This window comes from Pelomonas candidula (assembly GCF_043555985.1).
GTDB lineage: Bacteria > Pseudomonadota > Gammaproteobacteria > Burkholderiales > Burkholderiaceae_C > Pelomonas > Pelomonas candidula.
Window position 1 is genome coordinate 1 of record NZ_JBIGIC010000007.1, and the last position, 225,777, is coordinate 225,777.

A 225,777-nucleotide genomic window follows, 5' to 3' on the forward strand; every position below is an offset into this window, starting at 1 on the left:
GCCGAAATGGGCGGTCACGATGCCGAAACGGCCGGTCACGATGAGCCGAAATCAGCGGTCGGTCACGATGACCGAAATGACCGGTCACGATGCCGAAATCGGCGGTCACGTTGGGCCGAAATACGCAACTACCGCCACTCTTTCATCCGCAAGAAGCTCGGCGCGTATTGGCCGCAACAAAAAGCGCCCGTCGCCATATGTCTCAGCTGCCCAAACCCGTTCGCTTCGAGTCGGCAGCTTGGCTGCGCTCGGCGAACGCTTGCAGGCGGGCGATATGGTTACAGCTGACCAGGCTGCAGCGCTGGCTGGCACCACGCGCGCGACCATCAACGCCTGGATCATCGAAGGCCGAGCAATCGGCCTCACTCGCACCCGCCGCGGATTTCGGCTGCCCAGGTGGCAGTTCGAGCCGACCGTCTGGGACGTGATCCCTGCGCTTGCTAAGGCTCTGGGAACCACCGAGGGCTGGGCTTTGCTTTCATTTCTGGAGACCCCGCTGGGCGGCCTTCAGGGCAGGACGCCTCGACAGGCCATTGAAGAGGGTGACGCGGCACGCGTCATCGAGCTGGCAGTTGCGGAAGGCCACTGAGAGATCGCTCAGCGCAACTCGGCAAAGTCGAATAGTGCCGTTGCTTGGCACTGCATCACTCGACCGTCACGACACTGATCACCGGCTTGCCCAGCGACGCCCCGGCCGTTGAGGGCGGGCAGCTGGAGGCCAAGTCCAGATTGATCATCGCGGACATCGCAGCCGAATTGAGCGACGATCATTGGCGCATTCCTGATCCGCTGACAGCTGGACAGTATCCGTCCGGGCAACTCACCTTGAACGTTCTTCCCGGCCGCAGGTCCCGGGAGGTTCAAGTTGACTTACACCTGTTGTGCGCCAAGAACTTTTCGTCTGTCCTCAGGTTTCATGACTTCCCACGCAGCCTCGGCGGTGAGGCGTCTTCTTCATGACAACAAGGTTAGAGCGCACCTCGGTCCCAAGACTCAACATAGTTGAGCAGCGAGTCGACTTGCACAATCTCCGATGCTGGGATGGGCAGGTCGCTTAGGTAGCCAAACGGTACCGGCCGGCTCACCACCATCGGTTGTCTCACAAGGAGCTTGTCAACGTCGACACCGGTGAACTCGGCTATCTTGGCCTGGTTTTCGCGCACCCACTCGCTGCGGCGCAGATGCTTGTGAAGATGGTCACCCACGTTGCCGCGGAAGCGGCCACACGTCTGAGCAATCTCCGCAATCGTGCGACTCGCCTTCAGGCGCTTGCACTCAATCTGCATCACCCGTCCGTCAGGGCGCCATGCCAAGACGTCAATGTCGCCGAGATTTGGATTCTTGGGAGCGCCAAGCTCCGTTAGCTTGATTTCGAGCCGCACTTTCCAGCCGTGAGATTCGAGAAGTGCGCCAACCTCCGCCGAGAATCCCGCCCCGAGCTTGGCGACGCGCCCACCGAGCCACGACCGCATCGCCCTGGAGCCGAACACATCCTTGTCGAACGCTGCGTCGGCAACGCTGTCCATGACATACAGAAGAGCGTCGCGGCATACGCCAACGCCGTACATGAACTCTCCCTGGCCCTCATCCAGGATGATGAGCGGTCGCAGCATGACCGACAGACGCCGCTCGTATCGCCATGGGTTGACGTCTTTGGGGTTGTCCAGACCAGCCTTCGCTAACCAACCCGAGCGCCGAGGAAGCCCAAACGACCTCAGAAAGGCTGCCACGTCTGCCTCCGTGACGCCCACGCTCGCCCGTGCCTCAACGATCTCGGAGGCGCGCGCTCGCACTACGACCGAGGATCTGGTGGCGCCTAGGTCCATGAGACCCCCGAAGATCTGCCGAAAGCTCTCGAACGAAAGGCCGTATTCGGCTGCCCAGGCGTCAACGAAGGCCTTCTCCACAAAGACCGACCCGTCAAGTGCATCCACAGGTGCAGGCTTGTACACGGCCCACTCCTCGTAGCGCTCAGCCGCGGACGCGTACCCCTGTCCGAATGTGGCCCTATGGAACGGTTCGCTGAGCTCCGCGATGACCTCAGCGCTCAACTCATAGGAGCCGTTGGGGAACTGCAGGATTCCCTGTGTGGAGAGCCCGTAGTGGACAACATCCGAGTCCCGCCCCAGGTTGATGAGCGCAGCCATCTCGCCAACAAGTTCGTCCGTGGAAAAGTCGTCAGGCCTTCGACCACCGATATCGACAGCTTCGCACGCCGCCGCCTCGACGAGCGCGCGAAGCGTTATCTGGAGCTGGGATCTGCTTGCATCGGACTCACGCGCAGCACGGGTGCCATCATCGACACCATACAGGCCTCGCACGGCGCGAGCGGTGGTCTTCCATCGCTGCGCATCCTTCAGGAGAGTCTCATTGCAGCGGAGCAGTTCTTCGATAATCGCAACTCGATCGAACTTCCGCAACCTAGCAATGAGGGCAAGCGCCTTTACCTCGACCGCCTTGTTCAGGCGCTCCTTGCTCGCTGCGGCATCGAGCATGACCGGCTTCGCCGGCGCCTGCATCCAGGTAAAGGCCTCGCGCAACCTGGATTCCAGGTGCTCAGTCGGCGACCGATAGATGCGACGACGGTCTGAGGCGAGCAGAGCTTCGACTTGCGTCGACGGTCTGAGCACATGCAGGATGCGCGCGCCTGTTCCACCCAGTACCCGAAGTGCCAGCGCCTCGCAATCGAGTTGCCTTCCCCGCGGAAGATCGTGCGACACGAGCGCCAGCGCGCGGATGACCTCTGCAAGCAGATACTGTTCGCCGCGATTTTCGACGCTGTCGAAGTTCTGAAGGAAGCCCGGCTCGGCTTCTATCTGGGCCGTCCAACCCCCAGCTTGGATGTAGGTGCGGAGTGCCTTCTTAGTTGACTTCTCAGCTTCGGGGGCCGCCCTGAGTAGCACCGCCGAGAAGTCGATATGAACGCCGACAACTGGTGCGACAAAAGTCAGGTCATCGACAAGCAGTTCCAGGGCTCGGCTCACGAACAGCTGCAAGCCTTCCCAAAGGTCGAACACGGCGCGGTCCATCCGCTGCCCCCTGTTCGACTCCATGGCGACCCAGACGAGAGAGCCGCGGTGAGGTGCGCAAAAGGCAAGGACACCTTCCTCGAGCAGATCCATGCTGACGTAACAGTCGAGATCTCGCTTGACCCAGTACACCGACTCCGAGCTGGCACGCTGCACGACGGTGGACTTGCCCATCGGTAGACGTTCGCAATGCTCGTCGACCGACCGACGCCGGCGAACTCGATAGCTCGTGACGTAGTCGGTAGCGATCTGTAGCATGCCGCCCTGGTCGTGGCGCATCTCTGGGATGCGTGTCACGAAGTCTTGCTTCAGCCAGAAGGCGTACCGATTGAGCAAGCCGTTGTCGAACAGCATCTCGACGCCTTGTCGCTCAAGGGCTTCCTGCTGATTGAGCATCAGGATGAGCCGTTCAGACGGGTCGTCCTGGTCTCGAAAGAGCATCTCGAGGTCGGCAAGCCTGGCCACCGAGAACGTCCAACGATCGCGTGGCTGCGGTACTTCCCAGAGAACACCCTCCCCCAGATGGCCACCCATCAGGAACGTATGCCCGGAGTCGACCTCCTGCGTGTCCTCCAGATGCTTGCGTACGACGTCCATATGCTCGAGGAGCTGTCGAGACCTGGAATCCGAGAGCTCGCGAGGGTGCAGGTAGCCAGAATCGGCGATGTCCTGAAGTCCGAACGCGACGACCACAAAATGCAGAAAGCGCCGCTGCCCGACCCGAATGACGATGCTGACGCACCAGCCACCAATGCTTCTCACCGACGCTGGCAAATCGAGGTTGGCCACCGGGTGTCGATGCGAATTTCGCAAAGCCTCCTGCAGACGAGAGAGGACTCGATTCATCATCGCGCTGTTCAGGTCGCCGACCAGGTCCAGCTCATCCGCAACCGAAACGATGAAGCGTCGGACGGTATAGGTCACGGCGCTAGGTAACGCAAGAATGAAACTGTCAGCGACGCGAAGGACGGGATACCGGTGCAGATCGGACTCTTGGTTGCTCTGGTCCGCGAGCGATGAATATGCTTCCGGGCTCAGAACCAGCGGGCTCAAATGCTCAGGCTCGATTCCCAGTTCGACCAGCTCAGGAACCGTAAAGACGACGCGCTTGGCCCATTCGGTCAATGGTGTCTTGGCGCCGATGGAAAGCGCGCGCTTGGAGACCGACTGCTCAGCGTGCCATCGGGGTAGGCCGGCTCGCGCGGCGACCGCGTCAGACATTCGCAGGAGCGCGAGTATGGTCGCCATGAAGCGGCCTGGGTTCTTCAGCTTGAGGCCGCCTACGGCCTCTATGAGCAGCGAAGCGGCGTGCTCGCCTGCCTCCCAGGTGCCACCCAGCACGCGGAAGTCGCCAACGCTCGTCAGGACGTTTAAAACGAACGCGTCCTCAGGTGGGTCTTCGAGACGCACAATCTCGAAGTCCCCGACGAAGAAGTTCAACCAGGTCTGGAGCTGCTGCCACGTCGGGGTCTTCTTCCCTCTGCACCCTGCGACGACGGCCTGCACGAACAGCTCAAGCCGGTATGTGTTCGCCTGGAAGCGTGGCACAGTGCAAAGACCAGCAGCAAGAGTCAAAGTCTTCTCAAGGCTGTACCCGGCAAGAACCTTGAGCAATTGTCGAACCTTCGGATGGTCGAACGGACCGCCTTGGTTGGCCAAGAATTCTGGATAGCCATCGTCGCGGATCATCTGATGAATCGTAGACCACGAGCGGATGGCGCAGAAGCCACTCGGACGAAATTGCGGTGAGCGCATCGGATCCGCCCAAGATCCATTCACGCGCGTCTCACCGATCACGAGGTGTACGGACCTTGGTCAGAGTGGTGAGCAGTACGTCCCCCCCACACATGCGTAACGTGCGGACAAGAAGGTCGGCGGCGTCGAATGAATGCCTGCTGCAGTTTCGAGTCGCACGAATGCTTCTATCCGTGGCCGACTTCACAGTCCGCTGTTTTTTGGAGAGGACGCTCCACATTATCGAAACGACCGCCTGGAGTCATCCTTAAGCGACCAGCATCTCTGAATCGCCCTGGGGTTTGCCGGAGTGATTCATCTCCGCACTCGGCGCCGGACCGAGTGGTGAAGTCGCCGGAAATGCTGCCCTGCGAGAAACCTCCGGATAAGGTACTCATCAGGCGCCGGATTCCGTGTTCAGGAGATCAACGCGTGCCAACATCTCTTGAGCGGCGACGAAGTTCAGCCCGACGTGCGGCCTTGGCTCGTCGTTCTTGCTCAGCATAGTCCCAGGCTGGACGTGGTCGGATCATTGGCAACTGTTGAGCAGCCGCTTCGAGCAGGCTCCACCGGGGTAGCTGTTTATGAATCAGGCTATCAATCTCAGCGGCAAGTACCTCGAAGGGATGTCGGGGAGCAGCATCAGATTCTTCTGTTGACTGGGTCAACAATCGCCGAAACACGTCGACGGCATACGTACCGGCGTAGGAGGCACGGAGAAACCAGTGCTCGCGTCGGCCGCACAGAACCAGCAGGCCAAGTGCGTCAAGACTCGTAGTTCGGCCGGCACGTTGAATGAGCCAGCGGGAGGTTCTTCGCAATTCACCCTCCGCAGTCCAGAAATTCGCGAACCTCTGGGAATCAAGTCCAGTTGTGGAGAGCCAGGCTTGCGAGAACCGGGGCTCACCGCTGGATTGCGTCCCCCGCTTCCCGAGCGCTGCCCACAGCGGACTGAGATAGACCGGCTCAAACCAGGGCAGCTTAAGCCGTGCATTTTCGATCAAGTCGACCGGCAACATGCCTTGGCCGCGCGCCGCGCGAGCGACGCTCTGCGGCTGCTGAAACCCGTGCGAATTCCCCTCCCGGCGAATGAAGGTGCGATTGCTCAAAAGCCGCTCGATCTCGCCAAACGAGCTGTCCGGCATCTTGAACCGGAGCCAGAGCGCGAGATAGCGGTCGCGCAGCCGCAGGTGCGGCGGTACTCGAGGGCGTCCTCCGGAATTGGAGCAGGAATGAGGCACGGCAGGAGTGTGCCCATGACCAATCCGGTCTGTCAAAAACCCTTCGGCTTTTTGACTGTTGGACATTCTGCGCTGGCCCAAAACAATCGGCGGGACCTAGGCGCTCGCCGCGCTCATGGATCGTCACCTCCGACAACGACTGTTGGAGGTTCCGCACCGCAATCAAGCCAACCGCATGACCTGGCCATAGTCAAGAAAAAACGGCGCGAGAGCTGCAACTCACGCGCCGTTCCTGCTGGGGGGATTCCCCAGACTGTCAATCACAAGACTAGTCTACGAGCCCGTTTGCGGCCCGTCAATTCCCCCTTTTTCTTCGATTTCTGACGCGGCGCCCGAAGCGCCGCGGAGGGGGAACTCATGCGTACTACCAAGCGCTTCACTCCGGCCGTCCTGCGCCGCTTCGCTCGTCAAGGGCGTGGCACGGGAATCTTCGACGCCTATCAGGCATGGCATCAGGTCTCCCGGGGAGACCCGGCCAGCCGAGGTCGATCACATATCCAGCTGTGGAACGGCCGCCAGCACGACCTTCTCAGCGATGGCGAATGGGTGGTGGCCCTCTTCGCAATCATGGTGCCCGGCCTTCTGGACATGCGCGCGCAGTTCCCGCTGTCGCTGGAACCTGGCCGGCACGAACTCGCTGCCTATTCGGCCGACTACGTCGGCGCGTGGGCACCAGGAACACGGGAACTCGCTCGCCGCCTTGGCATTGAGCACCCCGTGATAAGGGATCGGTCTGAGAAGGCCGACTGGGTGCCGACGACAGATCTTCTGTTGACGTTCACTTCCGAACGAGGCCCAGTCCTCCTGGCTATATCCGACAAGCCCAACAACGATTGGCAGAACCCGCGCCAGCGCGAGCTCCTCACCATCGAGCAAGCCTACTGGCGAGCCCGCGAGGTCGAGTGGCTGCTGATCACGCCCAACGAATACTGCAAGGCCGTCGGGCTGACGCTGCGACGAACCGCGCAATGGGCACTGGGGCCTGTCGTGAGCGACAAGGACCTGCGTTTTGCTGTCGCCGCCGCGCACAAGCTCCAGTTCCGGTCAGAGCGGCTCGTGCTGGAAACCTTGGCTCAACTACTGGGCGACCTGGGGCGGGCGCAGCGCGCCCTTTGGCAATCGATCTGGACAGGGAGGTTACCTGTCGATCTGGACCGAGGTTGGCGCAACCACCTCCCCTTGCGTCACGTTGATCTGACCGCGTTCCATGCCCAGAACCCGATCGTCTCGCGGAGGTCGGCATGGAACTGATGCACAACCAGCTCTTCAAGCTCCTGGAACCCGAGCACGGCGCGGTCTACGCGGCCGGCCTGTACCGTGTCATCCTCAATGAGCCCGGGATGGGAAAAGTCGTCGCGGTCCACCTGGATCCACCGGAAAGGCAGCCAGAACGCAAGTGTGGTCGACGGCGCCTTGAGCGAACGCTGCGGGCTCGTAAGAAAACTGCGATGCCTCTCGTTGGGGCGCTCATCTGGATGGATGCCGAAGAACTCAAGCGTCTCGACGCCGCCAACCTACTGATGTCCATCGAGCTGGACCGCGATCCGGTGTGCTTCAGTCCACTGCAAAATGCGCACCGACAGCGGGAGTACGAGCGTCGCATCGCCGCCATGGCCGGCTTCCTGGACTTCAAGCGGCTTGAGGAAGGAATCCTCGTGCACCAGGGCTTGGGCGGACTGGTCAAGGAGGCCATGTCCGCCGCTGGCGTGAGCCGGACCTATGTCTACAAACAATGGTCAACGCTTGCTCGCCTCGGCATCAGCGAGTTGAGTCTGTACCCTCGTCAGGACTTGTCTGGCGGGCCCGGTCAGCGTCGATTCTGCGGCCCGGGTGGCCGCAAGAAGCCCGGGCCCAAAACGATTGAGGAACGCATCGCCAAAGCGTTCGGCAAGCCCATCGATCCTCCACAGCCGGGCATGACGGAGGAGTGGCAGGACCGAATGCTCGCAGCGGACCGCAAGATCCAGGCGCCCACGCTCAGCCTTCGCGCCCGATACGAGCAGGTCATCAAGACGGCCTTCGTGCTCAAGTACAAGCAGGTTGGCCGCGAGGTCGTCCCTGTTGAGTTGAAGGAAGGGGCCTACCCCAACTTCGCTCAGTTCAAATGGCTGATCACGACGCGCAAGTCCGCGCTCGAATGCATCCAAGAACGCACGACCAAGGGACACTTTGATCGCGCGCTGCGCGGCCTGACAGGCAAGAGCTGGAAGGGCGTCCCAGGCCCGGGCCATACCTGGGCCATCGACTCGACCGTTGGTGACATCTACTTGCGATCGTCAGTCAATCGCGCCTGGATCATCGGGCGCCCGATTGTCTACATCATTGTTGACGTCTGGTCCACGGCCATCGTCGGCTTCTATGTCTGCCTTTCCGGCCCGAGCTGGGCGACCGCGAAGATCAGCCTGTTCAATGCCATCGCCGATCCGCAGACGATGGGCGCGCTGTGGGGGTACCAGCCGCTGATCTCCCTGGATCCGCACCCGACGCTCTGCTACTGCCTGCTGTGCGACCGTGGTGAGTACCTGAGCTTGGCTGCGCGCCAGACGCTTCTCAAGCTTGAAGGCTGCGGCAGCTACGCGCCGCCGTACCGGCCCGACCTGAAAGGCCTCGTCGAGGTCTTGCATCGGATCATGAAAGATCAGCAGTTCCCGTTCATCCCCGGTGCCATCGACTTCAGGCGCGCGGAATATGAGTTGCGGCGCGTCCGCATGGAAGACAGCGCTTACACACTGCCGGAGTACGTCCAGCATCTCCACGAGATCTTCTGGCGCTACAACCTGACCGCCGATCGCAACCATCGGCTGGACGTCCACATGATCGGCGAAGGTGTCTATCCGAGCCCCGCCGGCTTGTGGCGCTATGGGCATCAGATCGGCCTCGGCTTCAGCCGATCAACGCCTACCGCCGACCTGATCCAGCATTTGCTGCCTGAGACCGGTGGGCGCATCAAAAAGGACGGCGTCTACGTCGGCGGCCAATGCTACGAGGCGCCACAACTGCCTGGGCTCGACTGGACCGCGAAGGCGCGCAATCTTGGATACCAAGATGTCACGGCCCGCTATTACCCAGGCAGCATTTCCCGCGTCTGGACACCGCATCCTGTGGGAAAAGGCTTTTTAGAACTCAAGATCTCTGACCAGGCGCGAGCCTCAAGCGAACTCACCTTCGACGAGGTCGCAGATGCCTTCGCCTACCAGAAGCTGAGCAGCAACAGGCAGGAGCACGTTCGTCTCATCGCCCGGCTGGAGTCCATGCTGCGAGAAGGCTGGATTCGGCGCAATGCCATGGACGCGACGGCAGAGGCGATATCGCGCGCCAAGGGGGCGGCGCCGTCGGCCACCCTCGCCCGCGAGATAGAAAAGTCGCTGGGCGGCCTCGCTTCGGAAGCGGACTCAGCGCCGGCATCAGCCTCTGCCTCGGCCAGTGACGAGGAGGAGTACTTCGAAATCATGAACGACATCATGGCAGCAGCGAACAACCATGACGACTGACGCCCTCTTCGACGATCCCTACGACGGAAATCCGCTGGTCACGGGCTTAGGGCCGCTGATCTCGCCAGTCACGGCCCTTGCCCAACTGACCAGCATCCCACGGCGGCCCAACGAAATTGCCAGCATGCCCAAGCACGTTCGGTTGCACCACCTGATGCGGCTGATCGACTTGCACATTCCGGCAGCAGAGGAAGGTCGCTTGCGCCAAACCATCGACTTGATGCTGCGGCAAGGCTATCGCCACCGCGATCCAAGAGACGCCAGGTCATGGCGGCCGATCAGTGGCGAGTGGCTGCCGACGGGCGCGCAGTTAACTCCAGCCTCGGCCGCCGTCGTGGTGGGTCACAGCGGCGTCGGCAAGTCCCAGTCGATTCGCCGCAGCCTGTTGTCCTATCCATCGCAGCTGATCGTTCACAACAGCTTTCCGCAGATGGTGGGCGAGCATACGCAGGTGGTGTGGCAATCGATCGACGTACCGCCCGGTGGTCGATCGGTTGATCTTGGCGCGGCCCTGATGATCGCCTGGGACCACAGCACGGGAGCGGCACGGTTCAAGGACTCCCTGAAACGACCGAGGCGCGACGGCTCGCAGATGCTGGACGAGTGGCGGCACGTCGCCCTTAGCCATTTTCTCGGAATCCTGCATCTGGACGAGGTCCAGAACTTCTTCAAGCTGGCCGCACTCAAGAAGCGCAGCAAACGCGGTGGCGATGCGGATGCCCCTGAGCTGAGCATCGTCGAAGACCTGTGCCTCAAGTGGCTCCTGGTGCTGATCAACACTTGGCAGATTCCCGTCTTGATCTCGGGGACCCCGGACGGCGTCGGCGCTTTGACACGACGCTTCGCCAATGCGCAGCGGTTTTCGACGATGGGTTATCACCGGTTCGAACGCTTCGAGAGTGCCGGGGACAAGGGCTTCAGGCTGGGTATCCTGAAGGAACTTGTTGAGCATCAGTACGTGCAGCAGAAGCTGCCGATGTCCGACGAGTTGGCCTCGCTCGTGATCGAGCTCACGGCCGGTATTCCTCGCATCATCATTGCGCTATGGATTGCGGCGCACCGCGTGGCGTTTTCTCGCAAGGACGACGCATTGACATTGGACGATCTTCGGCGGGCGGCAGAAAAATATCTGGCACCGGTGAAGCAGGCCGTCGCAGCTCTCAACAGCGATTTGCCGCACCGGATGGCTCGTTATGAGGATCTGGTTCCTCGGGAAGATGCGTTTTGGGGACTGTTTTGGACGTCGATGGCCAGCGATTGAATGACCTCTCGCCATTGACGAAAGGTGAAGGAATTGATCGACCGCTAGCTGACCACTTCGAACGGCAGGTCCGCCGCGATTCTGTTGAAAAACTCGGATTTGGCGAGATCTTGCGCGAGATTCGGCCCTCAGGGGCTCACGGCATCTTGCAGGACGTCCCGCCGGTCCAAAGGCTAACGCGATCGCGCCTGAGACCCTTTGCGCGGCGCTGAAGGCCATTGCCGTTTGCCGCATGACCCGTGGCCGCAAATCGACTCTGTTCGACGGCTGTGCTCAATCGAGTTTTTCAACAAAATCCAGCGGTTGCTGTCGGTCGCGGCCGGCGGACCAACATGTGGTCTTGGCCACATTGCTGTCAGCGAGACCGCGGCGTTCGTTCTCGCCGGACTACCGCTCACGGCGGTTCAACTGACCTCGGCAGTGATGGCCCCGGACATGGCAGTCCAAGCGGCCGCCATCTGCTTCGTCGAACAGGGATTACCGTTAAGGGGCGTTGGACACCTGCCCTCAGGTCGTGGCCGAGCAACGCGCCGCGCGTGCGCCGGGCAGGTGTCCCACAACCCTTAACGAAAGCGGACACAACGCAGGGTGCGCGCCTCTTCATGAGGAGCTCACTCCCATGCGCACCCACGCAATTGACGCTTAGGAATTGTGCTGAGCAAACACGGCTAGCTGCCACTGTATGGGCCGTCCCGGAGGATGCTGTGAGTGCCCTTGTGGAGGCAGTGTATGACCGTAAGCAATCGCAATCTCGTGCCCGCAAACTGCGCACCTGTATATGCCAGCATAGGGCGCCTCCACGCCAGGCACATGTATTTGGTCGAATGCAGCATCGCTGCTTTGCCTAAGCAATTGCGCGTTTTTGTACAGGGCCATACAGGTCCACCTTTCTCGATCTAGCTCTATTACCTTAAGAAAGCGGCGCGCAAGTCCCCTGACCGCCGCGGGCTTCATTCAGCTCGTGCGTAAGCGACTTCAACGTGGAAACCATTGGGCGTCCAGACCAGTGACACCATCGGAGCTCCTGCAGCGAACGCTGCCAAGATGGCCAGTGTCTTCTTGTCCGTGCCGGAGTGTTTCCCGCCCATGGGATGCGTGTGCCATGTGCCCACGTACGAGAGATAGCCAATCGAGTCTTCGCGCGCGGAGTTCAACGTTTGCTCGAGGCCCTGAGTACCGAGCTTGAATTCCACCCGTGAGCGCGTGCTGTCGGGCGGAGCATCTACCAAGTCCGAAATGCAGATGGTGCGGGAGAACTCGTCGACGTGCCCGAGAAGCACGCCGCCCGTCTCCAGCTTACCCCAGCGCGCGGCGTCGGCCTTGATTGCTTCCACGACGCGCGAAGACAGCCGCAAGTCCCAGCCGAGCGGCCCCGAAGTGAGCGCGGTGACAGGGAGCACGTCGCTGGCCTGCCACTGCATGCCGATGCCCTCGGACAGGCCCACGAATAAGCCTCCGGCAGTTGGTAAGCCCGCGGCTAACCACTTCTCCACTTGCATTGCCATCATCGCCGTGGACCTCGAGAGCGTGCTGTCGGACATGGGCATCGTGAATGATGCGCAGTTGTCGCCGATGAAAACACGCCGCGGGTCGCGCGAGCCAAAGCCCACTGCTTCGCGCAGCTTGTGGTCGTTGCGGCACATGGCAAACAATTCAGCCATCAAGTCATCGCAGCGCGGCGTCCGGCCAGGCCCCTCGAGGAGAAGAAGCGCAACTTGCCCTTGCCCGTACAGCATTGCCCTGCAATAGCGGCCGGCGTGAGCACCTGCAAGGTTTGATGATGCTACCGCCGCGGCGGCAACCCGCAGGGAAGCCGTCGCGTCCAGAATCAACTTGCAGTTGGATGGCAGGCCCTCTCCAAAAGATTGCTGATGGCGAGCAAGGAAGGCCACGGCATCTCCCTCCAGAGCACGAGTGCCGGGGTGGCCGAGCGTCTTGAACAGCGCCTGCATCTCGGATGCCTTCATCAGGGCAAGACGCCGCCCGACGTTCAGTGCATGGCGCGCCGTGTTGTGCGGCTCGAAGTACTCGTTGTCCAGGAAAACTGCGTTGCCGAACCCGGCTCGCCCGAGGTGTGCGGCGACCTTGGAGCCGACGCTGCCGCAGCCAATGAGGAGGTAGCCCGCCGTCGTATCCACGTCTGCGTATCCTGAGACAGCTGCGAGCAGGGACGGGGATAGTTCACGCGAATGCAATGCTCCCGACACCTTCGCGGTCTTCAGCGACCTCACCGTCGCTGCTTTGGGCACGCGCAGCACGTACGGGATGAACTCCACGTCGCGGTGGTGGTCGGCGACGAGCTTGAAAGGTCTGCGCGCAGCGAGCACGACGCCGAAGCAGATCTCAGATGCCCAAGGCCAGTCTTTGCCGGGCTTTGGAAGGCAGGCCTCTAGCCAGGCGTCCACCTCCTGCTCGAGCTGTTTTGCGTCGATGCCCAACTCCGCGGCGCGGGCTAGTAGCGATGCCCCGTCGACCACCGTGTCAGGCCGATAGTCGCCCAAGGCAGGCCTCTCGCCGTCAACCGACTTCGCGCAGGCGAAGAACACCGTCGTCGTCCCCCGCGCCCATTCGTCCTTCGGGTTGTCCTTTTCGTTCAACGTGCTGAACTGCGGCGACGTCCCCGCAGTGGAAAGCTTGGGCTCGAACCAGGCGAGGGCCTTCTTCACGGCGACGTACGACTCCATCGTCAGGACCGAGCCGTCAGTCGGCAGCACCTCTAGCGCAGAGTACGCGTCAAAGCGCAGCCAGGCAGTGGTGTCGTCTCGACGCGTGGGTTCCCAGCCGTGGTCGGGCTTGATTAGGAAGCCGTTGGCAGCGTCAGAGAGCCACTGCACCGTCTGGTCGACAACTTCCTCAAAACCGAAACGATGCATCAACTCGTCCACGTTCCCCTCGGAGATGCATGGCGGCACGCGTTCGTTGGCGTCGTGCGGGTTGATGTGCGGCAGGTTCGACGGGAACTTGGCGCGCAGCGTCGGTGTGGGCGCGCGGGAGGGGTAGTCGGCTGGGAACGTGAACCTGACGGTCTCCACCGCTTTAACGCCGGAGGCCGACTGACCTTTCGAGCGTGCCCGCGTGGGCAGCGGGACCTCAACGTCGATGTCGATGGCGTGCCCGCCGCCCCGCCGCTCGCGGAACTCGCCAACCTTCCTGACCGCAGGGTGCAATCCTAGTACGCGTTGAGCTTCGAGTAGCGGCTGCGAAAGACGACCTTTCTTCATCCGTGCGGGTGCGGAGTGCGCGCGGCGGCCGAGATGCCCAGGTTCTTCGCGTCGCTGGCCTTCTTCGCAGGCATCGTCGGACCTTCTGCGGTCACGTCGAACTTGAGAGGGGCCTGCGAGGTCTTGCTCGGGTACTCCCCCGTACACATGACGGTGCCCTTAACGTCCTTGACAATTTTCTCGTATTCGAGCTTGGCCCCCCAGCACGGCGGGTCGTCCTTGTCGTCCTTGATTTCCTTGCAGCTGGCCACGATGAACGCACCGTCCAGGGTTTGGGCAAGCGCATTACGCGCATCGTCATTGACCTTGGCGGTCGTGCCCTTCTCGCTCGCATCGCCCCAGCTCTCGTACGACAGCGACCGCCACGAGCAGTGATGGGGCGCTTGCAGGACGTCGTAGCGCAGCACGTCGGGGTTCTTCTTGTGCTTCTTCCAGAGCCGTTGCCAGATTTCGACCCCGGCATCCCCGCCGGTCAGGAAGCGGCAGGCGCCCGGAGTCTTGGCATCGGCGGAGATGGACATGTTCAGGATGACACTTGACTCGTTCTTGGCGAGCAGTTCGTCTTCCGCATCGTCGGCAGCCGGCAACGGCCCCAGCATGGTCCCCGTGAAGTACGCAGACACGTCCTGCTCGTTCACTTTGCTGAAGGCTTCGTCGACCTTGATGAGGATGCCGCCCAGGTCCCCGGACTCGTCGTCCTCGCCGAACACCAGCACGCGGTCGCCTTCGGCCACGCCGACGTACTTTTTCTTGCGGCTGACCTCGATGCGACGGCGCGCTTCCTTGTTGAACACCTTGGCGTCATCCGTCAACTTGTGCACCTTCGACGCGCGGCGCTCGACGATGAGCGAGCACCAGAGCTCGCGGATGACGATGCGGCGCTCGTTGTAGGGCTTCTTGTCATCGGGGTACTCGGACAACGGCCCGACGTAGAAGTGCTTCTCGAAGCCCATGATGTGGTCGTCATCGGGGTGGCTGTTCAGGAACGCGTCCACATACGGCCGACCCTTGTCGTCCTTCTTGAGCATGTCCCGCAAGTCCTTGGCGACGTCCCGGGTCTTGTCGTTCGTGTCGTCCGCTGCGGCGCGGACTTTGATGTCGACCAGGATGGTCGTGCCTGCCAAGTCGGCAAGCTGGACAAGCGTCATGTCGCCGTTGTCGACGGGAAAGAAGGTGATGCTGGCGGCCATGAGTTCTGCCCTCTACAATGGATGGTCAGGATTAGTTTACATCAGCCAAACAGACGGGGCAACTAGCTTGCCTAAAGCCAGTTTATGGAATTGGAACCGAACATCCCCGAAGCAGCCCGGCCGGACGCCACGACGTGGAGCCAAGACCGTCGGTTCAAGTTCATCGACTACCGGCTGAGGTGGGAGGGGCGGCTCAGGCGCGCCGACCTGACGGAGTTCTTCAGCATCTCCCTGCCGCAAGCCTCGGCCGACTTGGCCAAATACGACGAGGCCGCACCGGAGAACATGAAGTACGACCTCAGCCAGAAGTGCTACGTGCGCGGGCCTGAATTCAAGGCCAGGTACGGCCGCAGCTCACCGCAGATGTATCTGAGCGAACTGGCTGCGCTGAGCACCGGCATCCTCGAGCGCAGCGCGACTTTCCTAGGCTGGACTCCGCCCGTCGGCTTGGCCCCGGCGCCTGTGCGGACCTTCGACGGGGACGTGCTGGCCGCGCTGCTCGGCGCGATACGCGAGCAGTTGTCCATGGAAGTCGAGTACCAAAGCATGGACCCGGCGGCTCATTCGACAAGAGAGGTCTCGCCGACCGCGCTGGCGTACGACGGTACGCGGTGGCATTTGCGAGCGTATTGCCACTTTGAGTCGCGATTTCGGGATTTCGTCCTCGGACGTCTTCTAAGCGCGAAAGCGAAAGAGAAGAGCCCGTGGACGGCGAACCAGGACCAAGCCTGGAATACCTTAGTGATGCTGCACGTGGCGCCGGCCTCGGAGATGAACGACACGGCGCGCAAGGCGGTGGAGTTGGAGTTCGGGATGCTCAATGGACAACTGCGCATCGAGGTCAGGCAGGCGCTCCTATTTCACACGCTGCGCCGGTTGCGCCTGGAGAGCTCGGACGTCGGGACAGCAGCGAGCCCGAATCGACTCGTGCTCCTGAATCGGGACGAGGTAGAGGCGCATCTGGATGCGCAATGATCAATGGAGAAAGAAAGTGGCGACAGATAAAAACTCGGGTGTAAGGCTCAATGAGCTCGTGGACATGTTCCGTGACCCTTACGAGCGCAAGGCGCGGGCATTCCCGGGCCTACTGATGGTGCTGCCAATCTTGGTCGCCGTCGCGTCGACATGGGGAACCAGGCATCCCATCATCACCGGCGTCGTTGGCATGCTCGTATCCTGCGGAGCAATCTTCGCGCTGGGCAACCTGGCGCGTGACCTGGGCAAGGAAAAGCAAGAGAAGCTTGTCCAGGGCTGGGGTGGCTTGCCGACCACGTGGATGCTGCGGCACAGGGACAGGTCACTCGAGGGGGGCATCAAGACTGTCTATCACCAGCTCATTACCCAGAAGCTGGGCCTGAAGATGCCCACAGCGCAGGAGGAGCTGGCTGACCCGCAGGCTGCGGACGACGCGTACGGTACCGCGGCGCGAATGCTGCGTGACCTGACCCGCGGCAAGGAGTACAGCCTGCTGCTCAAGGAGAACATCTCGTATGGATTCCGGCGCAACATGTACGGCGCGCGCAAGCTCGGGTGGGCCATCAGCTTCGCCGGCATCCTCATTGGGATCGTCCTCAGCGGCTCGGTTTCCACACGGCCCTGGGACATCGACGCCACAAAGTTCATGGATCTGCCAGTCTCCTCGGCGCTCACGCTTGGCGTCTCCTCGGCGATGTTCGTGGCCTGGTTTTACTTCGGGTCAGCGGCGGTGCGACGAATGGGCATCGCGTACTCCGAGCGCCTGCTGGAGGCGCTGCGCACGATTCCCGGTCCCACGGCTGCGCGCAAGAAGGCGGCGCCCAAGAAGGACCCCCAGCCGAGTTGAACGGTGAGCATTCAGCTGCGAGATGGAGGCCTGCAGGTCTTCGACGTCGACCACGGGCTGTGCGCCCTCCTGACGCTGCCTCGCGTCGGCGGCGGCGCCTACCGGGTGATGATTGACTGCGGGCACGCTGTCAACTGCAGCGGCGCGCCCTGGCACCCGGGCCAGCATCGGCAATCCTTGGGCGTCTAGCGCATCGGCCTGCTCATCTTCACCAATTACGACGCCACCAGCCTGATGCTGTCGGAAGATGCGGCGCGCCACCCTCAGCCTTCGATCCCGGATTTACAAGAGCGCTTCGTCGCGCCGCTCAGGCTTGCTATGACCTGCCAAGATTCGCTCGCGGATTTCGCTTGGTGCGGCGACAAGGGCTGAACGCGCGGCTTCCCAGCACTCCGACAAGATGTCGTGGCGTCCATCTCCCGCAGTACGCCGACAAATCCAGCGCCGGCCTGCCGGATCGCCGCCTCCAGGGTCTCCGCAGAGATACCTCCGATCCTCGCAGCTTCTTCGAGTCGCATGCCCGATACGAAAAAGGCAAACAGTGCTCGCCGAATGGGCCCCCACCCCCGCTCTTTCAGATCCGGCAATCCGAGTTGCTGAAGCCGTTTTGCTGCGCTTTGGGGCGTGACCGAAATCTGTCGCGCTACCTCCCGATAGACGCCGCCGTGAACAAGATATGCGGAACGATAGACCTCATCACTGACCTTGGATCTTCGACCACCGGACGCGATGACCATTCCCTGCTGCATCCCAGTCGCAATGTCCGTAAGCGCCTCGTCGGCACTGTCATACAAGACGCTGCAGGCCAGCGCATAGACGGTCGCCGGCGCCGATGAATTTGGCAGATATAGGACCCCGTCCATCTGCACCAGCTGAGCTTCTGGAGCCTTGGCGACAAGTTCCGGAAACACAGTCGACAACCAGTCGTGTGGAAACCCATCTCTCACAACATCACTCAACAGTCTTGCACCCCGTGGCGGCTTACTACTTGAGTAGGTAAGCAGCCCATGCGCGCGTGCTTTCTGTCGAAGGCGAGCGCTGACATGAGGCACGGGATACGGTCGATGCGTATCCATCAGGCCATCAATGATGGCGTGGAAGCGTCGGACGACCTTGTGCTCGTTCAATTCGTTGAACCATTCGGCGCCCACTTCACGGCTATCGCCAACCCATTGCGACGTTGGCCAGAGCAGCGCATCCTCGGCGTCGGCATACCTCAGAGGAGTTCGGTGCCTGGCGCACCAAAGAACGCCGGGCAACTGATGCTCTCGATGCCAATAGCTGATGCCAAACCTGTCTACGTCGGCACGAACACAGTCTGCACAGAGATACGGGATCGGCCGGATCAGCCTTTGACCGCTGAGGAACAGCACGCCTTGGCTTCCAGGGGCCCCATGCGCCAGATCCGGAAGATATGAGGTGATGCTTCGTCGCAGCGGAATCAGTGTGTGTTGGCACACAAAGTTCTCGGGACCCATCCGAGCTGCCATGCTCAGTAGCTCGGTCACGGTGACCTTTCTACGGTCCCGTTCCGCGACACCCAAGAAGCTGGCCAGCCGTTCGATCATGTCCTTCTCGCCGGCAACCCCGTTCATCCGCATCAGGCGCCCGAGGAATGATCGACTCAGTTCATCGGGAAGCGGAGCGGAGATCGCGAGCATGCTTGCCCTTTCGAGTTAGCGGGGCGACTTGCTTGAGCCCAGCACGGACAGGGAACGGATGACGGCAGCCAAGGCTCGAGAGTGCGCGGCGCTGCCATCCCAGGTCTGCGCCAAGGCACTCAACAACTCTTCGTTGTTGCGGACAGCTTCAACCGACACGCCAAGCTCGATCGAATCTGCATAGTTGCATATTTCGTCAATCAACTTGGTGCGTCGAACAATTTGACCGGCAAGAACCCGGCTGACCTGAGACTGGCTCGCGTCAACGGCTCCAGCAATATCAGATTGCGTCAGGCCGAGATCTTTGAAGAGCTGAGCCGCACGCAGCACTCGGGCCTGCAAGGATTCAGACGACATGATGCAAGAATATTTATATGCATAGTTGCATGTCAAGGAAAGCGGTCGCAGTTATGAATCCGGCCCGCTGTCGGCGGAGCCGTGGCAGGTTGCAGCTGCGATGGCCTGTCGGGTCAAGGGGAGGCGACCCAGATGCCGGAGCTTGGGTCTCAGCTCCGGCATGGCTTGGATGAGGTGCCACGTGCGCAGCGGCTGATCGCCCCAAGTTGTTCGGGCGACTTTGACCGCTTGCTCCACTGCAGTGCTGAGCTCAAGATCGCGCGCAAGCCAATCGACCTGAGAGATGGCACCGCGACGCAGCCGGTGGGGTTTGTGTTGATCGAGCCACGCCCTGTCATTTCTGTAGAGCCAGGCATAGATGGCGGGCTCCTTGGCCCTCGCACGCTTGAGGTCCATCGCCTGATCCGAGGCGAGCAGTTCCGTCCAACGACGTCTTGAGGTAGTCCTCGCCGCATCCAATTTCGCCTCACGCCACCGCTCGTGCAGGCCGGGGACGGTACGAAGCAAGGTCGTGACGGTGGTGACCGAGACCTTCCAGCGAGATGCCGCGTCGGCTTTGGAGGCGCCCTGTTGAAGCGCGGTAATGAGCTTGGGCCGCACATCGTTCTTGAGCAGCTTGGGCCGCCGGCCAGCTTCAATGCCAATTTGAGCTGCCCAGACCATCACGGTCTGCGTATCAACATCAAGAGCGCGCGCGGCCGCTCGCATTGACATCGTGCCATCGCGGATCGATGCCATCACCTCGGTGCGCCGCGACGATGGCAGCGAAGCGCCTGCAATGCACGTTTGTGCTTCACCGAAGGCGGGGGCTGACGGAACCACAGGCGCTGCCAAGCGGGCGAACAGGTCAGAGGACGCGCCGATCAACCAGTCGATCATCACCAGATGACGTAAGGGATGCGTGCCGCTGCGCAGGGGCGCCAACAATCTCGCGAGCTGGGCCTTGGCTTGATCGATGTTTTCGGGGAGGGCCGCGAGCTCCAAGACTGCCCGCAGTGGCCGCACATGCTGCAGGAACGCCCCCGCTGCAGCGGTGAGGGCAATGCGGCCGCTGGCGAGCATGAGCCCACGCTCTGAAAGGGTGTTCCGATAGTGGTGCTGCAAAGTCTCCGAGTCCAGGCGGATGGTTGGTCGACGATCAACGACTTCGCCGACAAGAAGGGCAAAGCGTGCAAGGCTTGCTCTGACTTCCGTATCACGCGGTGCGATCAGCGTAGGCGTGCAACATAGGCGTGGGTCAGGCAGAACCCACTGGAATCGACTCACGCCATTCGACTTCGTCGATGACTCCATGAGGTATTCGCCGTGTCTTGGGCAGACCCAAACGCCTGGGTATTGGTGATCCATGCGCCACCAGACCCAACCTGTCTGATCACGGTCCTCCTCAATGCACGCTAGGCAAGTCTTGAGAGGGTGATGGGCTCTGAACCGACTCGTCAGCAACCCCAAGCGGAATTTGAGGTGAGCCACGGACGGTCCACCCATGGCAGAGACGCAGTCTTGCTCTCGAGACTCGGTCAAGAAGGGGTGGTAATAGCGCAGGAGTGTTCGCTCAAGGCTGATCGAACCGACGTCTCCCAGACGCCCTCCAGTGGCTTGCACAAGGTGGTTCAGGCCACCTGCGAAGTCATGCTGGTGGCCAAGACCTTTGTGACCAAAAAAGAGTTGGGCCGTTTGCCCGGCAAGCCGATGCCCCCACATGCGGTGATGGCGGCTAACAAGGCTGAACAGCGTCTCTCCGGGCTGCCATCGAAGCAGTTCGCGCACCGGCCCGCCATCGCCCGTAACACGGGCGTGGTTGTGCACGCAAACCGGCAATTCGTCGCCAGGCCGCATAAATGCTAGGCCTTTGTTTACGACTCTAATTGCCTGTTTACGACTTTAATTGCCAAGAACACTTTGATGGGCCTCCGGACGATCTCACTCAACCGTGACGGACTTCGCCAGGTTGCGGGGCTTGTCGACATCGGTGCCGCGCGCGCACGCCGTGTGATACGCCAGCAGCTGCAGCGGCACGACGTGCAGGATGGGTGACAGCGCGCCGTAGTGCTCGGGCATGCGGATGACGTGCAGGCCGGCTTCGCTCTCGATGGCCGTGTCGCCGTCGGCGAAGACGTAGAGCTGGCCGCCGCGGGCACGGACTTCCTGCATGTTGCTTTTGAGCTTTTCCAGCAGTGCGTCGTTGGGCGCGACGGTCACCACCGGCATCTCGGCCGTCACCAACGCCAGCGGGCCGTGTTTCAGCTCGCCCGCGGCGTAGGCCTCGGCGTGGATGTAGGTGATCTCCTTGAGCTTGAGCGCACCTTCCATGGCGATGGGGTAGTGCAGGCCGCGTGCCAGGAAGAGGGCGTTTTCCTTGCGCGCGAATTCCTCGCTCCAGGCGATGACCTGCGGTTCCAGCGCCAGCACGGCCTGCACGGCCACGGGCAGGTGGCGCAGGTCCTTCAGGTGCCCGGCTTCATCGGCCTCACTCAGGTGGCCGCGTGTCTGCGCCAACGCCAGCGTCAGCAGGAACAGACCGACGAGCTGCGTCGTGAAGGCCTTGGTGGAAGCGACGCCGATCTCGGCGCCGGCGCGCGTGATGTAGGCCAGCTCGCACTCGCGCACCATCGCGCTGGTGGCCACGTTGCAGATGGTCAGCGTGTGCGGCATGCCCAGCGAGCGGGCGTGCTTCAGCGCGGCGATGGTGTCGGCCGTCTCGCCGCTCTGGCTGATCGTGACGACCAGCGTGCGCGGGTTCGGCACGCTGTCGCGGTAGCGGTATTCGCTGGCGATCTCGACCGACGTCGGGATCTTGGCGATGCTCTCCAGCCAGTACTTGGCCGTGGAGCCGGAGTAGTAGCTGGTGCCGCAGGCCAGGATGAGGACGTTGTCGATTTCCTTGAAGACGCGGTAGGCGCCGTCGCCGAACAGCTCGGGGCTGATGCCGGTCACGGCGTCCAGCGTGTTGGCGATGGACGTGGGCTGCTCGAAGATTTCCTTCTGCATGTAGTGGCGGTAGGGGCCCAGCTCGGCGGCGCCGCTGTGGGCGTGCACGGTCTTGACCTCGCGCCGCACGGCGGCGTAGCGGCCGGTGGCGGTGTCCAGGCGGCTGATCCAGTAGCGGCCCAGCTGCAGGTCGACGACGTCGCCTTCCTCCAGGTAGACGATCTGGTCGGTCACACCGGCCAGCGCCATCGCGTCGGAGGCGACGAAGTTCTCCTGCTCGCCGACGCCCAGCACCAGCGGGGAGCCCTCGCGGGCGGCGACGACGCGGTGCGGCTCGTCGCGGCAGAACACGGCCACCGCGTAGGCGCCCTTCAGGCGCGGCAGGGCCTGCTGCACGGCGTCCAGCAGGTCGCCGCTGTAGAGGTGGTCGATGAGGTGGGCGATGACCTCGGTGTCGGTCTGGCTGTGGAACTGGTAGCCGCGTGCCTTCAGCTCGGCGCGCAGTTCGTCGTGGTTCTCGATGATCCCGTTGTGGACCAGCGCGATGCGGCCGACGCCACCGGTGTCGGCGTTCGGGCCGACGGAGAAGTGCGGGTGGGCGTTGTGCACGGCCGGTGCGCCATGCGTGGCCCAGCGGGTGTGGGCGATGCCGGTGCCGGCGGCGATGCCGTCATGCTCGGCCTGGTGCTGCAGCTCGGCCACGCGCGACGTGGAGCGGGCGCGGCGCAGGGCGCCGTCCTGATGCACCGCAACTCCGCAGGAGTCGTAGCCGCGGTATTCCAGGCGCTTCAGGCCTTCGACGAGGATGGGAACGATGTTGCGCTGACTGACCGCGCCGACGATGCCGCACATGGGATGACTCCGTTTTTTGGGAATGGCGGGCATGCTAGGCATACGTGAACGGTAGATGCGTGCAAAATTCGACTGGATATGAATGAATATTTCCTTTCATGTTGAAGGTGAAATTTCCATTCTAAAAATATCAATCTATGAATGAATTTGACGCCATCGACATCCGGCTGCTGGACGCGCTGCAGGCCGACGCCTCGCTGAGCAACCAGGACCTGGCCGCCCGCGTGGCCGTGTCGCCGGCCACTTGCCTGCGCCGTGTGAAGCGGCTGGTGGAGGCCGGCGTCGTCGAGCGTCGCGTGGCCATCCTGTCGCCCGACAAGCTGGGTGCCGGCCTGTCCGCCATCCTCGAGATCACGCTGGACCGCCAGGGTGCCGAGCACCTGGACGCCTTCGAGGCCCGTGCCGTGCAGGAGGCGGCCGTGCAGCAGTGCTGGCGCGTGTCGCCGGGGCCGGACTTCGTGCTCGTGGTGCAGGTGGCCGACATGCTGGCATATCACGCGCTGACGCAGCGGCTGCTGACGCAGGACGCCAACGTGCGCAACATCAAGGCCTTCTTCGGCGTGAAGCGGGCCAAGTTCGACACGCGCATTGGCCTGCCAAGCACCGACTCAGCAGGGCGCTGAATCAGCGATGTGCAGGAGGGTGAACTCTCACTTGCGCTGCCGGACGTAAACGCCATCGAAGGCCACGTTCACGCCACCGCACAGATGGTTGTCGCTGGCGATCAACAAGGGCCCCACAAGACTGAGTCGGAGCCGGCAGCGAGCCTCACCCGTTCCGGGCGGGTATTCGACGTTGAGCGTGTTGTGCTCAGGGATGGCAATGCCTTCCACGAAGCCCGTATGAAAAGGCGGCGCATTGCGCCCCGGCCAGTAGGCGCGCCCCAGGACGCGCAGCGCGCCACGGTCGCCGCTTTGCAGCACGAGCGTGTCATCACCGCTTTTCCAGACGCCCGCCCAGGCGTCTGCTCCGGGGTGGGCCTCGGGCTCCCGCATGGCCACTTTGGACAGCGGCAGCCACCCCACGGTTTCATGGCCTCGCTTCGGTTGATACCAGGCGCAAGCGAAACCCCTCAGGGTCTTGGACACGATCACGGTGTCGCCGGGGATCAGGTAGGGCTTGTCCAGGCATTGCGGATCATCCACATCCGGGCAATGGCCCGGGTCATAGGAGGTCCTCGAGAAGTCCCAATCCTTGAGGAAATGGATGCGCTCACCCGGCTGGCCCGTGATGCGTGCCGGCTTGAACGCAGGGAGCTCGCCCGGGTAGTCGCCACCACCTGGGAAGGCACCGTTTCGGCAGAAGTAATCGGGGTTGCCGAAGACGAGCGGCTCCTCGGCCACGGCACCCGCCGACACCAGGGAAGCCACCATCAGGACAGCCGCCGGCAGGACACGTTGCGGTGCAATCATTCGTGGCTTTCGTTCCAGGTCAACGCTTGAGGATGCCCAGCCCCTTGAGGTAGTCGCCTTCCGGGAAACACACCGTCTGCGGATGGTCGGCTGCCGCGGACAGGCGCTCGACGATGTAGCCGTCCACGCCCGCGTCCAGCCCGGCGCCGGCGACGATCTTGTGGAACAGGTCCGGCGCGATGCCGCCCGAGCACGAGAACGTGTAGAGCAGCCCGCCGTCGTTCAGCAGCATGAAGGCCAGGCGGTTGATGTCCTTGTAGGCCCGCGACGCGCGCTCGGCGTGCGCAGCCGTGGGGGCGAACTTCGGCGGGTCCAGCACGATGGCGTCGAAGCGCCGGCCCTCGGCCAGGCAGCGTCGCAGCGTGGCGTTCACGTCGGCGTCCCAGGCCTCGTGGCGGCCGGCGTCGAAGCCGTTCAGCGCGACATGGGCGGTGGCCCGCTCCAGCGCCGGGCCGGAAGAGTCCACGCTGACGACTTGCGTAGCGCCGCCCGCCAGCGCCGCGACCGAGAAGCCGCCGGTGTAGCTGAAGCAGTTCAGCACGCTCTGCACGCCGTACTGCTTCACCGCGGCGGCAAAGCGGTGGCGGCTGTCGCGCTGGTCGAGGTAGTAGCCGGTCTTGTGTCCCTCGGCGACGTCCAGTGTCAGCCTCCAGTCGTGCTCTTGGATCGTCAATGCCGTGTCGCCGGAACCGCGCAGCCAGCCGGTCTGTGCGGGCAGGCCTTCCCACTCGCGGGCCTGCGCGTCGGAGCGCTCGTAGAGCCGCGTGAGGCCGGTCGCGGCCAGCAGCGCGTCGGCGATGACGGCCTTCCAGCGCTCGGCGCCGGCGCTGCCGAACTGCGCGACCAGCGTGTCGCCGTAGCGGTCCACGACCAGGCCCGGCAGCCCGTCGGCCTCGCCATGGATCAGCCGCCAGGCGTCGGACGCGATCGCCAGCCGCGCGCGCATCGCGATCGCCTGCGCGATGCGGCGCTGGAAGAAGGCTGCGTCGATGCGCTCGGCCTCGTCGAAGCTCCACGCGCGCAGCCGGATCAGCGACTTGGGGCTGAACGCGGCCCAGGCGAGAAACTGGCCGTCGGCCGACTCGACGCTCACCGTCTCGCCCGAGTCACCGCCGCCGCGGGCGATGGAGCTTTCAAACACCCAGGGGTGGCGCTTGACGAGCGAGCGCTCCTTGCCGGGCCGCAAAGTGATTTTTTTCATCGCCGGGCCGCCCCAAGGTGAAAAGCGCCCCCTCGGGGGGCAGTGGCCACACGAGGTGTGGCCGCGTGGGGGCTGTTGTTTCTCATCGCTGCAGCGTGCCGAAGGCGTAGCTCAGTTGCAAGTGCGTCAGAGGCGATGACTGGTCACTGCCACGGAGGGTGCGGAACTGGCCCACGCCAGCGCGCAGTCGCAGCCGCTCGGCGAGCCGCCACTGCGCCCAGACCTCAGCCTGCGTTACCGCGCCGCCGCCCACCTTGACGCCGCCGCCGCCGGCCGCGCCCACCAGCCATTCGGCACCGACGCGTGTGTGGCCCCACAACGGGTCGGTCTGCAGCCCCAGCCCGAACAGGCCGAAGGAGTAGGCGCCGGCGCTGCCCGCCGCCGCGCTGCCCGCCATGGCCGCGCCATAGATGTGCGGTGAGAACTCGCGCGCCATGTTGATGGCCAGGTGGCTGACGCCCTCCTGCCGCCCGTCCTTGAAGCGCACGCGCGTCAGGTGCATGACGCTGGTGCCCAGTTGTTGCACACGCACCGTGCCGCCGGGGTCGTCGCCGATCAGCGTGGGTGTGCGGTCCAGCGGCATCGCCAGCACGGCGCGCACGAACGGCGCCGTGTAGGCACCGCTGGGTGCGTAGGTGAAGCCCGCGTCCATGCGCACGGTGGGCCCCCATGGCGTGATCCAGCGCAGCGTGGGCCCGGCGCGCAGCAGCCAGCCGTTGCCGGTGTCGACATTGCCGCCACCGCCCAGGCCAGCCGCGAACTGACCGCCGACGCGCAGCCGCGGCGTGCCGAACAGCGACCAGTCCTGGCCGATCTGGCCCAGCACTTCCATGTAGCCGTCGACGCCGCCCTTGGCCGCACCCGCGGCCTCCACGCCCCACCAGCTGCCCTCGGCGATGTACTGGCGCAGTTCCCCGCCGGCCTTGCCGACCTTGCCGGCATAGGGCGTGCCGCCGCGCGTGCGGCTGGACGGGCGCGGCTTCTCGAAGCCGCCGATCAGCGCGATCTCGTCGAAGCCCAGCCCCGTGCGCCGGCCCGAGCGGCCGGGCATGCCGGCGTCGTCGGGCGAGAAGCTGGCGAAGTCCATCGCCCGGCCGACCGTGAACGCCAGGCCCACGCCGCTCTTCACGTTGCCGCTCGGGAAGCGGATCTGCGAGATGCCGACGCCGGTGTACCAGCCGCCGCCGTTCTCGGTGCGGATCGACAACTCGGGCCGCAGCATCAGGCCGCCGCCGAAGCGCGTGACGGCGCTCGACAGCCCGCCGCCCGCGCCCACGTAGAGGCTGGCCGCCAGGTGCGTGTTGCTGGACAGCCGCCAGCGCCGCTGGCCCGTGAAGCCCACCGTGAAGATGCCGCCGTAGTTGCCTTTGGCCGTGCCGTAGAAGCCGGGGCCGAAGCCCCAGTCGTCGTCGAAGGCCATCATGTAGTTGACCGACGCGAAAGCCGTGCGGCCGCCGTCGGGCATCTTCATGCTTGTCCAGTTGGCCTCGATGGCCGCGGGGCGTACGGTGTTCAGCCGCGCCGGGTTCGAAAAAGGCGCGTCATCGGGAATGGCCAGTGCGCAGGTGGGCAGCAGCGCCATCAGCGTGGCGAGTCGAAAACTCATTTCTTGGCTCGCGGGTGTGCGGCGTCGTAGATGCGCGCAAGGTGTTGGTGATCCAGTTGCGTGTAGACCTGGGTCGTCGTGATGTGGGCGTGGCCCAGCAGCTCCTGCACCGCGCGCAGGTCGCCGCTGGACTGCAGCAGGTGCGATGCGAAGCTGTGCCGCAGCATGTGCGGGTGTACGTGGGCCGGCATGCCGGCACTGACGGCGCGGGCGCGCAGCATCGTGCGCAGCGTGGAGCCAGCCACGCGGTGGCCGCGCGCGCCGACGAACAGTGCCGGCTCGCCCGCTGCGGCGAGCTGGCCGCGCACGGCCAGCCACTCGCGCAGCGCCGCGGCCGCCGCCTTGCCCAGCGGTGTGCTGCGGCGCTTGCCGCCCTTGCCGAGCACGTGGACTTCCGACGACTGCAGGTCGACCCAGCCTTCGGCCGTGCCGCTGGCCTGCGCATCCAGCCCGATCAGCTCGGCCGCGCGCAGCCCGGCGCCGTACAGCAGCTCGACCATTGCGCGGTCGCGCGCCTCCAGCCGCGAGTCGGCGATCTCGTCGGGCACGTGGGTGGCCAGCTGCACGGCGTCGTCCACGCCCAGCGCCTTGGGCAGCGGCTTGGGCGCCTTGGGGGCCTTCAGCCCGTCGAACGGATTCAGCGTGACGCGGCCCTGCAGCCCCAGCCAGCGGTAGGTGCTGCGCCAGACGGACAGCAGCAGTGCGATGGACTTGGGCGCGAGGCCCTCGCGGTGCAGCAGTGCGGCGAGGCGTCGGGCCTGCGCGAGGCTCAGCGCCCGCGTGTCGATGGAAGCCTCGGCCAGCATGCGCTGCAGCCGCTCCAGGCCATCGGTGTAGACCTTCAGCGTGCGCGGGCTCAGGCGTTGCTGCACACGGGCGTGCTGCAGGAATTCCTGGTAGTCCGCGCCCAGCGCCGTCATGCCGTTGCCAGCAGCCCGGCCAGCCCGGCGCTGGCAATCTCGCCGACGCGGGTCAGGAAGTCGGTGCCCATCTCGGCCGTGTAGCGGGTCGGGTCCGGCGAGCCCAGCACCAGCAGGCCGAAGGGCTTGCCCTCGTTGACCTTGGCCAGGCTCAGCGGGATCAGCGCCAGCGACGTCGCGATGCCGCCGCTCTCGCTCAGGCCCAGCCAGCGCGCCGCCTCGAAGCCGGAGTTCACGCCGCAGTAGGGCTGGCTCAGGCTGGAGGCGAAGCTCTTCACGTCGGCACTGACGGAGGCCGCGAATTCCGCCGCCTCGTGTGCAGGTGCCACGCCCCACATCCGCAGGCTGGCCTGCGGGATCATGAACTGGTGGCGCAGCTCGCCCAGCAGCACCTCCGGCAGCTCGGCCGGCGTGCCGGCGGCGCGCATGACGGCCAGCGTCCAGCGGTGCAGGCGGTCGGCGATGGCGACGTTGTCCTGGCCGTTGCGAATCATGTCGATGATGCGCAACTCCAGGCCCTTGATCTTGTCCCGCAGCATCTCGGCCTGGCGTTCCTGCAGCGACACGGCACGTGCGCCGTGCGGGTGCTGCAGCTGCACCGTGGCCAGCAGCGCCGCGTGGCGCTCGAAGAAGCCGGGCGTGCCCGCCAGGTAGTTGGCGATGTCGGTTTCGGTGATGCCTTGCACTGCGTCCGCGGCGGGGTTGGAACTCACAGCTCGATCTCTCCGTCAAAAACTTTGGTTGCGGGGCCGGTCATCAGCACGGGGCTCTGGCCGCCCGTCCATTCGATGCGCAGCAGGCCGCCGCGGGTCTGTACTTCCACGGTGCTGTCCAGCCAGCCGGCGCGGATGCCGACGACGACGGCCGCACAGGCGCCCGTTCCGCAGGCCAGCGTCTCGCCGGCGTCGCGCTCGTAGACGCGCAGCGCGATGCGGTCGCGGCCGAGGATCTGCATGAAGCCGGCGTTCACGCGCTTCGCGAAGCGGGCGTGGCGTTCGATGACGGGGCCGAGTGTGGCCACCGGCGCGGTCTCGACGTCGGCGACGCGCTGCACGGCGTGCGGGTTTCCCATGGACACGACGCCCAGTTCGACACCCTCGACCGGCCACAGCTCGAAGCCGTTCTCCAGCCGTGGCGTGAGGCCGGCAGCGTCGAAGGGCAGGGCGGCGTGGTCGAACACCGGTGCCCCCATGTCCACCGTCACGCGGCCGTCGTCGCGCAGCTTCAGCAGCAGCCGGCGGTTCATCGTGTCCACATGGATCTCGCGCTTGTCCGTCAGCCCGGCATCGACGACGAAGCGCACGAAGCAGCGCGAGCCGTTGCCGCAGTGCTCCACCTCGTCGCCGGTGTTGTTGAAGATGCGGTAGCGGAAGTCCGCGCCGGCATCGGTGCTGGGCTCGATGACGAGGATCTGGTCGCAGCCGACGCCGAAGCGGCGGTCGCCCAGCAGGCGCATCTGATCCCTGGTCAGCGCAAACGGCGCGCGGGTCGCATCGATGACGACGAAGTCATTGCCCGCGCCGTGCATCTTGGTGAAGCGCAATCTCATGGGGCTGGATTATCCGGTGCTGCGCCTATGTCCAGCCCGCGCGGTTCCTTGTAGCGGTGATAGCCCCACAGGTATTGCCCCGGCGCGCGTCGGATCAGGCTTTCCATCGCCGTGTTGATGGTGGCGGCGGCGTCTTCGGCGCTCGCCTCCTTGGCGATCTCGGGGGCTGGCAGCACGTGCACGACGAAGCCCTCGCCGCCGGGCAGCCGCTCGCCCCAGATCAGCAGCAGCGCCGCGCCGGTCTGCTGCACGAGGCGGGCGGCGAGCGTCATCGTGTAGGCCGGCTTGCCGAAGAACGGCGCCCAGACGCCCAGGCCGTCAGGCGGCACCTGGTCGGGCAGCAGGCCGATGACCTCGCCTTTGCGCAATGCGCGGATCATCTGCCGCACGCCGGCCAGCGACGCCGGGGCCGTGGCCAGCCCCGGGCGCTCGCGCGAGCCGGCCATCACGTCGCGCAGGCTCGCCTGGCGCGCGGGGCGGTAGAGCACGGTGATCGGCGCCTCGGCGCTCGTGAAGCGCTCGGCGATGGCCTGGGCGCAGATCTCGAAGCAGCCCATGTGCGGCGTCAGCATGACCAGGCCGCGTTTCTGGGCCATCGCCTCGGCGATCAACTCGCCACCGTCCCAGCGCAGCTTGTCGCCGAGGGGCTGGCGCTTCGTCCCGACCCACAGCCACGGCAGCTCCGCCGTCATGCGTCCGGCCGCGGCGATGGCGGGTCGTGCGTCGTGCCACGCGATGCCGGCCTGGGCCACGTTGGCCTGGAAGCGGCGCCGGTAGGTGGGCGACGCGAGGTAGACGATCCAGCCCAGGGCCGCACCCAGAACGTGCAAAAACGCCAGGGGCAGACGGGATAAGACGCGGAAGACCAGGCCCATGTTTTCTATACTGCGCGAATCGCCGAGTTATGGAACTACTTGCGGGGCGATTCACAAATCCTGCTAAAGCGTTCGCCGCACCTCCCGGAGCGTCGGCAACGCCGACCCACCAGCAACCGGAGTTTAAAAGTGGCCAACGATTTCCTCTTCACGTCCGAATCCGTCTCTGAAGGTCACCCCGACAAGGTGGCCGACCAGATCTCGGATGCCATCCTCGACGCCATCTTCGAGCAGGACCCGCGCAGCCGCGTGGCCGCCGAGACGCTGTGCAACACCGGCCTCGTCGTGTTGGCCGGCGAGATCACGACCAACGCCCACGTCGACTACATCCAGGTCGCGCGCGACACCATCAAGCGCATCGGCTACGACAACACCGACTACGGCATCGACTACAAGGGCTGCGCCGTCCTCGTCGCCTACGACAAGCAGTCCAACGACATCGCCCAGGGCGTGGACCATGCCTCCGACGACCACCTGAACACCGGTGCCGGCGACCAGGGCTTGATGTTCGGCTACGCCTGCGACGAGACGCCCGAGCTGATGCCCGCGCCGATCTACTACGCCCATCGTCTGGTGGAGCGCCAGGCCCAGCTGCGCAAGGACGGTCGCCTGCCCTTCCTGCGCCCCGACGCGAAGAGCCAGGTGACGATGCGCTACGTCGACGGCAAGCCGCACAGCATCGACACGGTGGTGCTGTCCACCCAGCATGCGCCCGAGTACAGCCTGGGCAACCGCATGACTGACGAGTTCTACGAGGCCATCCGCGAGGAACTCATCAAGCCCGTGCTGCCCAAGGCCTGGCTGACGCCCGAGACCAAGTACCTGATCAACCCGACCGGCCGCTTCGTCGTCGGCGGCCCGCAGGGCGACTGCGGTCTGACCGGCCGCAAGATCATCGTCGACACCTACGGCGGCGCCTGCCCGCACGGTGGCGGCGCCTTCTCGGGCAAGGACCCGTCCAAGGTCGACCGCTCGGCCGCCTACGCCGCCCGTTACGTGGCCAAGAACATCGTCGCTGCCGGCCTGGCCCGCCAGTGCCAGATCCAGGTCGCCTACGCCATCGGCGTGGCCCGCCCGATGAACGTGACGGTCTACACCGAAGGCACCGGTGTCATCCCCGACGACCAGATCGCCAAGCTGGTGAACGAGCACTTCGATCTGCGCCCCAAGGGCATCATCCAGATGCTGGACCTGCTGCGTCCGATCTACTCCAAGACGGCGGCCTACGGCCACTTCGGCCGCGAAGAGCCCGAGTTCACGTGGGAAAAGACGGACAAGGCCCAGGCGCTGCGTGCAGCGGCCGGGCTGTAAGCACGGCGTTCGCGTCAGCGAACCCTGGGGCTTGGGGCGAAGTTCATGTCGCTTGCGACATGAACGCAGACCACAAGGCTGCAGCGCTGCGCGCGGCAGCGGGCCTGTAAGGCCCCGAGCGCTGCGCGCTGGTCGACTTCCGGCGCAGCCCCGTCTCCCAAGGTCAAAGGCCGCAGGCCCGACGTGAGTCGCTGCGCCGGCGCGGCCTGCGCGCGCGCCCAATGCTCGTAGCCTGACCGAGCGCGGGCGATATCCGCCTCCACGTTGCTGCCTGGCAACGTCGATTCGACCCTCGGCCATCGCACCGGACATCCCTGGGGCATGCTGCCTCAACGTGGTGCGTTGCCGCTTCCTGCCCGAGAGAACGGGCCGGATGCCAAGTCTTTACGGTCTATCGAATTTATCAATTGAAACCGATTGCATCAAATTGAATCGGCCGCTAGAGTCGGTTGGAACATGACAGAGCGGGCCTCATCCCACCAGGCCCCTAACGATTTGATCAGGAGGCAGGCGATGAAGATGCAATCGTTCAAGATCGGTACCCGGCTCGCGATGGGATTCGGCTTGGTGCTGGCCCTGTTGGTGCTGGCCCTGACGCTGAGCTATCGGCAGATCGGCACCGTGGGCCCGCACCTCGAACTGCTGCTCGAACTGCAGCACCGCCAGGACATCGCGCAGGAATGGCGAGCCCAGACGCTGCTCAACGTGACCCGCACCGAAGCGGTCGCGCGTGCCGGCGGGACAGGCCCGGTGGCCGAGTTCTTCTCGCCCCACATCAAGGCGGGCAGCGCCAAGATCAACGAGTTGCAGGAGAGCCTGGCCAAGGTGGAGGACAGCGAGCGCGGCAAGGCGCTGATGGTCGAGATCACTGATGCGCGCAAGACCTATATCGACATCCGCAACCAGGTGTTCGCGCAGTTGAAGGCGGGCGAGGCCGACGCCGCGCTTCAGACGCTGGAGGGCAAGATGCGTCCGGCGTCCGAGGCCTACATCGCCACCATCTCGCGCATGGCCGACTTCCAGGGCGAGCGCGTCCGCACGGTGACGACGCAGGTGTTGGACGATGCCCGCCGCACGCAGACGATCATGCTGGTGCTGTGCGCCGCGTGCCTCAGCATCGGTATCGCCGCTGCCCTGCTCATCACGCGTTCCGTCGTCAATCCGCTGCGGGCCGCCATCCAGGAGGCCCAGGAAGTGGGCCAGGGCAATCTGTCGCGCGAGATCCGCAGTGTCGGCAGCGACGAGACGGCCCAGCTCACGCAGGCGCTGGCCAGCATGCAGGAGGCGCTGCGCCATCTCGTCGGCTCGGTGCGCCACAACGCCAACGAGGTGGCCACGGCCAGCTCCGAGATCGCGATGGGCGGCAACGACCTGTCCTCGCGCACCGAGCAGCAGGCCAGCGCCATCCAGCAGACGGCGGCGTCGATGGAGCAACTGTCGGCCACCGTCAAGCTCAATGCCGACAACGCCGGCCAGGCCGACCAGCTCGCGCACGATGCCACCGAGGTGGCACGCCAGGGCGGCGAGGTCGTCGGCGAGGCTGTGCAACGCATGCGCGGCATCGAGGAAAGCTCACGCAAGATCGGCGACATCATCGGCACCATCGATTCCATCGCCTTCCAGACCAACATCCTGGCGTTGAACGCGGCGGTGGAAGCGGCGCGTGCCGGCGAGCAGGGGCGCGGCTTCGCCGTCGTCGCCAGCGAGGTGCGCACGCTGGCGCAGCGCTCGGCCGAGGCGGCCAAGGAGATCAAGTCGCTGATCGGCGACAGCGTCGAGCGCGTGGAGCAGGGCGCCAGCCTCGTCAACCGCGCGGGCGAGACGATGGAGCAGGTTGTCGTCGCCATCGGCCGCGTCGCGCAGATCGTGCGCGAGATCAGTTCGGCCAGCCGGGAGCAGAGCACTGGCGTCAGCCAGGTCGGCCAGGCCATCTCACAGATGGACGAGGCCACGCAGCAGAATGCGGCGCTGGTGGAGGAAAGCGCCGCCGCGGCCGAGAGCCTGAGGCATCAGGCCGAGGAGCTGGTGAAGCTCGTCTCGACCTTCAAGACCTGAGGGGCTTGTCTGGCGCGCTAGACGCCCCTCAGCGCGTCGTCCAGCACCTCCACCCAGTGCCGCACCGGCTGGGTCGTGCCGCTTTGCAGGTGCTGGATGCAGCCGATGTTGGCCGACACGATCTGGTCGGCCTGCAGTGGCGCCAGCGCCGCGAGCTTGCGGTCGCGCAGCTGCTTGGACAGCGCGGGTTGCAGCACGGAGTAAGTGCCGGCCGAGCCGCAGCACAGGTGGCTGTCGGTGGGCGCGCAGTCGGCGACGAAGCCCAGCTCGCGCAGCGACGCCTCGACGCCGCCCTTGAGCTTCTGCCCGTGCTGCAGCGTGCAGGGCGGGTGAAAGGCCAGCCGCGTCGCCCCGGCAGCCTTGCCCGTGCGGTGCAAGCGGCCCTTGAGCGCCGGCACCAGCTCGGGCAGCAGCTCGCTCAGGTCCTTGGTCACCTCGCTGATGCGGCGGGCCTTGTCGGCATAGGCGGGGTCGGCGCTGAGCGCGTGGCCGTAGTCCTTGACCGTCACGCCGCAGCCCGACGCGTTCATGACGATGGCCTCCACGCGCTCGCCCGGCCCGGCCACCAGCGGCCACCAGGCGTCGATGTTGCGGCGCATGTCGTCCAGGGCGGCCTCGTGGTCGCCCAGGTGCTCGCGGATCGCGCCGCAGCAGCCGGCACCGTCGGCCACGACGCTCTGGATACCGGCCGCGTCCAGCACGCGCGCCGTTGCGCTGTTGATGTTGGGCGCCATGGCCGGCTGCACGCAGCCCAGCAGCAGCAGCACCTTGCGGTTGAGCTGGCGCGTGGGCCAGTCGTGCGCGGTGGCAGGCGGCTTGGCCGGCACCTTGTCCTTCAGCGAGGCCGGCACCAGCGGCCGGAACACCTGGCCCAGCTTCATCGCCGGCTTGAACAGCGGCGACGTCAGCCCCTCCTTCAGCAGCCAGCGCGTGCGGCGCTCTGCGGCGGGGCGCTCGACCTTGGCGTCGACGACGCGCCGGCCGATGTCGACGAGGTGGCCGTATTCGACGCCCGACGGGCAGGTCGTCTCGCAGTTGCGGCAGGTCAGGCAGCGGTCCAGATGCAGCTGCGTCTCGCGCGTCGGCTCGGCGCCTTCCAGCACCTGCTTGATCAGGTAGATGCGGCCGCGCGGGCCGTCGAGCTCGTCGCCCAGCAGCTGGTAGGTCGGGCAGGTGGCCGTGCAGAAGCCGCAGTGCACGCAGCGCCGCAGGATGGCCTCGGCCTCGGTGCCTTCCGGCGTGCCGGCGAATTCGGGAGCGAGCTGGGTTTGCATGGCGAGCTAGAACAGGAACTTGAAGATCAGCGGCATCAGCAGCGAGGCCAGCACCACCTGCACGCCCAGCGCCAGGCTGGCGTAGGCGCCGGCGTCGGCGTCCACCTGCAGCGCGCGCGCCGCGCCCAGGCCGTGGGCGCAGGTGCCCAGCGCGAAGCCGCGGGCCACCATGGGCTTCACGCCGATGAGGTCGAAAAGGTATTTGCCGCCCACCGCGCCGATCATGCCGGTCAGCACGGCGAACACGGCGGCCAGCGCGGGGATGCCGCCGATCTTCTCGGCGATGCCCATGGCCACCGGCGCGGTGACCGACTTGGTGGCCAGCGACGCGACGAGGTCCCGCGGCAGCCCCAGCGCCCAGCCGAGGGCCACCGCGCTCAGCGAGGCCGTGGCGCCGCCGGCCAGCGCCGCTACCAGGATGGCGCCCCAGCGCCGTCGCAGTTCCTCGCGCCGCTGCCACAGCGGCCAGGCCATGGCCACGACGGCCGGCCCCAGCAGGAAGTGGATGAACTGCGCGCCGGAGAAATAGGTCGGGTAGGGCGTGCCGCTGGCCAGCAGCAGTACAGCCAGCGTGGCCACGCTCCATGGCACCGGGTTGGCCCAGGCCGCGTGGCCCAGGCGCACATAGGCGGCGTGGGCCATCACGTAGACGGCCAGCGTGACCGTCAGCCCGAACAGCGGCGTGGCGCTGAGGTAGACCCAGAGCTGGACGAAGTCCTGCATGTCAGCGCCGCCCGGCCGCCCGAAGGCGCTGACGCGCCCCCTCGGGGGGCTGTGAACGAAGTGAGCGTGGGGGCTTCAGCATGTCAGCCCCTCGTCTCGCGGGCCAGGAATGCCCGCAGCACCCAGGCCGTGACGGCCAGGCCCAGGCCGGTGGACACCACCACCACGACCAGCAGCCGGCCGCCGAATTCGCCGACGAGGTGCAGGTGCGTCATCACGCCCACGCCCACCGGCACGAACAGCAGCGACAGGTGGCCCAGCAGCCCCTCGGCGGCCGGCTGCACCGTCTCGCGCAGCGGCGCCCAGCGCAGCGCGGCCAGCATCAGCAGCAGGCCCAGCACGGGGCCGGGCAGCGGCGCATGCGTCAGCCGCACGAGGGCCTCGCCCAGGGCCTGGGCGATCAGCAGCAGGGTCAGTCCACGCAGCAGCGCCATGCTCAGACCTCGTAGACCAGCGTCCAGAAGTAGCCGAGCTCGCGGAACTCGAACGGCCGGCCGCCCAGCAGCGCGGCGAACTCGTCGGCCGTGGGGAAGTTCTTCAGCACCTCGTGCTCGCTGCCATCCGACAGCTGCCGGCGCTGGAAGCCGTTGCCCTCGGCGTCGAAGCGGGTGACGGGCGTGCTGTCGCCGTCGACGTAGCGGTTGTCCATGAGCACGACGCGCGCGCCGCGGCTCAGCTGCGCATGCAGCCCGCGCAGCCAGGCCTCGCGGCGCGACATGGGCACGTGCGAGAACCACAGGCCGGCGAAGGCCGCGTCGAAGCGGCGCCCGCGCAGCGTGTCGCCCAGTGCATAGGCATTGGCCAGCTCGAAGCCGACGCGCGTGAAGTCCAGCGGCTTGAGCCGGGCGATGGCCAGCACCTCGGCGTTCAGGTCCGTGCCCAGCCACGAGGCCGCGTCTGCCGTCGCCTCGGGCAGCCAGAATCCGGTGCCGGTGGCCACTTCCAGCACGTGGCGGCCGGCGAACTGGCCGCGCAGCCAGGCCTTCAGCGTGGCGATGTCGGCCTGGCGGTGCGGCTTGTCGAACACGCGCTCGTATTCGGCCGCCCGCTGCGCGTAGTAGCGCGGCATGGCCTGCTCGACGTTGTCAGAGGTCTGCATACAGCCGGCCCGGGTTGAAGACGCCGTGCGGGTCGAAGCTCGCCTTCAGGCGCCGGTGGATGGCCGCGAGCGGGGCCGACAGCGGCGCGAAGGCCCCGGGCGACTTGTCCAGCGCGCGGAACAGCGTCGCATGCCCGCCCACGGCGGCAGCGGCCTCGCGCACGGCGGCCGGCTCCATCGGCGTGACGACCCAGCGCTGCGCGCCGCCCCACTCGATCAGCTGCTCGCCGTGCAGCTTCAGCTCGGGCGCCGTGCTGGGCAGGCTCAGCCGCCACAGCCTGGCGCCGCCGGCCACCGCGCGCTCGGCGCCGAGGAAGAACTCGTCGGCGTGGTCGCGCAGGCCCAGCCAGAACGCGCCGGCCATCTCGTCGGGGATGACGTCGCCGCCCAGCCTGGCGCAAGCCGCGTCGACGGCGGCCCGGGCTCCGGCCAGGCGCAGCAGCAGCGCGCCGTCCCACCAGGCGCTGGCCTCGATGGGCAGCGGCTCGCCGCCCCAGCGGTTCAGTGCCGCCAGCGCGGCGGGCTGGTCGAACTCGAAGCGCAGCGTCGCGACGGCGGCCGGCAGCGGCATCACCTTCAGCGTGACCTCGGTGATCAGCCCGAGCTGGCCCATGGCGCCGGCCAGCACGCGGCTGACGTCGAAGCCCGCCACGTTCTTCATGACCGTACCGCCGAAGCTCAGCAGCTCGCCACGGCCGTTGATGAGCACGGCGCCCAGCAGATGGTCGCGCACCGAGCCCAGCGCCGCGCGGGCGGGGCCGGACAGCCCGGCGGCCACCATGCCACCCACCGTGCCCTTGCCACCGAAGCGCGGCGGCTCGAACGCGAAGCGCTGGCGGTTCTGCGCGAGCAGCGCCTCGACGTCGAACACCGGCGTGCCGGCCAGCACGCTGACGAACAGCTCGCTGGGCTCGTAGGCGGTAACGCCGTTCAGCGCCAGCGTGGACAGCGGCTCGCCGGCCGGCGCCTCGCCATAGAAATCCTTGCTGCCGTGGCCGGTGATGCGCAGCGGGGTGCGCGCGTCGCGGATCTGCGCTTGTAGGTCGGCCAGGTTCAAAACCGCTCCAGCTCAGGAAAGGCCAACAGCCCGCGCCTGACGTGCATGCGGCCGTACTCGGCGCAACGGTTCAGCGTCGGAATCTGCTTGCCGGGGTTCAGCGTGCCAGCCGGGTCGAACGCGGCCTTGAGGTGCAGCATCTGCTCGCGCTCCTCGGGGCTGAACTGCACGCACATCGAGTTCAGCTTCTCCACGCCCACGCCGTGCTCGCCCGTCACCGTGCCGCCCAGCGCCACGCTGCGCTCCAGGATCTCGGCGCCGAACAGCTCGCAGCGATGCAGCTGGTCGGGGTCGTTGGCGTCGAACAGGATCAGCGGGTGCAGGTTGCCGTCGCCCGCGTGGAAGACGTTGGCGCAGCGCAGGCCGTACTTCTTCTCCATCTGCTGGATGTCCAGCAGGATGGTGGCCAGGTGCTTGCGCGGGATGGTGGAGTCCATGCACATGTAGTCGGGGCTGATGCGGCCGCTCGCCGGGAAGGCGTTCTTGCGGCCGCTCCAGAACTTCAGGCGCTGGGCCTCGTCGGCGCTGACCTGGCAGCGCGTCGCGCCGGCGGCCTGCAGCACGGCCTCCATGCGCTCGATCTCCTCGGCCACCTCCTCGGGCGTGCCGTCGCTCTCGCACAGCAGGATGGCCTCGGCCGTCAGGTCGTAGCCGGCGTGCACGAAGTCCTCCACCGCTGCCGTCATCGGCTTGTCCATCATCTCCAGGCCGGCCGGAATGATGCCGGCCGCGATGATGGCCGCCACCGCGTCGCCGGCCTTGCGCACGTCGTCGAAGCTGGCCATCACGCAGCGGGCCAGCTGCGGCTTGGGCACGAGCTTGACGGTGACCTCGGTGACGACGGCCAGCATGCCCTCGCTGCCGACGACCAGCGCCAGCAGGTCCAGCCCCGGGGCGTCCAGCGCCTCGCTGCCGAACTCGACCGGCTCGCCCTCGACGGTGAAGCCGCGCACGCGCTGCACGTTGTGCAGCGTCAGGCCGTACTTCAGGCAGTGCACGCCGCCGCTGTTCTCGGCGATGTTGCCGCCGATGGTGCAGGCGATCTGGCTGCTGGGGTCGGGCGCGTAGTACAGCCCGTGCGGCGCGGCGGCCTCGGAGATGGCGAGGTTGCGCACGCCGCACTGCACGCGCGCGGTTCGGGCCAGCTTGTCGACGGCCAGGATCTTGTTGAACTTCGCCAGCGCCAGCGTGAGGCCGGCCTCGTGCGGCATCGCGCCGCCGGACAGGCCCGTGCCGGCGCCGCGCGCGACGACGGGCACACCCAGCCGGTGGCAGGCCTTCAGCACGGCGCCGACCTGGGCTTCGGTCTCGGGCAGCGCCACGGCCAGCGGGCGCTGGCGGTAGGCGGTCAGGCCGTCACACTCGTAGGGCGTGGTCTGCTCGGCCTGGTACAGCAGCGCATGGGCGGGCAACACGGGCGCCAGGGCCGCCACCAGCTGCTGCAGGCGGGCCTGGCGGTCCAGGCCGGGGTCTCGAAGGGGGGCGTTCATCGCTGCCGTTCAGGTCAAGGGCCGGTGGCGGCCAACTGTAGCCCGGTCAGTGGACGAGCCAGCTGAACGGTGGCACATAGGCCTGCAGCGTGATGAACATGCCCACCAGGCAGGCCAGCGCGATGGAGTGGAAGAACACGTAGCGCAGGATGGGGCCCTCGCCGTTCTGCCAGCGCGTGGCGGTGGACGCGACGACGATGGACTGCGCGTCGATCATCTTGCCCATCACGCCGCCCGAACTGTTGGCCGCGCCCATCAGGTTGGGGTTGAGCCCCAGCTGCTCGGCCGCCACCTTCTGCATGCCGCCGAACAGCACGTTGCTGGCGGTGTCGGAGCCCGTCATGGCCACGCCCAGCCAGCCCATCAGCGTGCCGAAGAAGGGGTAGAGCACACCGGTGTTGGCGAAGGCCAGGCCCAGCGTCGTGTCCAGGCCGCTGAAGCGCGTCAGCGTGCCCAGCGCCAGCATCAGCACGATGGTCAGCAGCGAGGTGCGCACCAGCCACACGGTCTGGCCAAAGCACTTCACCAGCCCGCCGAAGCGGTAGCCCATGATCAGCCCGCCGACGACGGCCGCCAGCAGGATGCCCGTGCCGGTGGCCGACAACAGGCCGAACACGTATTCCGCCGCCTCGGCCGTGGGCTTGGGCACGACGGGCGCGACCTTCTCGACCAGCTTGTGCAGGCCGTCGATGGTGAACTTGGGCGCGAAGAGGCCGTTCAGCGCCGTCTTGGTGGCGGGCAGGCCCCAGACGAACACGAACACCGTCAGGATGACCCAGGGCGTCCAGGCCTTCACGACGGCGGCGCGCGCGTGCACGGCGGGCCGGCGGGCGGGTTTGGCCTCGCCACCGTCCTGCTCATGGTTCTTCAGCGATACCGACGTCCACACACGCCGCGGCTGCCAGACGCGCAGGAAGGCCACCAGCGCCACCATCGCGCACATCGCCGCGATGACGTCCACCAGCTCCGGGCCGATGAAGTTGCTGACGAGGTACTGCGGGATGGCGAACGACAGGCCCGTGACGAGGATGGCCGGCCAGATCTCCCACATCGCCTTGCGGCCGGCGAAGGCCCAGATCAGCCAGAACGGCACCAGCAGCGAGAAGAACGGCAGCTGGCGGCCGATCATGCCGGACACCGCCATCAGGTCGTAGCCGTGCACCTTGGCCAGCGTGATGACCGGCGTGCCGAGCGCCCCGTAGGCCACCGGCGCCGTGTTGGCGATCAGCGACAGGCCAGACGCCGCAAGCGGCGAGAACCCGAGGCCGATGAGGATGGCCGCCGTGACGGCCACCGGCGTGCCGAAGCCGGCCGCGCCCTCGAAGAAAGCGCCGAACGCGAACGCGATCAGCAGCAGCTGCAGCCGGCGGTCCTCGGTGATGCCGGCGATGGAGTCCTGCAGCACCTGGAAGCTGCCGTTCTTCTCGGTCAGCTGGTGCAGGAAGATGATGTTCAGCACGATCCAGCCGATGGGCAGCAGGCCGGTGAGGCCGCCCAGCAGCGCCGCGCGCCCCGCCATGCCGGCCGGCATGCCGAAGGCGAACACCGCGATCAGGAAGGCGCTGGCCAGTCCGGCCGCGGCGGCCACGTGGGCCTTGAGGTGGAACACGCCCAGGCCCAGCAGCATGACCACCACCGGGACGGCGGCCACCAGCGTGCTGAGCAGCATGTTGTCGAAAGGGTTGTAGACCTGTTGCCAGACCATGGTCGTCTCCAGTTTGTTAGTGCTTGAACTGGGGCGCGATGGTGGGTGTGCAGGCCTTGGGGTGGCGTGAATCCTCTTGCGCTGTGGCGTGAAGAAATTTCAGGCCCGAAGACAGGCACAGGGTTGCCCCTTGGGGGCCGAGCGCCGGGCCGCCCCAAGCCGGCCCGTCTGGCGATGTGCGAGCGGCTCAACGCCGTGAGCATCGCCGTCCCCTCGGGGGACCGACCGGACTCGCCCGCGTTCAGCGGCGCGATGCCGGGCGAGGGGCAACTTCACGCCAGCGCGCGCGTCAGCCATTCGACGAAGGCCGCGCATTCCCAGCGCTCCAGCGTGCCGGGCTTCCAGCAGATGTAGTGATGGAAGCCCGACGGCACCGTGCGCGGCGACAGCCGCACCAGCCGGCCGGACTCCAGCCACGACGCGCCCAGCTTCATGCGCATCAGCGCGACGCCGAAACCGGCGGCCGCGGCGTCCAGCACCAGGCCCAGGTCGTTGAACTGCGCGCCGCCGCGCGGCTCGTCCAGCGGCAGGCCGTGGGCCTCGAACCAGCTCCCCCACGGCGCCAGCGGGCTGCGGATCAGGTGCACGCGGCGGAAGTCGGCCTCGTTGTCGAAGCCCTCGAACGGGCCGTGCTCGTGCAGGTAGTCGGGGCTGCAGACGGGGCTGAGGTCGTCGGTCAGCACGCGGCGGCTTTCCAGCCCCGGGTACTCGCCGCTGCCGAAGCGGATTTCCAGGTCGGCGTCTTCTGACTTCACATCGGCCAGCGGGATGGCCACCTGCATGACCAGCTCCACCTCCGGGTTGGCGTGGCGGAACAGCGCCAGCCGCGGCAGCAGGATCTGGCGCGAGAACGTCGGCGTGACGGCCAGCCGCAGCCGCGCGCCCTGCGAGCGCACGCCGTCGGCGCCGGGGATCTTCTGCAGCGCGGCCAGCCCCTGGCGCACCGACGGCAGGTAGGCGCGGGCTTCCTCGGCGAGCGTGAAGTCGCGCCCGAACAGCTTGAAGCCCAGCTGCGACTCCAGCTGCCGGATGCGGTGGCTGACGGCGCTGGGCGTGACGGCCAGTTCCTCCGCCGCGCCGCTGACGCTGCGCAGCCGCGCCACGGCCTCGAAGGCCTGCAGGCACTGGATGGGCGGGATGCGGGGCGGGGCCATGGTGGCTGGACTCTAGTCCAGCGCCGGCCGGCGCCGTCGGTTCAATCGAGGACGAACCAGTAGCCGGGCTTGTGCAGCGGCGTCTCGGGCGGCAGCAGGGGGTTGTTCAGCACGATCTGCGTGCGCTGGCGCAGCCGGTGGCGCCGGATCAGGTCGCCGAAGTGCTGCTGGAACAGACGCACGAAACTGCCGTCGGCGACCATGGCATCCAGCCCGCGCTGCAGGTCGGCAGCCAGCTGCTCGCGGCCGCGCCGCACGAACAGGTAGGAGGCGGCCGGGTAGCGCAGCAGCACATGCGGCTCGATGACGAGGCCCTGGGCCATGCCGCTCTCGACCTCGCCGTCGATCTCGAAGGCGGAGCGGGGAAAGTAGTCGATGCGGCCCATCCTCAGCATCTCGAACAGCGTCGTGTGACGGGGCACGCCCTGCACGGGCAGGCCGTTGGCGCGCAGGATCTCGGTGTCGGGCCAGTCCATGCCCTGGCCGGCCACGTAGCGGCGCAGTTCCTGCACGCTGCGCAGCGCCTTCCAGCGGTCCACGTGTTCGGGGCGCACGAAGGCCAGCCGGAAGCCGATCAGGCCACGCTCCACCGGCACGCGCACGGGCTTCAGCAGCGCCTCGCGCTCGATGCTGGTCATCGTCCAGGCCAGGTCCAGGCTGCCCGCGCCGTTGGCCAGCTCACGCAGCACACGTGCCTGGGTCATGGGCGCGGTGGACTCGGCGATCTCGTAGGCCGCGCCGCTGCGTCGCAGCGCCTGGCGCAGCAGCTCCTCGTGATAACGCCACTGCGTCAAGCCGCTCTGGTCATGCAGCGGGTAGACGACCTGGGAGGCCGCGGTGCCGGGCCGGGCATCCGGGCTGGCACCGACCGCCAGCAGTGAGAGCAGGTGCCGCCGTCTCATGGGAGCGTCGGCCGGGGAGTCGCCTCAGGCCTTGCGCCGGGGTGCCGCCGGGCGCTTGCGGGCGGGCGGGGAGCCGGCTGCCGGCGGGCTGCCGGCCAGGGTCTTGGCGACGCCGCCCACCATCGCACCGGGCATGCCGGCCGCGCGCTTGAGCGTGTCGCTGGCGGCGTCGAAGCTCTGCTTGACCAGCGTGCCGGCCAGGTTCTTGGCGGCGTCGGTCGCGGTGTCCTTCATGGCCGAGGTGGCCAGCTGCGTGAACTGCTGGCTCAGCGCCGTCCACCATTGCGTCGGGTCCACGACGGCGGCCGGGTTGGCGGCGCCGGCCTCGGCGGCCTTCTTCGCCGTCTTCGTCGCGACCTTGGCCGCCGTCTTCACGGCTGCCTTCGCCGCGGCCTGGGCCACCGGCGCGGCCGCCGCGGCAACCTCGGGCGGCATGGCTGGCCAGGCCGGCGCCTCGGGCAGCTTGAGGCTGTCGCGCAGCTGCGCCAGCGGCACGTTCATCGTCTGCAGCGTCGACAGCGTCATGCGCTGCACCTCCAGGGCCTGGATGGTGGCAGCCAGCATGCGCGCGTTCTGCTCCAGCCAGAACTGCACGGTGCGCAGCTCCTCGATGCGCTTGGCCAGCTCCTCGGGGTTGAGCGTGGGCGCCACCCACTGGCCGATGCCCGGCAGCGCCGAACCGGCGTTCTTGACCAGGCCTTGCAGGAAGTCGAATCCCGGCACGAATTTGGTGAAGGCGTTGTCGCTCATCGGCGTCTCCTAGTCTTTGCGCGATGCTACTTCGCGAGATGCACCGCTTCGACGGTGAAACCCTGCCTGGCCAGCAGCGTCGGCAGCGCCTGGGGACCGCTCATGTGCAGCGCCCCCACCGCGACGAGCAGCCGCTGGCCGGCGCCGTGCAGCTGGCCGATGCGCTCGGCCAGCTGCACGTTGCGGTCGTCGTTGACGCGCTTGAACCACGCGCGCTCGTCCGGCGTGTCGACGCAGGCGCACCAGCGCGGATAGTCGGCCAGCGTCTTCATGTCGGCGCGCGCCCAGGCATCGGCCATCTTGCGCAGTGGCGCCCGCACCTGGCCCTTCTGCAGCTGCTTGAGCGAGCCGTCGACGACGATGGGCAGTTCGGCCGCCGTGGGTTCCAGCGCGGCCAGCTGCTCCTCCAGGCTTTCGAGCGACTGCACCGGCCTGCCGTCACGCTTGGCCCAGGCCAGCAGCATCAGGTCCTGGCCGAAGCCGGCGTCGAAGCCGTCGCGGCGCGACTCGAACAGCATCAGCGTGCTGATCTGCAGCATGACCGGGAAGCGCGCCAGCGCCGCAGGCGGCAGGCAGGCCGCGGCGGCCTGGGCCTCCATGCGCCTGGCCAGCGGGGCCGGCAGCGGCTCGGGCGGCGGCATGGCGGCCAGCGCGGGGCCGACGTCTGCCGGGTCCAGCTCGACGGCCAGCACCTCGGTCTCGCCCCAGGCCTGGCGCAGCGCCGGGCCGGGGTAGGCCCAGTCGGCCTTGCCGACGTGCAGGCTGCCGAACAGATAGCTGCTGTGGCCATCGCGGCTGATGCGCCACAGCGGGCCGCGGTCGGGCGCCCTGGCGGCCCAGGCCGCGGCCTGGTCGGCGCCGGGCTGGGCGGGGGCGGGCGGGCAGGTCGCGCGGGCAGTGCCGGCGCCCAGCGCGAGCGATACGGTCAGGAGCAGGGTGCGGATCATTCTTTCTTCGGCTCGATGCGGAGTTCGCCGGGCTTTTGCGAGAAGTGCAGGCGCCCGAGCACGTCCATGCCCAGCAGCGGCGAGGCGAGGTCGGGCAGCACGGCCACCGGCAGCCGGTCGGCGCGCACCCCACCCTGCAGCGTCACGTCGGCCCGCGCCGCGAAGCCGCTGGCCGTGCCGCCCGCCGTGTGCGTCTGGATGGGGCCCAGCGGCTTCAGTCCCGCGCGCTCGGCCAGCGCCTGCGGCAGCGCGGTGGATGTGGCGCCGGTGTCGACGAGGAAGTCCACCTCCACGTCGCCTACCCGCCCGGGCCAGTGGAAGTGGCCGTCGGGCGCGCGTGTCAGTACGACCATGTCGCCAGCAAGCCGGAAGCGGCTGGCCTCGCGCTCGTGCTCCCAGGCCTTGATGCCGAGGAAGATGACGAGGCCGATCAGCAGCCAGATGGTCATCAGCTTGGCGGTGTGGGGCAGGTCCTTCTGTGACATCTCGACAGTAGGGAGGACAAGGGTTTGCGCGGACATCAACGATAACCGCGGGGGACAGAATCCGGCCCATGAAGCTGAAGTCCACCCTCCTGATCGCCGCCTGTCTGCCGTTTGCGCAGGTGCAGGCCCAGACTGACCCGCTGGCACCCGTCGCCTGGATGGCCGGTTGCTGGGCCGAGCAGGGCCGCGACGCCGGCTCGGTCGAGCAGTGGATGGCGCCCGCCGGCGGCCTGATGATGGGCATGGCCCGCACGTTGAAGGGCGGCCGCGTCGTCGACTACGAGTTCATGCACATCCGCCCCGGTACCGATGGCCGGCTGGTCTACGTCGACCAGCCCCAGGGCCGCCCGCCCACCGAGTTCAAGCTGGCGCGCCAGCCTGACCCCAAGCAGCCCGAGGCGGTGTTCGAGAACCCGGCCCACGGCTTCCCGCAGCGGGTCATCTACCGCCTCACCGCGCCCGACCGCCTGGCCGCCCGCATCGAGGGCACGCTGAACGGCAAGGAGCTGGGCGTGGACTTCACGCTGCAGCGCACGGCCTGCCCGTGAAGCCCTTGCTGCTCGTCGCGCTGCTGCTGTCCGGCAGCGCCGACGAGCAGCGGCTGAACCGCTTCGACGACCCCTTCGAGGTCCTGTCCACCGACATCGCCGGCTGCCCCGAGCCGCGCGGCCCGCGCATCACCGCCGCCGAGGCCCGCGTGCAGGCCCACCACCGTGCCGAGCGCGGCACCAGCTGCTGGCTGGCCGGCCAGTGCAGCGAGCCCAATGCCTACCGCTTCGATGCCGGCATCGCTGCCGCGTTGCGCGAGCGGTTCAAGGAGGCGCCCGCGCTGCGGCCGAGCAGCCTGTGGATGACCGTGCAGGGCCGCATCGTCTACCTGGAAGGCTGCGTGGCCAGCGCCGCGCAGGGGCCGCAGCTGGAGGCAGTGGCCCGCGGGGCGCCGAACGTGCTGCAGGCCGTGGCCCTGGTGCGGGTCGGCCCCGACGGCGCCGTGCCGTACCGGCGCATGGATTGACCCGTGCCTGCATCGGCCTTGGACTCTGGGCCATGATGTGCCATGCCCCTGCTGAAGCGTCTTGCCACCGTCGCCTCGCTGGCCCTGCTGCTGGCGTTGGTCGGCTGCTCCAGCCTCACACTGGCCTACCAGCAGCTGCCTTTCCTGGCCGGCTGGTGGGTCGATAGCTACCTGGACCTGGACAGCAGTCAGCGCGCCCGGCTGAAGGAGCAGCTGCAGGCCTGGCAGGCCTGGCACCGCCGCGAGGAGCTGCCGCAACTGCAGGCGCTGCTGAGCCAGGCCACCGCGGCGCTGGACAACGGCGTCACGCGGGACGAGCTGTTGGCACTGGAGCGTGGTGCGCGTGCCAGCGCCGAGCGCAGCCTGCAGCACGCCGCCCCGCTGGCCGGGCCGCTGCTTGCCAGTTTGCGACCCGAGCAGTGGCAGCACCTGCAGAAGACGCTGGACGAGAAGAGCGCCGACTGGCGTGAGCGGAACTCGGGCCGCGGCGGCCCGGGCGAGCGCGCCAAGCGCTACACCAGCAACCTGGAGCGCTGGCTGGGCGACCTCGACCGCGCCCCGCTGAAGCAGGCCCGCGCCGACGCCCAGGCCTGGCACTTCGACCTGGCCGCCATGGCCCAGGGCCGTGCCACGCGCCAGGCCCACGTGGTGGAGGCCTTGCGGGCCTGGTCGCGCCAGGAGCAGGCGGCCGGCACGGCGCTGTTCATGCAGACCCTGCTGCCGCTGCCCGCGGAGCAGGGCTATCGCGAAGAGATCATCGCCAGCGTGCTCAGGCTGTTCAACGGCCTGAACGCCGAGCAGCGCGCCCATGTCCGCAAGCACTGGGCCGACTGGAGCGACGACCTGCGCAAGCTGCAGGCCGGCGGCTGAACGGGCGCTAGCTGCGCAGGGCCGCCACCGGCGACAGCCGCGCCGCGCGCCGTGCCGGCACCCACACGGCCACCTGGCCCAGCAGCCACAGCGACGCAGCGCCGGCCGGCAGGTAGATCCAGGGCAGGCGCGGCACCTCGTAGCTCTGCATCAGCAGCTGGCTCAGCGCGACGGCGCCGGCCGTGCCGATGAGGATGCCGGTGGTCGTTAGCAGCAGGTTCTCGAGCTGGAAGTAGCGGCGGATCTGGCCCTGGGTGGCACCCAGCGCGCGGCGCGTGCCGATCATGCGCGTGCGCTGCTGCACCCAGAAGCTGGCCAGGCCCACGATGCCCATCGCCGTGACGAGCAGCAGCGCCACGCAGACGCCGCCCATCAGCCAGGCCATGGCGCGGTCCTGGGCGAAGAACTCGCGGCGCATCTCGGTCAGCGGGCGTGCCTGCGTGACGACGCGGCTCTTGTCGGTTTCCTCCAGCGCCGCGGTAGCGGCCTTGATCTGCGCGTCGAGCCGGCCGGGCTCCGCGCGGATCACGTATGCACCGCCGCCACGCAGCGGCAGGATCATCGCGGCGCCCGCGCCGTCGCCGCGCGCACGGTGCATCTGCGTGTGCGTCAGCGTGTCGACGACGCCGACGATGGTCGACGGTGAGCTGCCGAAGATGTAGACCGTCTTGCCGACCGCGGACTGACCGGGGAAGAGCCGGTCGGCCATCACCTTGTTGACGATGAGCTGGCCGATCTTGGGGTCGGGCGTGTTGAAGGCCTCGAAGCCGTCCAGCACCTCGTCGGCCGCGAAGTTGCGGCCTTCGAGCAGCTTGAGACCGAAGGTCGGCAGCAACTGCTCGTCGGCGGTGTACTGCGCCGCGCTGACGCGCAGGCCCTTGCTGTCCGGCTCCAGCGAGACGCCGCTGTTGTTGCTGTTGTTGCCGAAGACGATCTGGTTCGCGACCGTGGCGGCCTTGATGCCGGGCAGCGCGCGCAGCCGCGCCAGGTCCTCGGCCACGACACCGCCGGCGCGCTCGGGCGGCAGCGGGCGGCTGCCGCGCAGCGTCAGCACGGCCAGCTCGGACTCGGCCAGGCCGGTGTCGGCACCGAGCGCCTCGACGCGGGTCTGGATCAGGTGCAGCGCGTTCGTGACGATGGCGCAGGACAGCGCCACCTCCAGCACGATGAGGCCGGCTGCGATGCGGTGACGACGCAGCGTGGAAAGAATGGGCAACAGGTCGGTCAGCATCACTGCACCTTGAGTTGAACGGCCGGGGGGATGAGCGCCGCACGCCAGGCCGGCAGCAGCCCGGCCAGCAGGCTGGCCAGCAGCGCGAGGCCCAGCGTCAGCGCCAGCATGCTGGCATCCAGGCTGGCCAGGCGCGCGTAGTCGTTGGGGCTCTGGCGCACCAGCCACAGGCCGCCCTGGGCGAACAGCAGGCCCAGCAGCGCGCCGGCCACGCCCAGCAAGCCGGCCTCGACGACGAACTGCCTGAAGATGTCGCCGCGTGTCGCGCCGAGCGCGCGGCGCACGCCGATCTCGCCGCTGCGGCGCAGCGTCTTGGCCAGCAGCAGGCCCACCATGTTGACGACGCAGACGGCCAGGAAACCGAAGGCCAGCCAGGTCTGCAGCCGCACGTCGGCGGGCAGCACCTTCTGCGCGCCCAGCCAGTCCATCACGCTGCGCAGCCGCACGTTGGTCGGGCGCTCGAAGCGGCCGGCCTTGCGCTGGGCTTCGGAGTAAGCGACGAGGTAGTCGCGATAGGCCGCGGCGTCTTCGGGCCTGGCGAACTCGACCCAGTACTGGACCCAGGAGCAGCTGGCGTTCAAGTCCAGCGAGCTGCCGCCGTTGGCGCCCTTGCCCCAGCAATCCATGTTGCCCCAGTGGCCCGACTTGAGTGCCATGGCGGTCGAGAACGGCAGGTAGAAGTCCTCGGTCTCGGTGTAGCTGCCCAGCGTCAGGTCCCAGAAGTGCGGCAGCACCTTCCAGGGTTTGAGCACGCCGATGATGCGCAGCGGCTGGCCGCGCACGATGACCTCGCGGCCCACGCTGTTGGCGCCGCCGAACAGCTTGTCGTTGAGCGACGACGAGATCACGGCCACGCGGGCTTCGCCCTCGTCGTCGGCAGCGTTCCAGCCCCCGCCGTGCAGCCACGGTGCGTCGAACATCGCGAAGAAGTCCGCCGACGTCATGCGCACGCTGGAGAAGATCGGCTTGATCTGGGCGTCGGGCAGCGACACCGAGGTATTGAAGCCACTGGACATGACCTGGCGCATGGCCTTCTTCTCGCGCAGCAGCGCGGTGGCGTCGAAGCGGGTCAGGTCGAAGGTGGGCTCGCCGCCGGCCTTCCAGCCAACGAGGTCGCCGGCATCCAGCTGCACGTTGAACAGCCGCGCGCTCTTGGCCGGAATGGGGTCGCCGGACAGCACGTGGTAGACCGTCAGCGTCGTCATGCAGGCGCCGATGCCCAGCGCGAGGGCCAGCACCATCAGCGCACTCAGGCCCTTGGAGGCGCGGGCGCTGCGGGCGGCAAGTTCGAGGTAGTGAAGAAACATCAGCGGCTTTCGAGAAGAGCGTTGACGGCGGCCAGCTCGGCGTCGCCCAGCGAGCCGGCGGCCTGGTGCAGCGCCAGCAGCGCCAGCACATGGCGGTGGCGCGCGTTGGTCTGCGCGTTCTGCGCGCCGGCCAGCGTCTGGATGGCCAGCAGCAGGTCGGTGGTGCTGCGTGTGCCCAGCGCGAGGCCGGTGCGCGTGGCTTCCAGCGCGCGTTCGGCGGCCTCGACGGCGGCCTGCGTGGCCTGCAGCTGCGCGGCGCCCTGGCTGACGGCCAGATGCTCGGCGCGCACCTCGCGCAGCACGGCGCGGCGGCCGGCTTCGAGCTGCTCCTGAGCGGCGGCGCGCTGGAAGCCGGCGCGGTCGGCCGCGGCGGCCGTGGCGCCGCCGGCGAACAGCGGCACCGTCAACCGCAGCGCGACCTGCGTGGGCGTGCGGCTGGCGTCGAAGGCCGACACGCCGTCGCCGCGCTGGCGCGTCGTGTCCAGCCCCAGGCTGAGCGTGGGCAGATGGCCGGCGCGGGCGGCGGTGATGCGTTGCTCGCTGGCCTGCACGTCCAGCTGCAGCGCGCGCAGCTCGGGGTTGGCCTGCAGCGCGCGCTGTGCCCAGGCCTCGGCGTCGTCGGGCAGCGGCTGGGCGGCGAGCGTCTTGCCCAGCGGCTGCAGCGTGGGCGGGGTGCTGCCGGTCAGCTGGGCCAGCGCTTCGCGCGCGTCGGCCACGGCGGCCTCGGCGGCCAGCGTGCCGGTGCGGGCCAGTTCGCGGTAGGCGCGCGACTGGTCGGCCTCGACCTGGGCCGACAGGCCGGCCTTGAAGCGCGTCTCGGCCTCGCTGACCTGGCGGGCGAAGGCGTCCTCGTTGGCGCGCGCCGTGGCCAGCTGCGCCTGCGCCGACAGCAGGCCGAAGTAGGCCGTGGCGACACGCTGGCGCGCCGCCTGCTCGGCCGCGACGAGGCGGGCGGCCTGGGCCGACGCGTCGCTGCGACTGGCGTCCCACTGGCGCAGCGCGGCGAGGTCGATGAGGGGCTGGCTGATGCTGCTGGTGGTGGTGTTCCAGCGCGTGCCGCCGGTCTCGTGCAGCTCGCTGCGCTGCAGCTGCCACTGGGGCAGCAGCGCGGCACGGGCCTCGCGGGACGCCGCCTCCTGTGCGCCGCTGAGCGCGGCGGCCTGGCGCAGCACCGGATCGGCCGCGCGGGCCTGGGCCCAGACCTGCAGCAGGTCGTCGGCGTGGGCTGTCGCCGCCGTGCACAGCACGGACAGCAACAGGAGCTGGACAGTCTTCAAGCTGCCAACTCCGCAGTGAGGTCGACGACCTGCCCGTCGATGACATGCACGTTGCGCTGCGCGCGCGCAGCCAGCTGCGGGTCGTGCGTGACCATGACGATGGTGGCGCCGTCGCGGTGCAGTTCTTCCAGCAGCTCCATGACGCTGCGCGCCATCGTGCTGTCGAGGTTGCCGGTGGGCTCGTCGGCGAGCAGCAGGCGCGGCTCGCCGGCCAGCGCCCGGGCGATGGCCACGCGTTGCTGCTGGCCGCCTGACAGCTCCGCCGGGTAGTGCTTGCCACGGGCCGACAGGCCCACGCGCGCCAATGCCTCGGCAGCGCGCTTGCGGCGCTCGGCCGCGCCGAAGCCGCGGTAGCGCAGCGGCACCTCGATGTTGTCGAGCACGTTGAGGTCGGGGATCAGGTTGAAGGCCTGGAAGATGAACCCGATCTTCTGGTTGCGGATGCGCGAGCGCTCGCCGTCGCCCATGCGGCTGACGTCGATGCCGTCCAGCTTGTAGGTGCCGGCGCTGAAGGCTTCCAGCAGGCCGGCGATGGTCAGGAAGGTCGTCTTGCCGGAGCCGGACGGGCCGGTCACGGCGACGAACTCGCCCTCGTTGACGGTCAGGTTGAAGTCGCGCAGCGCGTAGGTCTCGACCATCTCGGTGCGGTAGACCTTCTGCAGTTTTTCCATCTGGAGCATGGTTCTCTTCCCTTGGCTTAATCAGCGATGAGCACGCGGTCCGCGCCCTTGAAGTTGTCCGACCCGGAGATGACGACGCGGTCGCCGGCCGACAGGCCCGACAGCACCTCGACGCGTTCCAGCGAGCGCGCGCCGAGCTTGACGGCGACCTTCTCGGCCGTGCCGCCGCGCACGACGTAGGCATAGCTGCCGCCGCTCTCGTCGACGAAGCTGCCGCGCGCGACGCCCAGCACCTTGTCGCGCTTGTCCAGCAGCACGCGCACCGACAGGCGCTGGTTCTGGCGCAGCTGCTCGGGCTGAGGGCCGGCGAAGCGCAGCCGCGCGCTGACCTCACCGTTGACGACCTCGGGCGACACCGAGCTGACCTGGCCGGCCCAGCGTTGGCCGTTGCCGCTGATCTCGCCCGGCATGCCCGGCTGCAGCTCGCGGGCGAAGCTCTCGGCCACCTGCATCTGCACCTCCAGCGCCGACAGGTCGATGACCGACAGCAGCTTGGCGTCGCGGGCGACGTTGGTGCGGTCGGCGATGAAGAGCTGGCCCACCTGGCCGTCCACCGGCGAGCGCACGTTCAGCTCGCCGACCTGGCGCTCCAGATCCGCCACCAGCAGCTGCTGGCGCGCCAGCGCGCTCTGCTTGGCCTGCACGTCGAGCTTGAGGCTGTCGGTCTTCAGGCCACGCAGGTCGCGGGCCTGGTCCAGCGCCAGCCTGGCCTTGGCCAGCGTGTCCTGTGCACGCTCCACCTGCATGCGCGCCGTGGCGCCGGCCTCGAAGGCCTGCGTCTGGCGGGCCAGGTCGTTCTGCGCGGTCTGCTGGTCGATGCGGGCGTTCTCGTAGGCGCTCTGCAGCGCGGCGGCCTGCTGGCGTGCCTCGACCTCGGCGCGCGCCAGGTCGGCGCGCAGCGCGTCAACGTTGCTGCGTTCCTGCGCGAGGCGGTTGGTCAGCTCCGGCGAGTCGATGGTGGCCAGCACCTGGCCCTTCTTCACCGGGTCGCCGGCCTTGACGGCCAGCGTCGCCGTGCCGGCGCCCTGCGCGAACAGCGTGGGGCTCTGCGCGGCGACGACACGGCCCTCGCCGGCCACGTCACGCGTCAGCGGCCCGACGTCGACCGTGGCGATGCTGAGGCGGGAGACGCTGAAGGCGGCGTCGGCCGACAGCGCCTGGCGGATGCGCCCCCCGGCGGCCAGTAACAGCAAGGCGACGGTGACGGCACCGCCAGCCAGCAGCCAGGGCCAGCGGTGGGCGCGGGAAGCGAGGGGGCGGTCCTGCTCGGAGGTGTCGCGGAAGCGAGAGTTCATGGCTGCTGTTTTGCAAGCCATGTGCCAGCGGGGTGGGCGTTATGAATCAGTCACTTGGCGCCGCGGACGGTGTCCGCGGACAGTGTCCGGACAGTCCGGGCGGCCTCAGGCCGTCAGCAACATCACCACCACCGCGACGGCCATGATCCCCGTCGCCGCCCAGCCCAGCACGCGATGCGATCCCGACATCGTCAGCGCGCCCATGACGCGGCGCGACTGGCCGATCCACAGCATCGCGGCCATGATGGGCACGGAGATGACGCCGTTGACGATGGCGCTCCAGACCAGCGCCTTGATCGGGTCCAGCTCGAACACGCTCATCAGCGCGCCGATGGCGGTGGCGGCGATGATGATGGCGTAGAAGCCGCGCGCCTCGTGGAAGCCGTGGGCCAGGCTCGCCTTCCAGCCGAACACCTCGCTGACCGCGTAGGCCGCCGAGCCCGCCAGCACCGGCACCGCCAGCAGGCCCGTGCCGATGATGCCCAGCGCGAACACGGCGAACGCGAACTCGCCGGCCACCGGGCGCAGCGCCTCGGCGGCCTCGCCGGAGGTCTGGATGTTGGTGATGCCGTTCAGGTTCAGCGTCACGGCCGTCGCCAGCACGATGCACAGCGCGACAAGGTTGGAGAAGGACATGCCGACCCAGGTGTCCAGCCGGATGCGCTTCAGGTGCGCGCCGGCCTGGGCGGGCGCCAGGCGTTCGGCGGCGCTGTGCGGGCGGCTCTGCAACTCCTCCACCTCCTGCGAGGCCTGCCAGAAGAACAGGTAGGGGCTGATCGTTGTGCCCAGCACGGCGACGACCATGCTGGCGTAGTCGCTGAGATGGGTGCCTTCGGGCAGGAAGGCCCAGGGCTGTAGTGACTCGGCCGTGGCCTGGCGCCAGGGTACGTGCACGACCATGACGACGGCGACGTAAGAGAACAGCGCCAGCGTCAGCCACTTCAGCACGCGCACCGAGCGCTCGTACGAGAAGAACACCTGGCCCAGCACGCAGACGGCGCCGAAGCCGACGATGAAGGGCACGCGCGGGCCGCCGGCCAGCAGGCGCGCGGCCTCGGCCATGGCGCCGATGTCGGCCGCGATGTTGATGGTGTTGGCCACGACCAGCAGTGTCACGAGCGTCAGCGTCAGCCAGCGCGGGCAGACCTTGGCGATGTTGGCCGCCAGCCCCTGGCCGGTGACCCAGCCGATGCGGGCCGACAGCATCTGGATGCCGATCATCAGCGGCGTCGTCAGCAGCAGCGTCCAGACCAGCCCGAAGCGGAACTGCGAGCCGGCCTGCGAGTAGGTGGCAATGCCGCTCGGGTCGTCGTCGGCGGCGCCGGTGATGAGGCCGGGGCCCAGGCGCTGGGCCAGGTCACGGGTGTCGGCCAGCCGGCCGCGGGCGGTCTCGGCGGCCCGGGCCAGGAAGGGGTTGCGTTGGAGCAGTTGTTGCACGGGAATCTCCCCGCCGCCGGGCGCGGCGCGTGCACGGCGGACATGGGCGGCGCGCCTGGAGCGCCGCGAGGTCACGAAGGTGCCGGGGGAGGGCCTGGCGGCCGATGCCGCCTGGGTTGACTCGCGGGTCCCGGGTGGTGGGTGTCTGCCCCCACCGCCCGGTGCGCAGCCGTTTCAGCGCGTGGCCGAGGGCTGCTGACTGGACGGCGAAGGCCAGCAACTAGGTGCTGGGTTCATGGCAATGCCGTCAGTGAAGGAGTGGTGATTGTCGGCGGGCAGGTGCGCACAGGCCAGCAGAAATCGAGCGCTGAAACCTGGCTGCAAGCCAGCGTATTCGGGGCCGAGCGCCGGGCCCCCCAAGCCGGCCCGCTTGGGGAGCGGGCCTCAACCGTCAAACGGTGCCGGTGGCGACGAGGAAGCAGTACGCCAGCACGGCGACCGTCAGGCACAGGCCGAACGATGAGAACGGAATTCGTGTCATGTCCATCTCCCTGCGGTGGGTCAGCACGGCGTCAGGCGCGCATCAGCTTGTCCGCATAACGCCAACTTTGCGGGGCTTGTGGAAACACTGTCGCCAGTGCGGTTTCCGACAGGCCCAGGTGGCGCTGCAGCACGGGGGCCAGCACCTGGCGGAAGTCGGTCGCCACGGCGAGGTCACGGCCGTCGGCCAGCGCGCTGTGGTCCAGGCCGGGCCAGTCGCCCAGCACCTGGCCGCCGGCCACCGGGCCGCCCAGCAGCCACATCACGTTGCCGCGACCGTGGTCGGTGCCGCCGTTGCCGTTCTGGCGCAGCGTGCGACCGAATTCGCTGACGACGACGACGACGGTGTCTTTGTAGGTGTCGCCCAGGCCCGTGGCGAGCGCGTCCAGGCCTTCGCCCAGGCTGGCCAGGCGGTTGGCGAGCTGGCCGCGCGCCGCGCCCTGGTTGACGTGCGTGTCCCAGCCGCCCACGGCGGTGAAGGCGAGCTGGGTGTGTGGGTCCTTGCGGATCAGCGTGCCGAGGCGGCGCGCGTCGGCGGCGAAGCTGCGGGCAGACGGCGCGCCGGCGTCGGCGCTCGGGTCCATGGACTTGCCGCCGTCGCCGCCCATGCCCGAGGCCATGCTGCGTGCCATTTCGCCGCGGCCTTCGGTGGTCTCGTGCAGCGTGCTGCTGAGCTGGGCGTCGTTGGCGTAGAGCTTGGCCAGGCCGGCCTGCATCTTGGGGTCGTCAATGGCGCGGCGGCGCATCGCATCGGGGCCCAGGCCCAGGCTGGCGACGCTGGCGGTGCCGGCAAAGATGCGTGGCGGCGTGCTGCCCTGGCTGATGGCACGCGTAGGCGCCGGCTCGCCGGGCAGGGCGGTCAGCAGCCGGTTCATCCAGCCGTCGGGTGTGGACTTGCGGCCGGGCGTGCCGGATTCGAAATAGTCCTGCGCGTCGAAGTGCGAGCGCGTCGGGTCGGGCGAGCCGCTGGCGTGCACGAAGGCGAGCTGGCCGCCGTCCCAGTGGCGCTTGAGCGGGCTCAAGGACGGGTGCAGGCCGAACAGCGAGTTCAGCTTGATGAGGCCGTCGTCCGCCCCGGGGGGCGGCAGCCCGATCTGCGGGCGGCTGGCGGCGTACTCGCGCTCGCCGTACGGCGCGACGACCGACAGGCCGTCCACCGCGCCGCGCAGCATGACGACGACGAGCTTCTTCTGGCTGGCGCCTTCGGCACGCACCAGCGACACGGGCAGGCCGCCCAGCGTGAAGGCGCCGAAGTGGAGCAGTTGACGGCGGAGCATGGTCAGCCCCGCGCGGCCGCCCGAAGGGGCTGAAGCGCCCCCTCGGGGGGCAGTGAACGAAGTGAACGTGGGGGCATGACGACCTCTACCTCTTCATGAAATCGGGAGACGCCAGCAGCAGCGCAACCTGCTGGCCGGCGGGCTCGGTGGCCAGCGTGCGCCGCGTCGGCTCGCTGACCGAGGCGCCCAGCGTGCTGGTCAGCCGCTCGGCAGTGATGCCGCTGCGCTGGCCCAGCGTCGTCGCGAGCTGCACGCGCTGCGTCAGCGCCTCGGGGTTGCGCCAGGCGGCGGCGGTGTTCTTGTAGCCGTCGGGTGTCAGCGCGCCGTACAGCGGCTGTCCGGCCTGCGTCAGCGCCTGCTGCAGCGGCTGCGGGGTGTTCAGGGGCAGGTCCAGCGCGCGCATCGTGGACAGCAGGTACTGGTAGGGCGTCTTGAACTTCGCCTGATAGGCGTCGCGGCTCCAGAACTCGTCGGCGCGGATCAGCGTGCGCGTCAGTTCGCGCAGGTCGCCGCCGGTGGCCTTGAAGTTGTCGGCCAGCTTGTTGACGAGGCTGGCCGGCGGCTCGTCGGCGACGAAGGCCTGTGCGAACTTGAAGGCCAGGTGGCGGGCCGTGGCCGGGTGGGCGGCCAGCACGTCCAGTGCGTGCTCGCCTTCGGCCTGGCCACCGCCCCGGATCTGCTGGCCCAGCCAGGTCTTGCTGCCGTGGTCATGCCGGTTCGCATCGAACTCGAACACGTCGCCGCTGCCGCCGATCAGCACCTTGCGCTGCTCCAGCCCCCAGCCGGTCAGCATGCGGGCCAGCTCGGTCACATCGCGCTGCGTGTAGCCGCCGTCCACGCCCAGCGTGTGCAGTTCCATCACCTCACGGGCGTAGTTCTCGTTGAGGCCCTTGGGCACGCGCGCCTTCAGCTCCGGGCGCTGGGCCAGGAAGCGCCGGCCGGCGCGCGAGGGCTGGTAGCCGGGTGCGACGCTCTGCGCGTTGTCCAGGTAGACCAGCATCGCCGGGTGCTTGGCGGTGGCGCCCAGCATGTCGCGGAAGCGCCCCAGCACGAAAGGACGGATGGCGCGCTGCTCGTAGTCGGCCACCAGCACGCCCACCGGCCCCTTGCCGGCATAGACGTTGAAGTGGTTGAACCAGAACTCGGTCAGCACCTCCTCCAGCTGCGCCGGGCTCTGCAGCCCGCGCGCCAGCCGCGCCGTGGCGGCCTGCTGCACCAGCGGGCGCACCTTCTCGCGCACCGCGTTCAGCGCGTCGGCGCTGGGTGTCTCGCCCTTGGCCTGCTCGCGCTTGGCCTCGCGGGTGGCCTTGATGGCGTCGCGGTAGCGGCCCAGCAGCTCGGCCTGGCCCAGCTTGAGCACGTCCAGTCCGCCCAGTCGTTCGGTCAGCGCGGCGGGCTGCGGCAGGTGGCGAGGCTCCAGCTGCTCGGTGAGGAAGCGCTCCAGCCACTTGTCGGCACCCTGCTCGGCGATGGCCGCGGCATCGGCCGGGCACGGGCCGTAGCCCAGGCGGTTGAGGGCGTGCAGCGCGCGTTCGTCAGCGCTCAGGCCGGGGCCGGTGGCGGCCTTGCCGTGGTGGGGCAGCAGGGCGGCGCCCATCAGCGCCGCGCCGCTGCTCAACATGAAGCGGCGGTTCTTGTTCATGGCGGAACTCCGTCGTTTGAACGAAGCATCCCGCCGACCACGCAAGGCCGTGTGACCCCAGCGCAAAGATTTGTGTCAACGTCTGACAGCGTCCCGCACAAGAGGGACTGTCATCGTGGCGCAGGCTCCTAGCCCAGCCAGCGCTCCAGGCTGCGCAGCGTCGCCGCCACGTCCAGCGGCTTGGACCAGTAGCCGTCAAAGCCGCCGCGGCGTGCCAGGTCGGCGGCAACGAACTCGGCCTCGGCCGTCACGAGCACCGCCGGCACGGTGGCCGGGAGGCCGGCGTCGCGCAGCTTGGCGAGCAACTCGTCGCCGGCCGCGTCGGGCAGGTGCAGGTCGCAAAGCACCAGGTCCACCCGGCGTTCGGCCACGAAGCGCCGTGCCTCGGCCCCGCTGCGCGCCACCAGCAGGCTGCAGCCGGTGCGCAACTCGACGATGCCCTGCATCAGCATCGCGTTGACCGGATCGTCCTCGACGTAGAGCACCACGCGCATCGTCATGCCACCCTCTTGCTCGGCAGCCGCGTCGCGGGTGCGGGGTGGAGGTGGGAGGCGAAGCGGGTGCGGGTCATCGTGGTACTGCCAAATGGTCAAGTGCCATTATCAAATTTATTGATAGGAATGCCCTTGTCGTCTGCCCCTGAATCCGGGGGCAGCGCCGCGGATTTGCCGGAAGTATTGCTTGAAGTGCCGGAGCGTGTTCAGACGCCGCGGCGCGCGCCGAGGCTCACAAGGCCTTGCGCCAGGTCGGCCCAGCCGGTGCCTGTTTGCCCCAGCGCGGCGGCGTCCTCGATGGCACGGGCCTGATCGGCCAGGCCGGGGTGGCCGATCAGTTCCAGCACCGCCTTGAGCCCGTGGGCCACGCGGCGCAACGCCGCAGCATCGGCGCCGGCGACCGCGGCATCGCCCTGCGCGAGGTCGTCCGTGAAGCGGGCAATGCAGCCGTCGCGGAAGCTCTCGAACAGCGCACGGTCGCCGCCGAAGTGGCGCTGCACCGGGTCGTCCGCCACCGCCGCAGCCGTCGCCGCGGGCGTGCCGCCGGGCAGCAGCTCGGCGACGGTGTCCAGCAGCTCGACGAGCGGCACGGGCTTGCGCAGCGTGCGGGCCACGCCGCGGGCCTCCAGCGCAGCCTGGCGGGTCTCATGCAGGCCGGCGCTGAAGACCACCCACGGCGGCGCACCGTCGGCCAGCGCGAAACCTTCGGCCAGCAGCGTCTCGGCCGAGCCGTCGGGCAGCATCAGGTCGCTGACGACGAGCTGCCAGCCACCCTCCACCAGCGCCTGGCGCGCGCCGGCCAGGCTGCGCACGACATGTAGCTCGACCGCCGGCGCAGCGGCATCGTGGCCGGGCAGTTCTTCCAGTGCCAGCTCGACGAAGCGGGCGATCGAGGCGTCGTCCTCGATGAGCAGCAGGCGCGCGGCCATCGCGGGCAGCGTCAGGCCGGCTGTGCTGCGGTGGCTTCGGCCAGCAGCGGCGGCAGCTGTGTGACGAGGGATGTCTTGTGCACGACCGGCACGCCCTCCAGCGCGAAGCGGTAGGGCGCGCGCTGGGCTTCGTCCAGCGCGGTGACGACGATGAGCCGGCTGCGGGCGAACTGCGGGTGCGAGCGCAGGCTGGTGATCAGCGTGGCGCCGTCGATGCCGGGCAGCAGGATGTCGATGAGCAGCACATCGGGCTCCAGCCGCCCCGCCAGCGCGAGGCCGGCGATGCCGTCTGAGGCGACGTGCAGCTCGGCGCCCGGCAGTTCGCGCTTGACGATCAGGCTGATGAGGTTCTGGAAGTGCACCGAGTCCTCGATCAGCAGCAGCGTCATCGGCCGCCCCGTGGCGGGGGCTTCGTGCCCGGCCTCCGGCGGCGCTGCAGCGGCGGTGCCGCCGCGGCTGGCGAGCCAGGCGTCCAGCGAGCTGCGCAGGATGCGGCGGTGACCGCCGGGCGTCTTCCAGGCCTGCAGTTCGCCGCGGTCCACCATCAGCTGCACCGAGCGCACGGCCATGCCCAGCTGCTGGGCGGCCTCGGTCGTGGAACAGGTTTCGGGCACGGTTGCGGTGCGATTCACACGCGACATTTTGCCGAATTCCCGGAGTGACGCCCAGCACTGTTTATTTGATAAAAATATGTCTATTCGATAATTCCTTATCCAAGCCGGAGTTTCGCCATGCCCGTCACCGCCACCCAGGTTCCGACCGATGCCCGCGCCACGGCGCCGCAGCGCTCCAGTGCGGCGGACTTACGGCGCCAGGAGGGCGCCCACGCTCACCGTGTACGGCTGGGGCATCTTTCCGAGGCACTGGCCCGCCACCTGGGGCTGGACGCCGACACGGCCCAGCTGCTGCGGCTGGCCGCGCCGCTGCACGACGTGGGTGAAGCCGACCCCGCTGCGGCCTTCGAGCCCCCCTGGTCGCTGACGGCCGCCGAGGAGCGGCGCCGTCGCCAGGCGCAGCCGGAGCGCGGCGCGGCGCTGCTGGGCGGCTCGCGGCTGCCGCTGTTCGCGCTGGCCGCAGAGATCGCCCTGCACCACCGCGAACGCTGGGATGGCAACGGCTACCCGCAGGGCCTGCGCGGCAAGGCCATCCCGCTGTCGGCACGCATCGTTGCGGTGGTGGACTATTTCGACGCGTTGACGATGAACCGCCGCTACCGGCCCGCCCGTGCGGACGACCGCGCGCTGGCCATGCTGGCCGAGCAGTCCGGCAGCGCCTTCGATCCCGAGATCGTCGCCGCCTTTCTCGCCCACGCGCCGGCGCTGATCGCGCTGCGCGACCGCATCGACGCGGCCGGTGCCGGCGCGGCGATGCCGCGGCGGGCGGGCTTGTGAAGCGGCTGATCGGGGCCGTCCTCGGCCTCCTGCTGGGCGCTGCCGCCGGTGCCGCGCCGCCGCCGGTGGCCCAGCGCGTGCACGCCAGCGGCGAGCTGCGCGTGTGCATCTGGCCCGACTACTACGGCATCTCGCTGCGCAACCCGCGCACCGGCCAGCTGTCGGGCATCGACATCGACCTCTCCGCTGCCTTCGCTGCCGACCTGGGCGTCACGCCGCGCTACGTCGACTCGTCGTTCCAGACCTTCGTCGACGACCTGCTGCACGACCGCTGCGACGTGGCCATGTTCGCCGTCGGCCGCACGGCCCAGCGCGAGCGCGAGCTGCGCTTCAGCCGGCCCTACCTGGAGAGCGACATCTACGCCGTGACGACGCGAAGCAGCCGCGTCGTGCAGCGCTGGGAGGACCTGGACAAGCCCGGCGTGCGCATCGCCGTGCAGGCCGGCACCTTCATGGAGACGGTCATGGCGGGCGCGTTGAAGCGCGCTACCCTCGTGGTCGTGCGGCCCCCGGACACGCGCGAGCGCGAGCTCGAGGCCGGCCGCGTGGATGCCTTCATGACCGACTACCCCTACAGCCGCCGCCTGCTTGACAGCGCCGACTGGGCCCGCCTTGTCGCGCCGCCCTCGGCGTTCTACGTGATGCCCTACGCCTACGCGGTCAAGCCCGGTGACAAGGCCTGGCAGGGGCAGGTCGACGACTTCGTCGCCCGCATCCAGCGCGACGGCCGGCTGCGCGCGGCGGCCGAGCGCCACGGCCTGGGCGCGATCGTTCGCACGCGGTGATGCCGCACCGCAGCCGCTGGCGACCGAGCATCATCACGGCCGGTGCCGGCGTGCTGCTCGCCGCGGTGCTGCTGGCCGGCAGCGGCTATGGCCTGCTGCGCGAACGACGCGAGCTGACGGTCGAGACCGTCGCGCGCCAGTCACTGCTGGTGCGCGTGCTGGAGGACCACGCCCGCCGCAGCCTGGACGGCGCGCAGATCGCGCTGGCCGGCCTGGCCGACGTTGCCGCGCGCAACGCACCGCCGGAGGTGCTGCAGGCGCTGCTGGACCAGACCCAGTCCAGCCTGGGCTTCCTGCGCGGCGTGGCGCTGCTGGACGAGACGGGGCGCGTGCTGGCCGCCGCCGACCCCGCCGACCGCGGCGCCTTTCTCAGCCCCGGCGCGCTTGCGTCCCTCGGGCCCTGGCCGGCGGCGGGGCGCGACAGCATCGGCGGATTCATCGCAGCGCGCAGCCTGGCCAGCCTGGGCCAGGAAGGTGCCATCGTGCCGCCGGGCGTGGGCTTCATCCCCGTGCTGCACGGCCTGCGCCTGCTCGATGGCCGGCCCGCGCTGCTCGTCGCGCTGCTGAACCCCGATGCGCTGGCCAACTTCCAGCAGCTCACGCTGAACGACCCGCAGGCGGCGGCGGCCCTGGTCGACCTTGGCGGCCATGTGCTCGCCGCCACCAGCGGCGCCGAGCACCTGCCCGGCGAACAGCTGCCCCGCCTGCTGGCCGCCGGCGCGCCGCTGGCCGCCGTGCGCGCCGGCGCCGAGCTGGGCCGCTGGGAGGGGCCGGGGCTGCGCGAGGCCGACCAGCTCGGCGCCTACCGCGCGCTGCGGGCGCGGCCCTTCGTCGTGCTCGTCGAGCTGCCGCAGGCCGAGTTGCGTCGCCAGTGGCTGGTCTCCGTGCGCGACCTGGGCCTGCCGTCGCTGGGCATCGCCGCGGCGCTGCTGGCGCTGTCGGGCGTGGGCGCGGCGGCGCTGCGGGCACGCGAACGTGCGGCACTGCAACTGGACCAGGCGCAGCGCGAGGTGGCCGAGCGCGAGCGCGAGCTCAGTGCCATCTTCGGCAGCGTGCAGGACCTGCTGTTCCGCACCGACGCCGCCGGCCGCGTCACCTTCATCAACGAGGGCTATGCCCGCCTCAGCGGCCAGGCCGTCAGCCGCGTGCTGGGCCGGCCGTTGCAGGAACTGTTCGGCGGCTCGCCGGCCGTGGCCGCGCTGTTCGACGCCTGTGATGCCGACGAGGCGCTGCCGCACGAGCTGCGCGCCGAGTGGCTGGCGGCCGACGGGCAGGCGCGCAGCTTCGAGATCCACCTCGTGCCGCTGCGCCGCCACGACGGTCTGCTGGAGTGGGTGGGCAGCGCTGCCGACGTCAGCAGCCTGATGCGGGCCCAGGCCGAACTGCGTGCGCAGCTGGGCCTGGCGCGCTCGTTGCTGGCCAGCAGCCCGTTGCCGATGGCGGTGCTGGACGACGCCAACCGCTACCTCGACGTCAACCGCGCGTGGGAGCAGTTCACCGGCCGGCGCCGGGGCAGCGTGCTGGGCCGGCGTGCCGACGAGGCCGCGCTGCGCGACGACGTCCGCGACAACGAGCTGCTCGCGCGTGGTGGCGAGATGAGCTACGAGACCGCCTGGGAAGGCAACGACGGGCGCCGGCGCGACCTGTTCGTCAGCAAGTCGACCTTCCCCGACGCACAGGGCCGGCCGATGGGGCTGGTCGTCTGCTTCATGGACATCAGCGAGTTCCGCGAGGCCGAGCGCGCCACCCGCGCGGCGCGTGACGCGGCGCTGGAGACCTCGCGCGCCAAGTCCGACTTCATCGCCAACGTCAGCCACGAGCTGCGCACGCCGCTGCAGTCCATCCTCGGCTTTTCCGAGATCGGTGCGCTGCGGGCGCGTCAGGACCTGCGCCTGGCCGAGCTCTTCGCCGACGTGCACCGCGCCGGCCAGCGCATGCTCGGCCTCGTCAACGACCTGCTGGACCTCAGCAAGATCGAGCGTGGCGCCGAACCGCTGCAGCTGCAGCGCCTGGACCTGAACCCGCTGGCCGCCGAGGTGGCCCGCGAGCTGGCGCCGCTGCTGGCCGCGCGCGGCCTGACGTTGCACACGGCGCTGGGCGAGGCCGAGCTTGTCGTACTGGGCGACCCGCTGCGGCTGCAGCAGTTGCTGCGCAACCTGCTGGCCAACGCCATCCGCTTCTCGCCGGCGGGTGGCTCCATCGAACTGACCGCCCGGCATGACGCCGATGGCGACGTGCGCGTGGACATCGCCGACCACGGTCCCGGCATCCCGCCGGACGAGCTGGAGAGCGTCTTCGAGGCTTTCGTGCAGTCCAGCGCCACCCGGGACGCCGCCGGCGGCACCGGCCTGGGCCTGGCCATCTGCCGCCGCATCGCCCAGGCCCATGGCGGGCGCGTCTGGGCCGGCAACCGCGCCGACGGCGGCAGCGGCGCGGTCGTCACGCTGGTGCTGCCGACCACGCGCTTCGGCGATGCGGCGCCGGGCGCTGCGTAGCCAGCAGCCGCTTCAGCTCCGGCGTTTGCGGCCGGGCCAGCAGCTCGGCGGGTGGGCCGGACTCCAGCACGCGGCCGTCGTGCAGGAAGACGATGCGGTCGGCGTGGCGGGCCAGGGCCGGATCGTGCGTGGCCAGCAGCAACGCCAGACCGTCGCTGGCCAGCGCGCGCGCCGCGGCGCCGACCTCGCCGGCCTGCTCCGGATCGTCGGCGCTGGTGAGGTCGTCGCACAGCAGCACGGTGGGGCCCGGCGCCAGCGCGTGGGCGAGGGCGGCTCGCTGGCGCTGGGCCGCGGTCAGCCCGCCAGGCAGCGCGTCGAACAGCTCGGCCAGGCCGACACGCGCGAGCAGCTCGTGTGCCAGCGCCGCGGCGTTTGGCCGGTCCGCCAGTGCCGCCGACTGCATCAGGTGCCAGCCCAGGCCGATGTCGGGCGGCAGGTGCAGGCCCTGAAACACCCAGCCCACCGCGCGGCGCCACGTACCGGGCTGCGGTGGTGGCCGCCCCTGGAGGCTCAGCGTGCCGTCGTGGAAGCCCTCCAGCCCGGCGATGCAGCGCAGTAGCGTGCTCTTGCCGGCGCCGCCGCGGCCCAGCAGCGCAACCACCTCGCCGCGCCGCAGTTCCAGGTCCACGCCGCGCAGCACCTCACGGTGACCGTGGCGCTTGTGCAAGGCGGCGACGCTCACGAGCGGCGTCGCCGCCAGCGTCGCGAGGAGGTCGTCGAGGACTGCCGCCATGCCCTTGCTCATGCACGGTGCGCCGCAGAAACCGTGCCAACGTGGCGCCCGCTGACGGCGCCGTCGCTAGTCGTTCAACGATGACAGGAACTGCTGCAGCTCCGGCGTGCGCGGTGCACCGAACAGCTCGGCCGGCGGCCCGATCTCGTGCACGCGGCCCTGGTGCATGAAGATGACGCGGTCGGCCACCTTGCGGGCGAAATTCATCTCGTGCGTGACCATCATCAGCGTCATGCCCTCCTGGGCCAGCGCCTCGACGACACGCAGCACCTCGCCCACCAGTTCCGGGTCCAGCGCCGACGTGATCTCGTCGCACAGCAGCACGGCCGGCTCCATCGCCAGCGCGCGGGCGATGGCCACGCGCTGCTGCTGGCCGCCGGAGAGCTGGTCGGGCATGGCGTTGAACTTCTCGGCCAGGCCCACGCGGCGCAGCAGGTGGGTGGCTTGTTCGGCAGCCTCGTTGGGGTGGCGCTTCTTCACCAGGGTGGGCGCCAGCATCACGTTGCGGCCGACGCTCAGGTGCGGGAAGAGGTTGAAGCCCTGGAAGATCATGCCGACCTGCTGGCGCAGCGCGCGCATGGCCATGGCGCTCTCGTACAGCAGCGGCTTGCCGTTGACGGTGAGCGAGCCGTCCTGGAACTGCTCCAGCCCGTTCACGCAGCGCAGCAGCGTGCTCTTGCCCGAGCCGCTCTTGCCGATGATGGCGATGACCTCGCCGCGCTTCACGTCCAGGTCGATGCCCTTCAGCACTTCGTTCGTGCCGTACGACTTGCGCAGCGCAGTGATGCGGACGATGGGGTCGGTGAGAGCTTCAGCGTGCATGGATGCGGCGCTCCAGATGTTGGGCGAAGAGGCTGACGGGGAAGCACAGCGCGAAATACAGCAGCGCCACGCAGCCGAAGACGAGGAAGGGCTTGAAGCTGGCGTTGGCGATCATGCCGCCGGCCTTGGTCAGCTCGACGAAGCCGATGACCGAGGCCAGCGCCGTGCCCTTGATGACCTGCACGAGGAAGCCCACCGTCGGCGCGATGGCCAGGCGGCCGGCCTGCGGCAGGATGACGTGGCGCAGCTGCTCGCTGAAAGAAAGCGCCAGGCTGCGCGCCGCCTCCCACTGGCCGCGCGGCACGGCGTCCACGCAGCCGCGCCAGATCTCGACGAGGTAGGCGCTGGTGTAGAGCGTCAGCGCCAGCGCTGCTGCCGTCCAGGCCGACACCTCGACGCCCAGCAGCGCGAGGCCGAAGTAGGCGAGGAAGAGCTGCATCAGCAGCGGCGTGCCCTGGAACAGCTGCACGTACACGGCGATGGCGCGCTGCATGCCGGTGCCGAAGCGCAGCCGCAGCGCCAGCAGCAGGCCGCCGACGAGGCCGCCGCCCGCGAAGGCGATGGCCGACAGTGCCACCGTCCAGCGCAGCGCGAGCAGCAGGTTGCGGACGATGTCCCACAGCGTGAACTCGATCATGCCGACCTCCGGCCGAAGACGAAGCGCGGGCCGGCCCACGTCAGCAGCTTGCGTGCGGCGATCGACAGCGCGAGGTAGATCGCCAGTGCGATGAAGACGGCCTCGAAGTTGCGGAAGTTGCGGCTGTAGATGAGGCTGGTCGCGTAGTTCAGCTCCTCGGTCGAGATCTGGCCGCAGACGGCCGAGCCCAGCATGACGATGATGATCTGGCTCGTCATCGCCGGCCACACGCGCTGCAGCGCCGGCGGCAGCACGACGCGGGTGAAGGTCTGCACCGGCGTCAGCGCCAGGCTCTGCGCGGCCTCCCACTGGCCGCGCGGCGTGGCCTGGATGCCGGCGCGCAGGATCTCGCAGCCATAGGCGCCGAGGTTGAGCGTCATCGCGATGACCGACGCGACCTCGGGCGACAGCTTCACGCCGGCGGCCGGCAGGCCGAAGAAGACGAAGAACAGCTGCACGATGAACGGCGTGTTGCGCAGCAGCTCCACGTAGACACCCAGCACGCGCCGCAGCCACACCGGCCCGCAGGCGCGGGCCCAGGCGGCGGCCGTGGCGATCAGCAGGCCCAGCGGTGTGGCCACCAGCGTGAGCCCCAGCGTCCAGGCCAGCCCTTTCAGCAGCAGTGGCCATTCGGCCAGCACTGCCATGAAGTCAAAGCTGATCATGGCGTTGCCCGATCTGGATCACAGAGGAAGATCGCCAGCGCCACGGCCCAGCCATTTCTTGGACAGCGCCTCCAGCTCGCCCGCCGCCTTGGCCGCCGCGATGATCTGGTTGACCTTGGCCAGCAGCGCGTCCTCGCCCTTGAGCACGCCGACGAAGCAGGGGCTGTCCTTCAGCAGCAGCTTGTATTCGGTGTTCAGCTCGGGCTTGCGCTGCATCAGGTTGCCGGCGACGGCGGCGCTGGTGGCCAGCAGCTGGGTCTGGCCGGCAGCGAACGCGGCGATGGTGGCGTTGTTGTCCTCAAAGCGCTTGAACTCCAGTGTCGACGGCGCGACCTTGCCCAGCTCCTGGTCCTCCATCGCGCCGCGCGTGACGGCGACGCTCTTGCCGCCCAGGTCGGCCCAGCTCTTGATGCTGAGGCTCTTGGCGGCGAACACGGCCTGGTAGAACGGCGCGTAGGCCGCGCTGAAGTTGATGACCTTCTCGCGCTCGGGGTTCTTGCCCAGCGTGGAGATGACGAGGTCGGCCTTCTTCGTCTGCAGGTAGGGAATGCGGTTGGCGCTGGTCACCGGCACCAGCTCGGTCTTGACGCCCAGCTTGGCGGCGATGAGCTGGGCCATGGCCACGTCCAGCCCCTGCGGTGCCATGTCGGGGCCGACGAAGCCGTAGGGCGGGTAGTCGGTCGGGATGGCGATCTTGATCGTCTTGCTCTTCGTGATCGTGTCCAGCGCGGTCTGCGCCTGGGCGCCCAGCGCGAACAGGCTCAGGCCGGCGATCAGCAGGCGGCGGGAAAGCATCGAGGTCATAGCAGGGCTCCTAGGTAGGCGGGTTCGGTGGGTTCAGCGGTGGGTGAGGGCAGGGGCGCGAGGGCCTCGCGCAGCTGCTGCAGCGGGTCGTCGTCGGCGGGCAGGCGCAGCGCGGCCTGCACGCTTGCGAGGTGCTCGGCCATCAGCGCCTCGGCGCGGGCGCTGTCACCGGCGGCCAGTGCGCCGACGATGGCGACATGGTCCTGGCAGGACAGCGCCGCGTCGTGCGAGGACTGGTAGCGCATCGCGATCAGCGTCGTGCGTGCCGTGAAGTCGCGCAGCGTGTCGGCCAGCAGGCCATTGCCCAGGCATTCGGCCAGGCAGACGTGGAAGTCGCCGAGCAGGAAGCTGCGCGCGCCGACATCGTCGCCGCGCAGCGCGGCCTGTTCCTGCTGCAGATGCTGCTGCAGCCGCTCGATCGCTTCGGGCGCCAGCCGGCCCTGGCCGCGGATCAGCCCCAGCTCGATGACGCGGCGCGCCTCGAAGGCCTCGCGGACCTCGTCCTGTGTCGGCGCGATCAGATACCAGCCGCGCCGCGCGCTGACCGTGACGATGCCGCGCGCCGCCAGCCTTGTGAGCGCCTCGCGCACGATGGTGCGGCTGCAGTCGAACAGCATCGCCAGCTGCTGCTCGCCCAGCCGCGCGCCGGGCGCGAGTTTCTGTGCGAGCACCGCTTCGACGATGCGCTGGCTGATGTCAGTGGCGGAGATGCCCATGGCGGGGTCTTTGCAGCTTCCGTGCCAGCGTTTATCTGTCTTGTATGCAAGCGCTGTGCACAAATCCGGGACCGATCCCGACGGGATTGCACTAGCACGGTGCGGAGCAGCCCCAAGGCGAGCCGGGGCGTTCGGCATCGGCTACACCTTGTGTCCCCCCGACCTCTCCAAGGAAGCCCCACCATGGACCTGCAACTGAAGAACCGCCTGGCCCTCGTCTCCGGCAGCACCGCCGGCATCGGCCACGCCATCGCGCACTCGCTCGCCGCCGAGGGCGCCCGCGTCATCGTCAACGGCCGCACGCAGGCGGCTGTCGCCGCCGCTGTCGCCGCCATCGAGGCCGCCACCGGCAACCGGCCGCTGGGCTTCGCCGGCGACCTGAGCCAGGCCGAGGTCGCCGAGGCGCTGGTGCGCCAGCACCCCGGCATCGAGATCCTCGTCAACAACCTGGGCATCTTCGAGGCCAAGCCGTTCGAGGACATCCCCGACGCCGACTGGCAGCGCTTCTTCGACGTCAACGTGCTCAGCGGCGTGCGGCTGGCGCGCCTGGTGCTGCCGGCCATGAAGGCGGCCAACTGGGGCCGCGTCATCTTCATCTCCAGCGAGAGTGCCATCCAGATCCCGGCCGAGATGGTTCACTACGGCATGACGAAGACCGCGCAGCTCGCCGTGTCGCGCGGCCTGGCCGAGTCGCTGGCCGGTACCGGCATCACCGTCAACAGCGTGCTGCCCGGCCCGACGCGTTCGCGCGGCGTGAACGATTTCGTCGAGCAGGTGTCGAACGGCAAGTCGTTCGCCGAGTTCGAGACCGAGTTCTTCGAGAAGGTGCGGCCCACGTCGCTGATCAAGCGCTTCTCGACGCCCGAGGAGGTGGCCGCGCTGGTGACCTACGTCGCCAGCCCGCTGGCCTCGGCGACGACCGGCGCGGCGCTGCGCGTGGACGGTGGGACGACGAAGAGCGCGTTCTAGCCAGAACCCCGCCGGCAGGCGGGGTCTTTTTCATGCAACTAATAATGTTGCATGAAACAAAACAGCCAGCTGTCCGACGTGCTGCACGTGCTGCTGCACATGGCCGAGGGCGACGGCCCGGCCACGTCCGAGGCGCTCGCGGCGGCGATGCAGACAAACCCCGTCGTGCTGCGCCGCCTGATGACAGGATTGCGTGAGGCGGGCTTCGTCGCGTCGTCCAAGGGCCACGGCGGTGGCTGGGTGCTCAGCTGCCCGCTGGAGCGCATCACGCTGCGCGACGTGCACGAGGCGCTGGGTGCGCCGGCCTTCGTGTCGCTGGGCTTTCGCGAGGACCGGCCCGAGTGCCTGGTTGCCCAGGCCGTCAACGAATCACTGGGCGCCGCCGTGCGCGACGCCGAAGCGCTGTTGCTGGCCCGCCTCGGTGCCGTGACGCTGGCCGCGCTGTCGCAGGACTTTCACCAGCGCCTGGCGCTGCACCGCGGTGCCCACCCCGGTGCCGCGCACCGACTCGAGGAGCACACGCGTGCAGATTGATTTCGCCATCATCGGCGGCAGCTACGCCGGCCTGTCCGCCGCGCTGCAGCTGGCGCGGGCGCGCCGCAACGTGCTCGTCGTGGACGCCGGACAGCGCCGCAACCGTTTCGTCGACGAGGCCGGGCTGACGTCGCATGGCTTCCTGACCCAGGACGGCCGTGCGCCCGCTGCCATCGCCGCCGACGCCAAGGCCCAACTGCTGCGCTACCCGAGCGTGCAGTGGTTGGACGGCAGCGCCGATGACGCCCGCGTGGCCGCGGACGGGCGGCTCGAATTTCGCGTCGGTGAGCAACGCATCAGCGCCGGCCGCCTCGTCCTCGCCACCGGCGTGCGCGACATCCTGCCGCCGGTGCCGGGCCTGGCCGAACGCTGGGGGCGCAGCGTCTTCCACTGCCCCTACTGCCATGGCTACGAGCTGGACGCCGGCGAGATCGGCGTCGTCGCGGCCACGCCGATGGCGCAGCACCATGCCCTCATGCTGCCCGACTGGGGCCGCACGACGCTGTTCCTGAACGGCGTTTACACGCCGAACGACGAAGAGCGCGTCGAACTGGCCCGGCGCGGCACTCACGTCGAGCCGGTGCCGGTCGTGCGCATCGATGGCGAGGCCGACGTGGTGCTCGCCGACGGCCGCGTACTGCGAATGAACGGCCTGTTCACGCAGCCACGCACCGTCATGACCAGCCCGGTGGCCGAGCAACTCGGCTGCGCGATGACCGACGGGCCGATGGGGCCTTTCATCCAGGTCGGCCCGACGCAGGAAACCAGCGTGCCGATGGTCTTCGCCTGCGGCGACGCCGCACGGGCGGCGGGCAGCGTGGCGCTGGCGGTGGGCGACGGCGTCATGGCCGGATTCGGTGCGCACCGGTCGACGATGGTCTGACCGTCGACCGCGGCTACGCTCGCGGCATGCCCGTTCTTCTCATCATCGACATGCAGGTCGGCATGACCTGGCCGCGCAGCGGCGCCCGCAACAACCCACAGGCCGAGGCCGGCATCGCGCAGCTGCTGTCACGGTGGCGGCAGGCCGGCGCGCCGGTCGTGCATGTGCGGCATATGTCGCGCACGCCGGGTTCGGTGTTCTGGCCCGGCCAGCCCGGCGCCGAGTTCCAGCCGGCGCTGGCGCCGCGGGACGGCGAGCATGTCGTCGAGAAGAACGTGCCCGACGCCTTCACGCACACGGGGCTGGAGCGCTGGCTGCATGCCCGCGGGCACGGCGAGCTGGTCATCGTGGGCGTCAGCACCAACAACTCGGTCGAGGCCACGGCGCGCAGCGCCGGCAATCTGGGCTTTCATACCCACGTCGTGGCCGATGCCTGCTTCGCCTTCGACAAGACCGACCTGCGCGGTATCCACCACGCCGCGGAGGAGGTGCACCAGATGGCGCTGGCCAACCTGCATGGCGAGTACGCCACTGTCATCGACGCGGCGGCTGCCGCCGCGCTGCTGGCCGCGCGCTGAGACGCTGGCGCGATGACCGCCGCCGGCCGTGCGGCGGTCAGAATCCCGACCCATGCGACTGCTACTCGTTGAAGACGACCCCATGATCGGCGACAGCCTGCGCGAGGCACTGCGCCGCCAGGGCTTTGCGGCCGACTGGGTACGCGACGGCCTGGCCGCCGACGGCGTGCTGGCCAGCGGCGAGCGCTTCGACGCCGTGCTGCTGGACCTGGGCCTGCCCAAGCGCAACGGCGTGGAAGTGCTGCGCGCACTGCGCGCCCGCGGTGACGCGACGCCGGTCATCGTGCTGACGGCGCGCGACGCCACCACCGACAAGGTCGCAGGGCTGGACGCTGGTGCCGACGACTACCTCGTCAAGCCCTTCGAGTTGGACGAGCTGCTGGCGCGGCTGCGCGTCATCGCGCGCCGCCAGAGCGGCCGCACCGACTCGGCATTGCATGTGGCAGACCTGCGGCTGGACCCGGCCACGCGCGAGGTGACGCGCGGCGGGCGGCCCGTGCTGCTGTCGGCTCGCGAGTTCGCGTTGCTGCAGGTGCTGCTGGAGCGGCCCGGCGCCATCGTGTCACGGGCGCAGCTGGAGGACCGGCTCTACGGCTGGGGCGAGGAGCTGGAGAGCAACGCCATCAGCGTCTACATGCACCAGCTGCGCAAGAAGCTCGGGGCCGACCTGCTGCACACGGTGCGCGGCCTGGGCTATTACGCCGGCCCCGAGAAGGGCGGCGCATGACCGCCGCCTGGCTGAAACGCTTCACCGGCGAGGGGCACCTGTGGCATGGCCTGCAGCTGGCGCTGGTCATCGTGCTGGCGCATGCCGCGGCGCGCGTGACCGGCCTGCCCGAAGCCCACTGGGCCGCGATGAGTGCCCTCATCGTCAGCCGTGCGGACGCCAGCGCCACGCTGCAGGCGGGCGGCCAGCGGTTGATGGCCACGCTGCTCGGCGCCGTGGCCGGCCTGGCCGGCGTGGCGCTGGAGCATGCGCTGCCAGGCCTTGGCCGTGAAGCCATCGGCCTGGGTGTCGTTGCCCTGCTGGCCGCTGCCACGGCCGACCGGATCGGCTGGCGCACCGCGCCCATCACGGCGTTGATCGTGTTGGGCACCGCGTCGCATCCCGGGCAGTCGGCCGTGATGGCCGCGGCGCTGCGCACCGCCAACATCGCCGTGGGCGCGGGTGTCGCGATGGCCACGGCCTGGGTGGGCTACCGGCTGGCTGTCGGCGTGCGGCCGCTGGCCGTCGTGGCGGCGCTGCTGCGCGAGCTGGCCGCGCAGGTCGAGGCCGCACCGACGGCCGACGCCGACCGGCGCGAGGCCCTCGGCCGCGAGTCGCGCGCCACGCTGCGCCGCCTGGGCGAGATGCTGCACGGCACGCAGGATGACGGCCGGCGCAAGCTGCTGGGCCTGGCGATGCGGCTGGGCCAGGACGCCGCCTGGCTGGCGCGCCAGCTCGCGTCGCCCCAGGCCGGCGAAGCCGCCGCGCTGCTGGCGGCGCAGGCCGCCGTCACGCTGCGCGCCGCCGCCGCACGGCTGGAGGGCGGCAGCGAATCGCCCCGAGACGCCATCGCCGCGCTGGCCGGCCACGCCGGTCCGGCCTGGCGGACGGACGCCGTCGCGCTGCTGGCCGACGACCTGGCCAAGCTGCTCAAGCTCGCCGGGAGCCCGCGATGAAGTGGCAGTCGACGCTGCGCGGCCGCCTGTTCGCGCTGCTTGCCGTGCTGGGCGCCGTGACGGCGCTGGCCGTTGGCGGCGCCACCTACATCAGCGTGCGTGCCGAGGCCGACGAGCTGTTCGACTACCAGCTGCGCCAGACGGCGCTGTCGCTGCGCGACCAGGGCCGCGTCGCGCCGGACGAGGCCGCCGCGCTGGCCGACCCGAGCTTCGACTACGTCGTGCAGATCTGGTCGCTGCAGGGGCTGGAGCTGTATTCCAGCCGGCCCCAGGGCATGACCGAGCCGCTGCCGGCGCGCGCGGTGCTGGGCTACTCCAACCTGCACTTCGGCGGTCAGGACTGGCGCGTGTTCAGCGCGGCCACGCCGCTGCGCGTCGTGCAGGTGGCGCAGCCACTGGCGGCGCGGCAGAAGCTCGCCGCACTGGCTGCGCTGCGCAGCGTGGTGCCGGTGGCCGTGGCGCTGCCGCTGGTGGCAGCGGCGGTGTGGTGGTTGATCGGCCTGACGCTGGCGCCGCTGGCGCGCGTGACGCAGGCGGCGCAGGCGCGCGGCGCGACGGCGATGGAAGCGCTGCCCACCACCGGCCTGCCCGGCGAGGTGGCACCGCTGGTGGACGCCTTCAACGGCCTGCTCGCGCGGCTGGCCGAGGCCTTCGACGCGCAGCGCAGCTTCGTCGCCGACGCGGCCCACGAGCTGCGTTCGCCGCTGACGGCGCTGAAGCTGCAACTGGGCCTGCTGCGCGACTCGGCGCCCGGCGAGCAGCAGGACGCCGCCATTGCCCGTCTGCGCACCGGCATCGACCGCGCCGTACGCCTTGTCGAGCAACTGCTGGCGCTGGCCCGCGCCGAGCCCGGTGCGCAGACGGCCTCGATGTCGCTGGACCTTGCCGACCTGGCCCGCCAGGCCGTGGCCGACGTGCAGCCGCTGGCGGACAAGGCCGGCGTCGCGCTGACACTGGCGGCGCCCGACGTGCTGCCGCTGGCTGGCGACCCGCAGGCCTTGCGCGGCGCGCTGCGCAACCTCATCGACAACGCCGTGAAGTACGGTGCCCGCACGGTGGAGGTCAGCGCGTTGCGCGGCGCGCGGGGTGCGCCGCTGCTGCGTGTGGACGACGACGGCCCGGGCATTCCGCCCGATCAGCGCGAGCGCGTGTTCGACCGTTTCCAGCGTGGCGAGGATGTGTCGGTGGAAGGCAGCGGCCTGGGCCTGGCCATCGTGAAGGCGGCGGCGCGGCAGCAGGGTGCCAGCGTCGCGCTGGGCGACTCGCCACTGGGTGGGTTGCGGGCGGAGATCGCATGGTGAACCTGCGGACACGCCGCCTCATGGTTGCCGCGCTGGCGCTTGTGGCGGCATGCTGTCATGCGCATCTGCCGCCGGCGCCGCCTCCGGGAACGCGCGAACCGATCCGGACCTGCAACCTGGCGCAGACGGCCTGTGCCGTCTCCGACCCGCGCATCCCGTCGATCACCATCACGCCGACGTACAACCCTGGCGTCCCGTGGACCTTGCCGTTCCATGCGCCGCACGTGCTGGTGTCGAGGGGGGGCTGCACGATCGCCGTCTTCGCGCCGCCTCGACTTGAGGCGACGGCGGCCACGCCGTTCCTGACCCTCTACCGGAGCAACGGGAGCAAGATCGAGATTAGCTACGGGTCGCTCTACCCTGAGCTGCTCAGGACACCGGACACCAGCTTCCCGCTCCGATGGGGCAGCGTGGTGGAGGTCAACGACGATGACGACTTCTCGATTCAATCCGTTCGGGGTGAGCGATTCAAGTTCTCCATGAAGGACGAGCCCTGACGGTATGCCCAGCGCTGTACGGGTCGGTCTGCTGATACAGCGCATCGTCCAGCCTGCTCCGCTGTCCCTTCCCACCCCGCCGCTTGCCCGCTGCAATGCCGGCATGAACGAACTGCTGCCGCTGCTGACCTACTGCACGCTGATGTCCGGCACGCCCGGACCCAACAACATGATGCTGGTGGCCAGCGGGGCCCACCACGGCTACCGGCGCACGCTGCCGGCCATCCTGGGCATCAACAGCGGCGGCGCGGTGCAGACCTTCGCCTGCTGCCTGGGGCTGGGCGCGCTGTTCAACGCGTGGCCGGCGGCGCATGCCGCGCTGAAGCTGGCCGGCACGGCCTACATGCTGGTGCTGGCCTGGAAGCTGGCGGGCAGCCCCGCCGCGCAGGACCGGCCGCCCGAGCGCGTGGGCTTTGTCGAGGCGGCGCTGTTCCAGATGGTGAACCCCAAGACGTGGATCAAGTCCGTCACCGTCGCGTCGGTGTTCATGCCCGCCGGCCTCGGCGTCGTGCAAGGCGCGCTGCTCGTCAGCGTTCTCGGGGCCGTCGTCGGCTTCCCGTGCATTTCGATGTGGGCGCTGTTCGGCGTGTGGATCAGCCGCTTCCTGTCCAACGCCACGCGGCGGTGCGCGTTCAATGCCATCATGGCTGCCTCTCTGGCCGTGCTAGCCCTCCTGCTGCTGCGTTGATGTTTTCACTTGATCGCGATTCGCCCACGCCGCTGGCCGACCAGATCGAGCAGCGCCTGCAGGCGCTCATCCTCAGCGCGCAGCTGCCGCCCGGCGCGCGGCTGACATCCATCCGCCAGCTCGCCACCCAGCTGGGCGTCAGCCCCAACACGGTCGTCAGCGCCTACGACCGGCTCGTCGCCGCGGGCGTCATCGACTCGCGTGGCACGGCCGGCTTCTTCGTCGCCGAGGGGCCGGCCAACGCGATGCCCGACGCCGTGCGCGTGGAGGCGGGCGAGGAGCAGGAGGCTGTGTGGCTGGCCCAGCAGGCCAACGACCAGAAGGCCGGCGTGCTGCTGGCCAGCAGCGGTGCGCTGCCGGCCACGTGGCTGGAAGACGCCGTGCCCGCCGCCGCCGTGCAGCGCGGCCTCGCGCGCGCCGCGGCCGGCATGGCCACGCGCTGCCCGCCGCAGGGGCTGCCGGAGCTGCGCGAGCGCATCGCGATGCTGTTGCGTGCGCAGGGCATCGCCGTCGACGCCGGCCGCGTGCTGACGACCTACGGCGGCACGCAGGCCATCGACCTGATCTGCCGCGCCTTCCTGCGCCCCGGCGACGCGGTGGCCGTGGAAACGCCCGGCTACTTCCTGCTGTTCGACCGCCTGCGCCAGGCCGGCGTGACGATCGTGCCGGTGCCGCGCCGGCATGACGGCATCGATCTCGACGCACTGGATGCCGCCTGCACCGAGCACCGCCCGCGCCTGCTCTTCATCCAGAGCGTGCTGCACAACCCGACCGGCTGGGGCAGCACGGCGGCCAACCTGCACCGCGTGCTGATGCTGGCCCAGCGCCACGGCTTCCTCATTGCCGAGGACGACGTGCAGGGCCACTTCCACCCCGGCACGCCGACGCCGCCCACGCGGCTCGCGCAGTTGTCGGGGCTGGACCGCGTCATCTACTACTCCAGCTTCGCCAAGGCCATGAGCCCGGCGCTGCGGCTGGGCTACATGGCCGCCGAGCCGGCACTGTTGAAGGCTTTGCTGCGCGAGAAGATCGTCTCGGTGCTGACGACGGCGGCGCTGAACGAGTTCGTGCTGCTGGAGGTGCTGGCCGCCGGCCGCTGGCGCAAGCACCTGGATCGCCTGCAGCAGCGCCTCGCCGCCGCACGCGTGACGGCCACCCGCCAGCTCCGCGATGCCGGCGTGCTGCTGGAGCACGCGGGCGAGGGCGGGCTGTTCCTGTGGGGAGCGCTGCCGGCCGGCGTGGACGTGGACGGCGTCGTCAAGGAGGCCTTTCGCCGCGGCATCCTGCTGGTGCGCGGCGCGACGTTCGCGGCGGACGGCGCGGCCGACCCGCACCTGCGCTTCAACGCTGCGTTCAGCCAGCAGCCGCGGCTCGCGGAGTTCCTGCGCGAGCAGCTCAGCGCCGCGACGAGCGCGCGTGCCGTCGTGGAGCGGGCCCGCAGCGCTCGGCTGCCTGCCGGCTAAGCCGCGCGACGGCGGCGCTGCCACTGGTCGACCGCGTCGACAACGCCCTCCCACGCGCGCCGGTCGTAGGTGACGGCGGCGAACAGGTTGTCCTGGCTCGGCTGCTGCCGCTGGGCTGTGCTGGCCAGCTGTTCGAGCGGTGCCTGCGCCGCGGCGACGCAGCCGGCCAGGTCGGCGAAGCCCGCGCCCACGCGGTGGAACAGCACGCCGCGGTGCAGTTCCGTGGCCTTCAGCGACGCGGCCTCCACGGCGCGCAGGAACACGCGCGCCCGGCCTTCGCCAAGCAGCTCCACGCACAGCTCGCGGCGCCAGCCGGTCAACGTCTGCTCCGCGGTCAACGTCACCGGGTTCGGGTCGATTTCCAAAGTCATCTCACCAGTCTGCATGCCGCTTCGTGACACGCTGGCGACGGATGTGTCGCGATGCTTCGGCACGAGGTGCTTGAAACGTGGGATGCGACAAGTTGCGCGCTGTTTCCTCAGGCCGGCACGACGCCGACCGCGCTGCCGACGCGGATGACGCCGCCTTCGAGAACGCGCGCCGTCATGCCGCCGTGGCCGCGCATCGCCGCGTAGCCGCCGGGGCCGATGACCTCCTCCATGCGCGAGCAGGGCGCGCAGGGGCCGACGATCTGGATCAGCGCGTCGCCCACGCGCAGCTGCGCGTTCTTCAGCGACAGCAGGTTGATGCCTGACACGACGAGGTTGCGGCGCAGGTCCACCGGGTCGATGGGCCCGCTGCGCGCGAACGCGGCGATCAGCGGCAGGTGCTCAAGCTGGATCAGCGTGACCTGCCGCGTCGACAGCTCGGCCTCGCCGCGTTTGCCCAGTCGGTCGTCGGCGAGGCCGATGCCGGCCAGGGCGGTGGTCTCATCGATGAGACGCGCCCGGTCGCGCGGCGTGCCGCGCACGACGATGGCTTCGACGCGGCCCTGGATGTGCGCGGGCGGGATCATCAGGTCGCGAATGGTCTTCATCCGCCGGAACTTACCTGACGACGCGCTCCCCCGCGCCGGGCCCGGCCCTGCCAAGCCTGAAAACGACGAGGGGCGCCTGCGTGCCCCTCGGGTGATCGGTTGAGTCTTCAGTCGGTCGATGAGATCAGTCGCATCGGCCGTGAATTGACCCGTCGGCGCCGCAGCGCCAGGAGTCAGGCGCCGAGCAGCGCGGAGCTGCCCGGACGGCGGCTCAGCGTTTCGCCAAGCTGGGCGACAACGGCGATGAAGGAGAAGGCGAGCGTGATGATGAGCAGTTCCATTTCTTTCCCTTTGTGTTTCGTTGGTACGCCGCCAGTATAAGGGTTTACACCTGGTAGTCAAGGGTTAACCCTGAAATCGCTTGGGTTGTCATGACGCCGCCACGAGCGACACAACGAGGCTCTATATCAACTGCATATAGGAGAAGCGGAAGAAACAATATTTCAGAACTAGCTGTCCCTCCTAAGCTCCGGACGTTCCTGAACGATCCATGAGCCCATGCGAATCACGAAGCTGACGACCTACCGCGTGCCTCCGCGGTGGATGTTCCTGAAGATTGAGACCGACGAGGGCGTCGTCGGCTGGGGCGAGCCGGTCATCGAGGGCCGCGCGCGCACCGTCGAGGCTGCCGTGCACGAGCTGTCGGAGTACCTGGTGGGCCAGGACCCCTCGCGCATCAACGACCTCTGGCAGGTCATGTACCGCGCCGGCTTCTACCGCGGCGGCCCCATCCTGATGAGCGCCATCGCAGGCATCGACCAGGCGCTGTGGGACATCAAGGGCAAGGTCATGGGCCAGCCCGTCTACGAGCTGCTGGGCGGTCTGGTGCGCGACAAGATGAAGGTGTACTCGTGGGTCGGCGGTGACCGCCCGGCGGACATCATCAACGACATCAAGCGTCTGCGCGAAGGCGGTTTCGACACCTTCAAGATGAACGGTACCGAGGAACTCGGCATCGTCGACAGCGCCCGCAAGGTGGACGAGGCCGTGTCGCGCATTGCCGAGATCCGTGCGGCCTTCGGCCATGACATCGAGTTCGGCATCGACTTCCATGGCCGCGTCGCTGCGCCGATGGCCAAGCCGCTGCTGAAGGCGCTGGAGCCCTACCGCCCGCTGTTCGTCGAGGAGCCGGTGCTGGCCGAGCAGGCCGAGTACTACCCGCGTCTCGCCGAGCAGACGGCCATCCCGCTGGCTGCGGGCGAGCGGATGTTCTCGCGCTTCGACTTCAAGCGCGTGTTCCAGGCCGGCGGCATCTCCATCGTCCAGCCTGACCTGTCGCACGCTGGTGGCATCACCGAGTGCTTCAAGATCGCCAGCATGGCCGAGGCGCACGACGTCGCCTTCGCGCCGCACTGCCCGCTGGGCCCGGTGGCGCTGGCGTCCTGCCTGGCGGTGGACTTCGTGTCCCACAACGCCGTGCTGCAGGAGCAGAGCATGGGCATCCACTACAACAAGGGTGCCGAGCTGCTGGACTTCGTCAAGAACAAGGACGACTTCCGCATCGAGGACGGCTTCATCAACCCGCTGCGCAAGCCGGGCCTGGGTGTCGAGATCGACGAGGAGCGCGTCATCGAAGCCGCGAAGAACCCGCCCGACTGGCGCAACCCGGTCTGGCGCCACGCCGACGGCAGCGTCGCGGAATGGTGATGTCGGCAGCTCGCCTGATTGCGCTGGACTGGGGCAGCACGCGGCTGCGCGCCTTCCTGCTGGGTGACGGCGGTGAAGTGCTGCAGTCGCGCCAGTCTGACGCAGGTGCCGCCACGCTGAAGGGCGCCGAGCAGTACGCCGCCGCGCTGGCCGCACTGGTCGGCGACTGGCGAGCCGACCATCCGCAGCTCAAGCTGCTGGCCTGCGGCATGGTCGGCAGCCAGTACGGCTGGCGCGAGGCGCCCTACGTGCGCTGCCCGGCCGATGCCGCCGCACTGGCCGGCCAGGTGCTGAAGCTGGACGACAGCCTGAGCATCATCCCGGGCCTCGTCGACGACGCGGCCCAGCCCGACGTCATGCGCGGCGAGGAAACGCAGATCGTCGGTGCGCTGGCGCTGCATCCCGAGCTGGCCGCCGAGGCCTGCCTCGTGCTGCCCGGCACGCATTCCAAGTGGGCGCGCATGAAGGCCGGTCGCGTGACCGGCTTCGCCACGCACATGACCGGCGAGCTGTTCGCGCTGCTGCGCCAGCACTCGGTGCTGAACCGCCTGATGCCGGCCGACGGCAGCTCGCCTGCGTCGCCCGAGGCCTTCCTGCAAGGCGTGGACGCCGCGCGGGAAGAGGGCGGCCTGGGCCATCAGCTCTTTGCCGTGCGCACGCTGGGCCTGTTCAACAAGCTCGCCGCCGAGCAACTGCCCGACTACCTCTCCGGCCTGCTGATCGGCCACGAACTGGCGAGCGAACTCAAGGGCGATGCACCGCGCGTCGCGCTGATCGGCGACCCGGCGCTGTGCAGCCGTTACGCCCAGGCGCTGACGCACCTCGGCCAGCCCGAGCCGCTGCTGCTCGACAACACCGCGCCGGCCGGCCTGTGGGCGCTGGCGCAAACCATGAACCTGTGATCCCCGACATGCTCGACGCCGCCCTGAAGCAACTCCCCCTCGTCGCCATCCTGCGCGGCGTCAAGCCCGAAGAGGTCGAGGCCATCGCCGACGCCGTCTATGCCGAGGGCTTCCGCGTCATCGAGGTGCCGCTGAACTCGCCCAACGCGCTGGACAGCATCGGCCGCCTCGCGCGCCGCATGCCGGCCGATGCCGTCGTCGGCGCCGGCACCGTGCTGAGCGTGCAGGCCGTGGCCGACGTGGCGGGCGCGGGCGGCAAGGTCATCGTCATGCCGCATGCCGACGTGGAAGTCATCCGCGCGGCCAAGGCCCGCGGCCTGTACTGCGTGCCGGGTGCGGCCACGCCGACGGAGGCCTTCGCGGCCGTCCATGCCGGTGCCGATGCGGTCAAGCTGTTCCCGGCCGAACTGATCACGCCGGCCATCGTCAAGGCGATGCGTGCCGTGCTGCCGAAGGAGCTGCGCCTGCTGCCCGTCGGCGGCATCACGCCGGACAACATGGGCCCATACGTGAAGGCCGGCGCGGCCGGTTTCGGCCTCGGCTCGGCGCTGTATGCACCCGGCCTGACGGCGGCGGAAGTCGCCCAGCGCGCGCGGGCCTTCGTGGCCGGCTGGCGCGCGCTCTGAATCGACAAAAAACAAAACATCCCGGAGACAACCATGAACCGCATCCGCACGCTGACCGCGGCGCTGCTGGTGGGGGCGCTCGCCCCTGCGGCATTCGCCGACACGCTGAAGCTCGACGCCCGTGCCCCCGTGGCAGTGCCGCAGACGGGCTACCTCAAGCTGGGCACGGCCACCTCGCCCAAGGGTGAGACGCTGGCGGCCAACAGCCAGTACCTGCTGAAGGATGGTAAGCCCTGGCTGCCGGTCATGGGCGAGTACCACTTCAGCCGCGCGCCGGCCTCGCAGTGGGCCGCGGAGCTGCAGCTGATGAAGGCGGCGGGCATCGACATCGTCGCCAGCTACGTGTTCTGGAACCACCACCAGGAGCTGCCTGGCGCGTTCAACTGGAAGGGCAACCGTGACCTGCACCGCTTCGTGCAGTTGGCCCAGGCCGCCGGCCTCAAGGTGGTCGTGCGGCTGGGCCCGTGGGCGCATGGCGAGTCGCGCTACGGCGGCATCCCGGACTGGGTCGTCGACAAGATGCCCACGCGCGGCAACGACCCCGAGTACATGGGCCATGTCGAGAAGCTCTACGCGGAGATCGGCGCGCAGCTCAAGGGCCTGCTGTGGAAGGACGGCGGCCCCGTCATCGGCGTGCAGCTGGAGAACGAATACAACATCCGTGGCGCGGGCCGTGGCGAGGAACACATCAGCGCGTTGAAGAAGCTGGCACTCAAGGCCGGCATGGATGTGCCGCTCTACACGGTGACCGGCTGGGACGGCACGGTGTACCCGTCCGGCGAGGTCACGCCCGTGTTCGGCGGCTACCCCGACGAGCCGTGGGCCACCAGCACGAAGGAGCTGCCGCCGAAGGAGACGCATGCGTTCCGCTTCGACACCCGCGTCAGCGGCGACCTTGGCGCGCAGACCCAGGCCCACCAGCCCGGCACCGCCGAGACCGACAAGGACAAGGTGCCCTTCCTCGGCGCCGAGTACGGCCCCGGCCTGCCGGCCATGTACCGCCGCCGCACGCTGGTGTCGCCGGACGACATCGCCGCCATGCTGCCGGTGCAGCTCGGCTCGGGCGTCAACCTGTTCGGCTACTACATGTTCCACGGCGGCCGCAACCCGGTTGGCGTCGGCGGCACGGGCCTGGAGGAGAGCACGCTCAGCGGCGGCTACAACGACGTGCCGCGCATCAGCTACGACTTCCAGGCACCGCTGGGCCCGGACGGCCAGCAGCGCCCGGTGCTGACCAAGCTGCGCCCCTTCCACTACTTCCTGCGCGACTACGGCGGCCAGCTCGCGACGATGACCGTGCGCCAGCCCGAGCGCTCGCCGGCCAACCCGGCCGATCTGCAGACGCCGCGCTGGTCGGTCCGCAGCAACGGCGACAGCGGCTTCCTGTTCTTCAACAACCATGTGCGCCAGTACCCGATGCCGACGCAGACGGCGACGCAGTTCGAGGTGCAGCTGCCGGGTGGCACGGTGACGCTGCCCAGCGCGCCGGTCGACATCCCCAACGGCGCCTACTTCGTCTGGCCGCTCAACCTCGACCTCGATGGCGTCAAGCTGCGTTATGCGACGGCCCAGCCGGTCGTGCGCGTTGATGCGGGCGCGTACGGCATCGTCCATGTGTTCGCGACGACGGCCGGCATCCCTGCCGAGTTCGCGCTGCCCGACGGCGTGAAGACGCTGGAGCGTGATTCGCGGCTTCAGCGAGTTGGGACGAGCAACGGTCGTGCCGTCAGCGTGCTGCTGCTGTCTCCTGAGGAAGCCGAGCAGCTCAGCGTGCTGAACATCGCCGGTCAGCGGCGTTTGGTGTTTAGCAATCAGCAGGTATGGGTTGCGGACGGCAAGCTGCAGCTGCGCGGTGTTGGCCCGCAAGCGCTCCAAGCTGCTGTCTTCCCGGCGTTGTCTAAACCGCGCGCGGCCGGGCTGCATGTCGAGCAGGACGGCGGCCTATGGCAACAGCTTGTGGTGGCTGGAGACAACACCCAGCCTGCGCTGCAGGTCAGCGTCACCCGCAAGGCGGGCAATGCGCCCAAGGTGCTGAAAGGCGGCCTGGCCGGCGCAGCCGTGCAACCGGTGCCCGAGGCCTTCGCCACCGCCGCGACCTGGGCGCTGAAGCTGCCCGCGAAGCCGGCTGCCGGTGCCGAGGACGTGTTGCTGGAGCTGGACTTCGTCGGCGACATCGGCCGCGTCTTTTCCGGCACGACCATGCTGGACGACTGGTACTACAACGGCCAGAAGTGGCAGATCGGCCTGCGCCAGTTCAAGCTGAAGCCGGGCGCGGAGCTGCAGCTCAGCGTGCTGCCGCTGCGTGCCGACGCGCCGGTCTACATCGACGCTGCCCACCGCCCCGCCTTCGCCGCCGGCCAGACCCAGGTCGCCGAGCTGCGCGGTGCTCGGCTGCTGACGGTGCGCCGCGTCAGCATCACTCCTTGAACTATCAGAAAACTGGATAGTTAAGACCCGATATTCGATTAGTGCGGAATGGAACAGATCCGTAACTTACGGGTTGCCGACCACTGCGAGTCGGTCGGGCGGCACGGCTGCAGCCCGACGAAACCCGGAGATCGTCTCTTGTTCCGCCGTCCCCTGTTCCTGGCCTGTTGCCACGCCGTCAGCCTGCACCTGGATCTCTGATGAAGCCCACCGGCGAACTCGACCTCGCGCTGCCGCAAGGCGCCACCCTTGGCGAAGGGCTGCTGTGGCAGCGCGGCCGCTGGTGGTGGACCGACATCGAGGCGTCCACGCTGAACGCGTGGCGCCCCGGGCAGGGCGCCGTCGAGTCCTGCCGGCTGCCGGACCGGCTGGGCAGCTTCGCGCACTGCCGCTCCGGCCGCGTGCTGCTGGGTCTGGCCAAGCGGCTGGCCATCGCCTCGCTCGGCGACGGCCTGGAGCTGGCGCAGCTGCAGACGCTGGCACCGGTGGACGCCGCGGAGTCGCGCACCCGCGTCAACGACGGCCGCACCGACCGGCGTGGCTGCTTCGTGTTCGGCACGCTGAACGAGGCCAGGGAGAAGCGGCCCATCGGCAGCTTCTACCAGTTCTCGCTGCAGTACGGCCTGCGCCGCCTCGCGCTGCCGGCCGTGGCCATCGCCAACAGCATCTGCTTCAGCCTCGACGGCCGCACGATGTACTTCTGCGACACGCTGACCCAGCGCATCCAGCAGTGCGACTACGACGCCGAGACCGCGCAGGTCGACAACGTGCGGCTGTTCACGCAGATGGACAACGCCGAGGCCTGGCCCGACGGCTCCGTCATCGACGCCGAGGGCTGCCTGTGGAACGCGCAGTGGGGCGCGGGCCGTGTGGCACGCTACGACCCCTCGGGCCAGCTGATGAGCGTCTACACCGCTGCAGCAGCCCACACCACCTGCCCCGCCATCGGTGGCGAAGGCATGGACCAGTTGATGCTCACCAGCGCCCGCACGGAGCTGGGCCGCGATGCGCTTGCCGCGCAGCCGCTGTCCGGCAGCCTGTTCGGGCTGCGCCTGCCGAAGGCGCTGGGTGTGCCCGATACCCTGTTTGAAGATTGATAGGAGACGAGACCATGAACATGCAACGACGCGCCGCTCTCACCCTGGCCCTGCTGGCCGCCACGCCCTTCGCGGCGCAAGCCGCGGAACCGGTCAAGGTCGGCTTCCTCGTCAAGCAGGCCGAGGAACCCTGGTTCCAGGACGAATGGAAGTTCGCCGAACAAGCCGCCAAGGAGAAGGGCTTCACGCTCGTCAAGATCGGCGTGCCCAACGGCGAGAAGACGCTGGCCGCCATCGACAACCTGGCCGCGCAGAAGGCTGTCGGCTTCGTCATCTGCGCGCCCGACGTGAAGCTGGGCGTGGCCATCAACCGCGCCGCCAAGCGCAACAACCTGAAGGTCATGTCCGTGGACGACCAGCTCGTCGACGGCGCCGGCAAGCCCATCGCCGACATCCCGCACATGGGCATCTCCGGCTACGAGATCGGCAAGCAGGTCGGCGCCGGCCTGCTGGCCGAGATCAAGGCCCGCGGCTGGAAGCTCGACGAGGTCGGCGTGCTGCGCGTCGCCTACGACCAACTGCCCACCGGCCATGACCGCACGATGGGCGCCGCCGACGCGCTGAAGGCCGCCGGCATCCCGGCCGCCAACGTCGTCGACGCGCCGCAAGCCAAGACCGACACCGAGAGCGCCTTCAACGCCGCCAACATCGCCTTCACGAAGAACGCCAAGTTCAAGAAGTGGGTGGCCTTCGGCCTCAACGACGAAGCTGCGCTGGGCGCCGTGCGCGCGGCGGAAGGCCGTGGCATCAAGCACGACGCGATGCTGGCGATTGGCATCGGTGGCAGCCAGACGGCGCTGAACGAGTTCACCAAGCCCACGCCCACCGCCTTCTTCGGCACCGTGCTGATCAGCCCCAAGCGCCATGGCTACGAGACGGCCATCGCCGTCTACGAATGGGCCACGAAGGGCAAGCAGCCGCCCCCGGTCACGCTGACCAGCGGCACGCTGATGACGCGCCAGAACCAGGCCGAACTCAGAAAGCAAATGGGTCTGTAAATGTCTGTCTTGCAGTTCGACAACATCACGAAGACCTTCCCCGGCGTCAAGGCGCTGAACGGGGTGAGCTTCGAGGCGCACGCGGGCCAGGTCATGGGCCTGCTCGGCGAGAACGGCGCGGGCAAGAGCACGCTGCTGAAGATCCTGGGCGGCCAGTACAAGCCCGACGGCGGCCGCCTGCTGCTGGAAGGCCAGGAGCGCCACTTCACATCGGCTGGCGACGCCATCGCCGCCGGCGTGGCCATCATCCACCAGGAGCTGCAGTACGTCGCCGAGCTGACCGTGGCCGAGAACGTGCTGTTGGGCCGCCTGCCCACGCGCTTCGGCCTGGTGGACCACAAGGCCGCGCGCAAGATGGTGGCCGAGCAGCTGGCCAACATCGGCGTGGACCTGGACCCGGCCGCGCGCCTGTCGGACCTGTCCATCGCGCAGCGCCAGATGGTGGAGATCTGCAAGGCCGTCATGCAGGACGCCAAGGTCATCGCGTTCGACGAGCCCACTAGCAGCCTGTCGCACCGCGAGACCGAGATCCTGTTCAAGCTCGTCAAGCGCCTGCGTGCCGAGGGCCGCACGCTGATCTACATCTCGCACCGGCTCGAAGAGCTGTACGAGCTGTGCGATGCCTGCACGATCTTCCGCGACGGCCGCAAGATCGTCACGCACGACGTCATGGCCGACGTGCCGCGCGAGCGGCTCATCTCCGACATGGTCGGCCGCGAACTGCAGGACATTTACGACTACCGCACCCGCCAGCAAGGCCCGATGCGCCTGGAAGCGCGCGGCCTGCACAGCGAGCGCCTGCCCGAGCCGCTGAGCTTCGCGATGCGCGGCGGCGAGGTGCTGGGCTTCTTCGGGCTCGTCGGCGCCGGCCGCAGCGAGCTGATGCGCCTGCTCTACGGCGCCGACTCGCGCCGCGGCGGCGAGGTGCTGCTGGACGGCGCCCGCGTGGCCGCGAGCAGCCCGGCCGACGCGATTGCCGCCGGCATCGTGCTGTGCCCGGAGGACCGCAAGGAGCAGGGCATCCTGGCCCATTCGTCGGTCGCCGAGAACATCAACATCAGTTGCCGCCGCCACGGCCTGGCGGGCGGCGTATTCCTGCGCCACGGCCAGGAGGCGCAGCGCGCCGACGACTTCATCAAGAAGCTGCGCATCAAGACGCCCAACCGCGAGCAGGAGATCCGCTTGCTGTCGGGCGGCAACCAGCAGAAGGTCATCCTGGCGCGCTGGCTGGCCGAGCCGGGGCTCAAGGTGCTCATCCTCGACGAGCCGACGCGCGGCATCGACGTGGGTGCCAAGAACGAGATCTACAAGATCATCCACGACGTCGCCGCCTCGGGCTGCTGCGTCATCGTCATCTCCAGCGAGCTGCCCGAGGTGCTGGGCATCTCCGACCGCCTCATCGTGATGCGTGACGGCCGCATCAGCGGCGAGCTGGCCCGCGCCGATGCCAGCGAGACCGCCGCACTCGCGCTTGCACTGCCTGACGGAGCGCCTGCCGCGCCTGTCCACTGATCATGAACACGACCACCCAAACGACCGCCGCCGCGCCCAGCTCCGCCATGAACAACAAGTCCCGCGCCCTGCTCAAGGAGCACAGCATGACGCTGGGCTATGCCCTGCTGTTCGCCGTGCTGGCCGTTACCGTCGAGAACTTCTTCTCCGGCGCCAACATCGTCGGCCTGCTGCTGTCGGTCGCGCAGATCGGCATGGTCGCCTGCACGATGATGCTGTGTCTGGCCTCGCGGGACTTCGACCTCTCCGTCGGCTCCACCATCGCCTTCGCCGGCGTGCTGGGCGCGATGGTGCTGGAGCGCACCGGCAGCGTCGCCGCCGCCATCGGTGGCGGCCTGGCTGCAGGTGCGCTGATCGGCGCGTTCAACGGCGTGCTGATCGCCTACCTGCGCGTCAACGCGCTGATCGCCACGCTGGCGACGATGCTGATGGTGCGCGGCCTCGCGTTCATCGCCTCGCAAGGCCAGGCCGTGGGCATCGCGGACGAGGGCTTCATCTCCTTCGGCGACACGACCTTCCTGGGCCTGCCGCTGCCCATCTGGCTGACGGGGTTCTGCTTCCTCATCTTCGGCGTGCTGCTCAACCACACGGTCTTCGGCCGCAACACGCTGGCCATCGGCGGCAACCCGGAAGCCGCACGGCTGGCCGGCGTGCGCGTCGAGCGCCTGCGCGTGTGGATCTTCCTGCTGCAGGGCGTGGTCACCGCGCTGGCCGGCCTCGTGCTGTCGGCCCGCATCACCAGCGGCCAGCCCAACGCGGCTACCGGCTTCGAGCTGGACGTCATCTCCGCCTGCGTGCTGGGCGGCGTGTCGCTGCAGGGCGGCAAGGCGCGCATCTTCGGCGTCGTCATCGGCGTGCTCATCATGGGCACGGTCGAGAACGTCATGAACCTGCTCAACGTCGATGCGTTCTACCAGTACCTCGTGCGCGGCCTGATCCTGCTGGCGGCCGTTCTTCTCGACCAACTGAAGACCCGTGGCGAACGCCGTTCTTGATCGCCGCACGCTGCTTGCTGCTGCGCTCGCCAGCGCGCTGCCCGCACACGCTGCGAAAGCGCCGCTGCTGGCCGGCGGCGACATCTCCGCGCTGACGTGGATGGAGCATGCCGGCGCGGTCTACAAGGACCGTGACGGCAAGCCCGGCGACTGCCTGGAGATCCTGAAGCGCTACGGCCACAACATCGTGCGCATCCGGATGTACGACCGCACCGGGCCGGGTACCGGCAACGACGGCTGGTACTGGCCCGCCGGCTCGATGGACCTGGCCGACGTGCTGCGGCTGGCTCGGCGCGCCAAGGCGCAGGGCATGCAGATCCAGTTCACGCTGCACTACAGCGACTTCTGGACCAATTCCAAGACGCAGACGCCGCCCACCGCCTGGCGCAAGGCGCTGGACACGCTGGGCGACGACACGGCCCGCTTCGAGCGCCTGCTGGCCTTCGTGGAGGCGCGCAGCCGCCTCGTCGTCAAGGCGCTGGTGGACCAGGGCACGCCGCCCGAATTCGTGTCGCTCGGCAACGAGATCGAGCACGGCCTGCTCTACCCCTGGGGCAGCACCAGCAACTGGCAGCGCCTGGGCGCCATCCTGAAGGCCGGCTACGCCGGCGTGAAGGCGGCCCACCCGGCGGCCAAGATCGTGCTGCACCTGGACGATGGCGGCAACGAGGCCAAGTACATCGACTGGTTCGACCATGCGCGCGAGCAAGGCGTGAAGTGGGACGTCATCGGCCCGTCCTACTACCCGTTCTGGACGAAGAAGAACGTCAGCCAGTTGATGAGCTTCTGCGACACGGTCTCGGCCCGCTACGACAGCGACATGCTCGTCATGGAAGCCGGCTTCAACTTCGCGCCCAACCGCGCCGACGGCTGGCCCGGCCAGCTGGAGAACAACGGCCCTTACCCGGCCAGCATGAGCAGCCCCGAAGGGCAGCGCGACTTCATGGCCGAACTGCTGGGCGCCTGCAAGGCGCACCCCCGCGTGCTGGGCGTCCTGTACTGGGACCCGATCTTCATCGCCAACCGCAACGTCGGCTGGGCGCTGAAGGAAGGCACCGGCGAGCCCGGGCCCAACGTCGTCTCCAACACCACCCTGTTCGACTTCAAGGGCCGGGCGCTGCCCGTGCTCGACATCTGGAAGCAGTACACGCAATGAGTTCCCTCTCCCGTCGCCTGCAAGGCAAGGTCGCCCTCGTCACCGGCTCCACCCAGGGCATCGGCAAGGCCATCGCCCGTCTGTTCGTCGCCGAGGGCGCCAAGGTCATCCTGAATGGCCTGGCCGGCGATGCGGCGCTGGCCGCAGAGCTCATCCGGGAGCTGGGTGAAGACAACGCGATGTTCGTCCCGGCCGACATCTCCGACGAGGCCGCCGTGCAGGCCATGGCCGCCCAGGGCGCTGCGCGCTTCGGTGCGATCAACGTGCTCATCAACAACGCCGGCATGGACGTCTTCGCCGAGCCGCTGGCGATGACGTCGGCCCAGTGGCAGCGCTGCCTGGCCGTGGACCTCGAGGGTGCGCTGCACTGCGCCCGCGCCGTGCTGCCGGGCATGCTGGCGGGCGGCGGCGGCAGCATCGTCAACGTCGCCTCCGTGCACGGCCATCGCATCATCCCGAACGCCTTCCCCTACCCGGTCGCCAAGCATGCGCTGATCGGCATGACCAAGGCGCTGGGCATCCAGTACGCGGCGCAGAACGTGCGCGTGAACTCGATCTCGCCGGGCCTTATCCTGTCCGAGCGCGTCGTCGAGTGGCTGGCCAGCGACCCGGAAGCCGCCAAGCGCCAGGTCGAGCTGCTGCCACCCAAGCGCGTCGGCGAGCCCATCGAGGTTGCCTACACTGCGCTGTTCCTGGCCAGCGACGAGGCGCGTTTCATCAACGCCACGGACATCCTCATCGACGGCGGCCGTTCTCAGCTGTACCACGAGTAGCCCCCTCCACCCCGCATGACTGACCCGCGCTCGGATCGCTTTGTCCGCTCCCACCTGAAGACCCGCCAGCTGGTGCTGCTGGTGGAACTGGGGCGGCACGGGTCGATCCTGCACGCGGCGCAGGCCGCCAACCTGACGCAGCCGGCTGCCTCCAAGCTGCTGGCCGACCTGGAGCACGCGCTGGGCGTGAAGCTGTTCGAGCGCCTGCCGCGTGGCGTGGCGCCGACCTGGTACGGCGAGGTCATGATCCGCCGCGCCGGCGCCGCGCTGGCCGAGCTGGACGCCGGCCACCAGGAGGTCATGGAGCTGCTGTCGGGCCTGTCCGGCCGTGTTGCCGTCGGCTCGGTGCTGACGCCGTCGACCACGCTGCTGCCGGCGGCGGTCGTCGAGCTGAAGGCACGCCAGCCGCGCGTGCACGTGGCCATCACGGTGGAGACGAGCAAGATCCTCACGCAGCAGCTGCAGGGTGGCGACCTGGATCTCGTCATCGGTCGCGTGCTGGACAGCGAGTCCGCCGCGCAGCTGAGCTTCGAGCCGCTGACCGACGAGCCCCACGCGCTGATCGTGCGCGCCGGCCACCCGCTGGCCGGCCGCAGCGACCTCAGGCTGCAGGAACTGGCCCGCCAGAGCTGGATACTGCCGCCGGGCGGCAGCATCCTGCGCGACCGGCTCACGTCGTTGTTCCTGACCGCCGGGCTGGACCAGCCGCAACAGGCCGTCGAGACGCTGTCGCTGCCGGTCATCACCAGCCTGCTGGTGCAGTCCGACATGGTCGTCGCGCTGCCGGAGGAACTGGTGCGCCCCTACCTCGACGCCAACCTGCTGACGGTGCTGCCCATCGACCTGGGCCTGCGCATGGACGCCTATGGCATCGTCACGCGCCGCGGCCATCAGCTGTCGCCCGGTGCGGAACTGATGCTGACCTGCCTGCGCGAGCAGGCGCTGGCACGAGCGCCTCGTCCAGACTCGACCCGCTGAACGCGGTCGGTCTGAATCGCTCAACGTCTAGCGGCGCGTGCGCGCGGCCTTCAGCGCCTCGTCCAGCGCCGCCATCAGCGCGGCCGGGTTCAGCGGCTTGGTCAGGTAGCGGAAATAGCCTGCCGCCAGGCTGGACGCCGCGGCCTCGGGCATCGCGCTGGCGGTCAGCGCGATGACGGGGATGTGTGCCGTGCGCGGGTCCATCTTCAGCAGGGACTGCACCTCGCGGCCGGTCATGTGGGGCATGTTGTTGTCCATCAGGATGACGTCGGGCCGCTCGGCCAGCGCCCGTTCCAGCCCGGCGCGGCCGTCGGTGGCCGACAGCAGGCGCAGGTCGTGGCGCGCACGCAGCAACTCCTCGACGAGCTGGCGGCTGGCGGGGTTGTCCTCCACGTAGAGGATGGTGGCCGGCACCTCGACCGCCGGTGCCGCCACCGTCGGGTTGAACAGCGCACCCCAGTCGGTGTCGGGGTGAGGCGCCGCCGGCAGCTCGCTGGCCTGCAGCTCGATCCAGAACTCGCTGCCTTCGCCGAGCCGGCTGTTCACGCCGATGCGCCCGCCCATCAACTGCACGAGCCGCTGCGTGACGACCAGGCCGATGCCGGTGCCCTGTTCGGGGCCGCCCTCCTGGCCCAGCCGGTTGAAGGGCTGGAACAGCGCCTCGACCTGCCTGGGCGCAAGGCCGCGGCCGGTGTCGCGCACGTGGATGCGAACCTGCTCTGCGGCGACGTGGCAGCCCACGTCGACGGACCCGTCCGGTCGGTTGTACTTGATCGCGTTGCTGACGAGGTTGAGCAGCACTTGCTTGAGCCGCATGCGGTCCGCCTGCACGACCTGGCCGGAGCCGGCATCGAAGCGCAGCGCGATGCCGCGCTGAGCGGCCGTCGGCTCGATCATCTGGCGGCACTCGGCCATCACCTCGTCCAGCGCTACCGGCTCCAGCGACAGCTCCACGTGCCCCGCCTCGATGCGTGCCAGGTTGAGGATCTCGTTGATCAGCGTCAGCAGGTGCTTGCCGGCGTCGACGATGTGCTCGATGAATTCCTGGCGCCGTTCTGGCTTGGTGTTCCCGGTGTCGCCGGCCAGCAGCTGGCCGAAGCCGATGATGGCGTTCAGCGGCGTGCGCAGCTCGTGGCTCATGCTGGAGAGGAATTCCGACTTCGCGCGGTTGGCCTTCTCGGCCGTGGCCGTGGCCAGGCGCAGGTCCTCGTTGGAGGCCTCCAGCTGGGCCGTGCGCTCGCGCACGCGGGCTTCCAGTTCGGCGTTCAGCCGCCGCACCTCCTGCGCGCGGCGCTCGATCTCGGCAAGCATGCCGTTGAACGAATCGGCCAGCACGCCCACCTCGTCGTCGGCGGCCTTGGGCGCGCGGCGCGAGTAGTCCTGGCGCTGCATGACGTCCCGCGCGACGTCGCTGATCGCCAGGATGGGCTGCACGACGGCGCGCTGAAGCCGTGTCGACAGCAGCAGCGCCACGCCCAGCGCCGCCAGCGCGACGACGGCGGCGATGCCGAGGTAGGTCAGCACGCGGTCGACGATCGCGTATTCGGCGCGCAGGTAGACACGGCCGATCTCGCGGCCGCCCTGCAGGATGGGCTGCACGACGAGCAGGTCGCTGTCGGCTCGACGCAGGCCGGGCTGCTCGGCACGCGCCGGCAGCGCGCCGTCGGCACCGGGCGCCGTGTACGACGCGAACACCTCGCCCTGCGGGCCGTAGATGGCCGCGGCCTTGATCCTGGGTTGCAGCCGCAGCAGCGCCAGGTTCTCGCTGGCCACGCGCGTGTCGTCGAACTCCAGCGCCGGCGCCGTCGCACGGCCGATCAGCCCGGCCTGGGCCTGGAGGTCGGCCACCCAGCCCTCGTGGTAGGCGCGCAGGTCGTAGGTCACCATCGCACCCAGCGCGACGAGCAGGGCCACCAGCGACGTCAGCATCGTGACGCCGAGCAGCCTGCGTTGCAGCGAGAGCCTGTACATCATGACTTCCCTTCGACCCGGCGTGCCACGCCGAGAAGCCGCACGCTGATCCTCAGGCCGCTTTGCGTGGCCGGCGGCAACAGGACGTCGAAACGCACCCTGTCGTCGACAAGCACGAAGTTGATCATGCCTGTCGTGCCGTCGGGGTCAAGCTCTGTGACAGTTAGCACCGGCCGCCCCTGTACGGCGGCCAGTGCCTCGCCCGCGTGCCCGGCCATCGCGCGCGACACGAACAGCACGTGCACGCCCTCCGGTGCCTCGCCGCTTGCCAACCGTCTCACCTCCACCGGGTGGCCCGCCACCGAGGCCGTTGCGGCCACGCGGCGGAATTCCTCCACCACCGCGCTGCCGGCCAGCACGCCGACGCGAAAGGGCTCGTCGGCCGCGCCCAGCGCCTGCGCCGGCCACTCGACGTAGTTGCCGAAGCGGCAGACGAAGGCCGCCTTGACCTGGTATTCGCTCCTGCCGTCGTCGTCATCGATGGCGTGGCACACGCCCGCGGCGGCCAGCAGCGCGACGAGCAGGCGGCGGCGGGGGAGGATGGCCCCATCGTGACCATTGCCGCAGCGCGTTCCCGGCGACCGACCCATGCAACCTCCCGGCGGTGTCCGTGGTCGCCGCACGATAGCGCAGCGACCCTGCCGGGGCAACGCGCCTGTGGGTTAGCGGGGCGCCGCCTGCCACGTCACCGTGGCGTTCGCTGGATCTGCCAGATCAGCACGCAGACGACCAGCGTCGTGCCGATCATCACGTTGCCCACCCACGGGAAATGCTCCAGGCGGCCGTCGGCGCCGATGCTCACGATGTGGCCCGACACCAGCGCCGCGAGTCCGCCCGCCAGCTGCTGCAGCGCCGCGTTGATGGCCGTGAACGCGCCACGCTGCTCGGGTGCGGGGATGCCGGTGACGATGACCTGCCACGGCACCATGCGCGAGAAGATGCCGGCGAACATGACGACGTTGATGACGATCAGCGTCGTCAGCGACGACGGCCCCAGCCGCGTGTACAGCGCCACCATCGCGATGGTGATCGTGCTGCCGGTGAAGAACACCGGCAGCGGACCGAGCCGGTCGACCAGCCGGCCCACCGTCGGCGCGACAAACATCGTGCTGATGCCGGTGACGAGGTAGACGATGGGCAGGTGCTGCAGGTCGATGCCGACGTTGTGCACCGAAAAGGCGCTCGCGAACGGCATGATCATGAAGCCGCCCGTCGTCAGCAGCGCCGTGATGAGGAAGGCGTGCAGGTGGCGGCGTTGCGCCACGGTGTGCCACAGGTGGGCGAAGGCGCTGCGGTCTGTCTGCAGCTTCAGGTGGGCGTCCACCGGCTTCATGCGCCAGGCGATCAGCAGGCCACCGACGGCGCCGAAGATCACCAGCGCGAGGAAGGGCGCGTGCCAGTCCCAGTGCGTGGCGAGGTAGAGGCCGAACGGCAGGCCCAGCACCTGGCTGGCCGCGAAGCCGCCCTGCAGCAGGCCCATGACGCGGCCGCGCAGCGCCGGCTCGAACAGGTCCGCTGCGATGGCCATGACGATGGAGCCGATGACGCCGCCGAACAGGCCCGTCACGATGCGTGCCAGCAGCAGCGACTCGAAGCTAGTCGCCAGGCCGCACCACAGCGTGCCGAGCAGGAAGCCGCCGTAGAAGAACAGCAGCAGCTTCTTGCGGTCGAAACGGTCGGCGAAGCCGGCCGTCACGATGCCGGAGATGCCGGCGCTGAAGGCGTAGGCCGACACGACGAGGCCGAACTGCTGGGCCGTCATCGACATCGCCGGCATGATCATCGCGCCCAGCGGCGACATGATCATGAAGTCCAGGATGACGGCGAACTGCAGCAGCGTCAGCAGCGCCGTGGCGAAGCGCTGGTAGGGCGTGAACGCCGCGGGCGGCGCGGCGGGAGGTTTGAGGGCGGTGGTGGCTTCGGGCATGGGGGGTGGGCTTTCGGTGTTCGGGGGCCAGCGGGCGGGGCAAACCCGGCGCCTGCGGCGGCGCAGTGTTGCGCGGGGCCGTGTCCAGGCGTGGCAGCAGGGGAGGGGCCGGTCGCGTGCCGGCTTGAAATTCATAGGTGCCTATTCATATTAAGATAGGCGCCTATGTAAAGTCAACGACATTCGTCGGCCAATTGCGCGCATTCATGGACGAGCCCACCCGTTCGACCCCCGCCCCCAGTGAAGACGGTCAGACGTTGAAGCTGATGGGCCATATCCACCGCAGCTTCCATCGCGTGGCGGACCCGCAGCTGCGCGAGCGCGGCTTCGCGATGGGCCAGCTGCCGGTGCTGATGGCCTTGAAAGATGGCCGGCCGCACTCGCAGGCCGAGCTGGCGCGGCTGGCGCAGGTGGAGCAGCCCAGCATGGCGCAGCTGCTGGCGCGCATGGAGCGTGACGGTCTCGTCGAGCGCATTCCTGACCCGGCCGACGGCCGCAGCCGCCTCGTGCTGCTGACGCCGCAGTGCCGTGAACGCATGCACGAGTCGCGTGCCGTCATGCAGGCGATCGGCGCCGAGGCGCTGTCGGAGTTCACGCCCGAGGAGCGGGCCGAGCTGGGTCGCCTGGTGCGCCGCCTGGCCGACAAGGTGGACCGCATGCTGGCCGAGCGCCTGGGCGACTGAAGGCGCTTGCGCGTCGTCCTACAGCGCGTTGCGCCGGGCGCTCACAAGCGCGGCGGTGGCGAGGGGCCAGAGTGGCGTATCCATTTCGGGGAGACGCGCCATGAGTGCGACCGACTGCCAGCCCCCAGTGCCCCCTGCCCAGCGCGGAGGTGAGCTGATGATCTGCGTCGTCGGCACGGCCGAGGCGTTGGCGCGGCATCAGGACGACCTGCTGGCGCTGCGCGCCGACGAGGTCAGCCGCATGGACTGGCGGCTGGACGACGACTTCGGCGAGCCGCCGGCCGCGGCCGACTGGGCCGACGGCCTGGTCGTGCTGAACTCCGACGTCTGGGCCGCGCCCACCGGCTGCGCGCGGCTGCAGGCTTTGCTGAAGATGGCCTGGCGCTGCGGGCGTACGGTGGCGCTGTGCGGCGAGGCAGTGAATTCGCTGGGGGCGCTGGGCTTCCCCAGCGACGTGCCGGCCGAGGCCGAAGGCCTGTTCCTGTGCCCCGAGGGGCCGTGCCACGAGACGCTGGCCGAGTTCCTCGACGCCGTGCACGAGCAACCGCACAAGCGACGCTAGGGCCTGTTAACACTGCCTTCGCGGCTTACTCCCGCAGCGTTGACAGGCCCTGGTCCCTCAACCGCTCTGACGCGGCGTCAGGCTGCAATCGACGGGCGGCAGCTTTTCGCCCGGGTCGACGAAGGCCAGCAGCGCCGCCGGCGGGGCCAGCGACCCCAGCGCCAGCGCGGCGATCGCGCGGCCACCGAGGCGCCGGCCTTCCAGCGCCACGCGCGGGGCGGCCAGCGTGCCCTGCAGGCGCAGCGGCGCGCGCAGCGCCAACGGCGAGAAGTCCTTGGGCCGGGTGACGGCACGCAGGTCCAGCGTCTCGCTGGCCAGGCTGATGCTGCCGTCCACGTCGATGCGGCTGTCCCGGTTGTCCATCAGCGCGGTGCGCGGCCGCAGCACGCCGGCGGTGAAGCGGCCGTCCAGCCGGGCGCAGTTCAACGGCAGGTTCTCGTCCCCCTTGATCAGCATGCCCAGGCCCTGGGCGACGTCCAGCCCCATCGCTTCGGTCAGCAGGTGCGACACGCTGCCGTGTTCCAGCCGCAGTTGCACCGGGCCGTTCAGGCTCGCCATCAGTTCGGCCGTGCTGTGGCCGCGGCCCTGTACGTCGAGCCGGGCCTGGAGCCTGCCGGTGACGGGGTGGGCGGTCAACGCCTTCACGTCGGGCTTGAACCAGCGCTCGACGGCCAGGTCGCTGGCGTCGAGGCTGGCCAGCCACACCGGCGGCACGGGTTGCGTGTCCAGCCGCGCCGAGCCGGAGATGCTGCCGCCGGCCACACCCGCCCGGAGCTGGCTCAGCGTCAGCACGCCGTCGGCCAGCACGACATGACCGTCGACAGGCGACAGCGGCGCCAGGTGCGGGGAGCCGAGGTCCAGCCGTGTCAGCGCGACGTCGACGCGCGCGTCCATCATGTGCAGCGCGGGCAGGTCCAGCGGCCGGTCGGGCAGCACGCGGCCGGGGCGGCTGGGCGGCGCGTCCGTGCCGATGGCCGGGCCCAGGTCGGCCAGGCGCAACGGGCCGCCGCGCAGCGTGCCGTTGAGCAGCGGGCGGCGGGAGCGTGTGTCGAAGGCGAAGTCGCCTGCCAGCCGGCTGCCGCCGATGCGAGCGCGCACGGCGCCCAGCTGCCACAGGCCAGACGCATGCCGTAGCCGCCCGCCGAGCTCGAAGGCCGGCGTGTGTGGCAGCGCCACGCCGAAAGGCCGGCCCGCGGCGGCCAGCGAGCTGCCGCGCACCTGCAGCCAGCCGTCCAGCGCGCGAGCGTCCAGCAGCGATGCGGCGGTGCCGTCGAAGTCCAGCTGCTGCGGCCCCTGGCTCAGCGCCACGCGCAGCCGCACGGGCGGCACGCCGGCCTGCGGTGTCGACAGCAACGCCAGGCCTGCGCTGGCCTGCGCGTCCAGCGCCAGTTGCTGGCCGCGCAGCCGGCCCTTCACGTCGGCCGTCCAGCGGCCGTCGCTGTCGGTTGCGAAGCGGGCCTCGCCGAGCAGCAGCAGCGGGGCGTCGTCGAGGCGGGCCGTGCCGTTGTGGATGACGAGCTGGTCGATCTGCGGGATGGCCACGGGCTCGTGCTTCGCGCCGGCCGAAGACTGCAGCGGCCAGGTCGTGCGGCCGTCGGCATCGCGCTGCCAGGTCAGCGCCAGCGACTCGGCCTGCACCAGCCGCAGCCGCAGCGGCTCACCATGACGCCAGCGCCACAGGTCGCCCCATTGCCAGGCGAGCACCACGTCGCGCGCGTCGGCCAGCGTGTCGCCCTGAGTACCGATGACGCGCAGCTGCGGCGCCAGCAGCCGCGGGTTCCAGAAGAGGTGCACGCGCGAGGCCGGGTCCATTCGCAGCCCGTAGCCGCCGCGCGCGGCCAGCCGCGGTGCCAGGCCCGGCCAGCCGGCGTACTCCAGCGCCGCGACGCCGGCGATGGCGGCCAGCAGCAGGGTGCCGACGATGACCGGGCCTGTCCTCTTCATGCCGTCATGCTGGGCAGTCGCCGCGCGCCGGCGCGTGGGACGGCGGCGGCCGAGGGCGTAGGACCCGGCGCTGTCGGCCCGATCCGACAGGCGATCGGCGCCTGGGCTGAAACGCGGCATGGCCTGCGGCATCCAAAGTGGCAGTACCGGCCCCGAACGGCCTCACCTCCCGAAAGGACGACCGATGACTTCTCCCATCACGCCTACCCGATCCCGCCTGACCTTGCTGGCCGCGCTGGCGGTGGCCGCCGCGCTGAGCGCCTGCGGCAAGCAGGACGATGAACGCACCGCCGGCCAGCGCCTGGACGGTGCCATCGCCGATGCCAAGCAGTCCGCCGAAGAGACCCGGCGCGACGCCAAGGAGGCCATCAGCGACGCCGAACTGTCGGCCAAGCGCGCCGCCGAGAAGACGGCCGAGATTTCCAGCGACGTGACCATCACCGCCAAGGTCAATGCCGCGCTCGTGGCCGATGACAAGCTCAAGGCCACGCAGATCAACGTCGACACCCGCGAAGGCCGCGTCACGCTGACCGGCCAGGCGCCCGATGCGCAATCGCGCGCGCGGGCCACGACCCTCGCTTCCGCCGTGGACGGCGTGAAGCAGGTCGACAACCAGCTGGTGGTCAGCCCGAAGCACGGCTGACCGGCCGCCGCGCGGCTGTCGACGGGGGTGCTCCTCTCATGGGGCGCCCCTTCTTTTTGTCATGGTCTGCCCTCGGCGGCGCGGGCGGGGTTCGCCGATAGGATGAGCCGATGGATCTCACCATCGCTGCCATCCTGGGCCTCGACGGGTTGACCAACGGTGCCATCTACGCCCTCGTCGCGTTGGCGCTGGTCCTGGTCTTCTCGGTCACCCGCGTCATCTTCATCCCGCAGGGCGAATTCGTCGCGTTCGGTGCGCTGACGCTGGCCTCGCTGCAACTGGGCAAGGTGCCCGGCACGGTCTGGCTGCTGGCCATGCTGGCGGTGGCCGGCGCGGTGCTGGACATCACGCAGGCGCTGCGCGAACGCTGCGCACCGGGGCGTATCGCGCGCCGGCTGCTGGGGGCGCTGGTGCTGCCACTGGCCATCGCGGGCGTCACGCTGGGGCTGGCGCCGCAGCAGCCGCCGCTGCTGGTGCAGGTGCTGCTGACGCTGGGACTCGTGACGGCCATGGGCCCGCTGCTGTACCGGCTGGCCTACCGCGCACTGTCCGGTGCCAGCGTGCTGACGCTGCTCATCGTCTCGGTGGGCGTGCACTTCGCGCTGACGGGCATCGGCCTCGTGTTCTTCGGCGCCGAGGGCTACCGCACGCCGGCGTTCTGGGACGCGCGCTTCGATGTCGGGCCGCTGAGCTTCACGGGGCAGACGCTGATCATCTTCGGCGCGTCGGTCGCGCTGATCGCCGCGCTGTTCCTCTTCTTCGAGCGCACGCTGACGGGCAAGGCGCTGCGCGCCACGTCGGTCAACCGCACCGGCGCGCGGCTGATGGGCATCTCCGGCGACGCCGCGGGCGCGATGAGCTTCACGATGGCGGCCTTCATCGGCGCGCTGTCGGGCCTGCTGATCTCGCCGTCGACGACGATCTACTACGACACCGGCTTTCTCATCGGCCTGAAGGGCTTCGTCGCCGCGGTGTTCGGCGGCCTTGCCAGCTTCCCGATGGCGCTGGGCGGCGCCATCGGCGTGGGCCTCATCGAGAGCTTCGGCTCGTTCTACGCGAGTGCATTCAAGGAGGTCATCGTGTTCACGGTGATCCTGCCGGTGCTGCTGTGGCGGTCCTTCGTGGACCCGCATCACGAGGAGCATTGACCGATGAACCGTACTCATCTGACGGCAGCGGCCGTCGTCGTGCTGCTGGCGCTGCCGTTCGCACCGGTGCCGGATTTCTGGATCACGCAGCTCAACTACATCGGCCTGTTCTCGCTGGTCGTGCTGGGCCTCGTGCTGCTGACCGGCGTGGGCGGGCTGACGTCCTTCGGCCAGGCCGCGTTCGCCGGCGTGGGGGCCTACGCCACGGGTTATCTGACGACGGTGCTGGGGCTGTCGCCGTGGCTGGGGCTGGTGGCCGGGCTGGCCGTCACGCTGGTGCTGGCGCTGGTCATTGGCGCGCTGACGCTGCGCATGTCGGGCCACTACCTGCCGCTGGCCACCATCTGCTGGTGCCTGGCGCTGTACTACCTGGTCGGCAACCTGGAGGCGCTGGGCAAATACGACGGGCTGCTGGGCCTGCCCGCCATCACGCTGGGCGATTTCAGCTTCCAGAGCGAGCGCCGCATCTACCTGCTGATCTGGCTGGCCGCGCTGCTGGCGGCGCTGGGCGTGACGCGGCTGCTGGACTCGCGGCCCGGCCGCGTCATGCGTGCGCTCAACACCAACCGCGGCGGCGGCGCGACGATGCCCGAGGCGATGGGCGCGTCGACCTTCCGCTACAAGCTGGTGATGTTCGTCATCGCGGCGCTGCTGGCCTCGGTGTCGGGCTGGCTCTACGCGCACATGCAGCGCAGCGTGAACCCGTCGCCGTTCGGCATCAAGTTCGGCATCGAGTACCTGTTCATGGCCGTGCTGGGCGGCATCGGCGCGGTGGGCGGTGCGTTCACCGGCGCGGCGCTCGTGAAGCTGGCCGAGGACCAGCTCAAGGTCTGGTTGCCGCTGGTGTTCGGCGGCTCGGGCAACTACGAGATCATCGTGTTCGGCGTTGTGCTGGTGCTGGTGCTGCGGTTTGCGCCCGATGGCCTGTGGCCGCTGATGGCGCGCTGGCTGCCGGCGCGTGGGCAGCGCGCAGTCGATGAAGGTGCGCAGCCGCTCGGTTCGCGCCGCCACCCCGAGCGCGGCGCGGCGCTGCTGGACGTGCGCAAGATCCGCAAGCAGTTCGGCGGCTTGGTCGCCGTCAATGACATCAGCTTCGCCATCCGCGCCGGCGACATCGTCGGGCTCATTGGCCCCAACGGCGCGGGCAAGAGCACGACCTTCAACCTCGTCTCCGGCGTGCTGCCGCTGACCGCCGGTGAGGTGGAACTGCTGGGTCAGCGTGTCGACGGTCGCGGTAGCCGCGACATCGCCCGTTCCGGCCTGAGCCGCACCTTCCAGCACGTGAAGCTGGTGCCCGACATGACGGTGCTGGAGAACGTGGCGCTGGGCTGCTACCTGCGCACCCGCAGCGGCGCGATGGCCGCGATGCTGGGCCTGGACCGCGCCGAGGAGCGCCAGGCCCGCGCCGAGGCGCTGCGCCAGCTGCGCCGCATCGGCCTGGCCGACCAGGCTCACGAGCTCGCCGGCAACCTGGCGCTGGGCCCGCAGCGTCTCGTCGAGATCGCCCGCGCGCTGGCCAGCGACCCGTCGCTGCTGCTGCTGGACGAACCTGCCGCCGGCCTGCGCCACAAGGAGAAGGAGGCGCTCGCCGAGGTGCTGAAGCAGCTGAAGGCCGAGGGCCTGTCGCTGCTGCTCGTCGAGCACGACATGGACTTCGTCATGAAGCTCACCGACCGCATCGTCGTCATGGAGTTCGGCCGCTGGCTGATGGAAGGCACGCCGGCCGAGGTGCAGGCCAGCCCGGCCGTGCGTGCCGCCTACCTGGGAGCGGACGAATGAGCGCGCTGCTGGAAGTGAGCGGCTTGTACGCGGGCTATGGCCGCGCCGAAGTGCTGCACGGCTTGAGCTTTGCGGCGCAGGAGAAGAGCGTCGTCACGGTCATCGGCCCCAATGGCGCCGGCAAATCCACGCTGCTCGGCGCGCTGATGGGCCTGATCCCGTCGCGCAGCGCCGTGCTGCGTTTTGCAGGTGAGGACATCGCCCGGCTGACGCTCGAAGAGCGCGTGCTCGCCGGCCTCGCGCTGGTGCCCGAGAAGCGCGAGCTGTTCGGCACCATGAGCGTGGAAGACAACCTGCTGCTGGGCGGCTGGCGGCCACGCACGCTGGGCGACAAGCGCTGGCGCGACGGGCTGGAGAGCGTCTACGCGCGCTTCCCGCGGCTCAAGGAGCGGCGCGCGCAGGCGGCCGGCACGCTGTCCGGCGGCGAACGCCAGATGCTCGCGCTGGGCCGCGCGCTGATGGGCCAACCCAAGCTGCTGATGCTCGACGAACCCAGCCTGGGCCTGGCGCCGCTGATCGTCCGCGAGATCTTCGCCATCGTCGACGACCTGCGCGCCGGCGGCGTCAGCATCCTGCTCGTCGAACAGAACGCCCGCGCCGCGCTGCGCGTGGCGGATCACGGCCACGTGCTGGAGACGGGGGAGTTCGGGTTGAGCGGACCCGCGGATCAGCTGGCGGCGGACCCGAGGGTCATCGAGACCTACCTTGGCGCGGAACGGCAAGGTTAGTATTCAGCGGCTTGAACCGGGAGTGCACATGAAGCTGTTCGTCGCGAAGATCGTCGTTGCGGTAGTTGCCATCGGCGGCATCGCACTGGTTGCCGCTGCGCAGATCGCACCGGCCGTGGCGCCTTGGAAGGTGCTGCTCGCCGTTGCCGCGTTCGTGGCCGCGCTGGTGTCGCTCGCGCTGCTGCACGCCTTCGTGACCGGCTCGCTGAAGCAACTGCTGCTGCGCTGGGGCGCCATCGACACACAGTGGCTCTGGGCGCCGGACTATCCCGAAGGCTTCAAGCAACAGTGGCGGGGCGGCGAGGACAAGCGTTGAAGGCAAGTCGACGGGGGCCGGCCGCCACAGCCCCTACTGCGCCGTGAACCCGCCATCCACCGCGATGGACTGCCCCGTCAGGTACTTCGCCTTGTCGCTCGCCAGGAACACGATGGTCTGCGCAACCTCGTCGACGGTGCCGGCTCGCTGGGCTGGCACGCTGGCCAGCAGCCCGGCCTTGGCATCGGCGTTGTGGCCGGTGAATCGCTCCATCATGTCGGTCTGGATCGGGCCCGGCGCGACGGCGTTGACGCGCACGCCGGCGGCGGCGCCTTCGAGTGCCGCGCTCTTGGTCAGGCCTTCGACCGCGTGCTTGCTGGCCGCATAGACCGACGCGCCGGCAAAGCCGATCAGCCCGGCCACTGACGACAGGTTGACGATGGCACCGCTGCCTTGAGCCAGCATCGCGCGCATCTGGTGCTTCAGCGAGAACAGCACGCCGCGCACGTTGGTGTCGAAGATGGCGTCGTAGTTCTCGGCGCTCTGCTCGGTGATGGGGCCGGTGGCGCCTTCGGTGCCGGCGTTGTTGACGGCCACGTCCAGGCGGCCGAAGCGCGTCACGGTCCGCTCGACGAGGGCGCGCACGTCGGCCTCGTGGCGCACGTCGGCGCGGATGAAGGCGGCAGCCGGCGCGCCCTCCTTCTGCAACTCGGTGGCCAGCGACTGGCCTTCGGGTTCGCGGCGGCCGCTGACGACGACGGTGGCGCCTTCGCGGGCGAAGGCGAGGGCGGTGGCGCGGCCGATGCCGGTCAGGGCGCCGGTGATGAGAACGATGGGAGAAGAGGTCATGTGAGTGCTCCAGGGCAGACGGTGGTTGAGTGACTTCACTGTGATTGCTGCCCCACTAAAGCAGTAGCCTGCCGCGCTGCCTAAGATTTATTCCAGACAGGAATTGAGGGCAACGACAGATGGACCGTTTGCAGGCCATGCAGACCCTGGTGCGGGTGGTGGAACTGGGCAGCTTCTCGGCCGCGGCGCGCGAGACCGGCAGCACGCAGAGCGCCGTCAGCAAGCAGGTGGCGGCGCTGGAGAAAGCGCTCGGCGCGCAGCTGCTGGCACGCAGCACGCGGGCGCTGAAGCTGACCGAGGCGGGCGAGCGCTACGTGGAGCAGGCGCGGCGCCTGGTGGCCGAGATTGCCGAGGCCGAGAGCGAGCTGCGCGCCGGCGAGCACCGGCTGCAGGGCACGCTGCGCGTGGCGGCGTCGGTGACCTTCGGGCGGCGCCAGCTGATGCCGCTGGTGCGCAGCTTCCTCGCGGCGCACCCGGGCGTGCAGATCGACCTGAGGCTGAACGACGGCTTCATCGACCTCATCGAGCAGGGCATCGACATCGCGGTGCGCATCGGCGAGCAGCCGGACTCCAGCTTCGTCGCGCGCCGCATCGGCACGACGCACCGTGCCGTGATGGCCTGCCGCGGCTACTTCGAGCAACGGGGCATCGCGCCGCCGCGGCAGCCGGCGGACCTGGCGCGGCACGACTGCATCGTCTACAGCGAGCTGCGCACGGGGCCGATCTGGACCTTCGAAGCAGGCTCGCAGGCCGCGGCGCCGCCGGGCAGCGAGGTCAGCGTGCGCGTGGGGGGCACGCTGCGCACCAACAGCGGCGAGGCGGTGCGCGAGGCGCTGCTGTCGGGCATGGGGCTGGCGTATTCGCCGACATGGCTGTTCGACGTGGAGCTGGCCAGCGGCGAGGTGGAGGTCGTCATGCCACAGTGGCTCGGGCGCTCGCTGCCCATCCAGCTCGTCAGCCCGCCGCAGCGGCGGCTGTCGGGCAAGGTCAAGGCCTTTGGCGACCACCTGGCCGCCGGGCTGGCGCCGGCCTGAGCCAGCGTCCCGCGGCGAGCCCCGCCCGGCAAGGGCGGGCTCTAGGCGTCCGTGGTCGCGTTGGGCCGGTGGGCCTGGGGCCGCTGCCAGGCCAGCAGCTTGTTGTTGGCCGGCATGTCCAGCCGCTCGCGCAGTCGCAGGCCCACGGCGGCGGCTTCGGCCGCAACGTCGGCAAGCCGCCGGATGCCCCACGCTGGATTGCGTGAGCGCAGGTCGGCATCGAAGGCGAGGTTGCTCGGCGCCGTCGGCTCGTCGTCCAGCAAGTAGGGGCCGTAGGTGAGCAGCAGCCCGCCCGGTGCGAGGTGCCGGGCTGCTCCCCGCATCAGCCCCGCCGTGCAGGCCCACGGCGCGATGTGGATCATGTTGGCGCAGTAGATCGCGTCCACCTGAGCCGGCACGCCGGGCCAGGCGGTGTCGAGCACGTCCAGCGTGATCGGCGGGCGCACGCGGTCCAGCCCCTCGCACCACGCCGCGATGGACGGCAGCGCCGCCGCGTCGAAGTCGCTGGGCTGCCACTGCCAGCCGGGCAGCCCGTGGCTGAGCAAGGCCGCATGCTGGCCCGTGCCGCTGGCGATCTCCAGCATGAAGCCGGTCGGCGGCAGCAGGCGTTGCAGCACCGCCAGGATGGGCGGGCCGTTGCGTTCGGCGGCGGGGCTGTAGCGGCGTTCGCGCATCGGCTAGAAGCTGGTCCAGTCGTCGTCCGTCGCCCCTGCCGATGCGGTGGCCACCACCGGTGCGGGCCTGGCGGCGGGGGGCGGGAGTGCCTTGGCCTTCGGCGTGGATGGAGGCGTGGTGGTGGCCGGGCGGGCTGCCCGGGCCTTCGGCGGTGCCGGTGTTCGCGCGGCGTCGCCGCCGAGGCGGAATGTCGACACGATGTCCACCATCTGCAGGGCCTGCTGCTTCAGGCTCTCCGCCGCCGCCGCGGACTCCTCCACCAGTGCGGCGTTCTGCTGCGTGACCTGGTCCATCTGCGAGACGGCCTGTTCGACCTGGCCCACGCCGTCGGCCTGCTCGACGCTGGCGTTGCTGATCTCGCCGACGATGTCGGTGACGCGCTGGATGGCCTGCACCAGCGACTGCATGGACTGGCCGGCCGTGTCGACCTGCTGGCTGCCGCGCTCGACCTGCTCGACGCTGCCGGTGATGAGGCTCTTGATCTCCTTGGCCGCGTCGGCGCTGCGTTGCGCCAGCGAGCGAACCTCGCCGGCGACGACCGCGAAGCCGCGCCCCTGCTCGCCGGCGCGGGCGGCTTCCACCGCCGCGTTCAGCGCCAGGATGTTGGTCTGGAACGCGATGCCGTCGATGGTGCCGATGATGTCGGCGATCTTGCGGCTGGAGTCGCTGATGCCGCGCATGGTGTCGACGACATCGCCCACCGCGCTGCCGCCTTGGCGGGCCGCGTCGCTGGCGCTGCGGGCGAGTTGGTCGGCCTGGCGGGCGTTGTCGGCGTTGCTGCGCACGGTGCTGGCCAGCTCGGACATCGTCGCCGCCGTCTCCTGCAGCGCGGTGGCCTGCTCCTCGGTGCGCTGGCTCAGGTCGGCGTTGCCCTGCGCGATCTGGCTGCTGGCGGTGGAGACGGACTCGGCGTTGGCACGCACGCGCGACACGGTCTGCGTGAGGCTTTGCCGCATGCGTTCCAGCGCGCGGATGAGCAGCGCCGCTTCGTCGTTGCCGTGCGCGGCGACCGGCTCGCGCAGGTCGCCGCCGGCCACCGCGTCGGCCACACCGACCGCGCGCTGCAGCGGCACCGTGATGGACCGGATCAGCAGGCGCGAGATGATCAACGCCATCGTGATGGACAACGCGAGCGTGATGATGACGACCAGGCGTGCCGTGCCGAAGGCCGCATCGGCGTCGGCGCCGGCCTGGTTGGCGCCCTGGGTGTTCAGGGTGATCAGCTTCTCCAGGATGTCCGACGAGCTGTTGTAGAACTTCAGCGAGTCGCCTTCCAGGATGGCTCGGGCCTCGTCGTTCTCGTTCTTGCGCGAGTGGACGTACAGCTTCTCGTGCGCGGCCATGTAGGCCTTCCAGTCGGCCTGGAAGCTCTCGTAGAGGCGACGCTCCTCGGGCGAGCTGATGAGCTTCTCGAAGGCCGCGCGGTTCTTCTCGAACTCGGCCAGCGCCGCCGCCATCTCCTTGTCCTTCGCGGCCATCGCCGCGTCATCCGTGGCGAGCACGTGGCCGGTCTCGGCGACGCGGTAGTCCGCGGTGTTGGTGTTGATCTGGTTCACCAGCGACGCGCTGGGCAGCCAGTTGGCCGTGATCTCGTGCGTGCGCGACCGCATGCTCAGCATCTGCAGCATCGCGATGCCCGACAGCAGCATCATCAAGCCCAGCATCACGCCCATCGCGGCCGCCAGGCGCGGCCCGATCTTCCATTGCAGTGGGTTCATCTCGGCTCCTCCGGACGGTGTGGTGCGCGGCCCGGGCGGCCGCGGCAGCGTGGAAGGAGTCTGCCCTGCCGCACCGGCGCTGTCACGCGAGGTTCCAGGTGTTGCGAACGAAACCGCGGACCGGTGCCGGGCCGCCCCAAGCCGGCTTGCAGGCGATGTGCAAGCGGCTCAATGCCGCTTGCATCGCCGTCCCCGTGGGGCTGAGGCTGGACATGGCAAGTCCTGTGGACTTGTCGTGCCTGCCGAAGAGCAGCCGCTCCGTCGGCTGCGCGGTCTGCAAGACCGACCAGGCTTGCCCGCGTTCAGCGTGGCAAGACTGGGCGAGGGGCCTCCATTTCAGGCCAGCCGGCCGGCCTGGAAGTCCCGCACCGCCTGCACCAGTTCGGCCTCGGTGTTCATGACGAACGGGCCGTACTGTGCGATGGGCTCGCCCAGCGGCTTGCCAGCGACGAGGATGGCGCGGGTCGGCGCGTCGCCCGCCGTCAGCCGCACGCCGTCGCTGCCCGCCGTGTTGGCGAGGATGGCCATGCGGCCGGCAGGCTGCAGGCAGCCGGTCGAGTACTTCAGCGCGCCGTCGTAGACGTAGACGAAGGCGTTGTGCGTGGCCGGCAGCGGCTGCTCGAAGCTCGCGCCGGGTGCGAGGTGCACGTCCAGGTACAGCGGCTCGGTGACGTCGCGCTGCACGGCGCCCATCATGCCGTGGCTCTCGCCGGCGATGACGCGCACGGTGATGCCGTCCTGCTCGAACTCCGGCACGTCGGCGCCCTGCACGTCCAGGTACCAGGGGTCGCGCATCTTGTCGCGGCCGGGCAGGTTCAGCCACAGCTGGAAGCCGGCCATGCGGCCCGCCGTCTGCTCGGGTGTCTCGCTGTGGATCACGCCGCGGCCGGCGGTCATCCACTGCACGCCACCGTCCGACACCAGGCCCTCGTTGCCGGCCGAGTCGCGGTGGCGGATGCGGCCGTTGAGCATGTAGGTGATGGTCTCGAAGCCGCGGTGCGGGTGGTCGGGGAAGCCGGCGATGTAGTCGTCCGGGTTGTCCGTGCCGAAGTGATCCAGCATCAGGAACGGGTCGAGTCGGCGCTGCAGGTTCTGCGTCAGCACGCGGTTGAGCTTGACGCCGGCACCGTCGCTGGTCGGTTGACCGGCGACGAGGCGTTCGACCTCACGCGGTTGGTTCAACAGGGACGTGGCGACGGTGTTCATGGCGTGCTTTCAGGCGGTGAGAAGTTGGCTGATCTGGGTGCGGGCGGCGGCCAGGCCTTGCTCGGCGGCGAAGGCCATGCCCTCGGCGTAGACGAACTCCACGTCCGTCATGCCCAGGAAGGCCAGCACGGTGCGCAGGTAGGGCGTCATCTGGTCGCTGGGCTGGTCGCGGTGGATGCCGCCGCGGCTGGTGACGATGAACACCTTCTTCCCGGTCAGCAGGCCGACGGGGCCCTTCTCGGTGTACTTGAAGGTCACGCCGGCGCGGGCCACCGCGTCGATCCAGTTCTTGAACTGGGCCGTGACGTTGAAGTTGTACATCGGCACGCCGATGACGACGGTGTCGGCGGCCTGCAGTTCGGCGATCAGCGCATCGTCCAGCGCCACGCGGGCGGCCTGCTCGGGGCTGCGCTTGTCGGCCGGCGTGAACAGGGCGCCCAGTGCGACCTCGTCCAGCACGGGCTGGGGCGTCACGGCCAGGTCGCGCACCGTCACGGTGGCGGCCGGGTTGGCGGCGCGCAGGCCGGCGGTCAGTTCGTTGGCCAGGCGGGTGGACGTCGAACCTTGGTCATCGGTGGCACGGCGGGCGCTGGCGTTGATTTGCAGGATGTTCATTCGGTACTCCGGGGAAGTCGGTTGCGATGGAATGAACTGTAGGAATCGCCAATCAACTCCGGAAGGCGCCGAATTGCATAAGATTGTTCCACTGATGGATCAATTGGGTGAAAACGATGGAATCCGATGCCGACGACCTGCTGCTGTTTGCCCGCGTGATGGACGCCGGCAGCTTCAGCCGCGCGGCCGAGCGCGTGCGCTGGCCCAAGAGCACGGTGTCGCGGCGTATCGCGGCGCTGGAGGCGCGGCTGGGTGAGAAGCTGCTGCAGCGCACGACGCGCAAGCTGACGCTGACAGACTTCGGCGCCGGCGTGCTGGAGCACGCGCGTGCCGTGGCCGCCGAGGTGGACGGCGCGTTGGCGCTGGCGCTGCACCGCCAGAGCAAGCCCAGCGGCCGGCTGCGTGTCAGCATGCCGGCGGACTTCGCCGAGCGCGTCGCGGCCGGTATGCTGGCCCAGTTCGCACAGGACTACCCCGAGGTGCAGCTGGAGCTGGACCTGACACCGCGCCGCGTGGACATCGTCGGCGAAGGCTTCGACCTCGCCATCCGCATGGGCCAACTGGACGAGGACAGCCAGCTCGCCGCGCGCAAGCTGGCGACGACGCAATGGGGCCTGTACGCCGCGCCGGAGTACCTGGAGCGCGTCGGCGAGCCGCTGCTGCCGCAGGCGCTGGACAGCATGCACGGGCTGATGCTGCTGACCCGCACCGGCGATGCCGTGCCGTGGCGGCTGCAGCGTGGCGGCGGCGATCCGGTCGTCGTGCAGCCGGTGGAGCGAACGCTGGCGAACTCGCCCAGCCTGCTGGCGCAGCTGGCGCTCAGCGGCGTGGGCATCGCCGGCGTGGACCGGCTGCTGGTGAGCCATTCGGTGGCGCTGAGCCGGCTGCAACGCGTGCTGCCGGACTGGCAGTTGCCCGGCTCCAGCTGCTGGGCCGTGTTCCCGGAGCGGCGGTTGATGCCGCTGCGAACGCGGGTGTTCCTGGAGGCGGTGTCAGCGCTGCTGGAGACCTGCCCGGCGCCGGGCGCCTAGCGCGACGACGAACAGGCCCGCGGCAAGCCGCGCCGCGCGGTCGGTGCACGGCGCCGGGAGCATCGAGGGCCGCTGACGGCGCATCGCCCGGCAGTCCTGCCAGCTGGCGGACTCACTCGTCCACGTTGTTGAACGCAAACTCGATGGCGACCTCGCGGGGTGTCGGGATGGGCGCGAAGCGCCACTGCTTGACGGCGTCGACGGCCGATGTGCCCAGGCGCGAATGGCTGGCGCCGATCACCTCGACCTTGCTGACGGTGCCGTCTGGGGCCACCGTGAACTTCACGCGCGCAAAGCCGTTGCGGAAGGTCGTCTGTTGCAGCTGGCGCGGGATGCCGGGGTTGACGCGCGACAGCAGCTTGAGCGGCACCTCGGCTTCTTCCTCGGGGGGCGGTGGAGGCGGCTCCACGGCGCGGGCGGCAGTGGCCATCGGCGCGGCGGGCGCAGGCGTAGGTTCGGCGGCGGCCAGCAGCACGGGGCGCTCGGGCTGGGGCTCGGGCGTTGGGGCTGCTGCGGCAACGATGGGCTCGGCAACCGCGGGAGCCGCAGCGATGGCGGGAGCGGTCGCCGGAGCCGCCACGGGAGCCGGGGCGGGCCTGGGGGCGGCGGCGATGGGCGCCGGCGCCGGGGCCGCCTTGCGCGCCACCGGGGCCGGCGCCGGGCTCGGTGCGGGGGCCGGCGCCTGGCGGGTTGCGCCCTTGTCGCCGTTGATTTTGATCCAGTGGAAGACGGCGTCGGCGGCCTTCTGGGCGCGTTCCAGGCTCTTGTCAGCCGCGGCTGGCTCGGTCTGCGCGGCCACCGGCTGGCTCAGCAGCAGCAAGGCGGTGGCGATGGCGGTCAGGTTGAACGTTAGGACGACACGAGGTCCAGAGGTCATGACAGCTCCACGAGGGACGACAGCGGGAATTGGGGGACGGTACGGCGGCGCACTCTAGTCAAGCCGGCGCGCGACGGTAGCGGGGTTTGTCCCGCCAACTGTGCAATTTGACGAGTTATTTCACCGAAGCTTCATGCCGGGCCCAGCAGCGCCCGGCAGCGCTTCTCGTGCTGGCGGATCTCGCCGAGCGTGACCTCGATGTCGTCGCGCTGCTGCTCCAGCTGCTCGCGGTGCCGCGCCAGGATGGCCAGGAAGGCGCGCAGCTGCGGCGCGGCGCTGGCCTGGCTGTCGTACATGTCGACGAGCTGCTTGATCTCCTGCAGTGCCAGTCCCAGCCGCTTGCCGCGCAGGGTCAGCTTCAGCCGCGTGCGGTCGCGCGGGCTGTAGACGCGGTTGCGGCCCTTGCGCCCTGGCTCCAGCAGGCCGGCTTCCTCGTAGAAGCGGATGGCGCGCGGCGTGATGTCGAACTCGGCCGCGAGCTCGGTGATCGTGAAGGTCGGCTGCTGCGGCTCGGTCGCGGCGGAGACAGACTTGCGGGGAGGCATGGCTAAACTGGATTGACGTTAACGTCAGTCTAGAACGGTCATGGGCAATCCACGCGAATCGGAACTTCACTACCCCCTGGGCGAAACCCTGCCCCAGCCGGGCGAGGCGCTGGACCTTGCGCCGGGGCTTCGCTGGGTGCGCATGGGCCTGCCGTTCGCGCTGGACCACATCAACCTATGGCTGCTGCGTGACCGCATCGACGGCCGCGAGGGCTGGACCATCGTCGACTGCGGCATCGCCAGCGACGACACGCGGGCGAACTGGGAGAAGGTCTTCGCCGAGCGACTGGACGGCCTGCCTGTCCTGCGCGTCATCGCCACGCACTTCCACCCTGACCACCTGGGGCTGGCGCACTGGCTCACCGAGCGCTGGGGCTGCCGCCTGTGGATGAGCGCGACGGACTTCAACCTCGCCCGCCTGGCGAGCAGCTCGACAGTGGGCATGGGTGGTGCGGCGGCCGCTGCCTTCTTCGGCAGCCATGGGCTGACCGACCCGGATTCGCTCGACAAGATCCGCGCCCGTGCCGACTACTACCCGAAGATGGTGCCGGTCGTGCCGCACAGCTACCGGCGGCTGATGGATGGCATGGCGGTCGACATCGGCGGCCGCAGTTGGCGCTGCATCGCCGGCTACGGCCACGCGCCCGAGCACATCAGCCTGTTCTGCGAGGAGGCCAGGCTGCTGATCAGCGGCGACATGGTGCTGCCGCGCATCTCGACCAACGTGTCGGTCGTCGACGTCGAGCCCGAGGCCGACCCGCTGACGCTGTACCTGGATTCGCTGACCCGCTACCTGGACCTGCCCGCCGACACGCTGGTGCTGCCGTCGCACGGCAAGCCGTTCACGGGCCTGCACGCGCGGGTGGACCAGCTGCGCGAGCATCACGACGAGCGTCTGGCCGACGTCATTGCCGCCTGCCGCGCCGAGCCGACGCATGCCGCCGGGCTGCTGGGCGTGCTGTTCAAGCGCAAGCTGGACCTGCACCAGACCACGTTCGCGATGGGCGAGGCGATCGCGCACCTGAACGCGTTGTGGCTGAAGGGTGAACTGACGCGGGAGCTGGGCGCCGACGGCGTCTACCGGTTCTCGGTAGCCTGACGGCAGAAAGAAAAATGCCGCCGCCGGAATCATCCGGGGCGGCATCTCTGCCCGGTACCTTCTCTCCCTCAATCTCCCACCAGCGCTTTGCTGGCCTTCGGTACCTGTGGTGACAGCGTCGCGGCGAAGTGTTGCTGAACGTGAATGACTCTGCGTGACGGCGGCGAGGGAATATTCACCTGCAAACCATTGCAGCCTGGCGTGGCGGGTGTTTGGGGCCAGGCGCTGGGCCGCTCCCGAGCCGGCCCGCGTTCAGCGTGGCCAGACCGGGCGAGGGGCTCACTGAACCACGATGGATTCCTCGCGGAGTGCCTCGCGTGAGCGCTCGAAGTCGGGCAGCACGGAACGCACGGTGTCCCAGAACGCGGGGCTGTGGTTCATCTCGCGCAGGTGGGCCAGTTCGTGGGCGACGACGTAGTCGATGATGGCCGGCGCGAAGTGGATGAGGCGCCAGTTCAGGCGGATGGAGCCGTCGGCGCTGGCGCTGCCCCAGCGCGTCTGCGCCGAGGACAGCCGCAGCGACTTCATCGCCACACCCAGCTTGGCGGCGAATTCGCGGCAACGGGGCAGGAAGTCTTCCTTCGCACGCGCCTGCAGCCAGGCCTGGCTGAGGTCGCGGATCTGCTCGGCCGCTGCGCCGTGCGGCAGCGGCAGGCGCAGCTCGCGCGTCGTGGCGTCCCACACGACCTCGCGCTCGCCCGGCGAGACGACCAGCGTCAGCGGCTGGCCCAGGTAGGGCAGGCGGCCGCCATCGATCCAGTCGATGCGGGCGGCCTGCATGCGCTGCTGGCGTTCGCGCTGCTCGACGAGCTTGCGCAGGATCCAGTCGCCCTTGTGGTGCAGCGCGCGTTCGATCTCGCCGATGGGCACCCAGCGCGGCGCGCTGACGCGCAGGCCCTGCGGCCCCACGACAAAGCCTATGGAGCGGCGCCGCGCGCGCTTGAGCTCGTAGCCGACGCGGTGCTGGCCCAGCCACAGTTCGCGCCGCGACCGCGCCGCGCCGGGCTCGGCGGGCTCGACGTCGGCCGCGGCCTCGAACAGGGACAGCTGGCTGTCCTGCAGGAGAGGGGCCGGACGCTTGGCAGGCATGACGTTGCTGCTCAGTGCTGGTTGGCGACGCCGGCGGGCGGAGGGTTGTCGTAGGCCTCCGGGTCGAGGCGACGCATCTCGCTCTCGATCCAGTCCTTGACCTCCTGCATCAGCTCGGCCGGGTTGCGGCCTTCGGGGCGGATCTGCCGGCCGATGGAGATGTCGACGACGCCTGGCCTGAGCAGGAAGCTCTTGCGTGGCCAGCAGCGCGCGGCGGTCGCGGCGATGGGCACGACGGGCAGGCCGGCCTCGATGGCCAGGCGCGTGCCGCCCGTCTTGTACTCGCCCACCTCGCCGCGCGCGATGCGAGTGCCCTCGGGGAACATGATGACCCAGTTGCCCTGACCGCCCAGGCGCTTGCCCTGGGTCAGCACCTTGTTCCAGGCCTCGGTGCGGCGGCCGCGGTCGATGTGGATCATGTCCATGCGCGCCATCGCCCAGCCGAAGAACGGCACGTAGAGCAGTTCGCGCTTGAACACGTAGGCCAGCGGGTGGCTCAGCAGCGCGGGGTAGGCGAAGGTCTCCCAGGTGCTCTGGTGCTTGGACAGCAGCACAACACCGGCACGGCGGTCGGCGGCCGAGGGCAGGTTCTCCATGCCCTGGATGCGCCAGCGCACGCCGCAGATCCAGCGCGCGCTCCAGATGGCGACCTTGAGCCAGCCGGCGCAGGCCCAGTAGACCGGGTCGCCGCGGCGGAAGATGGACAGCAGCAGCACGCCCAGCGCCCAGGGAATGACCGTCACGGTCAGGACGATGACGAAGATCAGCGAGCGGATGGCGCTCAGCAGGTTGGACATTTAGTTCAGGTCTCCGGCCTGGGTGTCGGGGGTGAGGGCCTGGCCGCGCTGCTCGGCGACGCGACGGCGTTCTGCCTGGATCAGCGTCTCGGCGAAGCTCATCAGGTCGTCGTGTACGCGCGCGGTGGGCACCTGCACGAGCAGGTTGGCCAGCTCGTCGGTGTCAAGGCTGCCGAACGGGCCGGTCAGCACGAGATGAGGCACGCAGCCGGCGTTCTGCGCCGTCAGCAGGTCGGTCAGCGACGCGCCGACCATGTGCACGTCGCGCAGTTCCACGTCGAAGCGCTCGCCGATCTGCTGGACGAGGCCGGGCAGCGGCTTGCGGCAGTCGCAGCCTTCCTCGGGTGTGTGCGGGCAGAAGAAGGCCGCGTCCAGCCGCCCGCCCTTTTCGGCCAGCAACTGGTTGAGCCGCAGGTGCACGGCGTTCAGCGACGCCATGTCCAGCAGGCCACGGCCGATGCCGGCCTGGTTGGTGGCCAGTACGGTGTGCCAGCCGGCGTGGTTCAGCCGCGCGACGGCCTCCAGCGCGCCCGGCAGCGGGTCGAGTTCCTCGGGCGCCTTGACGTGATCGTCGCGGTAGCGGTTGATCGTGCCGTCACGACCGAGGATGACCAGCTTCATGCCGTGGGCGTGGTCGGCGCGCATGGGGGTCTTAGGCAAGGCGGGACAGGTCGGCGACCCGGTTCATGGCAGCGTGCAGGCGGCCCAGCAGCGCGAGGCGGTTGGCACGCAGCGCGGGGTCTTCGGCGTTGACCATCACGTCGTCGAAGAAGGCGTCGACCGGGCCCTTCAGCGCAGCCAGGCGTTGGAGCGAGCCGGTGTAGTCGTGCTGCTCGAACAGCGTGTCGGCCTGCGGCTGCACATCGGCGATGGCCTTCGCGAGCGCCTGCTCGGCGGCTTCCTGCAGCAGCTCAGGCTTGACCTCGGTGGGCAGTTCGCCCTCGACCTTCTTCAGGATGTTGCCGACACGCTTGTTGGCGGCGGCCAGCGACGCGGCCTCGGCCAGCGCGGCGAAGGCACGCACGGCCTCCAGGCGCTTGGGCACGTCGCCCAGGCGCGTGGGCTGCAGCGCCAGCACGGCGTCGACTTCCTGGGCGCTGTAGCCCTGGTCGCGCAAGGAGACAGCCAGGCGGTCAGCGAAGAACGACAGCAGCGCCTCGCGCGGGTTGGTGATCAGCTCGCCGAACGGCGGCACGGCGGCGTCGATCAGCGCCGGCAGCTCCAGCGGCAGGTTCTTCTCGACCAGGATGCGGATGACGCCCAGCGCATGCCGGCGCAGCGCGAACGGGTCCTTGTCGCCGGTGGGCAGCTGGCCGATTCCGAACAGGCCCACCAGCGTCTCCAGCTTGTCCGCCAGCGCCACGACGGTGCCGGTGTGGTTGCGCGGCGGCGCGTCGCCGGCGAAGCGGGGCTTGTAGTGGTCCTCGATGGCGATGGCGACGCCGTCGCGCAGGCCCTCGTGGCGGGCGTAGTAGCCACCCATGATGCCCTGCAGCTCGGGGAACTCGCCGACCATGTCGGTCAGCAGGTCGCACTTGGCCAGCGTGGCGGCCTGCTTGACCTTGCTGTCGAGCACCTTGAACTCGTCGTCGGCCTCGACCGTGTAGGGCAGCGTCGCCATGCTGAGCTGCTGCACGATGGCGTGCGCGATGGCCGTGACGCGCTCGGCGCGCTCGCCCTGCGAGCCCAGCTTGCCGTGGTAGACGACCTTGGCCAGGCCCGGCAGGCGGTCGGCGAGCTTCTTCTTGCGGTCCTGGTCGAAGAAGAACTTGGCGTCGGCCAGGCGTGGACGCACGACGCGCTCGTTGCCGCCGGTCACGGCCGACGCGTCGGCCGGCGCGATGTTGCTGACCACCAGAAAGTGGCGGGTCAGCTTGCCTTGGGCGTCCAGCAGCGGGAAGTACTTCTGGTTGGCCTTCATCGTCAGGATGAGGCACTCCTGCGGCACGGCCAGGAACTCGGGCTCGAAGGCACAGGTCAGCACGTTGGGGCGCTCGACCAGCGCGGTCACTTCGTCCAGCAAGGCTTCGTCGTCGATGGGCGTGAGGCTCAGCGCGTCGGCGGCGGCCTTGAGCTGGCGCGAGATCTCGGCGCGACGCTCGGCGAAGCTGGCGATGACGGCGCCGTGCTCGCGCAGTTGCGCGGCATAGCTGTCGGCGGACTCGATGCTGACGGTGGCCTGCGCCGCCTCGAAGCGGTGTCCTTGCGTCGTGCGGCCGGAGGTCAGGCCCAGGGCCTGGACCGGCACGATGTCGGCGCCGTGCAGCGCGATGAGGCCATGCGCGGGGCGCACGAACTTCACGTCGGTCCAGCCGTCGGCGAGCTGGTAGCTCATGACCTTGGGGATGGGCAGCTTGGCCAGCGTCTCGTCCAGCGCCTTCTGCAGGCCCTGGGCGAGCGTGGCGCCGGGTTGCACGCTGTCCCAGAACAGCGCTTCGGCCTTGCTGTCGGGTTGGCGCTTGAGCTGCGGCACGACCTCGGGGCCGGCACCGACGGACGCGAGCTTCTTCAGCAGCGCGGGCGTGGGCTGGCCGTCGGCGGTGAGGGCCACGGCGACGGGCATCAGCTTCTGCTGCACGGCCTTGTCGGCGGCCTTGGGCGAGACGCCGGTGACCAGCACGCCCAGGCGGCGCGGCGACGCGAACGAGGTGACGGTGGCGTCCGCGGCGGCGAGGCCTTGCGCCTTCAGGCTGTCGGCCAGCACGCCGGCGAAGGATTCGCCCAGCTTCTTCAGCGCCTTCGGGGGCAGCTCTTCGACAAACAGTTCAACGAGCAGGTTCGTCATCACGCGGCCGCCTTCTTGTTCTTCAGTTCGATCTGCGCGACGACTTCATCCGCCCAGGCCTTGGGCGCCATCGGGAAGCCCAGCCGCGCACGGCTGTCGACATAGCTCTGCGCCACGGCGCGGGCGAGGTTGCGGATGCGGCCGATATAGGCGGCGCGCTCGGTCACGCTGATGGCGCCGCGTGCGTCCAGCAAGTTGAAGCTGTGGCCGGCCTTCAGCAGCTGCTCGTAGGCGGGCAGGGCCAGCTTCTCGGCCATCAGCGCCTGGCTGGTCTTCTCGTGCGCGGCAAAGGCCGACAGCAGGAACTCCACGTCGCTGTGCTCGAAGTTGTAGGTGGACTGCTCGACCTCGTTCTGGTGGAACACGTCGCCGTAGGTCAGGCCGTCGGTGTAGACGAGGTCGTAGACCGACTCCTTGCCCTGCAGATACATGGCCAGGCGCTCCAGGCCGTAGGTGATCTCGCCGGTGATGGGCTTGCAGTCGATGCCGCCGACCTGCTGGAAGTAGGTGAACTGCGTCACCTCCATGCCGTTGAGCCACACCTCCCAGCCCAGGCCCCAGCAGCCGAGCGTCGGGTTCTCCCAGTCGTCCTCGACGAAGCGCACGTCGTTCTTCTTCAGGTCGAAGCCGAGCGCTTCCAGCGAGCCGAGGTAAAGCTCCAGGATGTTGGCCGGCGCGGGCTTGAGCACGACCTGGTACTGGTAGTAGTGCTGCAGGCGGTTGGGGTTCTCGCCGTAACGGCCGTCCTTGGGGCGGCGGCTGGGCTGCACGTACGCGGCCTTCCAGGGCTCGGGGCCGAGGGCGCGCAGGAAGGTCGCGGTGTGGCTGGTGCCGGCACCGACTTCCATGTCGTAGGGCTGCAGCAGCGCGCAGCCTTGTTTGGACCAGTAGTCCTGAAGCGTCAGGATGATTTGCTGGAAGGTCAGCATGGGGCAGGGGGAAACGGGGGTGGCTGATTCTATTGGGCGGCCCTGCGCACGCCGATCAGGGCAAGCAGCCCCAGCACCCACAGCGGCCACAAGCCCAGCGCGGCGAGCCAGCGGGCGTAGGGCGTGGTGCCGGTACGGCCATCGACTTCGGCCTCCAGCACGCCGCGCAGCAGTGGCGGCAGGCGGGCCGTGATGTGGCCCTGATGGTCGATGGCGGCCGTGGCGCCGGTGTTGGTGGAACGCACCAACGGACGCTGGAACTCCAACGCCCGCATCTGCGAGAACTGCAGGTGCTGGTCCTGGATCATGACGGTGCCGAACCAGGCCAGGTTGCTGACGTTGACGAACACGGTCGCAGCGTCCGGCCCCGAGTCCGACAAGGCACTCTTCACGACGTCCTCGCCGAACAGATCCTCGTAGCAGATCAGCGGGCGCAGCCGCTGGCCGGCGACGGCCCAGGCGCGTTGGGTGTCGCCTTCGGCCTGGTCGTCCAGCGGGATGTTCATCGCGTGCACGAACCAGCCCAGGCCCGGCGGGATGAACTCGCCGAAGGGCAGCAGGTGGCGCTTGCCGTAGTGATAGTCGCTGCCCAGGCCGACGACGGAGTTCACCCAGCCGTCGGTCTGATTGCCCAAGAAGGCGCCCAGCAGCGCCGGCCGCTCAGGGCGGGACAGGCGGGCCAGCGTGGCTTCGTCCAGATCCGCCAGCGGCAGCGGCACGACGGATTCCGGCGTGATGACGACCTGGCCGCGCGCCGACTCGACGAGCCGGGCCAGCGTCTCGAGGTTGACGGCGTAACGCTCGGGGTCGAACTTCTGGTCCTGCGGGATGCTGGGCTGCACCAGCGACACGGCCAGCTTGCCGGTGGATGTCGTGAAGTCCTGCGGCAGCAGCCAGCCGCACAGCGGGATCAGCAGCGCCGGCGCTGCCCAGGCCGTGGCGCCGCGCTTCAGCAGCACCAAGCCGACCGCGGCCAGCGCTGCCAGCGCGCAGATGCCGTAGACGCCCACCCACGGCGCCCAGCCGGCCAGCGGGCCCACCGTGTGCGCGTAGCCCGAGGCGATCCACGGGAAGCCGCTGAGCCATGTCGCCCGCGCCAGCTCGGCCAGCAGCCAGGCCGGCACGAGGGCCAGCAAGCGCCAGCGTCCGGCCGGAATGAAGCGTGCCGTCAGCCCGAGTGCCAGCGCGTAGTAACCGCTCAAGAAGGCCGCCAGCAGCGCGACCGCCAGCGCGGCCAGCACCCAGGGGATACCGCCGAACTGATGCATGCTGATGTGCAGCCACCACAGGCCGGAGGCCAGCCAGCTGAAGCCGAACAGCGCCCCGGCCAGCGCGGCCCGCCGGGGCGTGGCCTGCTCGGCGACAGCGAACAACAGCGCCAACGCGATGAGCTGCAGATACCAGGCCCCGGTGGGGGCGAAGGCCGACGTGTGCAGCAGGCCAGCGACCAGCGCGATGGCCGCGGCGCGGGCGCCCCTCACGCCTCGGTCTCTTCGTCGGGCGCGCGCGTGACCTTGAACCAGCGCACGGCACCGCCGCGCGTCAGCATGACGGCGAAGTTCAGGCCGGCCACCTGCACGGTCTCGCCGCGGCGCGGCACGCGGCCGTGCTCGTGCGCGACCAGACCACCGATGGTGTCGAAGTCGTTGTCCGGCAGGCTCAGGCCGAAGCTGCCGTTGACGGCGGCAATGGTTGCGTCGCCGGCCACGCGCTGGCTGCCGTCGGCCAGCGTGTAGATGCCGGTGTCGGAGCTCTGCTCGTCGAACTCGTCCTCGATCTCGCCGACGATCTCCTCCAGCACATCCTCGATGGTGATGAGGCCGGCCGTGTTGCCGAACTCGTCGATGACGATGGCCAGGTGGTTGCGGTTGGAGCGGAAGTCGCGCAGCAGCTCATTCAGCCCCTTGCTCTCGGGCACGAAGACCGTGGGGCGCAGCAGCGCGCGCAAATTCAGCTCGGGGGCGCGCTGCATCTTCAGCAGGTCCTTGGCGAGCAGGATGCCGATGATGTTGTCGCGGCTGCCTTCGTAGACGGGAAATCGAGAGTGGCCTGTGTCGATGACCACGGCCAGCAGCTCGTCATAAGGCGCATCGATGTCCAGCAGGTCCATGCGCGGCGCCGCCACCATGGCGTCGCCGGCCGACAGCTCGGCCATGCGCAGCACGCCTTCCAGCATCTGTCGTGATTCGGGCTCGATGAGCTCGCGATGCTCGGCCTCGGCCAGGGTTTCGATGAGTTCGGTCTTGGAGTCGGGGCCGGGGTGCAGGAACTCCAGCATGCGCTCCAGCAGGCCACGGGCCTCTGGCGGGTGTTTGGCGGCCCCTCGCGACGGGGGCCTGCCTGATTGCGGTTCGCTCAAGGGAGCTGTCAGGGTATTGCGGAAGGGACAGAATAGCCGATTGATTTGACAAGACCTTGTCCTGGGGCGCCTAGTCCCTATATCTGCTGCCTTCCCGAAAAACGGTCCCCACCATGTCCACTGCCCAAGGCCTCATCCCCGCAACCATCCTCACGGGCTTCCTCGGCGCCGGCAAAACCACGCTGCTCAAGCGCGTGCTGACCGAGGCCCACGGCCAGAAGATCGCCGTCATCGAGAACGAGTTCGGCGAGGAGAACATCGACACCGACATCCTCGTGTCGGACACCAACGAGCAGATCATCCAGATGAGCAACGGTTGCGTCTGCTGCACCATCCGCGAGGATCTGCGGACCACGCTGAGCGACCTGGCCGCCAAGCGCCGCAAGGGCGAATTGCAGTTTGACCGCGTCATCATCGAGACGACCGGCCTGGCCGACCCCGGCCCCGTGGCGCAGACCTTCTTCATGGACGACGAGATCGCCGAGGCCTACCTGCTGGACTCGGTGCTGACGCTGGTGGACGCCAAGCATGCCGACGAGCAGCTCAACACGCGCCAGGAAGCGCGCATGCAGGTGGGCTTCGCCGACCAGCTCTTCATCAGCAAGAGCGACCTGGTCGAGCCGGCCGCGGTCGAGGCGCTGAACCACCGCATCAAGCACATGAACCCGCGTGCGCCCATCCAGACCGCCCATTTCGGCGAGGTGGCGCTGTCCAAGGTGTTCGACCTGCGTGGTTTCAACCTGAATGCCAAGCTGGAGATCGATCCCGACTTCCTGAAGGCGGACGATCATGGGCACGACCACCACCATCACCACGGCCATGACCATCACGATCATGAGCATGGTGAGCATTGCGACCACCCGCACCACCATCATCACGATGATGATGTGAAGAGCTTCGTGTTCCGCGCCGACAAGCCCTTCAATCCGGCCAAGCTGGAAGATTTCCTGGGGGCCATCGTGCAGGTCTACGGTCCCAAGATGCTGCGTTACAAGGGGGTGCTTTACATGAAAGGCACCGAAAAGAAGGTCATCTTCCAGGGTGTCCACCAGATGATGGGCTCCGATCTCGGCCCGAAATGGATGCCGGGCGAGAAAAAGCAGAGCAAGATGGTGTTCATCGGCATCGATCTGCCGAAAGAGGTGTTGTTGCAAGGCTTGGAAGGCTGTCTGGCGTGATGTTTTTGGCCGTCCGCGGCCATCTTTTGGAGGTGAGCAGGCACGTGAATCCACATGGCTACAATCCGCCGCGCTCAAAGTTGGGCAGCAGGCTGGAAAGCAGTGGGATCAAGGTCTGACACCGCGCCGATGCAAGCCCTGAGCGAGGAGAAGACTGTGAGCAAGACCCCGGCCACCAAAACCGCCGCCGCGCCCGCCAAGGGCGCGAAGAAGACCGATGTTGGCGCCGACGTCGCAACGTTGGAAGCGCCAGCGCCCGCGAACCGTTTCGCCGACCGCTTCGCCCCGCCGAAACCACCCGTGCGTGGCGCGAACCAGGCCGACGACACGCCGCGTGTTGCCGCCAAGGGCGACCCGAAGTTGGCCAACGCCTGGAAGACCAAGCCGGGCGCCGAGCTGAGTGACGCCGAAGTCCTGGCCATGCCGGATTCGGAGTACATGAACGCCAAGCAGGTCGACTTCTTCCGCGCCAAGCTGGAAGGCCTCAAGAACGAGGTGCTTTCCAATGCCGGCGAGACGACAGAGCACCTGCGCGAGGACACGACCATCGTCCCCGATCCGGCCGACCGCGCCACCATCGAGGAAGAGCATGCGCTGGAACTGCGCACGCGCGACCGCGAGCGCAAGCTGCTGAAGAAGATCGTGCAGTCCATCGGCCGCCTCGACAGTGGCGACTACGGCTATTGCGACGAGACCGGCGAGCCCATCGGCCTCGGCCGCCTGATCGCCCGCCCGACCGCGACGCTGTCGCTCGAAGCGCAACAGCGCCGCGAGCTCAAGCAGAAGATGTTCGGGGACTGATACCCTTTGCAGCCCATGTCCGAATCCAAGCCCGCAGACCCCAAGGAAGGCGACAGCTTCTTCCGCAAGGTTGCGCGCTTCGTCGCCAACCCGACGACGGACTGGGCCGAGATCAACTCGCGCCAGGACGACCCCGAGGGCGATCTCGCCAAGGCCGAGTTGCGCGCGATGGTGGAGCGCAAGCGCCGCAACGACTTCGTGCGCAAGCGCGAGCTCGACATGCTGCGCCGCATCCGCCGCGAAGGGCTGACGCCCGAGCAACTAGCTGCGTTGGCCGCGTCGCCGTCCCGCATGGGCGACGACGAGCGCATCAGCGAGCCCAGCTCCAAGATCGACCTCGGCGTGAAGGCCAAGATCGACGAGATCGAGCAGCAGATGGTGGGCGAGAGCTTTGCGACGACGCAGGCCGTGCCCAAGCAGCAGCCGGGCTTTTTCGAGACCAGCACGCGCCCGGTGGCCTTCGCGTCCACCTCCACCGCGCCGACGTTGGACGCCTCTGGCGGCCGCGTCAGCGAGTTCTCCACGCCGCAGGAAGTGCAGCGCCTGTCCGCGCCGACACCGCCGGCTGCCGTGACGATGGGGGCGGCCATCCCGCCGCTGTCGGACTCGCCGCCCAGCCTCCTGCCCGACCTGCCGCCGCTGGACATGTCGCTGTCCTTCGCGATGGCCGACCCGTCGGTGCCGCTGGAGGTGCAGGAGGTCGTGCACGACCCCGAACTGGACGAAGCCGTCATCGCCTTCGCCAACGCCGACTACGAGCACAGCGAGGGCGCGCTGACCGAGCTGGTGCGCCCGGGTGGCAGCCGCAACCTGCACGGCGAGACCTGGCTGGTGCTGTTCGACCACTACCGCGCCACCGGCGCCCAGGGCAAGTTCGAGGTGCTGGCCGTCGAGTACGCGCAGCAGTTCGGTCTGTCGGCGCCGCAATGGTTCTCCATGCCCAAGCTGGTGGCCGAATCGGCCCGCCATGCCAGCCGCACGCCCATGGGCAAGGCCGGCCAGGTCAGCTGGAGTGCGCCGTCACTGCTGACTGCCGACGACGTGGCAACGCTGCAGAAGCGCTCCGAGACACTTCCTATGCCCTGGGTCTTCGACTGGGGTACGCTGGACGATGTCGAGATCGAGGCCGCCATCCAGCTGCGCCAATTGTTTCGCCATTGGGCCCAACAGCAGGTCGACCAGCGCTGGATCAGGGGTGACCATTTCCTGAACCAGCTCAAGGAGCTGGCACCCGTTGGCGAGCGCGATACCGACCCGGCGCTATGGATGCTGCGCCTGGAGGCACTGCGCCTGGCCAATCGGCCGGACCAGTTCGACGAGGCGGCCATCGACTACTGCGTCACCTACGAGGTCTCGCCGCCGTCGTGGGAGCGTGCCAATTGCCGCGTGCGTTTCGGCGGCGAAGGTGCGTCGACGAACAGCCCCGCGACCAGCACGATGCAGAGCGAGGCGCAGTCCACTTTCCTCGACACCGGCGTGGCCGAGGCCCACGTGGCTCAGCTGGAACTGATGGGCCAGCTCAGCGGTGACATCTCCGAGACGCTGAAGGTCATGGGCGGTGAGGTCGGCGATGCCAGCCTCATCAACATCTCCTGCACCAAGCTGATCCGCCTGGACTTCATGGCCGCGGGCGACCTGCTGAACTGGGTGTTGTCTCGCCGCAGCGAGAACCGTTCAGTCGTCTTCCACGACGCCCACCGCCTGGTCGCGCTGTTCTTCGGCGCGATGGGCATCAACGAGCATGCCAAGGTGAAGGTCAGAATCAACTGATCCGGCCTTGCGAAACTCGGGCCGGACCTCAACTGGAACGGCTATGTCTTCTGATTCCTCTTCCGCCATCTATCACGGCACCACCATCATCTCGGTGCGCCGTCAGACGCCCGCCGGCTGGCAGGTCGCCATCGGCGGCGACGGCCAGGTCACCCTGGGCAACACCGTCGTCAAGGCCAGCGCGCGCAAGGTGCGCAAGCTCTACCGGGACCAGGTGCTCGCGGGCTTTGCCGGCGCCACGGCCGATGCCTTCACGCTGTTCGAGCGCTTCGAGGCCAAGTTGGAGAAGCACCAGGGTCACCTGGTGCGTGCCGCCGTCGAGTTGACGCGGGACTGGCGCACGGACCGCGTGCTTCGGCGCCTGGAAGCCATGCTGGCCGTGGCTGACCGCACGGCCTCGCTCATCATCACCGGCAACGGCGACGTGCTGGAGCCTGAGCAGGGCATCGTGGCCATCGGCTCCGGCGGCGCCTACGCACAGGCCGCGGCCAAGGCACTGCTGGCGAACACCGAGCTGGGTGCTGCGGAGGTCGTCAAGAAGTCTCTGGAGATCGCTGGCGAGATCTGCATCTACACGAACCAGAACCACACGCTCGAGACCCTTGAGCCGACGGGCGGCTGAGAACCCCGGCAGCACGGGCCACGGAGTCAGGTCGTGGGACTGGATGCGGAGCTGGAGGTGGGCTTGGGCAGCGGCTTCAGCGTGACACGCACGGCGTCGGCATACCCGTCGTCACCGCTGGCCGCGCCAGCCCCGCTCCCGATCAGGCTGCCGAACAGCAGGCCGGCGATCAGCCCGAGGGGCGCGAAGATCTGGTCGCCGATGTTCTTGCTGTGGCTGTCCTTCCTGCGCTGGCTCTCGCCGATGGCGCCGCCGACGAGCAGGCCGGCGCCTGCGCCAATCAGCATGTTGCGGCCCGTCGTGTTGCGGCGTTCGAGGCGGGCTTCACCCGATTGGCTGCCGTCCTCGCTGGTGCACCGGATGCGCAGCGGCTCGGCATCGACGCTGACGGTTGCCAAGCCCGGCGCCGCCAGTTGCCATTCACCGCTGGCGTTGCGCAGCTGGCAGCGTGCCGCACCCAGATCCGCGCCACGCTCGTTCACCACGCTGACGCGCACACTCTGCAACTTGACCTTGCCGGCCGTCGTCGCGCAACCACCTAGCAGCAGTGCGGTGCAGCTCAGCACGACCACGCTCTGAGCGGTGCGGCTCGCTTTCATCGTCGAATACCCCCTGTGTTTTGTTTTGCCCGCCTCAGCCTCGTTCAGCATGTCCATGCGACGAGCGCCCCTGAGGGCGCGGCACCCCAAATCTAACCAACATCATGAGCAGCATGACGCCCCAGGAAATCGTCTCCGAGCTGGACCGCCACATCGTCGGCCAGCACGCCGCCAAGCGTGCCGTCGCGATCGCGATGCGCAACCGCTGGCGCCGCCAGCAGGTGGACGAGAAGCTGCGTGCCGAGATCACGCCCAAGAACATCCTGATGATCGGCCCCACCGGCGTCGGCAAGACCGAGATCGCCCGCCGCCTGGCCAGGCTGGCCGGCGCGCCCTTCATCAAGGTCGAGGCGACCAAGTTCACTGAGGTGGGCTACGTCGGCAAGGACGTCGACTCCATCATCCGTGACCTCGTCGAAGTGGCCGTCAAGCAGGAGCGCGAGATCGCCATGCGCCGCTGCCAGACGCGCGCCGAGGATGCCGCCGAGGAGCGCATTCTCGATGTGCTGTTGCCCGGCTCCGACGCGGACAACGCGACGCGCCAGAGCTTTCGCAAGAAGTTGCGCGAGGGTCAGCTGAACGACAAGGACATCGAGCTCGACCTGCTGGCGCCCAAACCCAGCCTGGAGGTGCTTACGCCGTTCGGCAATCAGCCCGGCATGGAGGACATGGCCGAGCAGTTGAAGGGCATGTTCGGCCAGTTCGGCGGCAACCAGAAGAAGACGCGCAAGCTCAAGATCGGCGAGGCGATGAAGCTGCTGGTCGACGAAGAGGCCGCCAAGCTCGTCAATGAGGAAGAGATCCGCGCGACGGCGCTCGTCAACGCGCAGGAGATGGGCATCGTCTTCATCGACGAGATCGACAAGGTCGCGTCGCGCCAGGAGAGCAGCGGTGCCGAGGTGTCGCGCCAGGGTGTGCAGCGCGACCTGCTGCCGCTGGTCGAAGGCACGACGGTGTCGACCAAGTACGGCCTCGTGAAGACCGATCACATCCTCTTCATCGCCAGCGGCGCCTTCCACCTCGCCAAGCCCAGCGACCTCATCCCCGAGCTGCAGGGCCGGTTGCCCATCCGCGTGGAGCTGGACTCGCTGTCGGTGGCCGACTTCGAGGCCATCCTGAAGAGCACGCACGCCAGCCTGGTCAAGCAGTACCAGGCGTTGCTGGCGACCGAGGGCGTCGTGCTGGACCTGCAGGATGACGCGATCCGCCGCCTCGCCCAGATCGCCTTCGAGGTCAACGAGCGCACCGAGAACATCGGCGCGCGGCGCCTGGCGACGGTGATGGAGCGGCTGCTGGACGAGATCAGCTTCGACGCACCCAACCGCTCGGGGCAGACGGTGTCGCTGGACGCGGCAGCGGTGGACGCCAAGCTCGCGGCGCTGGCTGCGAACGAGGACTTGAGCCGGTTCATCCTCTGACGGGGCGCTGTGTCAGTGCGGCAGCGTGGCCGCGCTGCCGGTCCAGCGCAGCAACTGCATCAGCGATGGAGCGTGGGTCTTGCCGAGCAGATTGCGTACATGGCTGCGCACGGTGGACAACTGCAGGCTCAGATGACGCGCGGCTTCTTCGGCCCGCATACCGTCTGCCAGCAGCATCAGCACATGCCGCTCGGCAGGGCTCAGCCGGCACTTCTGCGTCAATGCGTCGATGCGGGCGGATTGCATCAGCGCCGGCTGGTCGGTCTGCACGACCAGCAGCACCGCGCCGGGCGGCTGTGTGGCGTATGCATCGAGTGGCGGTCTCGAGAGGTGCATCAGCCCCGTGCACAGCGATTGCGAAAACCATACGGCGCAGTCCAGCGCGCTGCCGGCGGCGGCTTGACGTAGCAATTGGCACAGCTGCTGCTCGTTCAGCTGGCCTACTGCAGTGAGCCGGCCTTCGGCCACCCGGACGGAGCCGTCGCCGATCCAGCGCCGGGCCGTCGGATTGCTGGCCATCACCCGGCCGTCATCCTGTACCAGCAACACCGCCTGCGGCAGCAGGTCAACGATCAGGCCGTGGCTGAACTGAGTGTTCAGCGGCGGCAACTTTTCGTGGGCGATGTCCCAAGCCACTGCGTCCATGACAATCCTTCCGCGGCCTCTTTGGCCGACAGGAAGCAGTTTCCGCAGCGCCGAATGCGGCGTCCTTTAACAGCCTGAAAAGGTCCTAAACACTGAGATGTCAGCGGCGCGTCAACGCCGTGGGCGGCGGCAGCGGGTAGGCCAGCAGTGCCTCGACATTCAGGATTCCGGCGCCGTAGCCGGACTCAGGCACCCAGCCGGCTTCAGGTGCGCCGATGGCGGTAGGTGGCCTGGCATCGCGTGTCGCGGATTTCGTCAGTGCCAGCCGGAACGCCTCCACTATGCGCCAATGGCCGACGTACGGTGCCAGCGCGCCGTCATGGTGGCGCAGCCAGCACGCTGCGGCTCCGGCCACCATGGCGGTGGCGCAACTGGTGCCGCCGGCATGCAGGCTGTAGATGAACTGCGATTCATTGATCGCCACGGCACGGCGCACGCTTGCGGCCGGCGCGCTGATGTCCACATAGGCGCCGCTGGAACTCAGCACCCAGGCGCGGCCCCGGCGGTTGACGCCGGCTACGGCGATGGCTCTGGGCAGGGCGGCGGGATACGCCGGCCATCCCGGCACCGGCAAGTTGCCGGCTGCCGCGACGAGGATCACACCGCGTTCGTAGCAGTGATTGAGGGCGCGCCACATCGGTTCGGGCGCCGTGTTGACGAGGAAGGTGCCCATGCTGACGGTGATCAGCGGGACCTTGGCCTCGTCGACGAGGTAGTGCACGGCGGCTTCGAAATTGTGCGTGTGATGGTCCAGTACGACGCTGTGCCCGAGGCGCACCGGCACCAGCGGCACGCACGGCGCCACGCCGTTGTAGGGCGGTTTTGCGGAAGGATCGTAGCCGGCGCACAGGCTGGCGCTGGCTGTGCCGTGCCCGGCATTGAGCCCGCGCATGCCATCGCGCCCCGGCAGGCCGTCGTAGCCGTCGAAGCTTCGCGCAGCGCGTTCGTCGACCCAGCTGTGCGCGGGGTAACCCAGCGCCGGATGCGACGTGATGCCGGTGTCGATCTGGCCCACCCGTACAGTCCCCCAGTCGTGTTTGCGCGGATCGTCCTTCGGCTCCAACTCCGGCACCCTGCACAGCTTCAGATGCCAGTTGTTGTCGTCCATGACGTCGGTTGCGTTGTCGGTCCGAGCGGAGGCGGCCTCGTCACGCTCGATGTGGCGATCACGGCGCAGCAAGAGCGACCAGGCGAGCGGTCGCGCATCCACGAGGCCGAGTTTTTTCAGTTCACGCGCTGTGCCGTCAGCGCCGAGGGTCAGGCGCAGCGCCCCGAACAGTGCAGCGGACATCTCGACATGCTGGTCATCAAGCACTTTCAGTGGGTTGATCAGCCGCGGCAACAGGCTGGCCAGCCGGGCATCGGCGCTGTCGGCCACCTCGGCAGCACGCTTTGCACCCACCTTGTGGGACAGGCTGAAGACGAGCGGTCTCATCAATGCGGCTCCTGTGTGAAGTTGGCACTGGCAGGTGCGAAGGTTCGCTGCAACAGATGCATCAGTTCGGCAGCATTGGCGGCGGAGCCCTGTGTCTGCCAATAGGTGCGCTCCTCGTCGTTCAGCGTCGCATCGATGAGTTGCTCGGCGCAGCGCCGTGCCAGCTTGGCGACGGGATCGCGTTCGGTGTTGGTGCGGCTCGCAAAGTCTTCACTGGCGCCCAGCAGTTGGGCCGCCGCGGTGTCTGCACCGCAGGCCGCGGCCAGCCAGGCAAAGATGTCACAGCGACCGCGAAGCAGGTTGTCGAGCTGCAGTTCGCGAGCCGTTCGCAGCGCGCTGCGGCGAGCGTCGTCGATCCGCCCCGCGGCCACGAGTGCGGCGGTCAGGCCCTCCATCGCACGGGCGCGGGCCTGACCGTGGCCTGGTTGGTTGCCGAAGTGGGTCAACAAGTCCTGGAACTCTGCCGCTGCCGCATCGGCGTGGCCGATCTGCAGGTGCGTCCAGGCCATGTCGCCCAGCAACAGCAGCCGTGAACGGTCGATGCCATGGGCTTCGGCCAGCGCCAGCGCGGTCTGTGCATGCCGCAATGCCGTGGCGTGGTCGCCCTTCGCGTCGGCGAGCAGGCCTTCCACTCTCAGCCGGCGCACGCGGTCGGCCGGGCGCGGGTTGTCTGCCTCCAGCGCGCGTGCGCAGTGCAAGTGCTGCTCGACCAGGTCCAACCGGCCAGTGCGCAAGTGCGCCTCGGCCAGGTGGCGCTGGCAACCGTGTCGGTTGCGGGCATCGCCCAGCACCTGGAACATGCCGTCGGCGCGCTCCAGTGCCTGGACGCACAGCGGTGCAGGCACGCGGCCCTCCACCCCCAGGCGACCCAGCCAGTGCCAATAGCGCGCGCTCAGCGTCATGGGAAGCTGCTCCGATACCAGCGGCTGGACGCGAAGCAGGTTGTCCAGCGCCTCCCCGATGGAGCCCGTCGGGCTCAGCACGACCGCTGTGTAGGTGACCATCGTGACGGCGGCGTGCGCCGCGGTCGGCTCGGTCAGTGCCCACGCGAGTGCTGCACGGACGTTGGGCATCTCCTGCAGCATGGCGACGATGTCGCGCATCTGCGCGCCCAGCACGCAGATGCGCGACATCACGCGCGCCAGCTGGGCGCCAGGGTTGAAATCGGGCTGGCGCTGCCTGAGGCATTCCATGGCGAATGCCCGTGTCGTGTCCAGCATGCGGTAGCGCGGCCGCTGGCTGATCACCGGAACGATCAGCGAGCGATCCACCAGCACGTTCAGGTGCTCGATCAGGTCCGACTCGGCGTTCGCACCCAGCAACTCCCGCGCGGCCTCCAGGCTGAAGCCGCTTGGGAAAATGGACAGCTGGTGCAGCACTTCCTGAGTTGCCGGGCTCAGTAGCTGGTGGCTCCACTCCAGCGCGGCCTGCAGGCTGCGGTGGCGCAGCGGCGCACTGCGCAGACCGCCGGCCAGCAACCGCAGCCGGTCGTTGAGGCGGCTGCGTACGCCGGCCGGGCCGAGAAGCGGCACACGGCTGGCGGCAAACTCCAGCGCGAGCGGAATGCCGTCGAGCTGGCGGCAGATCTCAACCAGGTCAACCAATTCTTGCTGGCTGGGATCGTAGGTGCCGCCCATCGCGCTGCGCACTCGCTGCAGGAGCAGTAAGACGGCACCATATTCCTTCGCGTCCTGCGCATCGGCCGACAGTGGCACGGCAAGCGGGTTCAGCCGCATGACGCGCTCGCCGGCCAGCCGTAGCGGTTCCTGGCTGGTGGCGAGCACATGCACGTGCGGCGCGTTTGCCAGCAGTGAGCCGACGATGTCTGCCACGGCGTCGACGACATGCTCGCAGTTGTCCAGCACCAGCAGCAATGCACGATGCTGCAGTGCGGCCAGGCATGCGGCCGCGGCATCGCCGCCAGCCTCGACTTGCACGCCCAGCACTTCACACAGGGTGATAGGCAGCAGCGCAGGGTGGCTGACGTCGGTCAGGTCCACGCGCCACGTGCCTTGCGGATAGCGCCCGCCAGCCGCAAGCTGCTGCGCTGCGGCGTCGGCCAGGGCCGTCTTGCCGATGCCGGCCAGTCCGCAGATGGTCACGCAAGGTGCGGCGTCGTGGGCGTCAAGCAGCTCGGCCAGCTCTGCCTCGCGCCCCAGCAGGGGGGGCTGTCGCAAAGGCAGGTTGCCAGGCAGCACGCGCAGCGGCGGCGCGTCGGCGTCGAGCAGGCGCGGTGCGGTGAACTGATAGCCTCGTCCGGTGACGGTGGCGATCACGTCGCTGCCGAGCAGCCGGCGCAGCGTGGAGATCTGCACGCTGAGGTTGTTCTCCTCGACGACAAGTCCGGGCCAGACGCGATCGAGGATCTCTTCCTTCGGCACCACGCGCTCGCTGTGCAGTTGCAACAGCATCAGCAGGTCGTAGGCGCGGCCGCCGAGCGGTACGGCCGAATCGCCCACCCACACCTGCCGTTCCAACGGCCGGATCTCGAAGCGCTTGAAGCGCATCGTTGCGCCGGCCTCGGTGCGCAGCGCCGTCATTTCTTGGCCACGGGCAGCGTCAGCAGGCTGCGGAAATAGAAGTTGTCGCCCCAGGCCGGAACCGCGTTCGGAGCGCACAACCGAAGATGCTTGAACTCCCGCAGCAGCTTATCGAAGCTCAGCCGCGTGATCTTCTGCTGCAGCACCCTGCCGATGCATTCGTGCACGCCATGACCGAGTGACAGGCTGGCGGCCGGGCCGCGGTCGAGCCGGAATTCGTCGAGCCCGTTGCCATCGCGATTGGCCGAGGCGACGACGACATGCACCGGGCAGTCCTTCATCTTTTCCGGTTCGATACCGCTCTTCCGGACAGCGTTCAGCACGTCGTACAACGGCTGGCCCTCAAGGGCGTCGATCTCTTCATCCGTCCAGTTGCGTGCGATGTAGCGCTCGACGACCGACATGGGCGGGTCGAAGCGCAGCGCCTCGTGCAGAGCGCCGTCGAGCAGCGTCAAATTCTCGTGCAGCGTCACCCACGGTTTCTCGCGACCGGCGCGCGGGTCGGGGCGCAGCAAGTTCAGCATCGTCGAGGCTGCCAGGAATTGCGTGGACATGTAGCCCGCCAACACCACCTGCATGAGGATCGCCAGCGACTCCAGGGCCGCCAGGGGGCGTTGCCGGGCCGGAAGACGCAGCCGGAACAGTTGTGGCGGCACCGGCAGGTCCAGCGGCAGTTCGCTGAAATCGATTTGCGTGCGCCGGGCAATCTCGCCGATGAGGGTCCCATCGAAGGCGCCACTGCCATCGCCCGGCTTCAGGTCGTCGACCCAGGCGCGCACCAGCGCGCCGGCGATGCAGTAGGACAGCCGCAACATGCAGTCGGTGAAGCCGTTGCGGCTGGCGGCACGGTCGGGCTCAGGCAGCTTGTACAAACGCATCATCGTCTGCGCCAGCCGGTCGGCCTCGTCGACGGCGTCAGCCGGCAGGCCATAAAAGCGCCAGAACACGCGGCGCGGGACCGGCTGCGCGAACTCGCGGACGAAGTCGAACTGAGGCAGGTCGTGCAACCGCGGCAACACGTCTTCGAGCACCTGTTCGATGGTGCCGTCGACATGCTGGGTGGCGATGGTGAAAGCCTGCACCACCGCCTGGCGCACTTCCGTGTGACGGTGCCCGTCCTGACGCAGGATGCCGCGCAGTCGAGCGGTCGATGGCGCCTGATGGAACTCGTCATGCGTGGCCATCACCGCTGCACCGGCTGCCTGCCCGAAGACCCAGAATGCGTGGTGCTCGGGCACCCAGGTGACGACGTCACCTTTGGCCAGCAGGGGCTTGAATCCTGACGCGTAGGGCTCCGCCAGGAACGCCGCGGACGTGGGAGATACCGGCAGCTTGGCCGCCTGTTCCGCCTGCTGCCTGGGTGGACCAGCAAAGACTGTCGGCAGCAGTTGCGGAATCCACTCCTCGAGTTTGTCGCGCCAGCGCAGCAGGCGGTTCTCGTTGAGAACGACATCCGCGCCGCGCTGCAGCGCGCGGTACAGCACACGCTCTCCACTGCGTTGCAGCCACTTCTGCAGCGGCGGAAGCGCGCGCGCCGGCAGGGCCTGCAGACGCCCCACGGGGTGCTTGCAGTCGTTGGCTTGCGTGTCTGGATCGCGCGGCTTGCGAAGGTGCTTCAGCATGCCCAGGCCGGGGTAGAACAGGTACAGCGAGCCATGCAGAGTCACCAGCGGCTTCACGTCGATGTTGACGGCAGCTCGTCCATGCCCGGCCGGCATCAGCTCGAAAGGCGTCGTCTGATCACTGCGACGGATGCCGGCGATCGGGTCCTGCGTGCCGCGCTGCGAGTTGGCGGCCGAGTCCTGAATCCAATGCCGCTGGATGAATTCGAACTGGCGCTCGATGTCGGCACAGAAGAACAGGCCTAGCAGGCCCTGGCGTGACGTTGCATTGCTCGCGTCTTTCAACGTTGTCGGCACTCCACGACGAATCAGCCGGCGTGAATGGCGCAGCCCCGGGACGTGCGCCGAGCGCGGGTTCACGCGGCGGATGTGTGCGCCCAGCGGGCAGGTTGCGCCTCGGTTGTCGTCTTGCACCTGCGGGTATTCCCAGCTCGGCGCGTAGTCGAAGTCATTGAGCGCCGCCGGAGGTTCGGGTGGGTGTATGCCAAGCGATAGCGGATCGCCGTTCTGCCAGCGCCCCATCAGGCGTGCCCTGACCATGTCAGGCCCTATGTTCGCCTCAGCCGCAGCTTTGGAAGCTTCTGCTTCCCTGAGGGCGTCCTCATGCAGTTCGTACAGCCGCATGACACCAAAGCTGCCATTGCGTGCGAGGTCCTTGGGCATGTCGCGCAGCGATGTGCCGCCGTAGACGTTCAGATAGCGCTTGCCGAGCAGGAACTCGCCCGGGCTGGCGGCCGGAAGCACTTCGCCCGGCTTGCCGGCATCGTCCGTGCCGGCAACGCGTGGCTGCGAGATCGCGTCCGTGAATCCGAACAGTTTGGTGCTGTGCGACCCGCCGGCCTGCTCGCAGACGATGTGCAGGCCGTGGAGCGCGCAGGCTTTGCGCAGTGCCGCACAAACTTCGTCGAATGGAGTGGCAGGTTCGGCATTGGCGGTATCGAATCCGAACAATGAAATCACGATGTCGACGTCCGTGTCCGGACCACCGAAGCGCCACTCCTTCGGGGGCTGGTTGACGTCGCCGTTGTCCTCGGCGCGTGTACGGGCACCCTGCTTGAACGCCGCTGGGAAAGTCGCCAGGTCCTGCTCGCGCCATGGCATCAACTTGCGCAGTCCGCCGGCCGTGAAACCGATGTTGGCCGCGACCTCGGGTTTGACGATCTGTTCTCCCTTTTCCCACGAATTCGCACTCATCACGCCCTTCCAAGCGGAAGTCGGGGACGGGAAGTCTTTGGCCAGCCAGCGCCGCGCCTTCTGAGGCTTGTCTACGCTAAGGAACAGGTGCACGGACCTCTCCGCCCGGTAGCCCTTCAGGATGTTGCCCTGCACGTCGGCGAAGTCGATGACGGCGGCCGGGCCGTCGATGACAGGCTGGCGTGGCCGTTGGAACTCTGCGCCGACGCAGATGTCCAGCACCGTCTTGTTGGGGTAGGCCTTGTAGACGGGAGGCTCAAAGATGCTCGGCAGCAAGGAGGGCCGGTGCGGGCTTCGGCGCGGGCCGTAGGGCAGCCGGTTCCACTGCCTGACCCAGGTCAGGAAGGCGGTGTGGTTGTCGCACACCGGCAGCGGTGGCGGCGACGCGACGTAGCTCAGGAGCCGGTCGAACACGTCACCGATGACGATGGCGAAGTCGAGCACGTAGTCGTCGAGCGGTCCGTCGAACTCGGTGATGACCATCAGCGCGGTGCCGTCCCAGGACGGCACGAAGCGCGCGAAGTGCAGGAATGACAGCTCCCGGATCGCTCGCTGGATCTTGGGCTGCGCGGCAGCGATATCCCACAGCAACAGCGGCAACTTGGCGGGCTCGGCCAGTGGCAGCGCCAAGTTCAGCCCGCGGATCACGGGCGCTGCGGCCGAGTCATCAGAAAGTAGTTCCAGCAGCCACTTCAAACGATGAGGCATGCAGTCTCCCGGTGTGCTTGTTTTTCAAGTGGCGCGGGGCGCAGCATTGCCGGGGCGGGGCTGGGCTACATCATCAAACTTGTGGACGGGTTGTCACGGAGGTGCCGTGGGAAAGGCCATCGCCAACAACCCATCAAAGATCAACCCTTCGATGAGTTCATGCGGCGCGTCCAGCGCAGGCGCCACCTTCCACCCGGCGCCGCCGGTCATCAGCAGCAGCGGCTCGTGCCCCTCGCGCTGGTGCAGCAGGCGGTGCATGCGCTCGATGGCGCCGGTGATGGCGAAGGTGCCGCCGGTGGTCAGCGCGTCGCTGGTGTTGGTGGGGAAATCGCGTACCTCGCCGGTCGGCACGCGCAGGCCGGCGGTGCCGCCTTCCAGCGCGCGCAGCATGATGCCGTGGCCGGGAAGGATCAGGCCGCCGAGGAACTGGCCGTCGGTGGAGAGCGCATCCACCGTCACGGCCGTGCCGATCATCACCACCAGCACCGGGCCGTCGAAACCCCGTTGCCGGGCATGGGCGTGGGCGCCGATGACGGCCACCCAGCGGTCGGCGCCCAGCCGCGTGGGATGGTCGTAGCCGTTGCGGATGCCCGCCGCTTCGGGCGACGGCACGACCCAGCGGGGCGTCAGGTCCCAGTGCTCCATCTGCTCCTCGACGCGGCGACGCACCGCGTCGCCGGCGACGTTGCTGCCCAGCACGCGCGTCGGCGGGGGCAGGTTTTGCCAGTCTTCGTCGGCGAGGCGGTCGATGTTCTCGAGGAAGACGGCGCCATGCTGCAGCGGCTGGCTGCCGGGCTCGGCGCCTTCCGGGTAAACGGCCCATTTGAGCCGGGTGTTGCCGATGTCGATGGCCAGGAAGCTCATGCTGGAGCGGGGCGTTGGCGATGGCGCGAAGCCTACCAGCAGGTTTTGCCTCCCGATCCGCGGGTTTCTGCTTCAATCAGGAGCGGCCACTGCAGGCCCGATCAGGAGGGATTCCATGCTGCGTCGTCTTCGCATCCAGGCACGGCTGTGGCTGGCCTTCGGCGTCATCCTGGCCATGACGGCCGTGCTGGTCGCGGTGGGTGGTTTCGGGTTGCGCGTGTCGCAGCAGGCCATCGAGGGCATCACGCAGAAGCTCATCCCGACGTCCAACATCACCGTCGCCGCGCGCAGCCACCTGCTGCAGAGCCGCGCGGCCACGGCGACGCTGGTGGCGGCCATCTTCAACAAGGACGGCATGACCGGCGCCAAGCAGGAGTGGGCAGCGGCCCAGACCGGCCTGGACAAGGCGATGGACGACTTCGGCGCGATGGCCACGGAGCAGAAGGGCAGGGACGCGCTGGCCAAGTTCCGTGAACTGGTCGCTGCGTACCGCAAGGCCGTCCTGCCGGTGGCCGACAAGTTGGTGGCCGATGGCTACCCCGACGCCCAGGCCGCCTTCGAGGACATGAAGGCCGCGGCCGCCGCCTACGAGCCGGCGCTGGCCATGCTGACCAACATCGAGGACGACCTGAGGAAGCGTGGCGACGAGGTCTTCGCGCGGGTCGACGGCCTGGTCAGCGGCGTCTTCGTCGGGTTCCTGGTGGCGTTCGCCGTCTGTGTCGTCGTTGGCGGCTTGCTGGCGGTGCAGATCTCGCGTTCCATCATCCGCCCGCTGGAGGCGGCCCGGCGTTTCGCGGACCGCATGGCCGGCGGCGACCTGTCACGGGCGCCCGAGGCGCGCGGCACGGACGAGTCGGCCGAGATGATGCGGGCGCTGGCGGCGATGCAGGCGTCGCTGGCCAGCATCGTTGGCCAGGTGCGCGAGTCGGCGGAGAGCATCCAGGTGGCGTCTACCGAAGTGGCCAGCGGCAACATGGACCTGAGTCAGCGCACCGAGCAGACCGCGTCCAACCTGCAGCAGGCCTCCAGTTCGATGACGCAGTTGACGGGCGTGGTCAGCCAGAGCGCCGATTCGGCCGTGACGGCTCAGCAGCTGGCCGGTGCCGCCGCCGAGACAGCCGGTCGTGGCGGTGAAGTCGTGTCGCGCGTCGTCAGCACGATGGGCGAGATCAACGATGCCAGCCGCAAGATCGCCGACATCATCGGCACCATCGACGGCATCGCGTTCCAGACCAACATCCTGGCGCTGAACGCGGCGGTGGAGGCGGCGCGGGCCGGCGAGCAGGGGCGAGGCTTCGCGGTGGTGGCCGGTGAGGTGCGCCTGCTGGCCCAGCGCAGCGCCGAGGCGGCGCGCGAGATCAAGGCGCTGATCGGCGCCAGCGTGGAGCGTGTCGAGGCGGGCACGCTGCTCGTCAACGATGCCGGCACGACGATGACCGACATCGTCGGCTCAGTGCAGCGCGTGACCGACATCATCGGCGAGATCAGCGCGGCGGCTTCCGAGCAGAGCCGCGGCATCACCCAGGTCAGCGGCACGGTGACCGAACTGGACCAGATGACTCAGCAGAATGCCGCGTTGGTGGAGGAGTCTGCCGCCGCAGCCCAGTCGTTGAAGGAGCAGGCCGTGAGGCTGGCAGGCCTGGTCAGCGGCTTCAAGCTGAGCTGACGAGCTTGCCGATATCGCTGGCGCTCGCTCGAGCGGCCACCTCGCCCACCACCAGCAGCGCGGGGCTCTTCAACCCTTCGCGGGCGATGCAGTCGGGCAGGGCGGCCAGCGTCGTCACGGCATGGCGTTGCCGGGCGGTATGCGCGGCGCTGACGACGGCCGCGGGCAGGTCGGGCCGCAGACCGGCGGCCAGCAACTGCGCGCTGATGTGCGTCGCCCGGGCCACGCCCATATAGATGACCAGTGTGAGGCCGGTGTGGGCCAGCGCGGCCCAGTCCGGTTCGTCGCGGCCTTCGCCAGGGTGGCCCGTGACGAGGATGACGCCCGGCGATGCCCGGCGGTCGGTCACGGGAATGCCGACCGCTGCGGGGCCGGCGATGCCGCTGGTCAGGCCGCTCACCACTTCGACGTCGAGGCCGGCCTCGCGCAGCGCGTCGACCTCCTCGCCGCCGCGGCCGAAGACGAAGGGGTCGCCGCCCTTGAGCCGCACGACGCGGTGGCCGGCGCGGGCCTCGCGGATCATCAGCGCGTGGATGAAGTGCTGGTCCGTCGAGATGCAGCCGCCACGCTTGCCGACGCGCAGCAGCCGGCCCTTCACGAGCGCCAGCACGCGCGGGTCGACGAGGTCGTCGGCGAGCACGACGTCGGCGGCTTCGATGCGCTTGACGGCGCGGACGGTCAGCAGTTCCGGGTCACCCGGGCCGGCGCCCACCAGCGAGACTGGAACCCCTCGGCCGCTGGGTACATCGACCGATCCCCCAAGGGGATGCGGGCCGGCTTGGGAGTGGCCCGGCGCTCGTCCCTTGACGTGGTTCATGCCGGCACCTCCTCGGGCGTCGTCGCGACGAGGCGGCGCAGCGTCGGCAGGCAGGAGCCGCATTGCGTGCCGCAGCGCTTCTCGGCCTGCAGCTTGGCCAGGCGCTCGGCGGGGCTGCCGCTGCAGCGAGCCAGCGTGAAGCGGATGACGTCCTCGCGCACGTCGAAGCAGTTGCAGACCTGCGGGCTGGCGCTGGCGCCGGGGTTGGTGGGTGGTGCGCCGGGCGACAGCAGCCAGCGGCCCACGGGCGCCGCGGCGCTGCGCTCGCGCCACAGGTCCACCAGCCACGCGCCTTCGTCGTACTGGCCCACGCGCAGCAGCGCCTGCAGCGGCGCGGTTTGTTGCTCACCGCTGTCGAGCCGAAGCAGGCGCAGGCGGCCGCGGCGGGTATCGGCGTAGCTCAGCACGTTGGCGCCGGTCAGGCCCAGCACGGCGGTCAGTTCCGCGATCAGTTCGGGCGCCGGCACCTCGGAGCAGGCGGCCTCGAAGGCCCAGCCGACCTGCTCGCCATGGCCCGGCTTCGCGGGCTCGGGCAGGCAGTGCGCGTAGCCGAAGCGCGGCATCAGTGCGCGCAGCTGTTCGCGCAGGCGCGGGCCGTCGGCGGGGGCGACCCAGGCGCAGGCGCTGAGGCGCCACGGCAGGCGGGCCGGCTCGATGGCGACGGCGCTGAACTTCAGCTCGGGCTGCTTGGAGTCGGGGCAGAAAGCGCCGTGCGTGACGGCGTTGATTCCCAGCTGCGCGCCGATGAATTCGTCGCCCCAGTGCATCGCGATGTCGGCGCCGGCCGGTGCGATGTTCTCGTCGAGCTTGATGGGCAGCACGACCGCGCCGCGGCTGGAGCGCACGTGGACCAGCTCGCCCTCGGCCAGCTTGGCTGCCGCAGCGTCGCCGGGGTTGATGCGAACCAGCGGCCGGCCTTCGTGCGCGAACAGCTTGGGCACGCTGCCGCTGCGGCTCATGCCATGCCACTGGTCGCGCATCCGGCCGGTGGTCAGCGCGAACGGGCGCTGCGGACTCGTCGTCTCGGCCGTAGCCTGGTAGGGCCGCGTGATGAAGCGGGCGCGGCCGTCGGCGGTGGCGAAGCGGCCGTCGGTGTAGAGGCGCGGGGTCGAGCCGGTGACGTAAGGCCACTGCTGCGGGCCGTCGGCGTCCAGCGTGGCCCAGCTCAGGCCGGTGATGTCGAGGTCGCGGCCGCGCGTGGCGTCGCGATGTTCCAGCCAGAGGTCTTCGGCGCCGTCGGCGGCGATGCGCGGTGCGCGACCCAGGCCGGCGTCGACGAGGGCGCCGATGTCGCGGGCGATGCGCCAGTCGGCGCGGGACTCGCCGGCCGCCGGCACGGCCGGGCGCACGCGGCTGATGCGGCGTTCGCTGTTCGTGACGGTGCCTTCCTTCTCGCCCCAGGTGGCGGCGGGCAGCAGGTAGTCGGCGTACTTGGCCGTGGCCGTGTGCGCGAAGGCCTCCTGCAGGACGACCAGCTCGCAGCGCTCCAGCGCCTGGCGCACGGTGGCCTGGTCGGGCATGGACTGCGCCGGGTTCGTGCAGGCGATCCACAGCGCCTTGATCTCGCCGCGCGCGGCGGCCTCGAACATCTCGACGGCGGTGTGGCCGCGCTTGCCCGGCAGGCCGGGCACGCCCCACAGGGCCTCGATCTCGGCCCAGTCCTCGGCCTTGGCCGGGTCGCGGTGGCCGGGCAAGAGTGTTGCCATGCCGCCGCTTTCACGGCCGCCCATCGCGTTGGGCTGACCGGTCAGCGAGAACGGGCCGGCGCCCGGCTTGCCGATCTGGCCGGTAGCCAGGTGCAGGTTGATCAGTGCGGTGTTCTTGGCCGTGCCGCTGCTGCTCTGGTTGAGGCCCTGGCAGTACAGGCTGAGCGCGGACGGCGACGTGGCGAACCACTCGGCGGCCTGCCAGATGTCGGCCTCGCTGACGCCGCAGACCTGCGCGGCGCGCGACGGTGCCCAGTCGCGCACCAGTTCCTTCAGCGCGTCGAAGCCTTCGGTGTGCTGGGCGATGAACTTGTCTGCCGTCCAACCCTGCCAGATGACGGCGTGCAGAAGGCCGTGGCACAGCGCCACGTCGGTGCCGGGGCGGATCTGCAGGTGCAGGTCGGCCAGCTCGGCGGTCTCGGTCTTGCGCGGGTCGATGACGATCAGCTTGTGGCCGGGCTTGCCGTTGCGCGCCGCTTCCAGGCGGCGGAACAGGATGGGGTGGGCCCAGGCCGGGTTGGCGCCGCTGACGAGGATGCAGTCCGCCAGCTCGATGTCCTCGTAGCTGCAGGGCGGCGCGTCGGCGCCCAGCGCCTGCTTGTAGCCCACGACGGCCGAGCTCATGCACAGCCGCGAGTTGGAGTCGATGTGCGGCGTGCCGAGGACGGCGCGCGCCAGCTTGTTGAACGCGTGGTAATCCTCGGTCAGCAGCTGGCCGGAGATGTAGATGCCGATGGACTCCGGGCCGTGTTCGGCGCGGATGGCCAGCAGCTTGTCGGCGATCTCGCGGTTGGCCTGCTCCCAGCTGATGACCTCGGGCGTCGCGCCGCGGGCGGCCCGCTTGGCGGGTTCGCGCAGGCGCTGGTGCTGGATGACGACGGGCGTGGCCGTCAGGTGCAGGTTGGTGCCCTTGGTGCACAGGCGGCCGAAGTTGGCCGGATGGTCGGGGTCGCCGCGCACGCCGGTGATCTGCGTGCCGTCATGCTCGATGACGACCCCGCAGCCGACGCCGCAGTAGGGACAGGTCGATTTGGTTTCCTGCATGCTCATGCGCGCACTCCAGTACAGAGCCCCTCGACCGGCGAGGGGATGAGCGGGGCGTGCGCCATGTCACGGCTATGCCGATCGCGCGTCAGCGCGTGTCGGCAGGTGGACTTTGTCTCGTTCATGTTTCTTCTTCGCCGGGGCTTCCGGGTCAGCCCAGCTGGCGGGCGAACTGGCCCGTCACGGTTTCCATCACGGCCAGCAGGTTCTCGCTGGCCACGAACACCTCGGCGGCGGCCTTGGAACCCTGGCTCTGGCCCGACAGCGCGGCCTGCAGGAACACCCACTGGCTCTGCGCCAGTTCCAGGTTTGCGCGGATGGCGTCGTTCGTCTCGGCCGCGTCGGTCAGCGTGCGCATCGCGGCTTCGAACTCGGCGCGGGCCTTGGCCGTCTCGCGGCGCACGAGGTCGGGGCGTGCGCCCTGCTGGTCGGCCAGGAAGAACAGCGCCAGGCGCTGCGACAGCATGCGCTGGCGGCCCGACATGTTGACGAGCATCGCGCCGGCCTCGCCGGAGCGTTCCTGCAGCTGGCCCGTGGCGACCTGGGCCAGGCTGAGCATTTCGCCCGATGCCTTGATCAGGTCATCGACGCGGTCGGGGCTGGGCGTGCTCTTGAGCAGCGCGCGGTAGTCACCGAAGCGGTGCTGCATGGCCTTGTAGCTGCCGGCGATCTCGGGCGTCGGCGCGTAGGCCAGCAGGTCGGCGAGCTGGATCTCGAAACGCGCTTCGCTGGACTGCAGCACGGCGCGGGCCCGTTCGGCCAGCTCGGGGCGCAGCTGGCCCAGCCAGGCCTTGCCCATGCGCTGGCTCAGCATGCGCTGGGCGCCGGCCTTGTCGATGGCATCGCCCAGTTGCGCAATGCGCGCGTGGGCTGGGGGGAGGGCGCCGATCAGGGTCAGGCCGGCCAGCAGCGTGGTGCGGCGGTTCAGGTGCATGGTGTTCTCAGGCAGCGGCGCAGGCGGTCTCGTTGGCGTAGTCCTCGCCGAACATCAGGCGGTCGCGGATGTCGGCGATGTTGCGGCGCTCGCGCAGCAGCTTGAAGTACCAGCCACCGTCGGCGGTGTCGCCGTACAGGCAGGCGCCGACGAGCTGGTCGTCCTGGATGACCAGCTTCTTGTAGACGCCGGTGAAGGGGTCGCTGAGCACGATCTCCTCGGTGCCCGCGCCGCCGCTGAAGTTGCCGGCCGAGAACAGGTCGATGCCGGTCACCTTGAGCTTGGTGCTGACCTGCGAGCCGAGGTAGCGGCCGATGCCGACCTGCGCGAGGTGCGTCGCCAGCACCTTGCCCTGCTCGAACAGCGGCGCGACGAGACCGTAGGCGACGCCGCGATGCGCGGCACATTCGCCGACGGCGTAGATGCGCGGGTCGGTCACCGTCTGCATCGTGTCGGTGACGACGATGCCGCGGTTGCACAGAAGGCCGGACTGCTCGGCCAGCGTCGTGTTGGGGCGCACGCCGGCGGCCATGACGACGAGGTCGGCCGGCACCTCGATGCTGTCGCCGCTGGCGACCTTGAGCTTGATGGCACGGACCCGGCCGCTGTCGCTGGCCAGCAGCGCTTGCGTCTGCGCGCCGAGCATGAAGTTCAGGCCGCGCTCGACGAGGGACTGGCGCAGCAGGTCGCCAGCCACCGTGTCGAGCTGGCGCTCCATCAGCGTGTCGACGAGGTGCACGACGGTGACCTGCATGCCGCGCAGCATCAGGCCGTTGGCGGCCTCCAGCCCCAGCAGGCCGCCGCCGATGACGACGGCGTGCTTGTACTTGGTGGCCGTCTCGATCATCGTGTTCGTGTCGGCGATGTCGCGGTAGGCGATGACGCCTTCCAGGTCCTTGCCCGGCACCGGCAGCACGAAGGGGTTGGAGCCGGTGGCGATCAGCAGGCGGTCGTACTCGGCCACCGTGCCGTCGGCGGCGATGACGCGGCGACGCTGACGGTCGATCTCGGTGACGGTCTTGCCCAGGTGCAGCGTGATGCCGTTCTCCTCGTACCAGGAGAGCGGGTTCAGGATGATCTCGTCCAGCGTCTGCTCGCCGGCCAGCACGGGCGACAGCAGGATGCGGTTGTAGTTGGGGTGCGGCTCGGCGCCGAAGACGGTGATGTCGTAGAGATCCGGCGAGATCTTCAGCAGCTCCTCCAGCGTGCGCACGCCGGCCATGCCGTTGCCCACCATCACGAGCTTCATCTTCTTCATGCCTAACCCCTTACTGCAAAGCTGGTCTGCCCTTTGCTTTGCAAGGCATGTGCCAGCGATGAAGCTGGCCTTTCGACCGGCCGCAGCGTGCAAAACGACCAGCGGCGCCCCACGCCGAAGCGAATCAAGGCCCGGTGCGGGTGCACTCACCCTAAAAATTGCACCAACAGCGGGCTTGTGACCGCTCGGTGACTGCCCCTTTTTGAATGCGCTTCGAACTCGATACCGGCCTGTCCAGCCTGCAAGGCAAACGCGCGCGCAATGAAGACTTCGCGGGCGTGCAGGCGCCCGCCACGCACGAGGCCGAGCGCGGCTGGGTCGCGGCGTTGGCCGACGGCGTCAGCGGCGGCGAGCACGCCAACGGCGATGGGCTGATGGCCGCGCAGACGTCCGTCATGAGCCTGCTGCGCGACTTCCACGCGGTGCCGGCCGACTGGGACACCAGCGTCGCGCTGGATCGCCTGCTGGGCCACCAGAACGCCTGGCTGGCTTCGCACAACCGCCGCCCCGGCGCCGACGGACAACCGCGCGAGGCGTTGACGACGTTGACGGCGCTGGCGTTGCGTGGCCGCCGCTATGCCATCGCCCACATCGGCGACAGCCGCGCCTGGCTGCTGCGCGACGGCGAATGCCTGTTGCTGACGCAGGACCACCGCATGGAGCGCCGCGACTTCGCCGGCCTCACGCGCGCGCTGGGCCTGGACGACGCGCTGCGGCTGGACCACAGCCAGGGCGAGCTGCGCGTCGGCGACCGCCTGCTGCTGACCAGCGACGGCGTGCACGGGGCCTTGCGTGGCCGCCAGATCGCCGACCTGCTGCGCGGCACGCCGGGCGCGCAAGCCGCCGCCGACGCGCTGACCGCCGCGGCACTGGCCGCCGGCAGCCTGGACAACGCCACCGCGCTGGTGCTGGACGTCAAGGACCTGGCCGACCCCGGCCTGAACGACCTCGCCGCGCTGGGCCGTACGCTGCCCAGCCCCGGGCCGCTGGGCGTGGGGGCCACGCTCGATGGCTACCAAGTGACGGCCCTCGTCGCCGACAACGGCGTGCACCGCCTGCTGCAGGCGCGCGAGCTGGCCACGGGCCGCCTCGTCGCGCTGAAGATGCTGCGCCCCGGCCGCGCCGACGACCCCGAGGAGCGGGCCATGCTGGCCCACGAGATCTGGCTGGGTCTGCGTCTGGCCGAGGCGCCGCGCAGCCGGCGTGGTGGCGGCGCCAGCAGCGGCTTCGTGCGCGTGCATGCGCCGGCCGATGGCGCGACGCATTTCTATGCGGTGTTCGACTGGCACCACGGCCACACGCTGGAGCAGTTGCTGGCCAAGGGCCCGCTGGATGCGGCCCAGGCGCTGGCGCTGGGCGCTGCGGTGGCGCGGTCGCTGAGCCTGCTGCACGCAGCCGGCGTCGTGCACCGCGATCTCAAGCCCGGCAACCTGCACCTGGGCGACGACGGTCAGTGGCGTGTGCTGGACCTCGGCGTCGCGCTGAGCCGGCGCTCGTCAGCCGCCGCCCGCGAGCTGCACGCCGGCACGCCCAGCTACATCAACCCCGAGCAGTGGCAGGACCCGCCGCAGCCGCCGGACGCCGGCTCCGACCTGTTCGCGCTGGGCGTCACGCTCTACCAGGCGCTGACCGGCAAGCTGCCCTATGGCGAGATCGAGCCCTACCAGCTGGCCCGCTACAAGCGCGAGCCGGTGAGCGTCAGCCGGCTGCAGCCCAGCGTGCCAATGCCGCTGGACCGCGTCGTCATGCGTGCCGTCGCCCGCGAGGCCAAGGCGCGCTTCGAGACGGCCGAGGAGCTGCTGCTCGCGCTGGACCGCAGCGCCGCGCGCGACCAGCCGGCATCCGCGCGCGCGCCGCGCAACGGCCATGGCGGCAGCGACCCGGCGACGACGTGGAAGATCGCCTTCGGCGTGTCGGTGCTGTTCAACCTCTTGCTGATCGCCTGGTTGCTGTTTCTGCCGAAGTGAGTCGGCACCAGGACTGACAAGGCCCCGGGAGCCGCGAGGCGCCCAGGGCCTTGTTGTTGGTGAGGCCGGCGTTCAACCGGCTTGCGCGTCAGACGCGCTGGTAGTGCACCGGGTCGGCGTCCTGCGCGGCGGCGGCGGCGCGGCGGGCGCGGCCTCCCTTTTCGGCCCAGGTGCGGGTCCAGCGGATCTGCATGACGCGCATGACGCCCAGCATCAGCACGGCCAGCACGGCGAACACGACGAAGCCCCAGGCGTAGGTGCCGGCGTGCTGCTTGGACATGCCCATCAGGTTGGGCACCAGACCGCCGCCCAGTGCGCCGATCTCGCCGATCATCGAACCGGCCACGGCCGTGGCCGCGGGCCAGCGCAGCGGCACCAGCTGGAAGAGGGCGCCGTTGCCGGCGCCGAGTGCCGCGAAGCAGGCGATCAGCAGCAGCGTCGTCAGCACCAGCGAACCGCTGCTGAAGCCCACGCCGACGAGGCAGACGGCCACGGCCACCAGCACAAGCGTCAGCACGTTGACGCCGCCCCAGCGGTCCGACAGCGCGCCGCCGATGACGCGCACCGCGGCGCCCATGAAGGCTGCCAGCATCGTCAGCTGGCCGGCCTGCACCTTGGACACGCCGAACTGGTCGTAGTAGTAGGTGGGCAGGAAGGTCGTCAGGCCGATGAAGCCGCCGAAGGTCACGCCGTAGATGAGGCTGAAGGCCCAGCCGTCCTTCTCGAACAGGCAGGCGACGTGCTCGCGCATCGAGGCATGGCTGTCGACGTCCGGCGGCTCCTTGGCGAAGACGATCATGACGATCATCGGCACGAGGATGGCGCAGGCGGCGAAGGCGTAGACCGTCTGCCAGCCGTAGGCCTGGGCCAGCGGCGGCGCGACGAGCACCGACACGGCCGTGCCGACGTTGCCGGCGCCGACCAGGCCCATGGCCAGGCCCTTGTACTGCGGCGGGAACCAGCCCGAGCCCAGGCTCAGCGCGACGCCGAAGCTCGCGCCGGCGATGCCCAGCAGCACGCCCATGGCCAGCATGTCGTCGTAGCTCTTCACCATGAAGTAGCCGTACAGCATGGCGATGGTGATCATGCCCATCTCGACCAGCGTGGCGTTCTTGCGGCCGATGTACTGCGACAGCAGGCCCAGCGGGAAGCGCATCAGCGCGCCGGCCATGATGGGGATGGAGAGCATCAGCCCCTTCTGGGCCGGCGTCAGGCCGTAGGCCTCGCTGATGAACGGCGCCAGTGCGCCGTTGAGCACCCAGATGCAGCAGGAGAACGCGAAATACAGGAAGGCGGCGAACAGCGTGGGGCTGTGGCCGGCGCGTTTGAAGTTCTGGAATGCGGACATCTCGGGCTCTATCTTGCTGGCCGCGAGCGCCCATGCGCACCCACCGGTCGCATGCCAGGGCGGCAGGACGTCACAGCGGGAAGGCGTTCGCACCATTGCGACCACCACGCGCCGATACTTGCAAACCTCATGCCCACTCAACGGCGAGCAGGCTGGCCTGGTTCTTGCGCCGTTTTGGGGCGTGAGTCATCCAGTCATGTCAGAAACCGTTTTCTCCCCCTCCCTGTCTCCCGTGCTGTGCAGCCCCGAGCCGCCGTCGCAAAGCGCTGCTTTGCAGGCCCTGGGCTGGACGGTGCGCACCGTTTCCGAGCTTGCCGCGCCCGCCGACGGGCAGGCGCTGGGCCTGCTCTGGTGCCCGGATCGCACCGCCTTGGCGCAGTTGCTGCACTCCGAGCGGGCTTTCGGCCTGCCCGTGGTGCTGCTGTCGCCACCGCCCGAGGGCGACGAGCGCCGTGCGCTGCTGGCCCGTGGCGTGCTGCAGTGGCTGCCGCCTGACGCCGATGCGGCCCAGCTCGACCAGGCGCTGGGCTGGGCCCACGACCTCGCCGCCCAGCTGCAGGCCCGCGACAGTGCCGCCCAGGCCAAGCTCGACGAACGCAAGTGGACCGAGCGCGCCAAGGGCCTGCTGATGCAGGCGCGTGGCATCGACGAGGCAGCCGCCTTCGCGCTGCTGCGCAACACGGCGATGCAGACGCAGTCCAAGCTGCCCGAGGTGGCGCGGGGTGTCGTGCACACCAGCGAGCTGGCCGAGGCGCTGGAGCGCGCCGGCGCGCAGCGCATGCTGAGCCAGCGCATCGTCAAGCTGCAGGCGCTGCGCCAGTGGCCGCGGCTGGCGCCGCCCGAGAAGCGCGAAGCGCAGGCGCTGCTGGACGTGTCGGCCGAGCGCGTGGCCGCCAACCTGGCAAGGCTGGCCGAGTTGCTGCGCAGCGACCTCGCCGAGGAGCTGGGGGCCGTCTCCACTGCCTGGGCCCAGCTCGACGCGGCGCTGGCCGCCCGCCAGCCCGACCTGGCCCGCAGCGACCGCGCTGCGCAGAAGCTGCTGGAGACCAGCGAGACGCTGGTGGCGCGGCTGTCCGAGCGTGCCGGCCAGCGCCCCGTGGGCCTGCTGGCCCAGGTGACACGGCTGCGGCTGCTCAGCCAGCGGCTGGCCAAGGAGGGCCTGCTCGCCCAGGTCACGCCCGGCCACGACGCCAGCGGGCTGGCCGCGGGGCTGGACGAATTCATCAGGGCCTACGACGAGGTGCGTGCCGCGCCGCTGGCCGGCCCGGCACTGCAGCCCGCCTTCGCCGCCGTGGACGAGGCCTGGCTGGTGCTGCTGCGCGGCCTGCGCGTGGAGCAGGGCGACGCCGTGCAGCGCATGCACCAGGGCAGCGAGCGGCTGCTGCAGGCGCTGGAGGCGTTGACGCGGGCGCTGCAGGGGTCGTTGCAGCTGATCCTCGGCTAGCTGCCTGCGGCCGTCGTGCCTTCGGGGCCGAGCGCCGGGCCGGCCCGCGCTGGCGATGTGCAAGCGGCTCAACGCCGCCTGCATCGCCGTCCCCTCGGGTGACCGACCGGCGGCATCCGCGTACAGCGTGGCGCAGCCGGGTGAGGGGCACCATGTCAGCCAGGACACAATCTGCCGATTCCCTCGATACATCATCGCGATGCAATGCCTCCATCCGACTTTCGAAGGAGACGCAATGCACGACGAACACGACCACGACCACGACCTGGGCCTGGCCCATGACCTGACCCGGCTGCAGCAGCAGGCGCTGGAGCGCCGCGCCGCGCTGCGCTGGCTGATGGGCGCGGGCGCCGTGTCGCTGGGCGGCACCGGCACGCTGCTGTTGTCCGGCTGCGGCGGCGGGGGCAGCGACGCCGCCAGCAGCAGCTCCTCCTCGTCGTCCTCTTCCTCCAGTTCGTCGGGCAGCAGCTCGTCGTCGGGCAGCTCCAGTTCCAGCAGCACGAGCTGCTCCGTCATCCCCGAGGAAACGCAAGGTCCCTACCCGGGCGACGGCTCCAACACGGCCAACGGCAGCATCGCCAACGCGCTGCTGCTGTCGGGCATCGTGCGCAGCGACATCCGCTCCAGCATCGGCAGCGCCAGCGGCGTCGCCACGGGCGTGTCGCTTCAGGTCATCATCGAGCTCGTGAACACGAACGCCTCCTGCGCCGACCTGTCCGGCTACGCCATCTACCTGTGGCACTGCGACGCGCTGGGCCGCTACTCCATGTACTCCAGCGGCGTGACCGCCGAGAACTATCTGCGCGGTGTGCAGGCCACCGGCAGCGACGGCACGGTCACCTTCCAGACCATCTACCCCGGCTGCTACTCTGGCCGCGTGCCGCACATCCACTTCGAGGTCTACCGCAGCACCAACACGGCCAGCAGCTACAGCAACAAGCTGAAGACTTCGCAGATGTGCTTCCCGACCGACGTCAGCGCCGCCGTCTACGCCGGCAGCGGCTACAGCGGCAGCGCGGCCAACAACAGCGCCATCAGCTTCTCCACCGATGGCATCTTCAGCGACGGGTATTCGACGCAAATGACCACGGTCACCGGCTCCAACAGCGCCGGCTACGTGGCCAAACTGAAAGTGGGCATCTCTGTATGAATGGACATTGCCTTGTCGTCGATGACGACGCCGAGATCCGCACCAGCCTGAAGACCTACCTCGAAGGGTTCGGCTGGCAGATCACCTTGGCGGCGGACGGCGGGGCAATGCGGCAGGCGATGGCGGCGGTCCGACCCGACGTCGTCGTGCTGGACCTGATGCTGCCTGGCGAGGACGGCCTGGCGCTGCTGCGCTGGCTGGGCACCCAGCCCGACTCGCCGCCGGTGCTGATGCTGACCGCGCGCGGCGACACGATGAGCCGTGTCGTCGGCCTGGAGCTGGGCGCCGACGACTACCTCGCCAAGCCCTTCGAGCCGCGCGAGCTGGTGGCGCGGCTGCAGGCGCTGCTGCGGCGCTCGAACAAGGGCTCGCCGGTGCAGGACGACACGCGCACGCTGCGCTTCGGCCGCTGGCGCTTCGACCGGCTGGCCCGCCAGCTCGTCACCCCCGACGACGTCGGCGTCGCGCTGTCCAGCGCCGAGTTCCGGCTGCTCGCCGCCTTCGTGCAGCGCCCGGGCCGCGTGCTCAACCGCGACCAGCTCATCGAGCTGACGCGTGCGCCCGGCGTGGAGGTCAACGACCGCAGCATCGACCTGGCCGTATCAAGGCTGCGCGCCAAGCTCGGCGACACGGCGCGCGAGCCCAGCCTCATCCGCACCGTGCGCGGCGAGGGCTATCTCTTCGACGCCGAGGTCACTGCATGCTGAACCGGCTCAAGTCCTGGGATGGCCTGGGACTGAGGCTGTTCCTGCTGATGTGGGCCGCGCTCGCGCTGAGCCATCTGGCCGCCTGGCTGCTGCTGTCACAGGCGCTGCATGGCCCGTTGAAGGGTGACTTGCGCGAACGCTTTCCCAGCGGCCCGCCGCAGATGCGCATGGATGGCCGCTCGCCGCCGCCCGGCGCGTTCGGCCCGGGCGGGCCCGGCGGCCCCCGCGACGAGGGCCGGGACGACTTCGGCGACGCCGGCCCGCCGGCGCGCGGCGAGCCGCCGATGGCGCCGCCCGCCGGCATGCAGGTGCGCGTGCCCACGTTCCCGTCACTGCCGCCCGACCTGCCGTGGCGCTCCAGCCTCGTCGATTACGGCGTGCGCCTGCTGGTCATCGCGCTGGCGGCGTGGTGGGGCTCGCGCTGGCTGGCGGGCCCGGTGCGCCGGCTCGTCAGTGCCGCGCAGCAGCTCACGCCCGCGCTGGCCCGGGGGCGGCCGGCGCCTCGCCTGGACGAGGACACCGGTACGGTCGAGGTGCGCGAGGCCGCGGCCGTCTTCAACCGCATGGCGGCCGAGCTGAGCGGCCAGTTCGAGGAGCGCGGCCTGATGATCGCGGCCATCTCCCACGACCTGCGCACGCCGCTGACGCGCATGCGGCTGCGGCTGGAGACGGGCGAGGTCGAGCCCAAGGTGCGCGACCGCTGCATCGACGACCTGCGCGAGATGAACCGGCTCGTCGAGAGCGTCATCGAGGTCTTCCGCCCCGCCGAGATGGCCCAGCCGCAGCGCGTGGACCTGTCGGCGCTGGCGCAGTCCGCCGTCGACGACCTGGCCGAGGCCGGCCTGACGGTCAGCTTCGACGGGCCGCCCGCCGTCGTGCGTGCCGATCCGGTGTCCCTGCGCCGCGTCATCGACAACCTCGTCGGCAACGCGCTGCGCTACGCCGGCAACGCGCGCGTCAGCGTCGAGTTGTCCGCCGGTGTGACGCGGCTGGTGGTGGAGGACGACGGCCCCGGCATCCCCGAGGCCGAGCTGGAGCGAGTGCGCCAGCCTTTCCGCCGCGTCGAGGGCTCGCGCAACCGCGCCACGGGTGGCACCGGCCTGGGGCTCTACATCGCGCAGCAGTTGGTGCAGCGGCAGGGCGGTGCGCTGGTACTGAGCAACCGCGTCGAGGGTGGGTTGCGGGCGGAAGTCGTGTTCTAGGCCGCCCGCCGCGCGTACCGCGCCGGCGGCTGCCCCACGTGCCGCGTGAAAGCCACGCTGAACGTGCTGGCCGAGCTGTAGCCTACGCGCTCCGCCACGTCAGCCACCGGCAGACCCTGGCCGCGCAGCAGCCGTTGCGCCAGGGCCATGCGCCAGGTCAGCAGATAGGTCATGGGCGCCACGCCCACGGCACGCGTGAATCGCTCGAAGAACGCCGACCGCGACAGCGCCGCCTCCCTGGCCAGCGACGCCATCGTCCACGCGCGCGCCGGCTGCTCGTGCACGCCTCGCAGCGCGGCCGCCAGGCGCGCATCGGCCAGGCCGCGCACCAGGCCCGGCGACGCCGTCGTGCCCGAGGCCGAACGCAGCGCCTCGATCAGCAGCACCTCCAGCAGCCGTGCCAGCACCTCGTCGCGCGCCGGGCGTCCGGCGCGGGTTTCGTCGATGAGCAGTTGCACCAGCGCCATCAGCCGTGGCTCGCCGCGCACATGCACGCGCTGCGGCAGCAGCGACACCAGCAGCGCTGCGTCGGGTGAGCCGAAGTGACAGTGGCCCACCAGCAGGCACACGTCGGGCGACGCGTCCGGCGCACCGACACGGTAGCTGCCGTCGGGCTGCAGCGTGGGCACGGTGTCGGGGGTGTCGGTCGGCGGTGGCACCGCGCTGCTGTTGGTGAACGGCTGGGCTGCCGGCACCAGCACGAAGTCGCCCGCCTGCAGCGCCAGCGCGTCCTGCCCGTCGACGGTGAGCTGGCAGGCACCGTCCAGCACCACGGCATAGAACGGCAACCCGGCCTCGGCCCGGCGCACCCGCCACGCGCCCGCGCCGGTCACCACCTTGGAGTGGCGCGCGGCGGGCTGCAGCAGGCCCACGACATCGGCGAGGGGGTCGATCACGGCAGGACGATGGCGAATGTTTTGTGGACTTTCAATTGTAGTAAGTCCGGTGATGCAGCCCTATCGTGAAGGCCTCGCTTCAACGAAAGGCTTTTCCCCATGAACACCGTGCTGATCACCGGCTGCTCGTCAGGCTTCGGGCTGGCCGCCGCCCGCCACTTTCTCGCCCAGGGCTGGCAGGTCGTCGCCACCATGCGCACGCCGCGAGCCGATGTGCTGACACCGGCCGAGCGCCTGCGCGTGCTGCAGCTGGACGTGACGGACGCGGCCAGCATCCGCGACTGCATCGCCGCCGCCGGCCGCATCGATGTGCTGGTCAACAACGCCGGCATCGGCCTGCTGGGCGCACTGGAAGGCATCCCGATGGACCGCGTGCGGGAGATCTTCGAGACCAACACCTTCGGCACCATGGCGCTGACTCAGGCCGTGCTGCCGCAGATGCGCGAGCGCGGCTCGGGCGTGATCGTCAACGTCACGTCCAGCGTCACGCTGAAGGACCTGCCGCTGCTGGCCGTCTACACCGCGAGCAAGGCTGCGGTGAACGCATTCACCGAGGTGCTGGCGCTGGAGCTGGCGCCGTTCGGCGTGCAGACGCGCCTGGTGCTGCCCGGCCGCGCGCCGACGACGAAGTTCGGCGAGAACGCCCGTTCGCGCATGGACGGCAGCATCCCCGGGCCCTACGCCGAACTGGCCGGGCGCGTGTTCGCCGATTGGGCGCAGTCGACCGAGGCCGTCACGCAGGCGCAGGATGTGGCCCAGGCCGTGTGGCGCGCGGCGACCGAGGCCGACGCGCCGATGCGGATCGCAGCGGGCGCGGACGCCGTCGCGTTGATGCCCTAGTCCAGGAGGCGGGCTCGCACGCCGCGTGCCGCGCAGAACGCGCGGTAATCGGCGATGCGATCGGCCGTGGTGATGCGCCGCTGCAGCGCGCCATTGGGCGCCACATAGTCCACGTCGCCGCGCACGACGACGTGCAGCACCAGCACCTCGTCGCCCACCGCGGCCCAGCTGTCGACATTGCCGTCGGGTTCGAAGACGTAGTCGCCGGGGCCGATGACGCGGCCGTCGTCCAGGCGGCGGTGACCCTGCAGGTTGAGGCCGTGCACCTCGCCGTGGTGGCGGTGCAGCGTCAGCGCCGTGCCGGGTGCGAGGCGCATCAGCTCGACCCAGCCGCCGCCCTCGGCTTCAGGCAGGAACTGCAGCGGCAGCGACCACTTGCCCTCGCCCTCGGGCATCCATGCGTCCAGGCCGGCACGCGCCAGCGCGGCGCGCACATGGGGCTGGACGTGCGGCTGCAGGCCGTCCAGGGGTGTCGTCATCGTCATGAAGGGCTCCGCTATTTGAAGGCCTTAGAGTGCCGGCTTGCATGGCTCCAGGTAAGGGCCAAGCGGCCGGGAAGACATGGAGCCAAGCCTCGAACTCGATCTGCACATCGCCGCGCGTGGTTCGCGGCTGGCCAGCCTGCATGCGGCGCTGCGCGAGGCCATCGCCAACGGCCGCCTGGCGCCGGGGCTGAGGCTGCCGTCGTCGCGCGAGCTGGCGGCCAGCGTCGGCGTGTCGCGCAACACGGCCGTGGCAGCCTACGAGCTGCTGGCCTCGGAGGGCTGGCTGGAGTCGCGCGGGGCCAGTGGCAGCTACGTCGCCGAGTTGCCGCGGGCCGCGGTGCAGGTGTCGGACCGCGCCAGCGTCGCGCCCTGGGCCGACAGCCCCTGGCTGCGTGGCGAGATCACGCCGCTGCCCTGGAGCATCCCCACCGGGCCGCGGCCGGCGTACCGCTTCATGACCGGCACGCCGGACATCGCGAGCTTTCCCTTCGAGGTGCTGCGCCGGCTGCGGACGCGCGCGCTGCAGGCGCTGGCGCGCAAGCCGGCGAGCTACCCGCGCCCGCAAGGCCTGCCGGCGCTGCGCGAGGCCATCGCGAAGCATGTGTCCTCGTCTCGCGCGGTGGCCTGCACGGCGGACGACATCGTCATCACGGCCGGCGCCCAGCAGGCCTTCGACCTGATCGCGCGCGTGCTCGTCACGCCGGGGCAGACGCTGGCCGCCGTGGAAGACCCCGGCTACCCGCCGCTGCGCGCCGCGCTGGCGAGCGCGGGTGCCCGGCTGGCACCGGTGCCGGTGGACCGCGACGGTCTCGTCGTCGGCGCGCTGCCGGCCGGCACGCGCATCGTCTGCGTGACGCCGTCGCACCAGTTCCCGCTGGGCGTGGCGCTGTCGCTGGCGCGGCGGCGCGAACTGCTGAACTGGGCGGCGCGCGAGCAGGCCGTCATCGTCGAGGACGACTACGACGGCGAGTTCCGCTTCACGCCGCGGCCGCTGGACGCGTTGAAGACGCTGGACCGCGACGGCCGTGTCTTCTACGTCGGCACGCTGTCCAAGAGCATGCTGCCGGCGCTGCGCATCGGTTTCATCGTTGCGCCCGCCTGGGCGCGCGACGCCCTCGTCACGGCCCGGCAGACGCTGGACTTCAGCTCGCCAGCGCTGCTGCAGATGGCCGTGGCGGATTTCATCGCCGAAGGCCATCTGCTGCGCCACGTGCGGCGCATGCGCGGCGAATACGCCGAGCGGCGGCGCGTGCTGGAGCAGAGCCTGCAGCGCCATCTGGGCGCGCAGGCCGAGGTCTACCCGGCCATCGCCGGCCTGCACCTGGCGGTGGCGCTGCCGGTGGACTGCGACGAGCTGGCGCGGCGTGCCTGGACCGCCGGCGTGGGCGTGGAGCCGCTGAGTCGCTACCGGATGGCGGCCGGCGGTCCGGACGGGCTGGTGTTCGGCTACGGCGCGATCGATGCGGCACGCATCCCTGAGGCGGTGCGGCGCCTGGCCCAGGTGCTTGGCACCCTCTGAATTGCCGGACTTGGCTCTGTGACGCGGGGGCCGGCCTGCCTACGCTGCCGGCTCCGAGTCACGAAAGCGTCTGATGCCCCATTTCATGTGCCGCACCTGCGGCAGCGAGCACGAGGACAGCCCGCGGCCGCCCGTGTTGTGCCCCATCTGCACCGACGAGCGGCAATACGTGGGTTGGCAGGGCCAGGCCTGGACGACGCACGAGGAACTGGCCACCACGCACCGCAACCGGTTGGAGATGGACCAGGGGCTGTTCGGCGTTGGCGTGTCGCCCGGCTTCGCGATCCCGCAGCGCGCGCTGCACCTGCCCGAGGCCGGCGTGCTGTGGGAGAGCACGGCGCTGGTGACGGAGGACGCCGTGGCGGCACTGAAGCAGCGCGGCGGCGTGGACCGCATCTGCATCTCCCACCCGCATTTCTACGCGGCCATGGTGCGCTGGAGTGAGGCGCTCGGTGGTGTGCCCATCTATGTGCACGAGAACGACCGGGACTGGGTCAGCCGCGGCTCGCGCTGGGTGGAGTTCTGGCGTGGCGACACGCTGGACCTGGGCCGCGGTGCGACGCTGCTGCGCTGCCCCGGCCATTTCCCCGGCAGCGCCGTGCTGCACTGGCAGGGCCCGCAGCGGTCGCTGCTGCTGGCGGGAGATTCGCTGCACGTGACGCAGGACCGCCGCCACGTGAGCTTCATGTACAGCGTGCCCAACCACGTGCCGGCGCGACCGGTGCTGGTACGCGAGACGCAGGCGCGGCTGAGCGGCATCGACTTCGATGACGTCTACGGCTTCACCTGGGGCCTGAACATCATCGGCCGCGGCCGGGCCGCGGTCGACCAGTCGTTCAAGCGTTACTTCGGCATGGTCGGTCAGGCTGCCTGCTCGACGTGAGCGTGGCGCGTGTAGAGGAAGTCGATGACTTCCTTGCGCGCCGCGACGTAGCGCGGGTCCTCCGCCAGCTCCACGCGGACGCGCGGGCGGGGGATGCCCACCTCCAGGATCTCGCCGATGGTGGCGGCCGGGCCGTTGGTCATCATGACGATGCGGTCCGACAGCAGCACGGCTTCGTCCACGTCGTGCGTGACCATGATGACCGTGCTCTGCGTGCGGGCAACGATCCTCAGCAGCTCGTCCTGCAGCTTGGCGCGGGTCAGCGCGTCCAGCGCGCCGAAGGGCTCGTCCATCAGCAGCACCTTGGGTTCCATGGCCAGCGCGCGGGCGATGCCGACGCGCTGCTTCATGCCGCCCGAGATCTCGTGCGGGCGCTTGTGCAGCGCGTGGCTCATGCCCACGAGCTCCAGCGCGGCGCGGGCGCGCACCTTCAGCTGAGCCGGGCTCTCCTTGCCGCCGAAGACGGACTCGACGGCCAGCAGCACGTTGTCCAGGCACGAGAGCCAGGGCAGCAACGAGTGGTTCTGGAACACGACGGCACGCTCCGGGCCGGGCGCGGCGATCTCGCGGCCGTCGCAGATCAGCGCACCGGACGTCGGTGTCAGCAGCCCGGCGATGAGGTTGAGCAGCGTGGACTTGCCACAGCCGGAGTGGCCGATCAGCGTGATGAATTCGCCGCGCCGCACGTCGAGGCTGACGTCCTGCAGCGCGTGGAACTTGCCCTTGCGGGTGCTGAACACCATCTCGGCGTCTTGAACCTGAATGAACGGCTTCATGGCATCAATCCTCTTCAAAGGTGAAGTGCTTGGCGAGGGAGATCAGCGCCCATTCGAGCAACAGCCCGACGGTGCCGATGACGAAGATGGCGATGAGGATGTGGGCGACGTTGAGGTTGTTCCATTCGTCCCAGACCCAGAAGCCGATGCCCACGCCGCCGGTCAGCATCTCGGCCGCGACGATGACGAGCCAGGCCGTGCCCACCGACAGGCGCACGCCCGTCAGCACGTAGGGCAGCACGGCGGGCAGCAGGATGCGCGTGATGACCTTCCACTCGCTGAGCTTGAGCACGCGGGCGACGTTGAGATAGTCCTGCGGCACGCGCTGCACGCCCACCGCCGTGTTGACGACCATCGGCCAGATGGAACAGATGAAGATGGTCCAGATCGCGGCCGGGTTGGCGCTCTTGAAGGCCAGCAGGCCGATGGGCAGCCAGGCCAGCGGCGAGACCGGCTTGAGCAGCGCGATCAGCGGCGACACCATGCGGTTGGCGAACTCGAAGCGGCCGATGGCGAAGCCCAGCGGAATGCCCACCAGCGCCGCGAGGCCGAAGCCCATGCCGACGCGGGCCAGCGAGTTCAGGATGTTCCAGCCGATGCCCTGGTCGTTCGGGCCGTTGCGGTAGAACGGGTCGGCGAACAGCTTGACGGCGGCGTCGAAGGTGGCGGCCGGCGTCGGGAAGCTGCCGCCCTTCATCGTGGCGAGGGCCCACAGGCCGATCAACAGCGCGATGCTGAGCACCGGCGGCAGCACCTTGAGGGCGAGGCCGCGCCAGTCGTAGGGTATGCGCTTCGGCTTCGCCTTGGGCGCCTCGACGGGCATGGCGGCTTCGTTGGCCGCCGCGAGGCGGTTGGCGCTGACGGGCGCTTCGGGAGCGACGGCGTCGCTGGGGGAATGGAAGACGGCGGAGACCATGATGTTCAAGCCTTTACCTTGAAGCTGTCGGCGTACTTGGCGGGGTCCTTGCCGTCCCAGACGACACCGTCGAGCAGCTTGGAGCTGCGCATGGCGTCCTTGGGCACGCTGATCTTCAGCGCGGTGGCGGCCTCGGTGTAGAGCTTGGTCTGGTTGATGGCCTTGGCCGTGCCCAGGTAGTCGGGGTGGTCCTTCAGCAGTCCCCAGCGCTTGTGCTGCGTGAGGAACCACATGCCGTCGCTGAGGTAGGGGAAGTTCACCGCACCGTCGTCGAAGAACTTCATGTGGCGGGGGTCGTCCCAGGTCTTGCCGAGGCCATTCTGGTAGCGGCCCAGGATGCGCTGGTTGATGGCGTCCACGCTGGTGTTGACGTAGGCCTTGTCGGCGATCGTCTCGGCCATCTTGTTCTTATTGGACAGGCCGGCGTCGATCCAGCGGCTGGCCTCCAGGACGGCCATGATGACGGCGCGCGCGGTGTTGGGGTACTTCTTGACGAAGTCGCCGGTGGTGCCCAGCACCTTCTCGGGGTGGTCGGGCCAGATGTCCTGCGTCGTCGTGGCGGTGATGCCGATGCCGTCGATGATGGCGCGGTGGCCCCAGGGCTCGCCGACGCAGTAGCCGTCCATGTTGCCGACGCGCATGTTGGCCACCATCTGCGGCGGCGGCACGGTGATGACCTTGCTGTCCTTCTGCGGGTTGATGCCGTGCGCGGCCAGCCAGTAGTTCAGCCACATCGCGTGGGTGCCGGTCGGGAAGGTCTGCGCGAAGGTGTAGTCGCGCTTGTCCTTGGCCATGACCTTGGCGAGCGAGGGGCCGTCCACGGCGCCGGCCTCGGCCAGCTTCTTGGAGAGGGTGATGGCCTGGCCGTTGCGGTTCAGCGTCATCAGCGCGGCCATGTCCTTCTTGGGGCCGGCCACGCCGAGGTGCACGCCGTAGATCAGGCCGTAGAGCACGTGGGCCATGTCCAGCTCGCCGTTGACGAGCTTGTCGCGCACGCCGGCCCAGGAGGCTTCCTTCGTCGGGATGATCTTGATGCCGTACTTCTTGTCGAAGCCCAGCACCGAGGCCATGACGACGCTGGCGCAGTCGGTCAGCGGAATGAAGCCGATGCGCACTTCCTCCTTCTCGGGCTTGTCCGATCCCTGGGCCCAGGCACCACCGGCGAGGCCGGTGAAGGGTAGTGCGGCAGCGGCGGCGAGCAGGCTGCGGCGTTGCGGGTGGGGCGTGGCGGTCGAGTTATCGAAGGCGGTCATCACGGGCTCCTAGTCATGCAGGGCGCAACGCCGTGCGACCAGGCTCCGCCCGCACCGTGCATTGATGGTGCGTGCGGAAAGGAGGAGGTCGGACGCCGTTGTCCCGAAGTGCCGGCCGTCTCACAGCCGGCCGGCCCGAGAGGCCTGCGCCATTGCAGGCCTCACACCGCTTTCAGCAGGTTGCGTGCCAGCTTTTGCGGGCCGTGGATGCCGGCGTTTTGCACGCGCTTGGCGCGAGGCGGCGGCCGCGACGTGCGGTTTGCGTCGCGACGGTGCATGGGTCGGGAGAGTTTGTTGGTGCGTCGCGCCCCAGGCCGGAGACGGGGCGCGACGGCGGTGCGCGATCAGCGCTGGCGCAGCAGTTGATCGGCGTCGATGAGCCGCGTGGCCACGCTGGCCAGGGTCTGGCCGCCGGCCATGGCGAGCTGGCGCAGGCGCTGGAAGGCGGCCTCTTCGTCGAGGCCCTGCTCGCGCATCAGGATGCCGCGTGCGCGCTCGACGAGCTTGCGTTCGGCGAGCTGGGTCTGGGTCTGGCGCAGCTCGCGCTGCAGTGACTGGTCGTGCTCGAAGCGCGCCAGCGCCAGCTGCAGCAGCGCGCCCAGGCGTTGTGGCGGCAGGCCGGCCAGTTGCAGCGCGCTGGCGCCTGCCTGCAGTGCGGCTCGCATCTGTTCCGGCGTCATCTGCTCGGCGACGAGCAGCACGGGCCGCGGGTGCTGGCGCTGGGCCTCGGCCAGCTGGGCCAGCAGCGCTGGCGTGGGCTGGTCGCAGTCGATCAGCAGGATCTCGGGCGACTGGCGCTGCAGCGCGAGGGCCAGCGCATCGGGTTCGGCGACGAGGTCCAGCACGTCGACCAACTGGCAGCGCAGCCGGATCAGCTCAAGGCGGATGACCGGGCTGCGGCGCTGGCCGGCGTCGGCCAGCAGCACGCGCAGACCCGGCAGAGGGAATGGGGACGTGTCCATGCCCCGGGGCAGTGCAAATTGCGTGCCTCAACCGAGCAGCGGCAGGTGCAGCTCGACGACGGCGCGCTGTCCGGGGGCGGCTTCGCCCAGATAGAGGGCGTATGGCGGCAGCTGCGGGTGGGGGCGCAGCTGCTCGACGCGCAGGCGCTGCATGCCCTGGTACCAGGCCAGCTCCAGCGCCTCGGGCAGGCCGTCGAAGCGCAGCACGTAGGCGCGGTGGGCGGGCAGCTCGCGCAGGCTCAGGCCGTCGGGTGGCGCGGCGTCGGCCGACAGCGTCACGCCGACCTGGCAGTCGACGACGCGCAGCTTGAGCTGGGTCTTCAGGTACAGCACCATGGCAGTGCCGTCCGCGCCCACGCCGGCACCGGCGAGTTGCGCGCGCACAGCGGCGATGCGCGGCGGCAGTTCGGCGGCCAGCGTGTCCAGCGGCCCGCGGTAGGGCTGCTGGGCGACGCTTCGTGCCGACTGGTCGCGCGCGCCGGCGTAGTCCAGCGTGTACGCCTCGGGATCGGCGCCCAGCGCGGCGGCCAGGCGGTCCAGGCCGAAGCGCAGGTCCAGCTGGGTGGCGCCCTGTACGGTTGCGGCGAAGGCGCGCAGCGTGAACGCGACGCGCCCCTTGAAGCGCCAGGTGACGTTCGTGCCACCCGGGGCGGGCTCGAATCGCCAGTCCGAACGGCCCTGGAACTTGAAGGGCAGCGCGAACGACAGCTGCTGCCGCAGCGGGCCCCGGGCCACCACACGGCCGCGGCCGACCTGGGGCACGTCCCAGGACAGCGTGGCGCCGTCCACCCGGGCCGGCGTGTCGCGCGCGTGTTCCAGCCAGGGGTTCCAGGCCTGCCACTGCGCCAGGTCCGCGACGCGGGCCTGCACGGCGTCCGGCGGCGAGGCGATGAAGCGCGTCGCCTCCGCCCGCACACGGCCGCTGTAGCGGCCCATGTAGACGAAGAGCACGACGAGGACCAGCGCCAGCGCGAAGAAGAGAGGGCTCATCGGTGAGGGTGTCCAGATGGAAGAAAGCCCGGCCGGGGCCGGGCTTGGTGGACGGGATGCTAAGTCGTCAGAGCATGCCCATCGCGTGCGGGACGACCAGCGTCAGCCACGGCCAGTAGGTGACGAGAATCAGGAAGGCGATCATCGTCAGCAGCCAGGGCATGACGGCTTTCGTCAGCTCGGTGATGCCGAGCTTGGAGATGCCCGAGGCCACGTAGAGGTTCAACCCCACGGGCGGGTGGCACAGCCCCACTTCCATGTTCACGTCGATCAGGATGCCGAAGTGCACCGGGTTCACGCCCAGCTGCATGGCTGCGGGGAAGAAGATCGGCGCCATGATCAGGATGATGGACGACGGGTCCATGAAGTTGCCGGCGCCCAGCAGCACGAGGTTCACGACGAACAGGAAGCCGTGCTGGCCCAGGTTCATCGACAGCAGCCAGTCGGCCAGCTGGTGCGGCAGGTTCTCGTTGGTCAGCACGAAGGAGAACAGCACCGCGTTCGTGATGATGTAGAGCAGCATCGCGGACATGTTGGCCGAGTCCCTGAGGACCTTCGGCACCTGCTTCAGCTTCAGATCCTTGTAGACGAAGATCGAGACGAAGAACGAGTACACCGCTGCCATCGCCGCGGCCTCGGTCGCCGTGAAGGCGCCCGACCAGATGCCGCCGACGATGATGACGACGAGCAGCAGGCCCCAGAAGCTTTCGCGGAAGGCCTTGAAGCGGGCGCCCCAGCCGACTCGCGCCAGACGCGGGTAGTTGTTGCGGCGGGCGATCCACCACGTCACGGCCGCCAGCATCAGCGCCAGCACGATGCCGGGCAGCAGGCCGGCGACGAACAGCGCGCCGATCGACGTGTTGGTCGAGATCGCGTAGATGACCTTGGGAATCGACGGCAGCATCAGGATGCCGAGCGAGCCGGCCGTGATGATGACGCCGGCGCCGAAGCGCATCGGGTAGCCATGGGCCACCATGGCCGGCAGCACGATGGAGCCGATGGCCACGACGGTCGCGACCGACGAACCGCAGACCAGCGCGAACATCGAGCAGGCCAGGATGGACGCGAGCGCCAGGCCGCCGTGGAAGTGACCGACCATGCTCGTCGCAAAGTTGATCATCCGCCGCGCGACACCGCCGTGCGTGAGGAAGTTGCCGGCCAGGATGAAGAACGGCACGGCCATGATTTCCCACTTCTCGATGCCGGTGAACAGCTTGTGTGCCACCTCCATCGCGGGCACATCGGTCATCGTGAAGATGAAGGTCAGCACCGTCAGGCCCAGCGAGATGCTGATCGGCATGCCGGTCAGCATCAGCGCCAGCAGCAGGCCGAAGATGATGAGGGCGTTCATTGGCGGGCCTCCACTTGCAGCGGCGCCTGTTCGTCCACGCCCTCGACGTGGGACTCGTCATGCTTGGGCAGCTCGCCGGTCTTCCAGAACGCGACGCAGACCTGGATGAAGCGGTAGCTCATCAGCGCCGAGCCCAGCGGAATGGCCAGGTAGATGATCCAGGTGTGCCATTCCAGGTCGGGGTCGGTCGGCCCCTCGGGCACGTCGTCGCTGGGACGGCCGATGAGATCGAGGAAGGCGTAGTGCGCCCCGTTCTTCCACACGAAGACGGCACCGAGCGCGGCGATGGCGCCGGTGAACACCGCGCCGGCGATCAGGCCGAAGATGACGAAGCGGCCGCGGTTCTTGTCGCTCATGCGGTTGATGACGACGTCCACGCCGACGTGGATGCCGGTGCGCACGCCGTAGGCCGCGCCGAACTTGCACATCCACACGAACAGGATGGTGCACAGCGTCTGCGCCCAGCTCATGTCGAGCTTGAGCGCGTAGTCCTGGATGTAGGGCACACCGGCCAGATAGCGGTGCATGACGGCGACGAAGATGATCAGCGTCGCGGAGGCCATCAGGAGGGAGATGAGCCACTCCTCCAGATGGTTCAGCACTTTGTTCAGCATTGTTTTCTCCGATGAACGGAAACGGCCACGCCCGCCTCAGGCCAGGGTGGCCGGGGCAAGGCGGGACGACTCGGGAGCGGGGCTTACTTCGGCGCGACGAAGCCGGCAGCCTTGTAGGCGGCGTCGATCGTGGCCTTGCCGACGCGCGACTCCATCTCCTTGTGGACCGGCATCAGCGCCTTCTTCCACTCGTTGATCTCGTCCGGCGTGGGCGTGTAGACCGTGACCTTGCCGCTGGCCTTGATCTTGTCGAGCGCGGTGGCGTTCTCGGTCGCGGCGATGGCGTTGGCGTAGGTCGTGGCGTCCTTGATGGCGCCTTCCAGCTGCGTGCGGATGTCGGCCGGCAGGCCGTCCCAGAACTTCTTGTTGACGATGACCGCGTAGGCCAGGTGGCCGTGGTTGGACAGCGTCATGTGCTTCTGCACTTCGGAGATCTTCTGCGTCAGGAAGTTGCTGGGCACGCCCTCGGTGCCGTCCACGACGCCGGTCTGCAGCGCCTGGTAGAGCTCGCTGAAGGCCATGACCTGCGGGATCGCGCCCAGCGCGCGCATCTGCGCGTCCAGCACCTTGCTGGACTGGATGCGCATCTTCATGCCCTTGAAGTCCGCCACGTGGTGCAGCGGCTTGTTGGCGCTCATGATGTGGAAGCCGTTGTCCCAGTAGGCCAGGCCCTTGATGCCCTTGGGCTCCAGCTTCTTGAACAGGTCGGCACCGAGCGGGCCGTCGGTGACGGCGCGGAAGGCGGCCGTGTCCTTGAACAGGAAGGGCAGGTCGAAGACCTCGAACTCCTTGGCGCCCAGCGGGCCGAACTTGGCCAGCGACGGGGCCAGCATCTGGACCGAGCCCAGCTGCAGCGCCTCCATCTCTTCCTTGTCCTTGTAGAGCTGGCTGTTCGGGTAGACCTCGACCTTCACGCGGCCGTTGGTGCGCTGCTCGGCCAGCTCCTTGAAGCGGATCGCGCCCTTGCCCTTGGGCGTGTCGTTGGCGACGACGTGGCTGAACTTGATGACGATGGGCGCCTGGGCTTGGGCGGCGGTGCCCAGGGTCATCAGGGCGGCCAGGACGAGGCCGGTGCGACGGGTGAAGAGGTTCATGGCGTGTCTCCTTGTTTGCTTGGAATGGTTGGGTGTCGGTGGGAACGGGCTCACTTCGCGGCGCCGGTGGCCTGGTAGACCCGAGTCAGCAGGGCGCCGCCGACACGCGGCTCCATCTCCTTGTGTACGGGCAGCAGCGTGGTGCGCCAGACGGCGCGCTCGGCGTCGCTCAGGTCGTGCACCTGCACGCGCGGGTTCTTGCGCAGCGCGGCTAGCGCTTCCTGGTTCTCCTGGGTCACCTGCTGCAGCTCGTAGTCGGAGGCCTGCTTCATGGCCTCGGTCAGCGCCGCGCGGATGTCGGCCGGCAGGCCGTCCCAGAACTTCTTGTTGACGATGGCTGCGTAGCCCGTGTGGGTGTGGTTGGTCAGCGTGATGTGCTTCTGCACCTCGTAGTACTTCTGCGAGGTGTAGCTGGACAGGATGTTCTCGGTGCCGTCGACCACGCCGGTCTGCAGGGCCTGGTAGACCTCGGAGAACGGCATGGTCTGCGGCAGCGCGCCCATCAGGCGCAGGCTGGCCTCCAGCACCTTGGAGCTGGGGATGCGCATCTTCAGGCCCTTGAGGTCCGCGGGCTTGAGCACCGGCTTGTTGGCCGAGAACACATGGAAGCCACCGCTCCAGAAGGCCATGCCGTGGATGCCCCGGGCCTCCAGCGCGCCCATCAGCTCCTGGCCGATCTTGCCTTCGGTGACCTGCACGAACTGCTGTTCGGACGTGAAGAGGTAAGGCAGGTCGAAGATCTCGAACTGCTTGGCGCCCAGCGGCCCGAACTTGGACAGCGACGGGGCCAGCATCTGCACCGAGCCCAGTTGCAGGGCCTCCATCTCTTCCTTGTCCTTGTAGAGCTGGCTGTTCGGGTAGATCTCGACCTTGACCCGCCCGGCGGTGCGCTTTTCCGCTTCTTCCTTGAAGCGCTGCACGGCCCGGCCCTTGGGCGTGTCGACGGCGACCACGTGGCTGAACTTGATGACGATGGGCGCCTCGGCCTGGGCCGCGACGGGAAGGGCCAGCGCTGCGGCAAGCAGCAGGCGGCGGGGCATGAGGGCCAAAGTCTGTCTCCGTGGTTTGGATCGCATTCTTCAAGCCGGCCCGCTCGAAGGGTAGTTGTGGAGTTCCACATTTCGCGTGGGCGCGGCGCTCCCTAGACTGCGGAGCATGCAATTGCGCGACGTCCTGACCCGAAGCCTCTGGCTGGCGCCCCTGGGGTTATCCCTTGTTTTCGTGCTGGGCGTGCTGGGCTGGGTGCGGGCCAACGAGGCCGACGAGCAGGAGCAGCAGCGCCAGACGATGATCTCCGACGCCCTCAGCACCGAGGCCCAGCTGCGCGACCGCATCGACGACGAGCAATCCCATCTGCGCCAGCTCGCGGCGGCGTTGGCCGGTGAGGCGCCCAGCGCGGCGCTGCTGGCGGCCCACCCCGAGGTCAACGCGGGGCTGCGCCGGCTGTGGCTGTCGGTGACGTGGCTGGACGCCCGCAACCGCGTGCTGGCCGAGGTGCCGGAGGACGCCGAGGCCGCGCACTCCGACGATGGCCTGTCGCTGCACCTGACCGCCCGTGTCGGCACCAGCGGCGTGCTGGTCGTGCGCTACGCGCCGGCGCTGCTGCTCAAGCGCGGCGTGCCCTGGTGGCTGGCGCGCAAGTACGACGTGCAGCTGGTGGACAGCGCCGACCAGGTCATCGCCTCGTCCACGGATTCGCCGATGCGTGCGGCGCAGGGCCTGCTGCCGAGCTACCGCGTCGCGCTGACCGGCCCGCTGCGTGCCAGCCCGCTGGCTCAGGCCACGCTGACCGACGCGGCGCTGGAGCTGACGCTGCGCGAGCCCGCCACCAATGGCGTGCGCCCGCTGGCGCTGGTGCTGGTGGCCGGCTTCCTGCCGCTGATCGCCGTCGCCAGCTGGCTGCTGCGCCGGCAGATGCGCCATGTCGAGCGCGCCGAGGTCGCCGGCCGCACCGAGGCCGCCTGGCGCCGCGCGATGGAGGACTCGGCGCTGGTGGCGCTGCGCGCGCGCGACTTCGACGGCCGGCTGCTCTACGTCAACCGCACCTTCTGCGACATGGTGGGCCTGCCCGCCGAACGGCTCGTGGGCCTGCTGCCGCCCATGCCCTACTGGCCGCCGGACGCGCTGGCCGAGGTGGCCGAGCGCAACCGCCGCAACCTCGCCGGCCACGCACCGCGCGAGGGCTACGAGGCGCACTGGCGGCACAGCTCCGGCCGCGTCGTCGACGTGATGGTGTTCGAGTCGCCGCTGGTGGACGCTGGTGGCCGCCAGATCGGCTGGATGGGCTCCATCCTCGACATCACCAACGCCAAGCGGCTGGAGGAGCGCGAGCGCCGCCAGGTCGAGACGCTGGCTCACAACGCGCGGCTGACGATGCTGGGCGAGGTGGCCTCCACGCTGGCCCACGAGCTGAACCAGCCGCTGACGGCCATCGCCAGCTACAACGCCGGCATCACCAACTCGCTGGCCAAGCTGGGCGTGCAGGACGAGCTGGTGCTCGGCGCGCTCAAGCGGCTGGGCCAGCAGGCCGAGCATGCGGGCCGCATCGTCGCGCGCATCCGCGAGTTCCTGACCCGGCGCGAGCCCCGCCACGAGCGCTGCGACCTGCACGAGGTCATCACCGCGGCCGTCGAACTGCTCAAGCGCGACTGCCAGCGCCGCGGCGTCGCGCTGGACGTGGCGCTGGCACCCGGCGTGCCCGATGTGCTGGCCGACGCCGTGCTCATCGAGCAGGTCGTCATCAACCTCGTTCGCAACGCGGCGGACGCGCTTCAGGCCCGCCCGACGGGAGATGGCGGCCGGCGCATCGCCGTCAGCAGCCGCGTGGCGGGCGACTTCGTGCGCGTGGACGTGCAGGACAACGGCCCCGGCCTGCAGGGCCGCCGCGTCGAGCAGCTGTGCGCGCCGTTCTATTCCACCAAGGCCGACGGCATGGGCATGGGCCTGGCCATCTGCCGCTCCATCGTCGAGGCTCACCAGGGCGTGCTCGACGCCGACGAGGCGCCCGGCGGCGGCGCGTTGTTCTCGTTCAGCCTGCCGTTGAGCAGGGAGGCCGTCCATGGTTGAAATGGAGCGGCCCCTCGCCCAGTCCCACCCCGCTGAACGCGGGCCAGCCTGGTCGATCCCCCGAGGGGACGGCGATGCTTGTCGGATCGACCGACAAGCACATCGCCAGACGGGCCGGCTTGGGGCGGCCCGGCGCTCGGCCCGAACACCGGTTCATCAAGGTGACTGAAATGATGGGCACTGTCCACCTCGTCGACGACGACCCCGGCGTGCGCGACGCGCTCGCCTTCCTGCTGCGCTCGCGGGGCCTCGCGGTGCGGGCCTTCGATGGCGGCCCGGCGCTGCTGGAGGCGCTGGACCGCGAGGGGCCACCGAAAGGGGTCTTCCTGCTCGATGTGCGCATGGAGCCCATGACCGGCACGCGGCTGCACGACGAGTTGCTGGCGCGCCAGCTGCGCAACCCGGTGCTGTTCCTGACCGGCCATGGCGACATCCCGATGGTCGTGGAGGCGCTGAAGAAAGGCGCCTTCGATTTCCTGGAAAAGCCCTACAGCGACAACGCGCTGGCCGACCGCATCGAGCAGGCGCTGGCCGTGGACGCGGCGATGCAGGCCGAGGGCGCCCAGGCCGCCGAGCGCTCGGCGCGGCTCGCGAGCCTGACCGAGCGCGAGCACGAGGTCATGACCCGCGTGGCGGCCGGCAAGCTCAACAAGATCATTGCCGACGAGCTGCACGTGTCCATCCGCACCGTCGAGGTCCACCGTGCCCGTGTCTTCGCCAAACTGGGCGTTCGATCGGCGGCGGAGGTGGCGACGCTGATCGCGGGCCGGTAAGCGCGGCCTGACCCCCACGAATCTCAGCCCCGTGAACGTGGGGTGCGGGGTGGTTGCCGCTCGATCGTGCTGGCAGCATGTGCAGCCATACCTAGAACAACACTCGGAGACCCCATGCGCTTCCTCGCCACCCTGCTGCTGGCTGCGGCCTTCGGTCCGGCGACGGCTGCCGTCATCACGTTCGACGGCTACCAGCCGCGCTACGACTACTCGCAGACGACCCTCGTCACCGACGGATTCAGCTTCACCGAGCCCTGCCAGTGCTTGGGCGTGGACGACCAGCCGCCGCACGGCGTGCTCGGCAACCTGCTGCCCGGCGCCTACAACGGCACGGCGTCGCTGCTGTACAGCGCCAACCCGCTGGGCATCACGGCGGTCGACGGCGCGGCGTTCTTCCTGGCCCGGCTGGACCTGGGGCTGTCCTGGTACGTGCCGAACAGCGACGTCGGCAGCGTCGTCACCGTGTCCTACCTGCTGGCCGGTGGCGGCAGCGGCAGCGTCAGCGCGGCGCTGGAACGCAGCTACAGCACGCTGGAAATCGACCAGGAGGTGCTGAGCGTGAGCATCTCCGGCGGCCGCGGCTTGGGCTACATCTCGCTGGACAATCTCGTCGTCAACAACCAGGTGCCCGAGCCCGAGTCCGTGGGCCTGGCGCTGCTGGCCTTGCTGAGCGCCGGCGCCGCGCTGCGTCGCCGGCCTCAGGCCTCGGCGTAGCGGATGCCGCGGATCGGCGTCAGCAGCACGCCGACCGCCACAACCGCCAGCAGGCACAGTGCCGCGGCGGTGAACAGCTGGGTCACGTCCAGCACACGCAGCGCGGCGCCCGCCGCGGCCGAGGCCAGTGGGGCCAGGCCCATGACGATGAACATGAACAGCGCCATCGAGCGGCCCAGCATCTGCGGCGCGATGCGCTTCTGCAGCCAGCTGTAGACGGCCACCTGCACGAAGCCCGCGAGCGCCCCGAGTGGCAGCAGCAGCAACGCGCCCTGCCAGGCCGCGTGCACATGGCCGAAGGCGAGGAAGACGACGCCGGCGATGCTGTCGATCAGCAGCACCGTGCCGCCCAGCGTGGACAGCCGCCACCTGGGTTTCAGCCCCGACACCGCCATGCCCGCCAGCAGGCCCAGGCCGTGCACCGCCAGCATGACGCCCAGCGCCGCGGCGCCGCCCGGCAGTCGCTCGGCCGCCAGCACCGGCAGCGCCACCTGGATGGGGCCGCCGACGAAGAAGGCGATGGCGGCGAAGTAGAGGAACATCGCGCGCAGCTCGCGGTCCTGCCAGCAGGCGCGCAGCGACTCGGCGATGGCCTCCAGCACGGCCTGTGGCGGCCGTTCGGGCCGTGGCAGCGTGCGCACGCGTGACAGCGTCCAGGCCGACACCGCGAAGCTGAGGGCGTCGAAGCCGAACGCGCCGGCCAGGCCGTTGCGCCCCAGCGCCGGGTCGTTGCCCGACGTGACCAGCAGGCCCGCCAGCACCGGGCCCAGCAACATGACGATCTGGCGCGCGCTCATCAGCACGCCGTTGGCCGGCTGCAGCAGCGCCGCCGGCACGGCCTGCGGCAACAGGGCGCTGCTGGCCGGGTAGCTGAAGGCCGTCGCCAGCCCGATGGCCAGCGTCAGGGCGTAGACCGCCGGCAGCGTGATGCCGCCACCGGCCGTCAGCGCGGCCAGCGCGCCCAGCAGCACGAAGTTGATGCAGCGGGTCAGCAGCAGCACGGTGCGCGGCGAGTGCCGGTCCACCAGCGCGCCGCCGACGAGGATGAACACCGCCCGCGGCAGGCTGCCCAGCGCCAGCACGGTGCCCAGCACCAGCGGGTCGTGGCTGAGGCCCAGCACCAGCCAGGGCAGGGCCAGCAGCGTGAACTGGTCGCCCAGCATGGACAGCAGGCCGCCGCCGGTGAGCCAGCGGAAGTTGGTGTTGCGCAGCAGCTCGCGGCGCGGGTCGGTGGTGGTGGCAGTCATGCTTTCTCCTCAGGCGGCAGCGTGTCCTTCGAGCGGCGCAGGTAGGCGAGCAGCTCGGGCGTCACGCCGGACTGGCGAGCCAGCTCGGGCTCGGCGGCGTACATGCGCTTCATCGTGTCCTCCATGCCGGGTGCGAGGTCCTTGAACCGCTGCTGCAGTGCCAGCCAGCGCCGCACCAGGGCGTGCACCTCGGGTGCGTCAGGGGTCTTGCCGGCCTCCATCGCCGCACGCGCCTCGGCCACCAGCCGCGGCCAGTCGGCCTCGATGGCGTCGCGTTCCGCCTCGGGCACGGCCTCCCAGTGCCGGCGCATGGTGCGCATCTGCTCGGGGCTGATCCAGCGCTCATGCACGCGGCGGATGGCCATCGCGTCCAGCAGCACCTGCACCGCGTCGCCGCTGTCACCGTGCAGCTCCAGCCGCTTGGCGGCGTTGCGCAGCGTCTGCAGCAGCGTCTCCTGGGCCAGCAGCTGGGCCTGGATCTGCTCGATCTGCGCTGCCAGCACCTGGGCCAGCGGCTGTGGCGTTTCGCCGTCCAGCAGCGGCGCGATGTCCTTCAGCGACAGGCCGGCGTCGCGCAGCGCAAGCACGCGGTGCAGGCGCAGCACGTCGGCCTCACCGTAGCGGCGGTAGCCGGCCTCGCTGCGGCCCGAGGCGCGCAGCAGGCCCAGGTCTTCGTAGTGGTGCAGCGTGCGCACCGTCAGGCCGGCCCGTTTGGCCAGCTCACCCACCGTGTAGTCCATGTCGCGGGATTGGGTTGGAGGAGATGGCCCGGATCATGAAGCCTCACGCTACGTGAGGGTCAAGCGGTGTCGACGGGGCGCCATGACGAGGCGCCAGGCCCAAAACCGGCGCATGTTCAGCCCAAACCTGGGGCAAACCCGTATAGAAACATGGCAAACACGGCTGGCACGGGGTTTGCACTAGGTGGATTGCCGAAGCGACTGGCTTCGGGAAACCCAAGGAGTACCCCACCATGAAGACCTGGACCGTTCTGCGACCGCTCACCCTGTCGGCCGCCCTGCTCGCAACCCTGACGCTGACCGCGCCCGCGAGCGCCCAGGAATCCACCGCCCCCAATGCAGCCGACCGTGTGCTGCTGCGCGAAGCGCAGGGCGAATACGTGCTGGAAGACGGCCGGACGCTGAAGGTGCTCGTCGGCGCCAAGCGCCTCGGTGTCGGCCTGGACGCCAGCCCGCTCGAAAACTGGAAGGCCGAGACCAACGAGCTGCTCGTCAGCCCCGACGGCATGCGCCGCGTGCGCCTGTTCCGCAACGGCGATGGCAGCGTCGACCGTATCGCGCTGGAAACCGACCGGGTAGCGCGCTGAGATCCGGCGCCTGGCCGGCTGCGCCTGCTCGATCAGCGGCGTCGCCGGCCAGCCCGACGGGCTTTTCGATCTTTTTCACGAGCTTTTCCAACGCGCCGCACGCCTAGACTCTGCCCGCTTCAGGGAGTCTCCGCGTGATCAAGAAAAGCCTTTCCACAGGCAGCATCGCTGCGCTGTTGTCCGCCACGCTTGCGCTGCCGGTGTGCGCGCAGGTGCCGGACCTGTCCAAACCCGTGCCGCGCGTCGAGACGCGCCAGCCCGTGCCGTTCCAGGACACGCGGCCGCACCGCATCCAGTTTGCGCGCTGGGTCTCGGCGATACCGGCCGGTACCGTCGTCGGCTCGCTCGACAAGAGCAGTTTCATCTGCGGCGACGGCAAGCCCTTCCACTACGGCCCCGTCAACGACACCGTGTTTCGGCAGCGTGTGCAGCGCGGCTTCGAGGACTTGGCGGTGCAGTACGAGTTCACGCGCAAGCCCGGGCAGGACTCGGTGTTCGAGGCCGACCCCAGCGCCGCCGTGGACTTCCGGCTCGGCGTGACGCTGCTGGCGCTGGACTACCGCGTCTGCGAGCGCGGCGGCACCAAGGGCGCCGCTTGGGGCCGCTTCAGGTGGGAGCTGTTCTCGCTGCGCGAGCAGCGCGTCGTCTACAGCGCCGAGCTTGAGGGCGGGGTCCAGGCCGACCAGTTCCTGCCGCCAGGCGATTTCTCCCGGCAGTTCGGCCGCAACGTGGCGGCCAACCTGTTGGCTGATCCGGCGTTCGCCGACGCGCTGCGTGGCCGGGCCCAGGTGGCCGCGGCGGCGGCGCCTGCAGCGCTGCAGATCGTCACCGGGCCGACCGTGCCAGGCCCCGTCGCCAAGGCGGGCGAGGCGCTGCTGCAGGCCGTCGTCACCGTGGAGAGCGGCACCGGCAGCGGCTCGGGATTCTTCGTCGGCCGCGACGGCTATCTGCTGACCAACCTGCACGTCGTGGCCGATGCCAAGTTTGTGCGTATCAAGCTCGCCAACGGGCGTGCGCTGGTGGGCGAGGTGCTGCGCGTGGATCGAGCGCGCGATGTTGCCCTGCTGCGCACCGACGCCGTCTCCACGCCGGTGCTGGCGGTTCGCCCCGGCGACGCGCAGATCGGCGAGGACGTCTACGCCATTGGCTCGCCCTACGGCGCCGTGCTTAGCGGCTCGCTGACCCGCGGCGTGCTGAGCGCGCGCCGCGTGGTGGAGAGCCTGCCCTTCCTGCAGAGTGACGTGGCCATCAACCCGGGCAACAGCGGAGGCCCGCTGGTGGACGGGAACGGCCAGGTCATCGGCATCGCGCAGCTGCGCAGCGGCAACGGCGTGAACCTGTTCATCCCCATCGCCGAGGCGTTGCAGCGCCTCGGGCTGCAACTGCAGGCCGAAGGCGGCTGAGCGTCGCGGTGCTTCAGTGCGCCGCAGCGAACGCCATCACCGCATCCATCACGTCGAGGTTCGACGCGGCGCCCATCTGCGCGTCGAGCGAGGCCACGCCATGGTCGGCGCCGTGCACGCGCTTGAGCACCAGCCTGCCCAGGCAGCTGGACCACGTGTCCACGTTGCCCGTGGTCGTGTAGCCGCTGCTGCTCAGCGTGCCGGCGCAGGCCTGCGCCGTGCGCGCCTGCTGTTGGTGGAACTCGCCGATGACGACGTTGTCGACCCAGGCCTCGATGGACGCCAGCACGACCGTCGGGTTCACCGTCCACGTCGCGGCCTCCCACGCGCCGGCCGTCTGCATGATGCTGTCGGCGTCGCCGATGATGCCCATGTAGGGCGCGGCCGTGCTGCCCGGCGTGCAGGGTGTGGCCGCCTGGTTGAACGTCGATGACGCAGGCCCCGCCAGTGACACGTAGCGGCTGAACGTCGCGTTCGACTCGCACCACATGCGGTTGGTCATCGCGCCGCCCATCGAGTGGCCCATCAGCGTGATGTCGGTGAGGCCGTAGTCGCTGCGCACCTGGGCGGCCAGGGCCTGCAGGAAGGCCTTGTCGTCCTGGCCCGACGTCATCGCATAGTTGCTCCACGTCGTCGCGCCCGGGTTGCTGGCGAGGTGCTGGCCCTGCGGGATCACCAGCGTCACCTTGTTGGCGTCCAGCCAGGCCCAGTTGATGGTCGCGGTGGTGGCGGTGGTCGCGCTGCTGTTCAGGCCCACCTGGTAGGCCACGGCGTTCAGGTCGCCCCCACCGCCGTGCAGCAGCACGATGGCGCGCGTGGCGCCGGCAGTGCGGTAGATGTTGACCGCGTGCGGGTAGCCGGCGACGGTGGTCGACACCAGCTGGTCGGTCACCGTCGGCTGCTGCGTGGTGCCGCCGCTGCTGTCGCTGCCGCCACCGCCGCAGGCGCTGAGGCTGGCGGCCAGCAGCAGTGTGGCCAGCGTGTTTGTGCTGTTCAATTCGGTCCTCCCTGATGTGCTTTTCATGAGTTCAGCGGCGCGGCTCGCCATCCATCCAAGCGGCGCGGATCTCGCGCCCGCAGGCCACCGACGCCGCGGCCGGCTTCTCGCTCGTGTCGCCGCCCAGCAGGCCGTTGCGCTGCTCGCGCGCGACGATGCCGTAGAAGCGCTTGTCCGCGCTGACCCACGGATAGAAGCCGAATGCGCCAGGGCTGCTGAACGCGCCGTCACCGACGTTGGGGTCGTCCTCCACCCAGTGGCCGATGCTGTAGTGCCAGCTTTCCGTCGACGGGATCGGCGTCTTCACGGCTTCGTTGGGGCAGGTCTGCGGATTGGTGCAGACGGCCTGCGTGCCCAGCAGCCGGCTCAGCTGCAGCCGGCCGTCCAGCAGCCCGCGCAGGAAGCGGCTGTATTCGGCCGCGCTTGTCACGCCGCCGCCGGCCGGCATGGCCTGGCTGTAGCTCAACTGCCAGTCGAAGCCCAGCGCCGGTGCCAGCGCCTGCTTCACGGCCAGCGCCAGGCCGTCGGGGCCGAACGAGCCCAGCCCCATCAGCACCGCATGCTGCTGCATGTGGCCGCCGTTGTAGTCGAAGCGGTTCTCGGTGGCTGGGTTCTTGCGGCCGCGGCCGTTGATGAGGCTGTCCTGGCAGGCCGCGACGGACTGGTCGCGCCGGCACACGTGGTAGTAGGTGTAGCCGGACTGGAAGTGCAGGAACTTCACGTCCTCGGCCGTCAGCTGCCCCTGGCGGCGCTCGGCGACGAAGGCGCCGTACAGCCACTTGGAGGCCGACGCGATCGCCATCTCCGTGCCGCGGTCGGGCGCGTTGTCGCCGGCCTTGCCGCCGGCCAGCGGCTGCGTCGCGTTGCCCAGCTCCCAGTAGAACGGCTGGGCCGCCACGCAGGCGGCCGACTTCTCGGCCGTCAGCCGCGCAGCGGTGGCGCGCTGCAGCGGCGTGGGTTCGGCATGCGCCAGCAGCGGTACGAGGGCGACGGCGGTGAGGGCAAGGCGGTGCATGGACGGTCTCCGGAATGCGGTGCTTTCATGCTGCCCGGCCGTGCCGCTGCAGTGGTTGCCGCGGCCGTTGCAGTGTTTGCAGGATCTGACGGCGCCGCCGCCTTGCAACGGTTTGTCATCGTTTTCCGCCGGAGCATCCCGTCGCGGCGTCTCTAACATCCACCGCATGACCCGCATCCTGATTGCTGATGACGAGGCCGAACTTCGCGGTCTTCTGCAGCGCTACCTGACCGAGCAGGGCCTGAGCGTGCGCGCCGTGCCCGACGCCGCTGCCGCCGCCCAGCTGCTGGCGCGCGAGCGCTTCGACGTGCTGGTGCTGGACCTGATGATGCCCGGTGAGGACGGCCTCTCGCTGTGCCGCCGCCTGCGTGGCCAGGGCGAGACCATCCCCATCCTCATGCTGACCGCGCGCGGTGAACTCGTGGACCGCGTGCTGGGCCTGGAGATGGGCGCCGACGACTACCTCGCCAAGCCCTTCGCGCCGCGCGAGCTGCTGGCACGCATCCAGGCCATGGTGCGCCGGCAGCAGCAGCTCGGCGCCCACCTCGGCCCGGCCGGCGAGGCGGCCGTGAGTTTCGGCCCCTTCACGCTCTACCCCAGCCAGCGCCGGCTGGAGCGCCATGGTGTCGAGGTCGAGATCAGTACCGTCGAGTTCCAGCTGCTGCGCGCGCTGGCCAGCCAGCCCAACCGGCCGCTGGGCCGCGAGAAGCTGCTGACGATGGCGCATGGCGACGACCACAACGTCAGCGACCGCAGCCTCGACGTGCAGATCATGCGGCTGCGCCGCATCGTCGAGGCCGACCCCGGCGTGCCGCGCCACATCCAGACCGTCTGGGGCCTGGGCTATGTCTTCATTCCGGAGCCTGACGCGCGATGAAGTGGGGCCTGTCGACGCTGTTCGGCCGCAATCTTTGGCTCATCGTGGCCCTCATCGTGCTGGGCCAGATCGTCAACGCGCTGGCCTACGGCCAGCTCGTCGCCAGGCCGCGCATCAAGCAGTCGGCCGAGGCGACGGCGCGCAGCCTGCAGGCGGTGGCCGAGGGCCTGAGCCTGCTGCCTGAAGACCAGCGCGCGGGCTTCGTGGCCCGCTTCAACGACCGTGCCGGCTCGGGGCTGGAGATCGGGCGGCATCGGCGCATCTCGATGCTGGAACGCGGCTATCTGACGGAGCTGGCGGCGCAGCTCGGCGTGGCGGACGGCGAGCTGGCGTGGCGCCGCGAGGCCAACGGCCTGATCGCCGTGCAGCCGCCCGGCGTGGCCTTCTGGCTGGTCGTGCCGTCGGTGCAGCCCGCCTTCCGCTTTGCGCGCACGTGGATCATCGCCAGCGCCGTCAGCGGCGCACTGGCGCTGCTGGGGGCCTGGCTCATCCAGCGCCGCATCAACCGGCCGCTGGCGCGGCTCGTCGAGGCGACCAAGGCCGTCGGCGAGGGCCGGCGCCACCTCGTGCTGCCCACCGACGGCCCGGCCGAGACGGCGGCGCTGGCGCGCGGCTTCAACGAGATGGCCGCGGCACTGGCGCGCGACGAGGAGGAGCGGCTGCTGATGCTGGCCGGGCTGTCGCACGACCTGCGCACGCCGCTGGCCAAGATCCGCCTCGCCAGCGAGATGTTGCGCGACGCGGGCCAGGGCGACGCGGAGCTGCTGGACACGCTGGACCGCAGCCTGCATGGCCTGGACGGGCTGCTGACGCAGTTCCTCGACTACGCGCGTGCGTCCCACCCCGCCGAGCAGGAGCGGCCGCCCGTGGACATCGAGCTGCGCGAGTTCCTCGCCGAGACGCTGGCGCTTGCGCCGGGCCTGCCGCACCCGCTGCTGGCCGACGGCCCCGCCGTGCGCCAGCGCGCCCGGCCGCAGGCGCTGCGCCGGCTGGTGCTCAACCTCGTCGTCAACGCGCAGAACCACGGCGCGCCGCCCATCGAGCTGGCCTGTGGTCGGGACGACGGCGCGGCATGGATCGAGGTGCGCGACCGCGGCCCCGGCATCGCGCCGGCCCGCGTCGACGAGCTCAAGCGCCCCTTCCAGCGTGGCGACGCGGCGCGCGGCGGCAAGCCGGGCTCGGGCCTGGGCCTGGCCATCGTCGATCGCATCGCGCGCGCCGAGGGCGCGAAGCTGACGCTGCTGCCGCGCGACGGTGGCGGGCTGGTGGCGAGGGTCAGCTGGGCTTGACCGCCACGAAACGGTACTCGTGCTGCGAGTCTCGCAGCACCAGCGTCGGCTGGTCGGCCTTGTCGTCACGCACGAACTCGATGCCGGCCACGCCGGGGTCAATGGTCATGTAGCTCTGCGTGCCGTCCTCGTTCTGGCGCAGCGCGACTTCGCTGTTCCAGTGGTCGAACTGGAAGCGCAGCTTGCCGGCCTGACGACTGACCTTGACGTGACCAAGCTCGGGGCTGGCATAGCGTGCGGCCAGCGCCTTGGCGGCGGCGGCCGGCACCGGCAGCGTCAGCCGTTCTCGGAACTTGGCCAGCTCGGCCTGGTGGTTGGCGATGGACACCTTGAGGCGGTCGTCGGCCTCGGGCCGGCCGTCGAACACGACCTCCAGCAGCTTGCGCTGCAGCGGGCCACGCAGCAGCACGCCGGCGTCGGAGTTGGTGAGGATGGTCACGCCGATGCCGTACTCGGGCAGCCAGATCATGTTGGAGTGAAAGCCCAGCATGTCGCCGCCGTGCGAGGCGACGGTGATGCCGTACTGCGTGTCGACGATGAGGCCCATGCCGTATGTGATGTCCTCGCCGACCATGACCTGCGGCTTGTAGCGCTCGGCCCAGTTGGCCTCGCCGATCAGCGGGCGCCCCTCGGGCGTGCGGCCCTTGTTCAGTTCCATCAGCACGAAGCGGCTGAAGTCGTTGGGCGAGGTCCACACCGCCCCGGCCGGCCGGGCCGGGAGGATGGTGTAGTTCAGGTCCATGCTGGCGCGGCGCGTGCTGCCGTCGACGGCGTCGCCGTGCGGCATCGCGTGGTTGCCGCGCATGACCTTGGCGTAGTCGAAGGTGGTGTTCTTCATGCCCAGCGGGCCGAACAGCAGCTCCTGCATGGCCTCGTCGTAGGCGGCGCCGACTTCCTTGCCCGGCTTGAGCGCCGCGGCGGCGATGAAGCCACCGGCGCCCACCATCAGGTTGCTGTACTGGAAGACCTCGCCGAACTTGCTGGTCGGCTTCATCGTCGCGAGCTGGTCGAAGGTGGTCCGGGCCGGCGCCTTGCCGTCGGCAAAGATCCAGTCCAGGTCCTGCCGCGGCATGCCGGTGCAGGCGCAGACGAGGTGCCGGATCTGCACGCTCTTGGTCACGTCCGCGTCGGCGAGGCGGAAGCCCGGGTAGGCCTCGGCGGCGGGCTGGTCCCAGCGCAGCTTGCCGGCGTCCACGGCGCGGGCCAGCAGCGCCGTGGTCATCGCCTTGGTGTTGCTGGCGGCCATGAACAGCGTGTCGGCGTCCACCGGTGCGGGCTTGCCCAGCTCCCGCACGCCCAGGCCGCCGGCCCAGACGACCTGCCGGTCGCTGATGAAGCTCAGGCCCACGCCGGGCACGCCGAGCTGCTTCATGCCGTCGGCGACGAAGGCCTTGAGCTGCTCGACGCGCTCGGGCGTCAGCGGCCTGGCGGTGCGGCCGGCGAAGCTCTCGCGCTGATAGCCCTGTGGCCGCAGGCTGGCGAAGAACTTGCCGATGGGCGCGCCGCGCTTTTCCAGCGTCGCGTCGGCGGCCTGCAGAAGCAGCACGGACCAGGCCTTGCCGTCGCCGGTGCTGGAGCGCCTCACGATGGCCTGCAGCGTGAGCTTCTCGTTGGGCGAGGTCTCGTAGTCGAAGACCTGCTGGTCCACCCAGCCATTGCGGGCCGGCCGTGGCGTGGCCAGGCGCAGCGTGCGCTTGAAGCCGGGGTCGACGAGCTGCCAGGCCTGCGCGACGGCATCGGCCGCGTCCCTGGCGCCGGCGAGGTCGACGACGGTGATGGTCGCGTCGCCCTCGGGCGCGGTGAACGTCAGCAGGTTGCCGGTGCTGCTTGCCGTGAAGGCTTCCGGCGGCGAATAGCTGTGGCCGGCGGAAGTGGTGTCGGCGTTCGCGGCGAACGCAGCGGCGAGCAGTGCGGTGATCAGCAGGCGGCGCATGGGGGCTCCTTGATGAGGAGCCCGCATGCTAGGCGTGGTTTACGACGCGCTGATCTTCACCGCGACCGTGCCGGTCGTCGTATGGCCGAGGTTGTCCTTCAACGTGATGACGAGGTTGTAGGTGCCCGTCACCGGCTTGGCCCAGGCCAGAGCGATGGCGGTGCTGCTGGCCGACAGGCTCATGCCGCTGGCCGCACCGCTGATGCTGATGGACAGCGACGTGGCACCGGGAGCGCTGTAGCCGATGCTGGCGCTGAGCGCCTTGCCGGCCACGCCGCTGATGCTGGTGGTCGTCAGCTGGGGCCCCGCCGAGGTCGTGGTCGTCGTCGTGGACGTGGACGTGGATGTCGAGCTCGTGCTGGACGAGGTGGCCGCGCCCAGGCTGGTCAGCAGCGCGCTGACGTTGGGCGTGCCCCAGCCGGTGGGCGTGTCGTAGCCGGTCTTGGCCGTGCAGGTGGTGCAGCTGCCGTTGCTGCCGCTCGACACGTCCTTGAAGACGGTGGCGTAGGTCGTCGGCACGGCGCCGATCTGCTGGTAGATGGCCGCGTGCGGCTGGCCCAGCAAGGCCTTGGCCGAGGCGACGCGCACGGCGTTGGCCACGGCGAAGAGGCCGGCCCATTGCGGCGTGGACAGGCTGGTGCCGCCTGCGCTGACCCAGCGCACGGTGGTCGTGCCGGAGGCGATCAGCGCCACGTACTGGCCGGAGTTGGGGTCGGCGTTGAAGGCCACGTCGGCCACCGCGCGGCGCGCGTAGCCGCTGATGCTGCCGCTCTGGTAGCTGGGCAGCGCGACGTAGGCGCTGGTGCCACCGCCGGTGCCGGTCCAGGTCGTCTCGCTGCGCGAGCCGCTGCCGCTGTAGGTCAGCGTCGTGCCGCCCACGCCCACCACCTTGCTCGACACCGACGGCCAGGACACGGCCGCGCCGTTGTCGCCGGTGGCGGCCAGGTAGGTCATGCCGCTGGCGGAGAAGATGCTGTCGTAGCTGCCGACCCAGCTGCCCTCGGACGCGCCGAAGCTCATGGACACGACGCCCGTGCCCATTTTGTTGGCCAGCGCCACGCCGTTGGACAGGCTGGTCACGCCGGCGTCCGGTGCCTCGATGAGGACGATGCGGGCCAGCGGCGCGGTGGCGTGTGCCCATTGCACGTCGAGCGCGATCTCGGTGGCCCAGCCGCTGTCGTAGGCGGGCGCCGTGGCGGTGAGCGCGCCGGCCGTCGTGCTGTAGGCGATGACCAGCTCGCAGCCACTGCTGGACGCGGAGGCCAGCGGCAGCGTGGCGGTGGCCGCCAGCGTGCGAGAGGTGCAGGTGGGCAGGCCGAACTTGCTGTTGAAGGCGGCCAGCTCGGCGACGACGTTGGGGTCGTGCTTGGCGTTGACGATGTAGATGGTCTGGCCGGCGCCCAGCTGCGCGGCGGAGGCCGACAGCGCCGGCAGGCCGTACGCGGCGCGGATCTGCGCCGGCGTGTACGTGGTGACGGTCGTCGTCGTGGCCATCGGCGCGGCCTCGCCGCTGGCAGCGGCCAGCGCGGTGCGGCGCTGGGCGTAGTCGTCCAGCGCGGCGAGCGTCAGGCCCTTGGTGGCGATGCCTGCTGCGGCCTGCGTGCGGTGCGGCTCGGCGTCGGCGCCGATGTCGGCGGGCGGCTCCAGCTCGGCAGCGGCGATGTGGAAGCTGTGGCTGGCCTCGGCGCCGGCGGCCGGGTCGAGATCCACGCTGAGCGCGACGTCGGTGGTCGCCGCGCTGGCCTGCACCGTGGCCGTGGTGTCGGTGCTGCTCGCGCCGCCTCCGCAGGCGGTCAGTGCCGCGGCGGTCAGGAGGCTGAGGGTCCAGGTGAGACGGTTGCTGCGCATGGCCGGTGTCTTGCAGTGAAGAGGGCCACGCCGGACAAGACCTCAGGTCTTGGCGGCCCCGCTGCCATGGCACTTGCGTGATGCACGTGCTGTAGGCCGGAAGCTTTGCGTCCCCATCTTTCGACGGGTTTGCCCTCTGGGTTGGTAAACGGGTTCAGTCTAGGCGCCGGGTGGGGCTTCAGATGCAGGCCGCTGCGGCCGGCGCGTGACTTCTGCCGCGGTGCCTGGGCATGACTTTCGTTGCCATCCGTATCTGCAGTTTCGTTGCTTTGTGTCGCGCCTGAAATGCACGCGCTTTCATGCTGCGGTGCGCGTCTCGTGCAGCGCTGGTGGCGCTTCGTGCGTGTGCTGCGGCGGTTCGCCGCTCCGACGCGAGCCGACCGGCCGCGCGCCTCTAGAGTGCCGGCCATGCACAGCGCCAATCCCCTCGCCCACGGCAACCGCTTCCAGCGCGCCTACTACCGCTGGGCCCTCCCGTACTACGAACGCTACGGCCAACAGGACCCGGCGCTGCGCGAGCGCGTCGAGCTCATCGACATCCACCTGTACTCGCGCCGCGGCCTTGGCGCCTGGGTGGGCTGGCTGCTGGGTCTGGCCGGCACGGTGGCGTGGGTGCTCGGCAAGGGCGCGACCTGGGGCGCGGCGCTGGGCACCGGCATGCTGGTCTGGGTGCTGCTGAGCATCGGGCTGCTCATCATCTGGCTGAACCCGAAGCGCAGGCCTGGGCGGAACGGCTTCAGCATCGTCCGTTTTGTGCTGATCCTCGCCGTGATGGTGCTGGCCGTGGTCTGCGGGCGCGGCCTGCACGACGGCCAGCTCGACGGCGACCGCATGCTGGCGGCGCTGCGCGCCTCGACCCACACACTGCTGCCGATGGCCGCGGGCCTGGCGCTGCTGATGGCGGGCGTGGCGCGGGTCGGGCGGGCGGCGTACGAACAGCAGTTGTCGCGGCTGCAGCTGGTGGCCGAGCGCGATGCCGCCGCGCGCACCGCCGCCGAGGCCGACCTGCGACTGTTGCAGGCGCAGATCCACCCGCACTTCGTCTTCAACACGCTGGCCACGCTGCAGCACTGGGTGGACCGCCGCGACGAGCGCGCCGGCCCGCTGCTGCGCGAGCTGACGGGCTTCCTGCGCCGCAGCACCGAAATGCTGGGCCGCCCCACCGTACCGCTGGCCGATGAGGCGCTGGCTGTGCGCCACTACCTCGCCATCCTGGCCACGCGGCTGGATGGCCGCGTGCAGGGCGACGTCGACATCGCGCCGGGCCTGGCCGCCGAACCGGTGCCGCCGGGCCTGCTGCTGACGCTGGTGGAGAACGCCGTCGAGCATGGCCTGGAACCCAAGATCGGTGGCGGCCGCCTGACACTGGCGGGCGGCCGCGAGCCGGACGGCCGCTGGTGGCTGCGCGTCGACGACGACGGCCTCGGGCTGGCGGACGGCGCCGAAGACGACGTGGGCCTGGCCAACCTGCGTCAGCGGCTGCGCCACCACTTCGGCGAGCGCGCCCGCTTCACGCTGCAGCGCCGCGCCGAAGGCGGCGCACGCGCCGAGATCCTGATCCATCCCGAGACGACATGACCCGACTGCTGATCGCCGACGACGAACCTGCGCCCCGTGAACAACTGGCCGACGCGCTGACCCAGGCCTGGCCCGACGCGCGCATCGTGGCCCAGGCCGAGCACGGCGCCGACGCGTGGGACCAGTGGCTGGCCCATGAGCCCGACGTCTGCTTCCTCGACATCCGCATGCCCGGCCTGTCGGGCATCGACGTGGCACGGCGCATCGCCGGCCGCTGCCCGGTGGTGTTCGTCACGGCCCACGGCGACCACGCGTTGCAGGCCTTCGACGCCGGCGCGGTGGACTACCTCGTCAAGCCGCTGGAGCCGCAGCGGCTCGCGCAGACGGTGGCGCGGCTGCGCCAGAACCAGCAGCGTCCGGCGCCGGCCGGCGACGCGCTGCAGCAACTGCTCGCGCAGCTGGATGCCCGCCAGCGCCGCCCGGCCTGGCCCGACACGCTGCAGGCCGCCGTGGGCAAGGAGGTGAGGCTGATCCGCGTCGGTGACGTGATCTATTTCGAGTCCGACAGCCGCTACACGCGCGTCGTCTACGCCGAGGCGGGCGAGCAGCGCGAGGCCTTGCTGCGCACGCCGCTGAAGGACCTGCTGGCGCTGCTGGACCCGGCGCGCTTCCAGCAGGTGCACCGCTCCACCGTCGTCGCGTCCGCGCAGATCGCCAGCGCGCTGCGCGACGACGACGGCAACATGGCGCTGCGCCTGCGCGGCTCGCGCGACACGCTGACGGTGTCGCGGCCCTTCCAGGGCCTGTTCAAGGGACAGTGATCTCCACGGCGATGCCGCTCAGCACCGCGTTGCCCGACAGCGGGTCGCGCATCGCGTCGTCCAGCAGCGCGTTCATGTTGACGCCCGGCCGCTCGCGCGCCACGCCCAGCTGCACGCCGTCCAGGTCGTGCCCCCAGCCGTGCGGCAGGCTGACGACGCCGGGGCTCATGTCGGCGCTGCGCTCGACGCGCGCAATCAGCTCGCCAACGGCGCTCTTCACCTTGGCGAACTCGGCCAGGCCCAGCCGTTCGGCGTCGCCGGGGTTGACCAGCAGCGTGCAGCGGTCCGGCCCCTTGGCGAGCACGGGCAGGTTGTGCATCCAGCTGTTGCCGGAGCGCGTGTCGCGGCGGCCGATGAGGCTGAATTCGGGCGCCGGTGCGGCGCGCACCTCGGCGAGGTCGGCCAGGATGGACGGGGGCGCCAGTTCGATCTGGCCGCTGGGCGTGCGCAACACCTCGGGGATGCGGGATTGCAGCGCGCCCAGGTCCACGCCACCGCCCTCGACGGTGCTCGCCGCCTTGACCTTGGCGAGATTTAGTCCGTCGGGCTTGCGGCCGAACTGGTCGCCGTAGGGGCCCACGCGCAGCTGCAGGTCGATGAGCCGCTCGGGGCCGCGCCAGGGTTGCAGCGCGGCGAGGATGGCGGGCGTCTGGTCGCCGGCAAAGCGGTGCACGTCGGCCGCGATGGCTTCGTCGTCCAGTTGCTGCACGTCCACGCCCAGGCCGCGGCCTTCCAGCAGCGCGCACAGGCGCAGGATGGTCTGCCACTCCTGCGGCGTGCCGGCCGCGGCGTCGAACACCGGGCCGGAGAAGCGCGCGTGGTTGCGGTGGCTGAGCTGCGGGAAGGCGACGTCGAAGTGCAGGTCTTCCAGCGGCGAGAGGCCCGGCAGGATGACGTCGGCGTGGCGCGTCGTCTCGTTGACGTAGATGTCCAGGCTGAGCATGAAGTCCAGGCCTTCCAGCGCCTTCGCGATGCGCGGGCCGCCGGGGGCGGACAGCACCGGGTTGCTGGCGATGGTGATGAGGGCCTTGACCTGGCCTTCGCCGGGCGTTTCCATTTCTTCGGCCATGACGGTGATCGGCAGCTCGCCGAACACCTCCGGCGCGCCGGATACGCGGCTCCTGCGCCGGCCGGTCGTGATGCCCTTGCCACTGCCGGGCTTGCCCTGCGTGTTGGGCGCGAACGCCGCGGCCTTCGCGAACATCGCGCCGCCTTCGCGGTCGAGGTTGCCGGTCAGCACGTTGATGAGGTCGACCAGCCACGAGTTGACCGTGCCGAAGCGCGTCGTGCAGGTGCCGATGCGTCCGTAGACGGCGGCGCGCGGCGCGGCGGCCAGCTCGCGCGCGATGCGACGCTGCACGTCGGCCGGAATGCCGCACCCGGCGGCCGTGACCTCGGGCGGGAACGGCGCGACGGCCGCACGGGCGTCGTCGAGGCCGTTGACATGCTCGGCCAGCCGGCCCAGCTTGACGAGGCCTTCGGCGAACAGCGTGTGCGCGATGCCCAGCAGCAGCAGCGCGTCACCGCCAGGGCGCACGGGCAGGTGCTCGTCGGCCGCGGTGGCCGTCTCGCTGCGGCGCGGGTCGACGACGACGATGCGCCCGCCGCGCGCCCGCATGGCCTTGGCCTTGCCGCGGTAGTCGGGCACCGTCCACAAGCTGCCGTTGCTGATCATCGGGTTGCCGCCGAGGATGAGCAGGTAGTCGCAGCGCTCGATGTCGGGCAGCGGGATGCTGAGCCAGTGGCCGAACATCAGCCCGGCGCTGAGTTGCTTGGGCATCTGGTCCAGTGTGGACGCGCTCATGACGTTGCGCGAGGCCAGCGACTTCACGAGGCGCGGCGTGTAGGCCAGCAGGCTGACCTTGTGCGCAGCCGGGTTGCCGATGGTCAGCGCCACGGCGTCCGGCCCCTGCTCGCGATGGATGGGCAGCAGGCGGCGCTCGATCTCGGCGAAGGCTTCGTCCCACGTCGCCTCGACGAAGACGCCGTCGCGCTTGATCAGCGGCGTGCGCAGGCGGTCGGGGTCTTCGTGCAGGTCCTTCAGGCTCACGCCCTTGGGGCACAGGTAGCCGTGGCTGAACACGTCGTTGTCGGCGCCGCGGATGGCGATGACCTTGGCGCCGTCGGTCTTCACTTCCAGCCCGCAACAGGCCTCGCAGAGCGGGCAGATGCGGTAGTGGCTTGCGGGCATGGCGTCTCCTGGCGGCTTTTTGCAGCCGGCCAGCTTAGCCGTGGCGCCCAGGGCGGGCGCGTCACTCAGGCGACGGGGTCAGTCGCCGCGCAGCCCCATCTCGCCCATCTCGTCCAGCCAGCGGCCCACGCCGTCGGTGCCCAGCCCGTCCACGCCGCCTACCAGCGTCTCGTGGATGGGCGCGATGCCGACGAAGCCGAGGATGTTGCGCTCCAGCGAGCGCAGCGAATGCGCGCGGAAGATCCAGCGGTAGACCAGCGCCGGCATGCCCATCGTGACGACGACGCGGGCCGAACGACCGGTGAGCAACTTCTTGCCGAGCGGGTTGCCGGGCACCGGCTCGAACGCGAAGCCGCGCCGTGCGATCTGTTCCAGGAAGCCCTTCAGCAGCGCCGGCATGTCGCCCAGCCACAGCGGGAAGAAGAACACCAGATGCTCCGCCCAGTGGATGACCTCCTGCGCCGGCCGCAGCGAGGCAGGCACCTCGCCCTCCAGCCAGTCCTTCTGCGAGCGCAGCAGCGGGAAGTCCAGTTGCGCGACGTCGATGCGGCGCAGTTCGTGGCCCGCCTCACGCGCACCCTCGGCATAGGCTTCGGCCAGCGTGTGGCAGAGGTGTCCGCCAGCGGGATCGGGGTGGGCCTGGATGATGGCGATACGCGCGGGCATGGCTCCTCCTTGAGCGCGGCCATCGTCCCGCGGGCGACGCGGTGCCGCCTTGATGTCGGTCAATCTCGGCGGCGCGGGCCCGCTACCAGTTGCCGATGCTCGGGTTCTGGTAGCTGAACTCGTTGGGCACGTCCGCGGCGAGGTTGGTGTACGAGAACGACATGCTCAGCGCCAGCGAACTGACCTGGTGCCACCAGCCCAGCGGCAGGAAGAGGGTGTCGCCCGGCTCCAGCACGACGTCCAGCACCTGGGCGTCGCGCAGCAGCGGGTAGCGGGCGTAGTCCGGCGCATCGAGATCGATGGGGCTGTAGACGCCCATGCGGTTGTAGAGCAGCGGCGTCTGCAGCGGCGACACGAAGCGCCAGCGCTTGCGGCCCACGACCTGGGTGTGGAAGAGCATCAGCGTGTCGTGATGCAGCGGCGTGCGCGTGCCGGCGGGGCCGAACCAGAACGACGCCGCCGTGTGCAGCAGCGCCGGGTCGCAGATGGGCGGCATGCGGCCGATGTCCTGCAGCAGCGGCAGGAACTCGGGGCGGCGCAGCATCTCGTCGTTGGCCGTGAGGTAGTGGTCGTTGGTCGCGCCACCGCTGACGACGAGGTCGACGAACTCGGCCACCGTCATGCGCTGGCGCAGCTGGGTCTTGTTCTGCTCGAACAGCGCGTCGCCGTTGCGGCCCACCTGCACGTCGACGTCCAGGTGGCCGAAGCGCTCGCGCAGGTCGGCCGGCGACCAGCGCCGCAGCGCCGGCCAGTCCTCGGCCACGTCGGTCAGCACGACGGGCCTGCAGCCACGCACATAGCGCCCGATGAACTCGTCGCGCGACACGCCGCGGCGCTTCTCGATGACGCCGTAGCCCGGGTCGCCCTGCCACAGCTGCTGCAGGTTGCCGACCACGGATTCGAGCTTGCGCAGCAGCTGCTGGTGGCGGCGCGCGGCCAGGAAGACAGGGTCCTGCTCGATCTGCTCGATGGCGGCCATGCTCGTCGCCGGGTCCAGGCCGGACTTCTCCATCGTGTCGAGCATGGAGGCGGGCGAACAGTGCCAGAGCCGGTTGTCGGCCACCCAGCCCAGCCAGTCGGCCGGGAGATCGAGCAGGGCGGCGGGCCGCGGGCGGGGCGGAGGCTTCAGCGGGGGCAGCGGCATGGGCGGCGGTGGCGGCGGGCGGCGAGGCGGGGGTGAACGTTAGCGCCAACGGTAGGCCACCCGCGCGACATGCGCGTGAAGGTCAGCGGCGCGCCAGCCAGGCCTGCAACTGCCGCAGCACGGCCGCGTCGGTCTGCAGTGCGAGGTGGCCCAGGCCGGCGAAGACGGCGGTGTCGGTGAAGGCCAGCCGGCGCGTGGCCTCGCGGTGCTGGCCCAGCGCGCTGGCCACGGGTACGAGGCCGTCGCCCAGCCAGCGCGCGGGCGGGCCCGCAGGCTCCCGGGCCGTGGTGGCGGCCACCGCGTAGCAGGCCACGCCGTCGGGCAGCGGCAGGCGGCTGGCCCGGCCCGCGTCGGCTTCGAGCAGGCTGCCGTGCGCCAAGTCGCGGATGCCGGCACTGCGCCGCGCAGCCAGGGCCGCGAACGGGCGCGAGTAGGCGCTGAGGGCCAGCAGTTGCTGCACCTGCTGGCCGCCGCGCTCCAGCGGCGCGCCGAGGTGGGGCGTGCCCAGCGTGACGAGGCGGCGCAGGCGCCGGGGCCAGCTGCGGCCGCCGGCCTGCGCGATGGCGCTGCGCGCGACGAGGCCGCCCATGCTGTGGCCCAGCAGCGTGAGTGGACCGGGCACGTCGTCCAGCAGTTCGGCCAGTTCGGCGCCGTTGCGCCAGACCGGCCGGCCAGTGTTGTAGCGCAGGCCCAGCGGCCGGTAGCCGAGCGCCGCGAGCGCGGCGGGGAAGTCGGCACCGTCGCGGCGCCATTGCGCCTCGTTCATGCACAGGCCGTGCAGGAAGACGAGCGGTTCGCCGGTGGCGCCCTCGACCAGCGGGCGCAGGCTCATCGGCGTGGCGAGCGGGTTGGCGGTGGCTTCGAGGTAATCACCCAGCACGCCGTTGAGCGCGGCCTGCGCGGCGCTGGCCTGGTCCGCGTCGACCTGGCCGAGCAGTGGCGCCAGCGCGTCAAGCGCCAGGTCCAGCCCGCCGCCGACGAGGCGGGTCATGCCGCGCACGCTGCGGTAGACAAGGCCGGTGATGCCGGTGGTGCGCTCCCGTGGGGCGGTCAGCGGCACGCGGGCGATCTGGGCGTGCATGGCTTCGACGAGGTCGATAACGCCGGTGATCGCCTCGGTCGCGAGGCGGCTGGTGCCGCGCAGTTGCAGGGGGCTGGGCATGGCCCATCATGCCCCGAGTCGCGCGCTACATCTGCCGGAACAGATGCGCGCAGCTCTCGGCCACCAGCAGCATCTCCGAGCCGTGCTTGAGCTTGATCTGCATGCGCCCGCGGAAGTCCCGGCTCACGCTGGCGATGGCGTTCACGTTGACCAGCGTGGAGCGGTGGATCTGCCAGAACTGCTGTGGGTCCAGTTCGTCGATGAGTTCCTTCAGCGGCTTGCGGATCAGCGCCTCGCCGTCCTTCAGCGCGAGCCGCGTGTACTTGTTGTCGCTCTGGAAGAACATCACCTCGTCGACGGTGATGAGCCGCAGCGTCTGCCCCACCGACGCGTTGATCCAGCGCAGCGGCGCGCGCGCGGCTGACGGCGCGGGCCGGGAGCTCAGCTGCTCCAGCACGCCGCCCAGTGGGGCAGGCGCCTGGCCCAGCCGCGCCTTCAGCCGAGAGATGGCTGTGAACAGCCGCGCGCCGGCCAGCGGCTTGAGCAGGTAGTCCACCGCGCCCTGGTCGAAGGCGGCGATGGCGTACTGGTCGTAGGCGGTCACAAAGACGACGTGGCTGCGGCCGGCCACCTGGCGGGCCACGTCGATGCCGGTGGCGCCGGGCATCTCGATGTCGAGGAAGAGGATGTCGGGGCGATGCTGGTCCAGCAGCCGCAGCGCCTCCAGCCCGTCGGCGGCCTCGCCGACGATGCTGAGCTCGGGCCACAGCCGGCCCAGTTGCTCGACGAGCTCGCCGCGCAGCGCGGCTTCGTCCTCGGCAACGACGGCGGTGGGGGAGAAGAGGTTCATGAAGGCAATCTCAACGTGAATTCGGTGCGGCCGGCACCGCTGGTGCAGACGAGGGTCGCGTCCAGCACCATCAGCCGCTCGCGCAGCGACGCGATCTCGGCGTCCTCGCTGCACAGGCCTTCCTGGTCGAAGCCCAGCGTGATGCTGCGTTCGGCCTTCAGCCAGCAGCGCGTCGGGTGGCCCAGCAGCAGCGCGCGCTGCACCAGCGGCAGCAGCAGCATCGGCGGCAGCGGCGTGGCGCCGCGTGAGCCCAGCTCGGCGTCGAAGGCGGGCGGCTGGCCGTTCAGGTCGCGCAGCAGGTCCAGGTAACTGGCGATCAGCTCGGCCTCGCCGCCCAGCGTGGCACCCGAGTCGCGCAGCCGTGGCAAGGCCACGCGCAGGTGGCGGATGAGGCGCTCCAGCCGCGCGCTGGCCGTCGGGTCCTGGCGCGCGTAGGCCTGCTCGACGGAGACGAGGGCGTCGAACAGCAGCGCCGGGTCCACCTGGGCCTGCAGCGCGGCCAGGCGCGCGGCCAGCGCATGGCGGCGCAGCTGGCTGTGCTCGCGCAGCAGGTCCTGCGCGGCCTGGTCCTGGCGACGGCGCAGCGTGCGGAACTCCAGCATGCCCACGAGCATCAGCGCCGGCATGAAGACCCACAGCGTGTCGCCGACGATGGCCGGCACGTGGAAGATGGTGCACCTGGGCTTGCCGTGGCTCAGCGCGTAGATGTCGCACATCGACGGCCAGGGCAGGGCGGCGGCCAGCGGGTAGATGACGGCGATGGTCAGCACGGAGCCCAGCAGTGTGGCCGCCACGAGGCGCAGCCGGCGCCGCGGATGGATGGGGCTGCTGCGCGCGGCCGGCAGCCAGCACAGCAGCAGCACGGTGCAGCTGACCAGCGGCAGGGTCAGCTGCCGGGCCAGCAACTGGGGCAGCTGGTCGCCCACGCGCATTTCGATCAGCGAGGTCAGGTCGATGGCGCCAAACAGCAGCGCCGCGGTGACGAAGACCAGCGCCTCGGCAGGGCGCAGCGAGCGCCAGGAGCGCAGCACGTGGCGGATCATGCGAGTGCCTCGGCCGGCAACCGCACACGTGCGACAACGCCGTGCGGCTGTGCCGCCTCCAGCTCCAGCGCGGCGCCGTCGCCGAAGCGGGCCGCCAGCCGTGCCCGCGTGTTGGCCAGGCCCACGCCCGTGCCGCCGCTGGCCGCGCCGAAGCCCTGGCCGTTGTCTGCCACCTCGACAGTGATGCCACCGCTGCCCGCGTGCTGGGCGCGGATCTCGATGCGACCACCCTCCGGCAGCGGCGACAGGCCGTGCTTGATGGCGTTCTCCACCAGCGTGGGCAGCACCAGCGTCGGCAGGTGGGCCGTCAGCAGCTCCGGCGGTGCCGTGATGTCGAAGGACAGCCGCTCGCCCATGCGCATCTGCAGGATGGCGAGGTAGTGGCGCACCAGCTCCAACTCGTCGGCCAGCGTGGACTCGTGCCGGCGCATGCCCGGCAGTGCGGCGCGCAGGTAGGCGATCAGGGCCACCAGCATGTCGCGGCCGCGGTCGGGGCGGGTCTCGTACAGGCGCTTGACGTTGGCCAGCGTGTTGAACAGGAAGTGCGGCTCGATCTGCGCGTTCAGCGCCGACAGCTGCGCCTCGGTCTGCTGCGTCTTCAGGGCCTCGCGCTCGCGGAACAGCTGCGCCAACTGCTCGCGGCCCTCACGCTGCGCGCGGCTGATGAGCAGCAGCGCGTAGGCCATGCCGCCCAGCAGCGTCCAGACGGCCGTCGTCGACACGGCCCAGGCGAGCTTGAAGGGCATCGGGTCGTCCAGCGACGAGACCTTGTAGCGCAGCCAGGTGCCCAGGGCGGCACCCGCGCCCACGGCCAGCGCCTGCACGGCCAGCCTGGCCGGCAGCGGCCAGCGCCGGCGGGCCTGCAGCGCCTCGGCCAGCGCCACGGTCAGCATCAGCGACAGCCCGGTCAGCAGGCACTGGCGGCTGAAGCGCACCAGATCGAACAGCGTGGAAGCGAGGTCGCCGGGGCCGTCCTCGCCCATCCAGCTCAGGTGGCGCGAGATCGCGTACAGCAGGCAGAAGTAGTAGACCCCCGCCAGCATGCGCAGGTTGCAGACGCGCCGAAAGGCTTGCAGCGGGCTCAGATCCTCCATGCCGCCATTCTCGGCAGCGCGGCGGGCGGCCGGGGCATGGTGCGATGAACTGGCCTCAGGCGTGCCTGGCTGCGGCAATCAGCGCCTTGAGTTCCCGCTCCGACGCGGCCGGGTCGCCGAGGTTGACCTCGATGAGGCGGCGCAGGTGGGTGATGGATTCGAGGTCGATGCTGCGGCACAGCACACCGGCGTGGCGGCCCTCCACATGCGCAAGCTCGCCGGCCATGGCGATGATGACGTCGGCGCCCTCGTCGCCGCTCGTGCTGAGGGGCAGCTTGACGAGGCAGGGCATGCCCGCCTGCGGTGCAGAGCCGGTAGGCAGCTGCAGCAGCACGCCCTTCAGCGAGATGTCGACGACCTGGCAGCGCAGCAGCGCCTGCGTGGTGATCAGCTCGGCGCCGGCGGCAAAGGCGACACGGGCGAATTGGCGGCGTTCGGTGCTGATGATGGTCTCCCGGTGGCGACCGAGGTCGGGTTCTTCGATCCTAGACGAAAGGTTCCAGCGTGCCCGCGCCGCTGAACACGGTGCTGTGGTCCACCGCCTCCTGCAGCCGCTCGGGCGCCAGCGCGGCCAGGCCCATGGCCTCCAGCATGAACCAGGCGGCACGCAGGTAGGCGACGATCTCGTCACGCGTGGCGTCGGTCTGCGTGGGTTCCTCGTCCCACATGCGGGCCGGTGCCTCGCGCGGCGCGACGACGGCCGGCCGGTGTGCGCGTGCGATGCGGGCCAGCAGCTCGCGCGTGTCCACCGTTGCGCTGGGCGCGTCGATGAGGCGCACGAGGTCCCCCAGCTGCTGCTCCGCCGCGGCGGCCAGCAGGTGCGCGGCCTGGTCGGCCCCGCCCGCCAGGTAGAGGCCGGCGGCGAGGTCGACGTATTCGAGGGCGGCCGACAGCCGCTGCAGGTCGGGGTTGGACGACATGGGCGGGGAGTCTAGGTCGTGTCAATGGGCAACGACAGGCCAAAGTTCACACTGCTTTGTTTATGCTGGGCCGTTCAAGGTATCTCCCAAGGAATCGCGATGATCGACCGCCGCCAGCACCTACAACACCTCGCCGCCCTGGCCGCCGCGTCCGCGCTGCCCGCCGTGGCCGCGGACGACAAGGACAGCACCTACGACGAGGACTCCATCCTCAAGGCTGCCACCGATTTCTTCGGCCAGACGACCGAGGGCCTCGCCAAGGTCATCGAGAAGGCCTTCAAGGAGCAGGGGCGTCCCAACGCCTACATCAAGGGCGAGGAGGCCGGCGCCGCCATCACCGTCGGCCTGCGCTACGGCGACGGCGAACTGATGATGAAGGGCGGTGGTGGCGGCAAGGTCTACTGGGCCGGTCCGTCCATCGGCTTCGACCTGGGCGCCAACGCGTCCAAGGTGTTTACGCTGGTCTACCACCTGCCCAACACCGGCGCCATCTACCAGCGCTTCCCGGGTGTGGACGGCAGCCTCTACTACGTCGGCGGCGCCGGCATCAACTACCAGCGCCTCAAGGGCATCACGCTGGCGCCCATCCGCCTGGGCGTGGGCCTGCGGGCCGGCGCCAGCGTGGGCTACATCCACTACCGCCGCGAGAAGAGCTACAACCCGTTCTGACGGCGCAATATCGCCCACTTCTGCGTGCCGTCAAAGCACGCAGACGGGCAGGCCGGCAATCTCACCCCTCCCCGCAACAAGGTCGGCGTCACCGCCCGGCTATCGCGGCGTAGACTGTAAATTCATCCAGTATCCGAGGCCCACCGTGAGCAGCACCACCGACCTGCCCGTGCAGGACATTTCCAGCGAAGTCCTGATCGAGAAATACGCCAAGGGCGGCGAGCAGACGCCCGACGAACTGCGCGAACGCGTGGCCCGGGCGCTGGCCGCCGCCGAGAAACCGGCCGACCGCGCGCGTTGGGCGGCCGCCTTCCTCGACGCCCAGCAGCGCGGCTTCGTGCCGGCAGGGCGCATCATGTCCGCCGCCGGCACCGAGCTGTCGGCGACGCTGATCAACTGCTTCGTGCAGCCCGTGGGCGACTCCATCGCCACGGCCGAGGACGGCGTGCCTGGCATCTACACCGCGCTGACCGAGGCCGCCGAGACCATGCGCCGTGGCGGCGGCGTCGGCTACGACTTCAGCCGCATCCGCCCGGCCGGCGCCTGGGTCGGCTCCACGCGCAGCCACGCCTCCGGTCCCATCAGCTACATGCGCGTGTTCGACCGCAGCTGCGAGACGGTGGAAAGCGCCGGCAGCCGGCGCGGCGCGCAGATGGGTGTGCTGCGCTGCGACCATCCGGACATCGAGGCCTTCATCCACGCCAAGGACGAAGGCGATCTGCGCAACTTCAACATCTCCATCGGCGTGACCGACGCCTTCATGGAAGCCGTGCAGGCGGACGGCCTCGTCGAGCTGGCGCACAAGGCCCAGCCCAGCGCCGAGCAGATCGAAGCCGGCGCCTACCAGCGCGGCGACGGCCAGTGGGTCTACCGCAAGGTCAAGGCCCGCGCGCTGTGGGATCAGGTCATGCGCTCCACCTACGACCACGCCGAACCCGGCGTGCTGTTCCTGGACCGCATCAACGCCGACAACAACCTGCACTACTGCGAGACCATCGCGGCGACCAACCCGTGCGCCGAACAGCCACTGCCGCCCTATGGCTGCTGCTGCCTCGGCTCCATCGACCTGACGCGCTTCGTGCGCGAGCCCTTCAGCGCCAAGCCGGTGTTCGACGAGGCCGGTTTTGCCGAGGTCGTGGCCGTGGCCACGCGCATGCTGGACAACGTGCTGGACGTGACACCCTGGCCGCTGCCCGCGCAGGCGCAGGAGGCCGCCAACAAGCGGCGCGTGGGCCTGGGCTTCACGGGGCTGGGCGACGCGCTGGTCATGTTGAACCTGCGCTACGACACGCAGGACGCTCGCGACATGGCCAGCCGCATCTCCGAGCTGATGCGCGACGCCGCCTACGCGGCCTCCAGCGACCTCGCCGCGGAGCGCGGCAGCTTCCCGCTGTTCAACGCCGACCTGTATCTCTCCGGCGGCAGCTTCGCCTCGCGCCTGCCGCAGGCGCTGAAGGACAAGATCCGCGCGCAGGGCCTGCGCAACTCGCACCTGCTGTCCATCGCGCCCACCGGCACCATCAGCCTGGCCTTTGCCGACAATGCGTCCAACGGCATCGAGCCGGCGTTCTCCTGGGCCTACACGCGCAAGAAGCGGCTGTCGCAGGCCGAGGGCGGTGGCTTCAAGGAGTACCAGGTCGAGGACCATGCCTGGCGGCTGTACCGCCACCTGTTCGGTGTCGACGCGCCGCTGAGCGACGCCTTCGTCACCGCGCTGGAGCTGAGCGCGGCCGACCATGCGGCCATGGTCGCGGCCGTCGCGCCCTACATCGACACGTCGATCAGCAAGACCGTCAACGTACCGGCCGACTACCCCTACGAGGACTTCCAGGATCTCTATGTGCAGGCCTGGCAATCGAAGCTGAAAGGCCTGGCCACGTACCGGCCCAACAGCGTGCTGGGCTCGGTGCTGTCGGTCACGCCCGAGGTCAAGCAGCCCGAGCCGCTGCGGGCCGAAGTGGACGGCACCAACCAGCGCCTCAAGGTCGAGCGCCTGCCACAGGCGGTCGTCGCGTCGTTGCGCTGGCCCAGCCGGCCCGACATGCCCGGCGGCAACCCGGCTTGGAGCTATCTGATCCAGCACCCGCACGGCGACTTCGCGCTGTTCATCGGCGAGCTGCCGCTGGACGGCCCGGACGGTGGCCTGTTCGGCCGCAATCTGCCGTTCGAGGTCTGGGTCAACGGTGCCGAGCAGCCACGTGGCCTGGCCGCGCTGGCCAAGACCCTGTCCACCGACCTGCGCACCAACGATGCCGCCTGGCTGCGCCTCAAGCTCGACGCGCTCGCCACGGTGGCCGAAGAGCGAGCCTTCGAGATGCCCACGCCACCCGGCGGCGAGAAGCGCCTCTTCCCCGGCGTCGTCGCCGCGACGGCCGCCGTCATCCGCTGGCGCTGCGAGCAGCTCGGCGCACTCGCCGAGGGCGGCCCGACGCCGGTCGTCGATGCGATGTTCAGCCGCAACGAGCCGCGCACCGGCGTGTCCGGCACGCTGGCCTGGGCCGTGGACGTGGACAACCCGGCGACCAACGAGCAGTTCACGCTGACGCTGAAGGAAGTCGTGCTGCCCACGCCCGAGGGCGGCAGCGTCACGCGCCCCTGCGCGATGGGCTTCTCGGGCAACTACCCCAAGGCGCTGGACGGCCTGGCGCGACTGCTGAGCCTGGACATGCGCGTCATGGACCCCGGCTGGATCGCGATGAAGCTGCGCAAGCTGCTCAACGTCGGCGAGCCGCTGGGCCACTTCATGGCGCCGGTGCCGTCTCTGAACGGAGAGCGTCGCCAACAGGTCTGGCCGTCCACCGTGGCCTACGTCGCGCGCCTCGTCATCCACCGCTACGCGATGCTGGGCATCCTCGACGAGACCGGTCAGCCGCTGACCGACATGGGCCTGCTGCAGACCCCGGCGCCCAAGCTCGCCGCGGCCGCCGGCACGCTTCAGGTCCAGGCCGGCAAGCCCTGCCCGGAATGCGGCAACGCGACGATGATCCACAAGGACGGGTGCGATTTCTGCACCGCGTGCGGCTATGTGGGGCAGTGCGGGTAGGCGGCCTCGTTACCGGCTGGTGAGGGGCTGCGGCGCGGCGGCTGCCGGCGGTATCAGCCGTCCCCTCAGCGCCGCCCATACCGTGGCGATGAACAGCCCCACGACGACGACGTTGGCCACCACGAACAGCACCGGCGCCAGTGCCGTGAACACGCGGTCGTCGCCGCGGTGGGCGAAGCGCATCGTGGCGGAGGCGATGGCCGTCACGCCGAAGGTGAAGGCCCAGTAGCCGGGCGTGAACGGCTGGCGTATCCATGGCAGCAGCCGCGCGGCGATGAGTGCCTGCACGATGGCGTAACCCAGCAGCGCGTGGGCGATGAGGTCCGGCGGGCCGGTCGTGAAGCTGGTGTAAGCGAGCAACGCGACGGCCGGCGGCGCGGGCTGGATGCCCAGCGTCGGGCGCAGCGGCGGCGGGAGTTCTTCACCTTGCAGCAACCGCGTCACGATGACCGACTCCAGCGCGAGCCACGCCAGCACACCCGCGCCGAAGAAAAGTTGCCCCAGCTCCGGCCAACCCAGCGCGCTCGCGGCCATGGCCGACACGAGGCTGGCGGCCACGGTGGGCAGGTAGAGCACCGGTGTCGTCGTGCCGACGGAGCGGCCGCCGCGCCACAGCCCGCCGTGGCGCCACACGCCGAAGGCCAGCGACGCCACGGCGCCCACGCTGCACAGCACCCACGCCAGCGGCAGCGCGTGCGGCAGCACGGCCAGACCCACCAGCATCGTCGTGACCGGTACCAACGCGACGAAGCAGCACAGGATGGGGTGCTCGATCTCCGCGCGCGCGTCGGTGCCGCTGCGCAGCCACTTCAGGCCGTACAGCACCGCCAGCAGCACCCAGACGCTGCCGGCCACGGCCATCACCGCCTCGCCGATCCAGGCCGGCAAGCCCCACAGTTGCGAGGCAGCGCGCCAGTCGGTGCCCAGGCCGCACAGGCCCAGGACCATGCTGAAGAACGAAGCGGGGACGACCCAGCGGCGTGTGCTCATCGATCCCTCCTCTTGGCGTCGTGGTTCATCGGACGGGTTGCGTGCTGATGTCCGCCGGGCCGTCGATCAGCCGCCTCAGCCACGGCCTCAGCCCGAACAGCGCCGCGCCGGTGACCAGGCTGCCCACTGCCAGCTGCGTGAACAGCGTCGTGTAGGCCGGGTTCGTCGCCAGCGCCGCACCGCCATCCACGGGCTGTGCGACAACGCCGGAGAAGTCGCCCGCGAACAGCGAGGCCAGGCCGGTGACGAGCATCCAGCTGCCCATCATGACGCCCTGGTATTGCTTGGGTGCCAGCCTTCCGATCATCGCGTAGCCGACCGGCGAGATCAGCAACTCGCCGACACTCTGCAGCACGTAGCTGAGGAACAGCCAGAAGAAGTCCGCCCGGCCCGTGGCGGGGTCGGCGAAGTGGATGCCGAGAGGCAGCGCGAGGAAGCCCAGGCCCATCAGCACGAGGGACGCCGAGAACTGCAGCGGGATGTCCACCGGCCAGCCGTGCCTGCGCCAGCGCGCGAACAGCCAGGCCAGCAGCGGCCCGCCGACGACGATGGAGAAGGCGTTGATGTTCTGCACCCATTGCGGCGCCACGGGGATGCCCCAGACGTTCATCAGCACATTGCCCACCGCGTAGAGCTGCAGGCCGCTGGGCGCCATCTGGTAGAGCGACCAGAACACCAGCGAGCCCACGGTCAGCACCAGGTAGGCCTGCATGCGCTGCTTCTCGGCCCGCACCGGATGGCGGATCGTCAGGACGACGAGAATGACGCCGATGGCGGCGCAGAAGGCCTTCATGCCGATGGCGGTGTCGCCCGGCTGCTTCAGCAGCCAGGCCAGCACGGGCACCAGGCCCGCCAGCACGGCGATGCCGACGGCGAAGCGGCCCCAGAAGGCGGTGCCTTGGTGCTGCATGAGCGGCGTGTTGCGATCGGCCAGCGTGCGCCAGAAGATCAGCGCCACGACGATGGCGCCAGCGTTGCCCAGCGTCGCGAACCAGAACAGCGAGGGGTAGTCGTCGTGGAGCTGGAAAACGCCGGACACCGTGAAGCCGATGACGAAGCCGACGTTCATGCCGGCGTAGTTCCACAGGAATGCGGCTTCGCGGCGTTCGTCCTCCGGCGCGAAGCGCTGCGTCAGCATCATGTTGATGCAGGTGACGTTCAGGCCGCTGCCGGTCAGGAACAGGGCCATGCCCCAGTACAGGCCCGCGAGGCTGCCGCCGGCCACGGTGCCGCAGCCCAGCACCTGCAGCAGCATGCCGCCGACGAACAGGTTGCGGTTGCTCAGGAAACGCCCGCCCAGGTAGCCGCCGAACAGGTGCAGCCCGTAGTTGAAGGCGGCGAACACGCCGGTGATCAGCGCGGCCTGCTCGCTCGTGAAGCCGTGGTGGCGCGTCGTGTACAGCGTCAGCGTGAACTGCAGAACGGCGAAACCCAGCGTCGCGAAGACCTGGATCAGGAAGAGCACGGCCGAGCCCTCCGGCACGTTCGCCCAATGTTGTCGAAGTGATTTCATGGGCGCGATTGTCCGGACGCGCGGGTGCCTGCCGTCTGCGTGTCATCCCGCGGGTGCCGGCGGGGTTGCCGGCACCGGCTCTCGCGTCTCAGGACGGCAGTGCGCCGCGGCCGAAGCGGGTGCGGCAGGCCTGGGCGCCGTTCACGGTTTCGAAGTCGCTGGACAGCATCAGCAGCTGCTTGCCGTCGGCGCTGGGCAGCAGCGGCGACGAATAGTTCTGGCACCAGTTCGTCGCCAGCGGGGCGTTGAGCGTGTTGACGGGCGCGGTCATCGTCGTCCACGCGCCACTGGCGTCAGCCGTGCTGCTGAGGAAGACGGTGCTGCCGTTGCCGGTCGTGTCGACGGCACCCGCGCTGTTGTTCAGGATCTGGCCGATCAGCGCGACGCGCTGCTGCGCCGGCAGCCAGACATGGGTCGGCGCGTGGCGGAACCAGTGGCCGTCGGCCGTCTTGGGCTCGAAGCCCTTGTCGCTCGGCGAGCCCCAGTCCAGGCCGTCGGCGGAGCGCTTCAGGTAGACGCGGCAGTCCAGGCCGGCCGTGCTGCAGAACTCGTAGCTGAGCAGGTAGCTGCCGTCGCCCAGGCGGCTGGTGACGGCCATGCCGGGGCGGTCGCTGGCCAGCGTGCCGGCGACGAGCAGGCGTGGCGCCGTCCACGTGACGCCATCGGCGGTGCTGGTGATCTTCAGCACCTGCGAGTGGCCGGCTTCGGTCTCGTCGGAGTACATGCAGGCGAGCTGGCCGTCCCCGGTGACGAGGAACTGCGGCTCCCAGATGCCGGTGCCGTCGCCGCCGCGCGGTTTCTGGCCCACGCCGCAGTTGGCGCCGAGGACCGTCCAGGTCTTGCCGGCGTCGCTGCTGCGGTAGATGGGGTGGCTCATCGGTTGGCCGGTCGTGTCCTGGCCGATGGAGGCGGACCACACCAGCGTGCCGGCCGGCAGCGTGCCCACGGAAGATGGCAGCTCGTAGATGGAGCCGCAGCACAGGCCCTTGGGCCAGGCGGCGTCGGTCACCGAGCCTTGGAGCGCGAAGCTCACGCCGTCGTCACGGCTGATGAAGATGCGGCCCTGGGCCACGCCGCCGTTGAAGGCGATGGCGCTGGCGATGACGGCACCGTTCTGCGACGTGTCGGCCTGGTGAGCCAGGCGGATCAGCCGCGGGTAGAAGGCTTCGGCGTCGCCGTTGAGCAGCGTGCCGGTGCGGGTGGGCGCGGGTGTCGTCGGCGTGGTGGGCGTCGTCGTCGGAGGGGGCGAACTGCCACCGCCACCACCGCAGCCGACGCAGGCGCTGATGAGCAGGATCGCCGGCAGCAGCGCGACCGAGGCGACGAGTTTTTGCCAGAGCTTCATGAGGAGGGACATTGTGTTTCGCTCCAAGAACGTTGGGATGAGTTCGCCCCGCCGCTGCGCAGCGGGCGCTGCGGCGGGTCAGTGAGGGAAGGGGGCCTAGGAGGTCAGGCTTCGCCGGAGGGCTTGCGCTGCGGCACGCCGCTGGCGATGGGCGCGCCGAACACCGGCCGGCCGTCCGCCGACCAGTTGAAGCGCTGGATGCGCATCGTGCGGCCGCTGGCGTCGCCGGCGTCCTGGTCCTTGGCGTGGTAGACCAGCCAGTCCTCGGTGCCGTCCGGCGAGCGCGTGAAGCTGTTGTGCCCGGGCGCGAAGACCTTGTCCGTCGGGCCGAACACGGGCTTCGGATGCTTGGTCCAGCTCTTCGGGTCCATCGGGTCGGCGCCTGTCAGTTCCAGCAGGCCTAGGTAGTAGACGGCGGCGGTGTGGCCGGCGGAGTAGACGACGAAGTCGCGGCCCTTGCTGCGGTCGTGCTGTTGCAGCGCCTGCGGGGCTTCGATCCAGTAGGCGTGGGCCTGCGGCTGCCAGCGGCCGTCCACCTTGTGCCAGCCGCGCTCCCAGTCGTGCTCACCGCGGACGATGCGAACGCCCGGGCCGACCGCGCGTGTCGGGCCGGACATGGGTGCGATCCACAGGCCATCGTCGGCGTACATCCAGAACAGGCGCCCGTCCTTCAGCCGCAGCACGGAGCCGTCGATGGCGTAGCGCTCATGCTCGGCATGCACGCGGCCGCGGTCGACAAACGGGCCCATCGGGTGCTCGGCCTCCAGCACGTAGTGGCGGTGGTTGGCGTCGATGCCGTCGGCCGCCGTGAAGTAGAGGTACCAGCGGCCGTCTAGGTGGTGCAGCTCCGGGGCCCAGATCATCTTGCTGCGCGGGCCGTCCGGCTCCGGTGTCCAGACCTTGCGGCGTTCGGCGTGGCGCCAGTCGCTCAGGTGGTCCGAGCTGTAGACCCACAGCCCGCCCTCGGGATCGAAGGTGGCGGTCAGGTAGTAGCGGCCCTCGTGCCAGACCACGAAGGGGTCGCCGGCCTCGACGCCTGGCAGCACGGGGTTGGTGAAGGTGGTGTCGTCCGGCGCTGTCATCGCGGCTCCTGGCGCGCCCAGGCCCAGTGCGGCGGCCAGGCCCAGCAGGCTCCGGCGGCGCAGCGCCTGGCCCGGCGTGTCGTCGTTGTTCATCGGTGTTGTCTCCTCGCCCGGCGGCTCAGCGGCCCCGGGGCGGCGCGATGCTAATCGGCTTTCTTGTTTATAACAAGTAAATCGGTTAATAATGGATGAAACCAGATTTGGAGACGACATGCGAGTGCTCGTGACCGGCGGGGCCGGCTACATCGGCAGCATCACCACGCTGCAACTGCTGGAGGCCGGGCACGAGGTGCTGGTGCTGGACAACTTCAGCAACGCCAAGCCAGCCGTGCTGGCGCGCATCGCGCAGCTGGCCGGCCGGGCGCCGGCCTTCGCCGAGGGCGACGTGCGCGACGGCGCGCTGCTGCGTCGGCTGCTTGCGGAGCAGGGCATCGAGGCCGTCATGCACTTCGCCGGGTTGAAGGCGGTGGGCGAGTCGGTCCACAAGCCGCTCGAATACTTCGACAACAACGTGCAGGGAAGCCTGAGCCTGCTGGCCGCGATGCGCGACACGGGCGTGCGCACCCTGGTGTTCAGCTCATCGGCCACCGTCTACGGCCTGGCCGAGACCATGCCGCTGCGCGAGGACGCGCCGACCGGCACGACCAACCCCTACGGTCGCAGCAAGCTGATGGTCGAGCAGGTGCTGCAGGATCTGGCCGCGGCGGACGCGAGCTGGTCGTTGTGCGCGCTGCGTTACTTCAACCCGGTGGGTGCCCACCCGAGCGGCCTGCTGGGCGAGGACCCGCAGGGCATACCGAACAACCTGATGCCCTTCATCGCCCAGGTGGCTGTGGGGCGCAGGAAGGCGCTGCAGGTGTTTGGCAACGATTACCCGACGGTGGATGGCACCGGTGTGCGCGACTACATCCATGTCGTCGACCTCGCCGCCGGCCACCTCGCCGCGCTGGGCCACGTGCATGGCCGGCCGGGCTCGCATGTCTTCAACCTCGGCACGGGCCGCGGCAACTCGGTGCTGGAGGTGTTGCGTGCCTATGAGGCGGCCTGCGGCAAGGCGTTGCCACACGAGTTCGTGCCGCGCCGCGGCGGTGACGTCGCGCAGAGCTGGGCCGACCCGGCGCAGGCGGAATCGACGCTGAACTGGCGCGCGACGCTGGGCCTGGACGCGATGTGCGCCGACAGCTGGCGCTGGCAGTCGACCAACCCGAACGGTTACGACTGAGGTGCTGCCCTCACACCGCGCCGCGAGGAAAATCGAAGGTGACCCGCATGACGATGTCCTGCGGGTAGTTGCCGAACTTGCGGCCGAACAGGTTCATGCCGCCGCGGTTGCGGGCGTCTTCCTTGATGCCCAGTCGCACCTTGATGTGGTTGGTCTGCGGCAGCGTCAACTCGTCGATCTGCACGCCGCTCAGCTCCACGCCGTCGATCATCGACCCCTTGGGGCCGACGCTCCATTGCTTCAGCAGCCCGTGCGTGGTGCGGTCGGTCTGCCACCACGGCGGCATCAGCAGCGAGGCCTTGCCGCCATAGTCGCCGGGGCTGGTCCAGGTGCCGATCTCGATGTCGTTGATCCACAGCGTGATGTCCGACGGCCAGTCCTCGTTGAACTGCGGCGCCTCGGAGCAGATCTCCATCGACAGCTCCAGGTGCGAGGGCACCGCGCCGTAGGGCAGGTTGTTCGGGAAGGCGTACTCCACGTAGCCATCGCCGCCGAACCACAGCAGTTGTGCGTAGACGTGCTCGGGCTCGAAGAACGAGCGTGGCTCGTCCAGCATGCCGATGATCTTGGTCTCGCTGACGAGGCCGCAGGTCGGCTTGGCCTCCACATGCCGATAGCTGCCGATGGGCATGCTGATGGACATGACGTTGGGCTTGCTCTCCACCGCCGCGCCGGGCAGGCGCAGCCGCACCTCGTCGTAGCGCTTGGAGCACAGCTTCTGCTGGCCGCGCGTGCCGGGCTCCACTTCCACGGAGACCAGCCCCACCGCCTGCAGCTGGTTGATGTTGAAGCTGACCGTGGAGTGCGGCAGGTTCATCGCCGACGCGAGCTCCGACACGTTCAGCACCTGGTTGGTCAGCATGCCCAGCATCGCCTGGCGGGTGTCAGACGCCAGCGCCTTGGCCACGGCCAATGCCGCGTCGCCCTCGACCATCAAGATTCGGCTGCCCGAGACCTCCATCGACCCTCTCCCACCTTTGGACCCAAAGAAGTTGCGAGTTTATGCGGTCGAAATTTCCCGGCGCAGCGGCGCTTTCCCTGGGAATTCGAACGGCTCTTAGGGTAAAGACTGATCGTTACTAACAAATAAAATGGCGATAATGCATCGCATGAGTTCCACCGATTCCAGCGAGCACGTCCACCGCCGCCGCAACCCGCTGACGGGCCGGCACGTGATCGTGTCGCCCCACCGCACGCAGCGCCCCTGGCAGGGCGCGCAGGAGGCCGTCGACGACGCGCCGCTGCCCGCCCACGACCCGAGCTGCTACCTGTGCGCCGGCAACGTGCGCGCCAATGGCCAGCACAACCCCGACTACCGCACCACGTTCGCGTTCGACAACGACTTCGCCGCGCTGCAGCCGCAGGCCGCCGCCGTGCCGGCCCAGGCCGAAGGCAGCCTGCTCCAGCCCGAGCCGCTGGCCGGCGAATGCCGCGTGCTGTGCTTCTCGCCAGACCACGGCAAGACGCTGCCCGAGCTGGACCCGGTCGCGTTGCGCGCCGTCGTGCAGGCGTGGATGGACCAGTCCGCGCAGGTCGGCCTGCGCCGCCGCTGGGTGCAGGTGTTCGAGAACAAGGGCGCGGCCATGGGCTGCTCCAACCCGCACCCGCACGGCCAGGTCTGGGGGCTGGATTCGCTGCCCGACGAAGCCCTGGTGGAAGACGCCCACCAGCGCGACTACCTCGCGCAGCACGGCGAGCCGCTGCTGGTGCGCTATGCCCGCGACGAGCAGGCCGCGGGCGAGCGCGTCGTCGTCGAGACCGAGCACTGGCTGGCCGTCGTGCCCTACTGGGCGGCCTGGCCGTTCGAGACGCTGCTGCTGCCCAAGGCCCACACGCTGCGGCTGGACGCGCTCAAGCCCCGGCAGGCCGACGACCTCGCCGACGCCGTGCGCCGCCTGACGACGCGCTACGACAACCTGTTCCGCTGCTCGTTCCCGTACTCGATGGGCTGGCACGGCGCGCCGCACGAGGCCGGCCGCGCGGACGACGCGACGTTGAAGCACTGGCAGCTGCACGCGCACTTCTACCCGCCGCTGCTGCGCTCGGCCACGGTGCGCAAGTTCATGGTCGGGTTCGAGATGCTGGGTGAGGCCCAGCGCGACCTGACGCCCGAGGCCGCCGCGCAGCGCCTGCGCGATGTCAGCGACACCACGCACTACCGACGAGCGAGGGCGGCATGACCTCAACGCCTCAGACAACGCCGCGCGAGCGCGCGGCGCGGGGATTCCTGCGCGCCTTCGGCACGGAGGCGCAGCGCCTGAGCCGGGCGCCGGCCCGCGTCAACCTCATCGGCGAGCACACCGACTACAACGAGGGCTTCGCCATGCCCTGCGCCATCGACCGCGACACGGTCGTGGCCGCGGCGCCGCGGGATGACGACGTCGTCGAAGTGCTGGCCTGCGACATCGGCGAATCACTGGGCCGCTTCCGCGTCGGCGACGCGGCCGACGTGAGCGGCAGCCCGCAGTGGCTGCGCTACGTGCAAGGCATGGTGGCCGTGCTGAAGGCGCAGGGCCTCGCCGTCGGCGGCGCGCAGCTGGCCATCGCCGGCAACGTGCCGCAGGGCGCAGGCCTCAGCTCGTCGGCCTCGCTGGAGATGGCCGTCGGCCAGGCGCTGGCCGCGCTGAACGGCTGGCAGCTGGCACCGAAGGCGATGGCGCTGGCTGGCCAGAAGGCCGAGAACGTCTACGCCGGCTGCCAGTGCGGCGTGCTGGACCAGATGAGCTCCGCGCTGGGCGTCGACGGCCATGCGCTGCTGCTGGACTGCCGCAGCCTGGACGTGCAGCCCATCCCGCTGCCCGAAGGCACGGCGGTGCTGGTCATCGACTCCAAGATCCAGCGCGGGCTGGTGGACAGCGAATACAACCTGCGTCGCCAGCAGTGCGAGGCCGCCGCGGCGGGCCTGGGCGTGAAGGCGCTGCGCGACGTGGACGACGCGCTGTGGTCGCGCCGCGGCGGCGAGCTGGATCTGGTCGTGCGCCGCCGCGCGCGCCACATCATCTCGGACAGCCGGCGCTGCGAGCTGATGGCCGTGGCGATGGCGCGCGGCGACCTGCGCGAGATGGGGCGGCTGATGCGCGAGTCGCACTGGTCCATGCGCGACGATTTCGAGATCACCGTACCGGCCATCGACGCGCTGGCTGCGCGGGTGCAGGACGTCATCGGCGACGCCGGCGGCGCGCGCATGACGGGTGGCGGCTTCGGCGGCTGCGTCATCGCACTGGCGCCGGTGGGCCTGGTCGACGAGGTCCGCTCCGCGGTGGCGATGGACTACCGCTCTCCGGATGGCCGCGAGGCCGAGGTCCACGTCTGCGCCGCATCGGGCGGCGCCGGGGTGCTGGCATGACGGTGCTGGACCAGTTCACGCTGCGGGCCGATGGCCTGAGCATCGCCGTGACGAACGCCGGCGCCGCCTGGACGTCGTGCCGCGTGCCGGTGCGTGGCAGCGCCCGCGAGGTGCTGCTGGGCTACCGGACGCCGGCCGACGGCCTGACCCAGCCCGGCTACCTCGGCGCCGTCGTCGGCCGCTATGCCAACCGCATCGCCGGCGCGGCCTTCGAGCTGGACGGCCGCCGCTTTGCGCTGCCGGCCAACGAGGGCGAACATCAGCTGCATGGCGGTGCGGGCGGATTCCATCGCAAGCTGTGGGACGTCGTCGCGCACACCGACGACGTGCTGCAGCTCGCGCTGGTGTCGCCGGACGGCGACCAGGGCTTCCCGGGCGAGCTGAGCGTGCGCGCCACCTACCGCGTCGAGCCGCCGCTGACGGTCACCGTCGCGCTGGAGGCCACGACCACCGCGCCGACGCTGTGCAACCTCAGCAGCCACGCCTACTTCAACCTCGACGGCGGTGGCGACATCACCGGCCACCGCCTGCAGATCGAGGCCGACCGCTACCTGCCGGTGCGTGCCGACCTGATCCCCACCGGCGAGCAGGCCCCGGTGGCCGACACGCCGTTCGACTTCCGCACGCCGCGCGTGATCGGCCACGCGCTGGCTGACCTGGCCGAGACCGGTGCCATGCCGGCGGGCCACGACCACTGCTGGCTGGCCGGCGCTGCGACGCTGTGGTCCGGCGACGGCGCGCTTGCCATGGAGCTGCACAGCGCCCAGCCGGGTCTGCAGTTCTACGCCGGCGAGTTCCTGCCTCGCACGCCGGGGCGCGACGGCCGCGGCTACGCGAAGCATGCCGGCCTGGCGCTGGAGCCGCAGGCCCTGCCCGACAGCCCCCACCACCCCGAGTGGCCGCAGCGCGATGCCGTGCTGCGCCCCGGCCAGACCTACCGCCACCAGATCACCTACCGTTTCCTCCCGACCTGACATGAGCCAATCCACCTCCACCCCCGCTCGCTGGACGCCTGAACAGGCCCACGCCTGGTTCAAGGCCCAGCCCTGGGCGCTGGGCGCCAACTTCGTGCCCGCGTCCGCCATCAACCAGCTGGCCATGTGGCAGGCCGACACCTTCGACGCCGAGCGCATCGACCTCGAACTCGGCTGGGCCAAGGATCTCGGCATGAACACGATGCGCGTGTTCCTGCACGACCTGCTGTGGGCGCAGGACGCCGCCGGCTTCAAGCAGCGCATCGGCCAGTACCTGGACATCGCCGAGCGCCACGGCATCGCCACCATGTTCGTGCTGTTCGACTCCTGCTGGGACCCGGAGCCCAAGCTCGGCGCCCAGCGCGAGCCCATCCCCGGCGTGCACAACTCCGGCTGGGTGCAAAGCCCGTCGGCCGCGCAGCTGGCCGACCGCGGCACGTGGCCCCAGCTCCGCGCCTACGTCGAGGACATCGTCAAGACCTTCGCCCAGGACCAGCGCATCAGCTACTGGGACATCTGGAACGAGCCCGACAACCAGGGCGGCGGCATGGGCTACTACCAGCCGCGCGAGGCCAAGGACAAGGTCGCGCTGGTGGCCGAGCTGATCCCGCAGGCCTTCGCGTGGGCGCGTGCGCAGAACCCCATCCAGCCGCTGACCAGCGGCCTCTGGCTGGGCGACAACTGGGCACCGGACTCGCCCGAGCTGAACGCCGTGCAGAAGGCGCAGCTGGAGTGCTCCGACGTCGTCAGCTTCCACGACTACAACTGGCCCGAGAAGTTCGAGAGCCGCATCCGCCAGCTGCAGCAGTACGGCCGCCCGCTGATCTGCACCGAGTACATGGCGCGCAGCCTCGGCTCCACGTTCGACATCGCGCTGCCCATCGCCGCGCGCGAGGACGTCGGTATGCTGAACTGGGGCTTCGTCGACGGCAAGAGCCAGACCAAGATGCCGTGGGACTCCTGGCTGCGCCCGTACACCATCCATCCGCCGCTGGTGTGGTTCCACGACGTGCTGCACACCGACGGCAAGCCCTACCGCGAACGCGAGGCAGAGCTGCTGCGGCAGTATGGTTCGCGTCAGCGCTGACCCAATCCCGTGAGATGAGCAGAGGCGTCGCCACGAACGACGCCCAGCCGGAGACAACCCCCTTGACTGCAAGCATCGAATTCGCCGGCGTCGCCAAACGCTATGGCGCCGTCGAAGTCATCCCCGACTTCTCGTTGAACATCGCCGCGGGCGAGTTCATCGTGCTGCTCGGCCCGTCGGGTTGCGGCAAGTCCACGCTGCTGCGCATGCTCGCCGGGCTGGAGAGCGTGTCCGACGGACGCATCGTGCTCGGCGGCACCGACGTGACGCCGCTGCCGCCCGGCAGGCGCGGCCTCGCGATGGTGTTCCAGCAGTACGCGCTCTATCCGCACATGAGCGTGTTCGACAACATGGCCTTCGGCCTGCGCAACCTCGGCGGGGCCGACGTCGACGTGAAGCGGCGCGTCACCGACGCCGCGCAGATGCTGGAGCTGGACGCGCTGCTGCAGCGCAAGCCGGGTCAGCTGTCCGGCGGCCAGCGCCAGCGCGTCGCCATCGGCCGCGCGGTCGTCAAGGAGCCCAAGGCCTTCCTGTTCGACGAGCCGCTGTCCAACCTCGACGCCAAGCTGCGCAACCGCACGCGCATCGAGATCGCGCGGCTGCACAAGCGGCTGGGCTCGACGATGGTGTTCGTCACGCACGACCAGGTCGAGGCCATGACGCTGGCCGACCGCATCGTCGTCATGAACGGCGGTCGCATCGAACAGGTGGGCCAGCCGATGGAGATCTACCAGCGCCCGCGCACGAAATTCGTCGCCGGCTTCGTCGGCAGCCCGGCCATGAATTTCCTGCCCGCCGAGCGCGTGGCCGACGAGCAGGGCTGCGTCGCCGTGCGGCTGGCCGGCGGTGCCGTGCTGCGCACGCAGGTGAGGGCTGGCGACATCGGCAGCGAGCTGTGCCTCGGCGTGCGGCCCGAGGGCTTGAAGCTGGCCGACGACGGCATCGTCGCCGGCAGCGTCGAGCTGATCGAGCGCCTGGGTGAGCGCAGCCTCGCGCACGTGGGGCTGGGTGACGGGCAGGTCGTCGTCGCCGAGGTGCCGGTGCAGCGCCCGCTGGCGCTGGGCGAGGCCGTGCGGCTGCAGCCCGATGTGGCGCAGGCGCATGTCTTCGACGCGGCCGGCCGCGCCTTCCACGCCGAGGCCGCATGAGCGCATCCGTGTCGCGCCAGCCCTCGCTGGGCCAGCCCGCCTGGGTGGGCTGGGCCTTCATCGCGCCCTTCCTGCTGTGCTACCTGGGCCTGCTTGTCGCACCGGTGCTGGAGGGCTGGTGGCTGTCCTTCCATGCGGTGGACCTGCTGACCGGCCGTGGCCAGTTCGTCGGCCTCGCCAACTTTCTCGACCTGTTGAAGGACGAGATCTTCCTGCGCAGCGCTGCCAACACGGTGCTGTTCGCCGCGCTGTGCACGCCGGCCTTCGTCATCCTCGGCCTGGCGCTGGCGCTGGTGCTGAACCGCCCCGGCAAGCTGGGCGCGTGGCTGCGCGGCACCTTCTTCGCGTCCAACGTGCTGTCGGTGACGGTCGTCACGCTGATCTGGCGGCTCGTGCTGCTGCCGGACCGTGGGCTGCTGAGCCAGGGCCTCGCCGCCGTCGGCCTGCCGGACCTCGCGCCGCTGAGCGACGAGCATCTGGCGCTGCCCTTCATCGCGGTGGTCACGCTGTGGTGGGGCATCGGCCTGCCGATGACGCTGATCCTCGCCGCGCTGCAGCAGGTGCCCAAGGACTTGTACGAGGCCGCCGCGCTGGACAACACCAGCCGCTGGCGCGCCTTCCGCTTCATCACCTTGCCGGCGCTGCGCCGCACGCTGATCCTCGTCGCCATCGTGCAGTTGCTGGGCCAGCTGCAGGTGTTCGGCCAGGCGCAGCTGCTGACCAACGGCGGGCCCAACAACAGCACGCGGACGATGGTGATGTTCATCTACGAGGCGCTGTTCGACCAATGGGCGCTGGGCTACTCGGCCGCCGCGGCGCAGCTGCTGTTCGTGCTGCTGGTGCTGGGCGTGTCCGTGCAGCGCTGGGCCGAGAAGCGGGAGGACGGCCAATGAAGACGACGCTGTTCGACCGCTTGCTGCTGGCCGCCGCCGTGCTGCTGGCCCTGCTGTGGATGCTGCCGCTGGCGTGGGTGCTGGTGCTGTCGCTGAAGTCCAACGCGGTGCTGATGGAACGCACCGACGCGCTGCTGTCCACGCCGTTCACGCTGCGCAACTACGTCGACATCCTGGCCAATCCGGCCGTGTTCCGCTGGGTGCTGAACAGCTGCGTCGTCGCCGGCGTGCAGACGCTGCTGGTGCTGTTCCTGTCGTCGCTGGCCGGCTACGGCTTTGCGCGCTGTGAGTTCCGCGGCAAGAACCTCGTGTTCGCTGCGGTGCTGGCCGGGCTGGCCGTGCCGGAGCCGGCCGTCGTCATCCCGCTGCACCGCTTCTTCGCCGAGCTGGGCCTGCACAACAGCTACGCCGGGCTGATCCTGCCGCGGCTGGCCGCGCCTTTCGGCGTGTTCCTGATGACGCAGTTCTTCAAGGCCGTGCCGCGCGAGCTGGAGGAAGCGGCGTTGATGGACAACGCGTCGCGCTGGACCGTGTTCTGGCGCGTCATCCTGCCGCTGACGCTTCCGGCGCAGGCGACGCTTGGCATCTTCAGCTTCCTGGCCGCGTGGAACGACTACCTGTGGCCGCTGATCTCCGCGACCCGCCCCGAGATGTACACGCTGACCCTGGGCCTCGCGTCCACGCAGACCAACTTCGCGCAGTCCGAGGGGCTGGGCTTCCTGATGGCCCAGGCCGTGTTCGCCGCGCTGCCGGTGCTGGTGCTGTACGCCTTCTTCCAGCGCCATATCGTGGCGGCGGTGTCGGGGGGCAAGCCATGAAGCGCCGCCTCATCGCTTTCGCGGCGGCGCTGCTCACGGGCGTCGCCACGGCCGCGCCTGTCGAGATCACGCTGGCGCGCTTCTTCGGCAGCTGCGATGCCGAGTTCGGCCATGTCACCGACCCGTCGCAGGTCAGCAGCGAGTGCGGCATCGTCACCGTGCTGACGAACAAGTTCAATGCGCAGAATGCCGGTCGCATCCACGTCGACACACAGGTCGTCGAGCACTCGGCCTTCTACCCGCAGCTGGGCGCGCGCATCGTCGGCGGCGACCTGCCGACGATCTCCATCATGCACAGCTCGGTGCTGGGCGACTTCGCCAAGCGCGACCTGCTGCAGCCGCTGGACGGCGCGCTGAACGCGGCCGACTTCACGCCCCACGCCCGCCACGGCGTCAGCTTCAACGGCCACTTGCTGGCCTTGCCCTACGACAGCCACGCGATGCTGTGGCACGTCAACCTCGGGCTGATGAAGCAGGCCGGCCTCGTCGACGCGGCCGGCCACGCGAAGCTGCCCACGTCCCCGCAAGAGCTGCTGGAGCAGGCGCGCGCCTTCAAGCGCGCCACCGGCAAGCCCTACTTCGTCTGGCTGACGCTGAACGATCCCAGCTTCTTCGCGCGCAGCATCCTCGGCCTCGTGCATCAGCAGCGCGGCCGCCTGTTCCCGAAGTCCGACCTTGCCATCGACCTCGGCACGCCGGAGGTCAAGACGGCCGTCGAGCTGATGCGCACGCTCTATGCCGAGGGCCTGTCGACGCGGCACATGGACTACAGCGCCGCGCTGCAGGCCTTCATGGCCGGCGCCGGTGGCGTCATGCCCAACGGTACCTGGCTGCTGGGGCAGCTCAATGACCGCGCCGCACAGGCCGGCAATCCGCTGAGTCACGCCTACGAGGCCTTGCCCGAGCCGCAGCTCTACGTGCAGCCGGCCACCTGGGCCGACAGCCATGTGTGGGTGATGCTGCGCAACCCGAAGCAGACCGCGGCCGAGCGCGCGGCGGGCCTGGCCTTCCTGCGCTTCCTCAACGACGAGAGCCTGGCCTGGGCCCGCACCGGTCAGCTGCCTGCGCGGCAGTCGGCCGTGGATAGCGCTGCGTTCAAGGCGCTGCCGATGCGCGCGTCGCTGGGCCCGGTCGCGCAGATCGGCACCGGCCTGCCAACCACCGTCGCGCGCCAGTCGCGCGTCATGGGCCTGCTGGGCGAAACCGTGTCGGCCATCGTCGTTTCCGGCGAGCCGCTCGAGGCCACGCTGGCCAAGGGCCAGCAGCGCATCAACCGCCTGCTGGAGCGCGAAGCGCGCTTTCTCGGTCGGTAAAGCGCCACAACTCATGGTTTGCCATAGGTTTATAACAAGTAAATTGGTGAATAATCATCGCATTGATCGAAATGGAGTGTGGGCCATGTCCGCGCGCTCCAGAAACCCGGCGGCGCCCCATGGCCGCTGGCTGAACAGATTCTGAGAAGACGGACCCGCCAGCGCGAGTCGCTGGCGGTCACGGTCGCACCAAGCGCCCTCCAGGCGCGTTGCTGCGACTAATGTTGCAAGAAAAGTTGTTTGTAATGACTGATGGTCGAGACTGCCGCGCCAGCAACCGCGGCGGTGCCAGACCCAGGGACCCGCGCCAACCGGCGCCATGATTTCGTTCAAAAAACCGGCCTCGCACGGCGCCAAACGAAGCGCCGCCGCAAAGCCCCAGGAGACAAGAAATGAAGCGATTCACCCTCTCGCCGATCCCGGCAGCCGCACTCGTCACGCTGGCACTTGCCGGCCAGCAGGCCCAAGCCCAGGAGGCTCCCAAGGCCCCCGAGGCCAGCAAGCTGGAGCAGGTCGTCATCATCGGCCAGCGTGCCAGCCGCAACGCGGCCGTGCAGTCCAAGCGCGATGCCGACCAGGTGGTCGAGTCCATCGTCGCCGACGACATCGGCAAGTTCCCCGACAACACGGTGGCCGAGGCGCTGCAGCGCGTGCCCGGCGTGCAGACCGTCGTCAACTTCAACAACGAAATCGTCAACCCGCTGATCCGCGGCATCGGCGACATCGTCACCACTGTCGACGGCCGCGAGATGTTCACCGGCACGGGCCGCGGCTTCGCCTTCCAGGATCTGCCGGCCGAAGCCATCTCGCGCGCCGACGTCTACAAGTCCGCCGGCGCCCAGCTCGTCGAAGGCGGCGTGGCCGGTGCCATCGACCTGAAGCTGCGCAAGCCGATGGAGTTCCGCAAGGGCATGACGCTGGTCATCAACGGCCGCGCCAACGCTGGCGAGTTCGAGACCAAGCCCAGCACCAAGCTCGGCGTGCTCGGCTCCTACCGCACCAACCTCGATGGCGGCGAGATCGGCGCCCTGGTCGACATCTCCTACGCCGACCATCATTTCAACCGGCCCATCTCCTTCAACTGCGACCCGCGCTCCGGCACCAACGGCCCGGCTGGTGCCGCCGGCGTGGTGCTGCCCACCTGCGTCGGCGGCCTGACCGACACCGGCGACTACCAGCGCCCGCAGGTCAACGCCGCGGTGCAGTGGCGCCCGAACAAGGAGAACGAGTTCTACGCCGATGCGCTCTACGCCGGCTATCGCGCCAAGTTCGCGACGTTCTTCATCTTCTCGGACATCTTCGCGGCGCAGAACATCACCAACGCCAAGGCCAGTACCGACTGCTTCGATGCCCACGTCGACGGCGCCGGCTTCCTGGGCAACTCGTCGCTGGGTGTGCAGCACCTGTGCAACGGCGTCTCGGCCACGTTCAACAACGTCCCCGGGCTGACCAGCACGCAGGCCAAGGTCGGCATGACGGACCAGAGCGTCCTGGCCGGTGGCTGGAAGTACAACTCCGGCCCGCTGTCGACCACGCTGGATCTCTCGCACATGCGGTCCAACAACCGCAACCGCAACATCATTGTCGATATCGGCAAGCAGATCAGCGAGGTGGACATCGCCGTCAACGACGACGGCCACGGCACCACCAACATGCCCAACAACCCGCTGGGCAGCGCGACGGACTTCCGCTTCGCAAACTCGCTGTTCCAGGACATCAACAAGGCCAACAGCACGCAGGACGCCGTCGCGTTCAGCGGCAACTACGAACTCAGCGGCTTCATCACCTCCATCGACTTCGGCGTGCGCGGCACGAGCCGCAAGTCCGAGTGGCGCGCCAACCAGGCCGGCGGCCCCAACGCGCCGGGCGGCAACCGCGTCACGCTGGTCAGCTCGGCCAGCGTGCTGCCGGCCGACTTCCTGATCTCGTCGCCCAATTGCATCCCGCAGATCAACGGCTGCGCGCACTGGATGACGCCGAACCCCGACTACCTGCGCGACAACACCGACGTGCTGCGCAAGTTCTACGGCAGCGCGGTGGGTGACCCGGCCTTCGCTCCGGTCAACAACTACGACTCCAACGAGAAGACCTACGCGGCCTACATCCAGCCGCACTACGAGACCTCGCTCGGCGGCATGCGCCTGGACGGCGTGTTCGGTGGCCGCCTGGTCCGCTCGGAGCGCACCATCTCCGGCGCCGGCATGATCAACGGCGTCGTCACGCCGCAGACCGCATCCACGACGAAGACGCACTTCCTGCCCAACGCCAGCGCCAAGCTGGAGGTCGCGCCCAACCTGCTGGTGCGTGCGACGGCCGGCGTCACGATGTCCCGCCCGGACCTGGGCGCGCTGAACCCGACGCTGAACTACACGGTCCCGAGCAACCTCAACATCCGCCCGAGCGGCGCCGGCGGCAACCCGGACCTGAAGGACCAGATGAGCACGGCGTACGACCTGTCCGTCGAGCGCTACTTCGGCAAGGGCAGCTACCTGCAGGCGGCCGTCTACTACCGCACGCTGAAGGACCGCGTCGCGAGCGCCTCCTACCCCGAGACCATCGGCGGCATCACCTACGACATCACCCGCCCGCGCAACGTCGGCAAGGCCACGCTCAGCGGCCTGGAGCTCAGCGCGCAGTACTTCCTGGACTTCTTGCCCGGTGCCGCCAGCGGCTTCGGCGTGTTCGGCAACTACACGCAGGCCGACAGCGAAGTGAAGACGCCGACCGACCCGCTGTACGGCAAGCCGCTGCTGGGCGTGTCCAAGCAAAGCGCCAACGCCGGCCTGCTGTACGAGAAGTTCGGCTTCACGAGCCGCCTGGTCTACACATGGCGCAGCAAGTTCAACGAAGGCCAGTTCGGTTGCGAGCTCGTGTCGCCGGCTGAGAACGGCATGAGCGTCGGCGCCTGCGACCCCGGCGTGGCACCCACCTACAACCGCGTGAAGGCCTATGGCCGACTCGACTTCGCGGTGGGCTACCAGGTCACCGAGCAGCTCAGCGTCACCTTCAACGCCAACAACCTGACCGGTGCGAAGTACCACAGCTACTTCCAGAGCGAGAGCTTCCCGCACGACATCCGTTCGGACGACAAGTTCTACGGCCTGAGCTTCAACTTCAAGTTGTGACTGTTGGCCCCTCGGCCGGACTTGCCTGCTGAACGCGGCAAGTCCAGTCGGTCCCCCGAGGGGACGGCGATGCATGCCGGCTTGACCGGCATGCACATCGCCTAGGCGGGCCGGCTTGGGGCGGCCCGGCGCTCGGCCCGAAGACCTCGGGTTGGCGCCTTCTGATCATTCTCCGGGCGGTCGTGGTTCGGCCCGCCTTTGCAGCCAGCCCTCGTGCACGCGCTCTTCCGGGCGCGTGCCGGGGCGGCCTTTTTCTTGAACAAAGCATGCAACGACGCCTCCTCCTGGCTGCTCTCGCAGCCGCAGGCCTGCCCGCTTGGGCGGCCGACAAGAAGCTCGTCCTCGGCTTCTCGCAGATCGGCGCCGAGTCCGCCTGGCGCACCGCCAACTCCACCTCGATCAAGCAGGCCGCGAGGGATGCCGGCATCGAGCTGAAGTTCGCCGACGCGCAGCAGAAACAGGAAAACCAGATGAAGGCGCTGCGCGCCTTCATCGCGCAGAAGGTCGACGTCATCGCGCTGTCGCCCGTCGTCGAGACCGGCTGGGGCACCGTGCTGCGCGAGGCCAAGGCCGCGGGCATCCCGGTCATCCTGACCGATCGCCTCGTCAAGGAAGCCGACGAGAGCCTGTGGGCCTCGTTCATGGGCTCGGACTTCGTCGAGGAAGGTCGCCGCGCCGGCCGCTGGCTGGTCGACAAGACCAAGGGTGGCAAGGACGAGATCCGTATCGTCGAACTGCAGGGCACCGTCGGCGCCGCGCCCGCGCTGGACCGCAAGAAGGGCTTCGAGGAGGCCATCAAGGCCGACCCGCGCCTGAAGATCGTGCGTTCGCAGACGGCCGACTTCAGCCGGGCCAAGGGCAAGGAGGTCATGGAAGCCTTCATCAAGGCCGAGGCCGGTAGGAAGATCCACGTGCTCTACGCCCACAACGACGACATGGCGCTGGGTGCCATCCAAGCCATCGAGGAAGCGGGGCTCAAGCCGGGCACGGACATCCTCGTCGTGTCCATTGACGGCGTGAAGGCCGCCTTCCAGGCCATGGTGGCCGGCAAGCTGAACGTGACGGTCGAGTGCAGTCCGCTGCTGGGGCCGTCGCTGATGCAGGCCGTCAAGGACCTGAAGGCCGGCAAGACGCTGCCGCGCCGCCTCATCACCGAGGAAGGCGTGTTCCCCTCGGAAGTCGCCGCGCGCGAGCTGCCCAAGCGCCAGTACTGATGTCGGACGTGGTGTTCCAGGCCACCGGTGTGGCCAAGGCTTTCAACGGCGTGCCGGCGCTGGCCGACGCGGCGCTGACGCTGCGCGCCGGCGAGGTCCACGTGTTGATGGGCCAGAACGGCGCGGGCAAGTCCACGTTGATCAAGATCCTGGCCGGCGTGCAGGGCTTCGACGCCGGCAGCATCCGGCTCGACGGTCGGCCCTTCGCCGCGCGCACGCCACTGCAGGCGCAGCAGGCCGGCATCGCCGTCGTGCACCAGGAGGTACAGCTGTGCCCCAACCTGTCGGTCGCCGAGAACCTGCTGGCTGGCCGCCTGCCGCGGCGCTGGTTCGGCATTGACTGGCGCGCCGCCTATCGCGAGGCCGAGGCCGTGCTCGCGCGGCTGGGCCTGAACCTCGACGTGCGCGCCACGCTGGGCGAACTGCCAGTCGCGCTGCAGCAGATGGTGGCCATCGCCCGCGCGCTGCATCAGCAGGCGCGGGTGCTCATCCTCGACGAGCCCACGTCCAGCCTCGACGAGGCCGAGACCGCCCGCCTGCTCGCGCTATTGCGCCAGCTGCGCGGCGAGGGCGTGGCCATCCTGCTGGTCACGCACTTCCTCGACCAGGCCTACGCCGTGGCCGACCGCTTCACCGTGCTGCGCAACGGCCGGTTCGTCGGCGAGTACGCGGCCGACCTGCCGCGCATGAAGCTCGTGGAGCTGATGATCGGTCGCGAGCTTTCCGCCACCACCGAGGCGCGCGAGGCTCGCGAGCCCGCCGCCGCTGCGCCGCTGCTGCAGGCCGAGGGCCTGGGTCGCGGCAATGCCATTGCCGGCGTGGACCTGTCCGTCGCGCCCGGCGAGGTGCTGGGCCTGGCCGGTCTGCTCGGCGCGGGTCGCACCGAGCTGGCCCGGCTGCTGTTCGGCGCCGACCGTGCGGACCGTGGCGAGCTTCGCGTGGCCGGGCAACCAGTCACGCTGCGCAGCCCCCGCGATGCCGTGCGCGCGGGCCTGGCCTTCTGCCCCGAGGAGCGCAAGGTCGACGGCATCGTCGCCGAGCTGAGTGTGCGCGAGAACATCGTGCTGGCGTTGCAGGCCCGTCGTGGTGTGTTGCGCATGCTGCCGCGCGCAGCGCAGCGCGAGCTGGCCGAGGCCTTCATCAGGAAGCTCGGCATCAAGACGGCCGACGCCGAGACCCCCATCGCCCTGCTGTCCGGCGGCAACCAGCAGAAGGCCATCCTGGCACGCTGGCTGGCCACCGAGCCGCGGCTGCTGATCCTCGACGAGCCGACGCGCGGCATCGACATCGCCGCCAAGCAGGACCTGATGTCGCAGGTGCTGACGCTGTGCCGCCAAGGCATGGCGCTGGTGTTCGTCTCGTCCGAGCTGCCCGAGGTGCTGCGTGTGGCCGACCGCGTCGTCGTGCTGCGCGAGCGGCGCCAGGTGGCGACGCTGGATGCCCAGGGCTTGAGCGAGGCGCAGCTGCTGCGCACGATGGCGGAGGCCGCATGACCGGTTCCGCCCGACACGCCGGCATCGTGCTGGCCGCGCTGCTGCTGCTCAACGTGTTGTTGAACCCGCAGTTCGCCAGCCTGCGCTGGCAGGACGGCCACGCCTTCGGCCCGATCATCGACATCGTCAATCGCGCGGCACCCTTGATGGTCGTCGCGATGGGCATGACGCTGGTCATCGCCGTGCGCGGCATCGACATCTCGGTGGGCGCCGTCGTCGCCATCACGGCGGCCATCGCGGCCCACCTCATCAACGACAGCGGCTCGCTCGCGCTGGCCATCGCCGCAGGCCTGGGGGCCGCCGCGCTGTGCGGCCTGTTCAACGGCCTGCTGGTCGTCGTCGGTGGCATCCAGCCCATCATCGCGACGCTGATCCTGATGACCGCCGGCCGCGGGATCGCGCAGCTCATCACCGACGGGCAGATCCTCACGATCGAGCACGCCGGCTATGCCTTCCTCGGCAACGGCTTTCTGCTGGGCCTGCCGTTTGCGCCGTGGCTGGCGCTGGCGCTCGCGCTGCTGCTCGGCGTGCTGAAGCACCGCACGGCGCTGGGCCTGTTCCTGCAGGCCGCGGGCGCCAACCCGGCGGCCGCGCGACTGGCGGGCGTGAATGCCGCCGCGCTGCTGCTGGCCGTCTACATCGCCTGCGGCTTGTGCGCCGGCCTGGCCGGGCTGATGATCTCCGCCAACATCAAGAGCGCCGATGCCAACAACGCCGGCCTGATGCTGGAGCTGGACGCCATCCTGGCCGTCACGCTGGGCGGCACGTCGCTGCTGGGCGGGCGCTTCAGCCTGCGTGGCAGCGTGCTGGGCGCGCTCATCATCCAGACGCTGACGACCAGCATCTACGCGCTGGGCATCGCGCCCGAGGTCACGCTGGTCGTGAAGGCCGTCGTCGTGTTCGTCGTGTCGATCAGCCAGTCGCCCAAGCTGCGTTGGAGGCGGGCATGAAGTTCAACTCGCAAAGCCTGCCGAGCTGGACCTCGGTGCTGCTGCTCGTTGTGGCCCTGTTCGCCGGTGCCACGGCGTATCCCGGCTTGCTGTCCGGCCAGGTGCTGCTGAACCTGCTCATCGACAACGCCTTCCTGCTGGTCGTCGCGGTCGGCATGAGCTTCGTCATCCTGTCCGGCGGCATCGACCTGTCGGTGGGGTCCGTCGTGGCGCTGACCACCATGCTGCTGGCGCTGGGCGTCGAGCGCGCGCACCTGTCGCTCTGGCTGCTGATCCCGCTGCTGCTGCTGGGTGGCGCGGCGTTCGGTGCGGCCATGGGCTGGGTCATCCAGGCCTTCGAGGTGCCGGCCTTCATCGTCACGCTGGCCGGGCTGTTCCTCGCACGGGGCCTGTGCTACCTGCTCAGCATCGACTCCATTCCCATCACCGACGAGACGCTGGCCGGCTGGTCGCAGGCGCGCTGGTCGCTCGGGCCGCTCGGCGAGATCACGCCGGGCGCCGTCTGCGCGCTGCTCGTGCTCGCGCTGGCCGTGTGGGTGGCCCGCTCCACCGGCTTCGGCCGCGCGGTCTACGCGCTGGGCGGCCACGAGACGTCCGCACGGCTGATGGGGCTGCCCGTCGCCGGCACGCGCATCGCCGTCTACGCCGTCAGCGGCGGCCTGGCATCCCTGGGCGGCGTGCTGTTCGGCATCTACACGCTGTCCGGCTACGGCCTGCACGCGCAAGGCCTGGAGCTGGACGCCATCGCCGCCGTCGTCATCGGTGGCGCGCTGCTCAGCGGCGGCACCGGCCACGTGCTGGGCGCGCTGACCGGCGTGCTGATGCTGGGCCTGATCCAGACGCTGATCCTGTTCGACGGCACCTTGAGTTCCTGGTGGACGCGCATCGTCATCGGCGCGCTGCTGGGGCTGTTCTGCGGGTTGCAGCGGCTGCTGGTGCTGCTGAGCGGGCGCCGTCGCGCCACTCCCTGAATCCTTCACGAGGTCCCTCATGAGACTGCTGATTTCATCCCTCGTCCTCGCGCTGGCCGGCATGGCCGCCCACGCCGAGGATGCCGACAAGCCCTTCGTCCCCGGCGTGCGGTTGACGACGCCGTGGACGGCCGAGGCCGAGAAGGCCGCCGTGCCGCTGCCCGAGTACCCGCGCCCTCAACTCGTGCGCAAGGCCTGGCTGAACCTGAACGGCCAATGGGACTACTGGGGCGGCAAGAGCGCGCCCAACGCCCGCCACGTGCCGGCCACGGCGCCGGCCTTCCCGGACAAGGTGGAGCAGGTGCGCGTGCCCTACCCGGTGGAGTCGCGGCTGTCGGGCATCGAGCGGCTGGGCGAGGTGAACCTCTGGTACCGCCGCACGTTCGACGTCCCCGCCACGTGGGTCGGCCAGCGTGTGCGCATCAACTTCGGCGCGGTGGACCGCATCGCCACCGTCTACATCAACGGCACGCGCGTGGGCTTCCATGATGGCGGCTACACGTCGTTCAGCTTCGACATCACCGACCAGCTGAAGACCGGCCGCAACGAGGTCGTCGTCGCCGCCTTCGACCCCAGCACCGGTGACGGCATGCTGGGCAAGCAGTCGCTGAAGCCCGGCGGCATCTTCTACACGCCCAGCTCGGGCATCTGGCAGACGGTGTGGCTGGAGCCCGTCGGCGCCGCCCATGTCGCGCGGCTGGACCTGACGCCCAACGTCGCCAAGCAGCAGCTGCAAGTGATCGTTCGCGCCGATGCCGACTCGGAAGTCGAGGCCGTCGCGCTGCGTGACGGCAAGCCCGTCGGCCGCGTCACGGGCCGCCCAGGCACGGAGTTGACGCTGCCGGTGCCCAAGCCGCGCCTGTGGTCGCCGGACGATCCGTTCCTGTACGACCTCAAGGTCACGCTGCGCCGCGGCGACCAGGTCGTCGACCAGGTCGACAGCTACTTCGGCATGCGCAGCATCGCCATCGGCAACGTGGCCGGCGTGCCGCGCCCGCTGCTGAACGGCAAGTTCGTCTTCCAGTTCGGCCCGCTGGACCAGGGCTTCTGGCCGGACGGCCTCTACACCGCGCCCACCGACGCCGCGCTGAAGTTCGACCTGCAGGCCACGAAGGACCTGGGCTTCAACATGGTCCGCAAGCACATCAAGGTGGAACCGGCGCGCTGGTTCTACTGGGCCGACAAGCTGGGCCTGCTGGTGTGGCAGGACATGCCGCAGACCTGGGACGCCGAGACCGACGTGACCGTGCGCACCCGCGCCGAAGGCCAGATGCGCGAGATCGTCGACCAGCTGCGTTCGATGACGTCCATCGTCACCTGGGTCATCTTCAACGAAAGCTGGGGCGACTTCGACCACCGCCGCATGGCCGACACGTTCAAGGCGATGGACCCGAGCCGCCTCGTCGACACGCACTCCGGCATCAACTTCGAGCCGGCCGACCAGGGCAAGGGCGACCTCATCGACCTGCACGACTACCCCGGCCCGGCCTGGGTGAACTGGCAGCCCGGCCGCATCGCCGTGCTGGGCGAGTACGGCGGCAACAGCCTGCGCACGCCCGGCCACATGTACCGCCCCGACAGCAAGTGCTGCTACCTGCTCTACGAGAGCAAGGACGCCGTCACCAAGGTCTACGTCGAGCAGGCCGCGCGGCTGCGCGAGTACGCGGCGACGCAGGGCCTGAGCGCTGCGGTCTACACCGAGACGACGGACGTGGAGGAGGAGCTGAACGGCTTCTTCACCTACGACCGCCAGGTGCAGAAGCTCGACTTCGAGCGCGTGAGAAAGGCCAACAAGGACCTGATCCGGTTCGGCCGCTGAATTTTCGGGGGCTCCCGCTGAGCGGCCGCCAGAGCCGCCTATTTCCACCCACAGGAGACAAGGCATGAGCATGATGAAGACATGGAGTGGCCGCTGGCTGCTCGCGCTGATGACCGCGCTGTTGGCACTGGCGTCCTTCGCCGCCCGCGCGAACGACGTGGTGCTCAACACCACGCAGGACAGCTTCTACCCACGCATGATCCGGCTCGCCGCGAGCGGCGGCGCCAACGGCCGGCTGATCGCCTCGCACGACCTCGGCGGCAGCCAGTCGCTGATCTACGAGAGCACCAACCAGGGCGCGTCGTGGACGCAGGTGGGCAGCATCACGGTGCCCGAGACCTGGCACTGCTGCAGCACGCTGTGGGAGGTGCCGCAGACGCTGGGCTCCACCACCGCCGGCACGCTGTTCTGGGCCACCACAGGCCGCAACGGAACCAACGCGTACTCGCTGCGCGTCTACCGCAGCACCGACGTGGGCCGCACGTGGACGCAGCTGTCCGTGCCCGCCACCGGCAGCACCGGCATCTGGGAGCCCGAGTTCATCGTCGACAGCGCGGGGCGCCTCGTGATGTTCTATTCCAGCGAGGAGTACAAGGCCGGCGGCTACAACCAGCTGCTGGCGCACAAGGTCTCCACCGACGGCGGTGTGAGCTGGAGTGCCGACACCATCGACGTCGGCATCAGCGACAACGGCGACCTGCGCCCGGGCATGGCCGTCGTGCGCAAGCTGCCGAACGGGACGTACGTGATGACGTACGAGATCTGTGGCTCGCGCGGCTGCGACGTCTACATCCGCACGTCCAGCAACGGCAGCAGCTGGGGCACGGCCAGCGACATGGGCACGCGCGTCGAGTCCACGGCGGGCCACCACTTCAGCAACACGCCGACCGTCACGTGGATGAACGACGGCAGCTCGCAGGGCCGCCTGCTCGTGATCGGCCAGATGCTCCGCCGCAACAGTGACAACAGCGTTGACGACGACAACACCGGCCGCGTCTACATGTTCAACACCGCTGGCGGCACCGGCACGTGGACCGAGGCCGCCACGCCGCTGGCCACGCCCACCGGCACCGGTGGCGATGCCTGCACCAACTACAGCACCCAGCTGCTGGCGTCGGCCGACAACACCCGCGTGCTGGAGCTGGCCGGCATGAGCTGCCGCATCCAGTTCGCCAGCGCGCCGCTGAACAACCCGGTGGCCGACGGTGTCTACCGCCTCGTGTCCAAGAACAGCGGCAAGGTGCTGGACGTTGCGGGCTGCTCGACGACGCCCGGCGCCAACGTGCAGCAGTACACGTGGATCGGCGGTGACTGCCAGCGCTGGAAGGTGGCCAACACGGCCAACGGTCTCTACACGATCACCGCCCAGCACAGCGGCCAGGCCTTGGACGTCAACGGCTGCTCGACGACCGCCGGCGGCAACGTGCAGCAGTACACCGCCAACGGTCTGGCGTGCCAGCAGTGGCGCATCGAACCTGTCGGTGACGGCTATTACCGCGTCGTCAACCAGAACAGCGGCCTGGTGCTGGATGTGAACGCCTGTTCGACGGCCGCTGGCGCCAACGTGCAGCAATGGACGTGGCTGGGCGGCGACTGCCAGCGCTGGCACTTCGAGCGCGTCAGCCCCAACTCCGTTGCCAACGGCACGTACAAGGTCATCTCCAAGCAAAGCAGCCAGGCGCTGGACGTCAACGCCTGCTCGACGGCCGCCGGCGGCAACATCCAGCAGTGGCCCTACAGCGGTGCCAACTGCCAGCGCTGGAACGTGACGATGACCAGCGACGGCTTCTACGAGTTCACGTCGGTCAACAGCGGCTTGAAGATGGACGTGGACAGCGGCTCGCTGCAGATGGGCGCCAACGTGCGCCAGTGGACCAGCAACAACGCGGCGGCGCAGCGCTGGGGCATCGAGTCGGTTGGGGCGGGTTACGTCCGCATCGTCAACAAGAACAGCGGTCGCGTGCTCGACGTGACCGGCTGCTCGACAGCCAACGGCGCCAACGTGGAGCAATGGGAATGGCTGGGCGGCGACTGCCAGCGCTGGCAGTTGGCTGCGCCTTGACCCCTCGTCTGGTTGCGCCGCGCTGAACGCGGGCGCACCCAGCCGGTCCCCCGAGGGGACGGCGATGCCCGCGGCGTCGGGCCGCGGGCACATCGCCAGCGCGGGCCGGCTTGGGAGCGGCCCGGTGCTCGGCCCGCAATTCAAAAGGAGATATCGATGAAATTGCACACCTGGCTTGCCGGTGTGCTGCTCGCGGTCACGGGCGTGGCCCGTGCCGCCGACGCAGCCCCGGGCGGCTACCTGTTCGCCCACATGACGCACGCGCGCTACGGCGTGCTGCACTACGCCGTCAGCACCGACGGCCTGCACTGGAAGCGCCTGAACCACGGCAATGCCGTCAACGAGGAGTACCACGGCCACCCGTCCATCGTGCAGGGCGGTGACGGCCGGTACTACCTCGTGGGCAACCAGAGCGACGAGGACAAGGAGATCCGCTTCTGGGTCTCCGACGACCTCATCAAGTGGACCAGGTTCGGCACCTACAAGCCCGACCTGTCGACGTTCGAGGGCCAGCCCCATCCGCTGCAGGCGATGGGCGCGCCCAAGCTGTTCTTCGACAAGGCATCGAGCCGCTTCGTGCTGATGTGGCACACGCCGAACGTCCCCAGCTCGCCGGACGACCCCGAGCGCTACTGGGCCAGCCAGCGGACGATGTACGTGACGTCGAAAGACCTGCGCACATTCGACGGCGTTCCGAAGCGCCTGTTCGACTGGGACATGGCCACCATCGACACCTTCCTCGTCGAGAACCCGGCCGGCGGCTACTGCGCGGTGCTGAAGGACGAGCGCTTCCCGTCGTACAACTGGACGACCGGCAAGACCATCCGCATGAGCTGCGCGCCCAACCTGCTGGGGCCGTACCCGGAGCCTGGCCCGTCGCTGAGCCCCGCCTTCCGTGAGGCGCCGACGCTGATCCGCGCGCCCAACGGCCAGGACTGGCTGCTGTACTACGAGCAGTACGCCGGCACGAGTTACGGCCTGTCGATGGCGCCGCGGCTGGAGGGGCCGTGGATCGAGGTCTGGGGCAACTCGGGCATCAAGGAGTGGAACCGCTTCGAGATGCCCGCCACGCTGCGCCACGGTTTCATGATGGCCGTGACCAGGCAGCAGCTGGACGCGCTGCTGAAGGCGTACCCGGAGTGAAACCCGGCGGGTCATCCGGTCTTCTAGGATGCCTCGCATGATCGACAAGCTCCACCTCGTCCGCGCCTACCTGTCCGCCTACGCCGCGCGCGACCTCGCCGCCATCGAACCCATGTTCGCCGACGCGATCACGCTGCGCGACTGGAAGATCCGCGTCGTCGGCAAGGCCGCGGCGCTGGACGAGACGCGCAAGAACTTCGAGGCCGTGCAGAGCCTCGCCATCGACGTGCTCGCCGCCTACGAGCGCGACGGCGGCGCGGCGGCGGAGCTGAAGATCGTCATCGACGGGCGCGACACGATCCATGTCGTCGACGCGTTCGACTTCGATGCTGCGGGCCGCATCACGGCCATCCGCGCCTTCATCGGCCGCGGCGACGAGCACGTGGCTTAGGGCCGAACGGATCGATAGACGCCGCGCCGCTCCGGCCCGCTCAGCACCAACTGCCACAGCTGCCCCTGGCGTGAGCGGAAGAAGCCCGCGCAGCTCAGCAGGTAGTAGCGGAACATGCGGCGAAAAGCCTCGTCGTAGCTGCTGCTCAGCCTCGGCCATGCGGCCTCGAAGCGCTCGGCCCAGTGCATCAGCGTGCGGTCGTAGTCGGGGCCGAAGTTGTGCCAGTCCTCGATGACGAAGCGGCCTTCGATGGCACCGGCCAGCTCCACCGGCGACGGCAGCTTGCCGTTGGGGAAGATGTAGCGCTCGATCCACGGGTCGGTGTGCGGCGCGCGGCGGTCCACGCCGATGGTGTGCAGCAGGAACAGCCCGTCCGGCGCGAGCAGGCGGCGCGCGGTGTCGAAGTAGGTGGCGTAGTTCTTCAGCCCCACGTGCTCGAACATGCCCACGGAGACGATCTTGTCGAAGCGCCCCTGCAGCGAGCGGTAGTCCTGCAGCCGCAGCGTGACGGGCAGGCCCAGGCAGCGCTGCTCGGCCACGGCCAGCTGCTCCTTGCTGATGGTGACGCCGGTCACGCGCGCGCCGAAGCGCTCGGCGGCGAAGCGCGCCAGCCCGCCCCAGCCGCAGCCGATGTCCAGCAGCGTCTCGCCGGGCTTGAGCTCCAGCTTGCGGCAGATCATCTCCAGCTTGTGTTCCTGCGCCTGCTCCAGGTCACGCGCGTGCGCCCAGTAGCCGCAGGAATAGATCATGCGGGAGTCGAGCATGGCCTCGAAGACGTCGTTGCCCGCGTCGTAGTGGCGCTCGCCGACCTGGTGGGCGCGTGCCACCGTCTGCAGGTTGAACAGGCGCTGGCGCAGGCTCTCCAGCAGCAGCTGGATCTTGGCGGTGGCCGGTGCGGTGCGGTCCAGCTCGGCGCGGATCAGCCGCTCGAACATGATGTCCAGCCGGTCGCAGTCCCAGTCGCCGTCGACGTAGGCCTCGCCGGCGCCCAGCGACCACTGGGTCAGGATGCGGCGGTAGGCCCGCGCGTCGTTGACGCGCATGTCCCAGGCGCGCGTGCCGTTGATCTGCACGTCGGCGCGCGCGAGCAGCTCGCGCAGCACTTCGGGAGGGCGCACCGCGGGTTGCGGTTGCGGGCCTTGCGGCCGGGTGAGTGTGGCTTCCGAGGTCATCGGCACAGCTCCTTTCCAACGACGCCTGTGGCCCTGTTGGGGCCTTGTGGCTTGGTGTATGCAGGGAGTGTGCCGGCAGGCGCGCTGCGCCGCCGTTTGAAATTGCAATGGCCCGGGCGGCGGGTGCGGGATCAGCCCAGGCCCCAGCCGAAAGGGTCGTCCGGGTCGATGATCAGCGTGGCTTCCGCGCTGATGAAGGCGCGGCCGCGGATGGTGGGAACGATGCTTGCCCCGTCCGCGGGCTGCGCCTCGTACCAGCCCTCGAAGACGCTGCCGATGACGCTGGCCTGGCGCCACACCTCGCCGGCCTTGAGCTTGCCTCGTGCGGCCAGGCAGGCCAGCTTGGCGCTGGTGCCGGTGCCGCAGGGCGAGCGGTCGTACTGGCGGCCGGGGCACAGCACGAAGCTGCGGCTGTCGGCCACCTGCGGGTCGGCGTCGGCGAAGAGCTCGATGTGGTCGATGACGGTGCCGCCCGCACCACGATGGCCTTGCGCGTGCAGCGCCTCGCCCAGCATCGCGGCGTAGTCCGTCAGCGCGTGGACGCGGTCGGGCGTGACGGCCTGGCCATGGTCGGCGCAGAGGAAGAACCAGTTACCGCCCCAGGCGATGTCGCCGGTCACCGTCTGCCCCGTCGGCAGCGTGACGGCCACGTCCGCCGCCAGCCGGTAGGCCGGCACGTTGCGCACGCTGACCCGGCCGTCGTCGTGCAGCGTGGCGCGCACATCGCCCACGGGTGTCTCGAC

Annotated in this window: 198 protein-coding genes, 1 pseudogene and 1 riboswitch (1 of these 200 only partly in view); of the genes and pseudogenes, 91 read left to right on the forward strand and 108 right to left on the reverse strand. The window is 69.4% G+C overall.

Features of this window, described 5'->3' with window-relative positions; genetic code table 11:
* Both ACG04R_RS14830 and ACG04R_RS14835 read left to right on the forward strand, forming a co-directional pair.
* Positions 1 to 589, forward strand: a 589-nt coding sequence (locus ACG04R_RS14830; RefSeq protein WP_394411871.1) for a hypothetical protein, incomplete at its 5' end; no start/stop codon positions are given.
* A 44-nt stretch (positions 590 to 633) separates the two neighbouring features.
* Positions 634 to 960 carry a hypothetical protein gene (locus ACG04R_RS14835; RefSeq protein ID WP_394411874.1) on the forward strand — a complete coding sequence of 109 codons (327 nt, stop codon included), beginning with the start codon at positions 634 to 636 and terminating at the stop codon, positions 958 to 960.
* An 8-nt stretch (positions 961 to 968) separates the two neighbouring features.
* Here ACG04R_RS14835 and ACG04R_RS14840 read toward each other — a convergent pair whose 3' ends face one another.
* Together ACG04R_RS14840 and ACG04R_RS14845 are read right to left on the reverse strand one after the other, a co-directional pair.
* The gene (locus ACG04R_RS14840; RefSeq protein WP_394411877.1) at positions 969 to 4,718 is read right to left on the reverse strand and encodes a hypothetical protein; all 3,750 of its coding nucleotides are present in this window, start codon (positions 4,716 to 4,718) and stop codon (positions 969 to 971) included.
* Between the two features lie 470 nt (positions 4,719 to 5,188).
* Complete coding sequence (locus ACG04R_RS14845; RefSeq protein WP_394411880.1) at positions 5,189 to 6,070, reverse strand: hypothetical protein; 882 nt, start codon at positions 6,068 to 6,070, stop codon at positions 5,189 to 5,191.
* 291 nt (positions 6,071 to 6,361) lie between these two features.
* Here ACG04R_RS14845 and ACG04R_RS14850 point away from each other — a divergent pair, with 291 nt between their 5' ends.
* The 3 genes from ACG04R_RS14850 to ACG04R_RS14860 are packed head-to-tail and all read left to right on the forward strand — an operon-like array spanning position 6,362 to position 10,756.
* Positions 6,362 to 7,255, forward strand: coding sequence for a TnsA endonuclease N-terminal domain-containing protein (locus ACG04R_RS14850; protein WP_394411882.1), 894 nt, complete (start codon positions 6,362 to 6,364; stop codon positions 7,253 to 7,255).
* Complete coding sequence (locus ACG04R_RS14855) at positions 7,246 to 9,495, forward strand: transposase (protein WP_394411884.1); 2,250 nt, start codon at positions 7,246 to 7,248, stop codon at positions 9,493 to 9,495. The genes ACG04R_RS14850 and ACG04R_RS14855 overlap by 10 nt, the downstream gene beginning before the upstream one ends.
* Positions 9,485 to 10,756: an AAA family ATPase gene (locus ACG04R_RS14860; RefSeq protein WP_394411887.1), complete on the forward strand. Its 1,272-nt coding sequence runs from the start codon at positions 9,485 to 9,487 to the stop codon at positions 10,754 to 10,756. The genes ACG04R_RS14855 and ACG04R_RS14860 overlap by 11 nt, the downstream gene beginning before the upstream one ends.
* 950 nt (positions 10,757 to 11,706) lie before the next feature.
* Here the strand turns inward: ACG04R_RS14860 and ACG04R_RS14865 are convergent.
* Positions 11,707 to 13,977 carry a Mov34/MPN/PAD-1 family protein gene (locus ACG04R_RS14865; protein WP_394411890.1) on the reverse strand — a complete coding sequence of 757 codons (2,271 nt, stop codon included), beginning with the start codon at positions 13,975 to 13,977 and terminating at the stop codon, positions 11,707 to 11,709.
* The gene (locus tag ACG04R_RS14870; RefSeq protein WP_394411893.1) at positions 13,974 to 15,167 is read right to left on the reverse strand and encodes a ComEC/Rec2 family competence protein; all 1,194 of its coding nucleotides are present in this window, start codon (positions 15,165 to 15,167) and stop codon (positions 13,974 to 13,976) included. Before ACG04R_RS14870 ends, ACG04R_RS14865 begins: the two co-directional genes overlap by 4 nt.
* An 84-nt stretch (positions 15,168 to 15,251) precedes the next feature.
* Between ACG04R_RS14870 and ACG04R_RS14875 the strand changes: the two genes are divergently transcribed.
* Together ACG04R_RS14875 and ACG04R_RS14880 are read left to right on the forward strand one after the other, a co-directional pair.
* Positions 15,252 to 16,142: a WYL domain-containing protein gene (locus tag ACG04R_RS14875; protein WP_394411897.1), complete on the forward strand. Its 891-nt coding sequence runs from the start codon at positions 15,252 to 15,254 to the stop codon at positions 16,140 to 16,142.
* Positions 16,132 to 16,989 carry a hypothetical protein gene (locus ACG04R_RS14880; protein WP_394411900.1) on the forward strand — a complete coding sequence of 286 codons (858 nt, stop codon included), beginning with the start codon at positions 16,132 to 16,134 and terminating at the stop codon, positions 16,987 to 16,989. Before ACG04R_RS14875 ends, ACG04R_RS14880 begins: the two co-directional genes overlap by 11 nt.
* A gap of 263 nt (positions 16,990 to 17,252) precedes the next feature.
* On the opposite strand, the gene ACG04R_RS14885 is transcribed toward ACG04R_RS14880, so the two are convergent.
* The 3 genes from ACG04R_RS14885 to ACG04R_RS14895 are packed head-to-tail and all read right to left on the reverse strand — an operon-like array spanning position 17,253 to position 20,708.
* Positions 17,253 to 18,650 (reverse strand): TniQ family protein, encoded by a 1,398-nt coding sequence (locus ACG04R_RS14885; protein ID WP_394411903.1) that lies wholly within the window; start codon positions 18,648 to 18,650, stop codon positions 17,253 to 17,255.
* A 15-nt stretch (positions 18,651 to 18,665) separates the two neighbouring features.
* Complete coding sequence (locus ACG04R_RS14890; RefSeq protein ID WP_394411907.1) at positions 18,666 to 19,007, reverse strand: helix-turn-helix domain-containing protein; 342 nt, start codon at positions 19,005 to 19,007, stop codon at positions 18,666 to 18,668.
* Positions 19,008 to 19,058: 51 nt separating this feature from the next.
* A complete protein-coding gene (locus tag ACG04R_RS14895; protein WP_394412678.1) occupies positions 19,059 to 20,708 on the reverse strand; it encodes a TnsD family Tn7-like transposition protein in 1,650 nt (549 codons plus the stop codon).
* On the opposite strand from ACG04R_RS14895, the gene ACG04R_RS14900 reads away from it, so the two are divergent.
* Positions 20,637 to 20,852, forward strand: a complete 216-nt coding sequence (locus ACG04R_RS14900; protein ID WP_394412706.1) for a hypothetical protein — start codon at positions 20,637 to 20,639, stop codon at positions 20,850 to 20,852. The two genes, ACG04R_RS14895 and ACG04R_RS14900, sit on opposite strands and share 72 nt — an antisense overlap.
* Positions 20,853 to 20,927: 75 nt before the next feature.
* On the opposite strand, the gene glmS is transcribed toward ACG04R_RS14900, so the two are convergent.
* On the reverse strand, positions 20,928 to 22,787 hold the full coding sequence (gene glmS / locus ACG04R_RS14905) for a glutamine--fructose-6-phosphate transaminase (isomerizing) (protein ID WP_394411910.1): 1,860 nt from the start codon (positions 22,785 to 22,787) through the stop codon (positions 20,928 to 20,930).
* 137 nt (positions 22,788 to 22,924) lie between these two features.
* Between glmS and ACG04R_RS14910 the strand changes: the two genes are divergently transcribed.
* Complete coding sequence (locus ACG04R_RS14910) at positions 22,925 to 23,410, forward strand: Lrp/AsnC family transcriptional regulator (protein ID WP_394411913.1); 486 nt, start codon at positions 22,925 to 22,927, stop codon at positions 23,408 to 23,410.
* 27 nt (positions 23,411 to 23,437) lie between these two features.
* Here ACG04R_RS14910 and ACG04R_RS14915 read toward each other — a convergent pair whose 3' ends face one another.
* From ACG04R_RS14915 to ACG04R_RS14945, 7 genes are all read right to left on the reverse strand, one after another.
* A complete protein-coding gene (locus tag ACG04R_RS14915) occupies positions 23,438 to 24,199 on the reverse strand; it encodes a hypothetical protein (protein ID WP_394411916.1) in 762 nt (253 codons plus the stop codon).
* Between the two features lie 19 nt (positions 24,200 to 24,218).
* On the reverse strand, positions 24,219 to 25,400 hold the full coding sequence (locus tag ACG04R_RS14920) for a class I SAM-dependent rRNA methyltransferase (protein ID WP_394411919.1): 1,182 nt from the start codon (positions 25,398 to 25,400) through the stop codon (positions 24,219 to 24,221).
* Between the two features lie 82 nt (positions 25,401 to 25,482).
* Positions 25,483 to 27,006, reverse strand: a complete 1,524-nt coding sequence (locus ACG04R_RS14925; protein ID WP_394411922.1) for a hypothetical protein — start codon at positions 27,004 to 27,006, stop codon at positions 25,483 to 25,485.
* Positions 27,003 to 27,926 (reverse strand): tyrosine recombinase XerC, encoded by a 924-nt coding sequence (locus tag ACG04R_RS14930; RefSeq protein ID WP_394411925.1) that lies wholly within the window; start codon positions 27,924 to 27,926, stop codon positions 27,003 to 27,005. The genes ACG04R_RS14925 and ACG04R_RS14930 overlap by 4 nt, the downstream gene beginning before the upstream one ends.
* The gene (locus tag ACG04R_RS14935; RefSeq protein ID WP_394411928.1) at positions 27,923 to 28,639 is read right to left on the reverse strand and encodes a DUF484 family protein; all 717 of its coding nucleotides are present in this window, start codon (positions 28,637 to 28,639) and stop codon (positions 27,923 to 27,925) included. The genes ACG04R_RS14930 and ACG04R_RS14935 overlap by 4 nt, the downstream gene beginning before the upstream one ends.
* Complete coding sequence (gene dapF, locus ACG04R_RS14940) at positions 28,636 to 29,475, reverse strand: diaminopimelate epimerase (RefSeq protein WP_394411931.1); 840 nt, start codon at positions 29,473 to 29,475, stop codon at positions 28,636 to 28,638. Before dapF ends, ACG04R_RS14935 begins: the two co-directional genes overlap by 4 nt.
* On the reverse strand, positions 29,472 to 30,350 hold the full coding sequence (locus tag ACG04R_RS14945) for a lysophospholipid acyltransferase family protein (RefSeq protein ID WP_394411934.1): 879 nt from the start codon (positions 30,348 to 30,350) through the stop codon (positions 29,472 to 29,474). The genes dapF and ACG04R_RS14945 overlap by 4 nt, the downstream gene beginning before the upstream one ends.
* A gap of 129 nt (positions 30,351 to 30,479) precedes the next feature.
* Here ACG04R_RS14945 and metK point away from each other — a divergent pair, with 129 nt between their 5' ends.
* Together metK and ACG04R_RS14955 are read left to right on the forward strand one after the other, a co-directional pair.
* Positions 30,480 to 31,661 (forward strand): methionine adenosyltransferase, encoded by a 1,182-nt coding sequence (metK, locus tag ACG04R_RS14950; protein ID WP_394411937.1) that lies wholly within the window; start codon positions 30,480 to 30,482, stop codon positions 31,659 to 31,661.
* 513 nt (positions 31,662 to 32,174) lie between these two features.
* A complete protein-coding gene (locus ACG04R_RS14955) occupies positions 32,175 to 33,716 on the forward strand; it encodes a methyl-accepting chemotaxis protein (protein WP_394411940.1) in 1,542 nt (513 codons plus the stop codon).
* A gap of 17 nt (positions 33,717 to 33,733) precedes the next feature.
* Here the strand turns inward: ACG04R_RS14955 and glcF are convergent, their stop codons facing one another.
* The 12 genes from glcF to ACG04R_RS15015 form a co-directional block, all read right to left on the reverse strand.
* Positions 33,734 to 34,990 (reverse strand): glycolate oxidase subunit GlcF, encoded by a 1,257-nt coding sequence (gene glcF, locus ACG04R_RS14960; protein ID WP_394411943.1) that lies wholly within the window; start codon positions 34,988 to 34,990, stop codon positions 33,734 to 33,736.
* A 6-nt stretch (positions 34,991 to 34,996) separates the two neighbouring features.
* Positions 34,997 to 35,713 (reverse strand): LrgB family protein, encoded by a 717-nt coding sequence (locus ACG04R_RS14965; protein ID WP_394411946.1) that lies wholly within the window; start codon positions 35,711 to 35,713, stop codon positions 34,997 to 34,999.
* A gap of 83 nt (positions 35,714 to 35,796) precedes the next feature.
* Positions 35,797 to 36,147, reverse strand: coding sequence for a CidA/LrgA family protein (locus tag ACG04R_RS14970; RefSeq protein WP_394411949.1), 351 nt, complete (start codon positions 36,145 to 36,147; stop codon positions 35,797 to 35,799).
* Between the two features lie 2 nt (positions 36,148 to 36,149).
* Positions 36,150 to 36,812 (reverse strand): class I SAM-dependent methyltransferase, encoded by a 663-nt coding sequence (locus ACG04R_RS14975; protein WP_394411952.1) that lies wholly within the window; start codon positions 36,810 to 36,812, stop codon positions 36,150 to 36,152.
* Positions 36,799 to 37,869, reverse strand: coding sequence for a glycolate oxidase subunit GlcE (glcE, locus tag ACG04R_RS14980; protein WP_394411955.1), 1,071 nt, complete (start codon positions 37,867 to 37,869; stop codon positions 36,799 to 36,801). Before glcE ends, ACG04R_RS14975 begins: the two co-directional genes overlap by 14 nt.
* A complete protein-coding gene (locus ACG04R_RS14985; RefSeq protein ID WP_394411958.1) occupies positions 37,866 to 39,359 on the reverse strand; it encodes an FAD-linked oxidase C-terminal domain-containing protein in 1,494 nt (497 codons plus the stop codon). Before ACG04R_RS14985 ends, glcE begins: the two co-directional genes overlap by 4 nt.
* A gap of 46 nt (positions 39,360 to 39,405) precedes the next feature.
* Positions 39,406 to 41,064, reverse strand: coding sequence for an L-lactate permease (locus ACG04R_RS14990; protein WP_394411962.1), 1,659 nt, complete (start codon positions 41,062 to 41,064; stop codon positions 39,406 to 39,408).
* Between the two features lie 272 nt (positions 41,065 to 41,336).
* Complete coding sequence (locus ACG04R_RS14995; protein WP_394411965.1) at positions 41,337 to 42,218, reverse strand: LysR substrate-binding domain-containing protein; 882 nt, start codon at positions 42,216 to 42,218, stop codon at positions 41,337 to 41,339.
* A gap of 41 nt (positions 42,219 to 42,259) precedes the next feature.
* On the reverse strand, positions 42,260 to 43,120 hold the full coding sequence (locus tag ACG04R_RS15000) for a substrate-binding periplasmic protein (protein WP_394411968.1): 861 nt from the start codon (positions 43,118 to 43,120) through the stop codon (positions 42,260 to 42,262).
* 24 nt (positions 43,121 to 43,144) lie between these two features.
* Positions 43,145 to 43,870, reverse strand: coding sequence for a PhaM family polyhydroxyalkanoate granule multifunctional regulatory protein (locus tag ACG04R_RS15005; RefSeq protein WP_394411971.1), 726 nt, complete (start codon positions 43,868 to 43,870; stop codon positions 43,145 to 43,147).
* Between the two features lie 26 nt (positions 43,871 to 43,896).
* Positions 43,897 to 44,817 (reverse strand): TraB/GumN family protein, encoded by a 921-nt coding sequence (locus ACG04R_RS15010; RefSeq protein WP_394411974.1) that lies wholly within the window; start codon positions 44,815 to 44,817, stop codon positions 43,897 to 43,899.
* On the reverse strand, positions 44,814 to 45,302 hold the full coding sequence (locus ACG04R_RS15015) for a retropepsin-like aspartic protease family protein (RefSeq protein WP_394411977.1): 489 nt from the start codon (positions 45,300 to 45,302) through the stop codon (positions 44,814 to 44,816). The genes ACG04R_RS15010 and ACG04R_RS15015 overlap by 4 nt, the downstream gene beginning before the upstream one ends.
* A gap of 68 nt (positions 45,303 to 45,370) precedes the next feature.
* Here ACG04R_RS15015 and ACG04R_RS15020 point away from each other — a divergent pair, with 68 nt between their 5' ends.
* The 3 genes from ACG04R_RS15020 to ACG04R_RS15030 are packed head-to-tail and all read left to right on the forward strand — an operon-like array spanning position 45,371 to position 47,187.
* Positions 45,371 to 45,850 carry a DUF6265 family protein gene (locus tag ACG04R_RS15020; protein ID WP_394411980.1) on the forward strand — a complete coding sequence of 160 codons (480 nt, stop codon included), beginning with the start codon at positions 45,371 to 45,373 and terminating at the stop codon, positions 45,848 to 45,850.
* The gene (locus ACG04R_RS15025) at positions 45,847 to 46,317 is read left to right on the forward strand and encodes a BON domain-containing protein (RefSeq protein ID WP_394411983.1); all 471 of its coding nucleotides are present in this window, start codon (positions 45,847 to 45,849) and stop codon (positions 46,315 to 46,317) included. The genes ACG04R_RS15020 and ACG04R_RS15025 overlap by 4 nt, the downstream gene beginning before the upstream one ends.
* A 42-nt stretch (positions 46,318 to 46,359) precedes the next feature.
* Positions 46,360 to 47,187 (forward strand): DUF6279 family lipoprotein, encoded by an 828-nt coding sequence (locus ACG04R_RS15030; protein WP_394411986.1) that lies wholly within the window; start codon positions 46,360 to 46,362, stop codon positions 47,185 to 47,187.
* 7 nt (positions 47,188 to 47,194) lie between these two features.
* On the opposite strand, the gene ACG04R_RS15035 is transcribed toward ACG04R_RS15030, so the two are convergent.
* From ACG04R_RS15035 to ACG04R_RS15085, 11 genes are all read right to left on the reverse strand, one after another.
* Positions 47,195 to 48,418 carry an ABC transporter permease gene (locus tag ACG04R_RS15035; protein ID WP_394411989.1) on the reverse strand — a complete coding sequence of 408 codons (1,224 nt, stop codon included), beginning with the start codon at positions 48,416 to 48,418 and terminating at the stop codon, positions 47,195 to 47,197.
* The gene (locus tag ACG04R_RS15040) at positions 48,418 to 49,725 is read right to left on the reverse strand and encodes an ABC transporter permease (protein WP_394411992.1); all 1,308 of its coding nucleotides are present in this window, start codon (positions 49,723 to 49,725) and stop codon (positions 48,418 to 48,420) included. Before ACG04R_RS15040 ends, ACG04R_RS15035 begins: the two co-directional genes overlap by 1 nt.
* Positions 49,725 to 51,002 (reverse strand): TolC family outer membrane protein, encoded by a 1,278-nt coding sequence (locus tag ACG04R_RS15045; RefSeq protein WP_394411995.1) that lies wholly within the window; start codon positions 51,000 to 51,002, stop codon positions 49,725 to 49,727. Before ACG04R_RS15045 ends, ACG04R_RS15040 begins: the two co-directional genes overlap by 1 nt.
* Positions 50,999 to 51,682 (reverse strand): ABC transporter ATP-binding protein, encoded by a 684-nt coding sequence (locus ACG04R_RS15050; protein ID WP_394411998.1) that lies wholly within the window; start codon positions 51,680 to 51,682, stop codon positions 50,999 to 51,001. Before ACG04R_RS15050 ends, ACG04R_RS15045 begins: the two co-directional genes overlap by 4 nt.
* A gap of 17 nt (positions 51,683 to 51,699) precedes the next feature.
* Complete coding sequence (locus tag ACG04R_RS15055) at positions 51,700 to 52,977, reverse strand: efflux RND transporter periplasmic adaptor subunit (protein WP_394412001.1); 1,278 nt, start codon at positions 52,975 to 52,977, stop codon at positions 51,700 to 51,702.
* A gap of 105 nt (positions 52,978 to 53,082) precedes the next feature.
* Complete coding sequence (locus tag ACG04R_RS15060) at positions 53,083 to 54,414, reverse strand: NRAMP family divalent metal transporter (protein ID WP_394412004.1); 1,332 nt, start codon at positions 54,412 to 54,414, stop codon at positions 53,083 to 53,085.
* A gap of 512 nt (positions 54,415 to 54,926) precedes the next feature.
* Positions 54,927 to 56,171 (reverse strand): DUF1501 domain-containing protein, encoded by a 1,245-nt coding sequence (locus ACG04R_RS15065; protein ID WP_394412007.1) that lies wholly within the window; start codon positions 56,169 to 56,171, stop codon positions 54,927 to 54,929.
* A gap of 85 nt (positions 56,172 to 56,256) precedes the next feature.
* Positions 56,257 to 57,813, reverse strand: coding sequence for a DUF1800 domain-containing protein (locus ACG04R_RS15070; RefSeq protein ID WP_394412010.1), 1,557 nt, complete (start codon positions 57,811 to 57,813; stop codon positions 56,257 to 56,259).
* 128 nt (positions 57,814 to 57,941) lie between these two features.
* Positions 57,942 to 58,313 carry a response regulator gene (locus tag ACG04R_RS15075; RefSeq protein ID WP_394412013.1) on the reverse strand — a complete coding sequence of 124 codons (372 nt, stop codon included), beginning with the start codon at positions 58,311 to 58,313 and terminating at the stop codon, positions 57,942 to 57,944.
* A 200-nt stretch (positions 58,314 to 58,513) separates the two neighbouring features.
* Positions 58,514 to 59,236 (reverse strand): DNA-binding transcriptional response regulator, encoded by a 723-nt coding sequence (locus ACG04R_RS15080; RefSeq protein WP_394412016.1) that lies wholly within the window; start codon positions 59,234 to 59,236, stop codon positions 58,514 to 58,516.
* An 11-nt stretch (positions 59,237 to 59,247) separates the two neighbouring features.
* Positions 59,248 to 59,877 (reverse strand): helix-turn-helix domain-containing protein, encoded by a 630-nt coding sequence (locus tag ACG04R_RS15085; protein WP_394412018.1) that lies wholly within the window; start codon positions 59,875 to 59,877, stop codon positions 59,248 to 59,250.
* Between the two features lie 90 nt (positions 59,878 to 59,967).
* Between ACG04R_RS15085 and ACG04R_RS15090 the strand changes: the two genes are divergently transcribed.
* The 3 genes from ACG04R_RS15090 to ACG04R_RS15100 are packed head-to-tail and all read left to right on the forward strand — an operon-like array spanning position 59,968 to position 63,907.
* The gene (locus ACG04R_RS15090; RefSeq protein WP_394412021.1) at positions 59,968 to 60,627 is read left to right on the forward strand and encodes an HD-GYP domain-containing protein; all 660 of its coding nucleotides are present in this window, start codon (positions 59,968 to 59,970) and stop codon (positions 60,625 to 60,627) included.
* 5 nt (positions 60,628 to 60,632) lie between these two features.
* Positions 60,633 to 61,412: an ABC transporter substrate-binding protein gene (locus ACG04R_RS15095; protein ID WP_394412680.1), complete on the forward strand. Its 780-nt coding sequence runs from the start codon at positions 60,633 to 60,635 to the stop codon at positions 61,410 to 61,412.
* Positions 61,412 to 63,907 (forward strand): sensor histidine kinase, encoded by a 2,496-nt coding sequence (locus ACG04R_RS15100; RefSeq protein ID WP_394412024.1) that lies wholly within the window; start codon positions 61,412 to 61,414, stop codon positions 63,905 to 63,907. Before ACG04R_RS15095 ends, ACG04R_RS15100 begins: the two co-directional genes overlap by 1 nt.
* Here ACG04R_RS15100 and ACG04R_RS15105 read toward each other — a convergent pair.
* The 6 genes from ACG04R_RS15105 to ACG04R_RS15130 all read right to left on the reverse strand — a co-directional run bounded on the left by ACG04R_RS15105 (position 63,852) and on the right by ACG04R_RS15130 (position 68,284).
* Positions 63,852 to 64,640, reverse strand: a complete 789-nt coding sequence (locus ACG04R_RS15105; RefSeq protein WP_394412028.1) for an ATP-binding cassette domain-containing protein — start codon at positions 64,638 to 64,640, stop codon at positions 63,852 to 63,854. The two genes, ACG04R_RS15100 and ACG04R_RS15105, sit on opposite strands and share 56 nt — an antisense overlap.
* Before the next feature lie 66 nt (positions 64,641 to 64,706).
* On the reverse strand, positions 64,707 to 65,462 hold the full coding sequence (locus ACG04R_RS15110) for an amino acid ABC transporter ATP-binding protein (RefSeq protein ID WP_394412032.1): 756 nt from the start codon (positions 65,460 to 65,462) through the stop codon (positions 64,707 to 64,709).
* Entirely contained in the window at positions 65,452 to 66,099 is a 648-nt protein-coding gene (locus ACG04R_RS15115) for an amino acid ABC transporter permease (RefSeq protein ID WP_394412035.1), read from the reverse strand. Before ACG04R_RS15115 ends, ACG04R_RS15110 begins: the two co-directional genes overlap by 11 nt.
* Positions 66,096 to 66,764: an amino acid ABC transporter permease gene (locus ACG04R_RS15120; RefSeq protein ID WP_394412038.1), complete on the reverse strand. Its 669-nt coding sequence runs from the start codon at positions 66,762 to 66,764 to the stop codon at positions 66,096 to 66,098. Before ACG04R_RS15120 ends, ACG04R_RS15115 begins: the two co-directional genes overlap by 4 nt.
* 18 nt (positions 66,765 to 66,782) lie before the next feature.
* Positions 66,783 to 67,568, reverse strand: a complete 786-nt coding sequence (locus tag ACG04R_RS15125; RefSeq protein WP_394412040.1) for a transporter substrate-binding domain-containing protein — start codon at positions 67,566 to 67,568, stop codon at positions 66,783 to 66,785.
* Positions 67,565 to 68,284, reverse strand: a complete 720-nt coding sequence (locus ACG04R_RS15130; RefSeq protein ID WP_394412043.1) for a GntR family transcriptional regulator — start codon at positions 68,282 to 68,284, stop codon at positions 67,565 to 67,567. The genes ACG04R_RS15125 and ACG04R_RS15130 overlap by 4 nt, the downstream gene beginning before the upstream one ends.
* 183 nt (positions 68,285 to 68,467) lie before the next feature.
* On the opposite strand from ACG04R_RS15130, the gene ACG04R_RS15135 reads away from it, so the two are divergent.
* The 10 genes from ACG04R_RS15135 (at position 68,468) to ACG04R_RS15180 (ending at position 76,859) form a co-directional block, all read left to right on the forward strand.
* A complete protein-coding gene (locus ACG04R_RS15135; RefSeq protein WP_394412046.1) occupies positions 68,468 to 69,253 on the forward strand; it encodes an SDR family NAD(P)-dependent oxidoreductase in 786 nt (261 codons plus the stop codon).
* A 51-nt stretch (positions 69,254 to 69,304) separates the two neighbouring features.
* Positions 69,305 to 69,787: an Rrf2 family transcriptional regulator gene (locus tag ACG04R_RS15140; protein ID WP_394412049.1), complete on the forward strand. Its 483-nt coding sequence runs from the start codon at positions 69,305 to 69,307 to the stop codon at positions 69,785 to 69,787.
* On the forward strand, positions 69,777 to 70,670 hold the full coding sequence (locus tag ACG04R_RS15145; protein WP_394412052.1) for an NAD(P)/FAD-dependent oxidoreductase: 894 nt from the start codon (positions 69,777 to 69,779) through the stop codon (positions 70,668 to 70,670). Before ACG04R_RS15140 ends, ACG04R_RS15145 begins: the two co-directional genes overlap by 11 nt.
* Before the next feature lie 26 nt (positions 70,671 to 70,696).
* Entirely contained in the window at positions 70,697 to 71,248 is a 552-nt protein-coding gene (locus ACG04R_RS15150) for a cysteine hydrolase family protein (RefSeq protein WP_394412056.1), read from the forward strand.
* Positions 71,249 to 71,300: 52 nt separating this feature from the next.
* On the forward strand, positions 71,301 to 71,975 hold the full coding sequence (locus ACG04R_RS15155) for a response regulator transcription factor (protein WP_394412059.1): 675 nt from the start codon (positions 71,301 to 71,303) through the stop codon (positions 71,973 to 71,975).
* The gene (locus ACG04R_RS15160) at positions 71,972 to 72,910 is read left to right on the forward strand and encodes an FUSC family protein (RefSeq protein WP_394412062.1); all 939 of its coding nucleotides are present in this window, start codon (positions 71,972 to 71,974) and stop codon (positions 72,908 to 72,910) included. Before ACG04R_RS15155 ends, ACG04R_RS15160 begins: the two co-directional genes overlap by 4 nt.
* A complete protein-coding gene (locus ACG04R_RS15165; protein WP_394412065.1) occupies positions 72,907 to 74,211 on the forward strand; it encodes an ATP-binding protein in 1,305 nt (434 codons plus the stop codon). The genes ACG04R_RS15160 and ACG04R_RS15165 overlap by 4 nt, the downstream gene beginning before the upstream one ends.
* Entirely contained in the window at positions 74,205 to 74,708 is a 504-nt protein-coding gene (locus tag ACG04R_RS15170; RefSeq protein WP_394412067.1) for a hypothetical protein, read from the forward strand. The genes ACG04R_RS15165 and ACG04R_RS15170 overlap by 7 nt, the downstream gene beginning before the upstream one ends.
* A gap of 103 nt (positions 74,709 to 74,811) precedes the next feature.
* Entirely contained in the window at positions 74,812 to 75,396 is a 585-nt protein-coding gene (locus ACG04R_RS15175) for a LysE family translocator (protein WP_394412070.1), read from the forward strand.
* On the forward strand, positions 75,396 to 76,859 hold the full coding sequence (locus ACG04R_RS15180) for an aminotransferase-like domain-containing protein (RefSeq protein ID WP_394412073.1): 1,464 nt from the start codon (positions 75,396 to 75,398) through the stop codon (positions 76,857 to 76,859). The genes ACG04R_RS15175 and ACG04R_RS15180 overlap by 1 nt, the downstream gene beginning before the upstream one ends.
* On the opposite strand, the gene ACG04R_RS15185 is transcribed toward ACG04R_RS15180, so the two are convergent.
* Positions 76,856 to 77,230 carry a hypothetical protein gene (locus tag ACG04R_RS15185; protein ID WP_394412076.1) on the reverse strand — a complete coding sequence of 125 codons (375 nt, stop codon included), beginning with the start codon at positions 77,228 to 77,230 and terminating at the stop codon, positions 76,856 to 76,858. The genes ACG04R_RS15180 and ACG04R_RS15185 overlap by 4 nt on opposite strands.
* A gap of 107 nt (positions 77,231 to 77,337) precedes the next feature.
* Entirely contained in the window at positions 77,338 to 77,835 is a 498-nt protein-coding gene (locus ACG04R_RS15190; protein ID WP_394412079.1) for an MOSC domain-containing protein, read from the reverse strand.
* A gap of 498 nt (positions 77,836 to 78,333) precedes the next feature.
* Here ACG04R_RS15190 and dgoD point away from each other — a divergent pair, with 498 nt between their 5' ends.
* The 11 genes from dgoD to ACG04R_RS15245 all read left to right on the forward strand — a co-directional run bounded on the left by dgoD (position 78,334) and on the right by ACG04R_RS15245 (position 90,946).
* Complete coding sequence (dgoD, locus tag ACG04R_RS15195) at positions 78,334 to 79,482, forward strand: galactonate dehydratase (protein WP_394412082.1); 1,149 nt, start codon at positions 78,334 to 78,336, stop codon at positions 79,480 to 79,482.
* The gene (locus ACG04R_RS15200; protein ID WP_394412085.1) at positions 79,482 to 80,384 is read left to right on the forward strand and encodes a 2-dehydro-3-deoxygalactonokinase; all 903 of its coding nucleotides are present in this window, start codon (positions 79,482 to 79,484) and stop codon (positions 80,382 to 80,384) included. Before dgoD ends, ACG04R_RS15200 begins: the two co-directional genes overlap by 1 nt.
* 8 nt (positions 80,385 to 80,392) lie before the next feature.
* The gene (locus ACG04R_RS15205; RefSeq protein ID WP_394412088.1) at positions 80,393 to 81,010 is read left to right on the forward strand and encodes a 2-dehydro-3-deoxy-6-phosphogalactonate aldolase; all 618 of its coding nucleotides are present in this window, start codon (positions 80,393 to 80,395) and stop codon (positions 81,008 to 81,010) included.
* 33 nt (positions 81,011 to 81,043) lie between these two features.
* Entirely contained in the window at positions 81,044 to 83,437 is a 2,394-nt protein-coding gene (locus tag ACG04R_RS15210) for a beta-galactosidase (protein WP_394412091.1), read from the forward strand.
* Positions 83,438 to 83,637: 200 nt separating this feature from the next.
* Positions 83,638 to 84,534 (forward strand): SMP-30/gluconolactonase/LRE family protein, encoded by an 897-nt coding sequence (locus ACG04R_RS15215; RefSeq protein ID WP_394412094.1) that lies wholly within the window; start codon positions 83,638 to 83,640, stop codon positions 84,532 to 84,534.
* A gap of 20 nt (positions 84,535 to 84,554) precedes the next feature.
* Positions 84,555 to 85,532: an arabinose ABC transporter substrate-binding protein gene (locus ACG04R_RS15220; RefSeq protein WP_394412683.1), complete on the forward strand. Its 978-nt coding sequence runs from the start codon at positions 84,555 to 84,557 to the stop codon at positions 85,530 to 85,532.
* Positions 85,533 to 87,044: an L-arabinose ABC transporter ATP-binding protein AraG gene (gene araG, locus ACG04R_RS15225; RefSeq protein ID WP_394412097.1), complete on the forward strand. Its 1,512-nt coding sequence runs from the start codon at positions 85,533 to 85,535 to the stop codon at positions 87,042 to 87,044.
* A gap of 2 nt (positions 87,045 to 87,046) precedes the next feature.
* On the forward strand, positions 87,047 to 88,039 hold the full coding sequence (gene araH / locus ACG04R_RS15230) for an L-arabinose ABC transporter permease AraH (RefSeq protein WP_394412100.1): 993 nt from the start codon (positions 87,047 to 87,049) through the stop codon (positions 88,037 to 88,039).
* A complete protein-coding gene (locus ACG04R_RS15235) occupies positions 88,020 to 89,195 on the forward strand; it encodes a glycosyl hydrolase 53 family protein (protein WP_394412103.1) in 1,176 nt (391 codons plus the stop codon). Before araH ends, ACG04R_RS15235 begins: the two co-directional genes overlap by 20 nt.
* Positions 89,192 to 89,968, forward strand: a complete 777-nt coding sequence (locus tag ACG04R_RS15240; RefSeq protein WP_394412106.1) for an SDR family oxidoreductase — start codon at positions 89,192 to 89,194, stop codon at positions 89,966 to 89,968. Before ACG04R_RS15235 ends, ACG04R_RS15240 begins: the two co-directional genes overlap by 4 nt.
* Positions 89,969 to 89,983: 15 nt before the next feature.
* The gene (locus ACG04R_RS15245; protein WP_394412109.1) at positions 89,984 to 90,946 is read left to right on the forward strand and encodes a LysR family transcriptional regulator; all 963 of its coding nucleotides are present in this window, start codon (positions 89,984 to 89,986) and stop codon (positions 90,944 to 90,946) included.
* Positions 90,947 to 90,973: 27 nt separating this feature from the next.
* On the opposite strand, the gene ACG04R_RS15250 is transcribed toward ACG04R_RS15245, so the two are convergent.
* The 3 genes from ACG04R_RS15250 to ACG04R_RS15260 form a co-directional block, all read right to left on the reverse strand.
* A complete protein-coding gene (locus ACG04R_RS15250; RefSeq protein WP_394412112.1) occupies positions 90,974 to 92,920 on the reverse strand; it encodes a sensor histidine kinase, YfiR-like protein-associated in 1,947 nt (648 codons plus the stop codon).
* Positions 92,917 to 93,507, reverse strand: coding sequence for a TOL_0243 family YfiR-like periplasmic protein (locus tag ACG04R_RS15255; RefSeq protein WP_394412116.1), 591 nt, complete (start codon positions 93,505 to 93,507; stop codon positions 92,917 to 92,919). The genes ACG04R_RS15250 and ACG04R_RS15255 overlap by 4 nt, the downstream gene beginning before the upstream one ends.
* 95 nt (positions 93,508 to 93,602) lie before the next feature.
* The gene (locus ACG04R_RS15260; RefSeq protein WP_394412119.1) at positions 93,603 to 94,844 is read right to left on the reverse strand and encodes an MFS transporter; all 1,242 of its coding nucleotides are present in this window, start codon (positions 94,842 to 94,844) and stop codon (positions 93,603 to 93,605) included.
* A 206-nt stretch (positions 94,845 to 95,050) separates the two neighbouring features.
* Here ACG04R_RS15260 and ACG04R_RS15265 point away from each other — a divergent pair, with 206 nt between their 5' ends.
* Complete coding sequence (locus ACG04R_RS15265; protein ID WP_394412122.1) at positions 95,051 to 95,527, forward strand: MarR family winged helix-turn-helix transcriptional regulator; 477 nt, start codon at positions 95,051 to 95,053, stop codon at positions 95,525 to 95,527.
* Between the two features lie 100 nt (positions 95,528 to 95,627).
* Positions 95,628 to 96,089, forward strand: coding sequence for a hypothetical protein (locus ACG04R_RS15270; RefSeq protein WP_394412125.1), 462 nt, complete (start codon positions 95,628 to 95,630; stop codon positions 96,087 to 96,089).
* A gap of 57 nt (positions 96,090 to 96,146) precedes the next feature.
* Here ACG04R_RS15270 and ACG04R_RS15275 read toward each other — a convergent pair whose 3' ends face one another.
* Positions 96,147 to 98,033 carry an AsmA family protein gene (locus ACG04R_RS15275; protein WP_394412128.1) on the reverse strand — a complete coding sequence of 629 codons (1,887 nt, stop codon included), beginning with the start codon at positions 98,031 to 98,033 and terminating at the stop codon, positions 96,147 to 96,149.
* Positions 98,034 to 98,217: 184 nt separating this feature from the next.
* Here ACG04R_RS15275 and ACG04R_RS15280 point away from each other — a divergent pair, with 184 nt between their 5' ends.
* The 5 genes from ACG04R_RS15280 to ACG04R_RS15300 all read left to right on the forward strand — a co-directional run bounded on the left by ACG04R_RS15280 (position 98,218) and on the right by ACG04R_RS15300 (position 102,647).
* Positions 98,218 to 98,676: a BON domain-containing protein gene (locus ACG04R_RS15280; protein WP_394412131.1), complete on the forward strand. Its 459-nt coding sequence runs from the start codon at positions 98,218 to 98,220 to the stop codon at positions 98,674 to 98,676.
* Positions 98,677 to 98,786: 110 nt separating this feature from the next.
* Positions 98,787 to 99,824: a branched-chain amino acid ABC transporter permease gene (locus tag ACG04R_RS15285; RefSeq protein WP_394412134.1), complete on the forward strand. Its 1,038-nt coding sequence runs from the start codon at positions 98,787 to 98,789 to the stop codon at positions 99,822 to 99,824.
* 3 nt (positions 99,825 to 99,827) lie between these two features.
* Positions 99,828 to 101,603 carry a branched-chain amino acid ABC transporter ATP-binding protein/permease gene (locus ACG04R_RS15290; RefSeq protein WP_394412137.1) on the forward strand — a complete coding sequence of 592 codons (1,776 nt, stop codon included), beginning with the start codon at positions 99,828 to 99,830 and terminating at the stop codon, positions 101,601 to 101,603.
* On the forward strand, positions 101,600 to 102,331 hold the full coding sequence (locus ACG04R_RS15295) for an ABC transporter ATP-binding protein (protein WP_394412141.1): 732 nt from the start codon (positions 101,600 to 101,602) through the stop codon (positions 102,329 to 102,331). The genes ACG04R_RS15290 and ACG04R_RS15295 overlap by 4 nt, the downstream gene beginning before the upstream one ends.
* Positions 102,332 to 102,359: 28 nt before the next feature.
* Entirely contained in the window at positions 102,360 to 102,647 is a 288-nt protein-coding gene (locus ACG04R_RS15300; protein ID WP_394412144.1) for a hypothetical protein, read from the forward strand.
* Between the two features lie 33 nt (positions 102,648 to 102,680).
* Here the strand turns inward: ACG04R_RS15300 and ACG04R_RS15305 are convergent, their stop codons facing one another.
* Entirely contained in the window at positions 102,681 to 103,436 is a 756-nt protein-coding gene (locus ACG04R_RS15305) for a glucose 1-dehydrogenase (protein WP_394412147.1), read from the reverse strand.
* Between the two features lie 119 nt (positions 103,437 to 103,555).
* On the opposite strand from ACG04R_RS15305, the gene ACG04R_RS15310 reads away from it, so the two are divergent.
* Complete coding sequence (locus tag ACG04R_RS15310) at positions 103,556 to 104,470, forward strand: LysR family transcriptional regulator (protein WP_394412150.1); 915 nt, start codon at positions 103,556 to 103,558, stop codon at positions 104,468 to 104,470.
* 41 nt (positions 104,471 to 104,511) lie between these two features.
* Here ACG04R_RS15310 and ACG04R_RS15315 read toward each other — a convergent pair whose 3' ends face one another.
* The 4 genes from ACG04R_RS15315 to ACG04R_RS15330 form a co-directional block, all read right to left on the reverse strand.
* Positions 104,512 to 105,144 carry a DUF938 domain-containing protein gene (locus ACG04R_RS15315; RefSeq protein ID WP_394412153.1) on the reverse strand — a complete coding sequence of 211 codons (633 nt, stop codon included), beginning with the start codon at positions 105,142 to 105,144 and terminating at the stop codon, positions 104,512 to 104,514.
* Between the two features lie 3 nt (positions 105,145 to 105,147).
* Positions 105,148 to 106,863 (reverse strand): methyl-accepting chemotaxis protein, encoded by a 1,716-nt coding sequence (locus ACG04R_RS15320; RefSeq protein WP_394412157.1) that lies wholly within the window; start codon positions 106,861 to 106,863, stop codon positions 105,148 to 105,150.
* Positions 106,864 to 107,199: 336 nt separating this feature from the next.
* Positions 107,200 to 108,069 (reverse strand): pirin family protein, encoded by an 870-nt coding sequence (locus ACG04R_RS15325; protein WP_394412160.1) that lies wholly within the window; start codon positions 108,067 to 108,069, stop codon positions 107,200 to 107,202.
* Positions 108,070 to 108,078: 9 nt separating this feature from the next.
* Positions 108,079 to 108,684, reverse strand: coding sequence for an FMN-dependent NADH-azoreductase (locus tag ACG04R_RS15330; RefSeq protein ID WP_394412163.1), 606 nt, complete (start codon positions 108,682 to 108,684; stop codon positions 108,079 to 108,081).
* Between the two features lie 116 nt (positions 108,685 to 108,800).
* Here ACG04R_RS15330 and ACG04R_RS15335 point away from each other — a divergent pair, with 116 nt between their 5' ends.
* Positions 108,801 to 109,715, forward strand: a complete 915-nt coding sequence (locus ACG04R_RS15335) for a LysR family transcriptional regulator (protein ID WP_394412686.1) — start codon at positions 108,801 to 108,803, stop codon at positions 109,713 to 109,715.
* 112 nt (positions 109,716 to 109,827) lie between these two features.
* Here ACG04R_RS15335 and ACG04R_RS15340 read toward each other — a convergent pair whose 3' ends face one another.
* Complete coding sequence (locus ACG04R_RS15340; protein ID WP_394412166.1) at positions 109,828 to 110,592, reverse strand: TonB family protein; 765 nt, start codon at positions 110,590 to 110,592, stop codon at positions 109,828 to 109,830.
* A gap of 131 nt (positions 110,593 to 110,723) precedes the next feature.
* The gene (locus ACG04R_RS15345; protein ID WP_394412169.1) at positions 110,724 to 111,137 is read right to left on the reverse strand and encodes a MerR family transcriptional regulator; all 414 of its coding nucleotides are present in this window, start codon (positions 111,135 to 111,137) and stop codon (positions 110,724 to 110,726) included.
* A gap of 40 nt (positions 111,138 to 111,177) precedes the next feature.
* Between ACG04R_RS15345 and ACG04R_RS15350 the strand changes: the two genes are divergently transcribed.
* Complete coding sequence (locus tag ACG04R_RS15350; protein WP_394412172.1) at positions 111,178 to 112,236, forward strand: MBL fold metallo-hydrolase; 1,059 nt, start codon at positions 111,178 to 111,180, stop codon at positions 112,234 to 112,236.
* Positions 112,237 to 112,515: 279 nt separating this feature from the next.
* Here ACG04R_RS15350 and ACG04R_RS15355 read toward each other — a convergent pair whose 3' ends face one another.
* From ACG04R_RS15355 to ACG04R_RS15385, 7 genes are read right to left on the reverse strand one after another with little or no spacing between them, the layout of a single operon-like run.
* Positions 112,516 to 113,325, reverse strand: coding sequence for a M48 family metallopeptidase (locus ACG04R_RS15355; protein ID WP_394412175.1), 810 nt, complete (start codon positions 113,323 to 113,325; stop codon positions 112,516 to 112,518).
* Positions 113,326 to 113,336: 11 nt separating this feature from the next.
* Entirely contained in the window at positions 113,337 to 114,122 is a 786-nt protein-coding gene (locus ACG04R_RS15360; RefSeq protein ID WP_394412178.1) for a lysophospholipid acyltransferase family protein, read from the reverse strand.
* Complete coding sequence (gene gmhB / locus ACG04R_RS15365; RefSeq protein WP_394412181.1) at positions 114,123 to 114,767, reverse strand: D-glycero-beta-D-manno-heptose 1,7-bisphosphate 7-phosphatase; 645 nt, start codon at positions 114,765 to 114,767, stop codon at positions 114,123 to 114,125.
* 7 nt (positions 114,768 to 114,774) lie between these two features.
* Positions 114,775 to 116,907, reverse strand: coding sequence for a glycine--tRNA ligase subunit beta (gene glyS, locus ACG04R_RS15370; protein ID WP_394412184.1), 2,133 nt, complete (start codon positions 116,905 to 116,907; stop codon positions 114,775 to 114,777).
* Entirely contained in the window at positions 116,907 to 117,836 is a 930-nt protein-coding gene (gene glyQ / locus ACG04R_RS15375; RefSeq protein WP_394412187.1) for a glycine--tRNA ligase subunit alpha, read from the reverse strand. The genes glyS and glyQ overlap by 1 nt, the downstream gene beginning before the upstream one ends.
* Positions 117,837 to 117,865: 29 nt before the next feature.
* A complete protein-coding gene (gene lnt / locus ACG04R_RS15380) occupies positions 117,866 to 119,317 on the reverse strand; it encodes an apolipoprotein N-acyltransferase (protein WP_394412190.1) in 1,452 nt (483 codons plus the stop codon).
* Positions 119,314 to 120,195, reverse strand: coding sequence for an HlyC/CorC family transporter (locus tag ACG04R_RS15385; protein ID WP_394412193.1), 882 nt, complete (start codon positions 120,193 to 120,195; stop codon positions 119,314 to 119,316). The genes lnt and ACG04R_RS15385 overlap by 4 nt, the downstream gene beginning before the upstream one ends.
* Before the next feature lie 113 nt (positions 120,196 to 120,308).
* On the opposite strand from ACG04R_RS15385, the gene ACG04R_RS15390 reads away from it, so the two are divergent.
* The 4 genes from ACG04R_RS15390 (at position 120,309) to hslV (ending at position 124,566) form a co-directional block, all read left to right on the forward strand.
* Positions 120,309 to 121,373, forward strand: a complete 1,065-nt coding sequence (locus ACG04R_RS15390; RefSeq protein WP_394412196.1) for a CobW family GTP-binding protein — start codon at positions 120,309 to 120,311, stop codon at positions 121,371 to 121,373.
* A 156-nt stretch (positions 121,374 to 121,529) separates the two neighbouring features.
* Entirely contained in the window at positions 121,530 to 122,174 is a 645-nt protein-coding gene (gene dksA / locus ACG04R_RS15395; protein WP_394412199.1) for an RNA polymerase-binding protein DksA, read from the forward strand.
* A gap of 15 nt (positions 122,175 to 122,189) precedes the next feature.
* On the forward strand, positions 122,190 to 123,944 hold the full coding sequence (locus ACG04R_RS15400; RefSeq protein WP_394412202.1) for a hypothetical protein: 1,755 nt from the start codon (positions 122,190 to 122,192) through the stop codon (positions 123,942 to 123,944).
* A gap of 43 nt (positions 123,945 to 123,987) precedes the next feature.
* The gene (hslV, locus tag ACG04R_RS15405; protein ID WP_394412204.1) at positions 123,988 to 124,566 is read left to right on the forward strand and encodes an ATP-dependent protease subunit HslV; all 579 of its coding nucleotides are present in this window, start codon (positions 123,988 to 123,990) and stop codon (positions 124,564 to 124,566) included.
* A gap of 26 nt (positions 124,567 to 124,592) precedes the next feature.
* On the opposite strand, the gene ACG04R_RS15410 is transcribed toward hslV, so the two are convergent.
* A complete protein-coding gene (locus ACG04R_RS15410; RefSeq protein ID WP_394412207.1) occupies positions 124,593 to 125,165 on the reverse strand; it encodes a hypothetical protein in 573 nt (190 codons plus the stop codon).
* A 104-nt stretch (positions 125,166 to 125,269) separates the two neighbouring features.
* Here ACG04R_RS15410 and hslU point away from each other — a divergent pair, with 104 nt between their 5' ends.
* Complete coding sequence (gene hslU / locus ACG04R_RS15415) at positions 125,270 to 126,583, forward strand: ATP-dependent protease ATPase subunit HslU (RefSeq protein WP_394412210.1); 1,314 nt, start codon at positions 125,270 to 125,272, stop codon at positions 126,581 to 126,583.
* Between the two features lie 12 nt (positions 126,584 to 126,595).
* Here hslU and ACG04R_RS15420 read toward each other — a convergent pair whose 3' ends face one another.
* The 5 genes from ACG04R_RS15420 to ACG04R_RS15440 all read right to left on the reverse strand — a co-directional run bounded on the left by ACG04R_RS15420 (position 126,596) and on the right by ACG04R_RS15440 (position 135,591).
* Positions 126,596 to 127,219, reverse strand: a complete 624-nt coding sequence (locus tag ACG04R_RS15420) for a helix-turn-helix domain-containing protein (protein ID WP_394412213.1) — start codon at positions 127,217 to 127,219, stop codon at positions 126,596 to 126,598.
* Between the two features lie 109 nt (positions 127,220 to 127,328).
* On the reverse strand, positions 127,329 to 128,663 hold the full coding sequence (locus tag ACG04R_RS15425) for a S8 family peptidase (protein ID WP_394412216.1): 1,335 nt from the start codon (positions 128,661 to 128,663) through the stop codon (positions 127,329 to 127,331).
* Complete coding sequence (locus tag ACG04R_RS15430) at positions 128,663 to 131,203, reverse strand: ATP-binding protein (RefSeq protein ID WP_394412218.1); 2,541 nt, start codon at positions 131,201 to 131,203, stop codon at positions 128,663 to 128,665. Before ACG04R_RS15430 ends, ACG04R_RS15425 begins: the two co-directional genes overlap by 1 nt.
* Positions 131,200 to 134,715, reverse strand: coding sequence for a hypothetical protein (locus ACG04R_RS15435; RefSeq protein WP_394412221.1), 3,516 nt, complete (start codon positions 134,713 to 134,715; stop codon positions 131,200 to 131,202). The genes ACG04R_RS15430 and ACG04R_RS15435 overlap by 4 nt, the downstream gene beginning before the upstream one ends.
* A gap of 105 nt (positions 134,716 to 134,820) precedes the next feature.
* Positions 134,821 to 135,591 (reverse strand): type III pantothenate kinase, encoded by a 771-nt coding sequence (locus tag ACG04R_RS15440; RefSeq protein ID WP_394412224.1) that lies wholly within the window; start codon positions 135,589 to 135,591, stop codon positions 134,821 to 134,823.
* A 115-nt stretch (positions 135,592 to 135,706) separates the two neighbouring features.
* Between ACG04R_RS15440 and ACG04R_RS15445 the strand changes: the two genes are divergently transcribed.
* Complete coding sequence (locus ACG04R_RS15445; RefSeq protein ID WP_394412227.1) at positions 135,707 to 137,257, forward strand: methyl-accepting chemotaxis protein; 1,551 nt, start codon at positions 135,707 to 135,709, stop codon at positions 137,255 to 137,257.
* Here the strand turns inward: ACG04R_RS15445 and cobA are convergent.
* The 4 genes and pseudogenes from cobA to ACG04R_RS15465 all read right to left on the reverse strand — a co-directional run.
* Positions 137,244 to 138,074 (reverse strand): uroporphyrinogen-III C-methyltransferase, encoded by an 831-nt coding sequence (gene cobA, locus ACG04R_RS15450; RefSeq protein ID WP_394412230.1) that lies wholly within the window; start codon positions 138,072 to 138,074, stop codon positions 137,244 to 137,246. The genes ACG04R_RS15445 and cobA overlap by 14 nt on opposite strands.
* Positions 138,071 to 140,830: a nitrate reductase gene (locus tag ACG04R_RS15455; RefSeq protein ID WP_394412233.1), complete on the reverse strand. Its 2,760-nt coding sequence runs from the start codon at positions 140,828 to 140,830 to the stop codon at positions 138,071 to 138,073. Before ACG04R_RS15455 ends, cobA begins: the two co-directional genes overlap by 4 nt.
* A 145-nt stretch (positions 140,831 to 140,975) precedes the next feature.
* Entirely contained in the window at positions 140,976 to 141,758 is a 783-nt protein-coding gene (locus tag ACG04R_RS15460) for a type IV pili methyl-accepting chemotaxis transducer N-terminal domain-containing protein (RefSeq protein ID WP_394412236.1), read from the reverse strand.
* Between the two features lie 25 nt (positions 141,759 to 141,783).
* Positions 141,784 to 143,016 (reverse strand): annotated as a pseudogene (locus ACG04R_RS15465) (NAD(P)/FAD-dependent oxidoreductase); the annotation flags it as partial.
* Positions 143,017 to 143,222: 206 nt separating this feature from the next.
* Between ACG04R_RS15465 and ACG04R_RS15470 the strand changes: the two are divergent.
* Entirely contained in the window at positions 143,223 to 144,983 is a 1,761-nt protein-coding gene (locus tag ACG04R_RS15470) for a bifunctional protein-serine/threonine kinase/phosphatase (RefSeq protein ID WP_394412239.1), read from the forward strand.
* A gap of 88 nt (positions 144,984 to 145,071) precedes the next feature.
* Here the strand turns inward: ACG04R_RS15470 and ACG04R_RS15475 are convergent, their stop codons facing one another.
* Positions 145,072 to 146,331: an MFS transporter gene (locus tag ACG04R_RS15475; protein ID WP_394412243.1), complete on the reverse strand. Its 1,260-nt coding sequence runs from the start codon at positions 146,329 to 146,331 to the stop codon at positions 145,072 to 145,074.
* 196 nt (positions 146,332 to 146,527) lie between these two features.
* Here ACG04R_RS15475 and ACG04R_RS15480 point away from each other — a divergent pair, with 196 nt between their 5' ends.
* The 4 genes from ACG04R_RS15480 to ACG04R_RS15495 all read left to right on the forward strand — a co-directional run bounded on the left by ACG04R_RS15480 (position 146,528) and on the right by ACG04R_RS15495 (position 150,834).
* Positions 146,528 to 147,775: an ANTAR domain-containing protein gene (locus tag ACG04R_RS15480; protein WP_394412246.1), complete on the forward strand. Its 1,248-nt coding sequence runs from the start codon at positions 146,528 to 146,530 to the stop codon at positions 147,773 to 147,775.
* Between the two features lie 235 nt (positions 147,776 to 148,010).
* Entirely contained in the window at positions 148,011 to 148,925 is a 915-nt protein-coding gene (locus ACG04R_RS15485) for a dioxygenase family protein (protein WP_394412249.1), read from the forward strand.
* Positions 148,922 to 149,632, forward strand: a complete 711-nt coding sequence (locus tag ACG04R_RS15490) for a response regulator (protein WP_394412251.1) — start codon at positions 148,922 to 148,924, stop codon at positions 149,630 to 149,632. Before ACG04R_RS15485 ends, ACG04R_RS15490 begins: the two co-directional genes overlap by 4 nt.
* Positions 149,626 to 150,834 carry an ATP-binding protein gene (locus ACG04R_RS15495; RefSeq protein WP_394412254.1) on the forward strand — a complete coding sequence of 403 codons (1,209 nt, stop codon included), beginning with the start codon at positions 149,626 to 149,628 and terminating at the stop codon, positions 150,832 to 150,834. Before ACG04R_RS15490 ends, ACG04R_RS15495 begins: the two co-directional genes overlap by 7 nt.
* Here the strand turns inward: ACG04R_RS15495 and ACG04R_RS15500 are convergent.
* Positions 150,831 to 151,730, reverse strand: coding sequence for an AraC family transcriptional regulator (locus ACG04R_RS15500; protein WP_394412257.1), 900 nt, complete (start codon positions 151,728 to 151,730; stop codon positions 150,831 to 150,833). The two genes, ACG04R_RS15495 and ACG04R_RS15500, sit on opposite strands and share 4 nt — an antisense overlap.
* A 99-nt stretch (positions 151,731 to 151,829) precedes the next feature.
* Here ACG04R_RS15500 and ACG04R_RS15505 point away from each other — a divergent pair, with 99 nt between their 5' ends.
* Complete coding sequence (locus ACG04R_RS15505) at positions 151,830 to 152,570, forward strand: SDR family oxidoreductase (RefSeq protein WP_394412260.1); 741 nt, start codon at positions 151,830 to 151,832, stop codon at positions 152,568 to 152,570.
* On the opposite strand, the gene ACG04R_RS15510 is transcribed toward ACG04R_RS15505, so the two are convergent.
* The gene (locus tag ACG04R_RS15510; RefSeq protein WP_394412263.1) at positions 152,567 to 153,055 is read right to left on the reverse strand and encodes a cupin domain-containing protein; all 489 of its coding nucleotides are present in this window, start codon (positions 153,053 to 153,055) and stop codon (positions 152,567 to 152,569) included. The two genes, ACG04R_RS15505 and ACG04R_RS15510, sit on opposite strands and share 4 nt — an antisense overlap.
* A 76-nt stretch (positions 153,056 to 153,131) precedes the next feature.
* Here ACG04R_RS15510 and pdxR point away from each other — a divergent pair, with 76 nt between their 5' ends.
* Positions 153,132 to 154,574: a MocR-like pyridoxine biosynthesis transcription factor PdxR gene (gene pdxR, locus ACG04R_RS15515; RefSeq protein WP_394412266.1), complete on the forward strand. Its 1,443-nt coding sequence runs from the start codon at positions 153,132 to 153,134 to the stop codon at positions 154,572 to 154,574.
* Positions 154,575 to 154,647: 73 nt separating this feature from the next.
* Complete coding sequence (locus ACG04R_RS15520; RefSeq protein WP_394412269.1) at positions 154,648 to 155,457, forward strand: hypothetical protein; 810 nt, start codon at positions 154,648 to 154,650, stop codon at positions 155,455 to 155,457.
* Here the strand turns inward: ACG04R_RS15520 and ACG04R_RS15525 are convergent.
* The 9 genes from ACG04R_RS15525 to ACG04R_RS15565 form a co-directional block, all read right to left on the reverse strand.
* Positions 155,436 to 156,233, reverse strand: a complete 798-nt coding sequence (locus tag ACG04R_RS15525; RefSeq protein ID WP_394412272.1) for an ABC transporter ATP-binding protein — start codon at positions 156,231 to 156,233, stop codon at positions 155,436 to 155,438. The genes ACG04R_RS15520 and ACG04R_RS15525 overlap by 22 nt on opposite strands.
* 4 nt (positions 156,234 to 156,237) lie before the next feature.
* Positions 156,238 to 157,149, reverse strand: a complete 912-nt coding sequence (gene ntrB / locus ACG04R_RS15530; RefSeq protein ID WP_394412689.1) for a nitrate ABC transporter permease — start codon at positions 157,147 to 157,149, stop codon at positions 156,238 to 156,240.
* A 5-nt stretch (positions 157,150 to 157,154) separates the two neighbouring features.
* Complete coding sequence (locus tag ACG04R_RS15535; protein ID WP_394412274.1) at positions 157,155 to 158,402, reverse strand: CmpA/NrtA family ABC transporter substrate-binding protein; 1,248 nt, start codon at positions 158,400 to 158,402, stop codon at positions 157,155 to 157,157.
* Positions 158,403 to 158,746: 344 nt separating this feature from the next.
* Positions 158,747 to 159,364 (reverse strand): ANTAR domain-containing response regulator, encoded by a 618-nt coding sequence (locus ACG04R_RS15540; RefSeq protein WP_394412276.1) that lies wholly within the window; start codon positions 159,362 to 159,364, stop codon positions 158,747 to 158,749.
* Positions 159,365 to 159,391: 27 nt separating this feature from the next.
* A complete protein-coding gene (locus tag ACG04R_RS15545; RefSeq protein ID WP_394412278.1) occupies positions 159,392 to 160,354 on the reverse strand; it encodes an SRPBCC family protein in 963 nt (320 codons plus the stop codon).
* Between the two features lie 67 nt (positions 160,355 to 160,421).
* A complete protein-coding gene (locus ACG04R_RS15550; protein ID WP_394412281.1) occupies positions 160,422 to 161,705 on the reverse strand; it encodes a TRAP transporter large permease in 1,284 nt (427 codons plus the stop codon).
* Positions 161,702 to 162,319 carry a TRAP transporter small permease gene (locus ACG04R_RS15555; protein ID WP_394412284.1) on the reverse strand — a complete coding sequence of 206 codons (618 nt, stop codon included), beginning with the start codon at positions 162,317 to 162,319 and terminating at the stop codon, positions 161,702 to 161,704. Before ACG04R_RS15555 ends, ACG04R_RS15550 begins: the two co-directional genes overlap by 4 nt.
* An 83-nt stretch (positions 162,320 to 162,402) precedes the next feature.
* Complete coding sequence (locus ACG04R_RS15560) at positions 162,403 to 163,413, reverse strand: TRAP transporter substrate-binding protein (RefSeq protein WP_394412287.1); 1,011 nt, start codon at positions 163,411 to 163,413, stop codon at positions 162,403 to 162,405.
* 50 nt (positions 163,414 to 163,463) lie between these two features.
* Positions 163,464 to 164,453, reverse strand: a complete 990-nt coding sequence (locus ACG04R_RS15565) for a TRAP transporter substrate-binding protein (protein WP_394412692.1) — start codon at positions 164,451 to 164,453, stop codon at positions 163,464 to 163,466.
* 115 nt (positions 164,454 to 164,568) lie between these two features.
* Here ACG04R_RS15565 and ACG04R_RS15570 point away from each other — a divergent pair, with 115 nt between their 5' ends.
* From ACG04R_RS15570 to ACG04R_RS15580, 3 genes are all read left to right on the forward strand, one after another.
* Complete coding sequence (locus tag ACG04R_RS15570) at positions 164,569 to 166,479, forward strand: ATP-binding protein (RefSeq protein WP_394412290.1); 1,911 nt, start codon at positions 164,569 to 164,571, stop codon at positions 166,477 to 166,479.
* 170 nt (positions 166,480 to 166,649) lie between these two features.
* Positions 166,650 to 167,252 (forward strand): response regulator transcription factor, encoded by a 603-nt coding sequence (locus ACG04R_RS15575; RefSeq protein WP_394412293.1) that lies wholly within the window; start codon positions 166,650 to 166,652, stop codon positions 167,250 to 167,252.
* A gap of 114 nt (positions 167,253 to 167,366) precedes the next feature.
* Entirely contained in the window at positions 167,367 to 167,966 is a 600-nt protein-coding gene (locus tag ACG04R_RS15580) for a PEP-CTERM sorting domain-containing protein (protein ID WP_394412296.1), read from the forward strand.
* Here the strand turns inward: ACG04R_RS15580 and ACG04R_RS15585 are convergent.
* Together ACG04R_RS15585 and ACG04R_RS15590 are read right to left on the reverse strand one after the other, a co-directional pair.
* Entirely contained in the window at positions 167,951 to 169,213 is a 1,263-nt protein-coding gene (locus tag ACG04R_RS15585) for an MFS transporter (RefSeq protein ID WP_394412299.1), read from the reverse strand. The two genes, ACG04R_RS15580 and ACG04R_RS15585, sit on opposite strands and share 16 nt — an antisense overlap.
* Positions 169,210 to 169,953, reverse strand: a complete 744-nt coding sequence (locus ACG04R_RS15590; RefSeq protein WP_394412302.1) for a MerR family transcriptional regulator — start codon at positions 169,951 to 169,953, stop codon at positions 169,210 to 169,212. Before ACG04R_RS15590 ends, ACG04R_RS15585 begins: the two co-directional genes overlap by 4 nt.
* A 233-nt stretch (positions 169,954 to 170,186) precedes the next feature.
* Between ACG04R_RS15590 and ACG04R_RS15595 the strand changes: the two genes are divergently transcribed.
* Together ACG04R_RS15595 and ACG04R_RS15600 are read left to right on the forward strand one after the other, a co-directional pair.
* A complete protein-coding gene (locus ACG04R_RS15595; RefSeq protein ID WP_394412305.1) occupies positions 170,187 to 170,540 on the forward strand; it encodes a hypothetical protein in 354 nt (117 codons plus the stop codon).
* Between the two features lie 134 nt (positions 170,541 to 170,674).
* Positions 170,675 to 171,943 (forward strand): S1C family serine protease, encoded by a 1,269-nt coding sequence (locus ACG04R_RS15600; RefSeq protein WP_394412309.1) that lies wholly within the window; start codon positions 170,675 to 170,677, stop codon positions 171,941 to 171,943.
* 13 nt (positions 171,944 to 171,956) lie between these two features.
* Here the strand turns inward: ACG04R_RS15600 and ACG04R_RS15605 are convergent, their stop codons facing one another.
* Positions 171,957 to 172,940, reverse strand: coding sequence for an alpha/beta fold hydrolase (locus ACG04R_RS15605; RefSeq protein WP_394412312.1), 984 nt, complete (start codon positions 172,938 to 172,940; stop codon positions 171,957 to 171,959).
* 31 nt (positions 172,941 to 172,971) lie between these two features.
* Positions 172,972 to 173,955 carry a serine hydrolase domain-containing protein gene (locus ACG04R_RS15610; protein WP_394412315.1) on the reverse strand — a complete coding sequence of 328 codons (984 nt, stop codon included), beginning with the start codon at positions 173,953 to 173,955 and terminating at the stop codon, positions 172,972 to 172,974.
* Positions 173,956 to 174,121: 166 nt separating this feature from the next.
* Here ACG04R_RS15610 and ACG04R_RS15615 point away from each other — a divergent pair, with 166 nt between their 5' ends.
* Together ACG04R_RS15615 and ACG04R_RS15620 are read left to right on the forward strand one after the other, a co-directional pair.
* A complete protein-coding gene (locus ACG04R_RS15615) occupies positions 174,122 to 174,832 on the forward strand; it encodes a response regulator (protein ID WP_394412318.1) in 711 nt (236 codons plus the stop codon).
* Entirely contained in the window at positions 174,829 to 176,121 is a 1,293-nt protein-coding gene (locus ACG04R_RS15620; protein ID WP_394412321.1) for an ATP-binding protein, read from the forward strand. The genes ACG04R_RS15615 and ACG04R_RS15620 overlap by 4 nt, the downstream gene beginning before the upstream one ends.
* Here the strand turns inward: ACG04R_RS15620 and ACG04R_RS15625 are convergent.
* Together ACG04R_RS15625 and ACG04R_RS15630 are read right to left on the reverse strand one after the other, a co-directional pair.
* Entirely contained in the window at positions 176,108 to 178,054 is a 1,947-nt protein-coding gene (locus ACG04R_RS15625; protein ID WP_394412325.1) for a serine hydrolase domain-containing protein, read from the reverse strand. The genes ACG04R_RS15620 and ACG04R_RS15625 overlap by 14 nt on opposite strands.
* A gap of 39 nt (positions 178,055 to 178,093) precedes the next feature.
* On the reverse strand, positions 178,094 to 179,902 hold the full coding sequence (locus ACG04R_RS15630; protein WP_394412327.1) for a S53 family peptidase: 1,809 nt from the start codon (positions 179,900 to 179,902) through the stop codon (positions 178,094 to 178,096).
* Between the two features lie 48 nt (positions 179,903 to 179,950).
* A riboswitch (cyclic di-GMP riboswitch) is annotated at positions 179,951 to 180,046 on the reverse strand.
* Positions 180,047 to 180,187: 141 nt separating this feature from the next.
* Here ACG04R_RS15630 and ACG04R_RS15635 point away from each other — a divergent pair.
* Positions 180,188 to 181,480, forward strand: coding sequence for a sensor histidine kinase (locus ACG04R_RS15635; protein ID WP_394412330.1), 1,293 nt, complete (start codon positions 180,188 to 180,190; stop codon positions 181,478 to 181,480).
* Positions 181,477 to 182,241 carry a LytR/AlgR family response regulator transcription factor gene (locus ACG04R_RS15640; RefSeq protein ID WP_394412333.1) on the forward strand — a complete coding sequence of 255 codons (765 nt, stop codon included), beginning with the start codon at positions 181,477 to 181,479 and terminating at the stop codon, positions 182,239 to 182,241. The genes ACG04R_RS15635 and ACG04R_RS15640 overlap by 4 nt, the downstream gene beginning before the upstream one ends.
* Here the strand turns inward: ACG04R_RS15640 and ACG04R_RS15645 are convergent.
* From ACG04R_RS15645 to ACG04R_RS15685, 9 genes are all read right to left on the reverse strand, one after another.
* Entirely contained in the window at positions 182,228 to 184,432 is a 2,205-nt protein-coding gene (locus ACG04R_RS15645; RefSeq protein ID WP_394412336.1) for a molybdopterin-dependent oxidoreductase, read from the reverse strand. The genes ACG04R_RS15640 and ACG04R_RS15645 overlap by 14 nt on opposite strands.
* A 78-nt stretch (positions 184,433 to 184,510) precedes the next feature.
* Positions 184,511 to 185,098 carry an NAD(P)H-dependent oxidoreductase gene (locus ACG04R_RS15650; RefSeq protein WP_394412339.1) on the reverse strand — a complete coding sequence of 196 codons (588 nt, stop codon included), beginning with the start codon at positions 185,096 to 185,098 and terminating at the stop codon, positions 184,511 to 184,513.
* Between the two features lie 82 nt (positions 185,099 to 185,180).
* Positions 185,181 to 186,242 carry a cupin-like domain-containing protein gene (locus ACG04R_RS15655; RefSeq protein WP_394412342.1) on the reverse strand — a complete coding sequence of 354 codons (1,062 nt, stop codon included), beginning with the start codon at positions 186,240 to 186,242 and terminating at the stop codon, positions 185,181 to 185,183.
* Positions 186,243 to 186,324: 82 nt separating this feature from the next.
* A complete protein-coding gene (locus ACG04R_RS15660) occupies positions 186,325 to 187,404 on the reverse strand; it encodes an alpha/beta hydrolase (RefSeq protein ID WP_394412345.1) in 1,080 nt (359 codons plus the stop codon).
* A 25-nt stretch (positions 187,405 to 187,429) separates the two neighbouring features.
* On the reverse strand, positions 187,430 to 188,194 hold the full coding sequence (locus tag ACG04R_RS15665) for a LytR/AlgR family response regulator transcription factor (RefSeq protein ID WP_394412348.1): 765 nt from the start codon (positions 188,192 to 188,194) through the stop codon (positions 187,430 to 187,432).
* Positions 188,191 to 189,237, reverse strand: coding sequence for a histidine kinase (locus tag ACG04R_RS15670; RefSeq protein ID WP_394412351.1), 1,047 nt, complete (start codon positions 189,235 to 189,237; stop codon positions 188,191 to 188,193). Before ACG04R_RS15670 ends, ACG04R_RS15665 begins: the two co-directional genes overlap by 4 nt.
* Positions 189,234 to 190,331 carry a sensor histidine kinase gene (locus ACG04R_RS15675; RefSeq protein WP_394412356.1) on the reverse strand — a complete coding sequence of 366 codons (1,098 nt, stop codon included), beginning with the start codon at positions 190,329 to 190,331 and terminating at the stop codon, positions 189,234 to 189,236. Before ACG04R_RS15675 ends, ACG04R_RS15670 begins: the two co-directional genes overlap by 4 nt.
* Positions 190,332 to 190,386: 55 nt before the next feature.
* Positions 190,387 to 190,815: a PilZ domain-containing protein gene (locus tag ACG04R_RS15680; RefSeq protein ID WP_394412695.1), complete on the reverse strand. Its 429-nt coding sequence runs from the start codon at positions 190,813 to 190,815 to the stop codon at positions 190,387 to 190,389.
* Position 190,816: 1 nt separating this feature from the next.
* Entirely contained in the window at positions 190,817 to 191,251 is a 435-nt protein-coding gene (locus tag ACG04R_RS15685) for a hypothetical protein (RefSeq protein WP_394412360.1), read from the reverse strand.
* A gap of 99 nt (positions 191,252 to 191,350) precedes the next feature.
* On the opposite strand from ACG04R_RS15685, the gene ACG04R_RS15690 reads away from it, so the two are divergent.
* Positions 191,351 to 191,920 carry a DUF1134 domain-containing protein gene (locus ACG04R_RS15690; RefSeq protein WP_394412363.1) on the forward strand — a complete coding sequence of 190 codons (570 nt, stop codon included), beginning with the start codon at positions 191,351 to 191,353 and terminating at the stop codon, positions 191,918 to 191,920.
* Between the two features lie 145 nt (positions 191,921 to 192,065).
* Positions 192,066 to 194,963 carry an adenosylcobalamin-dependent ribonucleoside-diphosphate reductase gene (locus tag ACG04R_RS15695; RefSeq protein ID WP_394412366.1) on the forward strand — a complete coding sequence of 966 codons (2,898 nt, stop codon included), beginning with the start codon at positions 192,066 to 192,068 and terminating at the stop codon, positions 194,961 to 194,963.
* Between the two features lie 9 nt (positions 194,964 to 194,972).
* On the opposite strand, the gene tehA is transcribed toward ACG04R_RS15695, so the two are convergent.
* The 4 genes from tehA to ACG04R_RS15715 all read right to left on the reverse strand — a co-directional run bounded on the left by tehA (position 194,973) and on the right by ACG04R_RS15715 (position 199,986).
* A complete protein-coding gene (gene tehA / locus ACG04R_RS15700; protein ID WP_394412369.1) occupies positions 194,973 to 195,953 on the reverse strand; it encodes a dicarboxylate transporter/tellurite-resistance protein TehA in 981 nt (326 codons plus the stop codon).
* Between the two features lie 25 nt (positions 195,954 to 195,978).
* The gene (locus tag ACG04R_RS15705; RefSeq protein WP_394412373.1) at positions 195,979 to 197,466 is read right to left on the reverse strand and encodes a peptide MFS transporter; all 1,488 of its coding nucleotides are present in this window, start codon (positions 197,464 to 197,466) and stop codon (positions 195,979 to 195,981) included.
* A gap of 88 nt (positions 197,467 to 197,554) precedes the next feature.
* Positions 197,555 to 198,811 (reverse strand): sialidase family protein, encoded by a 1,257-nt coding sequence (locus ACG04R_RS15710; RefSeq protein WP_394412376.1) that lies wholly within the window; start codon positions 198,809 to 198,811, stop codon positions 197,555 to 197,557.
* A gap of 104 nt (positions 198,812 to 198,915) precedes the next feature.
* A complete protein-coding gene (locus ACG04R_RS15715) occupies positions 198,916 to 199,986 on the reverse strand; it encodes a glycoside hydrolase family 43 protein (RefSeq protein WP_394412379.1) in 1,071 nt (356 codons plus the stop codon).
* A gap of 118 nt (positions 199,987 to 200,104) precedes the next feature.
* Between ACG04R_RS15715 and galE the strand changes: the two genes are divergently transcribed.
* Positions 200,105 to 201,115 carry a UDP-glucose 4-epimerase GalE gene (galE, locus tag ACG04R_RS15720; RefSeq protein ID WP_394412381.1) on the forward strand — a complete coding sequence of 337 codons (1,011 nt, stop codon included), beginning with the start codon at positions 200,105 to 200,107 and terminating at the stop codon, positions 201,113 to 201,115.
* A gap of 10 nt (positions 201,116 to 201,125) precedes the next feature.
* On the opposite strand, the gene ACG04R_RS15725 is transcribed toward galE, so the two are convergent.
* The gene (locus tag ACG04R_RS15725; protein WP_394412384.1) at positions 201,126 to 202,049 is read right to left on the reverse strand and encodes an ArsR/SmtB family transcription factor; all 924 of its coding nucleotides are present in this window, start codon (positions 202,047 to 202,049) and stop codon (positions 201,126 to 201,128) included.
* 175 nt (positions 202,050 to 202,224) lie between these two features.
* On the opposite strand from ACG04R_RS15725, the gene ACG04R_RS15730 reads away from it, so the two are divergent.
* From ACG04R_RS15730 to ACG04R_RS15810, 17 genes are all read left to right on the forward strand, one after another.
* Entirely contained in the window at positions 202,225 to 203,295 is a 1,071-nt protein-coding gene (locus tag ACG04R_RS15730) for a UDP-glucose--hexose-1-phosphate uridylyltransferase (RefSeq protein WP_394412387.1), read from the forward strand.
* Positions 203,292 to 204,461 (forward strand): galactokinase, encoded by a 1,170-nt coding sequence (galK, locus tag ACG04R_RS15735; protein ID WP_394412391.1) that lies wholly within the window; start codon positions 203,292 to 203,294, stop codon positions 204,459 to 204,461. Before ACG04R_RS15730 ends, galK begins: the two co-directional genes overlap by 4 nt.
* On the forward strand, positions 204,458 to 205,435 hold the full coding sequence (locus ACG04R_RS15740; protein ID WP_394412396.1) for an aldose epimerase family protein: 978 nt from the start codon (positions 204,458 to 204,460) through the stop codon (positions 205,433 to 205,435). Before galK ends, ACG04R_RS15740 begins: the two co-directional genes overlap by 4 nt.
* 1 nt (position 205,436) lies before the next feature.
* Positions 205,437 to 206,522 (forward strand): glycoside hydrolase 5 family protein, encoded by a 1,086-nt coding sequence (locus ACG04R_RS15745; RefSeq protein WP_394412399.1) that lies wholly within the window; start codon positions 205,437 to 205,439, stop codon positions 206,520 to 206,522.
* Positions 206,523 to 206,584: 62 nt separating this feature from the next.
* Positions 206,585 to 207,670, forward strand: coding sequence for an ABC transporter ATP-binding protein (locus ACG04R_RS15750; RefSeq protein ID WP_394412402.1), 1,086 nt, complete (start codon positions 206,585 to 206,587; stop codon positions 207,668 to 207,670).
* Complete coding sequence (locus tag ACG04R_RS15755; protein ID WP_394412405.1) at positions 207,667 to 208,563, forward strand: carbohydrate ABC transporter permease; 897 nt, start codon at positions 207,667 to 207,669, stop codon at positions 208,561 to 208,563. The genes ACG04R_RS15750 and ACG04R_RS15755 overlap by 4 nt, the downstream gene beginning before the upstream one ends.
* Positions 208,560 to 209,381, forward strand: a complete 822-nt coding sequence (locus ACG04R_RS15760; protein WP_394412408.1) for a carbohydrate ABC transporter permease — start codon at positions 208,560 to 208,562, stop codon at positions 209,379 to 209,381. The genes ACG04R_RS15755 and ACG04R_RS15760 overlap by 4 nt, the downstream gene beginning before the upstream one ends.
* The gene (locus ACG04R_RS15765) at positions 209,378 to 210,694 is read left to right on the forward strand and encodes an ABC transporter substrate-binding protein (RefSeq protein ID WP_394412411.1); all 1,317 of its coding nucleotides are present in this window, start codon (positions 209,378 to 209,380) and stop codon (positions 210,692 to 210,694) included. Before ACG04R_RS15760 ends, ACG04R_RS15765 begins: the two co-directional genes overlap by 4 nt.
* Before the next feature lie 392 nt (positions 210,695 to 211,086).
* Positions 211,087 to 213,819 (forward strand): TonB-dependent receptor, encoded by a 2,733-nt coding sequence (locus tag ACG04R_RS15770; RefSeq protein ID WP_394412414.1) that lies wholly within the window; start codon positions 211,087 to 211,089, stop codon positions 213,817 to 213,819.
* A 266-nt stretch (positions 213,820 to 214,085) separates the two neighbouring features.
* On the forward strand, positions 214,086 to 215,033 hold the full coding sequence (locus tag ACG04R_RS15775) for an ABC transporter substrate-binding protein (protein ID WP_394412417.1): 948 nt from the start codon (positions 214,086 to 214,088) through the stop codon (positions 215,031 to 215,033).
* Positions 215,033 to 216,526, forward strand: coding sequence for a sugar ABC transporter ATP-binding protein (locus tag ACG04R_RS15780; protein WP_394412420.1), 1,494 nt, complete (start codon positions 215,033 to 215,035; stop codon positions 216,524 to 216,526). Before ACG04R_RS15775 ends, ACG04R_RS15780 begins: the two co-directional genes overlap by 1 nt.
* Entirely contained in the window at positions 216,523 to 217,476 is a 954-nt protein-coding gene (locus ACG04R_RS15785) for an ABC transporter permease (protein WP_394412423.1), read from the forward strand. Before ACG04R_RS15780 ends, ACG04R_RS15785 begins: the two co-directional genes overlap by 4 nt.
* Positions 217,473 to 218,447 carry a galactofuranose ABC transporter, permease protein YjfF gene (yjfF, locus tag ACG04R_RS15790; protein ID WP_394412426.1) on the forward strand — a complete coding sequence of 325 codons (975 nt, stop codon included), beginning with the start codon at positions 217,473 to 217,475 and terminating at the stop codon, positions 218,445 to 218,447. Before ACG04R_RS15785 ends, yjfF begins: the two co-directional genes overlap by 4 nt.
* Positions 218,448 to 218,466: 19 nt before the next feature.
* Positions 218,467 to 220,266 (forward strand): glycoside hydrolase family 2 protein, encoded by a 1,800-nt coding sequence (locus ACG04R_RS15795; RefSeq protein WP_394412431.1) that lies wholly within the window; start codon positions 218,467 to 218,469, stop codon positions 220,264 to 220,266.
* A gap of 64 nt (positions 220,267 to 220,330) precedes the next feature.
* Positions 220,331 to 222,328 (forward strand): RICIN domain-containing protein, encoded by a 1,998-nt coding sequence (locus ACG04R_RS15800; RefSeq protein ID WP_394412434.1) that lies wholly within the window; start codon positions 220,331 to 220,333, stop codon positions 222,326 to 222,328.
* A 156-nt stretch (positions 222,329 to 222,484) separates the two neighbouring features.
* On the forward strand, positions 222,485 to 223,471 hold the full coding sequence (locus tag ACG04R_RS15805; protein ID WP_394412438.1) for a glycoside hydrolase family protein: 987 nt from the start codon (positions 222,485 to 222,487) through the stop codon (positions 223,469 to 223,471).
* A 37-nt stretch (positions 223,472 to 223,508) separates the two neighbouring features.
* Entirely contained in the window at positions 223,509 to 223,862 is a 354-nt protein-coding gene (locus tag ACG04R_RS15810) for a nuclear transport factor 2 family protein (RefSeq protein ID WP_394412441.1), read from the forward strand.
* Here ACG04R_RS15810 and cfa read toward each other — a convergent pair.
* Together cfa and ACG04R_RS15820 are read right to left on the reverse strand one after the other, a co-directional pair.
* Positions 223,859 to 225,034, reverse strand: a complete 1,176-nt coding sequence (gene cfa / locus ACG04R_RS15815) for a cyclopropane fatty acyl phospholipid synthase (RefSeq protein WP_394412444.1) — start codon at positions 225,032 to 225,034, stop codon at positions 223,859 to 223,861. The two genes, ACG04R_RS15810 and cfa, sit on opposite strands and share 4 nt — an antisense overlap.
* Positions 225,035 to 225,165: 131 nt before the next feature.
* Positions 225,166 to 225,777: the 3' portion of a 4-hydroxyproline epimerase gene (locus tag ACG04R_RS15820; RefSeq protein WP_394412447.1), read on the reverse strand. 333 nt of this gene lie beyond the right edge of the window; only the last 612 of its 945 coding nucleotides appear in the window; its start codon lies beyond the right edge, outside the window — the gene reads right to left on this strand; its stop codon occupies positions 225,166 to 225,168.

Coding starts and splice junctions, on each gene's coding strand:
- ACG04R_RS14840 (WP_394411877.1), bottom strand. CDS start 4,718: ATGATCCGCGACGATGGCTATCCAGAATTCTTGGCCAACCAAGGCGGT.
- ACG04R_RS14845 (WP_394411880.1), bottom strand. CDS start 6,070: ATGTCCAACAGTCAAAAAGCCGAAGGGTTTTTGACAGACCGGATTGGT.
- ACG04R_RS14850 (WP_394411882.1), top strand. CDS start 6,362: ATGCGTACTACCAAGCGCTTCACTCCGGCCGTCCTGCGCCGCTTCGCT.
- ACG04R_RS14855 (WP_394411884.1), top strand. CDS start 7,246: ATGGAACTGATGCACAACCAGCTCTTCAAGCTCCTGGAACCCGAGCAC.
- ACG04R_RS14860 (WP_394411887.1), top strand. CDS start 9,485: ATGACGACTGACGCCCTCTTCGACGATCCCTACGACGGAAATCCGCTG.
- ACG04R_RS14865 (WP_394411890.1), bottom strand. CDS start 13,977: ATGAAGAAAGGTCGTCTTTCGCAGCCGCTACTCGAAGCTCAACGCGTA.
- ACG04R_RS14870 (WP_394411893.1), bottom strand. CDS start 15,167: ATGGCCGCCAGCATCACCTTCTTTCCCGTCGACAACGGCGACATGACG.
- ACG04R_RS14875 (WP_394411897.1), top strand. CDS start 15,252: ATGGAATTGGAACCGAACATCCCCGAAGCAGCCCGGCCGGACGCCACG.
- ACG04R_RS14880 (WP_394411900.1), top strand. CDS start 16,132: ATGCGCAATGATCAATGGAGAAAGAAAGTGGCGACAGATAAAAACTCG.
- ACG04R_RS14885 (WP_394411903.1), bottom strand. CDS start 18,650: ATGCTCGCGATCTCCGCTCCGCTTCCCGATGAACTGAGTCGATCATTC.
- ACG04R_RS14890 (WP_394411907.1), bottom strand. CDS start 19,007: ATGTCGTCTGAATCCTTGCAGGCCCGAGTGCTGCGTGCGGCTCAGCTC.
- ACG04R_RS14900 (WP_394412706.1), top strand. CDS start 20,637: ATGCTGGTGGCCAAGACCTTTGTGACCAAAAAAGAGTTGGGCCGTTTG.
- ACG04R_RS14895 (WP_394412678.1), bottom strand. CDS start 20,708: ATGTGGGGGCATCGGCTTGCCGGGCAAACGGCCCAACTCTTTTTTGGT.
- glmS (WP_394411910.1), bottom strand. CDS start 22,787: ATGTGCGGCATCGTCGGCGCGGTCAGTCAGCGCAACATCGTTCCCATC.
- ACG04R_RS14910 (WP_394411913.1), top strand. CDS start 22,925: ATGAATGAATTTGACGCCATCGACATCCGGCTGCTGGACGCGCTGCAG.
- ACG04R_RS14915 (WP_394411916.1), bottom strand. CDS start 24,199: ATGATTGCACCGCAACGTGTCCTGCCGGCGGCTGTCCTGATGGTGGCT.
- ACG04R_RS14920 (WP_394411919.1), bottom strand. CDS start 25,400: ATGAAAAAAATCACTTTGCGGCCCGGCAAGGAGCGCTCGCTCGTCAAG.
- ACG04R_RS14925 (WP_394411922.1), bottom strand. CDS start 27,006: ATGAGTTTTCGACTCGCCACGCTGATGGCGCTGCTGCCCACCTGCGCA.
- ACG04R_RS14930 (WP_394411925.1), bottom strand. CDS start 27,926: ATGACGGCGCTGGGCGCGGACTACCAGGAATTCCTGCAGCACGCCCGT.
- dapF (WP_394411931.1), bottom strand. CDS start 29,475: ATGAGATTGCGCTTCACCAAGATGCACGGCGCGGGCAATGACTTCGTC.
- ACG04R_RS14945 (WP_394411934.1), bottom strand. CDS start 30,350: ATGGGCCTGGTCTTCCGCGTCTTATCCCGTCTGCCCCTGGCGTTTTTG.
- ACG04R_RS14955 (WP_394411940.1), top strand. CDS start 32,175: ATGAAGATGCAATCGTTCAAGATCGGTACCCGGCTCGCGATGGGATTC.
- glcF (WP_394411943.1), bottom strand. CDS start 34,990: ATGCAAACCCAGCTCGCTCCCGAATTCGCCGGCACGCCGGAAGGCACC.
- ACG04R_RS14965 (WP_394411946.1), bottom strand. CDS start 35,713: ATGCAGGACTTCGTCCAGCTCTGGGTCTACCTCAGCGCCACGCCGCTG.
- ACG04R_RS14970 (WP_394411949.1), bottom strand. CDS start 36,147: ATGGCGCTGCTGCGTGGACTGACCCTGCTGCTGATCGCCCAGGCCCTG.
- ACG04R_RS14975 (WP_394411952.1), bottom strand. CDS start 36,812: ATGCAGACCTCTGACAACGTCGAGCAGGCCATGCCGCGCTACTACGCG.
- ACG04R_RS14985 (WP_394411958.1), bottom strand. CDS start 39,359: ATGAACGCCCCCCTTCGAGACCCCGGCCTGGACCGCCAGGCCCGCCTG.
- ACG04R_RS14990 (WP_394411962.1), bottom strand. CDS start 41,064: ATGGTCTGGCAACAGGTCTACAACCCTTTCGACAACATGCTGCTCAGC.
- ACG04R_RS14995 (WP_394411965.1), bottom strand. CDS start 42,218: ATGGCCCCGCCCCGCATCCCGCCCATCCAGTGCCTGCAGGCCTTCGAG.
- ACG04R_RS15000 (WP_394411968.1), bottom strand. CDS start 43,120: ATGAGACGGCGGCACCTGCTCTCACTGCTGGCGGTCGGTGCCAGCCCG.
- ACG04R_RS15005 (WP_394411971.1), bottom strand. CDS start 43,870: ATGAGCGACAACGCCTTCACCAAATTCGTGCCGGGATTCGACTTCCTG.
- ACG04R_RS15010 (WP_394411974.1), bottom strand. CDS start 44,817: ATGATCCGCACCCTGCTCCTGACCGTATCGCTCGCGCTGGGCGCCGGC.
- ACG04R_RS15015 (WP_394411977.1), bottom strand. CDS start 45,302: ATGTCACAGAAGGACCTGCCCCACACCGCCAAGCTGATGACCATCTGG.
- ACG04R_RS15020 (WP_394411980.1), top strand. CDS start 45,371: ATGAAGCTGAAGTCCACCCTCCTGATCGCCGCCTGTCTGCCGTTTGCG.
- ACG04R_RS15030 (WP_394411986.1), top strand. CDS start 46,360: ATGCCCCTGCTGAAGCGTCTTGCCACCGTCGCCTCGCTGGCCCTGCTG.
- ACG04R_RS15035 (WP_394411989.1), bottom strand. CDS start 48,418: ATGCTGACCGACCTGTTGCCCATTCTTTCCACGCTGCGTCGTCACCGC.
- ACG04R_RS15040 (WP_394411992.1), bottom strand. CDS start 49,725: ATGTTTCTTCACTACCTCGAACTTGCCGCCCGCAGCGCCCGCGCCTCC.
- ACG04R_RS15050 (WP_394411998.1), bottom strand. CDS start 51,682: ATGCTCCAGATGGAAAAACTGCAGAAGGTCTACCGCACCGAGATGGTC.
- ACG04R_RS15055 (WP_394412001.1), bottom strand. CDS start 52,977: ATGAACTCTCGCTTCCGCGACACCTCCGAGCAGGACCGCCCCCTCGCT.
- ACG04R_RS15065 (WP_394412007.1), bottom strand. CDS start 56,171: ATGCTCCGCCGTCAACTGCTCCACTTCGGCGCCTTCACGCTGGGCGGC.
- ACG04R_RS15070 (WP_394412010.1), bottom strand. CDS start 57,813: ATGAACAAGAACCGCCGCTTCATGTTGAGCAGCGGCGCGGCGCTGATG.
- ACG04R_RS15075 (WP_394412013.1), bottom strand. CDS start 58,313: ATGACGATGCGCGTGGTGCTCTACGTCGAGGACGATCCGGTCAACGCG.
- ACG04R_RS15080 (WP_394412016.1), bottom strand. CDS start 59,236: ATGGCCGCGCGCCTGCTGCTCATCGAGGACGACGCCTCGATCGCCCGC.
- ACG04R_RS15085 (WP_394412018.1), bottom strand. CDS start 59,877: ATGTCGCGTGTGAATCGCACCGCAACCGTGCCCGAAACCTGTTCCACG.
- ACG04R_RS15090 (WP_394412021.1), top strand. CDS start 59,968: ATGCCCGTCACCGCCACCCAGGTTCCGACCGATGCCCGCGCCACGGCG.
- ACG04R_RS15100 (WP_394412024.1), top strand. CDS start 61,412: ATGCCGCACCGCAGCCGCTGGCGACCGAGCATCATCACGGCCGGTGCC.
- ACG04R_RS15105 (WP_394412028.1), bottom strand. CDS start 64,640: ATGGCGGCAGTCCTCGACGACCTCCTCGCGACGCTGGCGGCGACGCCG.
- ACG04R_RS15110 (WP_394412032.1), bottom strand. CDS start 65,462: ATGCACGCTGAAGCTCTCACCGACCCCATCGTCCGCATCACTGCGCTG.
- ACG04R_RS15115 (WP_394412035.1), bottom strand. CDS start 66,099: ATGATCGAGTTCACGCTGTGGGACATCGTCCGCAACCTGCTGCTCGCG.
- ACG04R_RS15120 (WP_394412038.1), bottom strand. CDS start 66,764: ATGATCAGCTTTGACTTCATGGCAGTGCTGGCCGAATGGCCACTGCTG.
- ACG04R_RS15125 (WP_394412040.1), bottom strand. CDS start 67,568: ATGACCTCGATGCTTTCCCGCCGCCTGCTGATCGCCGGCCTGAGCCTG.
- ACG04R_RS15130 (WP_394412043.1), bottom strand. CDS start 68,284: ATGGGCATCTCCGCCACTGACATCAGCCAGCGCATCGTCGAAGCGGTG.
- ACG04R_RS15135 (WP_394412046.1), top strand. CDS start 68,468: ATGGACCTGCAACTGAAGAACCGCCTGGCCCTCGTCTCCGGCAGCACC.
- ACG04R_RS15140 (WP_394412049.1), top strand. CDS start 69,305: ATGAAACAAAACAGCCAGCTGTCCGACGTGCTGCACGTGCTGCTGCAC.
- ACG04R_RS15150 (WP_394412056.1), top strand. CDS start 70,697: ATGCCCGTTCTTCTCATCATCGACATGCAGGTCGGCATGACCTGGCCG.
- ACG04R_RS15155 (WP_394412059.1), top strand. CDS start 71,301: ATGCGACTGCTACTCGTTGAAGACGACCCCATGATCGGCGACAGCCTG.
- ACG04R_RS15160 (WP_394412062.1), top strand. CDS start 71,972: ATGACCGCCGCCTGGCTGAAACGCTTCACCGGCGAGGGGCACCTGTGG.
- ACG04R_RS15165 (WP_394412065.1), top strand. CDS start 72,907: ATGAAGTGGCAGTCGACGCTGCGCGGCCGCCTGTTCGCGCTGCTTGCC.
- ACG04R_RS15170 (WP_394412067.1), top strand. CDS start 74,205: ATGGTGAACCTGCGGACACGCCGCCTCATGGTTGCCGCGCTGGCGCTT.
- ACG04R_RS15175 (WP_394412070.1), top strand. CDS start 74,812: ATGAACGAACTGCTGCCGCTGCTGACCTACTGCACGCTGATGTCCGGC.
- ACG04R_RS15180 (WP_394412073.1), top strand. CDS start 75,396: ATGTTTTCACTTGATCGCGATTCGCCCACGCCGCTGGCCGACCAGATC.
- ACG04R_RS15185 (WP_394412076.1), bottom strand. CDS start 77,230: ATGACTTTGGAAATCGACCCGAACCCGGTGACGTTGACCGCGGAGCAG.
- ACG04R_RS15190 (WP_394412079.1), bottom strand. CDS start 77,835: ATGAAGACCATTCGCGACCTGATGATCCCGCCCGCGCACATCCAGGGC.
- dgoD (WP_394412082.1), top strand. CDS start 78,334: ATGCGAATCACGAAGCTGACGACCTACCGCGTGCCTCCGCGGTGGATG.
- ACG04R_RS15200 (WP_394412085.1), top strand. CDS start 79,482: ATGTCGGCAGCTCGCCTGATTGCGCTGGACTGGGGCAGCACGCGGCTG.
- ACG04R_RS15205 (WP_394412088.1), top strand. CDS start 80,393: ATGCTCGACGCCGCCCTGAAGCAACTCCCCCTCGTCGCCATCCTGCGC.
- ACG04R_RS15210 (WP_394412091.1), top strand. CDS start 81,044: ATGAACCGCATCCGCACGCTGACCGCGGCGCTGCTGGTGGGGGCGCTC.
- ACG04R_RS15215 (WP_394412094.1), top strand. CDS start 83,638: ATGAAGCCCACCGGCGAACTCGACCTCGCGCTGCCGCAAGGCGCCACC.
- ACG04R_RS15220 (WP_394412683.1), top strand. CDS start 84,555: ATGCAACGACGCGCCGCTCTCACCCTGGCCCTGCTGGCCGCCACGCCC.
- araG (WP_394412097.1), top strand. CDS start 85,533: ATGTCTGTCTTGCAGTTCGACAACATCACGAAGACCTTCCCCGGCGTC.
- araH (WP_394412100.1), top strand. CDS start 87,047: ATGAACACGACCACCCAAACGACCGCCGCCGCGCCCAGCTCCGCCATG.
- ACG04R_RS15240 (WP_394412106.1), top strand. CDS start 89,192: ATGAGTTCCCTCTCCCGTCGCCTGCAAGGCAAGGTCGCCCTCGTCACC.
- ACG04R_RS15245 (WP_394412109.1), top strand. CDS start 89,984: ATGACTGACCCGCGCTCGGATCGCTTTGTCCGCTCCCACCTGAAGACC.
- ACG04R_RS15250 (WP_394412112.1), bottom strand. CDS start 92,920: ATGATGTACAGGCTCTCGCTGCAACGCAGGCTGCTCGGCGTCACGATG.
- ACG04R_RS15255 (WP_394412116.1), bottom strand. CDS start 93,507: ATGGGTCGGTCGCCGGGAACGCGCTGCGGCAATGGTCACGATGGGGCC.
- ACG04R_RS15260 (WP_394412119.1), bottom strand. CDS start 94,844: ATGCCCGAAGCCACCACCGCCCTCAAACCTCCCGCCGCGCCGCCCGCG.
- ACG04R_RS15265 (WP_394412122.1), top strand. CDS start 95,051: ATGGACGAGCCCACCCGTTCGACCCCCGCCCCCAGTGAAGACGGTCAG.
- ACG04R_RS15270 (WP_394412125.1), top strand. CDS start 95,628: ATGAGTGCGACCGACTGCCAGCCCCCAGTGCCCCCTGCCCAGCGCGGA.
- ACG04R_RS15275 (WP_394412128.1), bottom strand. CDS start 98,033: ATGAAGAGGACAGGCCCGGTCATCGTCGGCACCCTGCTGCTGGCCGCC.
- ACG04R_RS15280 (WP_394412131.1), top strand. CDS start 98,218: ATGACTTCTCCCATCACGCCTACCCGATCCCGCCTGACCTTGCTGGCC.
- ACG04R_RS15285 (WP_394412134.1), top strand. CDS start 98,787: ATGGATCTCACCATCGCTGCCATCCTGGGCCTCGACGGGTTGACCAAC.
- ACG04R_RS15290 (WP_394412137.1), top strand. CDS start 99,828: ATGAACCGTACTCATCTGACGGCAGCGGCCGTCGTCGTGCTGCTGGCG.
- ACG04R_RS15295 (WP_394412141.1), top strand. CDS start 101,600: ATGAGCGCGCTGCTGGAAGTGAGCGGCTTGTACGCGGGCTATGGCCGC.
- ACG04R_RS15300 (WP_394412144.1), top strand. CDS start 102,360: ATGAAGCTGTTCGTCGCGAAGATCGTCGTTGCGGTAGTTGCCATCGGC.
- ACG04R_RS15305 (WP_394412147.1), bottom strand. CDS start 103,436: ATGACCTCTTCTCCCATCGTTCTCATCACCGGCGCCCTGACCGGCATC.
- ACG04R_RS15310 (WP_394412150.1), top strand. CDS start 103,556: ATGGACCGTTTGCAGGCCATGCAGACCCTGGTGCGGGTGGTGGAACTG.
- ACG04R_RS15315 (WP_394412153.1), bottom strand. CDS start 105,144: ATGCGCGAACGCCGCTACAGCCCCGCCGCCGAACGCAACGGCCCGCCC.
- ACG04R_RS15320 (WP_394412157.1), bottom strand. CDS start 106,863: ATGAACCCACTGCAATGGAAGATCGGGCCGCGCCTGGCGGCCGCGATG.
- ACG04R_RS15325 (WP_394412160.1), bottom strand. CDS start 108,069: ATGAACACCGTCGCCACGTCCCTGTTGAACCAACCGCGTGAGGTCGAA.
- ACG04R_RS15330 (WP_394412163.1), bottom strand. CDS start 108,684: ATGAACATCCTGCAAATCAACGCCAGCGCCCGCCGTGCCACCGATGAC.
- ACG04R_RS15335 (WP_394412686.1), top strand. CDS start 108,801: ATGGAATCCGATGCCGACGACCTGCTGCTGTTTGCCCGCGTGATGGAC.
- ACG04R_RS15340 (WP_394412166.1), bottom strand. CDS start 110,592: ATGACCTCTGGACCTCGTGTCGTCCTAACGTTCAACCTGACCGCCATC.
- ACG04R_RS15345 (WP_394412169.1), bottom strand. CDS start 111,137: ATGCCTCCCCGCAAGTCTGTCTCCGCCGCGACCGAGCCGCAGCAGCCG.
- ACG04R_RS15350 (WP_394412172.1), top strand. CDS start 111,178: ATGGGCAATCCACGCGAATCGGAACTTCACTACCCCCTGGGCGAAACC.
- ACG04R_RS15355 (WP_394412175.1), bottom strand. CDS start 113,325: ATGCCTGCCAAGCGTCCGGCCCCTCTCCTGCAGGACAGCCAGCTGTCC.
- ACG04R_RS15360 (WP_394412178.1), bottom strand. CDS start 114,122: ATGTCCAACCTGCTGAGCGCCATCCGCTCGCTGATCTTCGTCATCGTC.
- gmhB (WP_394412181.1), bottom strand. CDS start 114,767: ATGCGCGCCGACCACGCCCACGGCATGAAGCTGGTCATCCTCGGTCGT.
- glyS (WP_394412184.1), bottom strand. CDS start 116,907: ATGACGAACCTGCTCGTTGAACTGTTTGTCGAAGAGCTGCCCCCGAAG.
- glyQ (WP_394412187.1), bottom strand. CDS start 117,836: ATGCTGACCTTCCAGCAAATCATCCTGACGCTTCAGGACTACTGGTCC.
- ACG04R_RS15390 (WP_394412196.1), top strand. CDS start 120,309: ATGTCCACTGCCCAAGGCCTCATCCCCGCAACCATCCTCACGGGCTTC.
- ACG04R_RS15400 (WP_394412202.1), top strand. CDS start 122,190: ATGTCCGAATCCAAGCCCGCAGACCCCAAGGAAGGCGACAGCTTCTTC.
- hslV (WP_394412204.1), top strand. CDS start 123,988: ATGTCTTCTGATTCCTCTTCCGCCATCTATCACGGCACCACCATCATC.
- ACG04R_RS15410 (WP_394412207.1), bottom strand. CDS start 125,165: ATGAAAGCGAGCCGCACCGCTCAGAGCGTGGTCGTGCTGAGCTGCACC.
- hslU (WP_394412210.1), top strand. CDS start 125,270: ATGAGCAGCATGACGCCCCAGGAAATCGTCTCCGAGCTGGACCGCCAC.
- ACG04R_RS15425 (WP_394412216.1), bottom strand. CDS start 128,663: ATGAGACCGCTCGTCTTCAGCCTGTCCCACAAGGTGGGTGCAAAGCGT.
- ACG04R_RS15430 (WP_394412218.1), bottom strand. CDS start 131,203: ATGACGGCGCTGCGCACCGAGGCCGGCGCAACGATGCGCTTCAAGCGC.
- ACG04R_RS15440 (WP_394412224.1), bottom strand. CDS start 135,591: ATGAGCTTCCTGGCCATCGACATCGGCAACACCCGGCTCAAATGGGCC.
- ACG04R_RS15445 (WP_394412227.1), top strand. CDS start 135,707: ATGCTGCGTCGTCTTCGCATCCAGGCACGGCTGTGGCTGGCCTTCGGC.
- cobA (WP_394412230.1), bottom strand. CDS start 138,074: ATGAACCACGTCAAGGGACGAGCGCCGGGCCACTCCCAAGCCGGCCCG.
- ACG04R_RS15455 (WP_394412233.1), bottom strand. CDS start 140,830: ATGAGCATGCAGGAAACCAAATCGACCTGTCCCTACTGCGGCGTCGGC.
- ACG04R_RS15460 (WP_394412236.1), bottom strand. CDS start 141,758: ATGCACCTGAACCGCCGCACCACGCTGCTGGCCGGCCTGACCCTGATC.
- ACG04R_RS15470 (WP_394412239.1), top strand. CDS start 143,223: ATGCGCTTCGAACTCGATACCGGCCTGTCCAGCCTGCAAGGCAAACGC.
- ACG04R_RS15475 (WP_394412243.1), bottom strand. CDS start 146,331: ATGTCCGCATTCCAGAACTTCAAACGCGCCGGCCACAGCCCCACGCTG.
- ACG04R_RS15480 (WP_394412246.1), top strand. CDS start 146,528: ATGTCAGAAACCGTTTTCTCCCCCTCCCTGTCTCCCGTGCTGTGCAGC.
- ACG04R_RS15485 (WP_394412249.1), top strand. CDS start 148,011: ATGCACGACGAACACGACCACGACCACGACCTGGGCCTGGCCCATGAC.
- ACG04R_RS15490 (WP_394412251.1), top strand. CDS start 148,922: ATGAATGGACATTGCCTTGTCGTCGATGACGACGCCGAGATCCGCACC.
- ACG04R_RS15495 (WP_394412254.1), top strand. CDS start 149,626: ATGCTGAACCGGCTCAAGTCCTGGGATGGCCTGGGACTGAGGCTGTTC.
- ACG04R_RS15505 (WP_394412260.1), top strand. CDS start 151,830: ATGAACACCGTGCTGATCACCGGCTGCTCGTCAGGCTTCGGGCTGGCC.
- ACG04R_RS15510 (WP_394412263.1), bottom strand. CDS start 153,055: ATGACGATGACGACACCCCTGGACGGCCTGCAGCCGCACGTCCAGCCC.
- pdxR (WP_394412266.1), top strand. CDS start 153,132: ATGGAGCCAAGCCTCGAACTCGATCTGCACATCGCCGCGCGTGGTTCG.
- ACG04R_RS15520 (WP_394412269.1), top strand. CDS start 154,648: ATGCCCCATTTCATGTGCCGCACCTGCGGCAGCGAGCACGAGGACAGC.
- ACG04R_RS15525 (WP_394412272.1), bottom strand. CDS start 156,233: ATGAAGCCGTTCATTCAGGTTCAAGACGCCGAGATGGTGTTCAGCACC.
- ntrB (WP_394412689.1), bottom strand. CDS start 157,149: ATGGTCTCCGCCGTCTTCCATTCCCCCAGCGACGCCGTCGCTCCCGAA.
- ACG04R_RS15535 (WP_394412274.1), bottom strand. CDS start 158,402: ATGACCGCCTTCGATAACTCGACCGCCACGCCCCACCCGCAACGCCGC.
- ACG04R_RS15540 (WP_394412276.1), bottom strand. CDS start 159,364: ATGGACACGTCCCCATTCCCTCTGCCGGGTCTGCGCGTGCTGCTGGCC.
- ACG04R_RS15545 (WP_394412278.1), bottom strand. CDS start 160,354: ATGAGCCCTCTCTTCTTCGCGCTGGCGCTGGTCCTCGTCGTGCTCTTC.
- ACG04R_RS15550 (WP_394412281.1), bottom strand. CDS start 161,705: ATGAACGCCCTCATCATCTTCGGCCTGCTGCTGGCGCTGATGCTGACC.
- ACG04R_RS15555 (WP_394412284.1), bottom strand. CDS start 162,319: ATGCTGAACAAAGTGCTGAACCATCTGGAGGAGTGGCTCATCTCCCTC.
- ACG04R_RS15560 (WP_394412287.1), bottom strand. CDS start 163,413: ATGAACCTCTTCACCCGTCGCACCGGCCTCGTCCTGGCCGCCCTGATG.
- ACG04R_RS15565 (WP_394412692.1), bottom strand. CDS start 164,453: ATGCCCCGCCGCCTGCTGCTTGCCGCAGCGCTGGCCCTTCCCGTCGCG.
- ACG04R_RS15570 (WP_394412290.1), top strand. CDS start 164,569: ATGCAATTGCGCGACGTCCTGACCCGAAGCCTCTGGCTGGCGCCCCTG.
- ACG04R_RS15575 (WP_394412293.1), top strand. CDS start 166,650: ATGATGGGCACTGTCCACCTCGTCGACGACGACCCCGGCGTGCGCGAC.
- ACG04R_RS15580 (WP_394412296.1), top strand. CDS start 167,367: ATGCGCTTCCTCGCCACCCTGCTGCTGGCTGCGGCCTTCGGTCCGGCG.
- ACG04R_RS15585 (WP_394412299.1), bottom strand. CDS start 169,213: ATGACTGCCACCACCACCGACCCGCGCCGCGAGCTGCTGCGCAACACC.
- ACG04R_RS15590 (WP_394412302.1), bottom strand. CDS start 169,953: ATGGACTACACGGTGGGTGAGCTGGCCAAACGGGCCGGCCTGACGGTG.
- ACG04R_RS15595 (WP_394412305.1), top strand. CDS start 170,187: ATGAAGACCTGGACCGTTCTGCGACCGCTCACCCTGTCGGCCGCCCTG.
- ACG04R_RS15610 (WP_394412315.1), bottom strand. CDS start 173,955: ATGCACCGCCTTGCCCTCACCGCCGTCGCCCTCGTACCGCTGCTGGCG.
- ACG04R_RS15615 (WP_394412318.1), top strand. CDS start 174,122: ATGACCCGCATCCTGATTGCTGATGACGAGGCCGAACTTCGCGGTCTT.
- ACG04R_RS15620 (WP_394412321.1), top strand. CDS start 174,829: ATGAAGTGGGGCCTGTCGACGCTGTTCGGCCGCAATCTTTGGCTCATC.
- ACG04R_RS15625 (WP_394412325.1), bottom strand. CDS start 178,054: ATGCGCCGCCTGCTGATCACCGCACTGCTCGCCGCTGCGTTCGCCGCG.
- ACG04R_RS15630 (WP_394412327.1), bottom strand. CDS start 179,902: ATGCGCAGCAACCGTCTCACCTGGACCCTCAGCCTCCTGACCGCCGCG.
- ACG04R_RS15635 (WP_394412330.1), top strand. CDS start 180,188: ATGCACGCGCTTTCATGCTGCGGTGCGCGTCTCGTGCAGCGCTGGTGG.
- ACG04R_RS15640 (WP_394412333.1), top strand. CDS start 181,477: ATGACCCGACTGCTGATCGCCGACGACGAACCTGCGCCCCGTGAACAA.
- ACG04R_RS15645 (WP_394412336.1), bottom strand. CDS start 184,432: ATGCCCGCAAGCCACTACCGCATCTGCCCGCTCTGCGAGGCCTGTTGC.
- ACG04R_RS15650 (WP_394412339.1), bottom strand. CDS start 185,098: ATGCCCGCGCGTATCGCCATCATCCAGGCCCACCCCGATCCCGCTGGC.
- ACG04R_RS15655 (WP_394412342.1), bottom strand. CDS start 186,242: ATGCCGCTGCCCCCGCTGAAGCCTCCGCCCCGCCCGCGGCCCGCCGCC.
- ACG04R_RS15660 (WP_394412345.1), bottom strand. CDS start 187,404: ATGCCCAGCCCCCTGCAACTGCGCGGCACCAGCCGCCTCGCGACCGAG.
- ACG04R_RS15665 (WP_394412348.1), bottom strand. CDS start 188,194: ATGAACCTCTTCTCCCCCACCGCCGTCGTTGCCGAGGACGAAGCCGCG.
- ACG04R_RS15670 (WP_394412351.1), bottom strand. CDS start 189,237: ATGATCCGCCACGTGCTGCGCTCCTGGCGCTCGCTGCGCCCTGCCGAG.
- ACG04R_RS15675 (WP_394412356.1), bottom strand. CDS start 190,331: ATGGAGGATCTGAGCCCGCTGCAAGCCTTTCGGCGCGTCTGCAACCTG.
- ACG04R_RS15685 (WP_394412360.1), bottom strand. CDS start 191,251: ATGTCGTCCAACCCCGACCTGCAGCGGCTGTCGGCCGCCCTCGAATAC.
- ACG04R_RS15690 (WP_394412363.1), top strand. CDS start 191,351: ATGATCGACCGCCGCCAGCACCTACAACACCTCGCCGCCCTGGCCGCC.
- tehA (WP_394412369.1), bottom strand. CDS start 195,953: ATGAGCACACGCCGCTGGGTCGTCCCCGCTTCGTTCTTCAGCATGGTC.
- ACG04R_RS15705 (WP_394412373.1), bottom strand. CDS start 197,466: ATGAAATCACTTCGACAACATTGGGCGAACGTGCCGGAGGGCTCGGCC.
- ACG04R_RS15710 (WP_394412376.1), bottom strand. CDS start 198,811: ATGAAGCTCTGGCAAAAACTCGTCGCCTCGGTCGCGCTGCTGCCGGCG.
- ACG04R_RS15715 (WP_394412379.1), bottom strand. CDS start 199,986: ATGAACAACGACGACACGCCGGGCCAGGCGCTGCGCCGCCGGAGCCTG.
- galE (WP_394412381.1), top strand. CDS start 200,105: ATGCGAGTGCTCGTGACCGGCGGGGCCGGCTACATCGGCAGCATCACC.
- ACG04R_RS15725 (WP_394412384.1), bottom strand. CDS start 202,049: ATGGTCGAGGGCGACGCGGCATTGGCCGTGGCCAAGGCGCTGGCGTCT.
- ACG04R_RS15730 (WP_394412387.1), top strand. CDS start 202,225: ATGAGTTCCACCGATTCCAGCGAGCACGTCCACCGCCGCCGCAACCCG.
- galK (WP_394412391.1), top strand. CDS start 203,292: ATGACCTCAACGCCTCAGACAACGCCGCGCGAGCGCGCGGCGCGGGGA.
- ACG04R_RS15740 (WP_394412396.1), top strand. CDS start 204,458: ATGACGGTGCTGGACCAGTTCACGCTGCGGGCCGATGGCCTGAGCATC.
- ACG04R_RS15745 (WP_394412399.1), top strand. CDS start 205,437: ATGAGCCAATCCACCTCCACCCCCGCTCGCTGGACGCCTGAACAGGCC.
- ACG04R_RS15755 (WP_394412405.1), top strand. CDS start 207,667: ATGAGCGCATCCGTGTCGCGCCAGCCCTCGCTGGGCCAGCCCGCCTGG.
- ACG04R_RS15760 (WP_394412408.1), top strand. CDS start 208,560: ATGAAGACGACGCTGTTCGACCGCTTGCTGCTGGCCGCCGCCGTGCTG.
- ACG04R_RS15765 (WP_394412411.1), top strand. CDS start 209,378: ATGAAGCGCCGCCTCATCGCTTTCGCGGCGGCGCTGCTCACGGGCGTC.
- ACG04R_RS15770 (WP_394412414.1), top strand. CDS start 211,087: ATGAAGCGATTCACCCTCTCGCCGATCCCGGCAGCCGCACTCGTCACG.
- ACG04R_RS15775 (WP_394412417.1), top strand. CDS start 214,086: ATGCAACGACGCCTCCTCCTGGCTGCTCTCGCAGCCGCAGGCCTGCCC.
- ACG04R_RS15780 (WP_394412420.1), top strand. CDS start 215,033: ATGTCGGACGTGGTGTTCCAGGCCACCGGTGTGGCCAAGGCTTTCAAC.
- ACG04R_RS15785 (WP_394412423.1), top strand. CDS start 216,523: ATGACCGGTTCCGCCCGACACGCCGGCATCGTGCTGGCCGCGCTGCTG.
- yjfF (WP_394412426.1), top strand. CDS start 217,473: ATGAAGTTCAACTCGCAAAGCCTGCCGAGCTGGACCTCGGTGCTGCTG.
- ACG04R_RS15795 (WP_394412431.1), top strand. CDS start 218,467: ATGAGACTGCTGATTTCATCCCTCGTCCTCGCGCTGGCCGGCATGGCC.
- ACG04R_RS15800 (WP_394412434.1), top strand. CDS start 220,331: ATGAGCATGATGAAGACATGGAGTGGCCGCTGGCTGCTCGCGCTGATG.
- ACG04R_RS15805 (WP_394412438.1), top strand. CDS start 222,485: ATGAAATTGCACACCTGGCTTGCCGGTGTGCTGCTCGCGGTCACGGGC.
- ACG04R_RS15810 (WP_394412441.1), top strand. CDS start 223,509: ATGATCGACAAGCTCCACCTCGTCCGCGCCTACCTGTCCGCCTACGCC.
- cfa (WP_394412444.1), bottom strand. CDS start 225,034: ATGACCTCGGAAGCCACACTCACCCGGCCGCAAGGCCCGCAACCGCAA.